The sequence below is a fragment of the Dyadobacter koreensis genome, from assembly GCF_900108855.1.
Lineage (GTDB): Bacteria > Bacteroidota > Bacteroidia > Cytophagales > Spirosomataceae > Dyadobacter > Dyadobacter koreensis.
The window spans coordinates 115,344-346,029 of the sequence record NZ_FNXY01000009.1; the positions used below are offsets into that span (position 1 = coordinate 115,344).

General features: G+C 41.0%; 196 protein-coding genes (2 of these 196 only partly in view). 100 read left to right on the plus strand and 96 right to left on the minus strand.

The window, feature by feature from the left end; all coding sequences use genetic code 11:
• From BMY70_RS25705 to BMY70_RS25715, 3 genes are all read left to right on the plus strand, one after another.
• Positions 1 to 387, plus strand: the 3' portion of a protein-coding gene (locus BMY70_RS25705) for a hypothetical protein (protein WP_090340157.1). The gene continues 1,590 nt to the left of window position 1, outside the view; 387 of the gene's 1,977 nt are visible here — the last part of the coding sequence; its start codon lies beyond the left edge, outside the window; it ends in the stop codon at positions 385 to 387.
• A 70-nt stretch (positions 388 to 457) separates the two neighbouring features.
• A complete protein-coding gene (gene fic / locus BMY70_RS25710) occupies positions 458 to 1,015 on the plus strand; it encodes a protein adenylyltransferase Fic (RefSeq protein WP_090340160.1) in 558 nt (185 codons plus the stop codon).
• Positions 1,016 to 1,806: 791 nt separating this feature from the next.
• A complete protein-coding gene (locus tag BMY70_RS25715; protein WP_090340163.1) occupies positions 1,807 to 4,356 on the plus strand; it encodes an adenosylcobalamin-dependent ribonucleoside-diphosphate reductase in 2,550 nt (849 codons plus the stop codon).
• Between the two features lie 84 nt (positions 4,357 to 4,440).
• Here the strand turns inward: BMY70_RS25715 and BMY70_RS25720 are convergent, their stop codons facing one another.
• A complete protein-coding gene (locus BMY70_RS25720; RefSeq protein WP_090340168.1) occupies positions 4,441 to 5,019 on the minus strand; it encodes a Uma2 family endonuclease in 579 nt (192 codons plus the stop codon).
• A gap of 164 nt (positions 5,020 to 5,183) precedes the next feature.
• Positions 5,184 to 6,539 carry an adenylosuccinate lyase gene (purB, locus tag BMY70_RS25725; protein WP_090340172.1) on the minus strand — a complete coding sequence of 452 codons (1,356 nt, stop codon included), beginning with the start codon at positions 6,537 to 6,539 and terminating at the stop codon, positions 5,184 to 5,186.
• A 159-nt stretch (positions 6,540 to 6,698) separates the two neighbouring features.
• Here purB and BMY70_RS25730 point away from each other — a divergent pair, with 159 nt between their 5' ends.
• Positions 6,699 to 7,439, plus strand: coding sequence for an MIP/aquaporin family protein (locus BMY70_RS25730; RefSeq protein WP_090340175.1), 741 nt, complete (start codon positions 6,699 to 6,701; stop codon positions 7,437 to 7,439).
• Between the two features lie 8 nt (positions 7,440 to 7,447).
• Here BMY70_RS25730 and BMY70_RS25735 read toward each other — a convergent pair whose 3' ends face one another.
• From BMY70_RS25735 to BMY70_RS25745, 3 genes are all read right to left on the minus strand, one after another.
• Complete coding sequence (locus tag BMY70_RS25735) at positions 7,448 to 9,631, minus strand: chitobiase/beta-hexosaminidase C-terminal domain-containing protein (protein WP_090340178.1); 2,184 nt, start codon at positions 9,629 to 9,631, stop codon at positions 7,448 to 7,450.
• Positions 9,632 to 11,089 (minus strand): DUF1501 domain-containing protein, encoded by a 1,458-nt coding sequence (locus tag BMY70_RS25740; RefSeq protein WP_090340182.1) that lies wholly within the window; start codon positions 11,087 to 11,089, stop codon positions 9,632 to 9,634.
• Positions 11,090 to 11,223: 134 nt separating this feature from the next.
• Complete coding sequence (locus tag BMY70_RS25745) at positions 11,224 to 13,548, minus strand: PSD1 and planctomycete cytochrome C domain-containing protein (protein WP_090340185.1); 2,325 nt, start codon at positions 13,546 to 13,548, stop codon at positions 11,224 to 11,226.
• Positions 13,549 to 13,825: 277 nt separating this feature from the next.
• On the opposite strand from BMY70_RS25745, the gene BMY70_RS25750 reads away from it, so the two are divergent.
• On the plus strand, positions 13,826 to 14,737 hold the full coding sequence (locus BMY70_RS25750; RefSeq protein WP_090340188.1) for a DUF1338 domain-containing protein: 912 nt from the start codon (positions 13,826 to 13,828) through the stop codon (positions 14,735 to 14,737).
• 92 nt (positions 14,738 to 14,829) lie between these two features.
• On the opposite strand, the gene BMY70_RS25755 is transcribed toward BMY70_RS25750, so the two are convergent.
• The 3 genes from BMY70_RS25755 to BMY70_RS25765 all read right to left on the minus strand — a co-directional run bounded on the left by BMY70_RS25755 (position 14,830) and on the right by BMY70_RS25765 (position 17,321).
• Complete coding sequence (locus BMY70_RS25755) at positions 14,830 to 15,033, minus strand: hypothetical protein (RefSeq protein ID WP_090340190.1); 204 nt, start codon at positions 15,031 to 15,033, stop codon at positions 14,830 to 14,832.
• Positions 15,034 to 15,143: 110 nt separating this feature from the next.
• Entirely contained in the window at positions 15,144 to 15,257 is a 114-nt protein-coding gene (locus BMY70_RS31400; protein ID WP_229209779.1) for a DUF4160 domain-containing protein, read from the minus strand.
• A gap of 114 nt (positions 15,258 to 15,371) precedes the next feature.
• Positions 15,372 to 17,321, minus strand: coding sequence for an SGNH/GDSL hydrolase family protein (locus tag BMY70_RS25765; protein ID WP_229209780.1), 1,950 nt, complete (start codon positions 17,319 to 17,321; stop codon positions 15,372 to 15,374).
• 115 nt (positions 17,322 to 17,436) lie between these two features.
• On the opposite strand from BMY70_RS25765, the gene BMY70_RS25770 reads away from it, so the two are divergent.
• Both BMY70_RS25770 and BMY70_RS25775 read left to right on the plus strand, forming a co-directional pair.
• A complete protein-coding gene (locus BMY70_RS25770) occupies positions 17,437 to 18,798 on the plus strand; it encodes a M24 family metallopeptidase (RefSeq protein WP_090340194.1) in 1,362 nt (453 codons plus the stop codon).
• Between the two features lie 69 nt (positions 18,799 to 18,867).
• Complete coding sequence (locus tag BMY70_RS25775) at positions 18,868 to 19,158, plus strand: hypothetical protein (RefSeq protein ID WP_090340197.1); 291 nt, start codon at positions 18,868 to 18,870, stop codon at positions 19,156 to 19,158.
• A 99-nt stretch (positions 19,159 to 19,257) separates the two neighbouring features.
• Here BMY70_RS25775 and BMY70_RS25780 read toward each other — a convergent pair whose 3' ends face one another.
• The 3 genes from BMY70_RS25780 to BMY70_RS25790 form a co-directional block, all read right to left on the minus strand.
• The gene (locus BMY70_RS25780; protein WP_374754728.1) at positions 19,258 to 20,895 is read right to left on the minus strand and encodes an acyl-CoA carboxylase subunit beta; all 1,638 of its coding nucleotides are present in this window, start codon (positions 20,893 to 20,895) and stop codon (positions 19,258 to 19,260) included.
• 109 nt (positions 20,896 to 21,004) lie between these two features.
• Complete coding sequence (locus BMY70_RS25785) at positions 21,005 to 21,973, minus strand: MlaD family protein (protein ID WP_090340204.1); 969 nt, start codon at positions 21,971 to 21,973, stop codon at positions 21,005 to 21,007.
• 120 nt (positions 21,974 to 22,093) lie between these two features.
• Positions 22,094 to 22,894 carry an N-acetylmuramoyl-L-alanine amidase family protein gene (locus BMY70_RS25790; RefSeq protein WP_090340206.1) on the minus strand — a complete coding sequence of 267 codons (801 nt, stop codon included), beginning with the start codon at positions 22,892 to 22,894 and terminating at the stop codon, positions 22,094 to 22,096.
• A gap of 75 nt (positions 22,895 to 22,969) precedes the next feature.
• Here BMY70_RS25790 and BMY70_RS25795 point away from each other — a divergent pair, with 75 nt between their 5' ends.
• Positions 22,970 to 25,864 carry a putative LPS assembly protein LptD gene (locus tag BMY70_RS25795; protein ID WP_090340209.1) on the plus strand — a complete coding sequence of 965 codons (2,895 nt, stop codon included), beginning with the start codon at positions 22,970 to 22,972 and terminating at the stop codon, positions 25,862 to 25,864.
• Between the two features lie 126 nt (positions 25,865 to 25,990).
• Here the strand turns inward: BMY70_RS25795 and BMY70_RS25800 are convergent, their stop codons facing one another.
• Positions 25,991 to 26,386 (minus strand): DUF1573 domain-containing protein, encoded by a 396-nt coding sequence (locus tag BMY70_RS25800; protein ID WP_090340212.1) that lies wholly within the window; start codon positions 26,384 to 26,386, stop codon positions 25,991 to 25,993.
• Between the two features lie 208 nt (positions 26,387 to 26,594).
• Here BMY70_RS25800 and BMY70_RS25805 point away from each other — a divergent pair, with 208 nt between their 5' ends.
• From BMY70_RS25805 to BMY70_RS25820, 4 genes are read left to right on the plus strand one after another with little or no spacing between them, the layout of a single operon-like run.
• Positions 26,595 to 29,003, plus strand: coding sequence for an alpha-ketoacid dehydrogenase subunit alpha/beta (locus BMY70_RS25805; protein ID WP_090340215.1), 2,409 nt, complete (start codon positions 26,595 to 26,597; stop codon positions 29,001 to 29,003).
• A 58-nt stretch (positions 29,004 to 29,061) separates the two neighbouring features.
• Positions 29,062 to 29,661: a sugar transferase gene (locus BMY70_RS25810; RefSeq protein WP_090340218.1), complete on the plus strand. Its 600-nt coding sequence runs from the start codon at positions 29,062 to 29,064 to the stop codon at positions 29,659 to 29,661.
• Between the two features lie 42 nt (positions 29,662 to 29,703).
• Positions 29,704 to 30,300, plus strand: coding sequence for an acetyltransferase (locus tag BMY70_RS25815; protein WP_090340221.1), 597 nt, complete (start codon positions 29,704 to 29,706; stop codon positions 30,298 to 30,300).
• Entirely contained in the window at positions 30,297 to 31,427 is a 1,131-nt protein-coding gene (locus BMY70_RS25820; protein ID WP_090340224.1) for a DegT/DnrJ/EryC1/StrS family aminotransferase, read from the plus strand. The genes BMY70_RS25815 and BMY70_RS25820 overlap by 4 nt, the downstream gene beginning before the upstream one ends.
• Before the next feature lie 31 nt (positions 31,428 to 31,458).
• Here BMY70_RS25820 and BMY70_RS25825 read toward each other — a convergent pair whose 3' ends face one another.
• From BMY70_RS25825 to BMY70_RS25840, 4 genes are all read right to left on the minus strand, one after another.
• Complete coding sequence (locus tag BMY70_RS25825; protein ID WP_090340227.1) at positions 31,459 to 32,334, minus strand: FKBP-type peptidyl-prolyl cis-trans isomerase; 876 nt, start codon at positions 32,332 to 32,334, stop codon at positions 31,459 to 31,461.
• Between the two features lie 100 nt (positions 32,335 to 32,434).
• The gene (gene nth / locus BMY70_RS25830; RefSeq protein ID WP_090340229.1) at positions 32,435 to 33,079 is read right to left on the minus strand and encodes an endonuclease III; all 645 of its coding nucleotides are present in this window, start codon (positions 33,077 to 33,079) and stop codon (positions 32,435 to 32,437) included.
• 134 nt (positions 33,080 to 33,213) lie between these two features.
• The gene (locus tag BMY70_RS25835; RefSeq protein ID WP_090340232.1) at positions 33,214 to 33,465 is read right to left on the minus strand and encodes a hypothetical protein; all 252 of its coding nucleotides are present in this window, start codon (positions 33,463 to 33,465) and stop codon (positions 33,214 to 33,216) included.
• On the minus strand, positions 33,440 to 34,039 hold the full coding sequence (locus tag BMY70_RS25840) for an RNA polymerase sigma factor (protein ID WP_090340234.1): 600 nt from the start codon (positions 34,037 to 34,039) through the stop codon (positions 33,440 to 33,442). The genes BMY70_RS25835 and BMY70_RS25840 overlap by 26 nt, the downstream gene beginning before the upstream one ends.
• A gap of 377 nt (positions 34,040 to 34,416) precedes the next feature.
• On the opposite strand from BMY70_RS25840, the gene BMY70_RS25845 reads away from it, so the two are divergent.
• On the plus strand, positions 34,417 to 35,112 hold the full coding sequence (locus BMY70_RS25845) for a YjjG family noncanonical pyrimidine nucleotidase (RefSeq protein ID WP_090340236.1): 696 nt from the start codon (positions 34,417 to 34,419) through the stop codon (positions 35,110 to 35,112).
• Positions 35,113 to 35,130: 18 nt separating this feature from the next.
• Here BMY70_RS25845 and BMY70_RS25850 read toward each other — a convergent pair whose 3' ends face one another.
• The 5 genes from BMY70_RS25850 to BMY70_RS25870 are packed head-to-tail and all read right to left on the minus strand — an operon-like array spanning position 35,131 to position 39,171.
• Entirely contained in the window at positions 35,131 to 35,955 is an 825-nt protein-coding gene (locus BMY70_RS25850; protein WP_090340239.1) for a phytanoyl-CoA dioxygenase family protein, read from the minus strand.
• Positions 35,956 to 36,005: 50 nt separating this feature from the next.
• Positions 36,006 to 36,896, minus strand: coding sequence for a trypsin-like peptidase domain-containing protein (locus tag BMY70_RS25855; protein WP_090340242.1), 891 nt, complete (start codon positions 36,894 to 36,896; stop codon positions 36,006 to 36,008).
• A 21-nt stretch (positions 36,897 to 36,917) separates the two neighbouring features.
• Positions 36,918 to 37,460, minus strand: a complete 543-nt coding sequence (locus tag BMY70_RS25860) for a DUF2911 domain-containing protein (protein ID WP_090340247.1) — start codon at positions 37,458 to 37,460, stop codon at positions 36,918 to 36,920.
• Positions 37,461 to 37,466: 6 nt separating this feature from the next.
• On the minus strand, positions 37,467 to 38,156 hold the full coding sequence (porG, locus tag BMY70_RS25865) for a type IX secretion system protein PorG (RefSeq protein WP_229209781.1): 690 nt from the start codon (positions 38,154 to 38,156) through the stop codon (positions 37,467 to 37,469).
• 25 nt (positions 38,157 to 38,181) lie between these two features.
• Positions 38,182 to 39,171 carry a DUF6089 family protein gene (locus BMY70_RS25870; RefSeq protein ID WP_090340821.1) on the minus strand — a complete coding sequence of 330 codons (990 nt, stop codon included), beginning with the start codon at positions 39,169 to 39,171 and terminating at the stop codon, positions 38,182 to 38,184.
• A 269-nt stretch (positions 39,172 to 39,440) separates the two neighbouring features.
• Here BMY70_RS25870 and BMY70_RS25875 point away from each other — a divergent pair, with 269 nt between their 5' ends.
• The 3 genes from BMY70_RS25875 to BMY70_RS25885 are packed head-to-tail and all read left to right on the plus strand — an operon-like array spanning position 39,441 to position 41,888.
• On the plus strand, positions 39,441 to 40,067 hold the full coding sequence (locus BMY70_RS25875) for an ABC transporter ATP-binding protein (protein ID WP_090340254.1): 627 nt from the start codon (positions 39,441 to 39,443) through the stop codon (positions 40,065 to 40,067).
• 57 nt (positions 40,068 to 40,124) lie between these two features.
• Positions 40,125 to 41,378 (plus strand): ABC transporter permease, encoded by a 1,254-nt coding sequence (locus BMY70_RS25880; protein WP_090340261.1) that lies wholly within the window; start codon positions 40,125 to 40,127, stop codon positions 41,376 to 41,378.
• Between the two features lie 60 nt (positions 41,379 to 41,438).
• Positions 41,439 to 41,888 carry a YEATS domain-containing protein gene (locus tag BMY70_RS25885; protein WP_090340268.1) on the plus strand — a complete coding sequence of 150 codons (450 nt, stop codon included), beginning with the start codon at positions 41,439 to 41,441 and terminating at the stop codon, positions 41,886 to 41,888.
• Position 41,889: 1 nt separating this feature from the next.
• Here BMY70_RS25885 and BMY70_RS25890 read toward each other — a convergent pair whose 3' ends face one another.
• Together BMY70_RS25890 and BMY70_RS25895 are read right to left on the minus strand one after the other, a co-directional pair.
• Positions 41,890 to 42,975 carry a complex I subunit 1/NuoH family protein gene (locus tag BMY70_RS25890; protein WP_090340270.1) on the minus strand — a complete coding sequence of 362 codons (1,086 nt, stop codon included), beginning with the start codon at positions 42,973 to 42,975 and terminating at the stop codon, positions 41,890 to 41,892.
• Positions 42,976 to 43,085: 110 nt separating this feature from the next.
• Positions 43,086 to 44,102 (minus strand): gliding motility protein GldB-related protein, encoded by a 1,017-nt coding sequence (locus BMY70_RS25895; protein WP_090340823.1) that lies wholly within the window; start codon positions 44,100 to 44,102, stop codon positions 43,086 to 43,088.
• A gap of 19 nt (positions 44,103 to 44,121) precedes the next feature.
• Between BMY70_RS25895 and BMY70_RS25900 the strand changes: the two genes are divergently transcribed.
• On the plus strand, positions 44,122 to 44,988 hold the full coding sequence (locus BMY70_RS25900) for a Rossmann-fold NAD(P)-binding domain-containing protein (RefSeq protein WP_090340275.1): 867 nt from the start codon (positions 44,122 to 44,124) through the stop codon (positions 44,986 to 44,988).
• Positions 44,989 to 45,052: 64 nt separating this feature from the next.
• On the opposite strand, the gene BMY70_RS25905 is transcribed toward BMY70_RS25900, so the two are convergent.
• The 3 genes from BMY70_RS25905 to BMY70_RS25915 form a co-directional block, all read right to left on the minus strand.
• Positions 45,053 to 46,204, minus strand: coding sequence for a TlpA disulfide reductase family protein (locus tag BMY70_RS25905; protein ID WP_229209782.1), 1,152 nt, complete (start codon positions 46,202 to 46,204; stop codon positions 45,053 to 45,055).
• Positions 46,205 to 46,242: 38 nt separating this feature from the next.
• Positions 46,243 to 47,736: an Asp-tRNA(Asn)/Glu-tRNA(Gln) amidotransferase subunit GatB gene (gene gatB / locus BMY70_RS25910; RefSeq protein WP_090340281.1), complete on the minus strand. Its 1,494-nt coding sequence runs from the start codon at positions 47,734 to 47,736 to the stop codon at positions 46,243 to 46,245.
• A 93-nt stretch (positions 47,737 to 47,829) separates the two neighbouring features.
• Positions 47,830 to 48,363: a c-type cytochrome gene (locus BMY70_RS25915; protein ID WP_090340826.1), complete on the minus strand. Its 534-nt coding sequence runs from the start codon at positions 48,361 to 48,363 to the stop codon at positions 47,830 to 47,832.
• 289 nt (positions 48,364 to 48,652) lie between these two features.
• Here BMY70_RS25915 and rpmG point away from each other — a divergent pair, with 289 nt between their 5' ends.
• From rpmG to BMY70_RS25945, 6 genes are all read left to right on the plus strand, one after another.
• On the plus strand, positions 48,653 to 48,835 hold the full coding sequence (gene rpmG, locus BMY70_RS25920) for a 50S ribosomal protein L33 (protein ID WP_090340284.1): 183 nt from the start codon (positions 48,653 to 48,655) through the stop codon (positions 48,833 to 48,835).
• Positions 48,836 to 48,928: 93 nt separating this feature from the next.
• The gene (locus tag BMY70_RS25925; RefSeq protein ID WP_090340287.1) at positions 48,929 to 49,081 is read left to right on the plus strand and encodes a DUF4295 domain-containing protein; all 153 of its coding nucleotides are present in this window, start codon (positions 48,929 to 48,931) and stop codon (positions 49,079 to 49,081) included.
• A gap of 163 nt (positions 49,082 to 49,244) precedes the next feature.
• On the plus strand, positions 49,245 to 50,204 hold the full coding sequence (ftsY, locus tag BMY70_RS25930; RefSeq protein WP_090340290.1) for a signal recognition particle-docking protein FtsY: 960 nt from the start codon (positions 49,245 to 49,247) through the stop codon (positions 50,202 to 50,204).
• A gap of 106 nt (positions 50,205 to 50,310) precedes the next feature.
• Entirely contained in the window at positions 50,311 to 50,934 is a 624-nt protein-coding gene (locus BMY70_RS25935; protein ID WP_090340293.1) for a hypothetical protein, read from the plus strand.
• A 152-nt stretch (positions 50,935 to 51,086) separates the two neighbouring features.
• Positions 51,087 to 52,397 carry a 30S ribosomal protein S12 methylthiotransferase RimO gene (rimO, locus tag BMY70_RS25940; RefSeq protein ID WP_090340296.1) on the plus strand — a complete coding sequence of 437 codons (1,311 nt, stop codon included), beginning with the start codon at positions 51,087 to 51,089 and terminating at the stop codon, positions 52,395 to 52,397.
• A gap of 85 nt (positions 52,398 to 52,482) precedes the next feature.
• Positions 52,483 to 52,959, plus strand: a complete 477-nt coding sequence (locus BMY70_RS25945; RefSeq protein WP_090340298.1) for a DUF4293 domain-containing protein — start codon at positions 52,483 to 52,485, stop codon at positions 52,957 to 52,959.
• Between the two features lie 88 nt (positions 52,960 to 53,047).
• Here the strand turns inward: BMY70_RS25945 and BMY70_RS25950 are convergent, their stop codons facing one another.
• Positions 53,048 to 54,022 carry a KpsF/GutQ family sugar-phosphate isomerase gene (locus BMY70_RS25950; protein WP_090340301.1) on the minus strand — a complete coding sequence of 325 codons (975 nt, stop codon included), beginning with the start codon at positions 54,020 to 54,022 and terminating at the stop codon, positions 53,048 to 53,050.
• A gap of 93 nt (positions 54,023 to 54,115) precedes the next feature.
• On the opposite strand from BMY70_RS25950, the gene recQ reads away from it, so the two are divergent.
• The 5 genes from recQ to lhgD all read left to right on the plus strand — a co-directional run bounded on the left by recQ (position 54,116) and on the right by lhgD (position 61,463).
• A complete protein-coding gene (recQ, locus tag BMY70_RS25955) occupies positions 54,116 to 56,326 on the plus strand; it encodes a DNA helicase RecQ (protein WP_090340303.1) in 2,211 nt (736 codons plus the stop codon).
• Positions 56,327 to 56,392: 66 nt separating this feature from the next.
• Positions 56,393 to 57,682 carry a phosphoribosylamine--glycine ligase gene (gene purD, locus BMY70_RS25960; protein ID WP_090340305.1) on the plus strand — a complete coding sequence of 430 codons (1,290 nt, stop codon included), beginning with the start codon at positions 56,393 to 56,395 and terminating at the stop codon, positions 57,680 to 57,682.
• Positions 57,683 to 57,697: 15 nt separating this feature from the next.
• Positions 57,698 to 58,894, plus strand: a complete 1,197-nt coding sequence (locus BMY70_RS25965) for a PSP1 domain-containing protein (protein WP_090340308.1) — start codon at positions 57,698 to 57,700, stop codon at positions 58,892 to 58,894.
• A gap of 74 nt (positions 58,895 to 58,968) precedes the next feature.
• Positions 58,969 to 60,165, plus strand: a complete 1,197-nt coding sequence (locus tag BMY70_RS25970) for an anhydro-N-acetylmuramic acid kinase (protein WP_090340828.1) — start codon at positions 58,969 to 58,971, stop codon at positions 60,163 to 60,165.
• 98 nt (positions 60,166 to 60,263) lie between these two features.
• Positions 60,264 to 61,463 carry an L-2-hydroxyglutarate dehydrogenase gene (lhgD, locus tag BMY70_RS25975; protein ID WP_090340311.1) on the plus strand — a complete coding sequence of 400 codons (1,200 nt, stop codon included), beginning with the start codon at positions 60,264 to 60,266 and terminating at the stop codon, positions 61,461 to 61,463.
• Between the two features lie 123 nt (positions 61,464 to 61,586).
• Here lhgD and BMY70_RS25980 read toward each other — a convergent pair whose 3' ends face one another.
• The 12 genes from BMY70_RS25980 to BMY70_RS26035 form a co-directional block, all read right to left on the minus strand.
• Entirely contained in the window at positions 61,587 to 63,038 is a 1,452-nt protein-coding gene (locus BMY70_RS25980) for an amino acid permease (protein WP_090340314.1), read from the minus strand.
• A gap of 129 nt (positions 63,039 to 63,167) precedes the next feature.
• On the minus strand, positions 63,168 to 66,143 hold the full coding sequence (gene secDF, locus BMY70_RS25985) for a protein translocase subunit SecDF (protein ID WP_090340317.1): 2,976 nt from the start codon (positions 66,141 to 66,143) through the stop codon (positions 63,168 to 63,170).
• Between the two features lie 164 nt (positions 66,144 to 66,307).
• Positions 66,308 to 66,715, minus strand: coding sequence for a hypothetical protein (locus BMY70_RS25990; RefSeq protein WP_229209783.1), 408 nt, complete (start codon positions 66,713 to 66,715; stop codon positions 66,308 to 66,310).
• A gap of 107 nt (positions 66,716 to 66,822) precedes the next feature.
• Positions 66,823 to 67,941, minus strand: coding sequence for a DmpA family aminopeptidase (locus tag BMY70_RS25995; RefSeq protein ID WP_090340320.1), 1,119 nt, complete (start codon positions 67,939 to 67,941; stop codon positions 66,823 to 66,825).
• A 164-nt stretch (positions 67,942 to 68,105) separates the two neighbouring features.
• Positions 68,106 to 69,035, minus strand: a complete 930-nt coding sequence (locus BMY70_RS26000) for a DUF4249 domain-containing protein (protein WP_090340323.1) — start codon at positions 69,033 to 69,035, stop codon at positions 68,106 to 68,108.
• Positions 69,036 to 69,041: 6 nt separating this feature from the next.
• A complete protein-coding gene (locus BMY70_RS26005) occupies positions 69,042 to 71,441 on the minus strand; it encodes a TonB-dependent receptor (protein ID WP_090340325.1) in 2,400 nt (799 codons plus the stop codon).
• A 264-nt stretch (positions 71,442 to 71,705) separates the two neighbouring features.
• Positions 71,706 to 72,206, minus strand: a complete 501-nt coding sequence (folK, locus tag BMY70_RS26010) for a 2-amino-4-hydroxy-6-hydroxymethyldihydropteridine diphosphokinase (protein ID WP_090340328.1) — start codon at positions 72,204 to 72,206, stop codon at positions 71,706 to 71,708.
• 142 nt (positions 72,207 to 72,348) lie between these two features.
• Positions 72,349 to 72,588: a 50S ribosomal protein L28 gene (gene rpmB / locus BMY70_RS26015; protein ID WP_031528537.1), complete on the minus strand. Its 240-nt coding sequence runs from the start codon at positions 72,586 to 72,588 to the stop codon at positions 72,349 to 72,351.
• An 89-nt stretch (positions 72,589 to 72,677) separates the two neighbouring features.
• Positions 72,678 to 73,364, minus strand: coding sequence for a response regulator transcription factor (locus tag BMY70_RS26020; protein ID WP_090340331.1), 687 nt, complete (start codon positions 73,362 to 73,364; stop codon positions 72,678 to 72,680).
• Positions 73,365 to 73,397: 33 nt separating this feature from the next.
• Entirely contained in the window at positions 73,398 to 74,642 is a 1,245-nt protein-coding gene (locus tag BMY70_RS26025; RefSeq protein WP_090340334.1) for a sensor histidine kinase, read from the minus strand.
• A 60-nt stretch (positions 74,643 to 74,702) separates the two neighbouring features.
• Positions 74,703 to 75,566: an N-acetylglucosamine kinase gene (locus tag BMY70_RS26030; RefSeq protein WP_090340337.1), complete on the minus strand. Its 864-nt coding sequence runs from the start codon at positions 75,564 to 75,566 to the stop codon at positions 74,703 to 74,705.
• Positions 75,567 to 75,576: 10 nt separating this feature from the next.
• Positions 75,577 to 75,813 carry a cytochrome b5 domain-containing protein gene (locus BMY70_RS26035; protein WP_090340340.1) on the minus strand — a complete coding sequence of 79 codons (237 nt, stop codon included), beginning with the start codon at positions 75,811 to 75,813 and terminating at the stop codon, positions 75,577 to 75,579.
• 139 nt (positions 75,814 to 75,952) lie between these two features.
• Here BMY70_RS26035 and BMY70_RS26040 point away from each other — a divergent pair, with 139 nt between their 5' ends.
• A complete protein-coding gene (locus BMY70_RS26040; RefSeq protein WP_229209784.1) occupies positions 75,953 to 76,402 on the plus strand; it encodes a hypothetical protein in 450 nt (149 codons plus the stop codon).
• A 112-nt stretch (positions 76,403 to 76,514) separates the two neighbouring features.
• A complete protein-coding gene (gene thiL, locus BMY70_RS26045; protein WP_090340342.1) occupies positions 76,515 to 77,537 on the plus strand; it encodes a thiamine-phosphate kinase in 1,023 nt (340 codons plus the stop codon).
• A gap of 202 nt (positions 77,538 to 77,739) precedes the next feature.
• On the opposite strand, the gene BMY70_RS26050 is transcribed toward thiL, so the two are convergent.
• The gene (locus BMY70_RS26050) at positions 77,740 to 78,570 is read right to left on the minus strand and encodes an aminotransferase class IV (RefSeq protein WP_090340344.1); all 831 of its coding nucleotides are present in this window, start codon (positions 78,568 to 78,570) and stop codon (positions 77,740 to 77,742) included.
• 346 nt (positions 78,571 to 78,916) lie between these two features.
• On the opposite strand from BMY70_RS26050, the gene BMY70_RS26055 reads away from it, so the two are divergent.
• Together BMY70_RS26055 and BMY70_RS26060 are read left to right on the plus strand one after the other, a co-directional pair.
• Complete coding sequence (locus tag BMY70_RS26055; RefSeq protein WP_090340347.1) at positions 78,917 to 79,891, plus strand: polyprenyl synthetase family protein; 975 nt, start codon at positions 78,917 to 78,919, stop codon at positions 79,889 to 79,891.
• Positions 79,892 to 79,945: 54 nt separating this feature from the next.
• Positions 79,946 to 80,566, plus strand: coding sequence for a rhomboid family intramembrane serine protease (locus BMY70_RS26060; protein WP_090340350.1), 621 nt, complete (start codon positions 79,946 to 79,948; stop codon positions 80,564 to 80,566).
• Here the strand turns inward: BMY70_RS26060 and BMY70_RS26065 are convergent.
• Positions 80,558 to 81,217, minus strand: a complete 660-nt coding sequence (locus tag BMY70_RS26065) for a phosphatidylserine decarboxylase family protein (protein ID WP_090340353.1) — start codon at positions 81,215 to 81,217, stop codon at positions 80,558 to 80,560. The genes BMY70_RS26060 and BMY70_RS26065 overlap by 9 nt on opposite strands.
• Positions 81,218 to 81,373: 156 nt before the next feature.
• Positions 81,374 to 84,718, minus strand: coding sequence for a preprotein translocase subunit SecA (secA, locus tag BMY70_RS26070; RefSeq protein ID WP_090340356.1), 3,345 nt, complete (start codon positions 84,716 to 84,718; stop codon positions 81,374 to 81,376).
• A gap of 484 nt (positions 84,719 to 85,202) precedes the next feature.
• Between secA and BMY70_RS26075 the strand changes: the two genes are divergently transcribed.
• The 6 genes from BMY70_RS26075 (at position 85,203) to bshC (ending at position 92,915) form a co-directional block, all read left to right on the plus strand.
• Positions 85,203 to 85,433: a PspC domain-containing protein gene (locus BMY70_RS26075; protein ID WP_090340359.1), complete on the plus strand. Its 231-nt coding sequence runs from the start codon at positions 85,203 to 85,205 to the stop codon at positions 85,431 to 85,433.
• 171 nt (positions 85,434 to 85,604) lie between these two features.
• On the plus strand, positions 85,605 to 86,783 hold the full coding sequence (locus BMY70_RS26080) for an acetyl-CoA C-acyltransferase (protein WP_090340361.1): 1,179 nt from the start codon (positions 85,605 to 85,607) through the stop codon (positions 86,781 to 86,783).
• 108 nt (positions 86,784 to 86,891) lie between these two features.
• On the plus strand, positions 86,892 to 87,896 hold the full coding sequence (locus tag BMY70_RS26085; RefSeq protein ID WP_090340364.1) for a glycosyltransferase family 2 protein: 1,005 nt from the start codon (positions 86,892 to 86,894) through the stop codon (positions 87,894 to 87,896).
• Complete coding sequence (locus BMY70_RS26090) at positions 87,893 to 89,011, plus strand: glycosyltransferase (protein WP_090340366.1); 1,119 nt, start codon at positions 87,893 to 87,895, stop codon at positions 89,009 to 89,011. The genes BMY70_RS26085 and BMY70_RS26090 overlap by 4 nt, the downstream gene beginning before the upstream one ends.
• 203 nt (positions 89,012 to 89,214) lie before the next feature.
• Complete coding sequence (locus BMY70_RS26095) at positions 89,215 to 91,032, plus strand: acyl-CoA dehydrogenase FadE (protein ID WP_090340369.1); 1,818 nt, start codon at positions 89,215 to 89,217, stop codon at positions 91,030 to 91,032.
• A 323-nt stretch (positions 91,033 to 91,355) separates the two neighbouring features.
• Positions 91,356 to 92,915, plus strand: a complete 1,560-nt coding sequence (gene bshC / locus BMY70_RS26100; protein WP_090340372.1) for a bacillithiol biosynthesis cysteine-adding enzyme BshC — start codon at positions 91,356 to 91,358, stop codon at positions 92,913 to 92,915.
• Positions 92,916 to 92,923: 8 nt separating this feature from the next.
• Here bshC and BMY70_RS26105 read toward each other — a convergent pair whose 3' ends face one another.
• The 3 genes from BMY70_RS26105 to BMY70_RS26115 form a co-directional block, all read right to left on the minus strand.
• Positions 92,924 to 93,973 carry a DUF4097 family beta strand repeat-containing protein gene (locus BMY70_RS26105; protein WP_090340376.1) on the minus strand — a complete coding sequence of 350 codons (1,050 nt, stop codon included), beginning with the start codon at positions 93,971 to 93,973 and terminating at the stop codon, positions 92,924 to 92,926.
• Entirely contained in the window at positions 93,945 to 94,535 is a 591-nt protein-coding gene (locus tag BMY70_RS26110) for a hypothetical protein (protein ID WP_090340379.1), read from the minus strand. Before BMY70_RS26110 ends, BMY70_RS26105 begins: the two co-directional genes overlap by 29 nt.
• A gap of 111 nt (positions 94,536 to 94,646) precedes the next feature.
• Entirely contained in the window at positions 94,647 to 95,213 is a 567-nt protein-coding gene (locus BMY70_RS26115; protein WP_090340383.1) for an RNA polymerase sigma factor, read from the minus strand.
• A gap of 284 nt (positions 95,214 to 95,497) precedes the next feature.
• On the opposite strand from BMY70_RS26115, the gene BMY70_RS26120 reads away from it, so the two are divergent.
• Both BMY70_RS26120 and BMY70_RS26125 read left to right on the plus strand, forming a co-directional pair.
• Complete coding sequence (locus BMY70_RS26120) at positions 95,498 to 96,721, plus strand: 4-hydroxy-3-methylbut-2-enyl diphosphate reductase (protein ID WP_090340386.1); 1,224 nt, start codon at positions 95,498 to 95,500, stop codon at positions 96,719 to 96,721.
• 195 nt (positions 96,722 to 96,916) lie between these two features.
• Positions 96,917 to 102,367 (plus strand): alpha-2-macroglobulin family protein, encoded by a 5,451-nt coding sequence (locus BMY70_RS26125; RefSeq protein WP_090340389.1) that lies wholly within the window; start codon positions 96,917 to 96,919, stop codon positions 102,365 to 102,367.
• 258 nt (positions 102,368 to 102,625) lie between these two features.
• On the opposite strand, the gene BMY70_RS26130 is transcribed toward BMY70_RS26125, so the two are convergent.
• The 5 genes from BMY70_RS26130 to BMY70_RS31610 are packed head-to-tail and all read right to left on the minus strand — an operon-like array spanning position 102,626 to position 106,831.
• The gene (locus BMY70_RS26130) at positions 102,626 to 103,669 is read right to left on the minus strand and encodes a hemin-degrading factor (RefSeq protein WP_090340391.1); all 1,044 of its coding nucleotides are present in this window, start codon (positions 103,667 to 103,669) and stop codon (positions 102,626 to 102,628) included.
• A 56-nt stretch (positions 103,670 to 103,725) separates the two neighbouring features.
• Positions 103,726 to 104,517: a heme ABC transporter ATP-binding protein gene (locus tag BMY70_RS26135; RefSeq protein ID WP_090340394.1), complete on the minus strand. Its 792-nt coding sequence runs from the start codon at positions 104,515 to 104,517 to the stop codon at positions 103,726 to 103,728.
• Positions 104,514 to 105,626: a FecCD family ABC transporter permease gene (locus BMY70_RS26140; RefSeq protein WP_090340399.1), complete on the minus strand. Its 1,113-nt coding sequence runs from the start codon at positions 105,624 to 105,626 to the stop codon at positions 104,514 to 104,516. Before BMY70_RS26140 ends, BMY70_RS26135 begins: the two co-directional genes overlap by 4 nt.
• Positions 105,626 to 106,468 (minus strand): heme/hemin ABC transporter substrate-binding protein, encoded by an 843-nt coding sequence (locus BMY70_RS26145; RefSeq protein WP_090340401.1) that lies wholly within the window; start codon positions 106,466 to 106,468, stop codon positions 105,626 to 105,628. Before BMY70_RS26145 ends, BMY70_RS26140 begins: the two co-directional genes overlap by 1 nt.
• An 18-nt stretch (positions 106,469 to 106,486) precedes the next feature.
• On the minus strand, positions 106,487 to 106,831 hold the full coding sequence (locus BMY70_RS31610) for a DUF6686 family protein (RefSeq protein ID WP_090340404.1): 345 nt from the start codon (positions 106,829 to 106,831) through the stop codon (positions 106,487 to 106,489).
• 250 nt (positions 106,832 to 107,081) lie between these two features.
• Between BMY70_RS31610 and BMY70_RS26155 the strand changes: the two genes are divergently transcribed.
• A complete protein-coding gene (locus BMY70_RS26155; protein WP_090340834.1) occupies positions 107,082 to 108,350 on the plus strand; it encodes a cation:dicarboxylate symporter family transporter in 1,269 nt (422 codons plus the stop codon).
• A gap of 4 nt (positions 108,351 to 108,354) precedes the next feature.
• Here BMY70_RS26155 and BMY70_RS26160 read toward each other — a convergent pair whose 3' ends face one another.
• Genes BMY70_RS26160 through BMY70_RS26175 form a run of 4 tightly spaced genes read right to left on the minus strand, consistent with a single transcriptional unit; the run spans position 108,355 to position 114,133 of the window.
• Positions 108,355 to 111,105 (minus strand): CHAT domain-containing protein, encoded by a 2,751-nt coding sequence (locus BMY70_RS26160; protein WP_177197136.1) that lies wholly within the window; start codon positions 111,103 to 111,105, stop codon positions 108,355 to 108,357.
• A gap of 34 nt (positions 111,106 to 111,139) precedes the next feature.
• Entirely contained in the window at positions 111,140 to 112,705 is a 1,566-nt protein-coding gene (locus BMY70_RS26165; RefSeq protein ID WP_090340410.1) for a S8 family serine peptidase, read from the minus strand.
• Between the two features lie 36 nt (positions 112,706 to 112,741).
• Positions 112,742 to 113,461, minus strand: a complete 720-nt coding sequence (locus BMY70_RS26170; RefSeq protein WP_090340412.1) for a tetratricopeptide repeat protein — start codon at positions 113,459 to 113,461, stop codon at positions 112,742 to 112,744.
• 18 nt (positions 113,462 to 113,479) lie between these two features.
• A complete protein-coding gene (locus tag BMY70_RS26175; RefSeq protein ID WP_229209786.1) occupies positions 113,480 to 114,133 on the minus strand; it encodes an RNA polymerase sigma factor in 654 nt (217 codons plus the stop codon).
• A 204-nt stretch (positions 114,134 to 114,337) separates the two neighbouring features.
• Here BMY70_RS26175 and BMY70_RS26180 point away from each other — a divergent pair, with 204 nt between their 5' ends.
• Genes BMY70_RS26180 through BMY70_RS26200 form a run of 5 tightly spaced genes read left to right on the plus strand, consistent with a single transcriptional unit; the run spans position 114,338 to position 118,107 of the window.
• Complete coding sequence (locus BMY70_RS26180; RefSeq protein WP_090340414.1) at positions 114,338 to 114,616, plus strand: hypothetical protein; 279 nt, start codon at positions 114,338 to 114,340, stop codon at positions 114,614 to 114,616.
• The gene (locus BMY70_RS26185) at positions 114,613 to 115,476 is read left to right on the plus strand and encodes an MbnB/TglH/ChrH family RiPP precursor modification enzyme (RefSeq protein WP_090340417.1); all 864 of its coding nucleotides are present in this window, start codon (positions 114,613 to 114,615) and stop codon (positions 115,474 to 115,476) included. Before BMY70_RS26180 ends, BMY70_RS26185 begins: the two co-directional genes overlap by 4 nt.
• The gene (locus BMY70_RS26190) at positions 115,451 to 116,020 is read left to right on the plus strand and encodes a hypothetical protein (protein ID WP_090340420.1); all 570 of its coding nucleotides are present in this window, start codon (positions 115,451 to 115,453) and stop codon (positions 116,018 to 116,020) included. Before BMY70_RS26185 ends, BMY70_RS26190 begins: the two co-directional genes overlap by 26 nt.
• Positions 116,021 to 116,048: 28 nt before the next feature.
• Complete coding sequence (locus BMY70_RS26195) at positions 116,049 to 117,779, plus strand: M3 family oligoendopeptidase (protein ID WP_090340423.1); 1,731 nt, start codon at positions 116,049 to 116,051, stop codon at positions 117,777 to 117,779.
• 28 nt (positions 117,780 to 117,807) lie between these two features.
• Positions 117,808 to 118,107, plus strand: coding sequence for a hypothetical protein (locus BMY70_RS26200; RefSeq protein WP_229209787.1), 300 nt, complete (start codon positions 117,808 to 117,810; stop codon positions 118,105 to 118,107).
• Positions 118,108 to 118,198: 91 nt separating this feature from the next.
• Here the strand turns inward: BMY70_RS26200 and BMY70_RS26205 are convergent, their stop codons facing one another.
• Positions 118,199 to 119,542, minus strand: coding sequence for a phospholipid carrier-dependent glycosyltransferase (locus BMY70_RS26205; protein ID WP_090340426.1), 1,344 nt, complete (start codon positions 119,540 to 119,542; stop codon positions 118,199 to 118,201).
• A gap of 473 nt (positions 119,543 to 120,015) precedes the next feature.
• On the opposite strand from BMY70_RS26205, the gene BMY70_RS26210 reads away from it, so the two are divergent.
• The 3 genes from BMY70_RS26210 (at position 120,016) to BMY70_RS26220 (ending at position 123,779) form a co-directional block, all read left to right on the plus strand.
• Positions 120,016 to 121,089, plus strand: coding sequence for an NAD-dependent epimerase/dehydratase family protein (locus BMY70_RS26210; protein WP_090340429.1), 1,074 nt, complete (start codon positions 120,016 to 120,018; stop codon positions 121,087 to 121,089).
• Positions 121,090 to 121,160: 71 nt separating this feature from the next.
• Entirely contained in the window at positions 121,161 to 122,108 is a 948-nt protein-coding gene (locus BMY70_RS26215; RefSeq protein WP_090340432.1) for a glycosyltransferase, read from the plus strand.
• A gap of 6 nt (positions 122,109 to 122,114) precedes the next feature.
• Complete coding sequence (locus tag BMY70_RS26220; protein ID WP_090340435.1) at positions 122,115 to 123,779, plus strand: hypothetical protein; 1,665 nt, start codon at positions 122,115 to 122,117, stop codon at positions 123,777 to 123,779.
• Here the strand turns inward: BMY70_RS26220 and BMY70_RS26225 are convergent.
• Entirely contained in the window at positions 123,730 to 124,170 is a 441-nt protein-coding gene (locus BMY70_RS26225; RefSeq protein WP_090340437.1) for an RrF2 family transcriptional regulator, read from the minus strand. The genes BMY70_RS26220 and BMY70_RS26225 overlap by 50 nt on opposite strands.
• Positions 124,171 to 124,462: 292 nt before the next feature.
• On the opposite strand from BMY70_RS26225, the gene BMY70_RS26230 reads away from it, so the two are divergent.
• Positions 124,463 to 125,143 carry a hypothetical protein gene (locus BMY70_RS26230; RefSeq protein WP_090340440.1) on the plus strand — a complete coding sequence of 227 codons (681 nt, stop codon included), beginning with the start codon at positions 124,463 to 124,465 and terminating at the stop codon, positions 125,141 to 125,143.
• A gap of 1 nt (position 125,144) precedes the next feature.
• Here BMY70_RS26230 and BMY70_RS26235 read toward each other — a convergent pair whose 3' ends face one another.
• The 3 genes from BMY70_RS26235 to BMY70_RS26245 all read right to left on the minus strand — a co-directional run bounded on the left by BMY70_RS26235 (position 125,145) and on the right by BMY70_RS26245 (position 129,464).
• Positions 125,145 to 127,550, minus strand: coding sequence for a 3-hydroxyacyl-CoA dehydrogenase/enoyl-CoA hydratase family protein (locus BMY70_RS26235; protein ID WP_090340443.1), 2,406 nt, complete (start codon positions 127,548 to 127,550; stop codon positions 125,145 to 125,147).
• Between the two features lie 66 nt (positions 127,551 to 127,616).
• Positions 127,617 to 128,081 (minus strand): MarR family winged helix-turn-helix transcriptional regulator, encoded by a 465-nt coding sequence (locus BMY70_RS26240; RefSeq protein ID WP_090340446.1) that lies wholly within the window; start codon positions 128,079 to 128,081, stop codon positions 127,617 to 127,619.
• Between the two features lie 135 nt (positions 128,082 to 128,216).
• A complete protein-coding gene (locus tag BMY70_RS26245) occupies positions 128,217 to 129,464 on the minus strand; it encodes a peroxiredoxin family protein (protein ID WP_090340449.1) in 1,248 nt (415 codons plus the stop codon).
• Positions 129,465 to 129,604: 140 nt separating this feature from the next.
• On the opposite strand from BMY70_RS26245, the gene rsmH reads away from it, so the two are divergent.
• The 5 genes from rsmH (at position 129,605) to mraY (ending at position 136,087) form a co-directional block, all read left to right on the plus strand.
• Positions 129,605 to 130,525, plus strand: coding sequence for a 16S rRNA (cytosine(1402)-N(4))-methyltransferase RsmH (gene rsmH / locus BMY70_RS26250; RefSeq protein WP_090340452.1), 921 nt, complete (start codon positions 129,605 to 129,607; stop codon positions 130,523 to 130,525).
• A gap of 200 nt (positions 130,526 to 130,725) precedes the next feature.
• Positions 130,726 to 131,136, plus strand: a complete 411-nt coding sequence (locus BMY70_RS26255) for an FtsL-like putative cell division protein (protein WP_090340454.1) — start codon at positions 130,726 to 130,728, stop codon at positions 131,134 to 131,136.
• A 30-nt stretch (positions 131,137 to 131,166) separates the two neighbouring features.
• Positions 131,167 to 133,314: a PASTA domain-containing penicillin-binding protein gene (locus BMY70_RS26260; RefSeq protein ID WP_090340458.1), complete on the plus strand. Its 2,148-nt coding sequence runs from the start codon at positions 131,167 to 131,169 to the stop codon at positions 133,312 to 133,314.
• 7 nt (positions 133,315 to 133,321) lie between these two features.
• Positions 133,322 to 134,806: a UDP-N-acetylmuramoyl-L-alanyl-D-glutamate--2,6-diaminopimelate ligase gene (locus BMY70_RS26265; RefSeq protein WP_090340461.1), complete on the plus strand. Its 1,485-nt coding sequence runs from the start codon at positions 133,322 to 133,324 to the stop codon at positions 134,804 to 134,806.
• Positions 134,807 to 134,872: 66 nt separating this feature from the next.
• Complete coding sequence (mraY, locus tag BMY70_RS26270) at positions 134,873 to 136,087, plus strand: phospho-N-acetylmuramoyl-pentapeptide-transferase (RefSeq protein ID WP_090340465.1); 1,215 nt, start codon at positions 134,873 to 134,875, stop codon at positions 136,085 to 136,087.
• 58 nt (positions 136,088 to 136,145) lie between these two features.
• Here mraY and BMY70_RS26275 read toward each other — a convergent pair whose 3' ends face one another.
• The 6 genes from BMY70_RS26275 to BMY70_RS26300 all read right to left on the minus strand — a co-directional run bounded on the left by BMY70_RS26275 (position 136,146) and on the right by BMY70_RS26300 (position 140,829).
• Complete coding sequence (locus BMY70_RS26275; protein ID WP_090340468.1) at positions 136,146 to 136,721, minus strand: DUF4136 domain-containing protein; 576 nt, start codon at positions 136,719 to 136,721, stop codon at positions 136,146 to 136,148.
• Positions 136,722 to 136,807: 86 nt separating this feature from the next.
• A complete protein-coding gene (gene aroB / locus BMY70_RS26280; protein ID WP_090340470.1) occupies positions 136,808 to 137,842 on the minus strand; it encodes a 3-dehydroquinate synthase in 1,035 nt (344 codons plus the stop codon).
• A gap of 201 nt (positions 137,843 to 138,043) precedes the next feature.
• Positions 138,044 to 139,252, minus strand: a complete 1,209-nt coding sequence (locus BMY70_RS26285) for a DUF3570 domain-containing protein (protein WP_090340473.1) — start codon at positions 139,250 to 139,252, stop codon at positions 138,044 to 138,046.
• Between the two features lie 6 nt (positions 139,253 to 139,258).
• Positions 139,259 to 139,483, minus strand: coding sequence for a DUF4266 domain-containing protein (locus BMY70_RS26290; RefSeq protein ID WP_090340476.1), 225 nt, complete (start codon positions 139,481 to 139,483; stop codon positions 139,259 to 139,261).
• A complete protein-coding gene (locus tag BMY70_RS26295) occupies positions 139,470 to 140,399 on the minus strand; it encodes an FAD:protein FMN transferase (RefSeq protein WP_090340478.1) in 930 nt (309 codons plus the stop codon). The genes BMY70_RS26290 and BMY70_RS26295 overlap by 14 nt, the downstream gene beginning before the upstream one ends.
• Positions 140,392 to 140,829 (minus strand): thioredoxin family protein, encoded by a 438-nt coding sequence (locus BMY70_RS26300; RefSeq protein WP_090340481.1) that lies wholly within the window; start codon positions 140,827 to 140,829, stop codon positions 140,392 to 140,394. Before BMY70_RS26300 ends, BMY70_RS26295 begins: the two co-directional genes overlap by 8 nt.
• A gap of 302 nt (positions 140,830 to 141,131) precedes the next feature.
• Here BMY70_RS26300 and BMY70_RS26305 point away from each other — a divergent pair, with 302 nt between their 5' ends.
• Positions 141,132 to 142,187: a VOC family protein gene (locus tag BMY70_RS26305; RefSeq protein ID WP_090340484.1), complete on the plus strand. Its 1,056-nt coding sequence runs from the start codon at positions 141,132 to 141,134 to the stop codon at positions 142,185 to 142,187.
• A gap of 59 nt (positions 142,188 to 142,246) precedes the next feature.
• Here the strand turns inward: BMY70_RS26305 and BMY70_RS26310 are convergent, their stop codons facing one another.
• Positions 142,247 to 143,227: a 1-acyl-sn-glycerol-3-phosphate acyltransferase gene (locus BMY70_RS26310; protein ID WP_090340487.1), complete on the minus strand. Its 981-nt coding sequence runs from the start codon at positions 143,225 to 143,227 to the stop codon at positions 142,247 to 142,249.
• A 233-nt stretch (positions 143,228 to 143,460) separates the two neighbouring features.
• Between BMY70_RS26310 and BMY70_RS26315 the strand changes: the two genes are divergently transcribed.
• Together BMY70_RS26315 and BMY70_RS26320 are read left to right on the plus strand one after the other, a co-directional pair.
• A complete protein-coding gene (locus BMY70_RS26315) occupies positions 143,461 to 144,549 on the plus strand; it encodes a hypothetical protein (RefSeq protein ID WP_090340490.1) in 1,089 nt (362 codons plus the stop codon).
• Between the two features lie 18 nt (positions 144,550 to 144,567).
• Positions 144,568 to 145,416 carry a TIGR01459 family HAD-type hydrolase gene (locus BMY70_RS26320; RefSeq protein ID WP_090340493.1) on the plus strand — a complete coding sequence of 283 codons (849 nt, stop codon included), beginning with the start codon at positions 144,568 to 144,570 and terminating at the stop codon, positions 145,414 to 145,416.
• Positions 145,417 to 145,419: 3 nt separating this feature from the next.
• Here BMY70_RS26320 and BMY70_RS26325 read toward each other — a convergent pair whose 3' ends face one another.
• Positions 145,420 to 146,415, minus strand: a complete 996-nt coding sequence (locus BMY70_RS26325; protein WP_090340496.1) for an N-acetylmuramoyl-L-alanine amidase family protein — start codon at positions 146,413 to 146,415, stop codon at positions 145,420 to 145,422.
• Between the two features lie 238 nt (positions 146,416 to 146,653).
• Between BMY70_RS26325 and BMY70_RS26330 the strand changes: the two genes are divergently transcribed.
• Positions 146,654 to 148,195 (plus strand): YifB family Mg chelatase-like AAA ATPase, encoded by a 1,542-nt coding sequence (locus BMY70_RS26330; protein ID WP_090340499.1) that lies wholly within the window; start codon positions 146,654 to 146,656, stop codon positions 148,193 to 148,195.
• A gap of 124 nt (positions 148,196 to 148,319) precedes the next feature.
• Here BMY70_RS26330 and BMY70_RS26335 read toward each other — a convergent pair whose 3' ends face one another.
• From BMY70_RS26335 to BMY70_RS26350, 4 genes are all read right to left on the minus strand, one after another.
• Positions 148,320 to 149,456 carry a DUF6438 domain-containing protein gene (locus BMY70_RS26335; protein ID WP_090340502.1) on the minus strand — a complete coding sequence of 379 codons (1,137 nt, stop codon included), beginning with the start codon at positions 149,454 to 149,456 and terminating at the stop codon, positions 148,320 to 148,322.
• A 17-nt stretch (positions 149,457 to 149,473) separates the two neighbouring features.
• Entirely contained in the window at positions 149,474 to 150,256 is a 783-nt protein-coding gene (locus BMY70_RS26340; RefSeq protein ID WP_090340840.1) for a hypothetical protein, read from the minus strand.
• A gap of 197 nt (positions 150,257 to 150,453) precedes the next feature.
• Positions 150,454 to 151,278, minus strand: coding sequence for an enoyl-ACP reductase FabI (locus tag BMY70_RS26345; RefSeq protein ID WP_090340505.1), 825 nt, complete (start codon positions 151,276 to 151,278; stop codon positions 150,454 to 150,456).
• Positions 151,279 to 151,398: 120 nt separating this feature from the next.
• Positions 151,399 to 152,409, minus strand: a complete 1,011-nt coding sequence (locus BMY70_RS26350) for an alpha/beta hydrolase (protein ID WP_090340509.1) — start codon at positions 152,407 to 152,409, stop codon at positions 151,399 to 151,401.
• Between the two features lie 155 nt (positions 152,410 to 152,564).
• On the opposite strand from BMY70_RS26350, the gene BMY70_RS26355 reads away from it, so the two are divergent.
• The 4 genes from BMY70_RS26355 to BMY70_RS26370 all read left to right on the plus strand — a co-directional run bounded on the left by BMY70_RS26355 (position 152,565) and on the right by BMY70_RS26370 (position 159,413).
• The gene (locus tag BMY70_RS26355) at positions 152,565 to 153,251 is read left to right on the plus strand and encodes a response regulator transcription factor (protein WP_090340512.1); all 687 of its coding nucleotides are present in this window, start codon (positions 152,565 to 152,567) and stop codon (positions 153,249 to 153,251) included.
• Positions 153,252 to 153,402: 151 nt separating this feature from the next.
• Positions 153,403 to 154,383 (plus strand): porphobilinogen synthase, encoded by a 981-nt coding sequence (hemB, locus tag BMY70_RS26360; RefSeq protein ID WP_177197137.1) that lies wholly within the window; start codon positions 153,403 to 153,405, stop codon positions 154,381 to 154,383.
• A gap of 90 nt (positions 154,384 to 154,473) precedes the next feature.
• The gene (locus BMY70_RS26365) at positions 154,474 to 157,755 is read left to right on the plus strand and encodes a S41 family peptidase (RefSeq protein WP_090340516.1); all 3,282 of its coding nucleotides are present in this window, start codon (positions 154,474 to 154,476) and stop codon (positions 157,753 to 157,755) included.
• A 128-nt stretch (positions 157,756 to 157,883) separates the two neighbouring features.
• Complete coding sequence (locus tag BMY70_RS26370; protein WP_090340519.1) at positions 157,884 to 159,413, plus strand: M20/M25/M40 family metallo-hydrolase; 1,530 nt, start codon at positions 157,884 to 157,886, stop codon at positions 159,411 to 159,413.
• Positions 159,414 to 159,474: 61 nt separating this feature from the next.
• Here BMY70_RS26370 and BMY70_RS26375 read toward each other — a convergent pair whose 3' ends face one another.
• The 5 genes from BMY70_RS26375 to BMY70_RS26395 form a co-directional block, all read right to left on the minus strand.
• Positions 159,475 to 161,658 carry a S9 family peptidase gene (locus tag BMY70_RS26375; RefSeq protein WP_090340522.1) on the minus strand — a complete coding sequence of 728 codons (2,184 nt, stop codon included), beginning with the start codon at positions 161,656 to 161,658 and terminating at the stop codon, positions 159,475 to 159,477.
• A gap of 147 nt (positions 161,659 to 161,805) precedes the next feature.
• Positions 161,806 to 161,994: a type II toxin-antitoxin system antitoxin gene (locus BMY70_RS26380; RefSeq protein WP_090340525.1), complete on the minus strand. Its 189-nt coding sequence runs from the start codon at positions 161,992 to 161,994 to the stop codon at positions 161,806 to 161,808.
• Between the two features lies 1 nt (position 161,995).
• Positions 161,996 to 162,859: an SPFH domain-containing protein gene (locus BMY70_RS26385; protein WP_090340528.1), complete on the minus strand. Its 864-nt coding sequence runs from the start codon at positions 162,857 to 162,859 to the stop codon at positions 161,996 to 161,998.
• A 127-nt stretch (positions 162,860 to 162,986) separates the two neighbouring features.
• Positions 162,987 to 164,423 (minus strand): energy transducer TonB, encoded by a 1,437-nt coding sequence (locus tag BMY70_RS26390; protein ID WP_090340531.1) that lies wholly within the window; start codon positions 164,421 to 164,423, stop codon positions 162,987 to 162,989.
• A 12-nt stretch (positions 164,424 to 164,435) separates the two neighbouring features.
• Positions 164,436 to 165,875: an energy transducer TonB gene (locus BMY70_RS26395; RefSeq protein WP_090340534.1), complete on the minus strand. Its 1,440-nt coding sequence runs from the start codon at positions 165,873 to 165,875 to the stop codon at positions 164,436 to 164,438.
• 177 nt (positions 165,876 to 166,052) lie between these two features.
• Between BMY70_RS26395 and BMY70_RS26400 the strand changes: the two genes are divergently transcribed.
• Together BMY70_RS26400 and BMY70_RS26405 are read left to right on the plus strand one after the other, a co-directional pair.
• Positions 166,053 to 166,925: a UDP-2,3-diacylglucosamine diphosphatase gene (locus tag BMY70_RS26400; protein WP_090340537.1), complete on the plus strand. Its 873-nt coding sequence runs from the start codon at positions 166,053 to 166,055 to the stop codon at positions 166,923 to 166,925.
• 6 nt (positions 166,926 to 166,931) lie between these two features.
• Positions 166,932 to 168,053 (plus strand): glycosyltransferase family protein, encoded by a 1,122-nt coding sequence (locus BMY70_RS26405; protein WP_090340540.1) that lies wholly within the window; start codon positions 166,932 to 166,934, stop codon positions 168,051 to 168,053.
• Here BMY70_RS26405 and BMY70_RS26410 read toward each other — a convergent pair.
• From BMY70_RS26410 to BMY70_RS26435, 6 genes are all read right to left on the minus strand, one after another.
• The gene (locus BMY70_RS26410) at positions 168,040 to 168,483 is read right to left on the minus strand and encodes a hypothetical protein (protein WP_090340544.1); all 444 of its coding nucleotides are present in this window, start codon (positions 168,481 to 168,483) and stop codon (positions 168,040 to 168,042) included. The two genes, BMY70_RS26405 and BMY70_RS26410, sit on opposite strands and share 14 nt — an antisense overlap.
• 10 nt (positions 168,484 to 168,493) lie before the next feature.
• Positions 168,494 to 169,072, minus strand: coding sequence for a hypothetical protein (locus tag BMY70_RS26415; RefSeq protein WP_090340547.1), 579 nt, complete (start codon positions 169,070 to 169,072; stop codon positions 168,494 to 168,496).
• A 51-nt stretch (positions 169,073 to 169,123) separates the two neighbouring features.
• Complete coding sequence (locus BMY70_RS26420) at positions 169,124 to 170,428, minus strand: LVIVD repeat-containing protein (RefSeq protein WP_090340550.1); 1,305 nt, start codon at positions 170,426 to 170,428, stop codon at positions 169,124 to 169,126.
• 421 nt (positions 170,429 to 170,849) lie between these two features.
• On the minus strand, positions 170,850 to 172,088 hold the full coding sequence (locus tag BMY70_RS26425; protein ID WP_229209789.1) for a serpin family protein: 1,239 nt from the start codon (positions 172,086 to 172,088) through the stop codon (positions 170,850 to 170,852).
• Between the two features lie 112 nt (positions 172,089 to 172,200).
• Positions 172,201 to 173,745 carry an outer membrane beta-barrel protein gene (locus tag BMY70_RS26430; RefSeq protein WP_229209790.1) on the minus strand — a complete coding sequence of 515 codons (1,545 nt, stop codon included), beginning with the start codon at positions 173,743 to 173,745 and terminating at the stop codon, positions 172,201 to 172,203.
• The gene (locus tag BMY70_RS26435) at positions 173,720 to 174,283 is read right to left on the minus strand and encodes an RNA polymerase sigma factor (RefSeq protein WP_090340557.1); all 564 of its coding nucleotides are present in this window, start codon (positions 174,281 to 174,283) and stop codon (positions 173,720 to 173,722) included. The genes BMY70_RS26430 and BMY70_RS26435 overlap by 26 nt, the downstream gene beginning before the upstream one ends.
• A gap of 347 nt (positions 174,284 to 174,630) precedes the next feature.
• Between BMY70_RS26435 and BMY70_RS26440 the strand changes: the two genes are divergently transcribed.
• The 3 genes from BMY70_RS26440 to BMY70_RS26450 all read left to right on the plus strand — a co-directional run bounded on the left by BMY70_RS26440 (position 174,631) and on the right by BMY70_RS26450 (position 175,944).
• Positions 174,631 to 174,927 carry a muconolactone Delta-isomerase family protein gene (locus tag BMY70_RS26440; protein ID WP_090340560.1) on the plus strand — a complete coding sequence of 99 codons (297 nt, stop codon included), beginning with the start codon at positions 174,631 to 174,633 and terminating at the stop codon, positions 174,925 to 174,927.
• Between the two features lie 89 nt (positions 174,928 to 175,016).
• On the plus strand, positions 175,017 to 175,490 hold the full coding sequence (locus tag BMY70_RS26445; RefSeq protein ID WP_090340563.1) for a guanyl-specific ribonuclease: 474 nt from the start codon (positions 175,017 to 175,019) through the stop codon (positions 175,488 to 175,490).
• 13 nt (positions 175,491 to 175,503) lie between these two features.
• Entirely contained in the window at positions 175,504 to 175,944 is a 441-nt protein-coding gene (locus BMY70_RS26450) for a barstar family protein (RefSeq protein WP_090340566.1), read from the plus strand.
• Positions 175,945 to 175,946: 2 nt separating this feature from the next.
• Here BMY70_RS26450 and pnuC read toward each other — a convergent pair whose 3' ends face one another.
• Positions 175,947 to 176,567 (minus strand): nicotinamide riboside transporter PnuC, encoded by a 621-nt coding sequence (gene pnuC, locus BMY70_RS26455; RefSeq protein WP_090340569.1) that lies wholly within the window; start codon positions 176,565 to 176,567, stop codon positions 175,947 to 175,949.
• Positions 176,568 to 176,759: 192 nt separating this feature from the next.
• On the opposite strand from pnuC, the gene mfd reads away from it, so the two are divergent.
• The gene (mfd, locus tag BMY70_RS26460; RefSeq protein WP_090340847.1) at positions 176,760 to 180,110 is read left to right on the plus strand and encodes a transcription-repair coupling factor; all 3,351 of its coding nucleotides are present in this window, start codon (positions 176,760 to 176,762) and stop codon (positions 180,108 to 180,110) included.
• Between the two features lie 99 nt (positions 180,111 to 180,209).
• A complete protein-coding gene (locus BMY70_RS26465; protein WP_090340572.1) occupies positions 180,210 to 181,469 on the plus strand; it encodes an SUMF1/EgtB/PvdO family nonheme iron enzyme in 1,260 nt (419 codons plus the stop codon).
• A 74-nt stretch (positions 181,470 to 181,543) separates the two neighbouring features.
• Here BMY70_RS26465 and BMY70_RS26470 read toward each other — a convergent pair whose 3' ends face one another.
• The gene (locus BMY70_RS26470; protein ID WP_090340575.1) at positions 181,544 to 182,236 is read right to left on the minus strand and encodes a ComF family protein; all 693 of its coding nucleotides are present in this window, start codon (positions 182,234 to 182,236) and stop codon (positions 181,544 to 181,546) included.
• A 126-nt stretch (positions 182,237 to 182,362) separates the two neighbouring features.
• Here BMY70_RS26470 and BMY70_RS26475 point away from each other — a divergent pair, with 126 nt between their 5' ends.
• Positions 182,363 to 183,724 (plus strand): dihydroorotase, encoded by a 1,362-nt coding sequence (locus BMY70_RS26475; RefSeq protein WP_090340578.1) that lies wholly within the window; start codon positions 182,363 to 182,365, stop codon positions 183,722 to 183,724.
• Here BMY70_RS26475 and BMY70_RS26480 read toward each other — a convergent pair.
• The 3 genes from BMY70_RS26480 to BMY70_RS26490 all read right to left on the minus strand — a co-directional run bounded on the left by BMY70_RS26480 (position 183,707) and on the right by BMY70_RS26490 (position 188,257).
• Complete coding sequence (locus BMY70_RS26480) at positions 183,707 to 184,132, minus strand: (deoxy)nucleoside triphosphate pyrophosphohydrolase (RefSeq protein WP_090340581.1); 426 nt, start codon at positions 184,130 to 184,132, stop codon at positions 183,707 to 183,709. The two genes, BMY70_RS26475 and BMY70_RS26480, sit on opposite strands and share 18 nt — an antisense overlap.
• 137 nt (positions 184,133 to 184,269) lie before the next feature.
• Complete coding sequence (ruvB, locus tag BMY70_RS26485; RefSeq protein WP_090340586.1) at positions 184,270 to 185,295, minus strand: Holliday junction branch migration DNA helicase RuvB; 1,026 nt, start codon at positions 185,293 to 185,295, stop codon at positions 184,270 to 184,272.
• 88 nt (positions 185,296 to 185,383) lie between these two features.
• Positions 185,384 to 188,257 (minus strand): PKD domain-containing protein, encoded by a 2,874-nt coding sequence (locus tag BMY70_RS26490; protein ID WP_090340589.1) that lies wholly within the window; start codon positions 188,255 to 188,257, stop codon positions 185,384 to 185,386.
• Positions 188,258 to 188,482: 225 nt separating this feature from the next.
• Here BMY70_RS26490 and BMY70_RS26495 point away from each other — a divergent pair, with 225 nt between their 5' ends.
• Entirely contained in the window at positions 188,483 to 189,511 is a 1,029-nt protein-coding gene (locus BMY70_RS26495; RefSeq protein WP_090340593.1) for a PorP/SprF family type IX secretion system membrane protein, read from the plus strand.
• Between the two features lie 178 nt (positions 189,512 to 189,689).
• Positions 189,690 to 190,436, plus strand: coding sequence for an NIPSNAP family protein (locus BMY70_RS26500; protein WP_229209791.1), 747 nt, complete (start codon positions 189,690 to 189,692; stop codon positions 190,434 to 190,436).
• 642 nt (positions 190,437 to 191,078) lie between these two features.
• Here BMY70_RS26500 and murQ read toward each other — a convergent pair.
• Complete coding sequence (gene murQ, locus BMY70_RS26510) at positions 191,079 to 191,882, minus strand: N-acetylmuramic acid 6-phosphate etherase (RefSeq protein ID WP_090340602.1); 804 nt, start codon at positions 191,880 to 191,882, stop codon at positions 191,079 to 191,081.
• A gap of 336 nt (positions 191,883 to 192,218) precedes the next feature.
• On the opposite strand from murQ, the gene ilvD reads away from it, so the two are divergent.
• The 16 genes from ilvD to BMY70_RS26590 all read left to right on the plus strand — a co-directional run bounded on the left by ilvD (position 192,219) and on the right by BMY70_RS26590 (position 208,393).
• A complete protein-coding gene (ilvD, locus tag BMY70_RS26515) occupies positions 192,219 to 193,904 on the plus strand; it encodes a dihydroxy-acid dehydratase (RefSeq protein ID WP_090340604.1) in 1,686 nt (561 codons plus the stop codon).
• Between the two features lie 4 nt (positions 193,905 to 193,908).
• Positions 193,909 to 194,121 carry a hypothetical protein gene (locus BMY70_RS26520; RefSeq protein WP_090340607.1) on the plus strand — a complete coding sequence of 71 codons (213 nt, stop codon included), beginning with the start codon at positions 193,909 to 193,911 and terminating at the stop codon, positions 194,119 to 194,121.
• A 44-nt stretch (positions 194,122 to 194,165) separates the two neighbouring features.
• Entirely contained in the window at positions 194,166 to 195,926 is a 1,761-nt protein-coding gene (gene ilvB, locus BMY70_RS26525; RefSeq protein WP_090340609.1) for a biosynthetic-type acetolactate synthase large subunit, read from the plus strand.
• Between the two features lie 54 nt (positions 195,927 to 195,980).
• Positions 195,981 to 196,514 (plus strand): acetolactate synthase small subunit, encoded by a 534-nt coding sequence (ilvN, locus tag BMY70_RS26530; protein ID WP_090340612.1) that lies wholly within the window; start codon positions 195,981 to 195,983, stop codon positions 196,512 to 196,514.
• Between the two features lie 62 nt (positions 196,515 to 196,576).
• Positions 196,577 to 197,623 (plus strand): ketol-acid reductoisomerase, encoded by a 1,047-nt coding sequence (gene ilvC / locus BMY70_RS26535; protein WP_090340616.1) that lies wholly within the window; start codon positions 196,577 to 196,579, stop codon positions 197,621 to 197,623.
• Between the two features lie 94 nt (positions 197,624 to 197,717).
• Positions 197,718 to 198,974 carry a threonine ammonia-lyase IlvA gene (gene ilvA / locus BMY70_RS26540; RefSeq protein ID WP_090340619.1) on the plus strand — a complete coding sequence of 419 codons (1,257 nt, stop codon included), beginning with the start codon at positions 197,718 to 197,720 and terminating at the stop codon, positions 198,972 to 198,974.
• A 68-nt stretch (positions 198,975 to 199,042) separates the two neighbouring features.
• Complete coding sequence (locus tag BMY70_RS26545; protein ID WP_090340623.1) at positions 199,043 to 199,351, plus strand: nucleotidyltransferase family protein; 309 nt, start codon at positions 199,043 to 199,045, stop codon at positions 199,349 to 199,351.
• The gene (locus tag BMY70_RS26550; protein WP_090340625.1) at positions 199,332 to 199,679 is read left to right on the plus strand and encodes a HepT-like ribonuclease domain-containing protein; all 348 of its coding nucleotides are present in this window, start codon (positions 199,332 to 199,334) and stop codon (positions 199,677 to 199,679) included. The genes BMY70_RS26545 and BMY70_RS26550 overlap by 20 nt, the downstream gene beginning before the upstream one ends.
• Positions 199,680 to 199,687: 8 nt before the next feature.
• A complete protein-coding gene (locus BMY70_RS26555) occupies positions 199,688 to 200,536 on the plus strand; it encodes a helix-turn-helix transcriptional regulator (RefSeq protein ID WP_090340628.1) in 849 nt (282 codons plus the stop codon).
• Positions 200,537 to 200,609: 73 nt separating this feature from the next.
• Positions 200,610 to 200,816, plus strand: coding sequence for a DUF2683 family protein (locus tag BMY70_RS26560; protein WP_090340632.1), 207 nt, complete (start codon positions 200,610 to 200,612; stop codon positions 200,814 to 200,816).
• 538 nt (positions 200,817 to 201,354) lie between these two features.
• A complete protein-coding gene (gene leuC, locus BMY70_RS26565) occupies positions 201,355 to 202,758 on the plus strand; it encodes a 3-isopropylmalate dehydratase large subunit (RefSeq protein ID WP_090340635.1) in 1,404 nt (467 codons plus the stop codon).
• 135 nt (positions 202,759 to 202,893) lie between these two features.
• Entirely contained in the window at positions 202,894 to 203,265 is a 372-nt protein-coding gene (locus tag BMY70_RS26570) for a GxxExxY protein (RefSeq protein ID WP_090340637.1), read from the plus strand.
• Positions 203,266 to 203,326: 61 nt separating this feature from the next.
• Entirely contained in the window at positions 203,327 to 203,923 is a 597-nt protein-coding gene (gene leuD, locus BMY70_RS26575; RefSeq protein WP_090340640.1) for a 3-isopropylmalate dehydratase small subunit, read from the plus strand.
• An 80-nt stretch (positions 203,924 to 204,003) separates the two neighbouring features.
• The gene (locus BMY70_RS26580) at positions 204,004 to 205,587 is read left to right on the plus strand and encodes a hydroxymethylglutaryl-CoA lyase-like TIM-barrel protein (RefSeq protein WP_090340642.1); all 1,584 of its coding nucleotides are present in this window, start codon (positions 204,004 to 204,006) and stop codon (positions 205,585 to 205,587) included.
• A gap of 279 nt (positions 205,588 to 205,866) precedes the next feature.
• A complete protein-coding gene (leuB, locus tag BMY70_RS26585) occupies positions 205,867 to 206,937 on the plus strand; it encodes a 3-isopropylmalate dehydrogenase (protein ID WP_090340645.1) in 1,071 nt (356 codons plus the stop codon).
• Positions 206,938 to 207,238: 301 nt separating this feature from the next.
• Positions 207,239 to 208,393 (plus strand): 2-isopropylmalate synthase, encoded by a 1,155-nt coding sequence (locus tag BMY70_RS26590; RefSeq protein ID WP_090340648.1) that lies wholly within the window; start codon positions 207,239 to 207,241, stop codon positions 208,391 to 208,393.
• A 140-nt stretch (positions 208,394 to 208,533) separates the two neighbouring features.
• Here BMY70_RS26590 and purU read toward each other — a convergent pair whose 3' ends face one another.
• Positions 208,534 to 209,367: a formyltetrahydrofolate deformylase gene (gene purU / locus BMY70_RS26595; RefSeq protein WP_090340650.1), complete on the minus strand. Its 834-nt coding sequence runs from the start codon at positions 209,365 to 209,367 to the stop codon at positions 208,534 to 208,536.
• A gap of 460 nt (positions 209,368 to 209,827) precedes the next feature.
• Here purU and msrC point away from each other — a divergent pair, with 460 nt between their 5' ends.
• Complete coding sequence (gene msrC / locus BMY70_RS26600) at positions 209,828 to 210,313, plus strand: free L-methionine (R)-S-oxide reductase MsrC (RefSeq protein WP_090340652.1); 486 nt, start codon at positions 209,828 to 209,830, stop codon at positions 210,311 to 210,313.
• Here the strand turns inward: msrC and BMY70_RS26605 are convergent, their stop codons facing one another.
• The 7 genes from BMY70_RS26605 to BMY70_RS26635 form a co-directional block, all read right to left on the minus strand.
• Positions 210,314 to 211,219, minus strand: a complete 906-nt coding sequence (locus BMY70_RS26605) for a sugar phosphate isomerase/epimerase family protein (protein ID WP_229209792.1) — start codon at positions 211,217 to 211,219, stop codon at positions 210,314 to 210,316.
• Positions 211,220 to 211,402: 183 nt separating this feature from the next.
• Positions 211,403 to 212,884 carry a c-type cytochrome domain-containing protein gene (locus tag BMY70_RS26610; RefSeq protein ID WP_090340659.1) on the minus strand — a complete coding sequence of 494 codons (1,482 nt, stop codon included), beginning with the start codon at positions 212,882 to 212,884 and terminating at the stop codon, positions 211,403 to 211,405.
• Positions 212,885 to 212,904: 20 nt separating this feature from the next.
• Complete coding sequence (locus BMY70_RS26615; protein ID WP_090340662.1) at positions 212,905 to 213,228, minus strand: L-rhamnose mutarotase; 324 nt, start codon at positions 213,226 to 213,228, stop codon at positions 212,905 to 212,907.
• A 54-nt stretch (positions 213,229 to 213,282) separates the two neighbouring features.
• Positions 213,283 to 214,758: a DUF1501 domain-containing protein gene (locus tag BMY70_RS26620; RefSeq protein ID WP_090340665.1), complete on the minus strand. Its 1,476-nt coding sequence runs from the start codon at positions 214,756 to 214,758 to the stop codon at positions 213,283 to 213,285.
• Positions 214,759 to 214,797: 39 nt separating this feature from the next.
• Complete coding sequence (locus BMY70_RS26625) at positions 214,798 to 217,551, minus strand: DUF1553 domain-containing protein (protein ID WP_090340668.1); 2,754 nt, start codon at positions 217,549 to 217,551, stop codon at positions 214,798 to 214,800.
• A 156-nt stretch (positions 217,552 to 217,707) separates the two neighbouring features.
• Positions 217,708 to 219,996, minus strand: coding sequence for a glycosyl hydrolase family 95 catalytic domain-containing protein (locus tag BMY70_RS26630; protein WP_090340671.1), 2,289 nt, complete (start codon positions 219,994 to 219,996; stop codon positions 217,708 to 217,710).
• Between the two features lie 69 nt (positions 219,997 to 220,065).
• Positions 220,066 to 220,422 (minus strand): YraN family protein, encoded by a 357-nt coding sequence (locus tag BMY70_RS26635; RefSeq protein WP_090340673.1) that lies wholly within the window; start codon positions 220,420 to 220,422, stop codon positions 220,066 to 220,068.
• A 191-nt stretch (positions 220,423 to 220,613) separates the two neighbouring features.
• Between BMY70_RS26635 and lipB the strand changes: the two genes are divergently transcribed.
• The 10 genes from lipB to BMY70_RS26685 form a co-directional block, all read left to right on the plus strand.
• Positions 220,614 to 221,366 (plus strand): lipoyl(octanoyl) transferase LipB, encoded by a 753-nt coding sequence (gene lipB / locus BMY70_RS26640; protein ID WP_090340676.1) that lies wholly within the window; start codon positions 220,614 to 220,616, stop codon positions 221,364 to 221,366.
• A 14-nt stretch (positions 221,367 to 221,380) separates the two neighbouring features.
• Positions 221,381 to 221,794 (plus strand): hypothetical protein, encoded by a 414-nt coding sequence (locus BMY70_RS26645; RefSeq protein WP_090340679.1) that lies wholly within the window; start codon positions 221,381 to 221,383, stop codon positions 221,792 to 221,794.
• A gap of 21 nt (positions 221,795 to 221,815) precedes the next feature.
• On the plus strand, positions 221,816 to 222,550 hold the full coding sequence (locus BMY70_RS26650; protein ID WP_090340682.1) for a 3'-5' exonuclease: 735 nt from the start codon (positions 221,816 to 221,818) through the stop codon (positions 222,548 to 222,550).
• A gap of 63 nt (positions 222,551 to 222,613) precedes the next feature.
• Positions 222,614 to 225,001, plus strand: coding sequence for a ribonuclease R (gene rnr, locus BMY70_RS26655; RefSeq protein ID WP_090340685.1), 2,388 nt, complete (start codon positions 222,614 to 222,616; stop codon positions 224,999 to 225,001).
• A 61-nt stretch (positions 225,002 to 225,062) separates the two neighbouring features.
• On the plus strand, positions 225,063 to 225,434 hold the full coding sequence (locus BMY70_RS26660; RefSeq protein ID WP_090340687.1) for a GxxExxY protein: 372 nt from the start codon (positions 225,063 to 225,065) through the stop codon (positions 225,432 to 225,434).
• A 449-nt stretch (positions 225,435 to 225,883) separates the two neighbouring features.
• The gene (locus BMY70_RS26665; protein WP_090340689.1) at positions 225,884 to 226,777 is read left to right on the plus strand and encodes a 3-keto-disaccharide hydrolase; all 894 of its coding nucleotides are present in this window, start codon (positions 225,884 to 225,886) and stop codon (positions 226,775 to 226,777) included.
• Between the two features lie 64 nt (positions 226,778 to 226,841).
• Complete coding sequence (gene gldG / locus BMY70_RS26670) at positions 226,842 to 228,494, plus strand: gliding motility-associated ABC transporter substrate-binding protein GldG (RefSeq protein ID WP_090340692.1); 1,653 nt, start codon at positions 226,842 to 226,844, stop codon at positions 228,492 to 228,494.
• 112 nt (positions 228,495 to 228,606) lie between these two features.
• The gene (gene dnaN / locus BMY70_RS26675) at positions 228,607 to 229,731 is read left to right on the plus strand and encodes a DNA polymerase III subunit beta (protein WP_090340695.1); all 1,125 of its coding nucleotides are present in this window, start codon (positions 228,607 to 228,609) and stop codon (positions 229,729 to 229,731) included.
• Positions 229,732 to 230,006: 275 nt separating this feature from the next.
• Complete coding sequence (locus tag BMY70_RS26680; RefSeq protein WP_090340698.1) at positions 230,007 to 230,381, plus strand: BlaI/MecI/CopY family transcriptional regulator; 375 nt, start codon at positions 230,007 to 230,009, stop codon at positions 230,379 to 230,381.
• Between the two features lie 2 nt (positions 230,382 to 230,383).
• Positions 230,384 to 230,686: the 5' portion of a M56 family metallopeptidase gene (locus tag BMY70_RS26685; protein WP_090340701.1), read on the plus strand. The gene runs 1,539 nt beyond the window's last position; the window shows 303 of its 1,842 coding nt (coding positions 1–303); its start codon is at positions 230,384 to 230,386; its stop codon lies beyond the right edge, outside the window.

Consider the following 230,686-nt stretch of genomic DNA (forward strand, 5'->3'; position numbering starts at 1 on the left):
TCAAACGATAACAAACCATATGAATCAATAGTTTTAATTGAGTTTAAACGACCAATGAGGGACGACTATTCCGATGATGAAAACCCAATCCAACAAATAAATCGATACGCAAGAGAAATCATTGAGGGGGAGACAAAAGATAAACACGAACGTGAATTTGATTTTAGAAAAAATACACCGATATACGCATACATAATTTGCGACCTGACAAAAAAAATAAAGGCATACGCAAAAGATAGCGGTTTCAGACCCTTACCAAGTGGAGACGGCTTCTTCTTCTTTAATGAAAATTACAATATGTATGTTGAAATCATGAGTTTTGACAAAATCCTCAACGACTCACGAGAAAGGAATAGGGTGCTATTTGAAAAATTAAACATCTCGTGATAAAAAGGTATATCGAGTTTTGTTATAAACGTGAATCCTAACAATCCGACCTTTTGGTTGTAATCTTCAAATGAAAAACATCGACAAAAAAAGCCTTGAAAATGCTTTCCATTTATTTGAATCCGGCGACATCGACAACATAAAAACCGGAACAACGGAAGGCTTACAACAGATCCACAACTATCTGTTCGAAGGACTTTATGATTTTTCGGGGAAAATACGTACTCAAAATATCTCAAAAGGTGGATTCAGATTTGTGTCAGCTTTGTATTTGAATGAAATTCTGGTCAAAATTGAGTCAATGCCTGAAAACACATTTGAAGAAATTATTTCTAAATATGTGGAAATGAATATCGCTCATCCATTTATGGAAGGAAACGGCAGAACAATGCGTATTTGGCTGGATTTGATACTAAAAAAAAATTTGAAAAAAGTAGTGAACTGGCAATTTGTGGATAAAACACTTTACCTGCAAGCCATGGAACGTAGCCCAATTAATGATCTGGAATTAAGAACTTTGCTTTTTGCCAATTTGACCGACGAAATTGATAACCGGGAAATTATTTTTAAAGGAATAGAACAATCCTATTATTACGAAGGGTATCGAAAGGAAGATGATGATATTTAATATCAATACCAGCAGACAGAATACTAACGCAAAATTTCCTGCATTGCAATTGCAGGAAACTCTCACCAGAGTGAGAGAGATAAGTTGAACAAATAATATGCTCATCTTTTCAAGGTGCAAGAAAATTGTAACAAAGAGAACTCGTCCGACAAATTCCTGCCAGCTTTTTCGAACAAACATCAATAAAACAATCAAAACTCTCGACAGTGTTGAGAGAAAGTAACCGGGTTCATTTCATATTGTTGCAAAAGCACGAAACGTCCCTACGGAACGAAGCCAGCTTGATATATTTATCACTATTCCTACCAACCAGTCGTCCCGATGGGACGTTTTGTCGGTAGAAGTCGATTTTAAATTCTGAAAAGAACGTTCCATAGGAACGATTTGTGAGGATATACGACAAGATGAAATAGATTCAAACAACTACGACTTTACAAATAAATCAAAAAGCGAATTTTATTTGCTGCATAGAATATAATCCCATGCCAGACAGTGTGGGATTTTTTATTATCAGTGAAACCCAAGTCGAATTTGCAACTTTTAATTCTCTAAAATTAGCTCTATCAGACAGATACCGCTAAAAAAGAATTCACCAACAAACTTTTTTCAAAAATAATTACGCTTAATAATTATTTGCAAACTTTTAAACGATATAAAAAACGTATCAAACTGATATATAGTTAATTATGATTATTTTTTGAAAACTTTTTAAATTTTAATGTTTAGGAAACTTAACAAATAATTAACTTTGATAAATCGGCTATACTTCAAAAAGACTAAAAATATAGAATATGGAAATAACGAAACCATCTGAAAATAAAACCACTTACACATCAGATGAAGCCTATCAGCAATCGCTGGAATATTTCAAAGGCGACGATCTTGCGGCACGGGTCTGGGTTAATAAATATGCATTAAAGGATTCTTACGGAGCGATTTTCGAGGCAACACCAAACGATATGCACCGTCGTATCGCCAGTGAAATTGCGAGAATCGAAGTTCGTTATCCAAATCCAATGACGGAAGATGAGATTTTTGATCTGATCAAAGATTTCAAATACATCATTCCACAGGGAAGCCCGATGACCGGAATTGGTAATCCTTATCAGATTGCCTCGCTGTCCAATTGTTTCGTGATTGGAAATAACGGCGATTCAGATTCTTACGGCGGGATCATGAAAATCGACCAGGAGCAGGTTCAGTTGATGAAAAGACGTGGGGGCGTTGGCCATGATTTGTCACACATCCGCCCAAAAGGTTCGCCTGTTAAAAATTCTGCCTTAACCTCAACTGGTATTGTTCCGTTTATGGAGCGTTTTTCAAATTCCACCCGTGAAGTGGCTCAGGATGGAAGAAGAGGCGCTTTGATGCTTTCGGTTGCGATAAAACATCCCGATTCCGGCGATTTCATCAACGCCAAATTGGAACAAGGCAAAGTAACCGGCGCGAATGTTTCTGTACGTATTGATGACGCTTTCATGCGTGCCGTTGAGGCGCAACAGCCGTATACACAACAATACCCGATCGATAGCAAAACTCCGGTTTATACCAAAGAAATCGACCCCACTGCGCTTTGGAAAAAAATCGTTCATAACGCATGGCAATCGGCTGAGCCTGGAATTTTGTTCTGGGATACGATTATCAGGGAATCTTTGCCGGATTGTTATGCCGATCTGGGATACAAAACGGTTTCGACCAACCCATGCGGCGAAATTCCGTTATGTCCGTATGATTCCTGCCGTTTGCTGGCAATCAATTTATTTTCTTACGTTGAAAATCCTTTCACTAAAAAGGCATCTTTCAACTGGGAGCTTTTCAAAAAACACATCAACGCCGCGCAGCGTATGATGGATGACATTATAGACCTGGAACTGGAAAAAATTGATGCCATTCTTGAAAAAATAAACGAAGATCCGGAGGACGATGAAATCAAACGCACGGAGAGAAATCTTTGGCTGAACATCCAGACTAAGGCAAGAGAAGGCAGAAGAACTGGCATTGGTATTACAGCCGAAGGTGATATGCTGGCTGCGCTTGGCTTGCGTTACGGAAGCGACGAAGGTTCTGAATTTTCTGTTGAAATCCATAAAACAATTGCGCTGGAAGCTTACCGTTCATCTGTGAATACCGCAAAAGAACGTGGTGCATTCACCATTTTTGACGCAGACAGAGAGAAAAATAATCCGTTCATGCTTCGTTTAAAAGAAGCGGATGGACAGCTTTATTACGAAATGCTGGAACACGGGCGTAGAAATATTGCGCTTTTGACGATCGCTCCTACGGGTACAACCAGTTTGATGTCTCAGACAAGTTCTGGTATCGAGCCGGTATTTATGCCAGTTTACAAAAGAAGAAGAAAAGTGAATCCGAATGATCAGGACGCACGTGTTGATTTTGTGGATGAGGTTGGTGATTCTTGGGAAGAATATGTCGTTTTCCACCACCGTTTCAAACAATGGATGGAGGTGAACGGCCATGATCTGACAAAAAATTATGGTCAGAAAGAATTGGACGATCTGGTAAAACAGTCGCCATATTACAAAGCAACATCCAATGATGTAGATTACCTGAAAAAGGTAAAAATGCAGGGTGCAATCCAGAAATGGGTGGATCATTCGATCAGTGTGACGATCAATATGCCGAATGATGTAACCGAGGAATTGGTTGGTGAATGTTATCTGGAAGCCTGGAAAGCGGGATGCAAAGGTGTTACGGTGTACCGCGACGGATCACGTTCAGGTGTTTTGATTTCAAATGAGGAGAAAAAAGAAGAAGATAAAATCAGCAACACGCCGTTCCCAACCATAAGACCACAGATTCTGGAAGCTGAGATTGTTCGTTTCCAAAACAAAAAAGATAAATGGATCGCTTTTATCGGTTTGATCGATGACAGACCATATGAAATTTTCACTGGTTTTGCTGATGATGAAGACGGAATTTTGATACCAAGATGGGTTAATGAAGGTTTGATCATTAAAAACCGTGAAGCTGACGGAAGTTCACGTTACGATTTCCAATACAAAAACACGCGTGGATATAAAACGACGATTGAAGGACTATCTCATAAATTCAATCCTGAATATTGGAACTACGCAAAATTGCTATCCAGTACATTACGCCATGGAATGCCGATTGAAAAAGTCGTTGATCTGATCAGCAGTTTGCAACTGGACGAATCAATTAATACCTGGAAAAATGGTGTGGCCCGTGCACTGAAACGTTATGTTCCGGATGGAACGGAAGTTAAAAAGCAAAAATGCCAGAATTGTAATTCGACGAATTTACTCTACCAGGAAGGCTGTCTGACTTGCAAGGATTGTGGTTCTTCGAAGTGTGGTTGAGAATTTAATAAATTATAATACACTGTAAATCAAAGAAGTCAATTCTAAAAGGTTGACTTCTTTTTTTATATCTTAAAATTCTGATCAGAAAATATCCGAAAGTTTCAATTCCAGTCCCGGAAGCACATCGTCGCCGGACAGTTTTTCATCAAATGAAACAACCTCGTAATCAATACCACTTCCTGCTCTGTAAACATAAGTTTGTCTTTTTCTCGGATCAATCAACCAGCCGAGTCGTATACCATTCTCAATCCATTTAACCATTTTATCCTTCAAATCTGACAATTCATCCGATTCCGACATAAGCTCGACAATAAAATCAGGACATACGTGTGCAAATCTTTTGAGGTCGGATAACGGTAATAATGCTAATTGCTCATTCGATATCCACGCAACATCCGGTGCGCGCATAGAAGAATCAGGCAATGTGTAACCACCATTCGAATCTGATACGCGACCTAAACGCGTTTTACGATTCCAAAGGTTAATCTCAGTCAACAAATCGCTATTTCGAAAACTTGTTTCAATTCCGGTAGGTGGCATAATGATAATTTGACCTTTTTCATTTCGCTCAATACGCAATTCAGGATTAGCTCTGCAAAATGAATAGAGCTCGTCATCAGAAAATACGTCGATTTGAGGAATATTGATTGCTAACCGCATAAGAATCTTTTTTTATAAAAATAAAGAAAAGATATTACAAATGCCTGTTTGATTAATTATCATTCATTCCTCGCTAACAATATTATCTGAAACAGAAGAAGTCAACACCGGGCATAACCAGTGTTGACTTCTTAACTTCTTACCAGGAATGAAAACTAAATCAATTACTTCGTCTCCTCAACAACTCCCAAATAATTAAACGGAGTAATTTGTCTCAACTCTTCGCGAATACTTTCAGCAACATCCAACGTTTCGATAAAATGCGAAATCGATTCGTGTGTGATTTTTGCATTTGTACGTGTCAACGATTTAAGCGCTTCGTATGGTTTTGGATACGCCTCGCGACGGAGAATGGTTTGAATAGCTTCCGACACAACTGCCCAGTTTTCTTCCAGTTCTGCTTTCAGCATATCTTCATTAAGCTCCAATTTACCTAGCCCTTTGATTAAAGAATTAAGTGCGATCGCCTGATGCGCCAACGGAACACCAATATTACGAAGTACCGTTGAATCTGTTAAATCTCTCTGCAGACGTGAAATTGGCAACTTCTGAGCAAAATGCTCGAACAAAGCTGAAGCCAATCCAAGGTTTCCTTCCGAGTTTTCGAAATCAATCGGATTTACTTTATGTGGCATAGCTGATGAACCAACTTCACCCGCTTTAATTTTTTGTTTGAAATAACCCATGGAAATGTAAGTCCACATATCCCGGTTAAGGTCTGTCAGGATTGTGTTAACTCTTTTCAGGTTATCAAAAATCGCTGCCAGGTTATCATAGTGCTCAATTTGTGTGGTATGGCGACTCCGTTTTAAACCCAATCCATCAACAAAATGATTTCCAAAAGCCATCCAGTCCTGTTTTGGATAGGCTACATGATGGGCGTTGAAATTTCCTGTTGCACCACCAAATTTCGCCGAATGCGGGATTTTATCTAACATTTCCAGCTGACGTTCCAGACGCTCAACAAATACCAGAAATTCTTTTCCAACACGCGTCGGAGAAGCTGGCTGTCCGTGGGTGAAAGCAAGCATTGGAATATTTTTCCACTCAATTGACATTCTTTTCAACACAAAAAGAACCTGGCGGAACAATGGTTTGATCGTTCTTTCCAAAGCATCTTTCAACGAAAGCGGAATGGCTGTGTTGTTTATATCCTGAGAAGTAAGACCAAAATGGATAAATTCCGAGTATGCCTCAATACCCAGTTTTTCAAATTCTTCTTTGATAAAATACTCAACCGCCTTTACATCATGGTTGGTTTCTTTCTCAATATCCTTGATGTGAAGTGCATCCTCTTCATTAAAATCCTCGTAAATCTTACGTAAAGAAGAATAAAGTTTCTTATCAAATTCTGAAAGCTGAGGAAGCGGGATTTCGCAAAGCGCGATGAAATATTCTACCTCAACATATACTCTGTAATAGATTAAGGCATATTCAGAAAAATAAGAAGAAAGCTCAGATACTTGCTTATAATAGCGACCGTCGACCGGCGAGATTGCCGTAAGTTGATTTAATGACATGATTTACAATGCAGAAAGATAAATTTTGATACAAAGTTAGTAGAAATCACGAGGAGAAACTTGTATAACAGGTATGAAATATTCTTTTTGGTATTTGTCTAGGTTATTTTGATACTATTTACATATTTGCTTAACAAATCTTTATCACAATACATCCTCATGCAGCAAACCCCATTTATCGGAGAACTGGTCGGCACTATGATCATTATTTTATTAGGAAACGGCGTCGTTGCCAACGTTGTTTTGAAGCAGACAAAAGGGGAAAATGGAGGATGGATTGTTATTACAGCTGGGTGGGCATTTGCGGTGATGTTTGGTGTTTTTATTGCCAACGCTTTCGGAAGTCCCGGAGCGCATTTAAATCCGGCAGTGACGATAGCATTTGCTGTTTTGAAAAATGATTATAGTAATGTTTTCAGTTTTATAACTGCTCAGTTAATTGGTGCATTTCTTGGTGCAGTACTCGTTTATTTTCAATATCTGCCTCATTGGAAAGCCACTGAAGATCCGGGCAGCAAACTTGCTTGTTTTTCTACAAATCCTGCGATCAAATCACCAGTAGCCAATTTTTTAAGTGAATTTATCGCTACAATTATTCTAATTATTGGAATTGCAGCCATTGGTTTTTCCGGAACTTCCGATGTGCAGCGGGGACCGATTCCTTCGGGCGTCGCGCCATATCTTGTCGGTATGCTGGTCTGGAGTATTGGATTATCCTTAGGTGGAACGACCGGTTATGCCATTAATCCTGTACGGGATTTAGGGCCAAGAATTGCTCATGCCATTTTACCAATCCACAAAAAAGGATCTTCTGAGTGGGGTTATGCCTGGGTTCCCATTGCCGGGCCTATCTTAGGCGCCATTGTCGGAGCTTTTATCTTAAGAATGTTTTCTTTTTGAGTTCTATGTTAATTGACAAAAACCTCATCCATAAAAACCCAGGCTTTTTCACCTTTTCCCGGATGCCATGCAGGAAGTTTTGCCAAAGGTTTTGCAATGACTTTTAAACAACTGATTTCTTGTGAAGGGAAATCAAAATCAAATACCATATTTTCTGAATTTGGAGTGGTTTTATCTGGCATTTTTGGGGTCAGTACCTTAAGCAATTTCATCCTTTTTTCATCATTGCCTCCCCAAACTTCGATCCTGGTTGGCGGGAAAATATAACCACCAACATTCCGGAGCATACTGATCGTTACACTTTGCGCTTTAACCGGTTTTTTGAAATATAAATAAGCCTGCAAATCCTGATCGCGATACCCCAGCCATTTTCCGCTTGAAGTAGAATTATCACTTTTAATACCATCATTCAATGTTTTATTTCCTTGTGCCGGATATTTTAAATCTGCTTTTGTAATCAACCTCACGCTATCAGGATGAAAAGTAGATTTAAAGAAAAATTTCTCGACCGGCTTACTTCCATACCAACCTTTTTTGAAAGCTTTCGCAATGAGTTTTGTATTTTTATCAACTGGAAAAGGTTTGTTATAAACCGTCGAAGTTGTGCTATCCGGCTCTTTTCCATCCAATGAATATCGAATAACAGTTCCCGGAATCTGATGTTTCATACTAATTAATGTATTTTCGCTAAGCACTGGATCTTCATTTTCTATGATTGGAGGATTCAGATTCAGCACAACAGTATCACCTGCAAAGCCAGTTTCATAACTGATTTTAGAAGACTTTTTCAAAGCAAGCATTTCCTGCTTTGTCAGATCTGTATTCCACACATAGACATTTTTCAAAGCAGGAATTTCTGAAAGTGCCTGGATTTGCGGCAGTTTTACTTTCGTACCACTTATTGACAAACTTTTAAGTTTTGTCAATTTTTTTAACTCAGGTAAGGCAGAACCGGTAATATCTGTAAAATTCAGGATAAGTTTTCGCAACTCGGTAAACTGCGAAATTGTTTTCAGATCTTCATCTTTCACAGGCATTTTGCTTAGATCCATTGCAATGATCTGTTCCTTCAAAGGTGCCAATGCAGCGATATCTTCACTTTTGAAATTAGCACGATTGTAAAAATTCACAGCCAAAGCCGGTGATTCAGCTGCAACGGACTTTATCAGACGATAGGTTGAATTCAACTCTTTAATTTTATCCGGACTTGCAGCACTGAAATCATATTTCTCTTCTGCCTCAGAACCTGCCAGAACATTCTGCGCATAACTATATATCGGGTTTTGAGGACTGACGGATTTCACCATCTCATCAAACCGTGAACCGCCTTTTATCCAGGCTTCCAGTAAAGCAATTTCATCATCGGTAAGCGGTGCTTTTCCTCTCGGCGGCATGTGTTTTTTGTCGTCAAGAGGCAAATGAACGCGGGTTAATAAAACTCCCAGGTCAGCTTTTGTGGTATCCCAGGGCGTTCCTTCTTTCCCTCCTTTTGCAAACAATTCCTTGGTCTGCATTTGCAAATTGCCCTTGGATTTTTGCGCATTATGGCAAGAAATACATTTTTGCTCTAAAATAGGTTCTACCAGATCAGTGTAAACGTTTGCTTCTTCAAAGGTTACTTTGTCATTTTCAACTACGGCAAGCTGCATAGGCGCCGTCAGGAAATCTTCTCCATGTGTAATATTTCCGCCCAAATGTCCGCCGACTAAAAGCATGACCAGCAGCGATACAGAAATAACTTTTGCAGGAATTTTCCAGGGAGGCAAATATTTTTGAAAACTATACCAAAAAATACTGGCAACTGAGATTATTATACCGAGCCATTTGTGCCAGAAAATTGCATCTTTTTCATAACCACTTTCTTGTGATAGTACAAAACCGGAAAATGCAGCAATTGCAGCAGTTACTATACCGATCAATAAAAGTGTATCGGCCAAAGTCTCATTCCATTTGCTGGATTCTTTCTTTTCAATAATAAGAATCCAGAACGAATAAAGCATTAAGACAACCAAAGGGAAATGCAAAACCAACGGGTGCATACGTCCCAGAGATTGCATCCAAACAGGCACTACAAACCTGTTTTCAAAAAGTAAAAGAAAAATTAAAAGGCCGTTCAGGAAGAAGGCAAAATTATAAATCCATCCCTTCCAACTTGAAAAAGAACGGCCATTCGGTTGTGATGCTGACTCCATTTAAGCAATAATTCCTTTTACTAACTTGCCAGCAACATCAGTAAGCCTGTAACGGCGTCCCTGATGTTTGTAAACTAATTTTTCGTGATCCAGGCCCAATTGATTTAATATCGTTGCATGGAAATCATGCACATGCACGGGATCTTTTACAATGTTATATCCAAATTCATCCGTTTCACCATATACAATACCTGGTTTTACACCACCGCCAGCCATCCAGACCGTAAATGCTCTTGGATGATGATCACGGCCATAATTATCTTTTGTTAAAGTACCCTGGCAATAATTCGTCCTACCAAATTCTCCTCCCCAGATCACGAGTGTTTCATCCAGTAATCCGCGTTGTTTCAAATCTGTTATCAATGCGGCGGACGATTGATCAACATCCATACATTGACCTTTAATTTCATTTGGCAATCCGCCGTGACTATCCCAGCCCTGATGATAAAGCTGAATAAAACGAACGCCTTGTTCAGATAACTTCCTTGCTAAAAGACAATTGGCAGCATAAGTTCCTGGCACCAGACATTCCGGTCCGTACATTTTGACGATAGACTCCGGCTCTTTGCTCATATCGGTGATTTCAGGCACAGCGGTCTGCATACGATAAGCCATTTCATATTGCTGAATTTTCGCCGTCACTTCGGGATCTGCAAATTCATCAAAAGTATTTTGGTTTAACTGGGAAAGTTTGTCAAGCATTTTGCGCCTTTCTTCCCGGTTCATTCCATCGGGATCGTTCAGATAAAGTACCGGATTTTCGCCGCTGCTGAATTGCACGCCCTGATGAACAGAATCCAGAAATCCGTTGGTCCACAATTTAGAATAAACCCCTTGTCCATTTCCCTTACCACGCGACAAAAGCACACAAAATCCTGGCAAATTCTGGTTTTCACTCCCTAAACCATAACTCAACCAGGAACCCATACTCGGACGATTTCCAACCTGAGCGCCGGTTTGGAAAAAGGTCAAAGCCGGATCATGGTTAATAGCTTCCGTATTAAGTGATTTTATAATACAAAGATCGTCGACAATTTTGGACATGTGCGGCAGTAACTCGCTCATCCATGCCCCCGATTTTCCATATTGGGCAAAGTTAAATACTGAACCTGCAAGTGGAAATTTTGCCTGGTTGGCTGTCATACCTGTTAACCTTTGACCTGCCCGAATGGATTCTGGCAAATCCTGTCCATGCATTTTATTCAGCATCGGTTTGTAATCAAACAAATCCAGCTGGGAGGGCGCACCGTTTTGAAAAAGGTATATCACCCGTTTTGCTTTGGGAGCAAAATGTGGCAATCCAGCCATAAGCTCATTTACATCGCTCTCGCCTCCACCTTTGAACATATCAGGTATCAGCAGGGAACCTAAGGCAGCACTTCCTAAACCCAAACTTAATTTGGATAAGAAATGCCGGCGGTTCGTATTCAAACCAAAATCAAAAATCGGTTTTTCCATTTTTCAGTTTTTTTTCTAACCGCACCGGCGGCCCGGCGCAATAGACGCTATGGGTTTCGCAATAGACACAAGACTGGACTTCAATCGCGTCCATTGCGTAAACCATTGCGTCTATTGCGGTTAAGTTTTAGGTCTTAGGATTTAGTGATCGTCTCTTCCATATTATACAAGGTATTAATCACTCTCATCAACGCTGCTGCTTCATTTTCTTTCACTTTCAATTCATGTGGATACTCGCCCACATTCAAAATCTTATGCGCCTGATTCTTATTTTTCCCAATCGATGACAACTCGTCGTTGTAATATTCCGTCAGTAATTTAACTTCTTTGTCCGATGGTTTTCTGCAAACAATTCTTTGAAATGATTCCGTAATTTTCTGTTCTGGTGATAAAGATTTTAAGGACATTTTCTCCGCCAAAACTCTGGATGCTTCCAAAACCGCCGGATCATTAAGCATCACCAAAGCTTGCAAAGGCGTATTGGTTTTTGAACGTTTCACTTCACAATGATCCCGGTTACTGGCATCGAAAATGATCATAGAAGGCGGCGGAACGGTAAGTTTGATAAACGTGTACATTCCCCGGCGGTAAAGCGCGTCATTATGATCCTGATTATATTTTGCTAGCTGTCCCCGCCCGGAAGTCGCTGCTTCCCATAGTCCTTTAGGCTGATATGGTTTCACACTTGGCCCGCCGATTTTTGAATTTAACAATCCGCTGCTTGACAAAACGATATCACGCACAGATTCCGCCGGCAAACGGTAACGAGGTCCACGCGAAAGATAAATATTATCAGGATCGAGTTTCTCCTTGTCTTTGGTAAGTTTGGCTGATTGTTTATACGTGCTGGAAGTCACGATCTGCCTGACCAACCGTTTGATATCCCAGCCATGATTCATAAAATCTACCGCCATCCAGTCGAGCAGGGCAGGATGCGTCGGCAACTCGCCCTGCATACCAAAATCACCTGTACTTTTTACGATTCCCCGTCCGAATAAATCCTGCCAAATCTGATTGACAAAAACTCTGGCCGTCAAAGGATTTTGCTTGCTGGTAGTCCAACTTGCCAAACCAAGCCTATTCTGAGGAATTTTAGTAGTATCAAATTTCATGACCGATGGCAGTCCGGAAGCGGTAACAACTTTTCCGGGCGCGTCGTAAACTCCCCTGTTCAAAATGTGCGTTGCCCGTAAAGTATCGCGTTCGCCCATCACCGAAACCATTAATCTGCTCGTATCCGGACGATTAATAAAGGTCAAAACCCTGTTCGCCTCATCATCCGTAATACTCATAATCGGATTTTTTGCAGGCTTCGATTGTGACACATCTCCTTCATAACCCACTTCTTTGGTATTATTAAAAAAGGCAAAAAGTCTGTAATAATCTTCCTGGGAAATCGGGTCATATTTGTGATCATGACATTGGGCGCATTCAACGGAAAGGCCCAAAATCCCCATTCCGTAAGTTTTCGTTTTGTCGATATTATATTCAATCCGGTACTCCTCCGGAATCACGCCGCCTTCCTCGGTATACTTGTGATTTCTGAAAAAAGCGGTTGCCAGAATTTGCTCCTTGCTGGCATTTGGCAGCATATCGCCTGCAATCTGCCAGGTCAGAAATTTGTCGTATGAAAGATTTTTATTAAATGCATTGATCACCCAATCGCGCCATGGCCATTGAGTCCGGATTTCGTCATCCTGATAACCGTAAGAATCGGCATAACGGGCAACATCCAGCCAATGCAGGGCCATTTTCTCACCATATGTTTTTTGGCTGAGCAACTCGTCGACTATTTTTTCGTAAGCGTTGGCACTATTATCTGCGGCAAATTTATTTTGAAGTTCGATCGAAGGAGGCAACCCAGTTAAGTCAAGCGCAACTCTTTTTAACAGATGACTTTTATCGGCCTCTTCATTGGGATTAATTCCCAAATTTTCCATCTTGGCAAGCGTAAAATAATCGATCTCGTTTTTTGGCCAGTCCTTTTTATCCACTTCCGGAATTTTTGGTAATGAAGGAGCGGTGAAAGCCCAGTGCTTTTCATATTTCGCGCCCTGTTCAATCCATTTTTTCACCAGACCAATCTCGGATTCATTCAATAACCCCAAATGAGATTCAGGTGTAGGCATCTGGATTTCGGGATCCAGAGAAGTTATTCTTTTGTACAATTCTGATTGTTCAGGTTTGCCAGGAAAAATGGCAACAGCTCCTTTTCCATCTTTCAATTTTGCATATGCACTTTCGGCCATATCCAGACGAAGCCCGGCCTCTCTTTTATTCGCATCGGGTCCATGACAGGCGAAACATTTATCAGATAAAATCGGACGAATGTGAAAATTATAGCTAACAACTTCCTCGGAAGATCTCTTCGCAGCACTGCCATTCTTCTGAAAACAAGAGACGATCCCCAGAATTGCAGTGAAAATTATTCCAGCTAAAAAGAAGAGTCGCTTCTTCATCTATTTATTACGTTGTTAGTATTGAATTCAGTTATGATGTATCAAGAGAAAATAATTTGTGTTATAATTATACTCAAAATATTTTAAACTATTTCAATAAAACGAGATAAAATGCTGATCATGTATGAACATAGGTACAAAATTATTTTTTCTTTATTTAAATATAGAAAATTTCAATAGTTTATACCTTCACAGTATAATCAACTGATAACAGGTAATAGTTTAAAATATTACGAATCTCTTTTAAATCATTACCAGTAAAATTTAAAAAACCTATATGTCAGCTCCAAATCAAAATACAGAAGTGCTGGATATTGTATTAGGCGGATTGATGCACCGCTACCAAGAACGGGTTCCTGACGTCAGGATAATTCTGAACGCCATGGTTTCAGAAGGGATTATTGATCAGGAAACAAATATAGAAAACGATCATATCGCTTTCAGGACCATGGGCGTTCCGCAGCTTGGTGTCCAGTCTTTTGAAAAAATTTTCCTCCATTACGGTTACGAAAAAAAGGATCATTATTTCTTCGAAGGAAAAAAACTCGATGCATGGTGGTACAGCCCTCCACGGGAAACAGATCCGAGGATTTTTGTCAGCGAACTTCGGGTGGCTGACCTCTCAGAAGAAAGTCAGCGTATTATTAAAAGTTATACGGATGAAGTTGTCAGCGATCCGGTGGATAATCTCGACTTAAATAATGGCGAAGCTGTTGATGCCTTTTTGCATACACCTCTCTGGCGAACACCAACGTTGAGTGATTATCTGACTTTGTTAAAGGAAAGCGAATATGCCGCCTGGGTGATTTACAACCGGTATTATCTGAATCATTTCACGATCAGCGTGCACAATTTACCCGAAGGATATAATACGGTGGCTGATTTCAATATTTTTCTTGAAAAACATGGAATTATACTCAACACATCAGGAGGAAAAATTAAAACCAGTCCTGATGGCGGTTTGATACAAAGTGCTACTGTTGCACAAATGATCGAAGCGGAATTTGCAAATGGTGAGACTTATAAAATTTCAGGTTCTTATGTTGAGTTTGCAGAAAGAAGAATTCTGCCAGAATTTACAAATCTGCCTATTGATCAAATTTCAAGAAAAAATCGCCGGGATGGCTTTGAAGCAGCGAACGCAGATAAGATTTTTGAGAGTACTTATACGACGCAGACGGGGAAGTAATTAATCAGCTAAAACCGATTCATCGAATAAAACATCAGGACAAAAATCCAATGGTGTGAAAATCAGTTTCCCATCTGTATCTAGCATTTCAGCTACATTTTCCCAATATATCGTGCGTCCGTTTTGGCTTTTTGGAAAGTGGAATCGTTCAGAATTTTAAAATAAGCACTATCCTTCTTCTCAAAATATTCTGATAGAAATTGTGAGAAATCGTTTACCCTGATTTGATCATCACTCCATAAAGCTTTTATGGAGAAATTATCAATCGATATAATTTTTTTGACTCGTGGATTCATTACTGTAATGGCTTTATTTTTCTTAACTGCCCGCTATCCTTCTGGGACTCTAAATAATTTTTAAACAAATCTTCTCTATATAATTCAACCCACGCCTGAATAAGCCTGGTTTATTTTCTAGGAAGATCTCCCACAATTATATTTCCTGTTTCAATGAAAAATTGGGCTTCCTGACCATTATACTCTGCATGAAAATGCGGCGGCAAATGGTCTTTAAAATACATATAAATAATAACTCCAAAAAAACGGGATATTTAAGGCATCCTTTCCAAATTAATTTCAAACATAAAGTTACAGTTTTCTGCATCAATTTTAATGAGCTGACTGTAGACTCAAAATCACTCATTCACCAAAAAATAAACCACCCTGCAAGCATTCCCAACACTCTTCTCATTTTTCTCCTGAGCAATATTCACCATCAAAGTATGCTTACCCGAAGAAAGCTCATCCGCCAACATCAAATACCAGGGCAAGTGTAACTGGGTACTCCACTGCGTGAATAAATCCATTGTTTGGGCTTTTTTCCCATCAATTGAATAGGAAATTTTTCCTGTGTCAGGACCGGAAATAATGGCGATTCCAACAGCCCGTCCTTTAAAATCAAATTCGAAAGATGCCTTTGCAGTTTCTCCAACCAGCATCGGAACATTTACAAAACCGGGCCTTGTGGAAACATTATCAGCAGGTTTCCAATCCGGATCAATCTTAAAACCCTCTAATTTTTTGGCTTCCGCCACGGGATGATATTTTGCTTTTTCGTAGGAAAATTTGTCAATAGGAACCGGCAATTTCACAATACCGGCAGTTGTGCTGTCAGGATTTAATTTCAGTAATTCTTTTATGGTTTGAAAATAAATTTCCTGCCCATACGGTGATGGATGCAGGTCCTTGAAATCATATTTCCATGAAAATTCTCCGGCATTAATTCGGTCATAAACTTCCCGGGCCAGATTGATGTAAGATGCACCATAGTATTTTGCAATTCTCTGATGTACATTCACTTCAATCGGTTCTTTTCCTGCATCATAATCAGCATTTTTAGCCGGTTCAGCAAAAGCCATGAGTACCACATTCGCTTTGGGATTTTTGGCATACATCTGTCTTAATATTCCTTCCAAACCCTTTATCTGAGCTTTTTCACTGAAACCATTTCCACGGTCATTTACCGCTGCTTCGACAAAAAGCAGATCAGGCGTTCCTTTTTCCAGAACATCGCGCTGGAAACGAAAAGCATGGGGTGTGCTTCCCAAAGAAGGGATTCCAGCCGCGATAAACGTAAATTCTGTTTCAGGAAAATGTTCTTGCAAATACTTGGAAGTTTTATTTCGCCACCCCGGATTATGGGTAATAGATCCTCCCAAAAATGCTACCGTTCCTTTTTTCGTCGTTCTGAATTTTTCGTAGGCGTTAGCCAATCCACGGTTTACTTCGATATAAGGAGCGTGTGAAAGTGGTTTTAAAACCGGGACGCTATTGTCAAAAATAAAATTTGCCAGCATTTCAGGATGTTCAATTGTAAAATGATGTCCTTCCAAAGCCTGTTCTCCACGTGTCATAGGAACAACCGTAGCGGGACCGCCCAGTTTTATATAATTGGCAATTAAAATATCGGAGTTTTCTGATGGCGGGACGATCTTGTCGTTCAGTCCGATCACATGTAAAATGGGTACTTTGAAAGATGCCAGACCTGCCAGATCGTTAAGTGGAATATCATCAAATGTTTTCGCAGTTTCTTCGGTAAGCTTATTCAGTTCCAGCCAGCTTGCCCAATCCTTTGGCGAACCTTGTCCCTTGCCTTTTCCTCCCGGCCAGCTTTTCGGATCGCAAACCGGTGCTTCGGCATAAATACAGCTTACTTTATCAGGGTTTCTTTTAGCCCAGCCATAAACATATAAACCACCTCGACTTACGCCTTCCAAAGCCACTTTTGGTGCAAATTGTTTTTCCTTAACCAGATAATCATAAAAAGCATCCCAAACCTGCATCGCCTTCGGGTGCGCAAAAAGGTCGTTGGTATTGACGTAAGCCACATGAAAGCCGCGCGAAAGTAAAATGCTGTCCATATCTGTGTGCCAGGTTGGAAAATGGGCACGCCAGACCCAAGGATTCCCCGGAAGCGCCTGTTTTGGCATTACGTACCAGGCTTTTGTATTTTGAAAAGAAAATTCAACCTTATTAAACCCTTTCCAAACCGAAGCTTGCTCATGGCTTTGCGCCAGCAGCATCTGGCAAAAACTGGTAGCAAAAAAGAGAAAAATCGTGCAGGACAAATAAGTTATCTGTTTCATAATGGTACAAAGACAGGAATGGCTTATCTCTAACATATAAGCATAAACCTTATTTATTTTTTCCAGACAACAATCATTATATTGATTTGTTATTAACCTAACTTGTTTTCCACCAATGTCAAGAATTTTTCCTATTCTCCCGATTTTTCTTTTCCTCCTTGTTTCAACTATCACTTTTTCCCAATCCTTGCCCATTGTACTCACTGAAAGAGAACGTGCTCTGGCTGTTGACGATATCCTGGAAGACCGGATTGAAAATCTGCTTCCAACGTTAATGCGTCGTGAAGGAATTGATATGTGGGTGATTATTTCAAGAGAATATAACGAAGATCCTGTCATGAAAACCATGCTTCCGAGTACATGGCTGTCAGCGCGGAGAAGGACTATAATGGTGTTTTTTGATCCCGGAGCGGGGAAACCGCTTGACAAACTGGCGATTGCAAGATATGATGTCGGAACATTATTGAAAGGGGAATGGGATATAAGTTCGAATCCGGATCAATGGGACGCGCTGGTAAAAGTGATCAAAGAAAAAAATCCGAAGAAAATCGGTTTAAATTTTTCCAAAAATTACGGCCATGCTGATGGTCTGACCTATAACGAACATGAAGAATTTCTTCAAAAACTTCCAAAAGAATTTCAGTCAAAAATAGTTTCTGCTGAAAAACTGGCGGTTGGCTGGCTGGAAACCAGAACGGAAAAGGAAATGATCATTTACCCAATGATATGCCGGATTTCCCATGAAATTATTGAAGAAGCTTTTTCTGAAAAAGTAATCCAGCCGGGAATTACAACCATTGATGACGTAGTTTGGTTTCTCAGACAACGTGTAACTGATTTAGGATTGGAAACCTGGTTTCACCCGACTATTGATATTCAGCGTGCAGATGACCAGAAATTTGATCATTTAAGAACATTTTCAAAGCGTCCGGGCAATCAGGTGATTTTGCCGGGAGATTTACTTCATTGTGATTTTGGTATCACCTATCTTCGACTTAACACGGATCAGCAGCAACATGCTTATATCTTAAAGCCCGGAGAAACAGAAGTTCCTCAATACCTGAAAAAGGCATTTGCGAATGGAAACCGTCTTCAGGATATTCTGGTATCTCAGTTCAAATCAGGCAAAACCGGAAATCAAATTCTTCTGGATGCACTTGCCCAGGCTGAAAAAGAAGGAATCAATGGTTCTATCTACACACATCCTATTGGTTCACACGGACATGCGGCCGGCCCTACAATTGGGCTTTGGGATCAGCAAAAAGGAGTAAAGGGTTCGGGAGATTATCCTTTGTTTGAAAATACCGCCTATTCGATCGAATTAAATGCTGCGACAAAAATTGACGAGTGGAACAAGACGATCCGTATTATGCTCGAAGAAGACGGATATTTCGATAAAACAGGCTTTCGCTTCATCAACGGAAGGCAGAAAGAAATTTTTGTTATTCCCAGACCCTCAACAAACCTTGGGAAATAAGATTCACAAGAGTTGGGGATTGGTACGGTATTTTTAACGATCCTACTATCAAACAACAACTTGAGACTTATGGATAAGATTGAAAAGTTTAAAGCAATGGAAAAAATTCTTCGTGAAATCGAAGATTTGAAAAATAGTGAAACGGCCGTAATTAAGAAAATCGGCCAGGTTGAAACGGAAAATATGAACGTAAATGTCGCCGGTTTGGACACATCATTGAACCAGATTTATGATGGCGCATATAAAAATCTTGAAAACATCGAGGCTCTGCATCTTTCTTTTACAGAACAAGTTTCGGAGTTCAAAGAAAAAAATAACATTACCGACGACATGTTGCTTGAAATTAGAGAGCAATCCTAAGAAGTAAGGTAACAAAAATGTGCTTAATTGCATCATTCAGAGGAGTCAAGTTTCAAAACTTGACTCCTCTTTTTTGTACCAAAAAGTTTGTTTTTCAACTTATACCTGAATAATACCGACATTAAAAGTCTCTTTGATAGGCACATGATTGGCAGCTTCAATACCGATGGAAATTATTTTCCGGGTTTCTACCGGATCAATTATTCCATCAACCCAGAGCCTTGCTGCTGCATAATAAGGCGACAATTCCTCATTATACCGGTCCGTAATTTCTTTCAATAACTCCTGTTCAGCCTCTTGAGTAATTTCTTTCCCTTGTGCTTTCAAGGTTGCCGTTTGAATTTGGACCAATGTTTTTGCAGCCGTTGCTCCACTCATTACAGCCATTTGCGCGGTTGGCCAGGCATAAATTAATCTTGGGTCATACGCTTTTCCACACATTGCGTAATTTCCTGCTCCGTAAGAATTCCCTATGATGAAAGTAAATTTTGGAACAACTGAGTTCGCTACTGCATTGACCATTTTTGCCCCATCCTTGATAATTCCACCTTGCTCGGCGCGGCTCCCTACCATAAAACCTGTAACGTCGTGAAAGAACAACAGCGGTATTTTTTTCTGGTTGCAATTCATAATAAAACGGGCTGCCTTATCAGCAGATTCGCCGTAGATCACACCGCCCATCTGCATTTCCCCCTTACCCGACTTTACCATTTTACGCTGATTTGCCACAATTCCTACGGCCCAGCCTTCCACACGTGCATAGGCACAAATGATTGTTTTCCCATAGTCGGGCTTATATTCATCAAGTTCCGAAGCATCCACGATACACTCCAGAATGTTTTTCATATCATACGGTTTCAACCGATCGACGGGTAGAAGATCATAAATTTCCTGCGGCGAACGATTCGGAGATATTGCTGTTTTCCTGTTAAAACCTGCCGAAGATGATTGTCCTAGCTTATCGATATGCCGCTTTATGGCATCCAGGCAGGATTTATCGTCAGGATATTTGTTGTCTGTAACACCGGATATCTCACAATGCATCGTGGCTCCGCCTAAAGTTTCTGCATCGACTTCTTCCCCAACAGAGGATTTTACAAGATAAGGCCCGGCCAGAAATACAGATCCCGTACCCTCCACAATCATAGCCTCATCTGACATAATGGGCAGATAAGCTCCTCCTGCCACGCAGCTGCCCATTATCGCTGAAATTTGCACAATGCCCATCGCAGACATTTTCGCATTATTCCGAAAGATTCGGCCAAAATGCTCTTTATCTGCAAAAACTTCCGCCTGCATAGGTAAATACACACCTGCGCTATCCACTAAATAAATGATCGGAAGCAGGTTCTCCATCGAGATTTCCTGTGCCCGTAAATTTTTCTTGGCAGTAATCGGAAACCAGGCTCCTGCTTTTACGGTAGCGTCATTCGCGACAATCACGCATTGGTTTCCGGAAATGTAACCAATCCCTGCAACAACGCCGGCCGATGGACAACCACCTTCCTCTGCATACATGCCATCCCCGGCGAAGGCACCAATTTCCAAAAAATAAGAATCCGTATCAATCAGATAATCAATACGCTCTCGGGCTGTTAGTTTTCCTTTTTTATGATGCGCTTCAATCTTTTTTAAACCGCCGCCCAGTTTTACCTTTTTATATCTTTCATTAAGATTTTCAATGAGCTGTTGTGTGTCTTGCTGGTTAGTCATAGTCTGATGATGTAACTGAAACAATATTTTATTTCAATTTCAAGGTAGAAATTTATCAGAAGCTTTACTATCAATAACAAAAAAGTCGTTCGCACGAAGGCAAACGACTCTCTATTTATTTGAACCTTATTCCTTACTTTATCCTTGTGGTGGTATCCATCCTCGACTCAGATGGTCCTTTATCTTTTTTTCCAAAAACAGAAAGGTGAACGTAACGTTTTGGGTGCTCTCGGAAATTTGTCATTAGTTTGTTCAAACTAACCATCGTGCTGTTAAGATTATTGTAAAGGGTTTCATCTTTGATAAGCTTGCCGGCAGTTCCTTTTCCCGATTCAACGCTGGCTAACAGTCCACGTAAATCCGATATCGTCCTGTTCGCATTTTGCACAGTTTCTCCCAAACGCAGCGCGTTAAGTGAATCAGCAAGTGATCCTGTTTTATCAAGAAGAGGCTTTAACCCTTTTTCGGTTTCAACCAACGATTCCGATAATTTATTCAGATTAGAAGTCATCACCAGAAGATTCTTGCGGTTTTCAGTCACAAGCCCCTGAACAGTATTTCCAGTCTGATCATAATTCCTGATCATCTGATTAAGAATTTTTCCCGTTTCTTTGAATCCTTCGGCGACTGCGGCAAGATTTAATACCAGTGAATCGGCATGGGTCACAAGTGGAAGAGCTTTTTCCTGTAGAACCGCAGAAATCCCAGCCTCACGTTTTCCAATAAGCGTGTCATTGTCTTCCAAATTCACAGAAGAACTGCCCATTGATAAATGAATTACTTTACCACCTAATAATCCGCCGTCAGCAAGTAGCGCAGTTGTACCTTTTGGTAGAATAATTCCTTTTTGAACGTCAAGCGTTACCAGTAAATGATTTTTTTGGTCTTGCAATAATTTGATTTCCTGAACCCGGCCTACATTTAAACCATTCAATAAGACAGGGTTAGATGCTGTAAGCCCATCAATATTATCATAAATCACATAGTATTTGTATGTTCTGGAAAATACGTCGGAGCCTTTGAGGATGTGAAAACCAAAATATAACAACACCATTGCAAAAACAGCCATTAACCCGACTTTTGCTTCTTTAGATAGCTTCATGAAAGGAGTATTAAACAGCTCGCAGCTTACGCCCTAAGCTCAAAATAATATAAATGTTTACAAAAATTAATTTTCGAAAAGGGTATAAAACCGATACCAAAATGTGTTTAACAAATGATCCTAATTGTCCATTTGTTTTTTATACACTTTAAACGCTTCCAGAATCGACTGAGCCACCTCGTCTTGTCCATCTTCTGAATTTAAATATTCTTCCTCTTCCGGTGTAGATAAAAAACCTGTTTCAATCAGTACACTTGGCATCGTTGTTCTCCATAAAACCAGAAATCCCGCCTGTTTAACTCCACGGCTGGCACGATCAGAAACGGACTGGAATTTTCTTTCCACACTATCTGCAAAGCGCAAACTGCTTGAAATAAACGCACTCTGATAATTAGCCAGCATGATATGTGCCAACGGAGAATCCGGATCAAAACCCTTATATTTTTGTTTATAGTTCGTCTCTTTTAAAATTACCGAGTTCTCCCGCTTCGCAACTTCAAGGTTACCATTCGTCTTGTGTAACCCCATCACGTACGTCTCAGTTCCTCTAACGCTTTTAGAATTAGGCGTTGAGTTACAATGGATGGAGATAAAAAGGTCTGCATTATTTCGGTTTGCAAAAGCTGAACGCTCTGCTAATTCAATAAATTCGTCGGTATCGCGGGTATAAAGCACCTTTACTTCCGGCGTATCCTGCTTGATTTTTCTTCCGAGAGCCAAGGCAATCTTTAAAGCTACATTGGCTTCCCGGGCCTTGCGGCCGCGTGTTCCTATGTCATGGCCGCCGTGGCCGGCATCTATAACAACTACATTAACTTTGCTGTCTACTTTTTTGACAGGGACAGGTATTTCCCGGAAGGCAAAAGCGAGACTAAGGCTCAAACAACTCGCTGCAATTAAGATTTTAAGAACTTTTAACATTATTTTTTAGTTACGGCGTTATTCTTTAGGAGTTTCTCTGCTAATTTTGACATTCGTTATGCAAAAATACTCTATTTGTTAGAACTGAAAAAAAAGGCGATTATTATATCGTTAGGACTTGTTGCGTTTTTCATCTTTGGCACAATGGCATGTGTTCAGCAACGCACAAAACGATCCGGTAAAGATCCTCTTAAGTCGAAAGCCAAGACTAGAACTTCTGCGCCTTCGGCGGCAGATAAACCTGCTTTGGTATTAAAAGAAGCTGGCAACGTAGTTGCTGTTGCTGACACAATAATCAGTGATTCAACGGCCCTGGATTCTCTGGGACTAAAAAACGGTATTGCCCTGGCTGATTCGGCTGCTGCCGACACTACCTCTAATCCGGACGATCTTCAAAATGTTGTCAAATATACCGCAGAAGATTCTACTATTATGGATGTTGTGCTTAAACAAGTGCATCTGTATGGAAACGCTGAGGTAAATTATGGCACGATTAACCTAAAAGCAAATTATATCCGCCTGAACTGGGTAAGCAATGAGGTGATGGCACATGGAGATTATGATTCGACGAGTAAAAAGATGATCGGCGAGCCTATCTTCCAGGATGGGCCGGAGATGTATAATACCAAAGAAATTCGTTATAATTTCAAATCTAAAAAGGCGATTATCCGGGGAATTGTAACGCAGCAGGGAGATGGAAACGTGCGGGGCGACCGTGTCAAAAAAGATACAGAAGGAAATTTTTACATTCAGAAATCGATATACACGACCTGTAATTTAACACATCCGCACTTTTATATCAACGCACCAAAAATTAAAATGGTGGACAAGAAATCGGTAGTTTCCGGACCATTTAACCTGGTTATTGCAGATGTCCCACTCCCGGTTGTTATACCTTTTGGTTTCTTTCCTTTTCCAAAAAAGAAAGAAGCAGGAACTTCCGGTATCATCTTCCCGACTTATGGACAAGAACCAAATGGCCGAGGATTTTATCTGCGTGACGGAGGTTATTATTTTGCAATCAGTGAATACGTAAACGCGGCTGTGACGGGTCAAATTTATTCCACAGGAAGCTGGGGACTCGGATTAGCGTCATCATATTCCAAACGTTACCAGTATACAGGTAATTTTTCATTCCGTTTTAACAAAAACAGATCAAGTGATGAAATACAGAATCTGGTTGGTTTAGGCGGAACGGAAGATTTTAGTTTGGTATGGTCCCATGCTCCAAAGCCACGCGGCAACTCGACTTTCTCGGCAAACGTAAATGTCAGCAGCAATAGTTATAATCAGCTTCAGGAGCAGAATACTTCCCGATATATTTCAAACGTGGCTAGTTCCTCAGTTCAGTACAACAGGACGATGGGCCAATATATGCGCGCCGCAGCGAGTTTACGTGTGAATCAAAATTTTGGACAAATAAACCCAACAACACAACGTCGGGAAGGTGGGACAACAAACATATCTTCGGATTTCAGTTTTGGCGTAAACCAGATCGCACCTTTCGCGTTGAATGGCGGTAGGGCCAGATGGTATGACAGTTTCCGTCTCGGTCTTGATTTTAGTGGAAACTACACGTTGACAAACTCCCTGACATCCATCGATACAACTTATTCCAGATTAGGTTTCAGAGTAGATAACAAGCTCCGGGCAACGGTAGATACAGCCGGAAAGGCTTTGCCAACTGTACTTCCGTTTAACCTCGACAATTTGTCGCAATTTGCGAAAGATGCGCAGTTTACAGGACGGTATAGTTTACCTATTTCTCTTCCAAACTTTAAAATCCTTAACTTCATAAACCTAACCCCAAGTTTGTCTCTGACAGGTCAGATTTATACCAAACAATATCAATATTCGTATCGTGGAGGTAACACAGTCCGTATTGACACCATAAATAAAGTAGGGAATGAATACGCCTATTCCTTTGGTGCGGGTATGAATACGCGTTTCTATGGTACTTTCTTCGTACGTGGGAAACGTCTTGAAGCGATCCGCCATACTGTTATCCCTACACTTTCATATAGTTATACGCCCGACTTTACGGGAGATACTTATGGTTTTTATCAAACCGTTCAAATCAACGAACTGGGTGAAACTCAAAGATTATCGCGCTACAGAGGCGTAGGAACAGGAGTAAGCAACGGACGCGCTTCCAGTGTAATTTCTTTCAGTTTGAATAACTCCTTTGAGATGAAGCTGAAATCTAAAAGTGACACGGCGGCGGCTCAGTTCGAAAAGGTTTCGCTGCTGGATAACCTTAGTTTCGGTGGTAGTTATAATTTACTTGCTGACTCGCTGAAACTTTCCAATATTACGGTTAATGCAAACGCCAGAATTGGTAAAAACCTTAACCTGAACTTCAACGCCAATCTGGACCCTTATGCGTACGTGCTGGATCCGACGGTAAGGTCTGCAAACCAGACGGGTATTAAAGTAAACCAGTTTGCCATAACAAAAGGTCAGGGATTGGCTAACCTGCAAAATCTTGGTTTTACATTGGGGACGAGTTTTTCACCCAAAGGAAAGGATAAGCAGCGAGTTACTCCCGGACCGAACACGACCGCGACAGAGGATCAAAAGGAATTTATTCAGCGAAATGCCGATCTATACGTTGATTTCAGCATCCCTTGGAACGTCTCGCTTAACTATAACTTTGGCCTGACCAAACCAGGTTTATCAAACGCACAATTAATTCAGACGATCAATGCGACGGGAGATCTGAGTTTGTCAACTAATTTCAAAATCAGCGTTACGACAGGCTTTGACTTTACAGCATTCAAACCTTCTATCACAACTTTGACCCTTTACCGTGATCTGCACTGCTGGGATATGAGTTTCAGCTGGACGCCTTTCGCCGGAAGTGCATCACGTGTGAGTAACTATAACTTCCTGCTAAAAGTAAAATCAAGTATCCTTCAGGATTTGAAACTTACCAGAAGACGTTCATTCCAGGATCGCGCTGCTTACTAATTTGAGCTGTTATTTTTAGCGTTTGGATGAAATTCGCCTACAGGCGCGAATCCAGTTATTTTTCCTTCGATAAAAATGAAAAGCCGACCTTGCGGGCCGGCTTCATCATAATTTTTTAAAGAAATGTTACTTCGTTGAAGCTTTTGCATCTTTTGCAACCACTTCTCCATTCAAGTACAAAGTAATAGATCCGCCTTCCGTGTTACTGAAAACAGTTACAGGCTTATTGAAAGAACCAGCAGCAGCAGCGTTAAAAGTTGCTTTGATGATACCTGTTTTTCCCGGCAATACAGGAGCTTTTGACCAAACCGGAGTTGTACATCCACAAGATACCGTTACGTTAGAGATCACAACAGGATCAGTACCTGTATTTGTAAATACGAATTCGTTCGTTACAGGAACACCCTGAGGTACCTTACCGAATTTGTGTGTTTCTTCTTTGAATTTCAAAACACCTTTCTGAGCAAAACTAACTGTGGTTAAACCAACAAGTAAAACCAGCGCTGAAAAGAATACTTTCATAGTTGTAGTGGTATTGTTAATTGTGTGAAATTGATTTAAATAACAAGATTAAATTATAAAAACGAAATTTAGTAAACATTAACTTATGTTAACAATGCTTTTAAACTTATTATGATTCATTGTTATGATTATTATTTTCCTGCATAATTTTGGCGTGCATTATAAAAAAATGTAACTTAACTACGGTTTCAACCCGTAACGTTTGCTTATGCTTCTAAATGATAGTTTGACCGGTTCCAGTGTTTTGAATAAAGAAAATATAACAGACGACTACCGCCTGGCTTGTGAAAGTCGGCAGGTAAGCTTATTGGGAAGAAAGGATACAATGGGAGGCCGGTCCAAGTTCGGGATCTTCGGAGATGGCAAGGAAGTGGCGCAGATTGCCATGGCAAGGGCTTTTAAATTAGGAGATTTTCGTTCAGGATATTACAGGGACCAGACCGTTGAAGCTTATCTGGGAAATTTAACCTGGCAGCAATTCTTTGCACAAATGTATGCCCATGCAGATCTGGAGCATGAACCTCATACAGGCGGACGCTCGATGAACGGACACTTCGCAACCCGTTGGCTGGATGACAAAGGCCATTGGCTTGATCAGACAAAACTTTACAATTCAGTATGTGATATATCGCCAACGGCAGGACAAATTCCTCGCTCTGTTGGTTTGGCTTACGCTTCGAAACTTTACCGCGCCAATAAAGACATTCAAAATCTTACGACTTTTTCTGATAAGGGAAATGAGATCGTTTTTGCAACCATTGGCGATGCGTCCACTTCTCAGGGTATGTTCTGGGAGGCGATGAACGCAGCCGGAGTTTTGCAGATTCCATTATTGATGTCCGTTTGGGATGATGGATATGGTATCTCCGTGCCTGTTGAATACCAGACTACAAAATCAAGTATTTCCAAAGCACTGGCAGGTTTACAGCGAAATGAAGAAGAAACAGGCGTCGAAATAATTGCTGTTAACGGCTGGGATTATCCCGCACTGATTGAGACTTATCAGAAAGCGGCGGATTTGTGCAGAACTGAACAAGTTCCGGTCCTAATCCACGTAACTGAACTGACACAGCCACAAGGACATTCTTCCTCGGGCTCGCATGAACGATATAAATCCAAGCAACGACTCCAATGGGAAAATGAGCGTGACTGCAACATACATTTTCGTAAATGGATTCTGAATAATGGATATGCCACAGACGAAGAACTTGAGCGCATCGAAACGGATGCAAAAGAAACAGCCAGAGAGTCACGCAATCGTGCCTGGAAAGCATACCGGAAAGATCTCGACGCTGAACATCAGCAAACAATTGAGCTCCTCAAAACAACAGCGAAGGAAAGTATATTTTCAGAGGAATTGTCTGGAATCGCTTCAGAATTAAGTAAAACGTATTATCCGGTCCGGCGCGATAATGTGGTAAGTGTCAGAAAAGCACTTCGTACAATCCGTAATGAAAACACGCCTTCCAGAGTAATTTTACAAGAATGGCTTCAAAACGCGCTCAAAGAAAACGCGCAACGATATAATTCGCAGCTTTACAGCGAATCTGATTTATCCCCCCTGAATGTTCCGCCGGTCAATCCTGTTTTTTCAGACGAAAGTCTGACCGTTGACGGTCGTGAAGTGATCCGTTCCTATTTCAACGCCTTGTTTGCCCGAGATCCGCGTGTTGTTGCGATCGGAGAAGATGTGGGAATGATTGGGGATGTAAATCAGGGACTTGCAGGATTGCAGGAAAAATTCGGTGAATTACGGATCACTGATACCGGAATTCGTGAAACAACAATTATTGGTCAGGGAATTGGTATGGCGATGCGCGGTTTGCGCCCAATCGTTGAAATTCAGTATTTCGACTATATCTATTATGCTTTGGCAACGCTTACAGATGACCTTGCCAGTCTTCGTTACCGTACTGCCGGTGGACAAAAAGCACCACTGATTATCCGTACACGCGGCCATCGTCTGGAAGGAATCTGGCATTCCGGTTCGCCGATGGGTACGATGCTCAGCAGCGTTCGCGGTATGCATGTTATTGTTCCAAGAAACTTTACCCAGGCAGCCGGACTTTATAATACATTGATCAAAGGAGACGATCCGGCTTTGGTTGTTGAACCGCTTAATGCCTACCGTCAGAAAGAATTGCTGCCGGATAATATCAGCGAAATCTGTGTTCCGCTGGGAGAACCTGAGGTGTTAAAAGAAGGAAAAGATATCACCGTTGTTACTTATGGCTCCATGTGCCGTATAGTTATGGAGGCAGCAACGCAATTACATAATCTGGGAATTGAAATTGAAGTGATTGATGTGCAGACATTATTACCTTTCGATATCAACAACCGGATTCTTGAATCAATTAAGAAAACAAGCCGTGTGATTTTTGCAGATGAAGACGTTCCCGGAAGTGCTTCGGCCTTTATGATGCAGCAAGTTCTGGAAAAGCAAAATGCTTACCGCTGGCTTGACTCTGCTCCGGTTACAATTTCAGCAAAACCACACCGTCCTCCATACGGTTCTGATGGTGATTATTTCACAAAACCAAATATGGATGATATTGTTGAAGTGGCTTATGGTATGATGCACGAAACGGATCCAACCCATTTTCCGACTTTGTATTAATTGATTCATTGAAAATTGCTTGTCTGAAATTTATTAATTCGTCTTAATAAATTCTGACATGTATAAAAAATTTGGTAAAAGGTTCATAGATGTGATCATAGCGGCGGCAGGACTAATCATCCTGTCTCCGCTTTTTCTTTTTCTGATCCTGCTGATTTACTTTCTTACTAATAGAAATCCATTTTTCCATCAACCTAGGCCTGGGTTAAATGGCAAAATCTTCACTATCCTCAAATTCAAAACTATGATGGATTTGTATGACAAAAATGGTATTCTGCTTTCTGATTCACAACGGTTAACCTCACTAGGAAAATTTCTTCGTCAAACTTCTCTGGACGAACTGCCGCAACTTTGGAATGTCCTGATTGGAGACATGAGTCTTGTCGGGCCTCGACCTTTGCTTCAAGAGTATTTATCAATCTATACCAAGGAGCAATCAGAAAGGCATAACGTAAAACCCGGAATCACAGGATGGGCACAGGTTAACGGAAAAAACTCCATCAGCTGGGAAGATAAATTTGCCTATGATTTATGGTATGTTAAAAACATATCGCTACGAACCGACCTGATTATTTTGTCTTTAACGCTTCGAACAATTTTTTCACCCAGGCAGATTATTTCAAACGAAAAACAGGTGTCTGGAAAATTCACCGGTTAAGCTGACAACCATAATCTTCTCATCTTTTTCAACAACTAAATTATGCTTGTATACGGCGCAGGTGGGCATGCAAAGGTTATCATTTCAATTTTAAAAGCCGGTGGCCACAAAATAGAAACAATTTTTGATGATGATATTTTGAAAGATTATCTTCTCGAAATACCTGTAACAAACGTATACGACCCGAATCTTTTCCGGGATGAAAAGCTTATAATTGCCATAGGTGATAATCTTATCCGAAGGCAATTGTCTGCACAAATCCTGCATGAATTTGGGAAAATAATTCATACTTCTGCTGTTTTAGACAATACTGCCCAAATGGGAGCAGGCAGCTGCATGATGCAAAATTCAGTCGTACAGGCAGATTCCGTAATTGGTAAACACGTTATTATTAACACATCTTCTTCCGTCGATCATGATTGTCATATCGGAGATTTTGTTCATATCGCTCCGGGTGTTGTTATTGGCGGAAATGTTACCATTGGCGAAAATACATTGATTGGGATTGGAAGTATTGTAATTCCAGGTTTATCAATTGGCAAAAATTGCCTTATATCTGCCGGAAGTGTAGTTACCAAAAATATCGCGGACGGAATGATTGTCCGCGGCAATCCGGCCAGAATTATTTCATATAAATGATGAAGAAAATCTGGGTATCACCGCCGCATCAAAGCGGGAATGAGTTGAAATACATCCAGGAAGCACTGGACAGTAACTATCTCGCTCCCGCAGGGCCGCATATTGAGGCCTTTGAGCAATCTTTAAGCGAATACGTTTGCGTTGGGCATGCGGCAGCACTGTCGTCCGGCACAGCTGCCTTACATCTTGCTTTGAAAATTCTGGATGTCGGGCCAGGAGATATTGTCATTTGCCCGACTTTTACCTTCACTGCCAGTGCAAACCCGATCGTTTATTTGGGAGCAACGCCGGTGTTTGTTGACAGTGAAATGTCAAGCTGGAATATGTGTGCGGATGTATTGGAAAGCGCGGTCAAACATTATATCCATCGCGGCAAAAAGCCAAAAGCCATTATCGGCGTACACATCTATGGTATGCCGGTCCGGCTGGATGAGATTTTATCGATCTCCCATAAATACGAAATCCCGTTTGTTGAGGATGCAGCGGAAGCACTAGGTTCAATGTACAAAGGCAGAAAAGTGGGCTCATTTGGAACAATGAGCATTCTTTCCTTCAATGGAAACAAGATCATTACCACTTCCGGAGGCGGAGCAATTTTATCGGATAATGAATCCTTTATTTCAAAGGCGAAATTTCTTTCCACCCAGGCAAAGGATGAAGCTCCTCATTACCAACACTCAGAAATTGGATATAATTATCGGCTGAGCAATGTTTCTGCCGGAATAGGCAGGGCACAGCTCGAAGTGATTGAGGAAAGAGTGAAACAACGCCGTTCGAATTTTCAATTTTACCAGCGGGAACTTAAAAACTTACCCGGAATATCTTTCCAAAATGAAGCAAAGCACAGTTGCTCAAATCGATGGCTGAGCTGTATCCTGATTGATCCACTAGTATCAAATGGATTGACCCGCGAAAGTATTCGTTTGGCTTTGTTAAAAGAAAATATTGAATCAAGGCCCTTATGGAAGCCTCTTCACTTACAGCGTGTATTCAAAGGAGTATCTTATTTTGGAGGGAATATTTCTGAAAGGCTTTTTGAGTTGGGACTTTGTTTGCCTTCAGGGTCAGACCTGAGCGACGAGGATTTGTCAAGAATAACTCTTCTGATTAAACTAAAATGCCCTTAAAAACTAATTGTCTTGAAGGGCATTTTGTTAGTTACAGAACTTCCAGCTCATATTGTAAAGGAGTATATGGCTGAATAAGAAATCCGCCTACTGAATTTGGCTGTCCTTTTTTACCATATCCAAGACTAGAGGGAAAAATCGCAATAATTTTCTCGCCTTTTCTCATTTTACGAACGGCGCGGTCAAAACCTGCGATAGCCATACCTATACCGGTAGTAATTGGATAAGTACTTTCCTGAACCTTTGTATCGTCCAAAAATTTAAGTGTGTACTTAACATTTACCGACTTTCCGGCTCCGAGCGTGTCGCCAGAGACGGTATTTGTTCTTACTATTACCAAATCATCACTGGTTCTTTCTGAAACTACGAATTGTTTCTTAACAAGAAAATCATCGATTTGTTGTTTTTCAGAACGTGAAGCCAATATCTGAATATTCATTTTGATGACAGAATAAGCAGGAATATTTCCTTGATTATAACTTCCGTATGCCAGATAAAAAGGCATAAAGATCGTGTTTACTTCTCCTACCCGCATTCTGTTAACGGCAATTTCCATCCCCGGTAACAGAAAGTTTAGGCCTGAGCCAAATGGATACGTAAATGGTATATTTTTATCATTGGTAGAGCTTAATACCTTCGTACCATTCAGCAAATAACCGTCAAATTTTAAATTAACTTCGTCGCCCGCCCGCGCTTTATTTCCCGTCGGATTAGCCTTTTTCACCACATAATATAATCCGGAAGAATCTCTTGTCGCAACCAAAGCACTATCGGCCAAATACTTTTCAATCTGCTGCTGGTTTTCGACGATTTTTGCCTCGTCGTCATTACCTACTGAATTATTACAGGCCACCATACCCACAACCACAGCTGCCAAAAGGCCTAATTTTAGAAATGTACTCTTCATTTTGTTACCTCAGTTTTTAACGGTTATTCATCAATATTTTCCAATCTATATGTAAAGACCTAAGGAAAGACGAAAAGGTTGGAAGACTTCTTAAAAAAACTTAAATTTTCATTTTCTCGAAATACAGACAAAAAGAAGTTAACGGACATACGTTACACTTTGGCGTGCGTGCAAGACAAATATATCGCCCATGCAAAATTAGCCAGTGGTGAGCCTTCGGTACCAGTTCTGTTGGAATATGGCGCATTAACCCTTTTTCAACCGCCAATGGCGTTGTTGCCGTAGATGGAACCAATCCCAGCCTGCGCGACACACGGTAAACATGCGTATCTACTGCCATCGTAGGTTGATTAAAAATTACAGAAGCTATCACATTTGCAGTCTTCCGGCCAACTCCGGGAAGTTCCTGAAGCTCAGAAATTGAAGCAGGAATTTCAGAATTAAATTTTTCGGTCAGCATTCTCGCCATACCGACAAGGTGTTTACTTTTATTATTTGGATAAGAAATAGAGCGGATATAAGTGAAAACTTCCTCGGCATAGGATGCAGCCAGTGATTCCGGATCAGGAAAACGCTCGAACAATGCAGGCGTAACCATATTGATCCTTTTATCTGTGCATTGTGCAGACAGGATTACCGCCACTAATAATTCGTAGGGATTAGTGTAGTGCAGCTCTGTTTCAGGTTCAGGAAAATTGGTTGTAAAATATTCTAAAAATAACCTGAAACGTTCTTTTCGATTCATAAAATTTGTGAAAGCTTAGGGATTGGACAATAAAGTATTTTGCGTCCTCAAGAATTCGAAGACACAAAATACCTGTTTCAGAAAATATCCTGAAAGGGACGACCAAAAACAGAGAAACAATCTACATTACGTTCCTAACAGGAGAGCGCAGTTGCAGATTGTTTCTGAGAATATTGTCGTGAAAAATGAAGTATTTTCTGGACTGAACGATCGGACGGAGTTCGTACGATTTTGTTCATCTGTTCCTTAATTTCAAGGGAATCCAGATAAAAGTTCATTAAATCGTCATCGAGTGTCAGAGCCTCGGCGATAGAATCATTTTCATTTTGAGTTGTTTCGGCATATAAATACCTAACTACATCATCGTAAGTAAAAGTTTTTGTCATACTGCGGGGTACGTTGGCTGAATTGCTTGCGCAAATTTATCAACGCGTAACGCATACGACCCAATGCCGTATTAATACTCACACCTGTCGCATCAGCAATTTCCTGAAAACTCATGTCCTCATAGTGGCGCATGATCAGAACCTGCTTCTGTACATCCGGTAGCCGTTGGATCATTTCCCTCAGCTGCTCGTGCGTCTCTTGCCGAATCTGGATTGACTCAACGGAATCTTCCGAGAAATCCAGTGTATTGAATACACTGCTTCCATCTTCGAACACTACATTGGGGTAGCGTTTATCGCGTCTGAAATAATCAATGGCTAGGTTGTGTGCGATCCGTATAATCCAAGGCAAAAATTTACCTTCGTCGTTATATCTACCTGACTTTATAGTGTCAACTGCTTTAATAAATGTATCCTGCAACAAATCCTCGGCTACATATTGGTCCTTGACAATCAGATAAATAGTCGTGTAAATTCTTGACTTATGGCGCTGAACAAGCTTTTCAAAAGCTTTCTCATTACCACGAATATACAATGTTACCAACTCACTGTCGCTAACTTGGACTTTCTCCATTTTACTATTCGATTTAGTTAACGTAGAGCAGTTCGTCTATATTGTTTCTCCTTTCTTGGTAAGTGTGAAATAATGTGTTTTAACAGTATTTTGAATTATATTAATCAAAGAAATAGATTTGGTAATTGATTTGCAAATGTTTGCACTCCTTTTTTTTCTAATTTATTTCCAATTAACAACTGTTAACAAGTAATTAACAGAAATCAGGATTTTCGGATATGGCTATTAAAGCCTATACTTATTGATGCAAATAATTGAACTTATCAAATAATATACGATGCAGTACAGCCTTTTGGATCATTTAGTATAAAAATGAAATAAAAATTTTCAGGATATTTTTTCCGACTTTTACAGGAAGTACAGGCGCATCATTATTTATGAAATACAAACATCTTTTTTTTGACCTTGACCACACACTTTGGGATTTTGAGCGGAACAGTTCCGAATCTTTAAAAGATATTTTCCATAACTCCAATCTGACAAGTCACGGCGTTAACTCTCTCGAACTTTTCGTGCAGTCTTTTTTAAGGATAAATACGGAGCTTTGGGAAAAATTCGATCGCGGTTTACTTCACCACACCTATATACGTGAAAACCGTTTCAAAATGGTTTTTGAAGAGTTAGGCGTTTTATGCCCTGAAAACCATGAAGAAATTGGTGAGATATATCTGCAAACTCTACCAGGTAAAAAACATTTACTGGAAGGTGCTTTGGAATTGCTTGATTACGTTTCTGAAAAGGGTTATAATCTCCACATTGTCACAAATGGCTTCAACGATATTCAGGCGAAGAAAATTTCCAGTTCTGGAATCAGTCACTTTTTTCAGAACTTGATCACTTTTGAAAATGCCAATGCCAAGAAACCCGATCCCAAGATTTTTGCATATGCCTTGGATGTCTCTGGCGCTTTACCCGAAGAAAGTATCATGATCGGCGATAACTGGATTGCAGATGTACTTGGTGCCAAACAATTTGGCTTGGATACAGTTTATGTCAATCCGGCCGGACTTAAATTTGAAGAATCCCCAACCTATGATATCCGTAGATTAGAAGAATTGAAAGCGATTTTTTAACCGCTTTCAATTCGGATATTAGTAGGTAAAAAGTAAAGGATTTTTGGGGCCGTCTGCAAGGCTTCCAATTGGTTTAGACGAAAGCCAAACCTCCCAGTCTGCCTGTTGGTAAGTATTTCCAGGCTCAACGACGCGCTGATCTTTATCCATATAAATCATGGTCATCACCTTTCGTGCCTTTCCTGACACATTCGCTCCCGCGCGATGAAATAACCAGCCAGCGTGAAAGCTAACCTCTCCCAGGTCAAAGGGAGTTTCATTTACCGCAAACTGTTTCAATTGTTCATTCATAAATGCCTCGCTTTCGTCGCTGATCTCAAGGTCACGGCCAATCTCCACGTTATGGCTTTTCTCTGCAAATGCCAACGGGCCCATTTCCATTAAGGTTGTTTGTAAAGGAATCCAGACCGTTACCGTTTTTGGAGATGACAAAGGCCAATAAAACTGATCGGCATGCCAGGGCGTAATGCCTCCGGAGGATTCTTTATATAATGCCTGATCATGATAAAGTCTGACACCTTGAACCTGCATCAGATCTGTGGCTATTTTCGCCAGGCGTTTTGAAAAAACAAATTCTTTAACTTCTTCATTTTCCAGCCACAAGTTCATGATCTGCAAAAACGCGCGCTCGTAAGTCGTCCGTTCTTCCATAGGTTTGGTAAGCTGGTTTAATTTAAAAACAAGGTCGGTAATCAGCTCTCCATAGTATTCGAGTACTTTAGCGCTCAAAACGTTTTTGAGTTTTACATATCCAAACTCGTTATAAAATGCGATCGCTTCTGCCGGCAATTCATATGTTTCTGTCAGTTCTTCTTTGAAGTACTCCTTATTTAAAACAGCCATAACCGATTGATGTTTTTTTTAAAAAGTATTCATATAAGAAAAACTACCGGTCAATCGATCTCATAGAAATCAATTTTCTTTTCACGGAGAAAACTTTTAATAACATCGACGTGAACGCATTGTCCGACGTTCAGGAAAGGGTAGTTGGAAACTCTTTTGCGGTGACCATCGGTTATCACTTCCCGGTTCACCTGATCGAAGCCCAAATGAAGATGCCTTGTCGCACTTTGCAAGCCATAAATGATACCATTACTGTCAAAAAGAGGGCCTCCGCTTTGTCCACGCAAACCAGGTGTACTCATTTCAATTCCGGTCACTCCATTATTTTCGCCGCCGATATGCCTTGTGATAATTCCATCGATCGGAAAGCTTGGCGTATTAATTCGCCCTTCCTTTGTCCACTCAATGTCATTAGTATTTTTGTTAAGATGATAGTTAGTAAATTCCGGAAAAGGATATCCCAAACGGCACAAATATCTGCCTTGTTTAACTGCCCGCGTATCTCTTAAAAAATGTGCATACCCCTGATATAACTTTACGTCATAGTCCCTGAACTGAATAATTGCGAGATCCTGAGTCGGATGAAGATGGATCGTCAGGCTTTTGTAGGCATCTACGCAATTGATAAAATTAAACAGGATACGGATCGGCGCATCACCGTTAATTTTATATTTTCCTTCAAGAAATTGACGCTGGGTTTCGTAACCAGGATCGCGCTCAAAGCGCCTTAATTCTCCTTTAAATTTCAGGTAATTTTCATAAATAAGATTAGCATGCAAAATCTGCTGAGCGACATGCCTGCACGTAATTGCATAACCATTTTCATTTACGAAAAACAGTGTTCCGGTTCCGGGAATAATATCGCTGCCGCCATAATAACGGGCAATAAAATGAATAGGGCGGGTAAATTGATCTACCGCTTCAATTGCTTCAACAAACATAAAAGGAAATTTAAACTAAGATTACGGAAGTTGGATTGGTATAATCGCTTCGGTTTGGTCCCAGCTCAAAATCAAATTTACGCCATTGGGTTGTTCTTGAAAGTATATTTTGAAAAGCTCCTCAACCTTTCGGTTCACCCGGATTTTAACATCAGATTTCAGGAAGTCCTGACCGTCATTATACTCCGTTCCCCATTGGCCGCTTTCGTTGTTTAAAATCACCTTCCATACCGATTGCCCTGGTATAGTCCATAGAGAATAAGTGCCGGCCTTAACCTCCTGACCTGCGAACTTTACATCTTTATCAAATTTTATAATCGTTGCTTCATTTGCCCCCGTACGCCAAACTTTTCCGTAAGGAACCAATGCCTTGTCTTGCTCACGCCCAAAAATATATCTTCCTTTTTTGGCAGGTTGACTGTAAGTTATTTCGACATCAATTCCCTTGTCGTGATAGGCTGCAATTGAAGCGGGACTAAACGATTTGGTATACTTTCTGAGAATAAAAAAACCTGCCAGACCGGCTGCAATAATTATTAAAAAGATCAGGAGAGTTTTCTTCATAGGAGTTTAAGGGCAAACGATTCGGTAAAATGTATAACTTATTGACAGGCGAATGTAGTAATAAGTATCTTTTTTGGATGGGTCGCCTTGTTCCAGTTGAACAGTAGATTTAGGATCTCCGCCCAAATTGTCATAGTAGTCACTAAAAGTTTTACGTGTTCCGTATTCCAGACCAATATTCCAGGGCCTTTTGATCTGGTACTTTATTCCGACGCCGTATGGAAGCACCAGGCTGCTGGTTTTATAATTATCGGTGACGACATCCGGCTTAAACTTCGAAATGCCAAGACCTCCGAACACATAAGGCGTCCAGTTAATTGCAAATCTTTTTTCCTGATAGTCAAGAAAATTATATTCAGCGACTGCGCTGGCTTCGGTAATTCTGGTACGAAAAGATAAGTTACGCTGAACTTGAACAGGATCCTTACTAAACCGATCCTCCGCTCCAATCAGTCCTGCTGCAACTTCTGCGCGAAGCGAAAGTGCCTGACTAGGATTATACCTAAAAAACAGACTTCCACCTGGCTTAAAAAACCGAAATTTAAACGAAGGAGAAATGTCGCCTTTGTAGTTAAAAGCTCCCAAACCTGCACCAACTTCAATTTTTTGAGCAAAGAGCTTATTTGTTTGCCCGCTTACACAAATGATAATTGAAATATATAACCCGTAAAAAAAATTCGCTTGTATCTTTTTCAAAATATTCTCCTCAACAAAATTCAATTTATTTTAGCGGCGGGCATTTTACCTGAGACGGAATGATGTAATGAACACTTATGGTACCGGTCATGTAGTTGTCATTTCCCTTTACATTGAAACCGCGCTCATTACCTGCCCTTCCGTAGTTTTGGCCTTCCAATACGGAATATGGATCTGTTGTATCAATATTATATGCAGCTTTTACATATTCTATTAGGCCAGCAGTTCTATCCTTTCCTTTCCTTGTAGAAAATTGTTCTCGTGACCTGTTAGAAAATTTTTCACCTGTGGAGCCAGGTTGAAATACTGAGGGATCTGCGTAAACACCCGAAACATCATCAAGATAATCAGTAAAAGTGAATCTGAAGCCCAATTCTGCCCCTATGTCAAAACGGTCATTGATTTTATAACGAACTCCAATTCCGATTGGGATAGCCATCTGAATTAACGAGTACGGCTTAGCATAGCCCGGTTGACCTTGGCCTTCGGTTCCCAGAGATTGTAATTTAACCCAATCACCAGTTACCTCGTCTTTTGCCTTAGGATTGTGCGCAACCGCTGCAATCCCTCCAAACAAATAAGCTCCAAATTGTGGACGACGGTCGTAACTTCTGTTATCTGGTGTTAGTTTATAAATCCCTACGACTGCGAATTCTTTCAAATCGTTTCTAAAACTTAAATTCCTTGGGAAACGGATGTTGGTTGGGTCTTTCTTATTCATTTCATAATCATCACCAACAATTCTTGCATAGGTAAAAGAAGCTCTCGCTGCCAGTCTTGGCGTGAAATGCCTTGTATAATTACCCGTGATACTCCATCGCATCATGCCAAAAGTCGACCTTAGCGGAGTAGTGTAAGAAGCCATATCGCCATAATAACTGGAAGTCCCGATCCCGAATCCAGCAGAAGAATAAGGAATAAATGTGCCACGTCTTACCTGCGCCTCAGTCTCGTAATTTATTACCAATAACCCCAGTATTAATAAAAATACGAGCTTTTTGCTTATCGGTCTCATTTGAAAATCTTTAATCATTTTTGGATCAATTTTTTGCAAAAATAGAACAGTTGTTGGTTTTCTTCAGGATATATCTCCTTTTCAACGTATTTCTTATTGTTTTATTTGTACAGCTTAATAATTTAAATCATCATATTTTCCCTTCATTACATAATTATACTGGAAGCTGACCTAAAAGTAACTTGTGGAAACTTTATATTCTTACCGCAGCCCTGATAAGCGCGCAAAATTTAGTATTATTGTATAATAGAAAATCAGATCTTTCCATAATGATTACCAGCAGAAACCTTCAATTTTCCTATTCTCCGCAGAAACAATTCGCATTTCCTGATATAAGTTGTGCAGACAAAGAAGCGCTTTTGATTCTTGGCCAGTCTGGCCGGGGCAAAACTACTTTTCTTCATTTACTGGCATTATTACTTAAACCAGATTCTGGAAATATTCATATTGATAACAGAGAATTGTCTGGCTTGTCACACACTGAACGCACCAACATAAGAGCAAAAAGCTTGGGGATTATTTATCAGCGGGCCCATTTCGTTGGCGCACTTTCAGTTTTGGATAATATATTATTGTCAAGTTATCTTGCCGGGAACAAACAGGATAAGGAGAAAGCCGCTTATTTGGCTGAACAGCTGGGTTTTGCTGATCACTTGCATAAAAAAACTACGCAATTAAGCCAAGGGGAGCAACAGCGCGTAAGTATCGCGCGGGCACTGATGAATAACCCAAACGTTATTCTAGCTGACGAACCTACTTCCAATCTTGATGACAACAACTGCCAGAAAGTTGTTGAGCTGTTGAAAAACCAGGCGTTCTCTATTGGTGCCAGTCTGGTTGTTGTAACCCACGATCAGCGCCTGAAAGATGAATTTCCAAACCAGGTATTTTTGTAAGATTATTTTAAGGTTTAGCCTCAGCGAGGTTAGCTTCACATATACATTTTAATTTCAATGAATCTTCTCAAAATCAGTTTAGCAAACCTTAAAGAGAAAAAATTAAACAGTTTTCTGAGCACGATGTTACTTACGCTTGGGATCGGGATGATCTCTTTATTACTGCTTTTAAATAAACAACTTGACGAACAGTTCCGCCGAAATATTCGAGGGATCGATATGGTTGTCGGTGCCAAGGGTAGCCCGCTCCAACTCATTCTTTCCAGCATTTACCAGATCGATGCGCCAACGGGAAATGTTCCTTTGGCAGAAGTTAATTCTTTAAAACGAAATCCGTTTGTAAAAACGGTTATTCCGCTTTCTATGGGCGACAATTATCACGGGTTCAGGATTGTTGGAACAACACCGAAATATGTTGAACATTTTCAGGCAAAAATTGCTCAGGGAGCATTATTCAGCCAGCCTATGGATGTGACACTGGGAAGTAAAGTTGCCAAAAACTCAGGCTTGAAAATAGGAGACACTTTCGCCAGTTCTCACGGACTTGATTCGGATGGTGAAGCCCACAATGATAAAAAATATAAAGTAGTAGGTTTTTTTGAGCCGACTGGCTCCGTTGTTGATCAGCTTGTTTTGACTGGCCTCGAAAGTGTGTGGGAAATCCATGAGCATGCCGAAGAAAACGAAGCAAATGCACCAGCGGACGATGTTAAAGAAAGTGATCCTGCACATGAAGAAAATATGGCAGACATACACCACAATGAAGAAAAACAGGTTACGAGTGCTTTAATTCAGTTCAGAAACCCTATGGGGCTGATTACCATTCCGCGCCAGATTAATGAAAATACATCTATGCAGGCGGCCTTGCCTAGTATCGAGATCAACAGGCTATTTTCACTTTTGGGTGTTGGAATCGATACATTGCGTGCACTGGCGCTTGTCATTATTGTTATTGCAGGAGTCAGTGTCTTTATTTCACTTTATAATTCTCTTAAAGAAAGAAAATATGAAATGGCGCTGATGCTTTCCATGGGTGCGACCCGCACTAAATTATTTCTGATGCTTTTGCTTGAAGGTTTGATTTTAGCCGTTACAGGATACCTTTCTGGTGTGATACTCGGCCGTGTTGGATTGCTACTTTTCAGCCGTGCCGCAGAACAGGATTTTCATTATTCCATTCGGGAATTCAACTTATTGCCCGAAGAAATTTATCTTTTAATCGGCGCATTGATTTTAGGTCTGCTGGCGGCGGCCTTACCATCTTTGGGTATTTACAGACTGAATATCTCCCGAACGCTGGCAGAGGAATGATATTAGTCGTATTTTTGTTTGACTACCTGAATCCTATTTAGTATAAAACATCAAAATAATATGAAATCAGTACGTTTCATAGCCATCGCGCTTCTTCTCGCCTCCTTATTTGCATTCGCACCGAGCTCTGCACCTGTAAAATTAACATGGGAAACTTTGCGTGATGTGACTTTTAAGAAGAAATGGTATGCAGAAGAATCGATCTATATGCTGCATCCGACTTTTGGACCAAGTGTGCAAAAATTGAAAAATCAGCCGGTAACAATTACTGGATATATTCTTCCTGTGGATCTGGACGCAAATTTATATGTATTGTCCGCATTTCCATTCAGCGCATGTTTTTTCTGCGGCGGGGCAGGGCCGGAAACGGTGATGACATTAAATTTCAAGAAAAACGGACGTAAGTTTAAAACAGACGAACGTCTTACTTTTCAAGGAACTTTAAAATTAAATGCGGATGATATTTACCAGATGAATTATATTCTGGACGGCGCAGAAATTGTCGATTAATTCAGATACCTAATAATCTCCAGACTCCGGAAACAAAAAATAAAACCAGTCCAACCGGAGTCAAAACTTTCCATCCCAGATACATCAACTGATCCACACGCAGACGAGGGAGTGTCCATCGCGCCCACATTTGTATCAGTATACCTAAAATTGCTTTTCCAAACAACCAGAAGGCACCGGATAGGTAGCCAAACCAAGTTCCCGGTTCTCCGCTTGTCCAGTCAGCCAGGCGAAGCGGACCGATGTTAGGAAAGGGTGTATTCCAGCTTCCCAAGAATAAAATTGCTCCGAGAAGAGAAACTAATAACATCATTCCATATTCTGAAAGCATAAAAAGCGCCCATCTCATACCGGAATATTCTGTGTGAAAACCGGCGACAAGCTCTGATTCTCCTTCGGGTAAATCGAATGGAGCACGGTTACATTCAGCAAGCGATGCGATAAAAAATACGACGTAGGCGATGATCAGAAATGGATTTCTTATAATATTCCAGGAAAGAAATCCGCCGACAGCCGTTACATCGATTCCAAATCTTCTCATACCAAAAAGATAAACGGTCTCTCCGGAATAAATTCCCTGCTGAAAACTGATGACCTGTAAATCCAGCGTTTGAGAAAGCATGACAACACACAGAATCGATAATCCCAATGGAACCTCGTAGGAAATAATTTGGGCCACAGCACGCATAGCTCCGTATAAAGCGAATTTATTATTTGATCCCCAACCGGCCATTAACAAGCCGATTACATCAACAGAAACAATAGTTAACAGGAAAAAGACACCGACGGCAGCACCCGAACCTCCAAGGTCAGGCGCTAAGGGTACAACGGCAAATCCTGTGAAAACAGAAGCAAAAATGACAATGGGAGCAATAAGGAAAAGTTTCCGGTCAGCAGCTTTGGGAACAATATCTTCTTTTTGAAGCAACTTTAACAAATCCGCAAATAATTGTAATAATCCCCATTTCCCAACCTCCATCGGTCCCAGACGATCCTGAATAAAAGCCGAAACTTTACGTTCAAGATAAACACCGATCACAACAAAGCCGGGTACTAAGAGAAGGAAAATTATTAAGGTTACAGGCATTATGGTAAATTAAAGCGACCGCCGCGGGTTGAATATTTCAAAGTAACCACTCAAAAAGACATGTGGTCTACAACAGTTTCACGCGATGCTGACAAAAGTAAGCAAAAAACTTACTCATCATCATCCTTTTCACCTTTATAACCGGAAGCTTGCAGAAGATTTGCGGCGTTATCATTTTTCATCAATTCCGGCAGGGTCACATTTGGATTTTCAGCCATATACTTACTAACAATTCTCCAGCCTAACCAGCGGCCGATACCACCAGGAACTTCGTTCCCAATTTCGACTGTGAAAGGGCGCTCGCCGATAAATTTCTGCTTCTTCAAATCCGTCGTTTCGTATAGCAATTTATTACTTACAAAAAACGCCCAGATATCGCCCTGACTATTGTAGGTCCTCCTTAGACTCTCCTCAGAATACCCCAAAATCAGACTGTCAGCCGTGTTTGGCATCACTTGTTTTACAAATTCATATCCTTTCCCATAACCAATCATATCAGCCAGTAATGTTCTGTCAGATGCATTTACATGATTGTATTTGTTGGACATGAAAAAAATAATTGAAGGTGCAATGTATTCCTTTTGGTAACGCTGTAATTGATAATCATACACATCCGGTCTGTATTTTGCCTTTGGTCCGCCAAAATAATCCAGACCAATAATGATTAAGGTATCGGATATGTAAAGGTCATTTCCCGTAAAACCCGTCACCATAAATTTAACCTGCGGTGCCCGGAAATCCGGATAAGCTTTCGCAATGCGTTGAAAAGATTCTTTTAAAGGATTTATTATTGCAGTATTCCTATCACCAATAATTGAATCAAGCTGTGTTTTAAAAGACTGAAAATCCTTATTTTGTAGGATTTGGAAAAGGTGGGCCGACAACTGAGATTTTTCAACAGGCGCCTCGCTGAAATACCATTGTGTTAAGTAGGAATGTTTATCCAAAAAACTTTGTACTTCCTCAACAGACTTGCAGGCAAAAAGTTGCTTATCAAGATCTTCAACAGAAATATTCACCTGAATTGAACCTGAGTCAGATTCAGCGTCCTGTTTGGAATCGGTGTTACAGGACAAAAAACCAAAAACAAGACAACTAAGAACAATGAAAGTACGTATATAAACCATTCGGCGGAAACGAATTATCATGAATAATAAAGATACAAAAATAGAAAAAAAAAGGATAAGCATTCTGGGCTGCGGATGGCTCGGTTTCACCTTAGCCCAACGTTTGCTGGCAGATGATATTTCATCCATAATCAAAGGAAGCACAACTTCGGCTGATAAAATAGAACAATTCAGAAATGCAGGTATCAAGCCTTTTCTGTTTAATCTCAATCCTGAATTAGCTGGGGAAACTTCACAGATAACTTCATTTTTTGATACAGATATTCTTGTTATTTCGATCCCTCCAAGATTATCAAAAAACGAAGAAGACTTTCATCCAAGACAAATTAAATCGGTCATTGCGCATATCAACCAGTCTCCGATCAGAGAAATTGTATTTGTAAGTTCGACAAGTATTTATCCTGATCTTAACCGTGTTGTCGTCGAAAATGATGTTATAAATCCAGAAGAATCCTCTTCTCCGGCACTTGTTAAAGCGGAAAATCTGCTGTTAAGCATTCGCGGCGAGAGAAAAGTTTCGATATTAAGGCATGCCGGTTTGTTAGGCTATAACCGAATTCCTGGAAAATATGTGCGTGGACAAAAAGATATGACTACGGCCTCTATTCCTGTTAATTACATCCATCGCGACGATGCAGCAGGAATTATTTCTACCATACTAAAAAAAGGCGTGGTAGACGAAACTTTCAATGTTGTGGCTCCTTTGCATCCAACCCGGCGGGAAGTTTACGAGAAGTCCTGCGCTGAATTTAATTGGGAAGCTCCGACATTTTCGGAACCTGAAATCAGGCCCGACTTTAAAATTATTTCGGCAGAAAAATTAAATAAATTTTATCCCTACACTTTTCAATATCCGGATCCACTACTCTTTTATTACGAAGCGTAAAGTCTGTAAAAGACGAAAGCCGCGAATTTGATCTCGCGGCTTTCATATTTTACACTATTTTATTTTATGGTAGAAGCTCTGTCAGTTTGGCTTCCAAGGCTGGCCCACGAAGGTTTTTAGCAATCACCTTTCCCTCCTTATCCAATAAATAAGTCTGTGGTATTGCACTTACTCCATAGGTTTGAGCAACAACAGAATTCCAGAATTTAAGATCTGATCCGTGTATCCAAGTCAGATTATCTTTTTTAATCGCTGCTTTCCAGGCATTAGCTTCTTTATCCAAAGACACGCCATAGATATCAAAACCTTTGCCCTTAAACTTGTCATACATACGAACTACATTCGGATTTTCCTGACGGCAAGGTCCACACCATGAAGCCCAGAAATCAATAAGAACAAATTTCCCTCTCAATGAGGAAAGTGCAATCGGTTTTCCTTCCGGATCGTTCAAAGTAAAATCAGGAGCAATATCGCCGATTGCGATACCTTTAATCCGTTTAACCTGACCTACAAATGCTTCGGCAAGCTTAGGTGTTGGTTTTACGTTTTCAAACTTTTGCGCTACGTCTTGCAAAAGTGCAAGGTCCGTATCCGGATTTAAAAAGTTATTTGCCGTAAAAATGGCAACCAGAGAAGTTCCCATTTCCGGGATAAGCGCTTTTATTTTATCAAGATGCTCCAGCTCTGCTTTTTTATAGGCAACCTGGATTTCCCCTATTTTTTTAGAATCTTTTTTCGCCTCCGCAGCCGCATAAGCCTCATTCCAAACGGCAACTTTGGCTGCCATAGCCTGATTTAATTCCAGAAGTTTGGCATAATACTCCATATTTTTGGAACCGGTAATCTGTGCTTTTCCGGCGTTTCCTTTACTGTCCTTTTCAAAGCCGTCTGCAACAATATTAAATGTTTCACCTCCTTCCGAAAGCAATACAATTTTTTGCCGGTCGGCAAGGTTCAGCATATAAAAACTACCTCCGTCCTTTTCCGTTGCTTTGATCGTAAAAGATCCATCAGCAGCCAGTTTAGCGGAATCCAGTTTCAATGAATTTCCAGTCATCAGCGATTGGGAAAGTATTACTTTTTCACCCGCTGACCCATTTTTAACTTTTCCGTTAATTGTAAACAGCTTAGGAGAAATTTGCTCCTGAGCCATTACCGACATTCCGGTTAGGGCTAGTCCAATAATCAAAAAGCCAGTTTTAATGCGTTTTTTCATAATTAACTTCGCAATATCTCCTAAGTAAATTTTTATAATTACAATTTTTCAGCCAGCAGCTGGTTTACCATTTTCGGATCTGCGGCGCCGTTCGATTTCTTCATAATTTCACCTACGAACAATCCCAGCAAGCCCTTTTTCCCTTTACGATATGCCGCAACTTTGTCAGGCATTGATGCAATAACCTGATCTACCAACGTTTCCAATTCGTTTGTATTGCTATTCTGAATCCAGTTATTTGTCGTTGCAATCTCTTTTGGCGAACGGTTTGGCTCAGTCAGCAAAATTGGAAATATTTTCTGTGTAGCAACCGAGTTACTGATCACATTTGTTTCGGTAAGTTCAATCAGCTCAGCAAGTGTCTGCGCTGAAACCGGGAAAGATTCAATATTTCCGTCATGCTCATTCACGTAAGATTTAACCGAACCCATCAGCCAGTTTGAAGCTGATTTATAAGCCGAAGTTTTTGAGCAAACATTTTCAAAATATTGCGCCATTTCCTTCGTGTCTGTTAAAACAAGCGCATCGTAAACAGGAATTCCATATACTTTCGTGAATTTTTCACGCAAAGCCTGAGGAAGCGCCGGCATTGATGCAGTAATTTCTCCAAGCCAGTCTTCTGAAATTACTACCGGACTTAAATCAGGATCCGGGAAATAGCGGTAATCATTCATCGTTTCTTTCACGCGCATACCATAAGTTTGCCCGCTTTCCACGTCAAACATTCTCGTTTCCTGCTGAATCGTTTCACCTGACTCCAGCATCGCAATTTGTCTGCGTGTTTCGAAGGTGATTGCCCGCATCATATTACGGATCGAATTCATATTTTTCACTTCAACCTTCGTGCCCAGTTTCGTATCACCCTTTTTTCGAAGCGAAACGTTCACGTCACAACGAAGCGAACCCTCTTCCATATTTCCATCACTGATATCCAGATAGCGGACCAAACGTCGAATTTCAGTAACGAAGGCTCCCGTTTCTTCTGCCGATCGCAAATCAGGCTCAGACACCATTTCGACCAAAGGCGTACCGGCACGGTTATAATCCAGGAGTGTGTCTGTATCACTGCCGTCATGGACCGATTTCCCTGCGTCTTCTTCTAAGTGGATATGATGAAAACGAATAAATTTTTCATATAATTTCCCGTCACTCCCTTTTACAGAAATCGTCAAACCCCCGTTTTCACAGATCGGTTTTTTATCCTGCGAAATCTGATATCCTTTTGGTAGATCCGGATAGAAATAATTCTTTCTGTCAAAGATTGTGCGTCTGCTTACAGAACAGCCCAGAGCCAATCCCATCCGCACTGCATATTCAACAGCTTTCTTATTTAGTTTCGGCAAAGTCCCTGGCAAAGCCAGTGTCAATGGACCTATATTCGTATTGGGCTCTGCCCCAAAACGATTCAGGTCCTGGGCGAACAATTTAGACTCAGTTAATAATTGGCAATGGACTTCCAGGCCAATTACCGTTTCGTAAGAGGCAAGAAGTTCTTCAGTCACTTCTGAGGGATTGATTATGCTTTCAGTCATATTGGTTACAAATTCTTCAGCAAAGATACAAAAACGGGTCGTCCACCATATGGACGACCCGTTTTTTCTATGATAAACTCCTTAATCTCAAACTTACAGCGTGTTGATCCATGTTGCAATAATCGCTATATCCGCTTTCGGAACATGCGTCATAGGCGCCATAGGAGGGAAACCAGGCCAGTGTTCAGGTTTTGGAGCATGAACCAGTTCTACGATCTGATCCACTGAATAATTCTTTTTCGCAACTTCCGCATAAGCAGGTCCGATCACTTTATCATATGGATTGTGACAAGCCAGACATGCATGTTTATTAAGCAATGCTGAAACTTCGGCAGGAACTGCTTTGCGCCCTGCTGGTTTGGCAGGAGCTGCCGCTGTTGTGTCAGCTGCTGGGGCAGCTTTAGAACTGTCGGCACCAGAAGCAGGTTTTGCGACCTCGGCTGCGGGTTTTTCGATAGCAGTTCTTCGTTCTGCCTGAAGAGCCGTTAATGCCGATTCCTCACGCGCTTTGCTTCCTGAACCATAGAAAGTATCATACTTGGCTTTATCTTCCTTTGAAGAACAGCCGATCCAAATTGATGCAGCTATGGCAATAACTGCCAGAGAAGTACATTTTTTAAGTGCCATTTTTTTAAACATATTTAAAGTAATTCCGCCCGATTATCGATTTTCACGCCTAATCTCTACACGAAGAAAGCAAGTTTGCGTCAGATTTTCCTAGTGTGCATTATAATTACTGCAATGAAACAAATTTAATATAGAATTCAACATTTTGTAAATCAATTAGTTGAATAATTTTAACGAGGTGTAAATTCTTCAAATTTATTATTTATCTAAATTTTATTTGAAATATGTTTTTTAAATAATATGAAATCTTCTTACTTTTGCAGTCCTATTTGTAAAACGATGTAAAGTAATGGCTAAGAAAGGTAATAGAGTACAGGTTATATTGGAATGCACCGAACAAAAGACAACAGGTGTACCAGGAATGTCACGTTACGTAACGACAAAAAATCGGAAAAATACGCCAGGTCGTATGGAATTGAAAAAATTCAATTCTTTCCTAAGACGTTATACTCTTCATAAAGAGATTAAGTAATTACTTTCTACGTTTGTTGACCGGAAGGTTGGCAATATGTCGTAATTACAATAGCATTTAATATATACAATAACATATTAACTATATACAGACATGGCAAAGAAAGTAGTTGCTACCCTGAAAAAAGAAGGCGGTAAATCATTTGCCAAAGTGATTAAAGCCGTTAAGTCTCCAAAAACAGGAGCTTGGACCTTCAAAGAAGAAATGGTACCCGTAGAAGGTGTACAAGGTGCCCTTAAAAACTAAGGTTTTCAATCCTTATGTTTTCAAAGGTTTTAATATAGATTGCCCGAAAAGTCCCACGAGGGACTTTTTTGTTTTATTTTTGGGTTGTAAAAACATTCATGCGGAAGTAATATGATACTTTTGGCATACTAACAGTATTAGATTTTAACCTATACATCTGACTATGGCTTTATTTGGGTTTTTTTCAAAAGAAAAAAAGGAGACGCTGGACAAGGGTCTCGAAAAAACCAAAGACAGTTTCTTCGGCAAATTATCCCGGGCAATCGTAGGAAAAACGACTATCGACGAGGATGTGCTTGATGAGCTGGAAGATATTCTTGTAAGCTCTGATGTAGGTGTTGAAACAACCGTAAAGATTATCAAACGTATTGAAGAGCGTGTTGCGAGAGATAAATATGCAACAACGGCCGAACTTGATATTATTTTACGGGAAGAAATTGCTTCACTGCTGACAGAAAATAAATCTGTCGACGTAACCGATAGTTTCGAAACGGAACATTTACCGAAGCCTTATGTCATTATGGTGGTAGGGGTAAATGGGGTTGGGAAAACGACTACCATCGGAAAACTGGCACACCAGTTTCATTCCCGCGGACATAAAGTTGTGTTGGGAGCCGCGGATACCTTCCGTGCTGCCGCAGTTGAACAATTGAAGCTTTGGGGAAAACGCGTTGACGTTCCTGTGATTGATCATGGAATGAACACGGATCCTTCGGCTGTTGCATACGACGCTTTGAAACGTGGTATGGAAATTAACGCTGATGTCATTATTATCGATACAGCCGGAAGATTGCATACAAAAGTTAACTTGATGAACGAGCTTTCGAAAATCAAGCGAGTTATGCAGAAAATCATTCCCGATGCTCCGCATGAAGTTCTTCTTGTTTTGGATGGAAGTACTGGACAAAACGCTGTGATTCAGGCACGTGAATTTACCAAAGTTGCAGAAATCTCTGCTTTGGCTATTACAAAACTTGATGGTACAGCGAAAGGTGGCGTAGTCATAGGAATCTCTGACGAGTTTAAAATTCCTATTAAATACATCGGAGTTGGTGAGAAAATGGAAGATCTGCAGGTTTTTGACAGAAGTGAATTTGTTGATTCGCTATTTAAGAAAATCTGATTTCGACCGCTTATCCTTTCAATTGCCGTTCCGCTAATTTTCAGCTTTTTCCGTAGCCGATAAACTTATACTTTGAGCTGTTGTTCATCAAGTATCGCTTTGGGCTATGGATAAGAACGATTCCCTTTTAGTTTTTGCTTTAATTTTCGGAATTTTCGGATTGGCAATCTGGGGGTTATTGAGATTTACAGATAATACTGTCGGCAAAAATTCTCCATTAAAGGTTCCAAGATCTTACGAAGTAACGAAGTTTCAATATTTCACTAAAATTGATAATTTGACGATCTACTACTTTGCAATATTAGGTCTGTATTGTTTTGCCAAAATCCCTGATACCCTTTCTCCATCCGTTTATCTGTATGATTGGCGAAATCCTGCTGCACTTATCGTTGTCTGTGTGATAACAATCGGACTATCAATTTTTTACTTCTACCTGGATTTGAACTATTGGAAATACACGAAAAATATCCGAATTACCTATCTGCCAGATGAAAGAATTATAGAAATAAAGTTCCCGGAAAAAATTTATGTGCTAAAAGACGGAGACATCAAGAATATTGATGTGATCAGTAGTGGCGGTAAAATACGGTTTGGATATTCTATGTATTCACTTTCAAATGGAGATTCGTTTATTCTGACAGACCGAATACCCGGAACCTGGGCGATACAGGAATTCTTCAAGAAAATCCCTGTCCGGTTTACCGAAAAAGGATTTCCGGTAATAAAGTAGCATTATCACGTAAATTTTAACGAACTTTGCACCCCGTTTGACCGTTCATTATCAACTACTTCAAGAGATTTATTTCTGATTCCCAGTTGATTTTTGAACAAACATCTAATAAAAATTAATAGCTAAAAGCTAACGGCCGATAGCTACATCCTATGAAAACCAAAGGAATACGTACTAATAAAGTTAATATCGTCACGCTGGGTTGTTCAAAAAACCTGGTTGACTCGGAAGTTTTATATACCCAGTTAAAGGGTAATGGATTCGATGTTGCTCACGAATCAAAAAAGGATAATTCCCAGATTGTTGTCATTAACACATGTGGTTTTATTGATAACGCCAAGGAAGAATCCATCAATACAATCCTTCGTTATGCCGACGCAAAAGCGGCAGGGATTGTCGACAAAGTATATGTTACAGGTTGTTTGTCTCACCGTTACAAAGATGAACTTTCTGTCGAAATTCCAACCGTAGACGCATGGTTTGGAACCAATGAGCTTCCACGTCTTCTCAAAACCTTAAAAGCTGATTATAAACATGAGCTGGTGGGTGAACGCTTACTGACAACACCTTCTCACTATGCATATTTAAAAATCGCAGAAGGTTGCGACCGTCCTTGCAGTTTTTGTGCTATTCCGATTATGCGCGGCGGACACGTTTCACGTCCGATCGATGAACTGGTGAAAGAAGCAAAATCTTTGGCAAAACGTGGAACGAAAGAATTAATCCTGATCGCTCAGGATCTTACTTACTACGGGTTGGATATTTACAAAAAAAGAAATTTATCTGATCTGATGGCCCAGCTTTCTGATGTGGAAGGTATCGAGTGGATTAGATTACAATATGCTTATCCTGCCGGTTTCCCGATGGATGTTCTGGATGTAATGAATGAACGCAGCAACATCTGCAAATATCTTGATATGCCATTGCAGGCAGGTTCAACGGAGATTTTAAAATCCATGCGCAGAGGCATTACACGTGAAAAAACAGAAGATCTGATTAACACAATTCGGGACAAAGTACCCGGAATCGCTCTACGCACAACATTGATCGTTGGCCATCCGGGAGAAACCGAAGCACTTTTTGATGAGACTTACGAGTTCGTTGAAAAAATGCGTTTTGATCGTCTGGGGGCGTTCCAGTATTCACACGAGGATAACACGCATTCATACACAATGCCTGATGATATTCCGGCTGAAATAAAGCAGGAGCGTGCAGACGTGATCATGGAACTTCAACAGGGAATTTCTCATGAATTGAACCAACAAAAAATCGGGAATACCTACAAAGTTCTTTTTGACCGTAAAGAAGGAGGTCACTTCATCGGCCGTACAGAATTTGATTCTCCGGAAGTTGATAATGAAGTCTTGATTCCTGCAAGTCAATATGTTCGTCTGGGTGATTTTGCCAACGTGAAAATTAACGCGGCGGAAGAATTCGATTTATATGGAGATGTGGTTGAATAACAATTATTTTCTCAAAATTTTTCATAACCTGTGTCTTTACTAATTTTGCATCCTATATCCGCAAAACAATAATATATTTCAAATCATGTTGCAACGCATTCAATCTATTTTTTTGGCCATTACTGTAATCGGAATGGGCGTTTTTGTTTCATTCCCTGTCTGGACTAAAATAGCTGTCGGTGGAGAACAACAAGCTTCTCTGACCGCACTAAAACTGACGCATCAGCTCAATCCGGTTCAATCTAATGTTGACTCGGTTCTTTACTTACTGATCCTTGCGATTGTTATCGCAGGAGTAGCCGCTTTCGCACTGATCAAATTCCGCAACCGGGTGTTGCAATCTGCCTTATGTGCTGTCAATTCGATTTTGATGAGTACTTTGCTTGGGCTTGTGGTTTATCTCACATTCTATAAAGCAGCAAAATTATTTGATCCTCAAATTCCGGGAGATTATACCATTGGCTTTTATGGATTGGTTGCGGCAATGCTCGCGAACGTAATGGCTAACCGTTATATCCGTAAAGATGAAAAGACGGTTCAGCAATCGAACAGGTTGAGATAAGCTGAACTGAACAGTAAATATAAAAGGGTTCGAAAACGAAAGTTCAACTTTCAATTTCAAACCCTTTTTCTATGAAATTCATTTGCGCTTAAACCAATCCTTCTCTCAGTAAATCGTGCAAATGAACAAACCCTTTTACAATATTTTCTTCAACAACGACAACATGTGTGATACTTTTTGACTGCATAATTTCCAGGGCAGTTACCGCGAAATCTTCCGGATCAACACATATCGGCGAGGCCGTCATGATATCACAGGCCCGCAAATGCAGCAGTTCTTCTCCCGAATGCTGATTCAACATTCGACGCAGATCACCGTCTGTAATTATTCCGGCCATTTTTCCTTCAGAATTATTTACAGCCGTAACACCAAGTCTTTTGGAAGTAATTTCCATAATCACCTGTTTCAATGATGCATTTTCATCAACAATTGGCAGCGTATTGTTTGGATATATATCACACACCTTCAAATAAAGTCGTTTTCCCAACGCACCTCCCGGATGATAACGTGCAAAATCCTGCCGGGTAAAACCTCTTGCTTCAAGCAGGCAGATAGCCAGCGCATCACCCAACGCCATCGAAACCGTGGTACTCGTCGTCGGTGCCAGATTATGTGAATCGGCCTCAACCGGTGCATACGAATGCAAAATAAATTGCGAATGCTGGGCAAGGTAGGAGTCTCTGTTACTGACCATCGCAATGATCGGCACACCGGTTCTTTTGAGCAAAGGAACGAGCACTTTTATCTCGGGTGTATCTCCGCTTTTTGACAAAACCATCACAACATCGGTATCCTGGATCATGCCCAGATCACCGTGAATTGCATCAGCGGCGTGCATAAATAATGCCGGTGTACCAGTCGAATTTAAAGTCGCAACGATTTTCTGACCCACAATCGCACTCTTCCCGATTCCCGAAACCACAACCCTGCCTCCGGAATTTAAAATAGCATATACGCACTTTTCAAATTCGTCATCAATCCTTTCAACAAGATTCTGTAAAGCAATAGCTTCCTGCAGTATCACATTCTTTGCGATGGACTGAATATTTTTTATTAATTTCAAATCTGAATTACAGTTTTATTGAGAACTAATTCCAATTATAAAGATCAAAGGCAAAGATAGAGAACTTTGGGATATCCATTTTGTTGACAAAGTATGGTAAAGCAGGTTGATAATGTCGTTTTAGACACGTTAAAAGAAAGACTCAAAGAAATATTTGGTTACAGTCAGTTTCGGGGAGAGCAAGAGGTAATAATTCAAAACATTCTGCTAGGCAAAAATACTTTCGTTATTATGCCAACGGGAGCAGGAAAATCACTTTGTTACCAGTTGCCAGCACTGGTAACGGAAGGTATGACAATCGTTATATCTCCGCTTATTGCCCTCATGAAAAATCAGGTCGACCAATTGACTGCATTTGGGATTAATGCACAGTTCCTTAATTCAACGCTTACAAAAGCGGAAATGACTCGCGTGAAGAACGATGCGCTGGACGGCAGCCTGAAACTGCTTTACATTGCACCGGAATCACTGACAAAAGATGAGAATCTTGAATTTCTGAAAAGAGTTAAAATCTCTTTTGTTGCTATCGACGAAGCCCATTGTATTTCTGAATGGGGACATGATTTCCGCCCTGAATACCGCCGCATTTATGGTATTATCGAAAATATCGGCAATCTCCCGATTATTGCTTTAACGGCTACTGCTACCCCCAAAGTTCAGCAGGACATCCGTAAAAACCTGCAAATGGAAGAGGCTGAAACTTTCAAATCCTCGTTCAACCGAAAAAATCTATACTACGAAATCCGCGCTAAAAAAGATACCAAAAAGCAGCTTATCCGTTACGTCCGAAATAATAAGGGTAAGTCTGGTATCATATATTGTCTGAGCCGTAAAACGGTTGAGGAGATCGCTGAACTGCTTTCTGTCAACGATGTGAGAGCACTTCCTTATCACGCCGGATTGGACAGCAATACGCGCATGGCCAACCAGGATGCTTTTTTAAATGAAGAAGTAGACGTTATTGTTGCAACAATTGCCTTTGGAATGGGTATTGACAAGCCAGACGTTCGTTTTGTCATTCACTATGATGTGCCAAAATCGCTGGAAGGATACTATCAGGAAACGGGTCGTGCCGGCCGTGACGGATTGGAAGGTAACTGTCTGATGTTTTACAGCTACGACGATATTCAGAAGCTGGAAAAATTCAATAAGGACAAAACTGTTACGGAACGGGATAATGCGCGCCATTTGCTGAATGAAATGGTGGCCTATTCAACGTTGGGTGTCTGCCGGAGAAGACAGCTTTTAAGCTATTTTGGCGAGTATCTCGACAAAGACTGCGGCTTCTGCGACAACTGTTTAAAACCAACCGAAAAAACCAAAGTTCAGGATGAGGTTGTGCTAGTCCTCCGTGCCGTTCAACTGACAGAGCAGCGTTTTGACGGAGATCATATTACTGACCTGATCACCGCAACAGACAACCAATATGTCCGCAGCTACGAACACGATAAACTGGACGTTTTCGGCAAGGGACTGGAAATGAATGAGTCACGTGATTACTGGCTATCCACTATCCGTCAATTGGTTATTTTAAATTATCTTGAAAAAGATATTGAAAACTATGGTATCATCAAGATCGGAGAAAAGGGGCTGAATTATATCAATGACCCTTATCCCGTAACCCTTCACAAAGATCATAACTTCGAAGAGGAGGAGGTTAAAGTGGAGGACGATAGCGCAGATTCAGCATCCGGCGGCAGCGCGCATGCCTACGATGAGACGCTTTTAGGTATGCTGAAAGCACTTCGTAAAAAAGTTGCCAAAGAAAAGGATTTGCCTCCTTATGTTATTTTCCAGGATCCATCCATGGAAGAAATGGCAACGACGTACCCGACCACACAACAGGAAATGGCCCAGATTAATGGGGTCGGGATGGGGAAGGTGCAGAAATTCGGACGTCAATTCATTGACCTCATCACGCGTTATGTAGAAGAGAACGATATTGAAACGGCGAAAGATGTTGTAATTAAGTCAACTGTCAACAAATCCAAGATTAAGATTTTTATCATTTCTCAGGTTGATAGAAAAGTAAGTCTGGACGAGATCGCTGATGTAAAGGACATGGCCCTTAGCGATGTTATCGAAGAAGTCGAACATATCTGTTATTCTGGAACAAAATTAAATCTTGACTACTATATCAATCAGGTGATTGACAAAGAGAGACAGCAGGATATTTATGATTATTTCATGAATGCTGAAACAGATAATATCGCAGCCGCATTAGACGAATTTTCCAACGACGACGTAAGTGAAGAGGAATTAAGATTGATGCGTATCAAGTTTTTATCGGAATTGGCAAACTAATTCAGAGTCAGGCAAGGATTTTGCCTGTTAACCTAACAGTTTGTCAAAATTATTTTTATCCAAGTTATGAATATACTTATATTGGGTTCAGGAGGCCGAGAACACGCTTTTGCCTGGAAAATAGCCCAAAGCCCTCTTTGTGACAATTTGTTTGTAGCGCCGGGAAATGCCGGCACTGCAGAAATAGCAACAAACCTTCCTATTTCTTACAATGATTTTGACGCAGTTGCAACAGCTGTTATTGAAAATAGTATTGAATTGGTAATTGTAGGGCCGGAAGAACCCCTGGTAAATGGCGTTGTTGATTATTTCGAAAGCCGCCCTGATCTTAGTAAAATAAAAATAATCGGGCCAAATAAAGCCGGTGCAGAACTGGAAGGCAGCAAAGATTTCTCGAAGCAGTTCATGCAAAAATATGGCATCCCAACAGCTTCTTCACGCACTTTTACGGCTGAAACTCTTGAAAGCGGATTGGAATATCTGGAAACGCATCCATTGCCGATTGTGTTAAAAGCTGATGGACTTGCGGCTGGAAAAGGTGTGATCATTGCTGAGAAACATAAGGAAGCGCAGGAAGCATTTACAGAGATGCTTGTTGACGGTAAATTTGGATCGGCAGGAAATAAAGTTGTTATTGAGCAATTCTTAAAAGGAATAGAATTGTCAGTATTTGTACTTTGTGATGGTGAGAACTATAAAATCTTGCCGGAAGCTAAGGATTATAAAAGAATTGGAGAAAACGATACCGGACTTAATACCGGAGGAATGGGTGCCGTTTCACCTGTTGCTTTCGCTGATGCCAATTTTTTAAGAAAAGTTGAAGAAAAAGTAGTTAAACCGACACTCCACGGGTTAAAAAGTGAGGGAATCAAATATGTTGGATTCATATTTATCGGTTTGATGAATATCAAAGGAGAGCCTTATGTCATTGAGTACAATGTACGTATGGGCGATCCGGAAACAGAGGTGGTCTTGCCGCGTATTCAATCTGATTTTCTGATACTTCTGGCTGCAACCGCCAAAGGTACTTTACAGGACATCGAAATGAAAATCTCCCCGCAGGTTGCAGTGACGACTGTTTTGGTATCTGGTGGATACCCGGGAGATTATGAAAAAGGCAAAGTAATTTCCGGCAAGGAAAAGGTTGAAGATGTATTTCTGTTTCATGCAGGAACTACATTTAATGCGAATACCGAAGTCGTGACGAATGGTGGCAGGGTTATGGTTTTAACCGGCGTTGCCAATTCGCTTGAAAATGCTGTTCATAAGTCGCAGCGTGCTGCGCAAGCTATACAGTTTGAGGGAAAATATTTCAGACACGACATCGGTATGGATTTAATTCGTTATAACTCTTGATGAAGACGATTAACTATGGGATGTGGATCATGTGCATCCGGCGGATGCGGTACTAAAGAAGGATCGGCCGTCTCAGGATGTGGAAGTAATGGAACCTGTGGTACAGGTGGATGTAATAAAATGAATGTTTTCGACTGGCTCAGCCACATGGATGTGCCTGCAAGCCAGAAGTTTGACGTTGTTGAAGTTAAATTTAAAGGCGGACGAAAAGAATATTTCCGTAATATAAATCAGGTTGACTTTGTCACCGGCGACTACGTTGTTTGCGAAATGGCTTCGGGCCAGCATATTGGAACAGTATCCTTGCAAGGCGAACTTGTACGCCTGCAGATGAAACGTAAGAGCGTTGCGATCAGCGATGATATTCATGTCATTTACAGGGTAGCGACGGAAAAAGATTTGGACAAACATACGCAGGCGATGGCACGTGAAATGCCAACGCTTTATCGCACACGGGAAATTATCCGTGAGATGAAACTGAATATGAAGTTATCAGACGTTGAATTTCAGTCAGATAACACCAAAACTACTTTTTATTACTCTTCCGAAGAGCGTGTTGACTTTCGGGAGCTGATCAAATCTCTTGCTTCTGAATTTAAAGTCAGGATCGAGATGAGGCAGATCAGTCTTCGTCAGGAAGCGAGCCGTTTAGGTGGCCTGGGTTCTTGCGGACGCGAACTTTGCTGTTCAACGTGGCTTACAGATTTCAAGAATATTTCTACTTCGGCTGCGCGTTATCAGAATCTTTCGCTGAACCCTGCAAAACTTTCAGGACAATGCGGACGACTAAAATGCTGTCTGAATTATGAGCTCGAAACTTACATTGATGCTCTGAGAGATATTCCTACTATCGATGCGCCTTTGAAAACAAAAAAAGGAGTTGCAACGCTTCAGAAGACGGATATTTTCAGAAAGATTATGTGGTTTGGTTTTGAAAAAGACACAAACTGGTATCCGGTTGCTATTGATAAAGTTCTTGAAATCATTGATTTGAACAAGAAGGATATTATTCCGGAATCTCTGGAAATTCTGACTCCGGAACCGGAAAAGAAAATCGAAAAAGGCGCTCAGTCATTGAATAGTGACCTTGCAAACCTTGACCGTAAATACAGCGAGGAACAAAAAAAGAAGAAAAAGAAGAAAAACAGGAATGGTAATAAAAACCGCGGTGCCAAACCACCACAAGCTACCACTCCTTCTTCACCGCAATAAAAAAAAGAAAATAAGCTGCAAAAATGATATTTTGCAGCTTATTTTCTTTTATCACCAGCTCAATATCCAAGCTCTTGAAAACTCATGTAATTCGTTTAGCACAAATTGCTAATAAACCTTCCAGACGTATCATTGGACTGATGTCCGGCACCTCACTTGACGGGCTTGATGTTGCGCTATGTAATGTTGAAGGAAACGGAACCGATACAGTTTTGAAAGTAGAACATTTTGCAACCGTACCTTTTACCGAAGAATTCAGGGATAGCATAAGAGAGATATTTGCAAAGCGTGAGATCGACTTTCAACATTTATGTGTTCTGAATCCCTCTATCGGCATTACACATGGCAATATGATTCTGGAATGTTTGAAAAAATGGAACATTCAGCCAGAAGAAATTGACCTGATCGCAAGTCATGGACAAACGGTCTTTCATGCTCCAAAGAAACAGCATAATCTTTCCGAATTTCCAAATTCTACGTTACAGATCGGAGACGGTGATCATATTGCTGTTACTACACAAATTATAACACTAAGTGATTTTCGCCAAAAACATATTGCTGCTGGAGGAGAGGGTGCGCCTCTGGCTGTTTACGGTGATTATTTTCTATTTTCCAAAAAAGGAGAAAATAGAATTTTACTGAACATGGGTGGTATTGCAAATTTTACATATCTGCCAGGATCATTGAATCCATCCGAGATCTTCACTACGGATACAGGACCGGGTAACACACTTATCGATGCTTTTTCCAGAGAATATTTTGGAAAACCTTATGACGAAAACGGCGCTATTGCAGCCAGTGGAAAAGTAAATACTATCCTGCTAGAGGCTTTAAAGTCACTTTCGTTCTTTGAAGCTCCGTTTCCAAAAACGACAGGACCAGAGGTTTTCAATATGGATTTTGTCGCGAACGTCACTGCAAAATATAATTTACAAGATATTTCCAGGGAGGACGTTCTCGCAACACTAACCCGATTCAGTGCCGACACGATTTCCAGTGCAATTAAAAGAGTAATGAAACCCGAAGAAATTTACAAAATTTACGCGAGTGGCGGTGGTGCACATAACCCGGTGCTGATGGCGTCCATTCGTGAGCAGCTACCAAATTGTCAGCTTGGGTTAATCAATGAACTGGGAGTATCAGGAGACGCCAAAGAAGCTGTTTTATTTGCGGTATTGGCCAATGAAACGGTTGCCGGTACGAATATGAATTTCGGAGAGAGGGAAGGTGTTCCAAGCGTATCGATGGGAAAGATTTCATTTCCCGGATGATGTTTGTACAGGATCTCAAATAAAATACCGGGATTACCCTGTAAATACAGAATAATTGAGCTCCAAGCTGTTTCTTTGCAAAAAAGAATTCTTGTCGCATGTATGATATCATCGTTGTAGGCGGTGGGATTGTTGGTTTGGCCACAGCCCTTCGTATAAAAGAACAAAAACCTTCGTTAAAACTTCTCCTTCTTGAAAAGGAAAATGGTGTTGCCAAACATCAAACCGGACATAATAGTGGGGTAATTCACTCAGGACTTTATTACAAGCCAGGAAGTTTAAAAGCTACAAATTGTATTCGTGGGTATGAAATGCTTCTGGATTTTTGCAACCGGGAAGGCGTTCCATATGATCTTTGCGGAAAAATTGTCGTTGCAACAAAGGCTGAACAAATCCCATTGTTAAAGAATCTATATGATCGTGGACAACAGAACGGTCTAACTCAAAACCGAATGATCACGAAACAAGAAATTCGTGAGAGGGAGCCGCACGTAAATGGCCTCGAAGGAATTTGGGTACCGTACACCGGAATTATCGATTATACAGCCGTAAGTGAAAAATATGCTGAGAAACTTTTGAAACTTGACGGAGAAATACGGTTCGGAGAGAAAGTTATTAACATCAAAAACCAGAATGCTTCAAGCGAAGTAATCACGGCTTCCGGCAATGCCTATACTACGCGTCTTGTTGTAAATTGTGCCGGTTTATATTCTGACAAAGTTGCACAATTGACACAACCGGAAGAGATTAAAGTCAGGATTATACCTTTCAGGGGAGAGTATTATAAGATCCGTCCGGAAAAGCATTATTTGGTCAAAAACCTTATATACCCAGTTCCGGATCCTAACTTTCCATTTTTAGGCGTTCATTTTACGCGGATGATCGAAGGTGGAGTAGAGGCAGGACCAAATGCTGTTTTTGCATTCAAGAGAGAAGGATATAAAAAAACGGATATAAATATTCCTGAACTGCTGGAAGCTTTGGCCTGGCCTGGTTTCAGAAAAGTAGCCATGAAATATTGGCAAACCGGAATGGGAGAATATTACCGCTCATTTTCCAAAGCCGCGTTTACAAAAGCTTTGCAGGAATTAATACCGGAAGTGCAAAGTGAAGATTTAATTCCGGGCGGAGCGGGCGTTCGTGCGCAAGCCTGTGATTACGACGGCGGTTTGCTGGATGACTTCTCAATCATTGAAAATAAAGGTGCCATTAATGTCTGTAATGCTCCCTCCCCGGCAGCAACTTCGTCACTTTCTATCGGACAAACCGTTTCTGAAAGAGTTTTAGCAAGAATTTAAGCGGCTTTCGGCTTTCGGCTTTCGGAAAATAAAAAAAGTCCTTACAAATCCGTTTCCGGATGTAAGGACTTTTTTTATTATTTCGAGGTAATAGATCTGATTGCTGATAGCCGAAAGCCGACGTTATTCATTCGACAGCTTACTATTTTTCTTTCCATATCCAAAATATACAGCCAGACCCAGTGCAAGCCAGATCGCGAGACGGTACCAGCTTTCAATTGGCAGCGAGTACATCAGGTATAGACAAACCACGATACCCATAATTGGTACGAAAGGAACCAACGGCGTACGGAATGAACGTTTAAGATCAGGACGTTTTACGCGTAGCATCCAGACGCCCACGCAAACAAGGCAGAATGCAAAAAGGGTACCTATACTTACCATATGCCCAAGATCACTAACAGGCACAAGTCCTGAAAAAAGACTCACGAAAATCATGAAGAAAAGATTGGTTTTCCAAGGTGTACTGAATTTTGGATGAACCGCACTGAAAAATTTTGGAAGCAGACCGTCTCTGCTCATCGAATAAAACACCCGGCTTTGTCCTAAAAGCATTACGAGCATAACGGAAGTATATCCGGCCAAAATTGCGATAATCAAACCTGTTTGAAGTGTATCATAACCTGTTTTTGCAAATGCAGTCGCTGCAGGTTTTGCGTCATTGGCAAACTCAGTATATTTTACCAATCCTGTCATTACGTGTGCAAAAAGTACATATAGCAAGGTACAAATAACAAGTGAACCCAGGATACCGATTGGCATACCTTTCTGAGGATTTTTAGCTTCCTGAGCAGCCGTAGAAACCGCGTCGAAACCGATGAAAGCAAAGAATACAACCGCAGCACCCGTAGCGATACCAGACCAGCCAAAATTTTCATAATTCCCGGTATTTTCAGGAATATATGGTACATAATTCTGTGGATCGATATGGCTCCATCCTAACGCGATGAATATCAGAACCACTGCCACTTTAACACAAACAAGAATATTGTTAAGAAATGCAGATCCCTGTGTACCCCTGATTAAAAGTAAAGAAAGAACCCAGATGATCAGGATTGCAGGCAAGTTTACAATACCGTTGTCGATAATCGTTCCGTCACTTAACTTCACAACCTCGTAAGGAGAACATACCAATTGAGCAGGCAAGTGAATTCCGAACGAACTCAAAAATTCAAGTAAATAACGAGACCAGCTTACAGATACCGTTGCAGCGCCTAATGCATATTCAAGAACAAGGTCCCATCCGATAATCCATGCTACGAATTCGCCCATTGTTGCATAGGAATAGGTGTAAGCACTTCCCGCAATTGGGATCATTGATGCAAACTCAGCATAACACAAACCCGCAAATCCACACCCTACGGCAGCGAGAATAAATGAAATTGTTACAGCAGGTCCTGCATGTTCTGCGGCTGCAATTCCTGTAAGGGAAAAAAGACCAGCACCAATGATGGCGCCAATACCCAGCGCGATCAAACTTGTCGAACTTAGAGATCGCTTAAGCTGATTTCCCTCCCCGCTCGACTCGAGCATTAATTTTTCAATTGGCTTCTTTACCCAAAGTTGATTTGCCATATAGTAATTCTGATTGGAGTTATTATTTCAATATCTTATAAAACTAAAATAAAATTCGCTAAGTCTGTCTTAGCTAAAGAATAAAAGGGGGAAAGTAAAATACTTTCCCCCTTTTATTATCTAAAATGCTTATGCTTTAACTCCTTTCGTCTTTGCGGCGGCCGTTGTGGCATCGACACTTACCAAAGAAGCATTCTTGATTTTTTCACGCTGAAGAATGTCAACTACAACCGGGGCAGCTACAAACAGGGAAGAATAAGTTCCAACGATTACACCCAGTAACATACAGAATGTAAATCCACGGATTACCTCACCTCCAAATACCAATAACACGATCAAAACCAACATAACCGAGATACCAGTAACGGCTGTACGGCTTAACGTACTGTTAAGGGCATTGTTGATAATAGTTGGCAATGTCTCAGTTGTTGCTTTGTCATCCTTCAAATAATCACGGATCCTGTCATAAATAACAACCGTATCATTCATTGAGTAACCGATCACCGTCAGGATTGCTCCGATAAACGCCTGGTCAATGTCAAGGGAGAATGGCAGCCATCCGTTAAATAAAGAATAAACGGCAAGCAAAATAACAACGTCATGCGCAAGAGACATGACCGCCCCATAACTAAATGCAAGTCGTTTGAAACGTAGATAGATATAAACAAAGTTGGCAGCCAAAGCAAGCAAAACTGCATACAAAGCATTAATCATGGTGTCATATGCAATCGTCGGACCTACTTTGTTTGAGCTGACAATAGTTCCCTTATTGTCTTTTACTTTCGAGACTCCTTCCATGATCTTCGCCTCTGCTTTTTGATCAGCATCGGGAGCTGTGTCTTCGATCAGATAATCTGTAGTAATTTTAACCTGATCAAACCCTCCAAATGTTTTCACTTCAGGCGAGCTTCCAAGCGCTGCACTCATCACTTCACGAACTTCGTCTGTTTCAACACTTTTCTCAAAACGAACAACATACGAACGTCCACCTTTGAAGTCAATTCCAAGTCCAAACCCTTTGAAGATGAAAGATCCCACTCCAATCGCCATGATAACAGTTGAAATAATGTAGAAGCGACGACGCTGCGATACAAAGTCAAAATCGTTATCCTTAAACCAGTTTTTAGTCAGACCAGAATAAAACTTGTAAACTTTTCCGTTACGTATCTGATATTCAAGGAATAATCTAGTAATGAATATCGCAGTGAAAAGTGACGTAAGCAAACCAAGTACCAGCGTGGTAGCGAAACCTAAAACAAGACCTGAACCAAATGTGTAAAGGATAATACCTGTAAGAAGTGTCGTTACATTCGAGTCAATAATGGCTGTCATTGAATGCTTGAAACCATCTGCAACGGCCAGTTTAAATGGCTTTCCGGCTTCGATTTCAATTTTTATCCCTTCGTAGATAAGTACGTTCGCATCGACAGCCATACCAATCGAAAGAACGATACCTGCGATACCTGAAAGTGTAAGCACAGCTCCGAGAGAAGCCATCACACCTAAAAGGAGGAACAAGTTTAGAAGAAGCGTAATATCAGCAACAAAACCAGCGCCGCTGTAATATGCAACCATGAACACAAGGATAACCACCAGACCAATCAAAGATGACAAAACACCGGCAGTAATCGCTTCTGAACCTAGTGTAGACCCAACAATTGCTTCTTCAACAATGTGCGTAGGAGCCGGCAATTTACCTGCTTTAAGCACGTTGGACATATCTTTTGTCTCTTCAACTGTGAAGTTACCTGTGATACTTGAGTTACCATTTGGAATTTCACCTTGAACCGTAGGAGCAGTATAAACAAGATTATCAATAATAATCGCAACCGGACGACCGATGCTGTTGGCAGTCAGGGTACGCCATTTACGAGCACCTTCACCATTCATACGCATCGTTACTTCCGGACGGCCACGATCATCATAATCATGCGTCGCATCTACGATCACATCACCTTCCATAGCAGCCTGGCCATTTTGTTTCTTAATGAAATACAATGGCAGAATCAACTGATTGTTTGTTCCTGGAGTTCCTTTACGATCCCACATGAAAACGAGATCAGCAGGGAACATTGAACGAACTTCCGGACTCTGAAGAATTGCGTTCGCACGAGCAGTATCTTTCAAATAAACACCCAAACCTTGTGGCATTGGTACAAAAAGGCTTGTCAAAGCAGCACTTTGTGCAGCAAGAGCGGATGAATCTGTTTTTGAAGAATCTCCTTTTTGTTCAAGCTGAGCAGCAAGACCGCTCAAACCTGATTTTTTAGTGGTATCCGTTGCTGCAGCGGCAGAGGCTGGCTTTCCAGCTGCTTTTTCTTTCGCGTCTTCACGAGCTAAGTAGCTTCCAAGCTGATCGATTGCAGGAGCTAATTCGTTAGTAAGATATACCTGAGCGAATTCCAGTTTCGCAGCACCCGACAAAAGGCGACGAACACGTTCCGGGTTATCAACCCCTGGAAGTTCAACCAATACGCGATTTGTTCCTGGGAGACGCTGAATATTCGGGTTTGTTACACCAAATTTGTCAATACGAGCCTGCGTAATCTGGAAAGCTCTGTCAATTGCTCCGTCGATTTCCGTGTTAAGCATTTTAACAACATCACCATCTGACGAATTGCTGTTGATTTTGGTACGGTTTGCACTTGTAGCAAATACACTCGCAAGACTTGTGTTCGGAGCAGCATCCTTAAATGCTGAAACAAAAATCTTTACAAAAGCCTTGTTATCTGCTTTTTTATCTGCCTGCGCTGCCTGTAGAGCTTTTTGAAACGATGCGCTGCGAGCATTTCCACCAGCCATTCCTTTCAAAATTTCAGCAGGAGAAACTTCCAAAACAACGTGCATACCACCTTGAAGGTCAAGACCAAGGCTAAGCTCACGTTCCATTACTTCCTGCAAAGTTTGCCCCAGGTATACATCTTCGCGCCAAAGCGAATCAATATAGTGTTGTTTTTTCTTGTCATCTACTTTCCCCGATGCATCAGTGGCATAGGTTTCAGCCTTTCCTTTTATGTTGCGTGAAACGAACGTAAAAGAAAGGTAATAGGCACTAATAAGAGCTAACACAATCGTTAGCGCAATTACTCCATTCTTGTTAGTCATTGTTTTGTAAAAAATGTGAAATTTTCAAATAGATAAGATTGGGGACGTGCAGTTTATGACTCGCAGTCCGGGATAACAATATTTAAGTCATGAGGATATAAGAGCAGGCGCCGTAAAGACAGGCGGCTTATAGACTTTCAATCTGCATGATCAACGACGCATTGTCACGGAGCATTGGTGACAATATATCTGGCAAAGACTCGACTGAAACAGGAGAACGAGAAATGCGACTCCCGGAAAGCGACTTCAACAATATGTTGGCTTTCAATAAATTGCCAGACTGGCTGTGGAGCAAAATAAAAATAATGAGAGAAATCAAACGAAATGGCCGGCGTAATAACCGCGTCGAGAGCAAGCGCACTTACCGTCGCCTGATGATCGTCAGGCGTGTTGGCGGCGGCATCACTGGAAATTCCTTTTGTGATCGCCTTGGCACTTTTAGAAAATTGCTGAGCCGTATCGCTGTTACTTGGCCATGACTTCACTCCGGCTACCATCAAAAGCATGGCGGCTAGCAGTAAGCTGATTGTCTGGTTGATAACTTTTTTTGTCTTCACGATTCGGGTCTTCATTTAAACCGCAAATTTTAAACCAAAATATTACAATCGCAAGTAGTTTGCCGGAATTATCTGAATTAACATTTTGATAAACTGTAAATAACGAGAAGGAAAAGTAAGTCTTACTTCAATCGGCCATATTTTCGCATGATTTCAAGGACTTTTTCTTTAGGTAATTCTTCAACAGCATGACTTTGCGTACCATCGGAAGTTTTGGCCATAAATAGAGAATTAATAATGGCTTCATTCGTCGCTTCTATTGTTGCCATGAAAAGCGGCGACACGTAATCGTTATGTAAGAGAGTGACACTGGAAGTTCCCTGCTTCGTTTCATGCGGAATTTGGTATGCTGTTGAGAACGCGATCACATAATCTCCACTTCCGTTGGAAGCAATTCCGCCGGTTTCAGCCATGCCCATGATAGCACGTTTTGCCAGTCGTTTCAAATTTCTGGCATCCAACGGCGCATCTGTGGCAATGATCATCATACAGGATCCATCTGAAGATTTGTCAAGTGTTTCTTTGAAAGCATATTTTCCTAATTCTTCTCCGACAGGAACACCGTTTACTTTTAAAACACCGCCAAAATTTGTCTGCGTTAAGACACCGACAGTATATCCTCCCAGTTTTTCAGGCAATTTTCTGGAAGAGGTTCCGATTCCGCCTTTGAAATTAAAACAAACAGTTCCCGTTCCCGCACCGACATTTCCTTCATCCACTTTTCCGGTTTGTGCTTTCATTAATGCCTGCAAAACATGCTCTTTTTTCACATGTCTTCCACGGATATCATTTAAAAACCCGTCATTCGTTTCTCCAACTACGGGATTTACCGATCGCACATTTTCATTACCTTTCTGATTAATAGTCCAGTCAATCAGAGCATCCGCAGCTGTCGGGACACTTAACGTATTCGTTAAAATTATCGGTGTTTCCATTGTTCCCAGTTCTTCAACCTGAGAATAACCTGCAAGTTTTCCAAAGCCGTTTCCTATATAAATTGCAGCCGGGACTTTTTGTTGAAAAAGATTTCCCTCTCTTGGCAAAATGGCTGTGACGCCGGTGCGAATATCTTTACCGTCAGTCAAAGTAACCTGACCAACCTTGACACCGGCAACATCCGTGATCGCATTAAAAGTGCCAGTCGGTAAAACACCAATTTTTATTCCAAGTTCGCGCGGCCTCTTTTGGGCATTAACGTGGATTGTCGTTAGCAGAAGAAGAGTAAGGAGTGCGTTTTTCATCGGGAAGATTTTATGAAATTCCAATATACGAAAAGAACTTATAATCCTGCACTTGAATCGCTGATGGGCATTTATAAAAACAAAAACCGCCAGAAATCGTGTCTGACGGTTTTAAAAAGAAGGTTTACAAATGTCGTTTTATAGTGAAGTAAGAGACCTTGAGATCAATCTTCCGGGCGTGCTTTTTTCGGATCAATAACGGTTTCCATTCTGCTTACCGCCGAAGCTCCGAAATACCCAAGTGCTTTTCTTCCGTTCGGATCTGCATTAATCACATTTGACTTAATGTTGGCGATCGGCGTAGCGAACAAACCTCCGTTAGAACTTTGCTCGACAATTTGCTGCAAAAAGTAAAACGCTTCATTGGTGATACTATGCAACTCAACGCCCACGTGACTGCCGGCCTGATATAAAGAATCATAAGTAATAGATCTTCTCAACGGTTGAATAAAAATTAAACCATCCGAAGGTGCTCCTGCACCAAAAGCTGCATCCCAGGCAATAGAAATCTTTTCTGCTTTATCCACATTCGTTTTTCCATTCAATACTTCTTTAATCCAATAAGTATCTCCGGTTCCGGCAAAATCACGGGCATAAAACTCGGCGATATAGCCTGTCTTTTGTCCATCGTCCGGTGTGAACGGCAGCGTTTCGTTTGTATATACAAGAGAATCAATTTTCGGAACACGTTTGATCTCATTTTTAGATGTATAGACTTCCTGCTCGTGCTCGATTCTCAAAGAGTATTTGCCACCAACATGCCCCAAAGTATCAGTATTCAATTTTCCCCAGGTGTAGTTTCCAGTTCCATCCTTATCCGTGAACTCGTAGACTTTCCCCAGGTTATCCGTCACGGTGACTTTTGCACCTAATACCGGTTTGATCGGATTTTTGTCAAAATATGCAGATGACCAGGTTAAAGTGATTGTTTGCGTTCCAGGCTGATTTGTTATCCAACCATCCACAACCAATTGCGTCGGCCCGGTCTCTGTGTTCAGATCAATGACATCCTCGCAGCTTGATAACCCGGCGATTGCCAGAACCAGCGCCAAAGTTTGAAAGATGCGTACTGTTGAGAATTTATATTTTTTCATGGCTGATTAAAACTTAAAATTATAGGTAACCGAAGGGATCAGACTTCCAATCACGGAATAGCGAACAGCTTCTGTTCTCAGCATATTCTGAGTCCTGTCGCTGACCGTTGGCTTATCATCATTCTGGCGTGTATATACCGAGAAGGCATTCCGACGGTTGTAGACATTATAGATTGAAAAAACCCATTCACCTTCTCCAATACCGAATAATTTCTTACGGGCTTTGAGCGTCGCCGCCAGATCCAGTCTATGGTAAGCTGGAATACGGTTATTGTTTCTGACATTATTATAGTTGTTTCCCAAAGATATTCCTCCCCATGAATATCCGTTCGTAGGAAAAGTTGCCGGCGTCCCGGAAGTTATTGTAAAGTTTGACGATAATGTCAGTCGCTTGTTCAACTCATAAATTGCAACCGAAGTGAAGTTGTGAGGCTTATCAAAACGGGCCGGAAACCAGTTGTCATTATTGATACTCATGACCTGTCTTTCTGTTTTCGACAAAGTGTAGCTAATCCATCCTGTTAAACGGCCTTTGTTTTTCTTCAAATAAAATTCAGCTCCGTAAGCACGGCCTTTTCCGGTTAATAAATCACCTTCAACAAATTGATTCAGCAACAAATCTGAGCCAGTCACATAGTCAATCTGGTTATGAAGTTTTTTATAATAAACCTCCACAGAAGCCTCGAACATATTATCCTTAAAATTCTGGAACCATCCCGCAGCTACCTGGTCAGCAAGCTCAGGTTTTATATTTGAAGAGCTCAGCGTCCAAACATCCAAAGGAGAACTTGCGGCTGTGTTAGACAACAGGTGAAGATATTGAGACATCCGGTTGTAGCTCAATTTCAAAGAAGCGGTGGACGTAATGCCTACATTGACTGCAAAACGAGGCTCCCAATTTCCGTATGTTTTGATCACATCACCCTTGCCATATTCTGTTCCTGGAAAAATCGGCTGTTTTCTTATACCCGCTGTGGTATCTCCATATAAATATTCAGTTCCAGGCCCCAGGCTGCGATAGTAAGAATAACGGATACCATACTGTAAGGAAATCCTGTCTGTTAATTTTTGCTCATTAGCAATGTACAAAGCTGATTCATCCGCATGGCGTGATGGCAGATCCAGGTTAAGTCCTTCGCCTTCTGAAACGGCTGTGGCTTTTCCGGGGCGTGAGTCATAATTGATATACTGACCACCAAAAGTCAGCTGGTTATTTGGTGTGATGTAATAAGTAAAATCTGGTTTTACACTTTTGCTGATAATTTTGGATTTCCAGACAAAACGATCTTTCGCCTGTTCATCATTTTCATTCTGACCAAGATTATAATCGTAGTTACTGTAATAACCAGTCAGGTTCATGAACAATTTATTTGAAAAAATGTGGTTCCAGCGAGCTGTTGCAGTGGCATTTCCCCAGCCAAAACCAAAATCTCCGCCACCAAAAACATCTTTACCAAAATAACCGGAAGCAAAGAATGTATCCTTATTCCCTAAACGATAATTTACCTTGGCCGTCAGATCATAAAAATTAAACTTCGAATCTTTCAAATCTTTGTTCAAAAAAGGTTTGGCAAGAATGTCGATATAAGAACGACGACCGGCTACGATAAAGGACCCCTTTCCGGCAGCGAAAGGTTGTTCATACGTAAGCCGGGAAAATATAGAACCAATTCCGCCATTAATTTCGCGCTTTTTTGCATTTCCTTCTTTCATCCTCACATCAAGAATCGAAGAAATACGTCCGCCATACTGAGCAGGAATACCGCCTTTGATCAGCTTGACATCTTTTACAACATCAGGATTAAACACAGAGAAAAACCCGAAAAGGTGAGAGGAGTTATAAACCGGAGCCTCATCAAGCAAGACCAGGTTTTGCGAAATGTCACCACCACGAACGTTAAATCCGGAAGCTCCCTCGCCAACAGTGGTAACGCCGGGCAATAGCTGAATACTTCTGATCAAATCGACTTCTCCCAGAAGTGCCGGCATTTTTTTGATGGTTTTCATTTCCACCTTATTCACTGACATCTCAATACTTCTTACATTATCGTCTTCTTTCTTAGTTGAAATTGTTACTTCTTTCAAGTTTTCACTTTCATCCGACATCTCAATGTCGACCCGCTGATCTGTATTTAAATCAACCGTTTTCGAAATTTTCTGATAACCAATGTAGGAGAAAACGACATTATAAGTGCCGTTAGGAAGGGTAAGCGAGTAAAATCCATACGGATTTGTCACTACGCCGGTTTCAACTTCCTTCACATACACGGAAACGCCGATCAGCCCTTCTCCGTTTGCAAGATCCTTTACATACCCACTGACAGTATGTTTATTCTGCGCAGCTGCTGGCAAACTCATCACAAACAGCAGGAGCACAATCCATTTCTTGTGTACTTTATTTTTCATGCTAAAATTTTGGTAGATAATAGAAGGCAGGCTTAGCATCTTTACGACCGGTTACGCAAAATTGAACTTTTCCTATCCTGATGACAATCGATCCGGCATTAACCCCCATTTATTTTTAAAAATAAATTTGAGACGCGTTTCAATTGTTATGCAAAACAAGTGATAATCAGTTGAGAATAATACTAAAAAATGATAAACTGCGTAAAATGGAGAGTGAATGGAATATTATCCTATTTGCAACGTGAAATATGAAGTAGTACTTTTTTATGAAATTTTTATAACCGCTCCCGGATCGGTACAATTGTCCAGCAATTCCCGGGAAGTTTTTTGCAAAAGAGGATGAAGAAAATCAGGTGCGATTTCAGTAAGAGGAACGAGCGTAAACCTTCGCTCATGAAGTCGTGGATGAGGTAATGTAAGACGTGCGCTATCGAGTACCAGATCGTTGAAATAGAGCATATCAATATCGATCACCCGGGCGCCCCAGCGTTCATAGCGGATGCGTCCAAGCTCATGCTCAATTTCCAGAATAATTCTGAGCACTTCCTCAGGCATTAGTTCTGTCTGAACTTCCAGTATCTGATTAAGAAAAACAGGCTGATCCAGCACACCCCAGGGCGCGGTTTCATAGATAGACGAGGCAGTTCGGATAGCACCAACGCGCTCTTCAATCAATCCGGCCGCAGACTGCAAAATTTGCAGCCGCTCTCCAAGATTGGAGCCCAGAAGTAGAAAAACATTTTGATTTGCGGAAAGGTTATGCATAGTCTATCCGGCAAAACAGTTCAATGATTTGTAATTCTTTACCTGATAAAACGAAACAGACAATTCCTGAAATCCGGAGAATCGACGAAAAAAAGGACTCCCCGAATAAGAGAAGTCCCTTTCCAATAAATTCGCAAATTTCTTAGAACGTAAGTGTTCCTTTATCGTATGCTTTTTGGATCGTAGCTTCGATACCGTTCTTGTTGATTGTACGAAGAGCAGAAGTAGCTACTTTCAACGTAACCCATTCTCCTGATGAAGGAAGGAAGAAACGTTTCTTTTGTAAATTCGGGAAGAATTTACGTTTTGTTTTATTGTTAGCGTGAGAAACATTATTTCCAACGCGTGTTCTTTTACCAGTAATTTGACAAACCTTAGCCATGACGATCAATTTTTCCAAATGAGGGTGCAAATATAGGAACTTATTATTTTAGTGCAAATAAAAATGAAAGATATTTGAAAAAGAATGTGTTAGTATGTCATTCTGAATCCCACGCCGTGCACGTTATCAATGCGGATTACAGGGTCTGAGGACAGATATTTACGCAATCTTGAAATAAATACATCCAGACTTCTTCCCATAAAATAATCGTCATCTCCCCAGATCGCTTTCAGCAATTCGTCTCGTCGGATAACCTGATCCGGACGCTCAGAAAGATATTTCAGCACCTCGGCTTCCCGGAAAGTCAGCGTTTGCAAGCTACCGTTTATGGACAAAGTAAGTTTTTGGAAATCAAAACTGTAATTACCGATCGTATTGATTTTTGGCTGAGCGGAGACAGGTTTTCCTGAATTATTCCGTCTCAAAATAACGCCAATCCGCAGCATCAGTTCCTGTATACTGAAAGGTTTTGTCACATAATCCTCCGCTCCGAGTTCAAGTCCTTTAATTTTATCTTCCTGCAAAGATCGTGCAGTTAAAAACAGGATCGGAACCTGCTTATCCGATTTACGGATATTTTCAGCCAGCGTAAAACCATCCATTTTAGGGAGCATCACGTCGAGCACACAAATATCAAAATGTTCTTTATTGATAACATCCAGGGCTTCCGCGCCATCTTCGGCATGAACAACTTCATAATCGTAAGCTTCGAGATTATCCTTGGTCGCGAAGGCAAGATTCGGGTCGTCCTCGACGTACAAAATTTTCTTTTTCAATTTATTCGGTTTTAGGTTTAAAGCTTTTTATTATTATTTCTGAGGGATCGAAATTGTAAATATGCTTCCTTTTCCCAACGCACTGTCCAATTCCAGATGCCAGTGATGCGAACGTACAATTTGTTTTACATAACTGAGACCTATGCCAGAGCCTTTTACATTATGCACATCACCCGAGGAAATCCGGAAAAATTTGTTAAAAATCTTCTTCTGAAACTCCGGTGCGATTCCGACACCCTTATCTTCAACACAAATAAAGAGACAGCTTCTTTTATTAAAAGTCCTAACCACAACTTCCGGCCTATCAACAGAATATTTGATCGCATTATCAATCAGGTTGGTGATCATGTTCCTCAAATGAAATGGATCAGCCTCGACACAAGGCTGCATCGCTTCAAATCTCAGCTTTACCTTTCCTTCAAACGGCAGTAAAATAGACTCTATAACGTGATGGACATCTACAATTTCTTTTTTCAGAACCAGGGCATGTCTTTCTGCCTTGGCCATGGAAAGCACCATTTCCACTTGATTCTGCAATCTTGCAATCTCCTCCTGAACGATATGGACGTATCGCTTATGCCGTTCCGGCTGCGTTGTAATAATATCCGAATTAAGCACATCTGCTGCAATACGGATGGTAGAAATCGGCGTCTGAAGTTCGTGCGTCATATTATTGACAAAATTCCGCTGAACTTCCGACAAATGTTTTTGTCTTAAAATGACAAACAGTGCATAGGCAAAAAAACAAACGGCCAGAAGCACCAGCATAGATGACCAAATCCAGCCGTTCAAATTTCCGACTATATATGCCGACTGCTGTGGAAACCGCACGCCGAAGTAATAGGGATATTTGTCGGTTTTGACCCAATTATTAATTTTTACGCTTGTCTTATCATTTGTTTTTGTGCTTAAAGACATCCCGTAACGCATTCTGTCGGTCGTACAATCGTAAATTCCGATTTCAAAATCCGTGATCAGATTATGTTTTTGAAAACTGTCTTTGATAAAATGTTCCAGCAGATCGGGTTGCGTGGTCGCATTCGTATTCACCAGAAAATATTCCGGTGATAATTGCTCTACGGGATTTGAAGTCTGCATTACGCCATTAACGGTGGCGAGCTCCTGCGCAACGTCCTGTAAAGCAACATGCGCATTCTGATTAAATTGCCGGTGACGCAGGTCGAGTGCCTGTTTTACCCAATAAATCTGGGTAATCACCACGCCAATAATCAGAAGCGCAGAAAATAAAGTAAGCCATCGAATAGAACGTCTCGGCATTGATAAAGTGATTACTGGATAAAGTTAATGACTATCGTAGCTTATGCCAGTCAAGATTTCTTACATCTCTGTCTTTACATGATAATCAAAAAGCATTTCCATCGGCGACTTTAAAATCTTTCCGGGCATCAGCCCTTTTTCTTCTAAAACTGATTTCAGAATATCCTGATAATAAAACGCGATTGAACCGGTAAAATGAATCGGATACATCTCGGCATCCTTATGTTTCAGAATATATTTCTCTGTAAAAAGAATAAACGCATCGCTGACCATTTTATGGATAAACGGATGTTTAATATTTTTTGAGATAAAATGTGAAAAAGTTGCAAAATAGCGATTTGGGAAAGGCTGCCTGTAAACTTTTTCCAAAACAGTTAGCCGGTTTGTGCCAGGATAACTTTCTTCAAATTGTTTATCCAAATCTTCCGGCAATTCTTTTTGAAGAAAATGAACCAATAATGTTTTCCCAAGATAGGATCCGCTGCCTTCGTCGCCAAGCCAAAAGCCCAGTGATCCGATGGAATGGACCATCTTCTTGCCATCATAGAAAGTATTATTGGCACCGGTTCCCAAAATACATGCAATCCCAGCTTCATTCTGGCACAATCCTCTTGCTGCTGCCAGCATATCAGAGGCCACTTCTATAATTTCGGCAGACGGAATAATTTCAGCCAATGCATCATAGATAGGCCGGCTTGTCGTTTTATCTGCACATCCCGCACCATAAAAAAATACCTGATCAATTGTATTATAAAGATAAGGAATGACTTCTTTTTCTATTATTTCCAACACTTCATCCTTCGTCTGATAAAATGGATTTAAGCCGCTGGAATGAAAACGAACAGGTGTTTTTCCGGGAACTGCCACCAGCCAGTCCGTTTTTGTGGAACCGCTGTCGGCGATTAAATAGGTACTTTGTTTCAAACTCTGATAATTAAAAAGGTTCTGTTAATTTACCGATAACTTTAAACCGCTCAAAAACACGTTCTGTGTGAGGTGCGTCGCCCAGTTCCTTTGTTAGATCCTGGCCAGCCCAATGTTCATAATGGTGACCGTTTCGCCAAAGTCGGGAACTGGTTACATCATATATAAGGCCCTGATAAGCACACCATATTTCTTCGCGATCCTGCCCGTTTCTTAATGCGAGCTGGGATTTTGTATACTCTTTCATTCACTTTGGTTTACCGCTGCGCTAGATACGTTCAATAATTATGCCCGGAATTTAAGGCGACATTTCAGATTATTTTGATAATAAGACTAAAAAATCTGAACTTGGCGTTTAATTAAGAAAATCATCCGTGAAAAATAAAATGGAAAGAAAATATACTTTGTTTTGGAGTATTATGCTGGTGCTCACATTGATAACAGCAGGTTGTAAGAAAGATTCAAAAAAACCCGTTTCCGAACGTATCGCCAAAACATGGACAGCCGAAACGGTAAAACACGGAACAGTGGTGGTTTACACACGTGGGGGTGCTTCTAATAACGAGGCAAGATATTCGGATTTTCGTTTAGCATTATCGTCAACAGGAACCGTCGCTTATACGGAATTTGATAAAAACACTTTTAACGGAACATGGGCTCTGGAAGGTGAAACCACGCTTGTTCTTTCAGGCTTAAATCCACAGCCAAGCGGAAGCAACGGGACTATTAAATTTACAATCAACTCACTGGAAGATAATAAAGTAGTATTAACGCGCCTAGATGGCAGTTTAAAAACCGGAAATACAATCAATCAATATACATTATCAAATCCATAAGTTGAGGCACGGTTTGAAAGCCGTAGTGAACTTTTAGGACTGAAATTTTATTCAAATAGACGAAGCCATTTCCGCGGGAGATGGCTTCGTCTATTTTAGCTAACTTTGTAACATGGCAGAATCAAGAACAGAAATCAGCAATTTAGGCGAATTCGGTCTTATTAAAAGACTTAACGAAGGACTTAAAAATAATTTACCTGAAAGTATCAAAGGTATCGGCGACGACTCGGCCGTTATAGATCTTGGAACAGAATTCGGATTATTATCAACCGATATCCTTTTGGAAGGCGTTCACTTTGACCTTTCATTTTTTCCTTTAAAACATTTAGGGTACAAGGCAATTGCCATAAATGTGTCAGACGTGGCGGCAATGAACGGAGTTCCGCGCCAGGTTACAGTAGGTATCGCTTTGAGTAACCGTTTCTCCGTAGAAGCGGTTGAAGAATTGTACGAAGGCATGAAAGCTGCCTGCAAAGATTTCAATGTAGATCTTGTCGGCGGCGATACTTCTTCTTCGTTATCGGGATTATTTATTTCCGTAAGCGTCTTCGGACGTGTAGCGAAAGACAGAATTACTTACCGGAATACCGCCAAAGCAAACGATCTTTTATGCGTTTCCGGCGATTTGGGTGGTGCATATATCGGATTGCAATTATTGGTGAGAGAGAAGCAGGTTTTCCTTGCCGATCCTAATATGCAGCCTCAGCTTGACGGAAAAGAATATGTGATTCAAAGACAACTCCGCCCGGAAGCGCGGATGGATGTCGTTTATGAACTTGCTGGTGCTGGTTGTATCCCGACTTCCATGATTGACGTTTCTGACGGTCTTGCTTCTGATCTTTTACATCTTTGTTCACAATCCGGCGTTGGTGCGCTCGTTTTTGAAGACAAGCTTCCAATAGACGAGCAGACTTACATGGGTGCTGTCGAGCTCAATATCGGGCCGATAACAGCAGCTTTAAATGGTGGAGAAGATTACGAATTGCTTTTCACAATCCCGCAAAGTGATTATGACAAAATCAAAAACAATCCAAAAATCAGCGTAATCGGATATATGACGGATAAAAAGGACGAAGTTTTACTTCATACCAAAGGAGACAACAGAGTTCCGATTACAGCACAAGGCTGGAATTAATTCAATAGTATATCAAGCATTTCAAATGATACCAGAGGCTTTTTGCAAGCCACCGGTCCGACGGCTTTTTTTGCCGTCGGACCGGTAAGAAAACATCTAAACCAGCGGCTGGCTTAACAAAATTTTTTCAACATTTACAGTCACAAAAATATCAATTGTTTTTCTCCGTCCAACGGTAAAGAAACCATCGGACGGAGAGCAATTATCTTCCCCATTCCAAAACAACTTTCTTAAATAAGTCTTGCAGCGAAAGCGTCCGTTGTCCTGCTTTTCCATCGCCGACGAGATTATCTCCGATTTGTACGATAGGCATCACCCACTTCGTTGAACTTGTTGTAAATGCTTCGTCAGCCGTTGCCAGTTCGGAATATAACAGTGGGCGAACCTCTATTTTAAAATGTTCCTTTGCTAATTCCAAAACTACTTTTCTGGTAATTCCTCTTAAAATATTGGTATCAGAAGTAATCAGCGTATCACCTTTAAAAATAAAAAAATTGCTTCTCGTTAATTCACTTATTTCTCCATCCTTATAAAAAAGCAGATCAGATGCGCCTTGCTCTTTCATTTCGTCTGCCATCAAAACCATATGTACATAATTGGTTGTTTTAATTTCCGGCAGATCACGCACATATTGGTACGGCAAAACTTTAATTCCTTTCAATAAACCTGCCGGATTGTCCTGCGGCAACGCTTCTGTCCGGATCAAAAAATTAGGCTTCACCACATGTACGCTATCAGGCGCATAACCGCCCGTTAACACAAAACGAAAAGCAACCTCCGGTTCTCCAGATAAGGCATGCAGATCTGCAAGAATTTCCGCAGCTTCTTCCTGATTTAATGGAAGGGGGAGTTTTAATAATTTAGCAGAATTTTCGAAACGCTGCCAGTAATCATCCCAGCGAAAAGGAACGCCGTTGTAAGTCCTGAAATAATCAAACATGCCATAACCGCGCAAAATGGCCAGGTCGTTTGATTTAAAAATAGTTGAATCTAAGGGAGAAATTTCTCCGTTGAAATAAAGATGAAATGGCATTTTGTATTTTATTTTAGCCACGAATACACAAATGTTCACGAATTTACTCAAAGAATATTAGTGCAAATTCGTGTATTCGTGGCGCAGAACAGATTAACGATATTCAAATATGGCAATTATATCATTTGATTTAATCAGCTGAACTAAATAAATCCTGACCCACTTCGTATTGCTTCATTTTCTGGTAGTTCAATACATTTAATTCAAATACCAAACCATTCATCCAACTAACCTTTGAGTTTATCAACAGGATTTAGCTACTTTGCGTAGTTCTCTTAAAACGAAAAAATTTCGGATCAAAATAATTCGTTTTCAATACAATTGAATACGTAGTAACAAACCGCGAATGACAACAACAGAAAATCTGCTGCAAACCCTGCAAACTGAAATAGAACAAACCTCTTACGGAGAATCTCCTGCAGAACTTTATGAACCGATACGTTATATCATGGCTTTGGGCGGTAAGCGTTTCCGTCCGCTTCTGACATTACTATCAGCGTCAATTTATACTGATGACCTTAAAAATATCCTGAAACCGGCGATTGCTGTCGAGGTGTTTCATAACTTCACCCTGATGCACGATGACATCATGGACAAAGCTCCATTGCGGCGGGGAAAGCTAACTGTGCATGAAAAATGGAATGCCAATACGGCTATTCTGTCCGGCGACGTTATGCTGATCAGGGCTTATGATCTTTTGATTGATATCAAAAAGGAAGATTTGCGAAATGTTCTGATTCGTTTTAACAAAACAGCGTCAGAAGTTTGTGAAGGTCAGCAGCTGGATATGAATTTTGAGACCCGCTGGAATGTTACCGAGGAAGAATACATAGACATGATACGCCTTAAAACTTCCGTCCTTTTGGGTTTTGCCCTGGAACTTGGCGGGATCCTTGGCGGAGCGGATATGGAAGCAGCACAACTGCTTTATGAGGCTGGCGAAAGTATGGGAATCGGTTTCCAACTAAAAGATGATTTGCTGGATGTTTACGGAGATCCGGCAAAATTTGGAAAACAGGTTGGCGGTGATATTATTGCCAATAAAAAAACTTTCTTACTGATTGAGGCATTATCAAAAGCCGAAGGCACTATAGCGGCAGAATTGAATGAATGGATTTCCGCCGAAACGTTTGATAAGGAAGAAAAAGTAAACGCAGTTCGAGGTATTTATGATACCTTGGGTATCCGGGCATTGACGGAAGAAAAAATCAACAGCTATTTTTCCAAGGGAATTGATTGTCTGGAAAGATTATCTGTTCCTTATGAACGCAAGAAAAATCTTCTTGAATTTGTTCATCAACTGGTTGAACGGGAACAATAAAGTTGACCAAGTAATTAATGCAGCTTTCACATTTAAATTACCAATAAGAATCCTATGTCGATCACCCTCATATTAATCATAATAACCTCCGGTATAAGTTATTATGCATTCAGCAATACTCTTTTAATGGACAAGCTGATCATGAACCCATACCGGGTTACGAAAAGAAACGAATATTACCGGTTTATTACATCCGGATTTATTCATGCCGATTTCGGTCACCTGATCTTTAATATGCTCAGTTTGTGGTTTGTCGGAGAAGGAATCGAGAGACTTTTTGCCATGCTTTTTGGACCAAGCGGAGCGGCTTATTATCTGTTCTTATATATCGTTGGTATTATTGTCTCAGATATTCCGACATTTCTGAAACATAAAAATGATTCAAACTATAATTCCCTGGGAGCTTCGGGAGGTGTATCCTCTGTATTATTCGCGGCGTTTTTATACGCTCCGCTCATGCAGGTTTGCCTTTATTTCTTTATTTGTATGCCAGGTTTTATTTTCGGGATATTGTTCCTGGGTTATTCGATCTATGAAGGACGCCGTGGCAGAAGTTATGTCAACCACAGCGCCCATATTTATGGTGCCGTTTTTGGATTAGTGTTTATGGCTGTCGTTTATCCGGCCGCAGTGCCAGGCTTTTTTCAGCAAATCGCAACCTGGCGATTATTTTAATTCTGCCAGAACGGTAACACTACCAACTGTTTTGTCTTGAAGATTTACTTTAATTTCTGCATCAAGCGGGACGTAAATATCAACGCGGGAGCCAAATTTGATAAAGCCCATTTCAGTGCTTTGCTCAACTTTGTCTCCCTCTTTTACGTACCAGCGGATACGGCGCGCAGCAGCTCCTGCAATCTGGCGGAATAAAATATCAACTCCCGAAGCAGTACGCGTCACTACTGTTGTACGCTCATTTTCTGTACTTGATTTCGGGTGCCATGCGACAAGGTAGAGGCCTGGGTGATACTTGAAATATTGAATTACGCCACTGACAGGATTCCAGTTGACATGGACATTAATGGGAGACATGAAAATGCTGATCTGACGTCTCGGACCTTTAAAATATTCGGATTCTACAACTTCTTCAATTACCACCACTTTTCCATCGCACGGGGCGATGATCTGCGTTTCACCTTTATTTACAACCCGTGATGGCACACGGAAGAATTGTACAATAAGGAAGAAGATAAATATACTGGCAATTAAGGTTATTCTAGGAATCCAGTATCCATCAGGCAACAACATGTGTATGCCTAAATTTATCACAATCAGTATTATGGCGGCGACCGCCATGATGGTGTAACCTTCTTTATGAAGTTTCATGAAAGGGGAATTTCGTTCGCTTTTAGTCTTTGAAAATACAAATATCGTATAAATCTTGATTTTACACGTATCAAAAAGCCTTGCCGATCTAATTTAGAAAGGCAAGGCTTCTGATTTTCAACTTGAAATTTTATCATTCGGAACCGAATGAATTTATTATTCTATAACAACGCAGTCGCCGTTTTTAACTTCTTGTTCAACTTTTTTGTATTTAACATCACGCAAAACGCGTCCGTCACGATACTGCACAGATACCTTCTGATTACGGTCTGCAATTTTATCTACTTTGATCGGCTGAGCCTTTGTCGTAGATTCCATTTGATTTGCGTACTCACCAGGTCCATCAAAATTGGCATCAAAATCCTCATCACGGTTTGTGTGAAGTTCCGGTGCAGGAGCAGGGCGTCTAACAGTCTGCTGGACAACCGGAGCCGGGGCAGCCTCCTCCTGCGGGATATCTGCCTTCATCAGGAACGAAATCATGTCAAAATTAACTTTGCTCAGGAAGCGTTTGAAAAGCTCCACCGATTCGAATTTGTAGATCAACAGAGGATCTTTTTGTTCGAAAACTGCATTCTGAACTGATTGTTTCAAATCATCCATTTCACGAAGATGCTCTTTCCACTCCTGGTCGATCAGCGAAAGTACAATCGCCTTTTCCATCTCGTGCGTAATCTCATGACCGTTGTTTGCCAACGCCTTTTTAAGATTTACAACAATACCAGTCTGACGGATTCCGTCGCTGAAAGGAATCATGATCTCAGTAATTGTAGCACCGCGTTCTGCAAAAATCGATTGCAGAATTGGTAATGCCTTCTGAGAAATTTCGTGATTTTTATCCTGATAATGTTTCTCGGCTGCTTCGTAAAGACGTTGTGTTTTTTCCTGAGGTTTCAGGGAAACGTTATCATTTTCACTGAATGGAAGTTCAATTCCAAGCGTTGTGATCGTTGCAAGATCAAGCTCGGAATATGTTCCGGCGTTAGAAACAATTTCTTCACAAACATCATAAAGCGTATTTGCAATATCAACAGCAAGACGATCTCCGAACAATGCGTTACGACGACGTGTATAGATGGCATCACGCTGATAGTTCATTACGTCATCATATTCAAGAAGACGTTTACGCATACCAAAGTTATTTTCTTCTACTTTTTTCTGAGCACGTTCGATTGATTTCGTAATCATGCTGCTCTGGATCACTTCACCTTCTTCCAAGCCCATTTTATCCATAACCTTCGCCATACGGTCTGAGCCGAAAAGACGCATCAGGTTATCTTCCAATGAAACAAAGAATTGAGAAGAACCCGTATCACCCTGACGACCCGCACGACCACGAAGCTGTCTGTCAACGCGACGACTTTCATGGCGTTCCGTACCGACAATCGCCAAACCACCTGCCGCTTTTGCTTCCGGGGTAAGTTTGATATCCGTACCTCGACCAGCCATGTTTGTCGCGATCGTTACAGTACCTGGCTTACCAGCTTCTGCCACAACTTCTGCTTCTTTCTGGTGCTGTTTCGCGTTCAATACCTGATGTGGTATTTTGCGCAGCGTTAGCATCCGGCTGATGATTTCGGAATTTTCTACCGAAGTTGTACCTACCAAAACAGGACGGCCAGCTTCAACCAGTTCTACTATTTCATCCGTAACAGCATTATATTTTTCACGAACCGAACGGTATACCTTATCCTCCTGATCCTTTCGAACCGCAGGAACATTAGTAGGTATTGATACCACGTCCAGTTTATAGATTTCCCAGAACTCACCCGCTTCAGTTTCGGCAGTACCCGTCATACCTGCAAGCTTATGGTACATACGGAAATAATTCTGAAGTGTTACTGTAGCATAAGTCTGTGTCGCATCTTCAACACGAACATTTTCCTTCGCTTCAATCGCCTGGTGAAGACCGTCTGAATAACGACGGCCGTCCATGATACGACCTGTCTGCTCATCCACGATCTTAACTTTTCCATCCATAAGAACGTATTCCACATCTTTTTCAAAAAGTGTATACGCTTTTAATAACTGGTTAACAGTGTGGATACGTGCCGTTTTGACGGAATAATCACGGATCAATGCTTCCTTCTGCATCACACGTTCCTGCTCGCTCAAAGACTGATCTTTTTCGATCATATCAAGATCAACTGCAATATCAGGAAGAATGAAGAAGTTTGTTTGCTCAGACTCACCGGTAAGGAAATCGATACCTTTTTCGGTAAGCTCAATACTATTATGTCTTTCGTCAATTGTAAAATAAAGCGGAGCATCAGCCTGTGGCATCAGCTTCTGGTTTTCTGCAAGATAAATCGATTCAGATTCCTGCATCAACTGCTTAATTCCGGATTCACTTAAATACTTAATCAAAGGTTTATACTTCGGCATACCGCGGTGTGCGCGGAAAAGTGCCAGGGAACCTTCTTTCTTGTCACCTGCCGCAATCTTTTTCTTTGCTTCATTCAGCAAATCCATCGCCAGTTTCTTCTGCGCCTCAACAATTTTCGAAACACGAGGCTTTAACTCCAGGTATTCCTGCTCGTCGCCGCGTGGCACAGGGCCGCTGATAATCAATGGCGTACGAGCATCGTCGATCAAAACGGAATCGACCTCATCCACCATTGCAAAGTGGTGTTTACGCTGAACCAGTTCTTCAGTCGTACGTGACATATTGTCACGCAGGTAGTCAAAACCAAATTCGTTATTTGTGCCGTACGTAAGATTTGCCTTATAAGCATCACGGCGTGCCTGCGTGTTAGGCTGGTGACGGTCAATACAGTCAACGCTCATGCCATGGAATTCAAAAAGAGGCGCATTCCACTCCGCATCACGTTTTGCCAGGTAGTCATTCACCGTAACGATGTGAACACCTAAACCTGCAAGGGCATTAAGGAACGCAGGCAAAGTTGCCACAAGCGTCTTTCCTTCCCCTGTTGCCATCTCGGAAATTTTTCCCTGGTGAAGTACCAAACCACCGATAAGCTGCACATCATAGTGCTGCATATTCCACTTGATCGGTTGGCCAATTACATCCCAGGTACTGTTCCAAACGGCTTTATCGCCATTGATAGTAACATTTTTCTTCTTTGTCGCTATTTCACGGTCAAAATAAGAAGCAGTAACTTCAAGACTTTCATTTTCTTTGAAACGACGCGCCGTATCCTTAACAATTGCGAAAGCTTTTGGAAGGATATCCAATAATATTACTTCAAGTTCTTTATTCCGATCTAGCTCCAGGGCATCAATTTTCTTAAAAATCACCTCCTTGCTATCGACATTTGGCTCATCATTTGCCTGCGTGCGAAGTACTTCGATTTGGTCATCGATAGATTTCAAACCTGCGGCTATATGTGCTTTCAGACCTTCTGACTGCGCTCTCAGTTCATCATTGGACAAAGAAACGAGTTTCGCGTACTCCGCGTTGACCAAAGCGACGTAAGGAGTCAATTCCTTCAAATCGCGCTCGGATTTCGTGCCGAATAGCTTCGAAAATATTTTAAACATGATGGTATATGTATTGTGAATCGTTCATTTTACTTAAAAAATATCACGCCTGAATGCATCAAAATGCCAGATTGTCAGCTATTCAGATTATTTTTCAATTACAAATGTAATTTATTGCGCATAGTATTTAACAACAATTTCAATAATCCTAAGGGGATTTTAATCTGGGCTTATGAGATAGCTGTTGCCATTCCGACTATTTAACCCTCCCGTAGATATGACTTTCGCCTTCATTTGTCTGGCTGGAAATAAATCAATTTAAGGTATAACTAATATAAAACGGCAAAATCATCTTTCCTTGTTGTAACAAAGGCTGTTTTGCAAAAAATAAATCGGTATTCAGTTTTATCCGTAATTCCTGCATTCTTCCTCATCAAAAACAACCACTATTCACTTTCTGAAACCACTCATAAAGATTTTTGACAACTACTATGTATCACCTAGTACCTTTGAATCAACAATAACAAAGAAAACGAACATAGCCATGAACAACAATAGATTATTCCGTGACGTAAATAATAAAGTAATAGGTGGTGTAGCTGCCGGTATCGCCAATTATTTACAAATTGACGTAGTTATTATCAGGGTACTTTTAGTGATGGGATTCTTCATCCCGGTTCACTTCCCAGTTTTCATATTCTACATAGTTATGTGGATTGCGATGCCAAAAGGGGTGAAAACAACTAATCACATTGAAAGCTCTGCCATGCACTAACGCCTTCATCAATGAACTGTATTTCAGGACCGCCGGGATAAAACTATTCCGGCGGTTTTTTGTTTTACATATAATTATTAATTTTACGATAGTATGCCTGCATACTATTTTTAATCCAGGGCATATCTTGCTCTTAATATTTAGTCATTGACTTAAAAACCATATAATTCTATGAATGCATACATTGTTGCCGGTTATCGTACTGCGGTAGGAAAGGCATCTCGTGGTGGTTTTCGCTTCACGCGTCCGGATAATTTAGGTGCTGACGTGATCAGATATATTCTTGAAAAAATTCCTCAGTTAGATCCGACACGTGTGGATGACGTCATTGTCGGAAATGCAGTTCCGGAAGCGGAGCAAGGTATGCAGATGGGAAGATACGTTGCCTTATTAGCACTTCCAAAAAATGTTTCAGGCATCACAATCAACCGGTATTGCGGCTCTGGCGTAGAAGCTATTGCAATGGCGTCAGCCAAAATCCATGCCGGAATGGCGGATTGTATCATAGCAGGCGGAACCGAATCTATGTCATTGGTACCAACCATGGGCTGGAAAACCGCTTTGAATTATGAAATAGCACAGAATCATCCCGACTATTATCTTAGTATGGGTTTGACAGCTGAACAAGTTTCAAAAGATTTTAATATCAGCCGCGAAAAACAGGACGAATTTTCGTTTTTCTCGCACCAGAAAGCATTGCGTGCACAGAAAGAAGGATGGTTTGACAGCGGAATTGTTCCGATAAAAGTGCAGGAAACATATTTCGACCCGGTTTCAGGTAAGAAAAAAATAAAGGAAACAATTGTAGACAAAGACGAAGGTCCACGGGCAGATACTACGCTTGAAGCTTTAAATAAATTAAAACCAGTATTTGCAGCAGGCGGATCTGTCACGGCAGGAAATTCTTCACAGACTTCTGATGGAGCTGCATTTGTTCTTGTGATGTCTGAAAAACTGGTGAATGAACTTGGTTTAAAACCAATTGCAAAGATGGTTTCTTACGCAACTGCTGGTGTTGATCCACGAATTATGGGAATCGGGCCTGTTGCTGCCGTACCGAAAGCATTAAAACAAGCTGGATTAAAATTAACTGATATTCAGCAAATCGAGTTAAATGAAGCTTTTGCTGCACAATCACTTGCGGTGATCCAGGAACTTGGCATTGATCCTGAAATTGTCAATCCAAACGGAGGCGCGATCGCTCTGGGTCATGCGCTGGGTTCAACCGGAGCCAGACTTTCTGTTCAGCTTTTTAATGAAATGGAGCGCAGAAATCAGAAATACGGTATGGTTACAGCCTGTGTCGGTGGCGGACAAGGTGTTGCAGGAATTTTTGAACGCCTGAATTAAAAACCTTACACAAAGTATAAGCTTAATTTTCAATGGTCTCCCCGGAAGATGTGCTTGTCTTCCGGGGAGATTCTTTATTTTTGCCCATCAACTATATGCCGCTATTTCATGGATGTGTCCATTATTATAATAAATTACCGAACACCTCAGCTAATTATCAATTGTTTACAATCTATTTATGAACATACATCCGGTGTTAAATTCGAGGTAATTGTTGTTGATAATGATCCTGAAAATGGTGGAGGAAATCTGGTACGTCAGGCATATCCGGAAATCAAATGGATTGATATGACCTATAATTCAGGATTCGGCAGAGCCAATAATGAAGGCATGAAAGCAGCCAAAGGGCGTTATTTTCTGATATTAAATGCAGATACTCTCGTAACTGATAATGTGATTGGGCGATGTCTGAGACGAATGGATGAACAAACTGATATCGCAGCGTCCGGAGCATTGCAGCATTATGCAGATGGTACACCGATGCCATTTTATAAGAGCTTCAATGAATTTCGTAAAACTTTTTTCATACTTCCTCCAAGCGGACTTGTCGACCGTATCCTAAATAAACTTTATCCAGAACCAAAATATAACAACCCGGATCAGTATGACTGGCTGGTCGGCGCTTTCGTTTTTGTGAGAAAAGAAGCCGTTGAACGTGCGGGCGGGTTCGACGAGGATTTTTTCATGTACGGAGAAGATGTCGAATGGTCAGCGCGCCTTGGCAAGCAGGGGAAACTGTGTTATTTCCAGGATTGTACTTTCATACATCTTGAAAACGATAATCCATTCCGCCGCTCAAATATCTCATGGATTAACCGTTTTAGCGCTCAAATGCAGGTTTCGAATATGTTATGGGTCCGTAAGCAATACGGTGTCGCATCATATCTTTTTATGATCCTGCATTATTTAATTATGATTCCTGTAATTTTCATCTGGAAAATGCTTTTCAATATCAAAAAAGATGGCAATCCATTTTCTCAATTGAAAACGCAGTTTATTTTTACAAAGAAGACAGGCGTTTTATTAAACTATTTCTGGCCGACACTTTTTGGCTCGAAAAAGCTTTTTAAAATAAAACCGTCTGAGAATATTGATTTAATTAGCCAATCATGAACGTTAGTAGTACCCGTCGTAAAATCTTGTTTTTCACGCCTTATGCCACACGCACAGGCTCTGAAATGCTTATTTATTACATGCTCAAATACCTGGACAGAAGTAAATTTGAGGCGGGTCTTGTTGCTTTTGCTCATGGTGAGTTACTAAATGATCTACCTCCCGATATTCCTGTTTTTTTTGCACCGGGTAAATTTTCGATTAAAGATAAAATCGCCTTTCACCTCGGATTTCATCCAACACATCGTGCGATAAAAAAAATTTCACAGACATTTAAAGCTGATTTGTGGTATGTCAATACAGTCATGCTGACTGATGTAGTTAAAATGGCGAAAGAATTGCAGATTCCTGTCATTTCCCATATTCACGAATTATCAGCGATGTTTTCCCAGGTTAGCAGTACTGATTTCGAAACGGTAATTAAAGATTCGAGCATGCTAATCGGCTGTTCAGACACTGTTTGTAAATGCCTGGCTGAATCTGGTAGTAAAAAAGTGAAGAGACTTTATCCGTTTGTTGACCTGAATGAAATCAAGCCTGATCCGGAAAAGGTAAAGCAAATCCGGAAAGAATGGGGCGTGGGGCCGGATGATTTTGTCTGGATCATGTCGGGTACAACGTCTGACCGAAAAGGCTTTGATCTGCTACCGGATATCGCGCTTCAAATTCCTCCAAATGCAAAAATTCATCTTGTTTGGGTCGGAAACCTTGGAAATGACGGTCTGGTATACTGGACCAGAAAAAGATGTGAGCAGATCACTAATGTAAAAATTCACCTCATCGGTGCGAAAAAAGAAGATTACGCTTCCTACCTTGATGCCGCTGACGGATTTATGTTAACTTCAAGACAAGAACCTTTCGGAATGGTTTTGGTTGAAGCTGCCTGGCTTGGCAAACCAATTGTTTCGTTCGCTAGCGGTGGCCCGGCAGAATTTATTACACCGGAACTGGGTACTATCGTTCCAAATCTGGATATAAATCTATTTGTCAGGAGCATGCTCGATTGGAATAAAAAACTTTCCACCTTCGATAAAGAGAAATCACGAAAAAAAGCCCTGGAATTTAATGTTGAAAACGGCATAGCTGAATGGCAGAGAATTATTGACGAGTTCTGATCTCACAATTTCCCCTTCCTTCCCAACTGAAAAAACATCCGCTATAATCGGCTCATTTCAGCGAATTGAATGACTGATTAATTTCTTATTAGTATGCTTGCATAATAATAGGAAAGGAAATATATTTGTTTCCAGTTAAGTAGTATGCAAGCATACCAATTAATTCCCTAAACTGTTAACCAACACAAATAATCATCTATCGTATGGCTGTGGCAGAAGATAAAAAAACGTCGATCAAAGGAGGAGAATTTCTGATTAAGGAAACTCTGGCATCACAGATTTTTATTCCTGAGGAATTTAACGAAGAACAGCAAATGATTGCTGACACCTGCCGCGACTTTCTGCGTACAGAAATCTGGCCGCGTCTGGATGAGATCGATCAGGCGAAAAGTCCTGAGTTAATGTCATCTTTGATGGATAAGGCTGGCGAACTTGGACTAATGGGAACCGTAGTTCCGGAAGAATACGGCGGGTTTGGGATGAATTTCAATACCTCTATGCTTGTTGCCGAAGCGACAGGCGCGGGCAACTCGTTTTCCGTTGCACTGTCAGCTCATACCGGGATCGGAACGTTACCCATTGTTTATTACGGAAATGAATCTCAGAAAAAACAATATTTACCACAACTGGCATCGGGCGAGTGGAAAGCAGCCTATTGTCTCACGGAGCCTGATTCAGGATCGGATGCAAATTCAGGAAAAACCAAGGCGAAACTAAGTGATGATGGTAAACATTATATCATCAACGGTCAGAAAATGTGGATAACAAATGGTGGATTTGCGGATCTGCTGATTGTTTTTGCCAAAGTTGTTGAGCCTAACGGCGAAACAGATAAAAATCTGACTGCTTTCATCATCGAAAAAACGTTCGGTGGTATAACAATGAATGAGCCGGAACATAAAATGGGGATTAAAGGATCTGATACCCGTCAGATTTTCTTTAATGATTGCGCAGTTCCTGTCGAAAATATGCTTTCGGAGCGCGGAAACGGATTTAAAATTGCAGTAAATATTCTGAATATTGGTAGAATTAAACTGGCTGCAGCAGCCCTCGGAGGCTCAAAACAAGTGGCAAAACAGGTCATCAATTATGCAAACGAACGCAAACAATTTGGCATATCCATCGCCAATTTCGGAGCGATAAAACATAAGCTGGCAGAAATGGCCGTTCGTATGTTCACGACCGAATCCGCAGCTTACCGTGTCGGACAAAATATTGACGATCTGATTGTTACCCTGAAAGAAAAAGGGCTCAGCGACGCCGATGCAAAATTGAAAGCACTGGAAGAATTAGCGATCGAATGCGCAATCATGAAAGTTCATGGCTCAGAGGTTCTTGATTATGTGGTTGATGAAGGCGTTCAGGTGTACGGCGGTATGGGTTATTCCGCTGATGCACCGATGGACCGGGCTTATCGTGACAGTCGAATCAACCGGATTTTTGAAGGTACTAACGAAATCAATCGCTTGCTTGTCGTTGACATGCTCCTGAAGCGTGCGATGAAAGGTCAGCTTGATTTAATGGGATCAGCTATGGCGGTTGGAAAAGAAATTATGTCCATTCCTGATTTCGGATTTGATGAAGACGAAACTCCCTTTGCTGCTGAAAAGAAAGTTATCAAAAATCTAAAAAAGGCAGTTCTTATGGTTGCGGGTGCGGCAGTTCAGAAATTCATGACCAAACTTTCGGAAGAACAGGAGATTATTATGAATCTGGCAGACATGGTTATCGAAACTTATGCAGCAGAATCTGTATTACTTCGTGTTGAGAAAAGAATCGATTTACTCGGAAAAGACGTAAATACATTACAAGAAGATATTGCAATGATTTACCTGCACGAAGCTGTCGAACGCGTAAATAATGCAGGAAAATCAGCGATTACCAGTTTTGCTGAAAGCGATGAATTACGTGTGATGCTGATGGGATTAAAACGATTTACGAAAATTGAACCGCTTAATCTTAAAGAAGCCCGACGCCGCATTGCAGACGCCCTTATTGCCAAGAATGATTATATTTTTTAAGAAAATAATAGAGAAACAAGCCTATTAAGCTGAATATTATTAACCTAGCTAATGACTTATTTTGAACTTGACAGACCAACAGTCTGAACATCTAAGAACCAATACGAATAATTTGAAAGGCCGGCACTGCATCAGTTCCGGCCTTTTTGTTGGAATTTACAGCCGAAGCTTAGGTCTGTTATTTAACAAGTGTTAATGAAGTAGTTTAACTCAGTTTTTTTCATGAACTTTCAGCACCTTTGCCGGGTTTATTTTCATAATGCATGTAACCCTAAATACTGAATCCTTTGCATTCCTTAATTGAGACTGAAAAACCACCTTTCATGACAGTTCATTCCGTTGATTTACGTACTACGGGTCAGTTCCCTACATTACTTCTTGATTATCTGGACCAAAAACCTTCGTTGAAAGAGTTTTATGGAACATTCCCGACAGTAGAAAATGCAAAGGAAATAATCAGTCAGCGAGCGAATTTCGGCCAGGAAAAACGGCAGACTTTGGTTAGAGTTTTGGAGGAGCAATATAAAGGACAGCCATATTTTCCGAACTTTTCCATTCTTCTGGATGAAAAGACATTCACAGTTACCACAGGTCACCAGCTGAATATTTTTACAGGCCCGCTTTATGTGATTTATAAAATTGTAACAATCATAAAACTTGCGCGGAAATTAAAGGAAACATACCCGGAATATAATTTTGTCCCAGTTTACTGGATGGCTTCCGAGGATCATGATTTTGCGGAAATAGCATCATTTAATCTTTTTGGACAAACACACAGATGGGAAGGAGAGCATAAAGGAGCAGTTGGCAAGCTCAATCCGAAGGAGCTGCATAGTATTTTAAAACTTCTTCCGGACAGACCACTACTTTTTGCAAAAGCGTATCTTGAAAATGAAACGTTAGCCGACGCCGTTCGATGTTATATGCACGAATTGTTTGGGAAGGAAGGATTGATTTGTATAGATGCAGATAACGCAGATCTGAAACGCCACTTTCTCCCTGTCATCAAAGAAGAACTTACAACGTCCGTATCTGCGGAAATCGTTACTGCTACTACTTCAAAACTATCTTCGCTGGGTTATCATACTCCACTCCATGCCCGCGAAATCAATTTATTTTATCTGGCAGATAACCTGCGTGAACGTATTATCAAGGAAGATAATCTCTACAAAGTTATCAATACTGATCTGATTTTTACAGAGGAAGAAATTATTACACTGGCTGAAGAACATCCTGAATATTTCAGTCCGAATGTTGTGCTTCGACCATTGTATGAAGAAATTATTTTACCGAATCTTGCTTACATCGGAGGGCCGTCGGAAGTGCCTTACTGGATGCAATTAAAGGGAGTTTTTGATCATTATAAGGTAACTTTCCCAATGTTGATCCCGAGAAATTTCGCTATGTATATCACCGATCAGCAGCGCCAGCGGGCTGAGAAATTGAAGGTGAGCTTTGAAGATCTGTTTCTGGATGAAGTTAGCCTGCGCAAGAAATTTGTTGACACGCATTCCACAAATGTGCTTGATCTAAATGCGGAAAAGAAATCTTTTTATGCTGTTTTTGAAACCATTCTCAACAAGGCAACGGCTATTGACAGATCGATGGAAGGGGCGGTGAAGGCAGAGGAAACCAGGATCCGACACTCATTTGAAAACCTGGAAAAACGTTTGAGAAAAGCAGAGGAAAGAAATCACGAAAGTGAAATTGAACAACTTCTTGCTTTAAAATATAAATTGTTCCCAGGTAAATCTTCCCAGGAGCGCTATGACAATTTCCTGAATTTCTATCTGAACGATCCTGCATTTATTTCCAGATTAATGGATGCATTTGATCCGCTTGATTTCCGTTACAACGTATTGGTTGAGGAGCAAAATATTTAATTGAAGGATTAATTTTTTAGTTTCACATCCCCGAAATTAGAGAAAACGGTAATTTTTGCGCCAGATCCCGAACCAATTTTGCCCTGATACTGTCTCGATTGATTAGGAGATCTTTCTTCCCCAGACGGCTGTTTTGAGAAATTCACGTTTGTTGGAAAGCTAAAATCCCCATTCGTTACAGTGACATTAAAACTGTTAGATTCTGCCGGAAGTGTTACCGACGAAAACTCGGCATGAATATTCAGGTTTTCTTCCGAAGAGGGAAGCTCTTCCATTCTGAAATTGTTTGTATAATTCAATCGAATTTTTCCAGTACCCCGCAATTTCCCAATAATCGCCTTTGAATAATTAATGTTGGTTGTCAGATCATTGACATCACCAATTGAAAGTTCACCGCTTTTAATATTCAGCATCAACGTTCTTACTTTGTCTACTTTCAGATCGGAATTTTCACATTCCAGATTGCCGCCCTCCATTTTTCCAATCGTAACCTGACCAAATTGTGAATTGATAACATTTTGCGCATTACCCAGCACATTCGCATTGAAATTCCCATGTCTGGAATTAATAGTAAGCGGAGCCTCGAAAGACGGAATATTGGTATTGCCAAACTGATTTTTAACCACGAGTTCATTTTCCTTCGGCATAAAGATTGTGTAGTCAATCTGAATGAAATTTTTCTCGCCGGCTCTCCACTTCATATTACTCCATCCGCTCCGGGCAAAACTGCTTTTATCAATTGTTGTCCGAAGACTGATCAGGTTTTTTAAGCGGCTTTCACCAATTCGTATCGAACTCAGATACTCAGAAACCTGAGATTCACTGGGCGCTATTGCCGTGATAATTACTTCAACTTTTATTTCATTTTTCCCCCACAAATTGACCTTAACTTCTCCATATTGATTGTCTACCATTAATTGATCCCGTTCGGTAACTTCATAAACCTTTACTACGTGCCTCCGTTTTTCGATGAGCATGAAGGGCTCCGGGTCTGTTGAAAAACCGAGTGATGGCCATAACAGTGTGAAACTAAACAGTAGGTGAATTATCTTTTTCATGGCTTTGGGTTGCCTTATTGATACGTTGTAAAATATTTAACTGTCGATTGAGCAAATCCACCTGATATTGTAGATTTTCAATCATAGCACGAATCAATGCCTCCTGATTAGGAGCATTGCCCAAATCTGATTTAAGATTTTGATAACTCACCTCAAGACTTTTGAGATCAGCGGAAAAATCCTTGTAGAGTTCCGGATTATTACTGGCAAGCTTTAAAATTTCACTCCGCTTTTCATCAATCAGCGTGTTGTATTGATTGAATTCCCGTGCATAAGCTGGTACTTTAAGCGCTACTCCGGGGTCGCGGGTGACACCATATTCATTATTGAGGTAGAAGAGGTAACCAACGCCCAGGGCAAGTAAAACGCCGGCTGCAATCCGCCAGTCGAAATAATGGTTCGTTAAGCGCTTTACTTTTCTTTGCGGTTCTGCGGGTGCCGAGGGAATACTGTTTTCAATTCGGTCCCACAAAGAATCCTGAGGTAAGAAAGCGTCAAATCCATCCCTATTATCCCGCACAAACCTCTCTAGACGATCTTTTTTATCAGAAGACTTTTTCATTGATCATTAACATATAAAGTGTAAAGTTTTGATTCAAATGATACAATTGTTTAGTTTGATATACTGTCTCTGTTTACTCCTCATTTATAATTAGCGTTGCGCGCCGTCCCGTTAAACTTTACCCAGCAACTCTGTCAATTTACGTTTTCCCCGCATATACTGCGTTCTGGATGTCGTTTCACTGATCCCCAAAACTTCTCCAATTTCCTCGTGATCATATCCTTCAAATAAATACAAACTAACAACGACCCGATAACCGTCCGGCAACCTCAAAACCGCATTCCGGATCCGCTCAACTTCCAGAGTTGTATCATTTTCATACCAGCCGAAACTTGTTTCAATTTCTTCGCTTCCCTCTAACGTTTCGTTAAATTCATCTATTTCAACCCATTTAACCTTTCTGCTTCTCAGATGATTGATTGATTTATTTACGACTATCTGCTTAAACCACGCTCCAAAAGTCGATTGCTGCCGAAATTGATGAAGATTGGTAAAAGCATCGACAAAAGCCTCCTGCAAGACATCTTCCGCTTCCCCCATATGATTTATGATCCGCATGCAAATGTTGAACATAGCTTTAGAGTAACATTTGTATAACTCATATTGCGCTTTGCGCTCTCCGAGTTTACAACGCTCTACCAGTTCGACATGCTGGTCGGTGTACAATTTCGTTTTCAAGCAGAAGGTTTAGATTTGAACGTTCTGAATTAAAGAGGCAAAAGAGAACGCAGATGTTGCATCAAATTACAAAATAATTTGGTGGCAGTCGGCTTTCGGCTGTCAGCAGTCGGGTAAAAGCAACCAAAAATTAAGAGTAATCAACAAGTTGAAAGCTTACGGCCGAAAGCCGAAAGCCTTTTGAACAAAGCCAATCCCGCATTTGTTATCAAAAGAAGCACACTTGTTTTGACTATTGCGCAAAAATGGCCTATTTTGTTACTTATAATCTACTGAAACCGTAAATGAAAACGTTTAATATACCCGATTTTTACCGGAGCCAAATTATCACACCGATCAAGGAATTCCGTCGAAAAAACGATAAACTGAAACGTGATTTTACACCAACAGTGTTAGATTTCGGGCCGGTCCAGTTTCTGATCGCACGCCATTTCGGCTTTTGCTACGGGGTTGAAAATGCAATTGATATCGCCTACAAGGCGATTTCAGAGAATCCTGACAAAAGAATTTTTCTGCTGAGTGAGATGATTCACAATCCGGATGTGAACCGTGACCTGACCGATCGTGGTGTCAAATTCATCATGGATACCAAAGGGAAACAGCTGATTCCCTGGGAAGAGCTTACGCCGGCTGACATTGTAATCGTTCCTGCTTTTGGGACAACTGTTGAGAATCAGCAAAAATTGAATGAGCTCGGGATTAATTCTTATGTGTACGATACCACTTGCCCATTCGTAGAAAAAGTCTGGAACCGGGCAGCACAGATTGGTGAAAAAGATTATTCGATTGTCGTGCATGGAAAGCCTTTCCACGAGGAAACCCGCGCCACTTTTTCACATAGCAAAGAAAATGCACCGACGATTGTCGTTGAAGATATGGCGCAAACCATTCGTCTTGCTTCCTACATTACCGGCGAGTTGCCCACACAACAATTTTTTGAAGATTTTAAAGGCCAGTTTTCGGAAGGGTTTAATCCGGAAAAAGATCTGCAGCGAATTGGGGTTGTGAACCAAACGACAATGCTTGCATCTGACACACAAGGCATTGCAGATTATTTAAAAAATGTAATGACAAAACATTACAAGCTGCGGCCGGAAGAAGTAGAAACCCGTTTTGCGAATACCCGCGACACGCTTTGTTATGCAACCAACGATAATCAGGATGCGACCTATGCTTTGCTGACACATCCGGCTGATCTGGTAATTGTTGCAGGAGGATATAACAGTTCAAATACCTCTCACTTAGTAGAACTTTGTGAGGCCAAACTTCCAACTTATTTTATAGAATCGGTTAACAAAATTCTGGATAGACAACTGATCAGACACTTCAATCTTCATACAAAAGAGGAAGTAGTTTCTGAAAATTATCTTCCTGAAAAGTCTCCGGTAAAAATTATGCTAACCTGCGGCGCTTCTTGCCCTGACGCTGTTGTAGAAGGCATTTTGATGCGCCTTTTATCATTTTTCGAAGGTGCAAAACCAATAGAAGAAGTAATGCAGGCTTTCTGAAACTTTTGAAAAATAACGATACCGTTAACACATTCCCGGACGGATCGAAAGCATATTTCATACGAATAAAGCTAAATTAGACGGATGGTTTTTTGTCCTAAAAAATCATCCGTTTTTTATATCCTGATTTGGGATAAAAAAACGTTATTGCCGGTAACAAAGTCCTGTTAGTCTGAAAATTTCGTTCGTATGCTCATGAGAAATATCTCTTTTACCACACTAGCTTCTATTTTTTTTCTTGCGTATTTTTTCAATAGCTGCTCCTCCCTCAATGAAGTCAGAATTGCCGGTACGAACTTCCAGGAAGAAATCGGCCAGTCACAGAATTTAGTTTTCACCTTCAACAAAGATCTCGTTCAGGAAAGCCAGCTTAATGATTGGGATTCCACACAATATATTCTTTTCGAGCCTGCGGTAAGAGGAAAATTCAAATGGTCGGCGCCAAATGAACTGGTATTTTCGCCGGTGGCAGGTTTTGGCTCAGCTACGAATTATAAAGCCAAACTCACGAGTGCGTTACTAAAACAATCCAAAACCGACAAAAAATACGAAATCTCGCGAGAAGCAATCAGTTTTCACACGCCTTATCTCCAGCTAATTGAAACGGAAAGCTGGTGGACACTTTCAAAAGAGACAGGTCGTCAGGAAGCACGAATAAAATTAATTTTCAACTACCCTGTCAATACGGAGAATGTTACTGAAAAATTGAAATTATTAATTGAGGATAAGTCTGTTTCGTATAAAATTTTACCGTCAGCGGAAAGTAAAAATGTTGTGCTGGCTTTGTCGAGCAATGGTGCTGCGGATAACAATGCCATTCCTCTTACCGTTAAATTGGATAAAGGTTTGAAAGCGCAGAATACAACCTATGTTACGCAGGAAATTCTAGAAAGAACGACAAGTTTGCCATCTCCGCTTCATCTGGAAGTATCAGATATCAAAACTGGTTTTGAAAATAACGCTGCTTTTGTCAGAATTATCACAACGCAGGAAATTGTAAAAGAAAGTATCGAAACCGGATTTTCGATTAACCCCGCAGCAACAATAACTAGTGAGGTCACCGAAAATGGATTTATTCTACATGGTGATTTTAATGAAACTGATACGTATGCACTTTTAATCAATAAAAATTTAAAAGGCGTTCTGGGCAAAAGTTTAGATCATGAAGCATCACGTGATCTTTTCTTTGGAAAAATGCCGGCGGGAATCTCGTTTGCCAATAAAAAAGCACTTTACATGACGCCGAAAGGTTCCCGGAATATGGGCGTCCAGATCGTCAACGTGCCGAAAGTGCAGGTTAAAATTTCAAAACTTTACGCCAATAATATTCTAAATTATGTTCGTTCGAACCGCTGGGAAGAATATGGCTATGTGGGCGAAGAATGGAAAGCCACGGGAACGTTCAATTATAATGGTGATGAAGAAGGAAATTTCAGTGATGTAATTGTAAACAAAGTAGTTGAAACCGAAAATCTCCCAAAAACAAAGGGGATATCTGCTTTAAATATCGCACTTCCGGACGATAACGGCCGTCGAGGAATTTATCTTGTTTCGGTAAATTCTAAAGAAGAAGCATACCTCGGCGCAACGAAACTGGTTTCCATATCGGATATCGGGCTGATCGCAAAGCAGGGAACAGATGAACTTTGGGTTTTTGCCAATTCAATTAAAACCAATGAGCCATTACCAAACCTTGAAATTACTTTAATAAGCAGCAATAACCAGTCGGTTTATACTGCAACAACAGATAGAGACGGCATTGCTCATGTCGATAAATTGAGCGAAAAAGCACCTGGATTTAAACTGGCAATGCTAACCGCCGGTAATAAAAATGACTTCAATTATCTGCTTTTAAACGATACACGCGTTGAAACTTCCCGTTTCGAAGTCGAGGGTTTGCGGGATAATACTTCTGGTTTACAGGCATTTATTTATGGACAGCGGGATATGTACCGGCCTGGAGAAACGCTTTTTTTTAACACTGTACTCCGAAACCAAAACTGGCAGACTGCGGCAGAAATTCCATTAAAATTACGTTTGGTAACACCTAACGGAAGAGAATACCGGACCTGGCGGAAAAATACCAACAAACAAGGTGCAGTAGAAACAGAAGTTGCGATGGAAACCTCGGCGCTGACGGGAACTTATGTGTTAGAAGTTTATAATGCCAACGACGTATTACTGGCCTCTCAGTCTGTCAATGTTGAAGAATTTATGCCAGACAGGATCAAAGTTGATTTGAGTGGTACGCTGAAAGAATATGTTTCCGGAGCTACAATTTCTTTGCGTGCTACTGCTCTGAATTTATTTGGTCCACCTGCCAGCAACAGGACTTATGAAATGGAATTGCAGCTGAAACGGAAATCTTTTGCTGCTGCAAAATTTCCCGAATTCACTTTTGATATTCCTGCCGAAACTACTTTTGAAAAAGAAAGAAGACAAGGTGTAACGAATGAACTGGGACAAGCGACTGAAAAATTCCCTCTGGCAGCTGGCCTCAAAGATATTGGAGTTTTAGAAGGAAAGATTTATGTGACAGTTTTTGATGAAAACGGCCGGCCTGTAAATCGCCTTCATAAATTTGAGGTTTTTACACAAAACATATTTTATGGCATTCATCTGCCGGATTCTTATGTAGGTGTAAATGCGCCGCTTCCGATTGAAGTTGTAGGCGTTAATAGCAAAGGGACGTTGCAGAATGATATAAAGGCCAAAATTGAAGTCGTTCGCCTTGAATATCAAACGGTGGTTGAAAAGAAAAATGAGCAATTGACCTATACTTCAAGAAAAAGTGAAAAACTTGTCTATTCCAACGTGCTGAATCTGGCAAACGGAAAGAATACGTTTCGATATGTCCCGACCGTTTCAGGAGAATATGAAGTCAGAATTCGCAGGCCGGATGCTGAGCACTATAGTGTAGCCAATTTTTTCGCATACGGCTCCGGTTTCACACAATATTCTTCGTTCGAGGTAAGTAGTGAAGGGCGGGTTTTGATGGAAACGGATAAACCAAAATATAAGGTTGGGGAAACTTCGAAGATATTATTCAAAACTCCGTTTGACGGAAGATTGCTTGTTACAGTGGAGCGAAATCACGTTCTGGAGCATCACATTCTGCAAACAGAAAAGAAGGCAGCCGAACTAAAGTTAAGCTTGAAAGAAGATCATTTGCCTAACGTTTTTGTCACTGCCACGTTAATTCGCCCGCTTGACAATTCTGATCTTCCACTGACTGTTGCCAATGGATTTATCCCGGTTTTAGTAGAAGATGTAAAGCGAAATCTGCCTCTGGCGATCATGTCCGTGGATAAATCAAGATCAAAAACTAAGCAGCGAATTCATATCAAAACGCAACCGAATACGCAGGTAACAATTGCGGTGGTAGATGAAGGGATTTTGCAGATCAAGAATTTCAGGACGCCGGACATTCATGGATATTTCTATCAAAAACGCGCTTTGGAAGTTACCAGCCATAATTTGTATGCGTTATTATTTCCGGAATTAAATAGCGCCGGCGCGTCCAGTTTTGGCGGCGACGGTTATGATCTGGAAAAACGTATCAATCCATTAAGCAACGGAAGAACTGAACTGGTATCTTTCTGGAGTGGGCAAATGATGACGAATGGAAGCGGAGAAGCAACTTTTGATATAAATGTTCCCCAATTCAGCGGAGATTTGAGAGTTATGGCTGTTGCATACAAGGACAATGCCTTTGGTTCAGCGACAAAAAATATGAAAGTAGCAGATCCGGTTGTAATAAGTAATGGTCTGCCTCGTTTTTTAAGTCCGGGCGATGAGCTCGTTCTGCCGGTTAATATTAGTAATACAGAACAAAAATCTGCAGATGCAACCGTGACGCTGCAAGTGAACGGTCCGCTTAATACCGGATCAATGCCTACAGTTCAAAAAATCATCATTCCACCAGGAAAAGAAACCAGAGCTGTATTTTCTGTGAAAGCTTTAATGGCAATCGGATTAGGAAAAGTAACTGTAAAAGTAAATGCGTTTGGCGAAACGTTCATGCAGCAAACTGATATCACGGTTCGACCAGCTTCACCACTATTAAAAACGACCAATTCCGGATTAATCGCCGGCGGGCAACAGGGAATTATTAATCTTGCCAATAGTTTTATTCCAGCAACCAGCAAAGGCCAGGTTGTCCTGAGCCGTTCACCTTTGGTTGGCGGAGGAGGAAAAGCGTTATCAACTTTGCTGGGATATCCATATGGTTGTCTGGAACAAACGATCTCGAAAGCATTTCCACAACTTTACTTTGCCGACTTGACGAAAGCAATGGCGACGCCGGTGTATCTGGTAAAAACGGGAGATAGCGATTTCAATCCGGTTACCAATGTTCAGCAGGCACTACGTAAAATTGAGTCGCAGCAATTATTTAATGGTGGCGCGGTCATGTGGCCAGGCGCGGCAATGGAAGATTGGTGGACAACAGCCTATGCGGTCCATTTCATGGAAGAGGCGCGCCGGGCAGGATTTGAAGTAAATCCAAGAACGTTAGGCAAAGCAACCGATTATCTTACTTCCAAAACGGGGACGACAGCTACCAGAGAGATTGCAATTGCCAGTTCTTCTAACAATTTGCCAAAAGAATCGGTGACGCAAGTCCGAAAAACCGTTGCTCGCCGTGAAGCAATTTATTCGTTGTATGTTCTCGCATTGAGCGGTTCGCCCAATCGTTCTGCCATGAATTATTACAAACAAAATCCGCAATTACTGACGTTGGACGCAAGATATTTACTTGCAGGAGCATTTCAATTAATTGGTGATACAAGGAGTTCCGGAGCAATTTTACCGAAAAATTATGTGTATCAAAAGGACAGTATGGTTTTCGATGACAGCTATTCCTCTCCATTAAGAAATCTTGGACTGGTTTTGAATACTTTGTTGGAAACAGATGGTAATAATATGCAAATAATATCACTTGGACGGCAACTTTCTTCGGCGATACAATCGGCTTCCTATATAAACACGCAGGAGGCAAGTTTTGCCGTATTAGCATTGGGGAAAATTGCGAAGAAAACCTCAGCCTCGACGGTCACGGGATCAGTCGCTAATGACGGCAGGAAAATTGCAGTGTTTGATGGTAAAGAATTGAAACTTACGCGAGATATTGCCAACAAAAAATTGACCGTCACAACGCAAGGTAAGGGCAATTTGTACTGGTTCTCACAGTCAGAAGGAATGTCTCCCACGGGTGCATTCTCCCAGGAAGATCAGGGGTTAAGTATCCGCAGATATTATTTGAACCGGGATGGAAAACAGATTACTACATTACATCAAAATGATTTGATCATTGTGAAATTATCGCTTTCAAGTACCAATGGTTTGCCTGTTGAGAATGTGGTTATAACAGATTTGTTACCAGCTGGTTTTGAAATAGAGAATCCACGGATCACCGAACCTCGTGATATGCCCTGGATTATAAATGCAGCAATACCAACTCATTTCGATATCCGGGACGATCGGATTCATTTTTTCACAACTGCTGATAAAAGGGAAAAGTCATTTTATTACCAGATTAGGGTGGTTTCAAAAGGAACATTTATGGCTGGTCCGGTGGCCGCCGATGCGATGTATCAAGGGGAATTCAGAAGTTATTCGGGAGGTGGGAAGTTGAAGGTTGAGTAAAGGGATTCCTTTCAGATTCATGTCTAATTTCAAGTACCTGGATATTTTTGGCTTTTCAGAAAGTTTTTTACCCGTCCGACGGTAGAAAAAACCGTCGGACGGGCCTCCGGTCGGACGGCTATTTCCGCCGTCTGACCAATAAAAACCATCCCAGAAACAATATGAAAAACGTCATAAAAAAGGACTGCCCCGAAACGAGACAGCCCATTTGAATCACTATGGCGAAATTATATATTGTCATTAATGTTTTCAATAATCTTATTTCCTGATGACAGCTTTTTCAACTAATTCTTGCCACTCAATAAGTTCCGGCGACCCTGGTTTACGTTTTCCAAAGAACTGATTAAACATAACACCCTCTCTATCAATCAGTTCAATACCTGTAACAATGCCATCCTCAGTAGGTTTTCTGACAACCCATGCTTCGTCAATAGCATCTTCACGTAAATGCAGATTGAAAGCCGGATCCATGATATTCAACCAGGGCCCCATAACAAATATTTTTTTGACTGGTCCTGTGTGGATCTGGATACAGTTTGGATTGGACACGAAAACCATTATCGGCAATTCCTTCTCAGAAGCCGCGTCAAAAACTGCCTTCATGCTCTCAGGCTTAATTTGATAAGCATATCCCTCCGGTGCATGCCGGAGCGCTTCTTTTCTTGACAATTTATATTTGCGTAACAGCCCGAAAAATTCATGTGTGTCTTTCAAAGTCAGCCATTCCGCCTGGAATGCAGCTGTGTCGATATCATCTGCTGGTTCTTCCGCTTTTTTCTCAGGTTTCGCGGCCGTTAAAGCCATATTATTCTGATCAGCCGCGCGGTATTTTTCAACCAAAGCATCGTATGCCTCTTTGTTGCTTTGTTCTGTCAAGTAAATTTTGTGCGTTGCGTCGCCGAAACTGTTGAAGAACTGTAAACTGAAACGATCGCCTTCATGAACAGCAAAACCGAATTTCCAGTCACCCAAAAATAATCGAAGATCGATATCAGGGCCTAAAACCAGTCCGACATGATTGTTGAAAGAAACATTTTCGTAAATTCCCTTCCGCTCATGTACGACATGATCGTTACGCGTAAGTGCCATCACATAACCTAAAGACTGCACTTCTTTCAACAATTCGCGAAAATCTCCTTCAAGTAAAGTTATATTTTCACCAAGGCCAGTTGCCAGCAAATCCGCCTCTGTTGTATCCAGCTCCCTGGCTGCATCGCGAATACGCGTCTTTGGATTTTGGGTTTTAAATTCAGCCCAGCTTTCTTTCAGCGCAGCACGGTTAGATTCTAATACTGTTTTCATAGCGAATGATAATTTTGATACGGAGATGTTTATTTTAATATTTTAAAAATTTGTTTTCAGATCACAGCAACCGAACTTGCTTCAGGAATGATTACCGGAAACGGCGTATCGTCAGGATGAATGATTCGGACAGAAACACCAAAAGCTTCCTTGATATTCTTACCTGTCAAAACTTCGTTTGGTGTTCCTGATGCGAAAATTTTTCCTTTTTTCAACATCAGGATCCGGTCTGCATATTGCAGCGCGAAGTTGAGATCATGGACTACTGCAATGACGCCGTAACCTTTCTGCATCATTTCTCTTGCAAGCTGAAAAGTCTCATACTGATGAAGCAAATCCATTCCGGAAGTAGGCTCATCCAGCAAAATAAATCCTTCCCGAACTTCCCAGATCTGAGCCAAAGTTCTGGCTAATTGAACTCTTTGCTGCTCACCCCCTGAAAGTGTCGGATACATTCTGTCTTTAAAATGTATTATACCAACCTTATGCAAACAATGATCAACGATCGATAAATCACGCTGGGATGGCTTGGATTCATAAAAAGGATAACGGCCCATCAGAACGATTTCATGAACGGTAAAAGAAAGCGTAATGACATTTTGCTGCGCAAGTACGGCTCTTTTCTGAGCTAATTCTTTTAAATTATACTTTTTCAAATCCTTTTCATGAAAAGAAATTTTTCCGGAAGTTGGTACCAACTCCTTCGATAAAAGTTTCATCAAAGTAGACTTTCCAGCACCATTTGCACCAACAATCGCCCATAATTCCCCTGTTTTTGCTTTCAAATTTATTTCCTGCAAAAGGGGTTTATTCTTTACTACAAAATGCACATTTTCAACCTCCATCATACACGGTTACGTTTTTGATTCCAAAGAAGATAAAGGAAAAAAGGAGTTCCTAAAAGCGCAGTCAGAATACCAATTGGCAATTCTGCCGGAGCAACAATTGTTCTCGAAATGGTATCCGCAATTGTCAAAACGATCGCGCCGCCAAAGGCTGATCCGACAAGAAGATATCTGTTGTCCGGCCCGAAAATGCTGCGAATAATGTGCGGTACAACAAGCCCGACAAAACCAATCGTTCCCGCCACGGCGACAGAAGAACCAACCGCCAGGGTTGCTAAAACAATGATTGACCTTTTCAAAATTTTCATATTCACACCTAAGTGCGCCGCCTGACTTTCACCTAACACCAACAAGTTCAACGACTTGGCCAGATAGGGCATAAATAAAATACTTACACCAACAAAGGGTGCGATTGAGATGACGGTTGTCCAGTTTGCACCGCCCAGACTTCCTAATGTCCAGAACGTTATTGTTCTCAACTGTTCATCTGTCGCCAAATACGTCATCATACCTGTAAGCGCGCCAACGAAAGCATTAATAGCAATCCCGCACAAAAGCATTGTCGTAACACCACCGTCTCCGGTCATTTTGGACAACTGATAAACGATCATTGTGGTTAAGGCGGCACCGGCAAATGCTGAAAAAGAAAGCGTATAAGCTCCGGCATATTCATTAATAATTCCAAAGAACTTTATATTTACCATGATCACGATGACAGCAAAAAGAGAAGCCCCTGAAGTAACACCAATCAAGGTCGCGTCAGCAATTGGGTTCCGGAACAAGCCTTGCAAAGCAGCCCCTGCAATACCTAAACCAGCGCCCACCAATATTCCCAGACAAACTCTTGGCAAACGGATAACCCAAAAAACAATCTCTTTTTGTTCTTCCAGGATCGGTGTATCAGAAAGTCCAATTTTATGCGAAACAATTCCTGCAATTTCTGAGAAAGAAATATGCAACGCACCTGTACCGACTGAAAATACAACGCATGCAAGTAAAACAACACCCAGTATTAGAATAACCCAGGCCGGCGAAAGTGGTTGCTTAAAATTCTGATGCGCTATTTTTTGCGCCTTTTGCTCCGCTTTTGTTATCGTCTCTTCTTCAATCATTATCTTACTTTTTGAGCTAATTCCGCCGCTGCTTTACCGAGTCGTGGACCAAATCCGGTGAGATACTGCCCATCCATGGATACAATTTTTCTATTTTTCCCTGCATTGGTATACTTAACGCTAGGCACTTTTAATAACCCGTCGATACCATCAACGCTTTCCAAGCCACTTGAAAACAGAACCAGGACATCAGGATTGGCGGCCAGAAGCGATTCCGACGTCAACGGTTTGAAGTCTGTGAAATCAGTTACAGCATTTTTATGTCCGATTAATGTGAACATTTTGTCCAGTGAGGTATTTTTTCCGGAAACCATCAGTGTTCCGGTTCCTCTTGCATAGATAAAAAGCAGTTTTTTCGGCGCAGCTGTCTTTGGCAATTTTGCCAAGTCAGCCTGTAACGATTTTACCATCTTTTCTGCCTGCGGCTTCGCGTCGAAGTAAATACCAACCTCACGGATAAGATTTATAGTCCCTTCCGCAGAAAACTCCTGTTTAAAAGTGATAACCTTTTTTCCCGTACTATTAAGCTGTTTAAGCACATTAGCCGACATCATGCTTTGATCACTCGTCACGATTACATCCGGGTTTAATGCTAAAATACCTTCTGCTGAAATATTCCGGTTATGTCCCACTTTCGGTAATTTTTCCAGGGAAGCAGGATAAGTACTTGTTACATCGACACCAACGATCTGCGATTCCAGTCCCAATCCTACCAGAATCTCACTCAATGTTCCGCTTACCGAAACGATGCGTTGAGACTTTTCAGCAAAGGTTAACTCGGGATTTAATGTCACAAAAAATCCAAAAATCAGGGTATAAAAAACTCGGGGTAAACTTGTCATACTCATTATTGAGGGTTATTATTTTCGTGAAAATATCTGGTCGATTTCTATTGCCAGCAACGTTTCCTGGAAAAGTCCTTTTATCTCTTCAACTTCATCATCATTGAAGGAGAGCATGAAATTTGGGATCGGCGAAGGCAAAAGATGATTCCGACCATGCGGTAATGGAATGTCCATGGTATGGAACTGATGTTCATCGTATAGGACCGAATGAAATCCATTCAGGCCGTCTTCCGAAAAAATAAATAGTACATTCCCGAATACGAAATTGTAATGATCACAACAGCTACACTGTCCTATGTAACCGTTTTTGGATTGACTTAAAATCCGCAATGACGAATATGAGTGGGAGGAATCATGCATAAGTACCTTGATTAAATGCCCTGAGATAAGTTTAATATTCCGGAAAACTATTTCGTCGCTGATGTATGCTCACAAATATAACATTTTATTTAGACCAAGTATAAACAATAACAAAAAAATACTTTTCTGCACGCCGGGCTAAGTAAAAAGTGCTTTTATATCGTAACTTGACTACCATCCGAAAACCTTGAAAATTGCCGCAACGATTTTTTTCTGTCTGGTAACCCTTTATTCCTTAACTACTCACAAATTGAAGAAGCTATTTACCAATCTTACCTTCTGGGTTCTTACTGCCATTACTGCCGGCGCTTTGCTCGGACATTACGATTCCGACACAGCGATTAAAATGGATGTTTTGGGCAAAGGATTTATTTCAATTGTCAAATTATTTATTAATCCAATCATTTTCCTGACCATCACGCTGGGAATTATTGGAATGGGCGATTTGAAAAAAGTTGGAAAGGTTGGTGCGAAAGCACTTTTGTATTTCGAGGTAGTGACAACCATGGCACTTATTGTCGGTGTAATCGTGGCTAACATTCTTCGGCCAGGCGACGGAGTAGTCGCCACAAATCTTCAAAAGGGCGATATTTCCGTCTATGCCTCCAAGGTCCATGATTTCAGCTGGCTTCAATTTTTCCTTGATAATATTACTTTGCAGGTTCTTGTCGTTTCGCTGGTATTGGGAACCGTTTTAAGCAAATATTCCGGCAAAGAAATTATTGTAAAGTGGCTGAGTTTTGCATCCAAATATGTTTTTAAGGCGCTACATATCGTCATGATCTTTGCTCCAATCGGTGCATTTGGGGGAATGGCTTTTACAATTGGAAAATACGGGATTCATACTTTATTACCATTAGCGAAACTGATGGGAACGGTCTATCTCACAATGGCTATTTTCATATTCGGTGTGTTAGGATTAATCCTCAGAACTTACAAAATCAGTATGTGGGGTTATCTAAAATATATTCGAGAAGAATTACTTATTGTTTTAGGCACATCCTCCTCAGAAGCCGCTCTTCCATCTGTGATGGAAAAACTGGAACGAATGGGTTGTTCAAAACCGGTCGTTGGATTAGTTATTCCGGCAGGTTATTCGTTCAATCTGGACGGGACAACCATATATCTTTCTATGGCTACTATCTTTCTGGCGCAGGTTTTTAATGTTCATCTGACAGCAGGACAAATACTTTCTGTCATAGGAATTCTTATGGTTACTTCAAAAGGTGCAGCCGGTGTTACAGGAAGTGGCTTTGTAGTACTTGCCTCTACCTTGACAGCAATAAAAGTTATTCCTCTGGAAGGTCTCGCCTTGTTGCTCGGCGTCGATCGGTTCATGTCAGAAGCGCGCGCAATCACCAACATTATTGGAAATGGTGTGGCAACAATCTGGCTGGCTAATAATGAAAAGGAATTTGATCGGGACAAAATGAATTACGCGTTTGCGAATGTCCGGGAAACGGAGAATATCGTCACGGATAATTTGACTGACGCAACGCAGGAAGCCAGAAAATTATAAGTCTTCAATTAAGAATTTCAACTTTTATTTTTTCTTTATTATAAATCACTCGGCGACGAAGAAAAAATATTAAAACCACGGTACCTACTGCAATGGTACAAAGGATAATATAGATTCCAACTCCTGCGAATCCCGTTTGAACAGGCTCAGTATTACCAACCAGCACCATTCCAGCCCAGGAATATGGTAATTGATCGCCCTTTGAAGCCGTATTCAGCCATTCAATTTGCGCTTGTTGTAATGCTATGTCCAACGGAATTCCTTTATCCAGCTGCTTATAAAACAATTCTGTAAGCTCATAAATCGCTTTATTTTCAACACTCCAAAGTGTTGTCAAAGTTGATGGGATACCAATACCGGCGAAACCTCGGGCGAGACTAAAAACGCCTTCTCCTTTTTGGTTTTTTCCAACACCGGTACGGCAGGCTGACAACACCATTAATTGTGTTTTTGACAAACCAGACGCTGGTAGTTCGGAAAGCTTTAGAGTCGAGTCCGCGAAGTATAAGGTGGGTTCTTTTTCTGAACTGTCAGCACTTGCATGCGTTAAAAGCTGAATAATTTTATAATCCGGTAATTCAGTTAAAAACGCTCTTCGGGAAGCATTTTCCTTTGTAAGCCTTTTTGGGAAATAAAAATGTTGACTGATTGTCTCCAAAGAAATTTCTGATCCGGGCAACGATGCCTGATTAAGTTTTGGAGAAAACCTGACCGGAGCCATACCTAGAAACGAATTTGTTGTTGGTAATATGTTTTTCTGCCGTGACGTTTTAGCCAGAAATCCCGCCGAATATGTATAACTGAACGCATACTTCCGAATCAGAAATTCAGGTTTTGAAGCAGAAAAACTTAGACTTTCAAATGGCAAAAAATTACCGTCCGGCGATATGATCACCCGGTCCGACTGAATAGCAAAAGGTTTCAACAATAACTCATACAACTTATTCGAAACAGCCAGATATTTGCCAAATTGCCTGTTTTGCTCTTGTCTGCTTCCCAGAAGCACCTGAAACTCCTGCGTGTATCTGAAATATTCTTTAAAACTTATTTTCTTCAAATCACAGGTTTTTGAAGTTATACTTAATCCATAAACCGCGCTGTCTCCCACAAAATAGGAAATGAAAGTCTGATTTTCAGGAATTACATTTGCTCTGACTTCCTCTAATGTCGGAACGCGATTATCATATTTATAGGCAAAATACTGCGGATTTTCTTTTTCCAATTTCTGAATAAATGCAGCCTGTTCATCCTGCGCCTCAAATAATTCGTTTCGGATTGCTGCATATTCCTTAGAGTCGGGCTTGGTTTCACCGAGCTTATTTTGAAGATTAATAAGCTTTTGTTTGATCACTTTCTCCTTTTCAGCGTCTGTTTCAGCCAACTGCTGATTTGCGCCAAGCTCATTCAACTGATCGTTCAGCAAGACAGTCCGGCTTTTTTCAAAAAAGTGAAAAGCACTGACAGGATCATTTAGCAGGTAACATGTTTGAATTGCATTTTCATACATTTCCTTTGTAATGTCTCTCCAAAAGAGCTTCGACACCTTTCCGGTATGCTCCCAGCGCATATAATCAATCATGGTATCAGCAAGCATGAACGTTTTCAGAGCATATTTTAATTCCTCTCCAGGATCGTTTTTATCTTTTGCATAATTCAGCAGCGTATTCCCCTTATCCATCACCATAGATAGTAAATACTGCTTTCTCGCAGCTATTTTCATTAAAGAAGCCGGAGGATTTGTGGACAATGAACCCGAAGACGTAAGATTTAATAATCGAAATGCACGGTCAAAATAATTCAAAGCTTTCGTCCATTCCTTCTTTTTCGAGATTGCCATCGCCATGTCATAATTCACCAATGCCTTGTGATAAGGATCGACCTGCAACGGCAACGACTTGTTATAATATTCAAGTGCCTTGTCGTATTGTCTGGCAGAAAAAAACATAACTCCCATGTTTGTATATAAATAGACCGGGACTTTCTGTTTTTGCTCTTCACAAATCTGAATTACTTTGTTATAAAAATAGAGCGCTGAATCTGTCTTACTGACTGAACTATAATTGGTTGCCAAATATTCGTAAGTGCTGATCAGTTCGTTCGACCGGTTCAGATTTTTTGCCAAACTAATCGCAGCATACGCGATCGTGTTTGATTCTCTGTATCGTCGTAATTTTTGAAAGGAGTAGATCTTCTCGATTGACAATTCAAGTGCCGCGAAAGAATCGTGCAACTCATTCGCCAGTAAAATACCTTTCTCCAATGCCGACAGTGCTTTTTCATAATCACCGGAAGAATTGCTGATATACGCAAGTTTCAGGTAACTTTTAACCTGAAAGTTACGATGAACCTTATCTGTTTTAGTTCTTACAATATCTTCAAAAATAGATTCTGCCTTTATGTAGTCGTTGCCATACAAATAACATTCACCAATCAAAAATTTGATCTTGGGCTTGGAGCTTATCCGCGTGTCACCATGAGGTTTTGAAAAGACGGCATTTGCCATTTCATAAAAATGCAAAGCCTCTTTTTTACGATTTGTCCAGGAATTGACAACTCCGCGGCGCTGTAACAGAAGGCCAAAAATTGAGTCTTGTTTTGCTCCGCAGGATTTCCATTGATTATGCCAGGCTGCTAAAAGTTTATCCTGCGCGGCCAATCCAATATCATCAATATTAGGATCCAGCGGCTGACTGACGTTAAGCCATATTTGTTTAAAATCAGGGCACTGGGCAGCTGCTTGCTTTGGCGAAAGCAACAGAATATTAAGTAAGCAGGAGCATATTATTTGATTAAAAATCTTCTTTTTCCACATCTACATCCGAAGCAATGAAAAGCCCATTTTTTACATAAGGTTTCAACTCATCATCCCATAATATAAATGGGTTGTCAGTATTGAGAAACTCGGCTTTATTTGCTGTTAACCCTGAGCGGACGAGCTTTCCAATAACGTAGGCTGTTGCGTAAGACGTTCCTCTGATTACGTGATTTGTCCGGTTTAAAGGTTCCGGAAAAGATCCATCCCGCCCGGCGGCTACTGCGATATCAACAAAATCTTTTGAATAATTTTCTGATTGTTTAATCTCACAATACGGCGCGCACTTGCACGAATCATAACTATATATATTTGAAGCCGTTGTGACAGTTAAGACTTTATTTAAATTTTTGCTGTAACAGGCGGGATAACGCTCGGTGTCGCTGTTTACAGACAATTGATGAACTCGATAATTATCATCAAAATCGCTATTATTTCCAGCTGCGTTGACAAACCAAATCCCGTTTTCTTCGAATCTGTCCATATACTGATTAAACTCACAAATCATTTTCCCATAAAATCCCCAACTCGCATTGATGATCGTAACATCTTTCCGGGCAAGGATATAGTCAAATGCACAAAAAATGTCAAACAACAATCCAACACCGCGGTAATCATGCGTTTTCAGAATCATTAGACGAACATTTTTGTCTAACGCCGAATCCAATAAATGTGCGCGTTTATTTTGTCTGCATTGGTGAGCTAAAATAGCGGCTATTCTTGTTCCATGTTTATGATTTTCATCGTCATCAAATGGATTATTGTGTTGCGTAGAACCCAGCATACTATCTGTTCCAACAAAATTCCATCCTATGAGATCTTTTTGAAATGGCCCGGTATTTAGTTCATTTTTTGTTGTGTCCTTATCGTTGAACCATAGGGGACAGGCAGGCTCCGGAAAAGCGCACATTGTCCAGTCGAACTGAAAGTCTATTCCTGTATCAAGAATAGCGACAATTGGTGCATCGTGGTGTTTTGCATTGTGCGCTGCTGCTTTGCCAAGCCAATATTCGGTTAATGGAACACAAGAATCTGTCGTGATATCAACATCGTCGTTCCCCAATAATCCGCCTTTCTTTCTTGATGAGCCATCACTGGTTCTTGTAGGATCATGAGCCTGTGTTCCATCGGGCGAGGTTGTCGTTACAATATTAGTTGATACGCCGTTGAACCTGATTTTTCTGGACGCCGCCTCCCAATCGTGACCTTTCTCTGCGGTATGAATATTTCTTCCCTGAACCAATACGAGCCCCGGCCGCCATATACTTACGCCGATAATTGTAAATTCTTCACCATCACGCTCTCTCTCTTCCTCAGTCCTTTTACAAGAACTATCCTCAGGGACCACTTTTATTTTGTCTCCAACCTTCAATGGCCTTTTTTCCAGAAACTCGCCGGAAGCGCTAAATATTTTTTGATTAGCAACGATAATCCGTCGATCATCTTCAGGATCGGCAACATAAGTATTTCGATCAGTCTCAAAACTATTGAGATACGACAAAAGATTTTTAGGAACAGCTGCTCTCAATGGTTTCGCACTCATGATCTGGATCTGTGGTTAGGTTTAAGTATGAATTCGTTATTTCACCCACTTTTCAGCCTCCTCCTTTCCCTCCAAGTTACCATCAATTACCTCCTGCAACAAGCTGTCTGCCAATTTCTTATCTAACGGCAAACCACGGTGCATGTGAGCAATTGCTTCATAAAACTTTCCCGGATTTGAAAACAGATTTTCTTGTTCTCCCAGCAGATGAAAGTAGGTAATCGCTTTGTCGTAATTTTTAAGTTTGAGGGCAACAATCCCGGCAATTTTTTGCACTTCGGCATTTTTAGCATCCCTGACAAGCATAGCATCAATCTGTTGCTCAGCGCTGTTATAGTCTCCATTATTGTAAGCATTTATGGCCTGCTGCAAGCTATCCGCGCCGCCGTCCATCTGAACACTCAGCGTTGAGAAGTTTTTTTCAGCATATGCTATCGCCATCATTTCTCTGTCAGGAGTTCCGGATTTCAGGAAATACAAGCCAAGTCCCAATGCAATCAAAATAACGGCTGCAGAAACATAGTAAACCAATTGTCTGGTAATTGTTTTTGTTTTACCGGAACTCAACTCCTGCCATTCTGCATGTCTTTCACGAAGTTCCTTTTCCCGCCGATTTTGTTTAGCTGCGTTATGTGACACCAAGTAAAATGCAACCGATTCTGCCAGCTCAGAATTCGATTTTAAATCTTCCTCAAACTGCTTTTTCTCCTGCTCTCCAAGCTGCCTTTTAAAATAATCGTCTATTCGCTCTTCCATGATCTTATTTTTTCGCCACTAATCTTTTTTACCTCCTTTGTACAAATCCCGTAATTTTTCAAGACATCTTAAACGGCTTGTTTTGACCACGGCAGCTGATTGATATCCCATCTCGACGGCAATTTCCTGATCCATATATCCTTCCCCCCAGGCCTTGATCATTTGCTGGCATTTTTCCCCTAGTTCACGCATCCGTCTGTACAAAAGCTCAACATCATACTGATTGATAAGCGTTTGCACAATTCCCCGGGACTCGTCGGGAAGAATGTGGATGTAATCGTCCAATGTTTCGCCGTGATGTACCTGCTGACGATTAGTCGCATTTTTACGAAGCAGGTCAACACATTTGTTAGAAAATATCTGGTTTAAATAGGTTTTAAGTGAAGAATGTCCTTTGAAGCTTCCATTTTGGATATTTTCGATAATTGTCAGAATTGTATCGGAATAGACCATCGAGCATTCATCATAAGAAAGCTTGTGTTTCCACTCTCCTCCACGAATCAGGTACGCATATTTTTCGTAAAGACGATTTTCACAAAAACGGCGCTGACCGTTATCGGATAAAATCCCTTCAATCAGATCATTATCAGAAATTTTTTTTTGAAAGAATGGCATAGTGCTTGGCGGATACGTCTCGGAAATATACGTAAAAACACGTGTTTTTGACAACAATACATGGGTTGTTTAAGAATTATGATAATGTTTCGATTTAACGGAAAAAAATATTTTCTGATCCATGTTACCAAAATCACACTACCCGACGACTAAGCTTCTACATTATTCATTTCCAGCCTAAACGGCAGAACACAATAATGAAGGGAAAGGCAATACCCTTGCAAGCATTGCCAGGTTTTCATCTATTAAACTCATACGATTATGGCAGACCAAGCAATTACCAGCAAACAAGTTTTCAGCAAAGCAATGCTTGCTGTTAAAGTACGCCCAACAGTGACCAAAGCTCAGATTAACGAAATTTTGGAAAGAATCTATAAGGAAAACGGATGTACCGGCTGTGGACTGGGAGGCCGGGATTTACTGATAAACATTGACGACATTCTCGTAGATCATGAGCGTTTTAGCAAAGCATTGAAACTTGACTCAGTTGTCGATTTCAAAATTCTGAATTCACTGGACACTAGTCTGCCCCAGAGATGAAGCCAGTTCTGATAGGAACTACTTACGAAGGCGGCCGGCCAGATTTTCTGGAAAAGCTCCTTCCTATTGTAGACTACCTTGAATTCAGCCCGGATTCACTGGCCACTTCCCGTAACGGAGTGGCCAGTATCAATCCTGAAAAACTTGCAGAACTAAAAGAAGTCAATAATAAAGTTGACTTCCTGGTTCACGGTGTCGGTTTATCAATTGGCTCTTACGACGGTGTTTCTAAAAATTATCTAAAACTTCTGGATGAGCTTTTTGAAAATCTAGATCTAAAATGGCATAGCGAACATTTGGCCTATATGTTCGTGGAGGGAATAAATTTGGGTACCATGGTGACTTTACCACGGACTAACGAAACGCTGAGTATGGTATGTGACCGCGTAAATATTATTCAGGAACGTTACAAAATACCCTTCTTGCTGGAAAATGTTGTCAGCCTCCTTCCGGAATATCACAGCCATTATTCCCATGCAGATTTTCTGAATCGAATCTGTGACAACACAGGATGTGGCCTCATACTTGATATTTACAATCTGCAATGTGATGCCTATAATCACGGGTTGAATATAGAATCATTCCTTAAAGAACTCAACTGCAATCATATAAAAGAATTTCATCTCGCAAGTGGGTATATGGACAGCGGCTTCATGACCGATATACATGCGGGGTTGACGAGCGACACAACATTAAATTTAACCCAACAAATTTTAGACTCTTACCGACCGGCAAACCTGGAAGCAATTACATATGAGTTGCTTGATGAGTTTGTTGAACGCGTCGGCCAGGAAGCTATTGTAAATGAACTTGAAAAACTAAAAGTTCTGTTTTATGAAAAATCACTTGCCACTTGCTGATCTTCAACAGAAAATACTTGGACTTGTAAAAGACAGTTATTTACCCGAATACACAGATGAAAATTATTTTCACTCTGTCTCAAAATCTCTGAATCTGCAACTCGTCCGCGCTATTGCATTATGGTGGCGGCAAAATCACCTGGAAAGGTATTGCTTTTTTACAGCCCGTTTTCTCAAAGCAACGGGCCAAATGGAAACCACCACAGCCCGCTATTTTCAAGCCAGTAATCACTCGTCGTTTATTGAAGAAACAGGACCTGATTTTTTACACTGGCTTTCCAAAAATACTATTGGACTGACCTCCATTATTGCCCGCTTCGAGCTTGGAATGATTGCTATTAATAAAAATGAGGTTTATGAAGACGAAATTTTCTGGCCGTGCGATCCTTTTCCAATTATCTATGGATTAGTTCAAAATGATTTATCTAATGAATCAATCCAGTCCGGAGAGTTTTGTATGACACTTTCTGATAAAATTATAGGATCGTTTGAAGTAGAAGAGATAAGTCCGTTTCAATTTCAGCCGATTCCACCTTACCTTTGAAAATCTAATTATCGCAATCAAAGGAAAGATGATAAATCAGGAAACTAGCATATTGGCCCGCTCAAAAAGGGTATTTATAGGAGAAGAATTTGATCTGAAAAACTGGGATGATCTTCAGCCGTTCTATGATAATTTAAAAGCCAGAGAAATTAATTCTGTTTCGGATCTCCGTCAATGGTTTTTAGACAGGAGTGAACTTGAATCATATTTATCAGAAAATTTTGCATGGAGGTATATCCGTCAGACTTGTGATACCGCTAACACAGGGTTAATCAATGCTTTACAATTTTTCATTACCGAAATTCAGCCAAAACTTGCCGAGTATGGAAATGAACTGGATAAAAAAGCGGTAGAAAGTAAGTATCTGAATGAATTGACAGATCAGGGATTTTCGATTACCATCCGTGGGATGAAAAAATCGATCGAATTGTTCCGCGAAGAAAATATTCCGCTTCAGACAGAAATGCAAACCGAAGAACGGCGTTACGGCGCCATAGCAGGTGCTATGACTGTTACGCTCGACGGTGAGGAAATGACTTTGCAAAAAGCATCTGATCGCCTGCAGTCTACCGACAGAGCCATTCGGGAAGAAGCCTGGCGTGCAGTAGCGGAAAGACGTTATCAGGATCATGACGCACTGGATGAACTGTTAAATAAGTTGGTAACCTTGCGCGACCAGGTTGGAAAAAATGCAGGTTTTGCTAATTACCGTGACTATATGTTCGCGGCAATGGGCCGTTTTGATTACACACCGGAAGATTGTTTCAACTTCCATTCCTCTGTAAAACAAGCAGTCGTTCCTTTATTGAATGCTATGGCAAATGCCAGAAAAAGTGCATTGAATGTTGATCCGCTTCGGCCATGGGATACAAAAGTTGACCCAAAAGGACTTGCTCCATTAAAACCATTTAGCAGTGGCGAAGAGCTTCTTGACAAAACAATTCGTTGTTTCAGCCGTCTTGATCCATTCCTTGGCAATTGTCTGCAGATCATGAAAAACATGAAACATCTCGATCTGGAATCAAGAAAAGGAAAAGCACCGGGAGGTTATAATTATCCGCTCGAAGAAATCGGAGTTCCATTTATTTTCATGAACGCAACCTCCAATCTTCGCGATATGATCACATTGTTACACGAGGGCGGACATGCTGTTCATTCGTTGGTAACGCGTGATCTTGCCCTTAATTCATTCAAACATACCCCGTCGGAAGTCGCTGAACTTGCTTCAATGTCGATGGAACTGATAACAATGGATTATTGGGACGAATTTTTTGACAATGATGAAGATCTTCGCCGTGCTAAAATTCAGCATCTTGAATCAATCATAGAAACGCTTCCCTGGGTTGCAACGGTTGATAAATTCCAGCATTGGATGTACGAAAACCCGACGCATACAGCTGAAGAACGCACCGATGCGTGGGTAAGAATTTACAAAGAATTTACAGATGAAGTTTTAGACTGGTCAGGTCTTGAATCATTCAGGAAATATCTTTGGCAGCGCCAGCTTCATATCTACGAGGTTCCTTTTTACTATATAGAATACGGAATTGCGCAATTAGGGGCAATAGGAGTCTGGAAAAACTATCGTGAAAATCCTGAACTCGGCTTAAAAGGATATCTGGAAGCATTAAAAATGGGCTACACAGCACCAATTACGGATATATATGCGGCAGCAAATATTCCGTTTGATTTTTCTAAGAAATACATCACCGAGCTGATGCAATTTGTACATAATGAGTTAGAACGATTAAAAATTTAATAATTCATTTCCTAACCATTTGGTGATTATGGAAAAGGCGGTTATTTTTGTGCGTATTACTATGAACAGCAGAGAGATGAAATTCAGTAAAATAGCCGCTTTTGTGGCATGTGTAGCATTGTTATCTTCTTGTGATTATCAAAAATATAACCACAAAGAGCAAAAAGACCCAAATGCAAACAATCAGTATGTTTACGGAGTAAGCCCTGATTCTTTGCCACGTCAGATGGCTAACAAATACGAAGCAAATCCTGAACTTGAACCACGTGTTGAAGCAATTCGCGCTAAATTATACGGTGGATCTGGCAGTGCAGTAGTAAAACAATAGTACTGTCTCTTAACAGGTTAAGATTTATAAACAGGATATCCTCATTATTTGAGGATATCTTTTTTTGTGCCTCGCCGTTTTAATCCTGAACTTATGCAAGCAGGATATGAATTCCTTCTGTGAAGTAGTAGACAATATAAAGAAGTGATATTGTCAGCATTGAAAGCGCACTTACATTAAATGCAAACTTTGATTTTTCTCTGACAAATTTTAATCCGGCATATAGAATCCAGATGATAGGGAAAAATGCCTGAAGAAATAATCTCGACTGAAAACATACCCAGACGTTGTATTTGCAACCGGCGATAATGACCAGTAATATACTCATTAATAGTATACTCAGCCACGCAGCCTCTTCCAGCCCCTTTTTAAAATTCTCACCGCTGCTTGATTTAAATTTCCCAAAAAACCTAAAGACAGAAAGCGATTTCAGGAATGCACCCAGCAGAATTAATATCGATGGTAGAAGTCCGATGATATAAATTACGCTTCCTATATATTTAAAGGACGTTCTTGATCCTAATTCAAAACCATTCAGAGGTTCGCAGAATTTGTACCAGAACGTGGCATAGAAAATAATTGGATACACATGTTCCAACATCGGATCTCCCTGAAAATAAGTTGGGAATTTAACCAGCTGCTTCAGGTTAAAGTATAGAAGACTTTTAATACCAATAAAAGTATTGGCAGGCATGTAATAGAAGAAGTCGATATTATGTGCAATTAGGCGATGTTCAGCATAATAATTTTCCAGATACTTATAGGAACCGAGAACCAGTGTTATAATTATAAAAAGAGCAAGGCGCCTAATGATTGATATGAGTGGTACATTTTTCTTCCAAAGCGATAGAATTACTACGAGGCCCAAAGATGGCCCAAAGGCTAAAAATGTTCCTTTTGTAAGTAATCCAAGACCAAGCAAAACAGCGATCAGTATCTCGTTTTTTAATGTCGGGTTTTGGATATATCGGTGAAGTGCATAGAAAATATATGTTCCGAGGAAATAGGCCAGCGTGTCATTTGAAACATATAAGGAAAACGTAACAAATGAATGTAAAAAAACAGCCAGCAGAAAAGCCACATTTCTGACAACGATGTCCTCTAAAAGGTTTCTGCATAAAAGATAGAGCAGATACAGATTCCCGCATGCCAGCAACAACGAAAATATCTGAGTTATTTTCTGACTGTGAATGTTATCAAAATAAAAAAAGGGAAGTGAGAGCAAATAATAAAGAGGCGGGTGCATTGCACAAAAAACCTCTCTTGTTAACGGTAATCTTCCTTTTTCCAGAATAAAATTAATTACTTCACCGTGCGCATCGACTCCAAAACCGGGTAGTGTGATGTAAAGAAAAAGCCTAAGTATGATACCAGCAAGTAATAGACGACTTAAAAAGTTATCTTTACCAAAAGCGGTAGATATTTGTCGAAACATATAGTATACAAAATCACTATTAAAAATTCGAAGGGCATGACGCCTCTTACAAGTAGTTGCCGAACACCAAAAAAACACGGTTATCAAACCAGAATCGTCCACCAGATCCGGGCCGGCATTTTAAGTGTGTTATAATATTTCTTATTTTGGAAGCCTTTCTAACTTAATTGACGTTGGTAAAATAAATGGCTTTCGATGAGTAGGTGGAATATTTTGTAAAACTATACAAGTACGAAGTAGAATAGAAATTTTTCTGGCAAATAGGTTAATTATTTTGCCAATGGTCAAATTTTTACGCCGAATAACAAACCGAAGGTCACCTTTTTGATGAAATGAACAGTAATTTCGCAACCACTTAAGAAACGAGTTGGGATAATTGTCTGTTTTTATTTTACTTTACATCCTATAATATACACATCTGAAATATAGTATTATTTTAATACCAAATTTTAAAACCGTATTTAATACTTAATATGAATATAGCATTGGTTACCGGCTCAGCCGGATTGATTGGAAGTGAGTCTGTTGCCTTCTTAGCTGATAAGTTTGACCTGGTTATTGGAGTTGATAATAATTTACGTGAATATTTCTTCGGAGCAGACGGAAATACTGCATGGAACAAAAGCCGTATTGAATCTGCATACGCTAATTACAAACACTATTCTGCTGACATTCGTGAGGTAAGCCAGCTTGAACCGATTTTCAAAGAATACGGAAACGATATCAAGCTTATCATCCACGCAGCTGCACAACCTAGCCATGACTGGGCAGCACGCGAACCGTTTACTGACTTTGGTGTAAACGCCGTTGGAACATTGAATATGTTGGAAATGACTCGCCTTCACACACCGGAAGCCGTGTTTATTTTCACGTCGACAAATAAGGTTTACGGGGACAATCCTAACTATCTGCCGCTTGTTGAGTTGGAAACACGTTGGGAAATCGACGAAAGTCATCCATATTTCAAAAATGGTATTGACGAAAAACATAGTATTGACCATACGAAACACTCGATCTTTGGCGCTTCGAAAGTAGCCGCAGATATTATGGTGCAGGAATACGGCCGTTATTTCGGAATGAAAACAGCTGTTTTCCGTGGAGGATGTCTTACAGGTCCTAACCATTCAGGTGCTCAGCTGCACGGATTCCTTGCTTATTTGATGAAATGTGCGATTACTGGAAATCACTACACGATTTTTGGATATAAAGGAAAACAGGTTCGTGATAATATTCACAGCCATGACCTTGTAAATATGTTCTGGCATTTCTATCAAAACCCGCGTCCGGGCGAAGTTTATAACGCAGGCGGTGGCCGTTTTGCAAACTGCTCAATGATCGAAGCAATCGCATTGTGCGAAAAAATTACAGGAAATAAACTTTCACATTCATACTCTGAAACAAACCGTATCGGTGACCATATCTGGTATGTAAGTGATCTTTCTAAATTTAAAGAACACTATCCAGGCTGGAATTGGGAATATGGTCTTGTGGAAACGCTTACTCAAATCCATGACGGAATTTCGTCTCGTTTGGCAAGTGTAAAATAATATGTTAATCCTTATAACCTCCGAACCAGTTAAATCCTTTTACTTGTTCGGAGGTTATTTTCTTCACCACTATGCCGGAAAACTTTGTAATTATTATACCTCAGTACAATGACTGGGAGGCGCTTAATCTGCTGATCACGAAAATAAACACAGATTTAAACCCTTCCGTGCTGAAAAATGCGTCCATACTCGTGGTAGATGATTGTTCTGCAAAGGACCGGACAGAACCTTTCGTACCTTTCGGTGGAAAAGCAATTCAGGTATTACGTCTTTACCGCAATCTCGGCCATCAGAAAGCAATAGCCATCGGACTTTCCTATGTGGCTGAAAATATTAATTGTGACAAAGTAGTCGTGATGGATGCAGACGGGGAAGATGCTCCTTCTGACATCAATAAGCTGGTTGCCAGATCTCTTGAAGTTCCAGGAAAAATCATTTTCGCCCAACGAAATAAACGTACGGAGAACTTCCTGTTCAGATTTTTCTATGTAATCTATAAGTCTGTATTTAAACTACTTACAGGAAAAGTAATAACATTTGGCAATTTCAGTATCATTCCCCAAAACAGACTTCAAAACCTGGTTCGGGTTTCTGAAATCTGGAACAATTATCCAGGCGGTATTATCAAATCCAGAATTCCTTATGATTCGGTATTAACGGATCGTGCCACTCGTCTGGCTGGCGAAAGCAAAATGAATTTTGTTTCACTAGTATTACATGGATTAAGCGCAATATCGGTTTTGGTTGATACAACAGCCGTTCGGATTCTGATCTTTTCGATGTTCATGTCAGGCCTCGCTTTTGCATTTATCGGAATTATTCTATTCCTGAAACTAATCGGAAATGCAACGCCCGGGTGGGCATCGACATTGGGTAGCACCTTAATTATCCTGATGCTCCAATCGTTTCTGATCTCCTTATTTCTGGTATTTATGGTACTGCAATATCGTTCGCAGCAACATTTCATTCCAGCCATTCATTACCGTGATTTTGTAGAAAAAGTAGATACAATCAACTAGGATCGTATGCTTACTTTCGACAATTCCCCGACAGTTTATTGGTTTCTAGGATATCTGCTTGGCGGAATTGTGATTCTGGCAAGTGCATATCAAAAAGTGCCCGGAAAGGTATTTCTGGTTCTTTGTATCGTGTTACTTGCGTTTATGAGAATGCCGGCAATTGTATTTAACCGGGAACTCAACGCAGACGAAAGCCAGATGCTAAGTCACGCCATTACACTACATCAGGATCCTGTTTACTGGCGCTCCGTCGATGGTACAACGATTGGCCCTCTCGATAATTACCTTCTGGTCATTCCAAAAGTATTTGGCTTTCAAATTAACTACACATCCGGTAGGGTGATGGGTTTGCTATGCTGTATTGGAGCTTTGCTTTTTGTTTTTTCAGCAATGAAAAAATGGTTTGGAGAATCGACTGCGCGCGTGGCATTTGTTGCGCCGGTTATATTCCTTGCTTTTACACAGGAAAATGATTTTGTCCACTATTCTTCGGAACAGCTTCCGGTTTTTCTTCTCGCATCCATAATCTGGATGCTTTCAAAAATTACAGACAGTAAACAAATTTCGTCATCCACAACCTTTTTCTTAGGTCTGGCGGCAGGAATGATGCCTTTTGCAAAACTTCAATCGGTACCTCAGGCAATGGTTGTGGTTTTAGCTGCATGCTTGCTTTGTTATCAATTTTATAGCAGAACAAGGAAACTTAAACCGTTGATATTTTTGATTATTGGAGGATTAACATTTCCAATTTTACTATTGCTGTGGATTCTTGGCAATAACATTTTTCAGGACTTCATTGACTTCTATATTCTTGGAAATGCGATTTATGCAGGTGGAAGCACTTTCGCGGAAATCCCCTCCCAGTTTATCAAGCTGGTTTCACTAAGTTATGATTTCAGCATTTACACGCTGGTTTTGCTTATCCCAATCACTTTCGGCTTGATTCAGGCATTTCGTCCATACCCGGTGAGCAAAAAAGCAGCTGATTTTCTGATCCCGGCTACGATATTATTGCTTGTTCTGACTTCAATATATTCGTCGACCAAATCCGGTAACAGCTTTATACATTATCTCAATTTTTGCATTTATCCGTGGATACTGCTGGCCGCATATGGTATCAAACCACGCAGTCAATGGTTCATTGTCGCGCCCTTTGTTCTGCTTTTCTGGTTTGCCGGAAATGACGCACTGTCTTACAGACGCGAACATCGTCTGAATGCTTTTGAATCAGTAAATGGCTTGAATAAACTTGATAAAAGTCCTGTTGTTGTCGCATTAAGCAAGTATACCAAGCCAGGAGATTATATGGTTGTCTGGGGCTGGCAGTGCAAATATTATGTTGAAGCCCAGCTTGCGCAGGGAACAGCGGAAAACCACTCGGAACGCTCCATTTTTAAACATCCGATGCAGGAAAAATATCTTGGACGCTACCTAAGCGATTTGCAAAGGACAAAACCAGCAGTTATTTTGGATGCTGTCGGGATTTACAGCTTGTGGGTGCAGGATAAAAAAACGCAGGGAATTGACAATTTCCCTGCGGTGGCTGACTATGTTCATCAACATTATACTTTAGTGTCAACAATTGATGATGTAACGCTTTATGTGCGGAAAGACCGGCTTGTTACTCAGCAAGCAATTGTTCTCCCGACCCTTGCAGCAATAAATCGCTGAGGGTAGTCTGGTCTAAAACTGCAAGGTTTGCATCTCTCCATTTTTCCAAAACTGAACGCAGGCTGCATGTTTCCTCATCTTTACAGTCATCACATTTTCCGTAGAAAAACATGGAAACGCAAAGTGCAGGCGCAATAGGTCCGTCAATAATTCTGAGTACTTTTGAGAAACTGACTTCGTTTGGTGGAATCCTCAACAAATAACCTCCACCTTTTCCTTTCTGACTTTGAAGTACTCCGTTGTTCCGTAAATCCAGCAAAATTGCTTCCAGGAATTTTTTGGGAATTCTTTCTTTTTCTGCGATATACGAAATCAAAACCGGGCCTTTCCCGAATTGTTCCGCCAACACTTTAAGCGCTTTTAGAGCGTACTTTGCTTTCTTTGATATCATTGTTGATAAGTATACTGAAATTTCGCCAATAACGAATCCACATAGATTTTATAATACTATATCTTCCATGTAATTCATCTACTAAACTGAGCTGCTTATTGTAAGAACAAAAAATATTCAGTTTTTATTCACTATTGAATTGTGTATCAGAACGTCCAATTTCAATTAAGTAGTCAAGTAAGTATAATTTTATAAAATAATCTACTTACTCTACTAATTTATAGACTTTTCAAACTAATTTGTAATAAATACAAATATCGAAATCAAACTCCCCACTGTTTCCACACACACCATGGCTGCTATCGCTACTTTAGAACTTGAAAAACATCAGATTGAAATTGTTTCCAAACTGTATCTATACGGATTTGAAGCAACCGAAGATATTGGCTCTGCCATAATTGATGAAATCAATCGCATGTATAATGAACCGGAGGCATTTATTGATGTCGACGGAAAACAGATAAAAGTCATTTTCAACGTCACATATAAGATTATTTCAACCGGCGAGGCAATGCTTAGGGCAGCGGTGAATTTAAATTTTAGAAACAATTTTATCCGGATTGAAAAAGAAAATCATATTACCCGGTCTTTTATGGGATATGGTTTGGGTGACAATGTCGGGCACTGGCTCACAACCGACAATCTGGGTACTTCCACAACCGCTGCACACGAATTTGGGCATTGTCTTGGACTGGATCATCCTGCTATTCTGGATTTCAGGGGAAGCGCTACGCCACCACCCATCATGGCGCCAAGAGGAAGCCTTGTAGATCCCCATTTTCAATGGAATCCACAGGCAATTCCCGGAGAGTTTGGTGGGACGATGAATCCGAAATATCGAAAAGTCACCAAAGAAGAAGTTCTGTTGGTCCTGAAAGATCTTTCAGTCGAAAACGACACAAAACTTTATCTTGGCCAGATTTCGAATACGCTATTTGACAAAACCGGAAGTCCAACCCGCTGGATATCGTGAATTAATTTCTTGGCGGTTTTCCTCCGTTCAGCAACCCCTGCATTCTTTCAAGTGTTTTCTTTTCTCCACAAAGAGATAAGAAAGCTTCCCTTTCAAGATCAAGAAGGTATTGTTCCGTTACGTTTTGTGGATAACTCAAATCACCACCGTTGATAACATATGCGAGCTTGTTTGCAATTTTTGCATCGTGCTCGCTGATATAGTTTGCGATTTTCATCTGGGCAATTCCTGTCATAAACAATGCCATTCCAGCTTTCCCCTGTACTTTAATGTCATTACGCTGTTTTGGCTGCGTGTATCCATTATCAGCCAGGTCGATTGCTGCTTGTTTCGCCTCCGCGATCAGTCGGCTGCGGTTAAGCACAATCTGATCTTTTTCCTGCAAATAATTCATCGCTCTGGCATCATACGCGGAAGTCGAAACTTTTGCCTGCGCGATATTCATAAATGCTGTTTGAAGGATATTCAATTCCGTATCTCCTGCCTGGTACATATCCGAGCAGCGAAGGGCCATCTCTTTTGTACCGCCGCCGGCAGGTATAATTCCAACTCCGAATTCAACAAGTCCGATGTAGGTTTCAGCATGGGCAACAATTTTATCCGCATGAAGATTAAGCTCACATCCTCCACCCAAAGCCAGCGAATGCGGCGCCGTCACAACCGGAATTGAAGAATACCGCGCCCGCATCATCGTCTGCTGAAACTGCGCAATCACCATATTAATTTCATCGAATTCCTGTTCGATGGCAAACATAAACAGCATAGCAAGATTTGCACCAGCAGAGAAAGCTTCGCTCGATTCGTTACCAATCACAAGTCCTCGATAATCTTTTTCAGCAAGACTGATACCTTTCTGAATTCCTTCGATTACCTCGGAACCCATAGTATTCATTTTTGATTTGAATTCGAGATTCAGGATTCCATCTCCGATATCGTACAAGTTTGCGCCTGCATTTTTCCAGACAATATTGTTAGTAAGATTGCTCAGAATAATAAAACTATCCTGGCCAGGAATTACTTTATACGATTTTGAGGTGGTATCATAGTATAGCTTTTTCCCGTTTTCAACTTTGTAAAAAGAGCTGTTTCCCGCTTCCAGCATTTCATATACCCAGGGAGCTGGTTTTGCATTCAGCTCCTCCATGATGACAAGCATTTCTTTCACACCAACGGCGTCCCAGGTTTCAAACAAACCCAGCTGCCATCCAAATCCCGCACAGATCGCCTGATCAATTCTGAAAATTTCATCCGAGATTTCAGGTATACGGAAAGTCGCGTATCTGAAGCATTCAGAAAAAGTTTTTCTATAAAATTCCCCTGCCTTATCTTTTCCTGCCAGAAGCACACTGAAACGTTTTGCAACATCACCTATCGCTTTTGTTCCTTCGAGAGTTGCAAATTTTACTTTTTCCGATGGCTTGTATTCCAGCGTTTCAAAATCAAGCGCAAGAATTACGGATTTGCCTTTTTCATCTTTTATTTTCTTATAAAATCCCTGTCCCGTTTTATCACCCAGCCATTTATTATCATATAATTTCTGCATTATAACCGGCAACTTGAAAGCGTCGCGCGACTCGTCCGTGGCTTCTCCGGAGGCATATAAGTTATTTGCAACGTGAACTGTAGTATCCAACCCAACGACATCGGACAAACGATAGGTACCCGATTTGGGTCGTCCTACAACCGGGCCGGTCAACTTATCTGCCTCGTCCACTGTCAGGCCCATTTCTTCGACGGTACGAATAGTCTGGATCAAAGCAAAAATCCCCAGTCTGTTTGCTATAAAACCGGGAGTATCTTTACAAAGCACGGTAGTTTTACCTAAAAATAAATCACCGTAATGCATCAGAAAATCAACGATGGATTTGTCTGTTTCTGGTGTAGGGATGATTTCCAGCAACCGCAAATAACGCGGAGGATTGAAAAAGTGTGTTCCGCAAAAATGCTTTTTAAAATCTTCACTGCGCCCTTCCGCCATCAGGTGAATCGGAATCCCGGACGTATTGGAAGTGATCAGCGTTCCGGGTTTCCGAAGCGCATCCACTTTTTCATATAAACTCTTTTTTATATCAAGCCGCTCAACAACCACTTCAATAACCCAGTCATAATCTTTAATATCTTTCAGGTTATCTTCAAAGTTCCCAAGCTTGATGCGCGACGCAAAAGCCGGGCTGTATAATGCTGCAGGAGTTGCTTTTAAAGTTTGCTGGAAAGATTCGTTCACAATCCGGTTACGAACTGCGGGATGGTCAATCGTTAATCCTTTTCCTTTTTCTGCATCGCTGGCTTCTTTTGGAACTATGTCTAGAAGCAACACTTCTACGCCAATATTGGCAAAATGGCACGCAATGCGCGATCCCATGATACCAGAGCCTAAAACGGCTACTTTACGAATAGAACGATTCATTATTTATTAAGGTTTAGCTGTTGACTATTAGCTTTTTGCACATTGACCAAACGAATAGTCAGGGATTTAAAATTCTTCTGTTATTTCTCCGGCTTTAAGTTTCTGGTTTTCTTCCTCAACCAGCCGGTTTATATCTTTAATTACATCAAAAAACACTACCAGTTTCTCCAGGGGAATTTTGTCGCGGATCATCGTATTGAACGACAAAACACCTTCCCTTGAAAGTTCTCTTTTTTCCTTGCCAAGATCAGTCAGCACGATTCTCACAAACCGTTTGTCACTGTCGTCAACTTCACGCCGGATCAGTCCTTTTTCTTCGAGATTTTTAAGCATACGGACCAGACTTCTGGGTTCCATACCCAGCAAAGGCGCTATTTTTGTCGCCGGTGTGCCGTGCTCCATATCGATATTCAGCAGCACATAACCGACCGCCATTGTGGTATCAAAACGGGCAGCATAAGCATTATACATTCTCGAAATAGAATGCCACGCCCACTTAATCTGAAAATCTATCGTCTTTTCCTTGCGCATCTTTTTCTCTTGGTAGGGTGTCAGTGATGTCTGTTTACAAATGTAACAAATCAAATTAATATTATGCAAGCATACTAATTTTGTTACATAAAAAAACGCACCGTGCAGTTTTTATGCCAGATGCGTTTTTTCTGTTTACTTTTCGCTGATCAGTTTATCCATAAGCTGGTTGAAATCAGCAACGAATTCGTCATAATATTTACCCGTTCCCGGACCAGAAAACCCGGTATGGATTTCCCTGACTTTCCCTTTTTTATCAATAAAAATGGTTGTCGGATAAGACATTACCTTGTTTAACATGGGCAACGCTTTGGCCGTGGCTTCATTTGTATTCGTTCCGGCAAGCAAAACCGGGTACTCAATTCCAAACCGGCTTACCATTCTTTTCAGCTTGGGAGCCGATACGGCCAAATCATCTGAATGCTCAAATGCAAGTCCAACGATTTCAACCCCTCTTTCTTTATTTTTCTTATACCAGGGAGCCAAAAAATTGGTTTCGTCCATACAGTTCGGGCACCATGAGCCCATGATTTGAATTATAACGGGCTTATCCTTAAAACGGGGATCTTTCAATGAAAGTGGCTTTCCATCAGCATCAGGAAATGTAAAATCAACCGTTTCCGAACCCGGCTTCATGTAAGTCAATTTTGTTGCGTCAGGAAGTTTTGCGTTTTCATTTAATATTGAAGTAAATGTTTTATAACCTTTAATTCCTGACCACATCGCTCCTTTTAAAACACCATCTTTCAAAATCGCCGCTTTAATCAGATAAGCATTTGAACCATCGAAAGTTGATAAATATAAGCTGTCGCCCTTCACGTTCCCGGACAAATAACGATAGTCGCCCGTTGGTGTTAAAAACGAACCTTCAACAGTGCTACCTTTTTGAGTAAAACTTCCGACCGCTTCAGTAGAATCCTTGGTTACTTCATTTTTAAATATCGTGGCGTATTTTCCCGTTACATTTTTCACACCTTCAACAGCTTCTTCTTTGAAGAAACGATAATTTGCCCCAAAAGTAGCATTAAACGGAAGTGAGCCCGTTATCTTTTCGCCATCCAGCCTTTTATATACACCTGTCAATTTATCCCCATCCACAGCCGCTGTTATTTCAGAATCGAAAAGCTGCATTGGAATGTGTAATGAATCTTTATTAAAGTAAGCCGTATCCATTTTCAGACGCTCACCTGCATTTACAGAATAAACTGTATAAGTCTTACCATCAGGATTTTTGGCAATATCCAGAATCACCGGAAGAGTCTGTCCGTCTCTGGTCAGCGTAGCGCGCCAGGTTCCGGGTTTCAGGCTCTTATCGGATGAAGATTGGCAGCTCAAAAAGCCAACTGTGGTAAATAATGCAATTATTAATTTTATTGCTCTCATATTCAATTTATTGATATAAAATTACAGGTGTCTCAAAAAAATTAAATCCCTACCGAAGCGCAATTCGTACCATTGAAAATTGCTAAGTTTGTAACGGCCTGATGGCAAGAAATAGTTCCTATCTACGTTGCTTTTAATAAATGGATCTTCCAAGTACATATCATGAACCTGTAATGCTGTCCGAATGTCTGGACGGCCTGAATATCCGCCCTGATGGCATCTATGTAGATGTTACGTTTGGCGGAGGAGGACATTCACGGGCGATTTTAGAAAAATTAACAACCGGGCGGCTTTTGGTCTTTGACCAGGATCCAGATGCCGTCGCCAATGCGGACCAGTGGAAAGACGATCCCAGATTTACTTTTATAGCAGCTAATTTCAGACATATAAAAAGATATCTAAAACTGCATAAGGCAGAAAAAGTGGATGGAATCCTGGCAGATCTTGGTGTTTCGTCACATCAGATCAATACGCCTGAACGTGGTTTTTCAACTCGTTTCCAGGCTGATCTTGATATGCGCATGAATCCGAATAATGAAAAAACAGCCCGTGAAGTACTTAATGTACGTTCCGCGACTGAACTTCAATCTATTTTAGGTCGATATGGCGAGGTGACGAACGCGCGCACAGCGGCAGAGGCGATTTTTTCTGCAAGACATAATTCGCCGATTGAAACGGTTAATGATCTGAAAGGAATTTTGATGCGATACGCGCCGAAACATCGCGAGAATAAATATTTTGCACAGGTTTTTCAGGCTTTGCGTATTGAGGTCAATGATGAAATGAAGGTACTTGAAGAATTTCTGATGCAAGTCCCGGAAGTTTTAAATCCGGGTGGAAGACTGGTCGTTATGTCTTATCATTCATTGGAAGACAGGCCGGTGAAGAATTTTATTCAAAAAGGAAAATTTGACGGAGAAGTTGAGAAGGATTTTTACGGTAATGAAATCAAGCCTTTAAAAAGCATTACCAGGAAACCTATTGAAGCAACTGAGGAAGAAGTCAAAAGAAATCCGAGAGCAAGAAGTGCAAAATTGAGAATTGCAGAAAAACCGGAATAAGTACGGATAAACGATAAATTGGTTATTATCACTATTCATATAATACCGTCGTGTCGTCAGGAACAGTTAATCGCCAAACTCCGGATCCCGGGGAGGGGACATGGCAAAAAATGGTACACCCAATACTTAACAACATAAATATTGGTTAAAAACGAAATTGTAATAAGTGATTTTTAATAACATTTTCTGTTGTAAAAAACATGGCTGAAAACAAAAGAAGACCCAAAGTAGCACCAGAAAAACCTCCGAAGCCGCCGCGTGAATACAGCTTGTTTAACTGGCTGAACCGTTTTTTACCTCTCGATAAAATTTTCGGAGACAAAGTACCGGGACAGGAAGAAAGGGTTCCGGTGAAGTACTTTTACTATTTCGGCTGGATCATCATCCTCTTGGTCGTTTACGAAAGAATCGGTTTTCAGTCGGAGGAGTATGTCAGAAACAGTATTAAATTAAAAAAAGAGGTAGACGATTTACGGGCAGAATATACTTCGATTCAAGCGGAGTATATGAAAAGCGGGAAGCAATCCGTCGTAATCGAAAAGGTAAAACCGGACGGACTGGAAGAAAATCTTAATCCGCCAAAAAAGATTGTACTTAAAAAAGACGAGTAAAATTCTATCTCTGTTTATTGACCAGCACCCATGAAAAGCGATATAGATAGCGGCCAAAATAATAAGAAAGCATTGATTACCAGGGCACGTATTGTTGCTGTGGTTTTATTTGTTTTTGCAGTAATGGTTTTTTTCAAACTTTTGCACGTCCAGTATTATGCCTCCCATAAAGGCAAAACCTGGTCGGAATATGCTGTAAAAAATGACTTAAAACTTGATACCATCCGGGCAATGCGAGGCAGTATTTTTTCAAATGACGGAAGTTTGCTCGCTACTTCGCTGCCTTATTATTACGTAGGCTTTGATACCAAAGTGGCAGATTCCGCATATTTCTATAATAATGTTGATCAGTTGGCCAGCCTGCTGGTAAAAAACTTCGGCGAAAACACTTTTGACGGGTATAAGAATAAATTGATCCGTTATCGTATCAGTAAAAACAAGCGGTATCTGCGGTTAAAAAATAAGGAAATTGGATATCTTGAAAGGGAAAAAGTAAAAGAATGGCCCTTTTTCAATAAAGAAAAAAAAGGTGGAGGTGGAAAGTTTGAGATGATTTACAAACGTTACAAACCATTCAGCCCCATGGCCGACAGAACGATCGGCGGCACAGATCCCAAAAGTGGACGAGGATATATCGGTGTTGAAGCCAGTTTTGACAAAGATCTTGAAGGCAAAGAAGGCGTCAATCTCGTAGAGCAAGTCGAAGGAGGGATCAAGATTCCGGTAGGTGACGCACTTAATATTCAGCCGGAAACCGGTAAAGATATTTACACAACCCTGGATATGAACTTCCAGGATATGGCCGAAATTGCGTTGCGCAGAAAACTTACAGAAGCAAACGCGGAATTTGGCTGTGTTGTTATTATGGAAGTAGCGACCGGAGAAATCAGGGCAATGGCGAATCTTACCAAACGGGCGGATAATAAATACGAAGAAGTTTTTAACTACGCTCTGGCAGGAAGCACCGACCCCGGCTCAACTTTCAAGCTTCCAACGATGATGGCACTTTTGGAAGAGACGAAAATGAATCCAAATCAGGTGACTGTGAACACAGGGACGGGTTCTGTTCGTTTTCGCGGACTATCGATTAACGACTCCAAACGAGGTGGACACGGCGTATTAACTGCTGCGCAGGTTTTCGAAAAATCGTCTAATATTGGTGTTCATCTCCTTATGCAGCGTTATTTTTTCTCGAAGCCTGACACTTATCTTAATTATCTGAAACAGTTTCATGTTACAGAGTCGACCGGGATCCATATGAAGGGTGAAAATCCTCCTTATATTAAAGACCGGTCTTCAAAGCAATGGAATAATTATTCACTGACATTCATGTCGTATGGTTATGAAATGCGGATGACGCCTCTCCAAACACTTGCGCTGTATAATGCGGTCGCAAATGACGGCTATTGGGTTCGTCCGATGGTGGTTAAGGAAGTTCGGAGTGCTGAAAAAGTCGAAGATAGAATTCCTCCTTACGTCTCCGAAAAGCCGATTTGCTCACCTGAAACTTTACGAAAAATAAAGGCCATGCTGGAAGGCGTTGTAGAACATGGCTCAGCGAGAAATATCAGAACAGATCTGTATAAAATTGCCGGTAAAACGGGAACTGCTCAAAAATTGATCAATGGAATCCATACCGCAGGCAAATATTATACTTCATTTGCAGGTTATTTCCCCGCCAATAAGCCGAAATACAGTTGTATTGTAATCATTGACACACCTCGCGGAGCGAAAGAGAATTATCAGCTTTATGCGGGCAGTGTGGCAGCTCCTGTTTTCAAGGAAGTTGCGGACCGGATTTATGCATATGATGTCAGTATTCAAAAAATGGCAAAAGACACGACCCACGGAGAAGAAAAACAAGTAAAGTGGGCTGGCAGAACCTCTGATTTAAAGGTGATCAGCAAATATTTAAATTTAACACCGGTAACGGAAGAAGAGACCGAATATTTGTCAGGATCTATTGTCGCAAAGGGAAAAACAAACTGGAAACCCCGCAGTATCCAGACAAAGGATGTTCCTGATCTGCAGGGAATGCCGATGCGCGATGCTTTGTTTATTCTTGAAAATAAAGGTTTCAAAGTTACATTTAAAGGTTCGGGCAAAGTTGTAGATCAATCACTTCCTCCCGGAACAAATAAGAGCGGACTCAAAACGATCCTGTTAACATTACAGTAATCCATTCATGGAAAGTATTCAAAAACCAATTCATAGCTTAATCAGTGGGATCGCTGGCGTAACGGTACACGGATCAGAAAATGTTGTCGTCAATAAAATAATCATTGATTCAAGGCGCGTTCTGCCGGGAAGTTTATTTGTGGCACTTCGAGGCACCCAAACGGATGGACATCAATATGTAGAAACAGCCTCGGATCTCGGCGCTGCTGCCATTCTTTGCGAAAAGTTACCTGCACAATTGCGGGCTGGAATTACCTACATTCAGGCTCAGGATTCTGCATCTGCGATGGGATTTATCGCTGCTTCATTTTATGATCAGCCGTCGAAAAAAGTGACATTGGTCGGAGTAACCGGAACAAATGGGAAAACATCTGTCGCAACCTTTTTATTCCAGCTTTTCAGAGCTTTGGGTTATCGTTGCGGCTTGTTATCAACCGTTCAAAATCAGATTGAAGACGAAGTTATTCCTTCGACACATACAACGCCGGACGCAGTTGCACTTAACGAACTTCTCGCATTAATGCATGAAAAAGGCTGCTCGCACGTCTTCATGGAAGTAAGTTCGCATGCCGTTTCGCAGCACCGTATCACAGGTTTACATTTTGCAGGAGGCATTTTTACAAATATTACGCACGATCACCTCGATTTCCATAAAACATTTGACAATTACATCACAGCGAAAAAAGGCTTCTTCGATCAATTGCCTAAGACTGCTTTTGCTCTTGTCAATATCGACGATCGCCGTGGTTCGGTAATGGTCCAGAATACAAAAGCCAGAATCGAGACTTATTCGCTGCAAACGCTTGCAACGTACAATGGAAAAATTCTTTCCGATACGCTTACGGGAATGCATATGGAGATCAACAATCAGGAGGTATGGTTCCGCGTGATTGGCCGGTTTAACGGATATAATTTACTCTCTGTTTATGGGGCTGCTATTGCTCTCGGCGAATCTCCGGAAGAAGTACTGACGGCACTTTCCAACCTGAACAGCCCTCCGGGACGATTCGAGCAGATTCATTCTGTGGATAACATTGTTGGAATTGTGGATTACGCCCATACGCCGGATGCGCTGGAAAATGTTTTGCAAACTATTGCACACCTTCGTCATGGCAATGAACAAGTCATAACGATTGTTGGATGCGGAGGAAACCGCGATGCTGCTAAAAGACCGAAAATGGCTGAGATTGCCTGCAATTTGAGCACCCGGGTTATTCTTACGTCAGATAACCCAAGATATGAGGAGCCACAGGATATTCTGGATCAGATGATGAAAGGTGTTCCGCCTTTGAAATTTAAAAATACAATTGTCGTTCCCGATCGCCATGAAGCAATTTTTAAAGCTGTTGCCGAGGCAAATCCGGAAGATATTATTTTAATTGCAGGAAAAGGGCACGAAACCTATCAGGAAATCCGGGGTGTTAAACATAACTTTGATGACAGGCAGGTGTTGCGAGAGGCATTTTCCAGTTTTCATTCCCACAAAGAATAAAAATTCAGGACCCGTTGCGTAGTCTGCAAGAAAAAGGCAACTTTGCAAGCGCTAATCACGATTTACATGCTTTATTATCTATTCGACTACCTAGACAAGCAATTTAACATACCCGGAGCCGGCGTATTTCAGTACATTTCCTTTCGTGCGTTAGGAGCGACGGTATTGTCTTTATTCATTGCTGCCACCTATGGAAAATGGATTATCAACTTTTTACGCAGACAGCAGGTGGGCGAATCGATCCGCGATCTGGGACTGGAAGGTCAGATGGAAAAAACAGGAACACCAACGATGGGAGGGTTTATTATCCTTGCTTCGCTGTTGATTCCAGTGTTACTGTTTGCAAAACTTTCTAACGTCTACATCGTTCTTTTGATCATTACGGCGGTCTGGACCGGTTTGATCGGTTTTGTCGATGATTATCTGAAAAAATTCAAAAATAATAAAGAAGGACTTCATGGCCGGTTCAAGATTGTCGGCCAGGTTGGACTTGGATTGATTGTAGGATTAACGCTATCCTTCAACGACCACGTTAAAATCCGGATTTACGAACAACCCTTATTGAGTTCGTCGCTGGGAGAAGTACAGCGCTACAAAGATGTCATACATCCGACTGTAACCACGCTGCCATTTTTCAAAAACAATGAATTTGATTACCGCACCCTCCTTTTTGGGTGGCTGCCCGAAGAATATACCTGGGTAATTTACACAGTTCTTGCAATTTTTATTATTACAGCAGTATCTAACGGAGCCAACATTACGGATGGAATTGATGGTCTGGCTGCTGGTATTTCCGGTATCATCGCGTTGACACTTGGTGTGCTGGCCTATCTTTCAGGTAATACTAAATTTTCTCAGTACCTGAATATCATGTATATTCCGAACTCAGGAGAACTCGTAATTTTTTGCGCCGCCTTTGTCGGGGCCTGTGTTGGGTTTCTCTGGTATAACGCGTATCCTGCTCAGGTTTTTATGGGCGATACCGGAAGTTTAATGCTTGGAGGCGTTATCGCCGTAGTGGCCCTTGCCATCCGAAAAGAACTAATGATCCCGATTTTATGCGGAGTATTCTTGTCGGAGCTCGTTTCCGTCATTATGCAAGTCAGCTATTTTAAATATACCAAGAAGAAGTTTGGTGAAGGCAGGCGGATTTTGTTGATGTCTCCGCTTCACCATCATTATCAGAAAAAAGGCATTCATGAAGCAAAAATCGTTACGCGCTTCTGGGTTGTAGGCATCATCCTCGCCATTTTTACTCTGGCTACCTTGAAATTGAGATAATAAAAAACGAGCCTGCCGCTAATTCGACGGGCTCGTTTTTTATTACATCCATGTGAAATTATCTTCCGACAGCTTCACTATATCGTCTTGGATCATATCCTTTCGCAAAGAGCGGATATTGATCAAAAATTCTGCGAACGACACTTCGATAGTGATTATTCGAGTTTTCCACACCTTTAAAAATTCCAGAAGCATATCCTCTCCATACCACCTGATCGCTTTCTGCATCAATCAGAGAGACAATTAAAGTACCTTTATCGAGGGCATATTTAATTGGTTCATAACGGAAACCATCATTTTCTGTATCAACCCAGTTTTTTATGACTGGCTGCATATAACCCTGATAACGAAGGTTATCATAGAAAATACCATAATTGACCAGTAAAGTTGGTTTTTCAGCGGTAAGCTTGTAACCTCTCACCTGCATCTGGCGACGGATTGCCTCGTAAATTTCTGTACAAAGATTATTTGTATCACGTTCACATTCCAGAAACGTATAGGAAGAATAATCTTTGAAATTTGTTTCATAACTGTAGTCATGTTCCACAAATACTTTACGACCACTGGAGCAACCCGCTAATATCAATATCACTAATAAAGCGGCATAAGGTTTAATAGACTTCAGCATAAGCATTACATTTGTCAGGTTATAAATAGATATGTTCACTCTAATATTGAAAACCCACTAATCAATAGCTTATGCTGATCTTCTCCTCGAAACTACCCCATATAATAAGCTATTGCTTTACGCATTTCTGAAACCGGAACGGCTATGTCAAAACCACATTTACCTGCTCCTTCCAGAAGAGAAAAACGAACCTCGCTTCCTCTGTTCTTTTTATCCTGCCGTGTCAACGCAATAATGGCGTCTACATCTTCCGGATTAATTAATACTTTGCCATATGTAGCAAAAAGAAATTCTTCTATATCACTTAGTGTTTTCTTATCTATCAAATTTCGCTTGTAAGAAAGATAACTTTCCATAATCATTCCCACAGCAATTGCTTCCCCGTGAAATAGTCTTTCGCCCTCTGACTTACCTAAAAAATAGGTCTCAACAGCGTGACCCAAGGTATGGCCGAAATTAAGGATTTTTCGCAAACCTTTTTCCGTAGGGTCCTGATCTACAATATGTTGCTTAATTTTCACAGAATGGGCGATCAAATCTTGCCAATTTTGTTCTTCAAAATCATTCTGCCGGATCGTCTTCCATTTTTCAGCATCAGCAATCAGACAATGTTTAATAATTTCAGCAAAACCAGATCTGATTTCTCTTTCCGGTAGTGTTTTCAGAAAAAACGGATCTATTAAAACACTGTTTGGTATATTAAAAACACCTAAATGATTTTTAAAACCCTGAAAATCAATTCCAAGTTTCCCGCCAACACTTGCATCTACCTGAGATAAAAGTGTAGTCGGTATTTGAATAAAATCAATTCCACGCTTGTAAACAGCCGCACAAAAACCACCCATATCTCCGATCACTCCGCCACCGATATTAATCACCAAAGCATGCCTGTCAAGTTCTCCTGCCGTCATCGATTCCCAGATGGTTTCGCAAGTCGCCAATATCTTATGTTTTTCTCCACTTGGAACCGTCACTAACTTGTGTTTCGGTAAAAGAGGTTTTATCAAGGAATAACAATACTTGCGGGTATTGGTATCAGCAATTACAAAAACTTTCGAATACTGTGCAGAATTAATAAACGCTGGTAAACTTTCGGTAATGGGTGCTAAAACTACGGACTGAGTCATTCTAAATTATTTCAATAAAAAATACAATGCTCATCAAATATACGATGATGAAGGCATATTGGATGCGTGAATAATTAATTAATTTAATATATTATTTCGAAATTTATTATTTGACGCATCAATTATTGGGTTTAATATACAAAAAAGAATACTAAGCATAACAATCAATATTTCAACAATAATCAATTTTAGATGCAAAAATTATCGGTTCTCTCTCACAAATTTAATTGCCAAAGTGATCATATGCGCATTCAGGCCATTTGATCGGTGGTAATAGCCATAGCGGAGGTTCAGTTCATCAAATGAAATTCTTTTAGTTAAATAGGCCGATGGCAGGTATCTCAGATTTATACCAGCCTTATAACTTTGAAACGACGCCAGATCATAATCCGAGGTATAAAATTTTGCTGAAATATCATGCTGTTTGTATGGCTTGAAATATTCAGAGCCAGATTGATTATAAAACCTAAAAAACGGAGAAACCGTCCATTGAGATGACGTTTTTATAGCTGCTTCCAACTCAAGACTATTTCCAAAAATATCAAAACTGTCGTAATAAAAACCATAGTTTAGTTTAAGGATCGTTCGGCTTCCCATGAAATAATTCAGCCGGATACTAAGAGGAAATTTATAACGATCGCCTGGCAGATTTTCTACTTTCAGCGAATCATTTTTAAAATAAACACGGTGGAACGGGGTCGCCAGCAGTCCCTTCTGATAGGCGAATTCCGGGAAAATTCCGAGTACTAACCTAGGGTTGATGATCTGGGTAAAACCAAATTTGAAATTATAGGAATCCCGGCGGTAGGTATTAAACCATTGCTTGTTTCGAAGTTCAACCGGATAGATAAGCTTGACAGGCCGGTAATAGTCAGGATCCAGTCGCCCCCAGCGCATATCGTCAAAATAGGCCTGAAAATCAAAAGAATATGTCCTTGTTTTCGATGGATTTGCATACTCAACAGAGGCAAAAACAGGTATAGACATATAATCCGACTCGATCGAAAAGCCTGAACCTATACCTAATTTCAAATCCTTTTTTTTCAACTGGCGCTGGTAATTTAGATTTCCGTATGACCGGGCATCACGGCTTGAAGCAGAAGACATGACAAAATCAATATTATCAACGGAAGCCGAACTGATGATATCGACCCCGCCAACAAAACGGAGCGTGTTATACTCCCTGAAAGTATGACCAATCCGAACAGAAGGTGAATAAACAGTCAATTTTTCTGTTCCGATTCCGCCGGTAACAGCCGAATTATGGCCCTCCTGAATGTAATGATTATAAACCAGCTCGACCTCGGTTTTTGACAACGTACTTTTTTGATAGGAGCTATCAGAATTCTGGGCTTTTGCTTTTAATAAAAACGCACTAAGTAATCCTGCAAGTAAAACTCTTTTTTTCATACAATGCTAGTTACATCCGCATCCGCCACTTGATTTTGTCCCGGCGGCCGGAGTCGCACCTTCTCGGATCGTTTCCACATAATCTTCAAATTTTTTTCCGGAATTACTGCCCATTTGCATTTCGGGGTCGTTGAGATATATGCGCTGATAAGGTTTTACAGACTGACAACTAAATCCGCAAAACGTCAACATCAGTCCGCTTATCCAAAAGTAGATTTTATTTCTCCGCATATTTAAAGTTAAGGTTTCGTGAGTGAAACACTTCATTTTTGTCATTAATAATTAAACAATGGGTTTGCGGCAGCTGATTAATAAAATGAAGCCCCACATTAACGCCCATGACAAATACCGCCGTTGCCAAAGCATCGCAAAGCTCAGCTCCCGGGCCAACGACTGTCACGCTTTTAATTCCGGTTACCGGCTTGCCCGTTCGCGGGTCAAGAGTATGCGCATAACGCGTTCCACTCCACATAAAAAATTGCTCATAATCGCCTGAAGTGGCAATTGAAGCATTCTCGATTGGCAGAAAACATAAAACATCCTGCGCATCATCCGGATTTGCAATTCCAATCTGCCAGGGTCTATCGTCTATTTTTTTTCCTATAACAGTCAAATCGCCGCTGGCATTTATCACACCATGAGAAACACTTTTTTCAATCCATAACTTTTTCACTTTATCGGCAGCATACCCCTTCCCGATTGCCGCAAAACTGATATACATGCCCTTCTTTTTCAGGAAAATATGATTATCAGGAAGAAGTAAAATATTTTTAAAACCTACGGATGAAAGTGTCTTTCTGATCGCATTTTTTTCTGGAAAGACGAATTGCTCGTTCTTGAAATTATATAACTTTTTTAGAGGTCCGACCGAAATATCGAATGCTCCCTGAGTCAAATTAGAAAGACCGATACAACGTGCAATCAATTGATAAACTTCTTCATCAACCTGAACGGATTTCACTCCGGCATTTTCGTTAATCAAGGAAGTAAAAGACGATTTATCAAATTCGGTCAGCAAGTTTTCAAGTCGCTTGATTTCATCCCGTCCTTCTTTTAAAAGTGCCTCTGCTCCCGCTTTTTCAGTATCCCGGATAATCAGCTCAAAGGCGGAACCCATCAACTTTTCGACCAGCCGAAACTCATCCATTCAAATGCTGCAAACGGTTTTTCAATTCATTTACAAATTCCTGTGGTGTCTGGTTCTTATAGGTTATAATCTCAAAATGGGCACCATCATCAGAGATCAGAACAAGGTTTGGGAAAACACCTTTTGGGTTATATTTCTCTGCCAGCGCTTCATTTTGCTCTATAATCTCTTTCGCAAGCTTTGCCCGCTGTGGGAAATCTGCAACAACAACTTCAAGATTTTCTTTGGCAAAAGTTTCGAAAGAAGGATCGTTCAGCACTTTTTTTCTAAATTGGATACAGCCCTTACACCAGTCAGATCCGGAAAAAACAATGAATTTATTTTTGGCGCTCAGTTTAATATCCGCTGACACCGGAGCAGTTTTCTTTACTTTTACAGATTGTACTGGCAGGAGAATATTTATCAGAAATACGAAGACGAGTGAAATCATATCTGTCAGGAGTTAAGGTCATTTATTCAGAAAACAGCGAACCGCTGAGTTAGTTCCACTTTTGAAAAACGGATTTTACAGAAGTCGGCGTATACCGGCCAATAGTAAAAACGCTGTGAATAATATCTAAACTACGAAGTTGCGCACTTAAACAGTTGCTTCTAAGTCATTTTTTATTGCTTTCGCCCATCCTTGTTGCTGTTTTATTTCGTAAAATTGCGGTTCCATTGGCGAATGACAGCGTAATTACTGCCCTCGGATACAATCTTTTTGTCTTATACCTATAAAAATATATCTCCTTCATGAGTGCTGCTCTTATTTCCGGAATACAACAGGTTGGTCTCGGTGTTCAAAATGTTCCCGAAGCATGGCAATGGTATCGCCGGATTCTTGGTTTTGATGTTCCGGTTTTCGACGACAAGGCCGAAGCTCCTTTGATGACACCTTACACCGGAGGAAAAGTTCATCAAAGACACGCAGCGCTGGCCCTGAATCTGGCCGGTGGAGGGGGATTGGAAATATGGTCGTTTACCAGCCGTGTTTCTCAGCCAGCAAATTTTAAACTGGAACTTGGCGACTTGGGTATCAACGCCATCCGTTTCAAGGCACCTGATATTAAAAAAGCACATGAATGGGTGAAGTCGCAGTCAAAAGAAGCAGTCGGCCCGTTGGTGACGCTTCCGGAAGGCGAGGGCTTTTGGGGGAATGATCCGTATGGAAATATTTTCCAGATCACAAGTGATACTTCATGGTTTCAAAACACAGGAAAGCCAATTGGCGGTGTTGCAGGTGTTGTTGTTGGTGTCACGGACGTACATAAGGCGATTTTATTTTACCAGACACTAATTCAAAATCTGGAAGTTATTTATGACAAAACAGATGTTTTCGACGATTTGCCGACTTCAATCTCAGGCCAACGTTTCCGTCGTGTTCTGCTTAGAAAAAACTTTACGCCCGAAGGAGCATTCAGTAAACTTCTTGGTAATATTCAGATAGAATTAATTCAAGCACTTGACCGTGCGCCTAAAAAAGTTTTTGAAAACCGGTACTGGGGAGATTGTGGTTACATTCACTTATGTTTCGACGCGTTGGATCTGGCTACTTTGAAGACGAAAATGCAGGCGCAAGGTTATAAATTCACGGTCGACAGCGAATCTTCTTTTGGAATGGAGTCTGCTGCCGGACGTTTTGCATACGTAGAAGATCCGGACGGAACTTTGATTGAGATGGTAGAAACCCACAAATTGCCAATTTTGAAAAAAATCGGATGGTTTTTAGATATTCAGAAAAGAAAACATCAGAAACCGCTACCAGACTGGATGCTTAAAATGATGGGTTTGAACAGAGTAAAAAACTAAAATCCTACGAAATTTTTTCTAATTAAGGCAGTACTTTTTCGGTGCTGCCTTAATTATTTTTACCGATACCGATTACCAAACCAAGCTAAAAGCGGTAAAGCTGCAAACACCGCAAGCCCGGCTTTGAAACCTGCAAAAATTCCTACGATCAGCGATATTAGCAATACAATTAACGGATAAAGATAAAGCAGTAAACCAAAAAGTGCTGAGTCATAAAAAACAGTTCTGGCTGTTATTTTTGATACCTTTTTAACAAACGCATGATAAATCGGACGATGAATCAGACGGCCCAACCAGCCAATTCCTCGAAAGACAAAATTTCCTCTTGAGGGAATTGAGTTCGTCCCGAAGAAATTATTGAACGCTAGCTTGCGCTCTTCTTTTGTTGCCGTTTCGGGAATTGTCAATATTTCCCGGTTCATTCGTTCAAAAAGCAGATCATTGAACTCTCTGAGCCACTTTTCATAATCTTCCGGATTCGTTTTCAGATCGGAATGATGAATCGGATCGCCATAACGCAGCGCGACTCGTTTGCCGGTACCACGATAATGTTCATAATTTACACCTGTCGGAATCACCCGCATTTCACCTAAATCTTTGTCAGTAAACCAAGCCTGATAAGCCATACGCGCAGTTCCTTTTCCAAGGGGCCGAAGTTTCCACTCATTCACGCAGATACCTTCCGAAAAAATGACAACGGCGTTTCCACCTCTCATGGCAGCGAGACTTTCACTTGTTGTCACATCAAGATTTTTAACGTGCTGTCTTCCTTCCGAACCTCTGAAAACAGGAATAAGATTTATTTGCCGAAGCCAGAACTTAACCGCAGGTTTCCTGAATACATCGCCGCGTGTCAGCGTGTAGATAACCTGTTCTAAATCAGCACCTATCACCAGGGCATCAAAAAATGACCCCGAGTGATTTGAGGCAATTAGTAATGGGACATTCTGAGGGATTTTAACGCGGTTAACGATTAAAAGACGACGCAGAAAGATAGGAAGCGCCAGTCGGATCAAAAATCGGGAAAAAAAATAAAACACTATATAAAATGGTAAGTTTCAACACAAAACTAACGCTAAATTCTATTTTAAAGAAGTAACGCAAAATTTCAATTTCCTTTTCTTCTGATATCCAATATTTTATTAAATGAGCGAAGTGTCGGTAAGAAAACAGCAGCGTGTATTCTTTCAGTGAAGTTGTTAACTTTGTAACACTTTATCACTAAAAAGTACCCGAATTTATCAACAACTAACTACTTATTTTGAGTAATTTCATGCGCATAAAGAACTATCCAGCCATCATTGAAAAGGCCTGGGCGGGATTCGACGATTCGATATCTATTAAACTGGTTGAAGATATAAGTGCCAAAGTATCAACCAATCACGTATTCAGGGTAACCTTAGACAACGACGATATCGTTATTGCCAAACTTTCCTATTTTGGAAAATATGAGCACTTCAAAGAAGATCACAGAATTATCCACGCAGTTTCCAACAATTTATTATACCCGTTTGAGAACGTACTAGCCAAGTCTCTTCTAAAAAATAATCAGGTTTACACCTATCGTTATCAGGAGGATTTTCTGGATACCTGGGTTGTTTTTTACAATCCGATCCGTGCGATGAATCGGATGCCGAAAAGACTTGACGAAGATAATATCAGAAAGCTCGGCCGCGAAATGGCCAAATTTCACCAGGCATGTTATCGCGTAGGGAAATCTATCCCAAAGTCATCGAAAAAATTGAGGACTGATATTCAACAACTGCTTGATATCCTTGATACAGAAGCCGGGCAGTATGAACACAGAATGCATGTCGAATTCCTGAGAGAACAATGTGACATTTTCCTCAAAAATGTTCAGAAATTAAATGTTATATCATTCGATATGATGCCGGTTTTTGTTGACTGGAATATCGGAAATTTTTCAGTGACAGAAGATCAGCACTTATTCTCGCGCTGGGATTATGACTGGTTCCGGGTGTCATCGAGAATCCTTGATTTTTACTTTTTCAGCAGGGTCGTTTCAAACGTCGGAGACCGTACGGTTTTCAGCTATTTAATCACGCCTCTGATGGAAGACCGCTTTATGATTTTTCTTGAAGAATACCACAAAGTATATCCACTCTCGGAAAATGAGGTACGGTTCATGAAGGAGGCATATCGCTTTTTTATTCTTAACTATGTAATAAAATATGGAAAATACTTTTTTCATAGAACTTACTCTACCAAATTGCAGAGAGAAGCTTACGAGCTCTACTTTCCGTCAATTGATACATTTGATGCGGATAAAATTCTAAAATTTCTGAATATTACACCAGAAATTAAAGAGAGTAAGAAAAAACCTAGTTTAGATAAATCGTAAATTTAAGACGCCAATTACATGATTTTAGACAATTTTAAGTCCGTACTCTCCAAGTACGAAGTGATCTTCTTTGATGCATTTGGCGTTCTTAAAACATATAATGGGCTGATTCCGGGGATTGAAAATACATTTGCATACCTAAACGAAACCGGGAAAGATTTTTATGTCGTGACCAACGACGCTTCACGCAGTCCTGAACAACTTGCAGAATCCTATGTGCGGTTGGGGATTGATGATGTCACCCCGGATCGTATCATTTCGTCAGGTATGCTGGCACGTGAGTATCTGGATCTGAAAGTAAGAAGCGGGATAGTGGCTTACCTGGGAACTGAAAATTCAGCTCATTACATTGGTACAGATGATATCAAAACTTTGTCCATTCGCGAACTGGATTTAAGTGACATTAATGATGTAAACGCTTTGGTATTTCTGGACGACGAAGGTTTCGACTGGAACACTGATTTAACTAAAACGCTGAATTTACTTCGCAAGCGCAATATTCCTGTAATCGTCGCCAATACGGATAAGACGTATCCGGCGTCCAAAACACGACTTTCGATCGCGGTGGGCGCTTTGGCAAAAATGATTGAAGATACGATTGGAAGGCAGTTTATCCGTTTCGGAAAACCAGATCCTCAAATGTTCATTTTCGCTTATCAACATATCAAAAATTATCCAAATGTCAGTAAAAGAGATATTTTGATGGTGGGCGATACACTGCATACAGATATCCTGGGCGGGAACAAATTCGGACTGGATACTGCATTGGTTTTAACTGGAAATACGCAAGCCATTGATGCGGAAGTCCGGATACGAAGTACCGGAATTATCCCGACTTATATCTGCGTTTCAGCTGTGGTGGAGTAATTATTATTTCACCGCAAATTTTACATAAAACTCTTTTACGCGAAGCTCTTCCTGCTTCGCGTCATCTGTTTTTCCCATCATTCTTAACAAAACAGCTCTGTTTGCGTGGCATTCGGCAGCCACATAAGAGTCAGGAAAAGAGCGTGCTGACTGCGTGAACTTCGCATATGCCTGGTGAATCGACGTGGTATCATGGTTTTTCATAAGCGCTTGTCCTTCCTCAAAATCCTGTTGCCAGCGACGCGCGGTTTCATTCATTCTTTCTGCTTCCTGAAATGCGAGAAACGGAGTCACCGAAACCTTGGAATTCTTGGGTGTTATTTCAGGAATCGGTTTAATAAAAAATGCTTCAAGTGCTTCCATATATGCCAGAGCTTCCTTTTCATTATATTCTTCCTGCTTCAACTTTTGTTCTTCGTCCGGATTAGAAAAAAATGCTGCCTCGGCCAAAACTGCCGGAATTCCATACGTTCCGCGCAAAACCTGAGCGCCGGCCTTCGGGAAAATTGTGAAATCTGAAACAACAGACACCGGACTGTTTCCATTGAATAAATATTTTGTAATTGTTACTGCCAACTCCTTTCCAAGTGCTACACCGGCGAGATTTTCAGTGGCATTTCCATGAAAATAGATGATTGGAAAATCAACCTTTGGATCAGCGGTCGCATTATGATGAATAGAAACAAACAGGTCTGCATTATTGTCAATAGCTATTTTTGCCCTTCTGGCCAGGGAAATCGTGTCGTCAGTGGTTCTGGTCATCAGCACCTTTGCACCTATTATTTCCAGTTTATTTTGAAGAATTTTCGCAACACGCAAGTTTATCCATTCCTCCCGTTCACCACCCGGACCTACGCGATAACTATCCGTCAGCGCTGTTCCGCCATGTCCAGCATCAACACAAATAATTTTCCCATTTAACGAACCCGATTTGGTTTGCGCAAATCCGATTGTATGGATTATAAAAAGAAAAAATCCAAGGTTCAGAATCTTTTTCATAGCTGTTTATTTTGACAGAAAATACTTAACACATCAAAAATAGATTTTTAAATTAACTGTTTATTTTTCCGTTCAGACATTTTCCATGTCGTTTACGCAGGTTTTTATTCCAATTAGGAGAATTCCCTTTTATTCTTGCCATATCTCGATTTCAATTGTAAATGGTTATCCAAAATCCTGTTAATTTTGATTTACTTAAAAACCAAAATACACACACGGTTCATCAATATCCATTATTATGCTTGCAAAAACGTTCGGAAGTGCCGTATATGGCGTCAACGCCAAAATGATTACAATTGAAGTACAAGTGGGGCAAGGGATGCACTTTCACATTGTCGGGCTCGCAGATAGTGCCGTTAAGGAAAGTGAACATCGCGTTGAAGCTTCTTTGAAATACTTCAATTATAAAATGCCCAGGCAAAAGGTGATTGTCAACATGGCACCTGCGGACATCCGCAAAGAAGGATCGGCTTATGATCTCCCGATCGCACTTTGTATTCTGGAATCTTCTGAACAAATTTCCTCCGTCCACAATCTTGAAGATTATGTGATTATGGGCGAACTATCCCTGGATGGAAAATTACGTCCGATTAAAGGAGTTTTACCGATCGCTATTGAGGTTCGTAAACAAGGCTTTAAAGGTTTTGTATTACCGGCAGAAAACGCCAGAGAGGCTGCGATTGTCAATAATATCGATGTTATTCCCGTGGAGACACTGGAAGATGCTATCGCTTTTTTTGAAGGAAAAAACTCCATAGAACCGCTTATAGTCGATACCAGAGATCTGTTTTTCACGACACAGAACGAATACGACGCTGATTTTGAACATGTTCAAGGTCAGGAAAACATAAAACGTGCTTTGGAAATCGCGGCCGCAGGTGGGCATAACGCCATTATGATCGGGCCTCCGGGTGCAGGAAAAACAATGTTAGCAAAACGAATTCCTGGCATTTTGCCCCCGTTAAGCTTACCCGAAGCCTTGGAAACGACTAAAATCCATTCGGTAGCTGGCAAATTAGGAACTAATGCAGCATTGGTCTCGAGAAGACCTTATCGCGCGCCGCATCATAGTATCAGCGACGCAGCTTTGGTAGGAGGTGGAAGTTTTCCTCAACCAGGCGAAATTTCACTGGCTCATAACGGAATTCTGTTTCTGGATGAGCTTCCTGAATTTAAAAGAACAGTTTTGGAAGTAATGCGGCAGCCATTGGAAGAAAGAAAAGTAAGTATTTCGAGAGCGAAAATGACAGTAGAATTTCCGGCAAATTTTATGCTGATCGCCAGTATGAACCCATGTCCATGTGGTTATTATAATCACCCTGATAAAGAGTGCGTTTGTGGACCGGGCGTTGTTCAAAAATATTTGAACAAGATCAGCGGACCGCTACTAGACAGGATTGATCTTCACGTCGAAGTTACACCGGTTACTTTTGACCAAATTGCTTCAACACGTAAATCCGAGAGCAGCGCTCAAATACGGGAGCGGGTAATAAAGGCGAGAGAAAGACAAACAGAACGTTTTAAAGATAACAAAGAGATTTATTCCAACGCGATGATGCCGCCTGAAATGGTTAAAAAAATCTGTACGATCGAAACGGCGGGGACTGCACTGCTAAGAACAGCTATGGAAAGGCTGGGATTGTCTGCGCGTGCCTACGACCGGATTCTAAAAGTTTCGCGTACGATCGCTGATTTAGCTGGCAGTGATGATATTAGAGTGGAACATTTGGCGGAAGCGATTCAGTATAGGAGTTTGGATCGGGAGAACTGGGCAGGGTAATGATAAATTAATCCATTATGGGAAACTGGCGATTTTTAATACCTTGAATAAAGACATTTCGTTCATTATAGACTTTTGATGAGACTGGAAATCTGAAAACAATTGTTGGCGTTTCAGGCGAGCTTCATTGCCTGTTGTCCACCTTAGCTGAGCGTCTAACTTGTAAATTATTCTGCTGCAAAAAGTTGTATCCAAGATCCAGAATCACATACTTGTGGTCCTCTAACCTGATTTTATAATATCGTCCATCTGTCGTAGCCTTTATTAACCCTTGCTCTCCATAAGCATGTAAGTTATATTTTTCAACAAACTTTTTCTCAACTGAATTTGCAGTACGTAACAGATTTACCAGATAAAAACTTTCTGACTTAACAAGCCGGATGTACTTATTATCCTTCTCAAAAGAAAAAATTTTCTGAATGTACAATTTGTCCCGTTTAGGTAAATCTTTGAGGGGCAGTCTCTGATCAATAAAAGTTAGCGGAAAATAGGCCCAATAAAGTTCAGTTGGAGCCTGATATCCATAATCGGTTATGGTTCTATAAATTTTCCCGTTTTTTATAAGTGAAATCGTTATTTCATTATCATCAGTCCAATTTGCTTCATATCTGTCGTTCAACTTTTTTAGGCTAGCTTTCCTGAATTTCAATTCTAGGTTCTGAAATTGTTTTGAAGATATAGCAGACGAATATAATCCATTGTTTTTTGTGTAATGCTCGTTATGAATGATCACTTCGCCACTTTTTGACACAATTACATTATTTACCGGACAGTTTCCCAAGCAACCGGAGGAAGAAACAATGATTTGATCAAATGAAACTTGTGGAGACAATTTGTAATTACTCCTTTCATAAATTACGTTAGCTGAATCATTTAATGTAAGTTCTAAAACTTTACTATCAAGCTTCACAACTTCGTATCTATCCCATATATTATTTGCCAGATCAAAAATTAACAATTGGTTACCTTGTATCCGATATTTCGTCTCAGTACCCAAAAATTGGGTATTTCCCTGGTTATCATTGTTGAAATACCCAAGTTTATTCTCGCAAAAACCAGATTCACTAAATGTATAACCGGGTTTAGATCCTACTTCCGAAAAAGGCATTTCTATTGAATCTGCTGGTGATTCATATTTTAGTTCTATATTGACCAATATCCAGTCACCAATAATAAGACGGTCATATTCTTGGATAACTTGTGGTGAAGAAGGAAAAGTCAATAAGCAAATTGTCCTAATCACAAAATTCAGAAGTTCCATACGAGAAGTTTATTTTGCTACAACTCGTCAACACTCACTCCGCCCAATTCCTGAAAAAGTGTTTGCCAGTAATGCGTCACATGTGGATTATTTTCTTTTGAAGAAGCTGTTGCCTCGAAAGGCGAGACAATCGTAACCTGCGGAGAGCCAATCGCATATTTTTCTAACTGCTTAACGTCCGATTTTGCTTCCTCCTCAGCTTGTGTATCCGAAACGGGGGGCTGCTTATGGAAGTCGCGGCGACCGGCACCTTTTACACTTTCGATCATATCACTGAAATAGTATACGCTCACTTGTGCACCACTTTCTCCGGCTTTTGCGATGACAGGCAAACTTGCCCAGATATCCGTGGATTGATTCGAAGAACCCTCATTTTGCTGGTTCAGTTTCAACAGCAATTGTCTCAGGAAAATACTTTTTTCGCGCTGCAAAGAAAGCTGAAAAGCTGTTTCAATGGCCTCACGGTCAGTCGCATTTGCTCCGTCATTTATCTCTTTTTCACTTCTGATCATTAACGACAAAGCACGGGCTTTTGACGTGTTTTCATGTATAAAATAAACATCCAGTTTGTCACCTTTGTTTTTCATGTTATTTTCCATGATATCTGTCAGCGTTTTACGGTATTTTTCGTTGACATATGCCCGGTTGACATTTACGCTTTGAGTCTTATCCAAAAATATCAATGTGTAAATCGGCGCATCTGGAATTGCCTCGGCTTTTTCCTTTTCACCACCGCAGGCAGCCAATAAGAAAACAAGCCCTGAAAGCACGGCATATTTGATTTTGAACGAACGATGCATAGGAGACTTCTGATTAATAATAGAATTCATGGCATTGGATTTACAAAACGAAACTACTCAGTTCGTCATAACCATACAACGCCAAACGGGATGGACGGTTTAATTATTTTATTAATACACAAAAATCCCTCCAGAACGGTGCGTTTTGGAGGGATTTTTCAATTTTTTTTTTGAAAAAAGCTGCCTTAAATTACGTTTCAGGCTTTATTTTGATTCTGAATCATTTGAACAAGCTCTTCTGAAATACCTGTCGAAGAATATCCTCCGTCGTGGAACAGATTCTGCATCGTTACCATACGCGTCAAGTCTGAGAATAACGAGATTGTATAGTTTGCACAATCGTCAGCCGTAGCGTTTCCTAGCGGGCTCATCTTCTCTGCAAACTCATAAAACGCATCAAATCCGCCAATTCCTGAACCCGCCGTTGTTTTTGTAGGAGATTGTGAAATCGTGTTTACACGAACATTTTTCGCTTTTCCGTAACGGTATCCGAAGCTGCGTGCAATACTTTCAAGCATTGCTTTGGCTTCTGCCATATCTGTGTAGAATGGATATGTACGTTGTGCTGCAATGTAAGACAAGGCAACAACCGAACCCCACTCATTAATAGCGTCCATTTTCTCCGCAACCTGTAAAAATTTGTGAAGAGAAAGTGATGAGACATCAAGGCTTTTCAGATACCAGTCGTAGTTCAAATCCCCGTATTCTTTTCCTTTACGGATATTTGCGCTCATACCGATTGAGTGCAAAACGAAATCTACTTTTCCGCCCAATACATCCATTGATTGGGTATATAATTTTTCTATATCTTCAACAGAAGTGGCATCCGCAGGAATAATTTGCGCATCACAAACCTTCGCCAATTCATTGATTGCGCCCATACGCATAGCGATTGGTGCATTCGTTAACGTGAATGTAGCTCCTTCTTCTTTTGCTTTTAGCGCAACTTTCCAGGCAATTGAATTTTCGTCCAATGCCCCGGATATTATTCCCCTTTTTCCTTTTAATAAACCGTATGCCATGATTTCTTTATTGTTAATTACGAGTTAACGCCCTTTTTGGCCGACAAAGTAACAAAATTTTGACTGCTTAAACCACAATCTTTTTAATACAAAGCATTGGGTTTTTAGCAGTCAAGGTTGTTATTTAATAGATTCTACTGGTTTCAGCGACAGCTTTTCTTCAAGAAACTGTTCCGTTGCTTTATAAACTCCCTCAACATCCTTCGAGCGCAGGTAAGAGCCGATCACGTGATCGCTGCTATTTGGAAATGCTTTTTCAACTTTAAGGTCCGCTGGTGTTCCCAGTTTTGAAAACATATCAAGCATTGCTTTTACGGAAACAACCTTATCCTGCTCTTCTTCATTTTTATAATAGTAGGCCAGAAAAACGGGCATTTTAATCTTTTCATAAACTTCCGGTTTCGCCACCGCATCGATTGTTTGCTGTAAAGCCATTAAGCCGTTTGTGTGATAACTTTGCAGCCAGAAATTAGCGCGTTCCGGTATTGTGTCGGCAGATTCTCTCCTTTCGCCCATTATTCCATGTAAAATCTGTTTTCCCCACGGGCCCGTTATCAACTTCAAAGCTGGCGAAGCAACGGCCATACAAGGAGAATAAAGCACGATTCCTTTAATCTCAGGATTTGTTGACGCAAGATAAACGGTTAACAATCCGCCGGCTGAAGTTCCGATTACGATCACACTGTCGCCCAAAGCCTTACCAATCGATAATGCGCGTTTAGCGCCAGCTATAAAATTTTCGGAGGTAAGGTCATCGAACGCATTAGGATCGCTGATGCCGGCATCATGCATACGCGCCAGATATAAATTAGCACCATATCGTTTGGCAAGATTTCGATGGATCGGTTCTCCTTCCGCCCAGCTGGCTCCAAAACCGTGTATATAAACAATGCTGTATCGTGTTTTCTCTTTTTTTGAAGTATCTGCCCAAATAATTCGGGCCTGATTGTCCCTTTTCATATCCTTAACAGCAGCTTCGGAAGCGTTGATTTCCTGTTCAAGCTGTGGCAGATTTTGAGTTATCGGGGGAAGTGCAGAATCTGGTACTGTGGCAGTTACTTTCGGACCAACGAAATAAACAATGGCAAGCACAGCCAGTACGGCAACGATCCACACTATAATTTTTAACATATATTATGATTTTTGAAGGTTTCTTTGCTCCGAAAGTTCGTTAGTTTTATACTGCATTCCAATTAAGACAGTAAAGTGATTTTCTGATCAAATTCATAAAATCGATTTCTCGAAAATGTAATGCAATAAATCATTAATAATTTAGCCAGGAAAAAATGCCCAACCTCTTACTTGTTGAAGACGACGCAAATTTAGGATTATTACTTCAGGAATATCTGATCGATAAAGGATTCCCGACCGACCTTGCCACTGACGGTCAGAAAGGCTGGCAATGTTTTGTGGATAACCAATATGATCTTTGCATTTTTGATGTGATGATGCCCAAAAAAGACGGATTTTCATTGGCAAAAGAAGTGAGAATGAGCGGCCGAGATGTGCCGATTATTTTTCTTACTGCCAAATCAATGAAAGAAGATACCATGCAGGGATTTCGCGTCGGAGCGGATGATTATGTTACAAAACCGTTTGACCGTGAGGAGCTTATCCTGCGTATCGAAGCGATTTTAAGAAGATATCGCAAACAATCTGATCTGCCGGAAGAAAGCGCTGTGTTCCAGGTTGGGAATTATACATTTGATTATAGTCACCATCAATTATCTGCCGACGAAAAAAGTACAAAACTTACCAGTAAAGAGTCAGAGTTGCTTAAACTTTTTTGCCAGAACCTTAACCAGCCGATCAGTCGCAGTTATGCATTGAAAACAATCTGGGGAGATGATTCTTATTTTAATGCGAGAAGTATGGACGTGTATATCACCAAACTTCGGAAACATTTTAAGGAAGATCCAAAGATCCAGATTATGAATTTGCATGGAGAAGGATTTAAATTGATGGTAGGATAATAAGCAGAGAATTAGGAGTGAAGGGCAAAGAATAAACATAAAATCACATACGGTGAAACTCTAACTATTCCTCTGTCGTTCTCTTATTAACATAAATTTTTCTATTCATTAAGCTAAAAGCCGACAGCTGATTGCTGACCGCCTATATATAATGATCTACTTAACCCGTCGCCCGAGACGCAACCGAAAATCTTCTGCTATCAGAGATTTGGTCCAGGAAACCACACTTCAGGTTTCAGATTTTATTTTCCCAATGTTTATTCAGGAAGGTACCAACCAGAAAGTTGAGATAAAATCAATGCCTGGAATGTACCGTTTTTCTTTGGATACTATTCTTGAAGAATTAAAAGAAGTGACTGATCTGGGAATTCGAGCAATCGATCTTTTCCCAAATTATGCAGAAGCAAAAAAAGATAAATATGCATCTGAAAGTTATAAAGAAGACACTTTTTATTTAAAAGCGATCACGGCAATCAAGGAAAAATTCCCTGAACTGGTCATTATGACTGATATTGCGATGGATCCATACAGTTCTGACGGCCACGATGGACTAGTTGAGAACGGAGAAATCGTGAATGATGCTACGATTGAAATTTTAGGAAAAATGGCCTTGGCGCAGGCCAAAGCAGGTGCTGACATTCTTGGACCCAGTGATATGATGGATGGCCGTATCGGTTATCTGCGTGATGTTCTGGATCGGGAGGGGCATACCAACATTAGTATCATGTCCTATTCTGCAAAATATGCCAGCGCATTTTACGGTCCGTTTCGCGATGCACTAGAATCTGCTCCAAAATTTGGCGATAAAAAAACTTATCAAATGAACCCGGCAAATAGCCGTGAAGCGTTATTGGAAGCACAACTGGATTTCACAGAAGGTGCTGATATGCTGATGGTTAAGCCTGCACTATCATATCTTGATATTATTCGCCAACTTGATGAAAATTTCGATATCCCGATCGCAGCATACAATGTTTCCGGTGAATATGCCATGATCAAAGCGGCTGCATTAAATGGCTGGCTTGACGGAGATCGCGCGATGATGGAAGTTTTGATGAGCATCCGTCGCGCCGGTGCAAAGTGTATTTTAACCTATTTCGCAAAAGAAGCTGCTGTAATTTTAGATAAGTAATTTCATCGGCATAATTAATTGTATTACAATCACTCTTCGTGTCCGATGGATGCGAAGAGTGATTCTTTTTGTTAAAAATAAATTCAGACCATGAGAAAAATGTACGTTATGCTTTCTTTGCTGGCTTGTTTTCAGACCAGCCTGAAAGCGCAAGAAACACGTCTGTTAAGATTTCCTGCGGTGCACGGAAATCAGGTGGTGTTTTCCTACGCCGGCGATCTTTATACCGTGCAAAAAGGCGGAGGGGTAAGCCGAAAAATCACAAGTCATCCAGGTTACGAAACTTTTCCAAAATTTAGTCATGATGGAAAACAAATCGCATTTACTGGCCAATACGACGGAAATACCGAGGTTTTCGTAATTCCTTCAACCGGCGGTATCCCTAAAAGAATTACCTACACGGCTACATTAGGAAGAGATGATGTAGCCGACAGAATGGGCCCAAACAACGTAGTAATGGGCTGGGCACCGGACGATAAAAGTGTCATTTACAGAAGTCGCGGAACGTCTTTCAATGCATTTAAAGGCAAACTTTACAAGGCGCCGTTAAGCGGAGATCTGAGCGAAGAACTTCCCTTTTCGGTAGGAGCCTGGAGCAGTTACAATGAAGATGGTTCAAAACTGGCCATGAACCGTGTTTTTCGTGAATTCCGTACCTGGAAATACTACAAAGGTGGAATGGCCGATGAAGTATGGATTTTCGATGTAAAATCCGGGAAAACGGAAAATATCACGAACAATCCTGCACAGGATATTTTCCCGATGTATTACAAAAACAAGGTTTACTTTTTGAGCGACAGAGATCGGGTTATGAACCTTTTTGAGTATGATACTCAAAGGAGGCAGACGAAAAAAGTAACCGATTTCAAAGAATATGATTGCAAATTTCCCTCGCTTGGAGATAATGCAATTGCTTTCGAAAACGGGGGATATATTTATTTGTACGACCTGGCGTCAGGAAAAACAGATAAGCTGTCCATAACTGTTTCAGAAGATTTTTCCTCGGGTCGTAACAAGCAGGCCGATGCGGCAAAAACAGTAGATTCGTACGCCATTTCTCCGGATGGAAAACGGGCGGTTTTAGGCGCACGAGGTGATGTTTTTACAGTACCTGCGAAAAATGGAGTTACCAGAAATCTCACGCAAAGCAGCAATGCCCACGACAGAAATGTAGAGTGGAGCCCTGATGGAAAATGGATCAGTTATGTTTCAGACAGAAGTGGAGAAGACGAGTTATATATTCAAAACCAAGACGGTTCAGAACAGGCGAAACAACTGACAAAAGGCGGAGGAAGTTATAAATTCAATCCAGTTTGGAGTCCCGATAGCAAGTATATCTTACTGGCCGACAGAAATCAGGATCTTTATTATGTTGAAACCGCATCCGGCACTAAAACACTTATTACGCACAGTGATTCCCGTGAAATTGATGAATACATTTTTGGACCAGATAGCAAATGGATTGCCTTCACACAGCCGGGAAAAGCGCGTGAATTTGAGACAATCAAACTTTATCAAATAGGTACGAAAAAAATCGTACAAGTGACAGACAATTGGTATAACAGCAATCAGCCATCTTTTAGCCCTGATGGAAAACTGCTTTATTTCGTTTCTGCACGCGATTTTAACCCAACATATAGCAACACGGAATGGAACCATGCTTACAACAATATGGAGAAACCTTATTTTGTGAGGCTGGCGTCAGATGTGAAGTCGTCATTCCAAATTGAGAATGATGAAGTATCTGAAAAAGATGAAAAATCAGATACCAAAACGGATGATAAAGACAAAAAAGAAGCTGATAAAAAGGATACTCCGAAACCTGACAAAAATGTTACTATAAAAATTGACGAAGAAAATCTGGCTGATCGCATCGAAAGTCTCCCGGTGTCTGCTGGAAATTATAACCGTCTTTTTGCAACGGCCGAAGGGTTATATTACACTTCTAATTCTGCTGGAAAAGATCGCTCTTTGAAATTCTTCAGTTTAAAAGATAAAAAGGAAACGGAAATCGGCGATATCGGCGGGTATACAACAAGTCCCGATGGAAAGAAAATTTTATTCCGAAAGTTGGCTGACTGGTATATCGAGGATTTGGGCACGACCAAACTGGACGCAAAAAATAAATTGAATCTGGATGGTTTAAAAATTAATACTGACCTGCATGCAGAATGGAAGCAAATTTATGATGAAAGCTGGCGCCAGATGCGGGATTATTTCTATGACCCAAATATGCATGGCGTTAACTGGAAAGCAATGCATGATAAATATGCCGTGTTGCTTCCTTACGTGAATCATCGCAACGATCTTACTTACCTGATCGGAGAATTGATCGGAGAGCTGAACATTGGACACGCGTATACAAATCCGGGCGACAGACCGGAAATTGAACGTGTCAAAATGGGATTGCTTGGGGCTACTTTCAGCCGTGATAAAAGTGGATATTACAAGATCGAAAAAATCCTTTCAGGGGAAAGCTGGAATAAATCGCTGGTATCGCCATTACGCACACCTGGTGTGAAAGTAAAAGCGGGCGATTATATTATCAGCATCAATGGAAAAGATGTCAAAGACTTCACTAATCTTTATGAAGGCTTAATTGGTAAAGCCGGACAAACGATTGAGATGGAAGTAAATAGCAGCGCGTCTGCGAAAGGAAGCCATAAAATCATTGTGAAACCGATTGCTGACGAGGCTGATCTGTATTATCACCAGTGGGTTCAGGATAATATTACGCGGGTAAATAAAGCTTCCGGCGGAAAAGTGGGTTATGTGCATATTCCTGATATGGGACCCGAAGGTTTGAATCAGTTTGCCCGTTATTTCTATCCTCAACTGGACAAAGAAGCACTTATTATTGACGATCGTGGAAATGGGGGAGGAAACGTTTCTCCAATGATCATCGAACGATTGCGCCGGCAGCCTGGCCTGGGAGCTATGATGCGTAACAGCAAAGTTGCAACGGTGAAGCCAGATGCCCAGATTGGTCCGAAAATCTGTCTTATTGATCAATATTCGGCATCTGACGGGGATCTTTTCCCTTACCAGTTCAGATATTACAACATTGGACAACTGCTTGGCCAGCGTACCTGGGGTGGAGTTGTGGGAATTCGCGGCTCGCTTCCATTTATCGATGGCAGCGACTTACGCAAACCTGAATTCGCTCATTTTGCTTCGGACGGCTCTAAGTTTATTATAGAGGGCGAAGGCGTTAGTCCTGATATTGAAGTCGTTAATGATCCACATCAGGAATATCTGGGCAATGATGTTCAACTTGACCGTGCCATTGAAGAAATGAAAAAGAAAATCGCAGAACCTGGACAGAAGGGAGTTCCGGCGATACCTAAGTTTCCAAACAAGTCTGCTAACTAAGATTTCTTTAATTACTATTTTAAATATTAATCAGGCAGAGTTTAACAGCTCTGCCTGATTTTTTTGTTGTTTTGGGTATATTGTTAAAAATCCTTATCCGTCAGATCATTTTAAATTGAAACATGACCATGAAAATAAAATTTTTACTTTTTGGCTCCTTTAGCTGTCTTTTGTTAACCTCGGCGGCATTCGCCCAAAAGAAAACGAACCTTCCCCCAGAATTCAGTATTAAAAAATCTGAAACGGAATCGCATATTCGTTTTCTGGCTGCGGACGAACTTTGGGGAAGACGGACAGGTGAACAGGGAAATTTTGTTGCTGCAAGGTATATCGCTGAGCAGTTCAGAAAATTAGGCGTTATTCCGGTTCCCGGAAATACAACCGCAGGCACTTCAGCTTATTATCAAAACGTACCATTTGAAAAAATAGGATCGAATGGTACCGGAGAAATTATTGCCGATACTGAGAAACTGAAAAGCGGAGAGGACTGGATTTTAATGAACGGAGAATCAACAGATTTAACCGCTCCGCTGATCTATGCAAGTTATGGTCTTGAAAATTCCGCAAAAGGGTGGGATGATTATAAAGATTTGGATGTAAAAGGGAAGATCGTTTTGTTGCAGAGCGGAACGCCGGATGTTCAAACCCCTTCTGAAATTATCGCTTCCTCGATAGAAAAAAGAAAACTGGCGGCAGAAAAAGGTGCGATCGCCGTTATTGAACTTTTCAATGCACCAATGCCCTGGAACATGGTTAACCGTTACTTTGCAGGCGAGCGCATTGCCCTGGCAGAATCTGACAACAACCCAAAATCGATTCCTCATGCCTGGGTAAACGGTAAAGAAGCAAAAATTACCCGTGCGTTACGTGGCGCGCAAAATGTAACTTTTAAAAGCTCCGGCCGTAAAGCGCAGCTTATAAACAGCTACAATATTGCCGGTTATATCAAAGGTTCAGATCCTGTTTTAAAAGACGAATACGTACTTCTTACTGCCCATTATGACCACGTGGGTGTTGGAAAACAAGGCGGACAACCATTTACAGCCGAAGATAGTATTTTCAACGGAGCGCGTGATAATGCTTTTGGAACTGTTGCCTTGTTAACCGCAGCGGAAGCGCTTGCTAAAAATCCGCCGAAGCGTTCTATTTTGATCGTTGCCTTAACTGCCGAAGAAGTAGGTCTTTTAGGAAGCCGGTATTATGCAGCGCATCCTTTGCTGCCACTTAATAAATGTATCCTCAACCTGAATTCTGATGGGGCAGGATATAACGATACCACAATTGTTTCAGTAATGGGATTAAATCGTACCGGTGTAAAAACTGAAATTGAAACGGCAAGCAAAGCTTTCGGGCTGGGAGTGTTTGCTGATCCTTCGCCGGAACAGGGTCTTTTTGATCGTTCTGACAATGTAAATTTTGCTAAAGAAGGAATTCCTGCCCCTACATTTACGCCTGGTTTCAAAGAATTTAACGGTGATATCATGAAAAATTACCACCAGGTTTCAGACAATCCGGAAACAGTCGATTTTGGATACCTACTGAAATTCTGCCAGGCCTATACCTATACAGTCAGACTTGTCGCGGATCGTAAAACGGCTCCGCAATGGATCGCAGGAGATAAATATGAGGCAGCGGCAAAGAAGCTTTATGGGAAATAAAAAACCTTCATTTAACAAAAATGCCCGGCGATTACGTCGGGCATTTTTGTTAAAATAGATCTTACTTCGCGCCCGGAGGGCAATTCTTTTTAAGATACTCAGTAAACAAAGTTTTCAAGTGTAATGACGTTCCTTCGCCCTCATAAATTCCGTGAGAGCGGTTTGGATAAGCCATAAACTGAAATTGTTTATTGTATTTTATCAGTTCATTCACCAGCATTTCTGCATTCTGGTAGTGAACATTATCGTCGCCGGTTCCGTGGATGTATAACAAATTTCCTTCAAGATTTTTTGCGTTTGTGATTGGTGATCCTTTCACAAAATCTTCACGATTTTCCTGCGGAAGACCCATGTAACGCTCCTGATAAATATTATCATAAGTCAGCTGATTTCCAACCGCGGCAACTGCAATACCTGTTTTGAAAATTTTCGGGTATTTAAACATTAGGTTTAAAGTCGAAGAACCTCCGCCGCTCCATCCGTGAACTGCTACGCGGCTGGTATCAATGAACGAATACTGCTTAAACATAGCCGTCGCAGCACCAGCCAAATCATTGATATTGATAATGCCTATATTTCTATAAATCGCTTTACGCCATGCGCGACCTTTAGGGGCCGGGGTTCCCCGGTTATCCACTGATGCATAAATGTATCCATCCTCCTGCATATTTCCTGCATAAAGTCTGTTTCTGCCTGTCCCATAACTGTCATGAACGGTGCTTGAAGCTGGCTCGCCGTATACCGAAAATACAATCGGGTATTTTTTAGCAGGGTCAAAATCATTTGGTTTCACCATCCAGCCATCAACTTCAACGCCTTCAGCAGTTTTAATTTTGAAAAACTCGATATTAATACTTGCCGGTCTGATACGCATCATCGTCTGACTGATCGAATTATTTGGATCGATCGATTTATGATCCGGGAGAGTGATCCACTCCATCATTGGCGGCAAAAGAGCATTGGAAAAACTATGCGTTGCAAATTTAGCCAACGGAGAAATCTCATAACGGTGTGTACCTGACTGATCAGCTGGGGATAATCGCTGTGCTTCACCCTTTCCGTCCAGCGGAGCGCGATACAAATATTCCTGGGTCGCATTTTCCGGAGACGCTGTGAAATAATAAGAATTACTTTTTTCATCAATCAGAACCGGGCTGATCAAATCGTATTTTCCCGTTGTAATCAGAGTTTCCTTTTTGCCATCACGACTTACGCGATATGCATGTCGCCAGCCATCTTTTTCACTTACCCAAACAAATTCTTTTCCATCATTAAGCCAGTCCCAGCCCGCCGGGCTACTCTCCCAACGGCTTTTGATATCAATCCAGGCTTCGTCTGTTTCCGAGTAAAAAGATTTTGAAGCACCTGTTTTGGCGTCGATATATAGCAAAGTGCTGACATTTTGCTTCCTGTTCAATTGCTGAATAACCAGTTCATTTGCAGTGCCTGCCCACTCCATACGCGGCACATAAGTATTCTGCGGGTCACCTGGAATGTTCATCCATCTGGTTTTTGCTGAAACAACATCTACAATACCGATTTTATATGGAGAAGGCGTTTGTCCAACCTTTGGATACTCAACCGGAATCGTATAAGAATAAATAGAATCCGTCGTGTTAATCATCAAAAAATTTCGGATTTTCCTGGCATCCAGCTGCCAGTAAGCAATTGTTTTGCTGTCCGGGCTCCACCGGAAACCATCGCGACAATCGAATTCTTCTTCATATACCCAATCAAATGTACCATTGATCACACGGTCCGTTCCGTCTAATGTAACTTGCTTGATCTGACCTGATTGAAGGTCTTCCGAAAAAATATTATGCTGACTTACGTAAGCCACTTTTTTTCCATCGGGAGAAAATTTTGCAAACATCAGAGAAGATTCCGGGCGGCCTTTTCCCAGTTGTTTTAAGGTATTTGAAGTCAAATCTAAAAGCCAGTAATCGCCCTTTGTGTCATATCTCCAAACTCTTTTCGAGTTGGTGTAGATCAACACTTTATTACCGGCCTGATTAAATGAATAACTGCGAACCCCCAGCGGCTGACTCGCACCTTTCGGTGTAAGCTGCTGTTTCGAAACGATGGTTTTCGGCTGTTCCCCTGGTAATTTTATTTCAACAATTTCTCCTTCTGCCACATCTCTGTAACCACTGCCATCTGCCAACCACTGGAAATTATCAGGTATTTGAGAGAATAGAGGAGAAGAAATAATAACAAAGACTAGTGCTTTGATCAAATGCTTCATCTGAAAATGGATATGAATTAATATTTATACAAACAATTGCTAATGCAATTTTAACACTTTGAATTACAAATCCCATGCACAGGTCATAATAGCTTAATAACAGGCGATTTTTGGTAAAGAAGATCTACCAAAAATCGCCTGTCGTCGCTAATCTTCTTTTTCCTCAGGGTCTGATTTTATACCCTTTATTTTCGAGCGCCGCTGCTTTTTCAACGATTCACTCAGTAAAAATTCAATTTGTCCGTTCAAACTCCTGAAATCCTGCTGTGCCCAGGCTTCCAATTCTTTGAGCATATCAGGATTGATCCGTAAAACGAACGCTTTTTTTTCTGCCATATCAAGGATACAAAGTTCCGGCGTTTAACACTGGTGTAACTGATTTTTCCCCACACAAAACGACTAACAAATTACAAACCATCGCCGCTTTTCGTTCTTCATCCAATTCTACAATTCCCTTGTCCGAAAGCATTGCCAAAGCCATATCCACCATTCCAACAGCTCCATTCACAATCTGACGACGCGCCGCTACAACGGCAGAGGCCTGCTGGCGCTGCAGCATCGCTCCGGCAATTTCCGGCGCATAGGCAAGGTGACTGATCCGTGCTTCGAGAACATCCACTCCAGCCCTACTCAACCGCTCAGTCAGCTCAGCTTCAAGCATTTCATTGATTTTTCCGCTTCCGTCTCGCAGTGTAAATTCGGGCACTTCCACTTCCTCAGCCTCCATCGTATCATATGCATAAACACCCGCCAAATGTCGCACAGCTGCTTCCGACTGGATTTCCACATATTTCGTATAATCATCGACTTCGAAAGAAGCCTTGGCGGTATCTCCAACGCGCCACACAACCACCGCGGCAATTTCGATCGGATTACCGAGTTTGTCGTTAACCTTTAATTTCTGGCCATTCAGATTTCTCGCACGCAGACTGATCTTTTTTCTGCGAAACAACGGATTCACCCAACGCAAACCGCTTTGTTTCATCGTGCCCATGTAATCGCCAAAAAATGTTGTCACCACTGCTTCATTCGGATTAATAACGGTAAGCCCGATCAGAATAATAAATCCGATTATCGAAACCAGAATTCCAACATTAGGGCGGCCTTCATAGATGGAAAAACCAAATCCTCCAAACAACATGATCAAACCAATCGCGAACAGCAAAAAGCCTGACATCGAACGTAATTCTTTTTCATTCATAGCTTTAATATGATAGTAAAATGATATCACAATTTTATCAAAAATGAGTAGAATATTTTCAAAAATAGGTATAAAAAAATCCCAAAGCTTTTGACTGGCTTTGGGATTCGATGAATGGAAGAATTCCTCAGTTTGTATCGAAATTTATTGGAAGTTTATAGCGAACCCGGATTTTCTCACCCTTTTGAGTTGCAGGCTCCCATAGTCCGCTCATTTTTTTTATTACACGCAGTGCTTCGTTATCAAGGCTTTTCATAACACTCTGTTCAATCAGATAGTCGTTCAGCGTTCCATCTTCCTGAACCACAAACGAGACGACTACTCTGCCGGTGATTTTTGATGCCGAAGCATCGCGTGGATAACTGATATTTTCTCCCAAAAATTGGTACATCTTATTTAATCCACCTTTAAATTGTGGCTGACTGATATCACCAGTATCATATGTTACGTGCTGTTTACCAAAATTTGACTGCCCTTTTTCGAGTTTGCCGGCATTATAAAATTCTTCGTAGACGACGGTGCTATCTGCAAATTTTCCAAGCCATTTTCCAGACCTATTGCCCTCAACAACCTGTCCTTCCTCAAAAACTATTTTTCCTCTGTATGAGTTGCCCTTTATTTTTGCCCAGCCGTTACCATCTTTCACTATCTGTGTACCGTCTCGCTCCCAGACATTTTTAACAATAGTTCCTTTACCACCCCCCAATTCTAAAACACTTCTGATCTGCCCGTTATCATACCAATCAGTTGTTTTTACAAGTCCATCATTCGTTTGCTGACTTTCCTGAAGCACGCCAGTTATAAAGTAAAATTTGCCGGAAGAAGGTGGCCGGCCGGAACCAGGATAAGTCCTGTGCGACAGCAGTTTTCCATCAGCTTGCAAAATCACCTCTTCGTAGGCATTGTCCCAGTTATCTGTTTTTGCAAATATTTTAAAGGCTTTTATAGAATCCTGGCCGGGTGGACCAACATAAGGTGCCCAAAACTCAGTTTTCTGGTAGGGAATATTTTTTAGTGTTTTCCATTTGCCAGAAACCAGTTCCTGATAAGAGATATCGGCTCTTACAAATCCACGTTCATCAACCGGTATCATGTTTCGAAATCTATATTTATTCGGATCCGAAACCGATGTGTGATTTTTATCAAAATATTCAATCAAAGCATTTTCTGTACTATCAAATTCAGGAATTGGCGCTGTTCGAAATATCACAGGAAAAACAGAAACCTGCCTGACCGGTTTTTCCTTAATTAAAGCAGGTTTCCACGCTTTGTACAACCCTAAGACACGCAAAGCTTCTTGATCGATTAGACTGTCTACTGACCTGATCACTTCGAGTCTGGACATACTTCCATCTATTTCAATAACACCTTTCACAAAAACGCGCGCATTCATACCCTTTGCAGCAGATTTAATTGGAATTTGAAGATTTGCGTTAATGAATTGATTCAGAAAGGTGATACCACCGGCAGGCTCGGCAGCTTTTTCCACTTCGTGAACCTGAAAAACCTCCTGTGCAAAAACCTGACCGCTACAGATGATAAGAATTACTAAAAGAAATTTCATGGCTCACTAATTTTACTGCAATTGAAAATTAACCGGCAGATTATACTTGACCCGTACTTTCTGTCCACGCATTTCTCCCGGTTCCCATTTCCCGCTCATTTTTTTGACAACTCTGAGCGCTTCTTCATCAATATCTTTTGTTACGCTTTTTTCCACATTATAATCACAAAGGCTTCCATCTTCGCAAACCGTGAAAGAAAGCAGCACTTTACCGGATACTCCTTTTCGGGCCGCATCCGATGGATATCTGATATTTTGTCCAAGAAATTGATAAAATGCGCTCGTCCCGCCGTGAAATTTGGGCTGGATTATCTTGTTCTTATAACTGATTTTTTCGCCGTTGACAAAACGCGTTCCCTCTTTCAGTTTTCCCTTCTCGTATTCTTCGATATAATAAACGGTACTATCTTTAAACTTACCAACCCATTTCCCGTCTTGTGATCCGGAATTTACAGCACCCGACTCTATCACCAACTTGTCATCTGCGTAACTGCTGTACGTCCACCAGCCGTTTCCATCTTTGACCGTCTGTTTTCCATTGGCTTCCCATGCGCCAATTACCTTATTTGCTTCATAACGCTCTTTGTTTATATGCATCTTGAGGACATTGCTAATCTGCCCGTTGCCATACCAGGTGACGCGCGTGCTGCTGCTGTCCTCAAAAGTTTCTACGTTTTTCAGCATTCCACTGAGGTAGTATTCTTTGGTAATCTGCGGCTTGCCAGAAATGCCGTTTTGCCTGTAAGCCAGTAATTTCCCATCTTTTTGAAATGTTACAAAAGGTGCATAATTACTCTCATGATTATCCTCTGCCGATAATTGATATGCCTGAACCGAATCCACGCCGGGCTCCTCGCTTACTTTATACCACAACTCTTTCCGCTTGAAAGGAATCGCATTGATTTGTTTCCACTTTCCCCATTCCAGGCCTTCGTAAGAAATATCACCTTTCAAATAACCCTGCTCATCCACAGGCGTGACACTCCTGTATTTGTAATCTTTCAGGACTTTTGTTGGCTGATATTTGGCATCGTAGTAGTTTACATAACTCCATAAAGTCGTATCAAAGTTTTCCTTGTGATTCGACACAAAAGCGACATGATATACAACTGCCTGTCTGACTTTCTGATCTTTTACGACAGCTGGCTGCCACGCTTTATACAAGCCGAGCACACGAATCGCTTCCTGATTACATAGGGAATCAATTCCCCTGACAATGCCAAGGCCTGTCATCGAACCATCCGTCTCGACTATCCCTTTTACAAAAACTTTTGCATTAATTCCCTTGATCGAAGACTTCAATGGAACCTGAATATTGGATTGGAGAAATTCATTTAATATCGTAACACCACCCTTTGGAATTGCCTGCGTTTCCACCTCATGCGGCCGATAAACATTCTGACTTATAGACTGATAACCAGTAAGTAACAGGATTAATAGTATTTTTTTCATGCGTCGGGTGAGTTTGCTGTTGCCAAATATAAAGAATCTCTTATTTACCTTAATTATACTTATTATTTAAAAATAAATAAATTAAAATCTTTCGTCGTACTAGTTTTACAAGAAATCTTAACTTACTGATAACCTGTTAGTAATATCCAGGTAACATGAAATGAGAATATTTGTAACATGGGAGAAACAACTCATTTTCGAACAATTATCATTTCTGACTTACACCTCGGAGCAGGTGGTTCGAAGGCAGAAGAAGTTACCAATTTTCTAAAAAGCTATTCTTGTAAAAAGCTTATTTTAAATGGTGATATTATTGATGCCTGGCAGTTGAAAAAATATGGTGTCTGGAAACGGAAACATACCATGTTCTTTAAACGCGTCCTTAAAATGATTGAGGAGAACAAGACAAAGGTGATTTATATACGCGGAAATCACGATGATTTTCTGGATCAGATCATTCCTTTGCGTTTAGGCAAACATTTCCAGATCAGAAAAGATTATATTCTTAACTCCGGAAGCAAACGCTTCTATGTCACACATGGCGATGTCTTTGATTCGATCACAACAAATCTGAAATGGCTTGCCTATCTCGGCGATATTGGTTACACATTTTTGCTTTGGATAAATAAATTTTATAATAAATACCGTGAATGGAGAGGACTGCCTTACTTCTCTTTGTCTCAAAAAATAAAACAATCGGTTAAGCTGGCGGTAAATTATATGTCGGATTTTGAAGAAAAACTGACAGAACTCGCCCGTTCCCGTGATTGCGACGGCGTCATTTGCGGCCATATTCATCACCCTTCGATTCGCGAAATCGATGGAATCAGCTATATGAACTCCGGCGACTGGGTTGAAACTTTAAGTGCGCTTGTCGAAGATTTCGACGGAAACTGGAATCTGGTTTATTATAATCAGCAGGATTTTGAAGAAAAACCAAACGGGCAGAAGGCAGTTAAAAAAACAGTTGTTGAAAATTTTCCAACAGTAGATAAACAAGTCGCTTTCACAGGGATGATCCTGGGTCAGGATAAAAGACGGATTATTTAAAGACGTATGAGAATATTGTTTTTGGTACAGGGAGAAGGTCGCGGGCACCTTACACAGGCAATTTCAATGGGGCAGATTTTACGAAATGCCGGCCATGAAATTTCCGGCGTGATGGTCGGCAGTGCCGTCGGACGTGAGATTCCATCCTTTTTCACAGAACAAATCAAAGCTCCTGTTCACTATTTTAGCGCGCCCAGTATTGCTTACAATGGCGGAGGGATGAATACTAAAAAGACAATTCTGAGTCTGGTAACAAATCTTCCGACCTATATCAAAAGCCTGCACTATATACACAAAACGATCCGGGAAATTCAGCCGGATCTCATCATCAGTTTTTACGAAACATATAGCGGGCTTTACAACATTATTTTTGGTAATAAAATACCAATGATCTGTGTCGCTCATCAATACCTTATTCTCCATCCGGATTTCACTTCTCCCAAAAACAGCCGGCTCAACCGTGCACTCATCAATCTTAATTCCAAAGCTGCTTCCTGGAAAGCAAGTCAACGGCTCGCCTTGTCGTTCCGGGAAATGGAATCCAAGCCTGATGAAAAACTGATTGTAGTCCCACCGCTTTTAAGACAGGAAATTCAGGATCTTCATCCTGTCACCGATGATTTCTTCCTGGTGTACATGACTCATCACAGCCTCAGCGAGCAGATTATTTCGTGGCACCTTACTCATCCGGAGATCCGCCTGCATTGTTTTTGGGACAAAGCCGACGCTCCGGATGAATTAATTTATGATAAGTCACTAAGCTTTCACCGCATCAATAGTCAAAAATATCTGGCAAAGCTGGCAAGCTGCCGGGCGCTTGTTACCACAGCTGGTTTTGAATCTGTTTGTGAGGCAATGTATCTTGGAAAACCTGTAATGATGGTTCCAGTTCCCAACCATTATGAACAGGAATGTAATGCCTTGGACGGCGTAATTTCCGGCGCCGGCGTCACCTCCAAAACATTTAATCTCTCTGTCTTGCTGGATTATCTTCCACATCATGTTGACCAGTCACAGAAATTCAGGCACTGGTACCATCGCGGAAATGCGATGTTTGTAAAAAATGTTGAGGTTTTTGATAAGCATCCATCAAAAAAACCTTATACCGAAACATTTACTTTTTCCTGAAAACCATCTTTTCTGAATCCGTTTCCTGAAAAACAGACAAGGAATTGTCTTGTATTTCGTAAAGATATTCGCCATACCGAAACCATGCTTTTCCACTCCACTCCGGTTCCCCAACTTTTGATCCGCCGAAATTAGTAACCTTCAATTTTGAACTTCCCAAAATTTCATAGGAACCTCCAACAGTATTTGAATAAGTCTTACCCGATATCGTACCTTTCTGACCATCGTCCAGAAACTTATAAACGACATTTCTTCCATCATTAGCAGGAATTTCTTTCAAAATATTAGTTTTACGATTCAGATATCCTTCTAGTTGCCAGGTTCCTTTTAAAACTGGATGTTTCGCTTTACAGCAACTTTCTTTCTCACAGCCAGCCGCTGAAAGCCCTAAAAAAATGACGATCAATACGAGTGAAGTAAATTTTCTCATCACAATTTCATTAAAAACTGATTCCAATTCTCGCTGCAATCCGGTTGTATACACGTTCTTCACGACGCTCAGTCTGGTTCCAAAGCAGTGGTTTTTCAGCAAAAACTTCCTGTCTTTTGTAGGTAAGTGAAAGTGTGAAAGAAGATGTATTTACATTCCCAATTCTGAGCCCGATACCAGGATTTATCATCCAGCCGCCCTTTGTTTTATAACCGTCTGAATCCTGATGAAGCCAAGTAAAACCATAACCAGCGTCAGCAATAACAAAGAAACGAGCGTTGGATCTGCCTGAAAGATCATACCGGATTCCGGCAGCAACGGGGTTGATCAGCGCACTTTTATACCAATCAGCGCCAAGTATTATTCCGGCACCAAGTTTTCTGCTCACTTGTATTCCGTTAAAAGTCTGTAGTGTCAGGCTGGTTCTGCTGTCGACTGTATTTTGCTGCGAGCCGTTTGAATATTTGACCCGGCCAAACAATCCGCCAAATTCTGTGTGGTTAATAAATTTGTTTTTAACCTCGACATCCTGAGCGTTAACAGAACTTAAAATAAGTATTGATATGAATAAAGAAAAAAGAATTTTCATTGTGTTTATGTGAGTTGGAGGTGAGTAAATAGTTTAACAGGTCACAGCAATTCATGGAATGGCCTTATTCACCGGAATTTTACTCAGCTCACGAATATTCCTCGGATCAGTAACATCGAACTGGTAAAAACCATCCTTACCAATCAGCATCAACGTCTTGCCAAGCGAAATAACATCGTATGCATCAATATCTTTAAAATGCGAAATCATATGTTTATCGATTTCCATTTTATCAGTCACGTCAAAAACTTTCAAACCTTTGTCACCTTCACATAAATACAATGTCGGGAAATCGATACTTAAACCATGCGGGTTTTCCATCTGGTAGGTTTTGATCATTTTGGGGTTGGCGGGATTACTGACATCCACCAGATCCAATTGATTTTGAGTGCCCTGACAGGCTGTTCCCGTTCGCAGCGTTACGTAAGCGATGTCGTTATGTACAACTACAGGATCGCAAGCCCGCCCATGCTGGAATACTGAAATCTGCGTTGGCGAAGCAGGGTCCGAATTATCAAAAATGATCATACCGGTTGTCGTACCAAGAAAGAGTTTATTCTGATAGGGAAAAATCGTTTCGATAATGAAATTTGTGTTGACCGTTGTGAAATCAGTTGGCTGCGACGGATTTGATATATTGAATAAGTGCAGCCTGTTTTGCTGGACGGTATATAAAAATTTGTCATACAAGGCAAAACGCGCCATCGATCCTGCCTGGCCATTAGGCTGAGCAGAAGAAGCGGATCCGGCAGAACTGAATGAAGCAGACGACAAGAACCCAGAGTCAAGCCACGATAATAGCATAGGCGAAACATTTTCCTCACAGCTTGTCGTCACAGTTTCCGTTACAAAATCAACTGTAAAATCCTGAATTGAGATCATTCCGGCAGCACTATTCTGACCCATTAAAGACCAGCTTACACCATCAAATTGCCCAAACTGAAAAACATTTTGCACCCGTCCCACCTCCTTGGCATTGGCAGGATCTGTAATGTCCAGGGAAACCAAATCAGAATAACTGTCTGCATACAGAATATTGTTACGAACAGCGATATCGCCATTGCCAGGAATATTAATAAAGGAAATAAATTTAGGATTGGTTGGATCGCTATTATCAACCACATGAATACCTTCTTTTATTTCATTGATAAACAGATAATTACCTTTGGTATAAATTTTACCTGGCCGGACTAACTCCCGTTTTGATTCTGCTTTCACACTGCTTCTGATCTCAGCAAGTGATCGGGTGAAGGGAGTAAGCCTGCGCGTTACGCGTGTCTCCTTGCATTGGTCGTTACAGGAAAATAATCCAAAAGAAAAGACGACGATAATCAGCGGAAGTAGTTGTGTTTTCATGATCAGAGAGTTTTTCGTTAGGCAAGCTGAGATTATATTATTTCTCGGTATAATCCTAAGACACAACATATCATAAAAGGTTGTAACCTTTTTGAACAAATTTGTCTGAAAATGAATGGGATAGCTCTTAAAGCTCAGATTTCATTACCGGGATTCGGCTTAACAATATTTTAAATCTTTCGGGTCGCTGATCTCAAATTAATAGAGTCCGTTCTTAATCTGAGCAAAAGCATGAACCCCCTATAACAAAATCGTCCGGAAGCAAAGCCAACGGACGATAACGCACCCCGAAAACGTCGATTGACACCAACGTTTGTTTTCTTTAATATCACTTCGGCCGTCGGCGATCGGCTTTCACATAACCAAGTCGCAATTTCTTACCATTTGAAACCTGACAGCCGATTGCCGAAAGCCAAATTGCCTATTTACTATCCGGATTCATGATCCTTCCCATAAATAGAATTGTATTTGATGTTTTTTCACTGATGATTATTCCAAATGGGCGGTCGAAAATGACATTTTGCGGCTCTTTTGGATTTGCTGATAATTCAACCATTGCTATGGTTGTAACGGCGGCGGCCTCAGTCCCTTTTTCATCAATTCCCAGATAAGTATCCTGCTTTACAAAATCAACCTTGATAGGCATCGTTTTAATCATCTTGCCAAATTCCGCTAAATCGGAAAACGCTTTTGGCATTCCCATTGATTTCAAGGCATCATTTAGTCGTTTAGAGTATTCCAGCGTAAATCTTGGTAGCCCCAGGTTAATCCCAATTTTCGCTGTATCCGACTTAATTTTACTCCATTGTGCCGACGTGAAGGAATTTAAAATTTCAGTGATCGAATTTTGGTCTCTTGGCAGCAGAACTGTCATCTCAAACTGTCCGTTGCCATAAGGCAATTTTACAGCTGTGTATTTCTCCGAACCTGATAGTGCAAAATCAGATTTTGCATACATCATTTTTACTTTTTTGTGAGTTCCGGTCTGAAGATGAAATGTCTGATCAAGAGTGTTTTTTGCATCGAATTTTGTTGTCCAATCACCTTTGAAATGCAACGCGTTCAACAAAAACATAACCTCGTCTTCTTTTATCTCGTCAAGCACTTTCTTGATCTTTCCATTAGTCTTATCACTTGCCCACTGGTTGATCTTGTCTAATGCAGCCTTATTAAATTCCAGCCCGGTAATTTCTGCGTTAAATGATTGATTCAAAACATTTTTGAAATCAGTTTCTACCTGAACGGTATTCCGGTACCAAACCGAATTTGCCAGGCCCAGCGTGACTTTTGAATCCGCTGCCGGCATATCATTTAATAATGTTTTGTAAGCGTTATTCAAGTCTGCCTGCGAAACGCCTTCCATTTTCAGCGTCTTCAAAATTTCAGAAGCGGTTTCATTTTCTGCTCCGTTCAGCAGCATTCCCAAAGCGATATGAAGGCTCAGCGGCGAGACAAATAAATTTTTGTCAGAATTCTCAACCTGCTGTAAGTTTTTGAAAAAATCGAAGGCGAAATCATTGGTTCCTGCCGAAATTCTTTCAGGAATAACAACAGGACGAACCGGATCTGGTCGGGAGTCAACGCTGTCATCATTGCATCCGAACGCCATCAGGCCTACGGATACAATGAACAACTTGCTGATTTTAAGAATTTTATTCATGGCTAATAAATAAAATGTGCGTATAACATGCACCTGATTAGACTGCTAGTATGTGCTTCTGTTACTATGAGTCTTCCAGGGTTGAAATGGTTGGAACCAGTTTCATGTTTTTTTAAAAAGAATATCTGACACCCCAGGAAACGCCGTACAGATAAGGGCGCGATTCCAATGTTTCATTACTCTTAAATCCTGATGTGATCGATTTTTGATAAGATCCTGTCAGCGTGGCTTTCCATTGCGAAGACAGCCGATAATTAAAACGAAGCCCTGTAGTTGCTGCCCAGTTGAGACTGCGATAAACATCGTCGCTCGCTTTGGTCGTGATCACCGTTCCGGAAGCTGACTCAATTTCATTATTCATGAAAAAGTTTGCCATCATTCCGCCCAGGACAGAATAACTAAGTTTTTTATCCGGGTTTAAAGTATATCCTGCTTGTACCGGTACCTGAAGATAGCGGTAATCATTACGGACTTCTTTTGCCACATCAATATAGAAAGCGTTGGCAGGAGGACTCGATGTCGGCGTGTTAACACCGTAATTCTGCCCTGATTTATCCATCAATGCGCTTTGCAGAACATTTTGCGATCTGCTTGTTGCTACATCCAGCAAATATCCGCCCTCGTAGGTTGAATTTCCCTGCAGATAACTGATACCTGTTTCGACAGACCAATGTTTCGAAAGTCGCTTTCCGCCCTGTGTTTGAACGGCGTAGGATGTCCCTGCCTGGCTATTGCCACTCAGGGATTGTCTGGACGCATTGGCATTGGCAAAAGCAGCCGGTGGGGAAGTAACCTTAACATCCGGATTAAAAGTCGCAGGCATCAAACCAACAGCAGCATAATACTCACGGTTCTTAGATACCTTTTCAACTGGTTTTTCCGTAATCGTACCAGGTTTGAAAAATACATACCTTTTCTGAACATAAACATCCAGATCTTTATATCCAATCGGCGTAAGTGCCTCGGCTACAATGCGACTTGCAGCATCAAGATTAGCAGGATTTAAAGGCTCAACTGATACGTTATTGCTTTGCGCAGCGGCAAACTTATCAGTATTTGTAAGATCATTATTGCCAGCAACAGCTTTCGCTGAAACAGGATTATTTTCCTGCTTACGTACTGCCACTTTATTGTTAAAAGAGGAAACCGCAGCCCTATCTTCTTCTGCTTGTTTTTCCGTATCAGCCGAAGCCAGAGACTCATCCTGCTTGATGATAGCAGGATTTTCTGCACTATTTTTTCTCCGTCTCTCAGATTCCACCTGCGCAATACTAGTTTCCGGCAGGATCGAAGGAACTTCAACCGCCTCTTTCTGTTGCGCTGTTTTACCTTCTACGGAACTTTCCGAGCTCGTGTTAATATCTGCATCCGGGCTGACCAATTCCGTTTTGCCGGCCGCCAGGTGTGCATCTTTTTTCTCTTCTGAGCTGAACGAGCCATTCCACAAACCTATACCTACCATTAATAAAGCGGCCACGGATGCAGCTGCATACCAAAGCCGTGGTGTCTGCCACCAGAGCGGCACCACTTTTCTCTCCTCCTTGTCGAGGCGAGCCTCTATGCCCTCCCAGGCAGATAGAGGAGGTGTTTCAGAAGCTTCCTGAAATACCTTTTTCCATTGCTCTTCAAAGCTATTTGTTTCGGACGGATCCATCATCGAATCTTGTTTCTTTGTTCAATTTCTCCTGAAGAAGCGTTCGAGCCCGCGAATACTGCGACTTCGATGTCCCCTCAGATATACCTAATTTCTGGGCTATTTCATTATGCTGGTAACCTTCAATGGCGTATAGATTAAAAATAGTCTGGCAACCAATGGGCAGTTCTTTTATAAACTCCATCAGCTGCTGCCACTGAAAATCCGCCAGAACTAATTCCTTCCCCGCCAGCACGTTTTCATGTCCGTCAATATCGTCCAGCTGCTTCAGATGTTTCTGCTGTCTCAAATGATTTAATGCTGTATTAACTACAATTGACCGGAGCCAATACTCAACCGGGCTGTCGTTTCGGAACGTAACTATATTCTCATAAATTTTTATAAAAGCATCTTGTAAAACATCTTCCGCATCTGTGCGGTTTTTGGTATAACGCAGGCATATAGCAAACAGCTTCCCCCCGAAAACATCATATAGCTGTTTCTGGGCGACGCGGTTACGCTGTTGACAGCCAATCACCAATTCCTGTTCGTTAAAAGTCATCCGAAGCCTAAGGGGTGCTACTTCCGGTTTATTTATTTTGTTTTTTCGCTCTTCGTATACAATAAGAGACTGCTTTTTTCATTAAACATCCGCCATCTGTTATCGCTCAATCAACCTAAAAGTTCGCTCAATAACTTATAGACACTATTATTTATAAAAGGGTTGGAACGGACGTTTGATTATTAAAAACTTTTTTTAACTTACCTAAGTTCAAGAGTTTCAATCCATATGTTAAAATAATCTAAATCGGCTGTCTGAAATACGCCACAGGAACTATTACGACCTGCATATCCTTTTATAAGTGTTGAATTAAATTGGACTTTTTACGTACCTAACCTCTTTCGCTCATGAGTCAATATATGGTTGAAATCCAACTTCCGGCTGTTATGACGGAAGAATACACAGAGAAAATACCGGCGCAGAGAAAGAAAATCAACGAAATGATGGAGCAGGGACGGCTGATGTCGTATGCCTTATCTGAAGATCGTATGAAACTTTGGTGCGTGGTAAGAGCGGAAAGTGAGTTTGAAGTGATGTCGCTTGTGTCAGAATTCCCGCTGATCGATTACATGGATCCAACAATCTGCAAGCTTATGTTTAATAATGTCGTTGCTCTCAGATTGCCTATGTTCTCGCTTAATTAACAAAAAAATAACTTTTCAGGAACCTCATTGTCAGCACAATGAGGTTCTTTTATGTTTAATTTTCCGACTTTCATATTTTTAGCGCTCCAATGTTTACGAAAAATACATCGGGTACCTTTTTAAAGCTTGTAAAACAAACCGTTTTTGTTTTTGCAACTTTTTTGGCTGTTGCTTGTTCAGGAAATAATAACCGGGATATTTCCCAGGCGAAACAAAAAACAGAGCAGGAGCAAGGGACTGAAAAGAAGTCCGGGAAAGCAGCCTATGAAGGAGTTGGAAAAAGTCAGCGAAACGATATTCCTCAAAAGGTTTACAAGGTGCTTGCTTATGTGAAAGAAAATGGGCGGGCACCGGAAGGTTATCAGGGAGGCAGAAAATTTGGAAATTACGAGAAACATTTGCCTTTAAGAGATGAAACCGGGAAACCGATGAAATACCAGGAATGGGATGTAAATCCTAGAAGGAAAGGAAAAAATCGAGGTGCTGAACGTTTGGTAACAAGTGATAACAAACACGCCTGGTATACCCGAGATCATTATAATTCATTTACCGAAATAGAGTAAAAATTTATATCTTATGAAAAACACACATTTTCTTCTTGCTAAAAAGGGCACAGATCTTCGCAAATCATTTTTGGGGGCTTTTATTGGTACAATCGACGGTAACAAATCAACTTCAATTAAGGATTTCCACGAACAAATCGGGCAGGCTCTGAATTTCCCTGATTATTCCGGTAAAAATCTGGACGCACTGGATGAAATGCTGAACGATCTGGAATGGATCACCGAAGAAAAGGTAATTATCTATATCACAAATTCTAGCGACTGGCTTTCAAAGGAAAAAAACGACGATAAAATTCTCGCACTTATCGATATTTTTGACGCAACTGCGGAAGACTGGAAATGGATGGATGAGGAGGAAGACGTCGCCAGAAAAGAGCTTCGGATTATTTTTGAAGATTCCCCAAGAATCCGGACTATTCTGGAAGAACAGGAAATTCCTTTTGGTGATTGTTAATTTTATATTCCTGGGCTTTCCGATTTTTGTAAATCTCTTTTCCACTGCACATAACCCATAGCCGCCAAAACCAGGAAAACAGCATATAAAATGCCTGTGAGGTATAAGTCCTTATAAAAATACATGACAGTATAACAAGCGTCAGCAACGATCCAGATGATCCAGTTTTGAAGATATTTCCGAACCATCATCCATTGTCCGATCAAACTTGCTATGGTCAAAGCAGAATCTATGTAAGTCAGGCTTGCGTTGGTGAAACGCCCCAGAAGAAAACCCCAGCATAATGTTCCGGCCACAAAAATGATAGCAAAAATTCCATAGAGTTTCGTCGGCGTATTGCTGACCGAAATCCCATCATGACTTTTTCCGCCATATAACCACATCCACCAGCCATAAATGCTGGTGAAAAAATAGTAACCCTGCAAGCTCATATCGGCATACAGCTTAACCTGCCAGAAAACGATCACATAAAGTACGGCATTGATAATTCCGAAAAACCAGCCCAAAACATTCTGCCGGGTATTAAGATAGACGCAGATTGCGCCTGTCAGAAAACCAAGTATTTCAAGAACCGTTGTAGCTATGCCTGCAAAAGTTATGGATTGATTAAGCCAGTCGATCATTTTATCAAATTAACGTATTCATTACAAATGCTACCTATTTACCTGTTATTTTTGAAAAATAATTACTGGTACCAACAAAAGTAGAAAAACTGTTGTTACCTATTAAGCCGACGGGAGAATTTCCTGGAACGGCTTTTTGTGTTTGATAAAGATTATAAAACCGGGGAAATTTCCTCTATTAATAAGATACTTTTGGAAGTAAAAGATTTATTGACGCTATACGGAGGTGACAGTTATCTGGATCTGTTCATTTCACAAATTGCCTCGAAAAAACAGGATGCCGCGCATGTTCAGATCAAAGGACTTGTAGGCAGTGTAGATGCGGTAATTGCGGCGGCTATTCAGCAAAAAAAGAAAAGTCCGGCTTTGTATATTTTAAGCGATCGGGAAGAGGCTGCCTATTTTCAAAATGACTTGCAGAATTTGCTGGGCAAAACGGAGGTTTTATATTATCCTACGTCCTACAAACGCCCGTACCATTACGAAGAAGTTGATAATGCCAACGTTCTGATGCGCGGAGAAATCCTGAACAAACTGAACGTGGCCAAACCCGGACCGTTTCAGATCGTTACATATCCCGAGGCACTTTTTGAAAAAGTTATCAACAAAAGATCGTTGATTGCCAATACTTTTTCCGTGAAGGTGGGCGAGAAGCTGGATCCATCGTTTTTGACAGAGTTTCTTAATAGTTATGGATTTGAAATTACCGACTTTGTTTTCGAAGCCGGACAGTTTTCCGTTCGTGGAGGTATTCTGGATGTATTCTCATTTGCGAGCGAACATCCGTTTCGTATCGAACTTTTTGGAGACGAAGTAGAAAGTATCCGTTCGTTTGACCCGGATACGCAGCTTTCGATCGAATCTGCCAGACAAATCAATATTGTACCGGATATTCAGCAAAAACTTGTTCACGAAACGAGAGAGTCGTTTATGGATTTTCTCGATGAAGACACAGTCTTGTGGTTCAAAGATGCTGAGCTGACACTTGAAGTAATTGAAAATTGTTTTGAAAAAGCAGAAAAAGCGTTGCAGGAAGTAACCAGCGGCGGCGTTCAGATCGTTTCAAACCCTGCTGACTTGTTTGAAACAAGACGTGGTTTTTTAAATCAGGTCAAAAAATTCAAAACGGTAGAATTCGGACGTCGGTTTTATTTTAAAACTGAAAACAAACTCCCCTATTCTGCCAAGCCACAACCGTCTTTTAATAAGGACTTTAAGCGTTTGTTGGACGATCTTTCTGAAAATCAATCGAAAGGTTTTGTCAATATCATCGTGGCCGAACAGCCAAAGCAGCTGGACCGTCTGGAAAGGATTTTCGAAGATCTTGACCCGTTTGTGAAGTTTCAGCCCATGCCGAATATTTCGCTGCGGGAAGGTTTTATTGATGAAAATCTGAAAGTGGCCTGTTACACGGATCACCAGATCTTTGCCCGTTTTCATAAATACAGGCTGAAAGAAAAATTCAGCAAGTCGAAAGCGATAACGTTGAAAGAATTGAAATCGCTGCACGTCGGTGATTTTGTTACGCACGTAGATTATGGCATAGGCCGGTTCGCCGGAATGGAGCGCAAAGATGTGAACGGAAAAGAACAGGAGGCAATCCGGCTGATTTACCGTGATAACGATTTGCTTTATGTAAGTGTGCATAACCTGCACAAAATTGCCAAATATACCGGCAAAGAAGGAACGCCGCCTGCCATGAGCAAATTAGGCTCGGGAGAATGGGAAGCGAAAAAATCAAGAGTTAAAAAGCAACTTAAAGATATCGCCCACGAGCTGATTGCGCTTTATGCAAAACGTCGTCAGGCTCCGGGTTTCCAGTTCTCTCCGGACAATTACATGCAGGCTGAACTAGAATCTTCTTTCCTTTATGAAGATACGCCGGACCAGGCAACCGCTATTGCCAGCGTAAAAGATGATATGGAAAAAGGCCATCCAATGGATCGTCTGGTTTGTGGTGATGTTGGTTTCGGGAAAACAGAAGTTGCGATTCGCGCTGCTTTTAAAGCGGTTTGTGATAGTAAACAAGTAGCTGTGCTGGTGCCAACCACAATTTTGGCGATGCAGCACTTTAAGACATTCAGCGAACGTTTGTCTGATTTTCCGGCAAAAGTGGGTTATATCAACCGCTTTAAATCACCAAAGCAAATCAAAGAAACATTAAAAGAAGCCGCAGAAGGCAAAATTGATATTTTGATTGGCACACACCGTATTTTAAATAAAGACGTGCATTTCAAAGATCTTGGCCTTTTGATCGTGGATGAAGAACAAAAATTTGGTGTAAAGGCGAAAGACAGATTGAAGGAGATGCGTGTGAATGTGGATGTTTTGACATTAACAGCAACACCAATTCCGCGAACCCTACATTTCTCATTAATGGGTGCGCGGGATCTTTCCGTGATTGCAACACCGCCACCGAACCGCCAGCCGGTTACAACCGAAGTTCATTCATTCAGTGAAGAATTTATCCGTGATGCAATCAGTTTTGAAGTGCAGCGCGGCGGGCAGGTTTTCTTTGTGCATAACCGTGTGAACGACATCGAATCGATCGCCAATATTATCATGCGTCTGGTTCCGGAGGTAAGGATCGGCGTGGCGCATGGACAAATGGACGGCGACAAGCTTGAAAAAGTGATGGTTGATTTTATTGAAGGCGAATATGACATTCTCGTTTCAACGAATATTATCGAGTCAGGAATTGATATTGCCAATGCAAATACGATCATTATTAATTCAGCGCATATGTTCGGACTTTCGGATCTGCACCAGATGCGTGGCCGGGTAGGGCGTTCAAATAGGAAAGCCTTTTGTTACTTATTGACACCGTCCGCGTCTACCTTAGCCAGTGATTCCAGAAAACGCCTTCAGACGCTGGAGGAGTTCTCGGAGCTTGGCGATGGTTTTAAAGTTGCCATGCGCGATCTTGATATCCGTGGTGCCGGAAATTTACTGGGTGCCGAGCAAAGTGGATTTGTGAATGATCTTGGTTACGAGCTATATCACAAAATGCTGGACGAAGCGGTTTCTGAATTGAAAAATAATGAGTTTAAAGATTTGTTCTCTACTGCACTCGGGTTGCCTGCTAAATTATTGCCAGATTGCCAGATTGAGACGGATTTCGCCACTTTAATTCCGGAAACGTATGTCAAAAATATTTCAGAAAGACTTTCGTTATATACGCGTCTTGACGACATGAAGAGCAATTCGGAACTGATCGGATTTGAGAAAGAAGTAGCCGACCGTTTCGGACCCTTGCCAAAAGAAGTGGAGGATTTACTGAAAACAGTCCGTTTACGTTGGGAGGCGGAAAGTTTGTATTTTGAAAAATTGACTCTGAAAAGCAATACATTGAAAGGATACTTCGTTACTTCGCAGAACGACGAGTTTTTTCAGTCGCCAAAATTCGGAAAGATCATCGATTATATCAAAATGCATCCAAGACAAATTGCATTGAAGGATCAAAAAGGAAAGTTAATTCTGATCTGCCAGGATGTTCACAGTATCGACCAGGCGAATAAGATTTTGACAGAAATGTGCCAATAAAAGATTTGTAGCAAATAAGTTGGATTGATTTCATACATTTGCAGTTTCGCATACTATTAAATACCAAACACTCTAAGTCACTTTAAAGCAATGATTTGCATGCATAAGATGGGTATCCGGTCGATCGCGTTGATACTGATTGTGTTATTAGCGGCCACTTCCTGTAGTAAGAAAAAAAGACCAACGAGTTTAAAGCCTGGGAAAACCAGTTCGAAAACAGGCTTGGCGTATAATGGCAAGGATGGATATCAGGTAAAACAATATAAGGCGTTACCTGCCGGTCCTGACTTGGTTTATATTGAAGGTGGGCGTTTTACGATGGGATCTTTGGAAGAAGATGTCATGAACAGACGTGACAACCCGAAACGTACGGTAAGTATCCAGTCGTTCTATATGGATCAGACGGAAGTAGCCAACGTTCACTATCTCGAATATTTAAATGCTATTCAAAAAGATTCATCTGAAGAATTTTACAGTAAAGCTTTACCTGATACCGCCGTATGGTACAATGAATTGTCTTTCAATGATTCATATGTAACGATGTACCTGCGTCACCCTGGTTTCCGTTTATATCCTGTTGTAGGTGTATCCTGGGTTCAGGCCAACGATTATTGTGCGTGGAGAACAGCTGCGGTGAGTATTGCCAATAATGCTGCAGGTACAAAAGCAGGTCAGCCGAAAAAAGGTTTTTCTATTGGCAAAAAGAAGAAAGCTGCCGCTGCTGCCGAAGCAGAATCAGTTGCCTCTGCCGAACCAGCAAAACTTACGATCGAAAGCGGTTACGTGATGCCTCCATACCGTCTTCCGACAGAAGCAGAATTTGAATATGCTGCAATCGCGATGATCGGTACACAATATGCAGATGAAAACCAGTCTAACCAGCGTATTTATCCATGGGATGGTTCTACAATGCGCCAGCCACGTGGACGTAAGCAAGGAACAATGCTTGCAAACTTCAAACGCGGACCTGGGGATTATGCAGGTATTGCAGGGAAATCAAATGACGGCGCTATTATTACGCAGGAAATTCGTTCATATCCGCCGAATGATAACGGTCTTTACGACATGGCAGGAAATGTTAGCGAATGGGTGTATGACGTTTACCGTCCGCTTTCCAACAATGATGTGAATGACTTGAATGCATTCCGTCGTGATGGATATCAGGATGAGGCGAAAAACTACGATGCTAAAAATGGCAACTCTCTTGTTAATGATAACCTTCGTGTTTACAAAGGCGGATCATGGTCTGACGTAGCATACTGGTTGTCTCCTGGGACGCGTCGTTACATGGATCAGGACTCTGCAACTGCATCCGTTGGTTTCCGTTGTGCAATGATTGCTACGGGTAGCCATAAATAATTAGAATCTGTTTTAGTTATAGATATAGCAAAAGAGCCGTTGCCTGTTGGCAGCGGCTCTTTTGTGTTTGACATCTAATGTTGCGCTGATGCGATTGTCAGAATAAAAAACTTTGTGCAGCCGGCCTCTATTAAAACTTCAATACAAGATTCTATCGTGGCTCCGGTTGTCAGCACATCATCCATGATGATTACCCTTTTGTCTTTCACATCACCTTTCACAACAAACACTCCTCTGACATTTTCCCACCGTTCATTTCTTGTTTTTCCTGTCTGTGTTTCAGTATATTTTGCCCGTTCCAGAACATTTCCTGACCACGGAATATTCGTTGCCTCGGAAAATCCTTCCGCCAGTTTATCGCTTTGATTGTAGCCTCTGCTTTTCAACTTCTTTTTATGCAATGGGACACTGATGATTAAATCTGCATTCGGCAGTAATCCATTTTCCAACATTTCCTGCCCAAACATAAAACCTATCTCCACACCAACTTCCGACTGACCCTTGTACTTTAAAGCGTGCAGAAGCTTTTGAACTTTCCCTTTTTTTGTAAATAAAAGGTATGCGTGTGTTTCGATCACTTCCTGGATGCTCAAAAATTTTTGGCTTATCATTTCAGCAGCAGCACTGTCCTGACCAACTCTGGGAAGGGCGATCCGGCAGGAAGTACAAATAACATTTTCATTCCCAATTAAACTTTTATCACAAGCAGCGCAGCATCTTGGAAAGATCAGGTCTACGAAATCAAACCACACAGATATCAGTTTCATGAGAAATTTTGGATGATTGATTGATAGAATAGTAGAATTATTTAGCCGGTCCGCGCAGACTTATTAACTTTACCGATCAAGATTATTGTTGCCTTTGAATTTTTAATTACCTATTCCAATTACGCGATGAATACCCTTATTCTGAATGCCCGCGTCGTGAATGAAAACACGATTCAGGAATCTGACGTATATATTAGCAATGGTCACATTGAACGCATTGGCAAAAATCTCCAGCATATTACTGCTGATAGGGTTATCGATGCAAAAGGAGCTTATCTGCTTCCAGGCGTTATAGATGATCAGGTTCATTTCCGGGAACCGGGATTGACCTATAAGGCAGATATTCATTCGGAAGCGCGTGCTGGAGTTGCCGGTGGCGTCACTTCATTTATGGAAATGCCTAATACAGTTCCTAATGCGCTCACGCAGCAATTGTTGCAGGATAAATATGACATCGCAGAAAAAACCTCTCTGGCAAATTATTCCTTCTTCATGGGCGGTTCTAACAGTAACTATGACGAGGTGATGCGCACAGACCCTACGCAGGTTTGTGGTATTAAAATTTTTATGGGCTCCTCCACAGGCAATATGCTTGTCGACGCACCGGAAGTTCTCGAAAAATTGTTTGCCAATGCGCCGATGTTGATTGCAACACATTGCGAAGATGAAGCAACTGTTCGTCATCGGATGGAGTTTTACAAAGAGAAGTACGGCGATAATGTCCCATATGATATTCACGCGCTCATCCGAAATGAAGAAGCTTGCCTGATCTCTTCTTCATTTGCCAGTACACTGGCGCATAAAAATGGTACAAGATTGCATATCCTGCACATTTCAACCGGCGATGAAGTTTCTCTTTTTGAAGTAGGAGAGCGGAAAAACGGACAAATATTGCTGGCAAACGGGGCGCCAAAACTGGTTACTTCAGAAGCCTGTGTCCATCACCTGTGGTTTGACGCAGAAGATTATCATACGCTTGGAAATAAAATAAAATGCAATCCGGCAATCAAAGCGCCGCATCACAAAGAAGCCATTTTCCAGGCTCTTCTTGACAACCGTATCGATGTGATTGCTACCGATCATGCTCCTCATACCATTGAAGAAAAAGCACAGCCTTACTGGCAGGCTCCTTCCGGCTTGCCGCTAATTCAGCATACCTTAAATGTTATGCTTGAATTTAGTAAAAAAGGAAAAATTCCTTTGGAAAGAGTTGTTGAAAAAATGAGTCACGCTGTAGCAGACTGTTTTCAAATTAAAGAACGAGGATATATCCGAGAAGGTTACTGGGCGGATCTGGTATTAGTTGATCTTGATGGAACGACGTCGGTAACATCTTCAAACCTGTATTCAAAATGTGGCTGGTCACCATTTGAAGGAACAAATTTCCATTCCGTTGTCACACATACTTTCGTGTCAGGCCACCTGGCTTATGAAAATGGAAATTTTGATGAAAGTTTAAAAGGAAAAAGGCTATCGTTTTCCCGCTAGGTAGTCGAAATAACTTTTGATAACACCCAAATCGGCTTCTGTCCAATCGAGCGAAGGCAGGTCTTGTGGTTCGAGCCATAAGATCTGCTCGTGCTCGGTAAGTGTAATATTGTAGCTCCGAAGATTACAGACAAAAGGCACAAGAATAATTTCTCTCCATCCCTGATCCTTTGTGGTAACCGGAAGTTTTTGAACTATATCAATTTCAACGTCAAGTTCTTCCCGTATTTCACGAACCAGCGTTTCTTCATCCGTTTCGTTTTCTTCCTGCTTGCCGCCCGGGAATTCCCATTGCAGAGGAAATGAAAGTGCAGCACTGCGCTGACCGGCTAATACCTTCCCATTATGCTCAATAATGGCGCAAGGAACGCGGACAACTATTTTGACGGCAACAATACTTTCGACCATACCAGCGGTGACACAAAATTTACCGCAAAAGTACAGACTATAACTGAGAAAAACCAGCAAGTATTGAATTGATTTTCAACACTTCACTGGTTTTACCGTTAAATAAAAATATGAAAATTTTGTGATCCGGTTTTTTGCTAAAACAGTTCGCCTGACCTGTGCCTCGGCAGGATACCCAAATGGCGATAGGCTTTTTCAGTCACTTCTCTTCCCCGTGATGTTCTTTTCATATAACCTTCCTGAATGAGGAAAGGCTCATAAACTTCTTCAATAGTTTCCGCCTCTTCTCCACAGGCTGTGGCGATGGTCGAAAGTCCAACCGGGCCGCCTTTAAATTTCTCAATGATTGTAGTCAGGATACGATTATCCATCTCATCCAATCCGTTTTGATCAACATCGAGCGCCAGCAAAGCCATCTCGGCAATTGGAATTGTAATTTTACCTGTACCCTTTACCTGAGCAAAATCCCGCGTCCGGCGTAGAAGATTGTTGGCAATACGAGGAGTTCCTCGGCTACGCCGGGCAATTTCGAATGCAGCATCATCTTCCAGCGGTGTTCCTAAAATAATAGCAGATCGTTTGAGGATCGAAGCCAGCAATTGTGCGTCGTAATATTCCAGACGTGCATTAATACCAAAACGTGCACGCAACGGCGAAGTCAGCATACCAGCCCTTGTTGTCGCGCCGATCAATGTAAACGGATTCAGACCGATCTGGATACTGCGTGCATTGGGCCCACTGTCCAGCATGATATCGATTTTATAATCCTCCATCGCGGAATAAAGATATTCTTCTACGATAGGATTCAAACGGTGGATTTCATCGATAAATAGTACATCGTGTTCCTGCAAATTGGTAAGCAAACCTGCCAGATCGCTGGGTTTGTCCAGAACGGGCCCGGAAGTAATTTTAATACCTGAAGCCAGTTCGTTTGCGATAATATGCGAGAGAGTCGTTTTCCCAAGTCCCGGAGGTCCGTGGAGCAACACATGATCCAGCGCATCGCCGCGTTGTTTTGCGGCCTGAACAAATATTTTAAGGTTTTCAAGGATTTTATCCTGTCCTGTAAAATCATCAAATGACAACGGACGCAAGGCCCGGTCAATATCCTTATCAGTATTGGAAAGAGTTTCTTTATCTCCGGACAGATAATCCTGGCGCATATGCTTTTGCTACAATTTATTACGTTTTGACTAAAAACGTACTGATTTTTTACTCAAAAATAGCCGTTTTTATTGGCAAAACCGAACGTTACCGGATCACCATGACGGAGCCTCGCAGCACAACCGGATTTCGTTCAGGGAAATATTGAGCTTCATAGGAAACCACATAAGGGTAGACCCCCGGCTGGACTTTAACCCCTTTATAAGTTCCATCCCACTTATCTTCAATCGAGGTTGTTGCGTAAATAACTTCACCCCAGCGGTTGTAAATCCTGATCGAATAGTTGATGTAATAAGCCCCAAAAACATCCAAATTTTCATTTTTTCCGTCTCCATCAGGCGTAAAGGCATCCGGTATGAAAAAGCGCGGTTCGCATTGATCCAATACACTGGTCGATTGCCGTGCAACACACCCTTCCTCATTTGTAGCCAATACGGTATAAACACCTTCCTTGTTAACCGTAACGGCCTGAGTCGTTTCATTAGAATGCGGCCATTCATATTTTATAACCCCAATTCCATTAGCGTCCAGGATAGTCGACCCACCATCAGGTACACAGATATAATATTCTGGTGCTAATCTTAAAATTGGCGAAGGTAATTCTGCAACCTGAAGCGTGTCATAGTTGTAACAATCATTACCATTTTTAACCTGAACAAAATAGGTACCAGGTTGGCGCACTGTAATGCTCCGGGTATCTTCACCGGTATTCCACAAAAATTCACGCCACGTCAGTCCGGGTGCCGTTATCAGAATAGAACTGTCACGACACATTGTGGTATCCGGACCAATACTAAATGGTGGTGGTTTTCGAAGAGTTACTTCAATTGTATCTATTGAAAAACAATCTGCATCCGGGCCATTATAGGCAACAGCAAGATAACGCCCGGTTGCTGTAATGCGAATCGTTTTAGAGCGACCGATAATTCTTCCCCGATTATACCATTCATAAATTTCAGCATTCACACCCATATCCAATGGCACATAAGCGCCGCAAGTGTCCTTGTCTGGACCCAGATTTATTTGTGGTGGAGTTTCATAAATGACGATCGTGTCTTTAGTGACGATACTAGTACAGGCGTTTGATTGAGAAAGAGATACAATATAACTTCCTGGTTGAGTATATGTATGCGAAATTTTGGCTTCCTGTGAAGATCCACCATTACCGTCTCCAAAATCCCAGATATACATATTATCCTTTAAAGGGTCACAAATTGGCCCAGCTTCAAAATTTGTAGGCTCATTCGTACAAAAACCATCCGCAGAAAATCCTGGCCCGGAAGCCTCCTGTGTGAAATCCTGAACCATACTTGGCAAACCGAGCTGACTTTTCTTACCGCCAAGATTTACACCTTCTTTTTCATATTCAATGGCAGAGACAGAATTCCGTTCCGGTTCTCCAATAGAAGCCAGATAATCACTCCCTTCAATAGCCATGTATATTTTCCCATCAGGGGCAATCTGTAAAGCACCGTATTTCTCTGTTGCCGAACTATCGATGACAATCGCAGATTCGACAATTAGGCTGTCGCTGAAAGTCAGATCAAATTGTTTCAGATAAGACTTGGAACTCCCTTCCCCTTGAAACGAAACATACATTTTTTCGCCACTGGGCGAAAATTCAATTCCATAGGCAGTCGGCGGGGCAGGACCGAGGTCAATTGTTTTATTATAGGTAAGAACACCCGTAGAATCATTGAAATTAAAAAGCTCAACGTAATTAGTAGGCGGACCTGGGATAATCACAGCCAACTGCCTTGCTCCGGTACTGTCAGCGGCAGAAAACTTCATATAACCTTCACCTTCGTTTGGCGAATCGTGCGCCATACCTAATTCAGGAGAACTGGTTTCTGTTAAACCGCCCGTTGTAGCGTGGAAAATACGGAATTTATTAGTGCCATAATCGTGGGAAATCACCCAATAAGTACTGTCTCTTTTATTTTGGACAGCCGCAATACGCTCAGTTGTTGGCTGTTGTAAAGTTGTATTTTGCTCAATAATCTCGCCTTTTCCGAAATTAAGTCGCATGTCCACGACACTCTTTGTTAAAAATTTACTTCCCTCAATTTCTGTGGTAGTGAAAACATTAAACAAATATTCACAGCCCTTACACGTGGGCTGCGGTACTATCAATACAGATTGTGTAGAACTGGGACTTCCTTTAAGAGGCTCACAAGTACCACTGAAAGCACACTGCATTTCTTCATTATCGCGATTATAAATCCTGATTCCGTCCGAATAAAACTGTAAAACGCCTTTGGAGTTTGCAATGGACGATGACCCTTCTGGCGTATTAACTTTCCCATCTGTAATCGGAGCCGGCGGAGAGCTTGAAAAATCAAGTCCGGCATTTCCTCCAAAGAACCATTTTGCACCTTCCTGATTGGCAGGCTCCATACAGATTTTCACGTTCACCCGATCTTGAAGTTTACAGCCGTTCGGCATGATAACCTCTACAGAATAACATCCTGAGCTGTCCACTTCCAGAGTCTGCGTTGTATCACCTTTCGGATACCAGATATACTTAGCCCCCTCAGGCGCTCCATTTGGATAAGGATCCAAAACCAAGCTTGTATTAGGACAGATAGTTGTATCTGATTTCCACTGTTGAAATGGCGGCGGAACTTCTCCGATATTTATCTGCTGTGACTCAGTCGTTTGGCTTCCATTTGCGAAAGTCCGAATCAATGTTACGGTATAAGGTCCGGCAGTTTTATACGAATGCAGAGGATTACGAACGTCGCCGGTTCCCCCATCTCCAAAGTTCCACGCCCAGGAAGTTGCCGTGCTATTTTCATCTTCCTTAAAACTAGTGCCGTCTTCCGCACATGCAGGGCTGGGTACACATGCATCCTCATACGTGAATGTAAAAGTCTGCGCGTTCGCCAAACCCGTCCCCAGGAACAGCAAAAAGAAGAATGAATAAAATATTTTTCGATGTGTATTATAAAATAGCCTCATGTTTCGTTACTAAATCAATCATCCCTACCCCGCCAATTTAATATTCTTGTTACCCGATCATTCTAACGAAAATAATATGTTAAAATTTTGTGTGGTAATGTCTTAAAAACCATAGTAATTTGAATATTAATACGCAATGTGGCGACAATTTGTGAATTATATTTTAGTAATTTTTATGTCCGTATCGTCAATTCGCTGTAATTAGCGGACAAAGTCTGATAATATATGATAAAGCGTATACTTCCTCTTATGATTATGACACTGATCTGCCTTAAAGGTTGGAGTCAGGATCCGCAATTTTCGCAGTTTTATGCTAATCCGCTGTACCTTAATCCGGCATTAGCCGGGGGAGCTCTGGCTCCGCGTCTGACTGCAAATTATCGTAACCAATGGCCGGCCCTCTCTGCGAATTTTGTGACGGCATCTTTCGGAGCGGATGTATTTCTTCCTAACTATAATAGCGGGATTGGAGTTCAGGTGACGACGGATAGCCAGGGATTAGGAAACCTTAAAGCAACAGACGTTGCGCTGCAATATTCGTATCAAATCAATTTGAACGATGTCACTTCGCTCAGGCTGGGTATCCAGGGTGGTTTTGCTTCTCGGTCACTTGATTATTATGGATTAACCTTCGGCGACCAGTTTAATAACGGAGGATTTACCGGAAATCCTTCAACCGATCCTTTTGCACAGGGCGGCCCCAATGTTTCCTATGCAGATTTTTCAACCGGTATGATGGTTTATTCGGACTGGTACTGGCTCGGACTTGCTGCACATCATATCAACCGACCCAATCAGGCATTCAGCGGAACAGAAGCGAGACTTCCGGTAAAAGCAAGCTTGCAGGCAGGTCTTCGCATACCGTTCGCCGGATATACGTTTTTAGGAAATGAGATTGATAAAGAAAAAAGTATCTCGCCAGCTATTTTATACAAAAAACAAGGAAAATACGACCAGCTGGACATGGGGCTTTATGTGACAATCGAGCCCTTGGTTTTAGGGATGTGGTACCGTGGAATCCCTTTTAAGAAATATGAGCCGTCGATTAATAACCATGAATCACTGGTTTTTCTTGCCGGTTTTCGTCAGGATAAATTTTCGATTGGATATAGTTACGACTTAACAATTTCCACGCTGGGAGCCGGAAGTGGCGGAGCACATGAAATTTCGCTTTCCTATATTTTTGAACCACTTACTCCGAAACCAAGACGTTCAAGAAGCAGCAAACATCAGTTATCCTGCCCGAAATTCTAACGTAGAATTAGTTACTTTCATTTACTAAACGCAGACAATTTATGTCTGCGTTTTTTTTTGTTACAGTATAATAACACAAGCCTCTACTTTTTGATTTAAGCTTAAACAGTTATATATAAAGGGCAATCCATTTTTTATGAACAATTCACAAATACGCAGTATTTTTTTCAGCCTTCTTATGTCAGCACTATCTATTAGCGTGATGGCAGCTCCTCCCAAAAGAGAATTTTATGAAATAAAAATGTATCATTTGAAAGACAAAACGCAGGAAGCTGCCGTTGAAGCCTTTCTTAAGGATGCGTACGTCCCCGCCTTGCATCGTGCCGGAATTAAAAATGTTGGTGTTTTCAAGCCTGTCCCGAGTGACACTATGAGTGGAAAATTAATATATGTTTTTACACCATTAAGCTCTCTGGACCAACTTTTGACTCTTCCAAAACTGTTGGATAAGGATTCCAAGTATCTGGAAGCCGGGAAAGACTATCTTGATGCGCCTTTTAAAAACCCACCTTATGTACGTATCGAAACGACGATTCTTCAAGCTTTTACTTCGATGCCGGTTCATTCAAAGCCAAAATTAAGTGCGCCGAAAAGCGAGCGTGTATATGAAATGCGCAGTTATGAAGGACATACCGAAAGAAGATATCAGAACAAAGTAAAAATGTTCAACGATGGTGGAGAAATTCCGCTTTTTGTAAGACTTGGTTTCAACGCAGTTTTTTACGGAGAAGTAATTGCCGGAAGCCATCAGCCAAACTTGATGTACATGACAACTTTTGAAAATAAAGCGGATCGTGATGCACATTGGAAATCTTTCAGTGAAGATGCGGAATGGAACAAACTGAAAGTTAATCCTGAATATCAGAACAACGTTTCAAAAAATACAAGTTTCTATATGTATCCGACTGAGTATTCGGATATTTAATTGTTAACAATATTTTGAAAAAGGTCAGGATTGCAGAGATTTTCTCTGGCTATCCTGACCTTTTTCTTTTCCTTCTCCAAAATCTCCTGGCAGGCTTGTCCTTTGTAATGGAATTAGAAGTAACTGCGATATTATTCTCAAAAAATAATTGTCTGATTTCAGTTACAGAACAATCAAACTGAACAGCCAAAGTCTCAATTTCCAGACATTTATTTAGATATCTGTTTATTATTTCCTTTTTCCTAAAATCTGTAAGTACCTTTTTTCCAAAGTAATTCTTCTTAATTTCCGACTGATAGCTTACTAAAATTTGAATAATCTCATCCAAGTCAGACGGCCTTATCCTGATATTTGAGTCTATTGTATCCAATTGATAAACAAATACGCTTTGACCAATTGAGACATAAAACAAACCGTTTGCCGTTTTTATCAGTTCAAGATTATATCTGCTTTTCTCCGTGTTGATAATTTCGGATTTTATTATTTCCTGCATAAGTGTATGTCGTAAAAGTGAAATCCCTTGATAATATCGAACGGATAATTTATCAAGGGATTAATATACAATTTACTATACAGAAAATATCTCAGCCTTATACTCTAATCAAACAATTCATATCTTATTAAAAATTTGCCTAGAACGTTCTACTTCCTAACCGCCTCAATCGCGCCACGGACACTGCCATACTGATCCAGCAGCGATTCGGCCTCATCCGGTGAAACACCTAGTTCATCTATAATCATGTGGATCGCACGGTTTACCAGCTTTTCGTTGGTCATCTGCATATCCACCATTTTATTTCCTTTTACTTTTCCAAGACGAATCATCACAGAAGTGGAGATCATATTCAGTACCAGTTTTTGGGCGGTACCCGATTTCATTCTTGTACTTCCTGTCAAAAATTCTGGTCCAACTACTACCTCAACAGGAAAATCACACGCTGCTGCGATAGGGGAACCGCTGTTACAAACCACACAACCTGTCAGCAAACCGGCTTTTTTAGCCTCATTTAATCCGCCAATCACATAGGGTGTGCGGCCGGAAGCGGCCAGTCCGATCAGCGTATCGTTTTCATTTAAATTATAGGGAGCAAGATCAATCCACGCCTGCGTCCAGTTATCCTCTGCATTTTCCACCGCTTTTCTGATCGCAACATCACCGCCGGCAATAATGCCTACAACCAAATCAAAGGGAACGCCAAAAGTTGGCGGGCATTCCGAAGCATCCACAACCCCCAAACGACCACTCGTTCCGGCACCGATATAAAATAAACGTCCGCCTTTTTTCATACGCGGAACAATCTCCTCGATCAAAGCTTCAATTTGAGGAATTACCTTTTGAACGGCATTAGGCACAGTCTGATCTTCCCGATTGATAGAGCTCAAAATTTCATTGACACTCATCTGATCAAGATTATTGTAGAGAGATGATGATTCGGTTGTTAGCATGGAATGTTGCATTGATTGAAATCCAAAATTAATTATTTTCTGTGAACGAACCTTTACCAAATAAATAATATGGGATTTATCTAAGTATATCCGCAAATATTTGGCGTAAAATTTGGAAAATAAAAAGATAGGCTTCTAATTTGTAACACCAAGTTAGACTTAGCGAAATTTCGCTAAAAATTATATTTTCGTTTTTTGATTGATTTATGTTAATCGTACGTTCCATCTTCCTACTGATCGTAGTCACGTCCATGACGTGAGTGAGATGTTAACGGCATATACCCGCACCTCACTCACCCGCTGAGTGAGGTGTTTTTTATCTTACAATAATTCACCATGGCGACAGAACTAAACAGATTTTCGAAAACCTTAACCCAGGAAGTTACAAACCCGGCAGCTCAGGCAATGCTTTACGGCATTGGATTAAAAGAAGAAGACATGGTAAAGCCACAAATTGGTATTGCCAGTACAGGTTATGAAGGAAACCCTTGTAACATGCACTTAAATGGTCTTTCTGTTTATGTAAAACAAGGAATCACGGCTAATAACATGGTCGGCCTGATCTTTAACACCATTGGAGTTTCCGATGGTATGACAAACGGAAATGACGGGATGCGTTATTCACTTCCAAGTCGCGATATCATTGCAGATTCTATCGAAACGGTTGTTGCCGCACAGTGGTATGATGGTGTGATCGCTGTGGTTGGTTGTGATAAAAATATGCCTGGTGCTGTGATGGCGATGGCGCGTTTAGACCGTCCTGCTATTATGGTATATGGTGGAACGATCCGTTCAGGTCATTATAAAGGACAAAAACTGGATATCGTTTCTGCTTTTGAAGCACTTGGTAAAAAGTTTGCCAACAATATTTCTGACGAAGATTATAAAGGAGTTATACAAAATTCAATTCCTGGTCAGGGTGCTTGTGGTGGGATGTACACTGCAAATACAATGGCTGCTTCGATTGAAGCGATGGGATTAAGTTTGCCTTTCAGCAGTTCTTACCCGGCAACGCACGAAGGAAAACAGGAAGAATGCAGGAAAATCGGTGCGGCAATGAAAAACTTGCTTGAGCTGAATATTACACCAAGAGATATAATCACAAAAAAATCACTTGAAAATGCTTTGACTTTGGTTATGGCATTGGGTGGTTCTACAAATGCTGCATTACACTTTCTCGCGATTGCACGTGCGGCAGATCTTCCTTTGACGTTGGACGATATTCAGGCAATTTCCAACAAAGTGCCTTTCATCGCTGATCTTAAACCAAGCGGTAAATACTTCATGGAAGATATTCTTGCCATTGGCGGTGTTCCTGCGGTAATGAAATATTTGTATTCAAAAGGAATGATCCATGGCGATTGTTTGACTGTAACAGGAAAAACTTTGGCAGAAGACTTAGCCGAAGCACCGGATCTTGATTTTGAAACACAAAAAATTATTTTCCCTCTGGAAAACCCGATTAAGTCTTCTGGGCATATCCAGATTTTATACGGCAACCTTGCCCCAACGGGTTCTGTTGCAAAAATTACAGGAAAAGAAGGTTTGACTTTCGACGGCGAAGCAAAAATCTGTGAGCATGAAACGGAAATTATTACCATGCTTTCCAAAGGAGAAATTAAAGAAGGTCATGTGGTAGTAATCCGTAACGCCGGACCAAAAGGTGGACCAGGTATGTCAGAAATGTTGAAACCAACATCTGCGGTTATGGGAGCCGGACTGGGTGATAAAATTGCACTGATCACTGATGGTCGTTTCTCAGGAGGAACACACGGATTTGTGGTGGGGCATATCACACCTGAGGCATTTGACGGCGGACCGATCGCGCTTGTGAAAGATGGCGACAGAATCACAATTGATGCAAACACACGTCAACTGATTGTGCATATTTCTGATGAAGAAATGGCAGCACGTAAAGCGGCATGGGTACAGCCAGCACCGAAATTCACGAAAGGTATGTTGGGAAGATATATCCGCACGGTAAAATCTGCCAGTGAAGGATGTGTTACTGACGAAGCGTAAAAATATGGAGAACGGTCAATTCAAATTGGATAGAACAGCTTTTCATGCCGGAACGCATGAAGAAACTGAAAAATATTATGCGAAAAATCAGCCAAAAACATCCGCTGAAAGGTTGATGGCGGCTAATTATCTTAATAGTGTGGCTTTCCAATTTGATTTGAACAATCCTCCTAAAATGGATAGAACTGTTTTCTCAATGCGAAAACACGAATTATAAAATTGAGATTGAAAAAAATTCATCCGACTAAATAAGTAGAGGTCATGGAATTTAATGAAAACCAAACACAAACAACCGGAATCGCTGAACAGCCTGTTTCGGTAGCAGCACCAGAACTGATCAACGGTTCTCACGCACTGATCCAGTCGTTGATCATAGAAGGCGTCAAAACGATCTTTGGATATCCTGGCGGCGCGATCATGCCGGTCTACGATGCTATTTATGACTATCAGGAACAAATTGATCATATTCTCGTACGTCATGAGCAAGGTGCCGCACACGCTGCTGAGGGATTTGCCCGCATTACTGGTGGGGTTGGAATATGTTTGGCAACATCAGGTCCTGGCGCTACAAATCTGGTAACCGGAATCGCAGATGCAATTATTGATTCAACACCAATGGTTTGTATCGTTGGTCAGGTTGGATCTCATTTGCTGGGAACGGATGCTTTCCAGGAAACGGATATTATGGGTGTGACCATTCCAATTACAAAATGGAACTACCAGATCACCAATCCGGATGAAATCCCTGAAATCATTGCAAAAGCATTTTATATAGCAAAATCCGGCCGTCCTGGTCCGGTACTTATTGATATCACAAAAGATGCGCAGCTGAAATTGATGTCAAAATCATTTGTCTATAAAAAATGTGAAAAATTGCTGAGCTATCGTCCACGCTTGTCGCCAAAGGAAGAGCAGGTGGAAGCGGCAGCAAAGCTTATCAACGAATCAAAACGTCCATTTTTATTTTTCGGACATGGCGTACAAATTGCTCATGCTGAAAAGGAATTATTGCAATTTATTGAAAAAACAGATGTTCCTGCGGCTTCAACCTTATTAGGACTTTCCTCTGTTTCTGTCGATCACCCGAATTATGTGGGTTGGTTGGGGATGCATGGAAACTATGGAACAAACGTGCTTACCAATTCTTGTGATTTGATTATCGCGATCGGTATGCGTTTTGATGACCGCGTGACAGGTGATTTGAGCCGTTATGCAAAACAGGCGAAAGTTGTCCACATCGAAATTGATCCTGCGGAAATTGATAAAATCAAAAAAGCAGATGCACCGGTTGTAGGCGACGCCAAACGCGCATTGGAAATGCTTTTACCGCTTGTGAATGAAAACAATCATGCAGAGTGGAGAGCAGAATTCAAGAAATTTGATGCGATTGAAGACGAAAAAATCACGCAGCCGGAACTTGCTCCGACTACGGAAAAAATAAAAATGGCGGAAGTTATCCGTACGCTTTCCAATAAAACAAAAGGAGAGGCAGTTGTGGTAGCCGACGTTGGTCAGCACCAGATGATGACGGCGCGTTATTATCAGTTTAAAAAAGCGAATTCGTTTATCACATCCGGTGGTTTGGGAACCATGGGTTATGCGCTTCCCGCAGCTTTTGGAGCAAAAGTAGGAGCACCTGACCGCGAGGTGGTTGCGATTATCGGCGACGGTTGTTTCCAGATGACCATTCAGGAACTTGGAACCATTGCGCAAAGTGGCTTGCCTGTTAAAATCATCATTTTGAATAATAATTTTCTGGGCATGGTTCGCCAGTGGCAACAGCTTTTCCACGAAAAACGCTATTCATTTGTTGAGCTGCAAAATCCTGATTTTATCACGATAGCAAAAGGTTTTGGTATCAACGGACATACCTGCGGCGCAAGAGAAGACTTGAACGATTCGCTTGACAAAATGCTTGCTTCCGACAAACCGTATTTATTGGAAGTATTGGTTGAAAAAGAAGAAAACGTATTCCCAATGGTTCCAACGGGAGCTTGTGTAGCGGATATCAGACTGGAATAATGTAAATGAATTTTCAGAATCACTTGCATTTTTTCACTAGACATTAAAAGAATCATGACAACTTACACCATTTGCGTATTTACGGAAAATACGATTGGGATATTAAATAAGATCACAACCATTTTCACCCGTCGGCGTATTAACATCGACAGTCTGACGGTTTCGGAAACGGAACGCAAGGGAATATCCCGCTTCACAATCGTCATTCGTCATGAATCACGCGAGGCTGTTGAAAAACTTGTTCGCCAGATCCGTAAGATCATCGAAGTGCTTGCCGTTTTCGGTTATCTGAACGACGATATCGCTTACAATGAAATCGCGATGTTCAAGATTTCAACACCGATCGGAGCAAAACCACTTGATATTGAAACGATTAACAAGGTTTACAAGGCGTGGGTTGTATACTGGCACCTGACTTATGTGATCATTCAGAAAACCGGTACGGAAGAAGAAATTTTCGAATTCTTCAACTATATCAAACCACACGAAATCCTTGAATTTGTACGCTCAGGACGCGTTGCTGTTAGCAAATCTCCTCAGACACTGGTGGATTACCTGCCGGAAGCGGAGTGGGAATATTATATGTAGTAACATAATTTTCATAGTATTGTCTTTTATTTTGTAGTAATCAATAATTCAATTAATAATCAATGGCAAAATTAAATTTCGGCGGGGTCGAAGAAGAAGTAGTTACCCGCGAAGAGTTCCCACTAGAAAAAGCTCGCGAAGTACTATCTACTGAAACCATTGCCGTGATCGGATACGGTGTTCAAGGTCCTGGTCAAAGCTTAAACATGCGTGACAACGGATTTAACGTAATCGTTGGACAACGTAAAGGTGGTAAATCATGGGATAAAGCGATTGCTGACGGATGGGTTCCTGGCGAAACACTTTTCGAACTTGAAGAAGCATTGGCTAAGGGAACAATCATTTGCTACCTTCTTTCTGACGCCGCTCAAATCGAATTATGGCCAACTGTTAAGGCTAATTTGACTGCCGGTAAATCATTGTATTTCTCACATGGTTTCGGTGTAACTTATAAAGACCAGACTGGAATCGTTCCTCCTGCTGACGTAGATGTATATCTTGTAGCGCCAAAAGGATCAGGAACTTCTCTTCGTCGTTTGTTCGTAGAAGGAAAAGGTTTGAACTCATCTTTCGCTGTATTCCAGGATGCAACTGGTAAAGCACGTGAAAAATGTATCGCAATGGGTATCGGTGTTGGTTCAGGATATTTGTTCGAAACTGATTTCTACCGTGAAGTTACGTCTGACCTTACTGGCGAGCGTGGTACTTTGATGGGTGCTATTCAGGGAATTTTTGCTGCTCAGTATGAAGTGCTTCGCTCAAACGGACACACACCATCAGAAGCTTTCAATGAAACTGTTGAAGAATTGACTCAATCATTGATGCCTCTTGTTGCTGAAAACGGTATGGACTGGATGTACGCAAACTGCTCTACAACAGCGCAACGTGGTGCTTTGGACTGGTGGAAACCATTCCGTGATGCTACTAAACCTGTTTTCGAACAACTTTACAACTCAGTAAAATCTGGCGAACAAGCTACTATCTCTATCACGCGTAACTCACAACCTGACTACCGTGTGAAATTGGAAGAAGAATTGGCTGAACTTCGTGAATCAGAAATCTGGCAGGCAGGCGCTACGGTACGTAGCCTTCGTCCGGAGCGCGGATAATAATATTCTTGACCTTACAGGCCTTAAAACCTGTAAGGTTTTAATAAATTTAAGGCTTTACGAAAATAATCGTAGGGCTTTTTTCATTCCAGACATGTCTTCATCTTCATCCACTCCAACACTAGACAACATTTTCCTCGCTGCCGAAAGACTTCGCGGAATCATAAATCATACTCCATTGCTTTACAATGCCCATTTATCGGAGCAGTATGAAGCTAATATTTATTTAAAAAGAGAAGATCTTCAAACCGTTCGTTCCTATAAAATCAGAGGCGCTTATAATAAAATGGCAAGTCTGAGCGCTGAGGCGTTAGCCGGAGGTGTGGTTTGTGCAAGCGCGGGGAATCATGCGCAAGGCGTTGCTTATGCATGCCGGAAAATGGAAGTGAAAGGTGCTATTTTTATGCCAACAACGACACCGGCACAAAAGGTAAAACAGGTTCGTTTATTTGGTAAAGAGTGGGTTGATGTGCATTTGGTAGGAGATACTTACGATGATGCATACCATGCTTCGGTTGAATATCAAAAAGAAAACAATGCCACTTTTGTCCATCCATTTGATGATTTACAGGTTATTGAAGGACAAGGAACGGTTGGACTGGAAATATTTAAGGATGCCAATTTCCGAATTGATTATTTGTTAATGGCAATTGGCGGCGGTGGATTAGCTTCTGGTATCTCAACTGTTTTCAAGCAACTTTCTCCAAAAACACAATTGATCGGTGTGGAGCCACTTGGTTCTCCGACGATGCAAAAGTCGATTGAAGAAGGCCACGTAGTTACTTTGGATCACATCGACAAATTTGTTGACGGAGCTGCTGTTCGTCGTGCAGGAGATATCACTTTTGATATTTGCAGCAAAAGTTTGGACAAGGTTTTACTGATTCCGGAAGGAAAAGTTTGCTCAACTATTCTTCAGCTTTATAACGAAGAAGCCATCGTAGCCGAGCCGGCTGGCGCATTGACAGTTGCGGCTCTGGATATGGTTAAAGATGAGATCAAAGGAAAAAATGTCGTCGCTTTAATCAGTGGCGGAAATAATGACATTACACGCACAGAAGAAATTAAAGAGCGTTCACTGCTCTACGAAGGATTAAAACATTATTTCATCATCCGCTTTCCACAACGTTCCGGAGCATTTCGTGAATTTTTAAATGTACTTGGACCCAATGACGATATCGCACGATTTGAATATGTCAAGAAAACGAACCGCGAACAAGGTCCTGCATTAGTAGGAATTGAATTGAAAAACCGTGAAGATTTTGAACCGTTAATTGAGCGGATGAATGAGAATAGGGTTGTGTATGAATATTTGAATGACCAGCCGGATTTGTTTCAGTTTATGGTTTAAATTGCATTTAATCCTAAGGCTCGATTATTTGTTATCTTTGTAAATCAGTTAATTAATCATTCCAATTTATGCTGCCTGATAAACAACAGATTATTGAGTTAATACAAAGTCGTAAACCAGCAATTCAAAAATTAGGTGCTGAACGGCTTGGCATATTTGGCTCGTTCGCAAGAGGAGAACAAAACGAAATGAGCGATATTGACTTAGTGGTTGAATTTAGATCAGGCATGAAAAAGTATAAAAATCTTCTTGATTTGGTCGATTTATTGGAAGAAACACTTCAAAGAAAAGTTGATTTATTAACCTGGGAAGGAATGGCTTCCTTTGTCCAAAGAGAAGCAAAAAAAGATATTCAGTATGTCTCTTTCGTTGATTGAGTTTTTAGAACATATTCAGAAAGAATTAACTTTCCTAGTAACCCATTCTGCTACTGTTACATTTCAACAATTTATTGAAGACGATTTGATTAATCGTGCTTATTTGAGAAGTCTCGAAATTGTTGGAGAAGCTTCCAAAAAAGTCCCGGATGAAATCCGTTACAAATATAGAGAAGTCAACTGGCGTGGTATGATGGGTCTCAGAGACGTATTAATCCATGAATATTTCCAGGTAGATTATGAAGTGGTTTGGGAGGTACTTCAAAACGATGTTCCTCTTGCCAAGGAATGGATTGATCTTATCATTATAGAGGAAAAGAATAACTAATCATCACCTTGCTACGCGTCCCTTCCCACATAAGCTCTCAGGAGTTTGAATCCTTAAAAATTCAGGATATGACTTTTGTTGCCTATCGCAATGAAGTATATCCATCCCGTTACGAGGTTTTTTTTGAGGAACATGCAGTGATTGTTGTCCTTGAAGGCGAAAAAAAATTCAGCAGCCCGACGCAGGAAGTTTATGTTGAAAAAGGTGATATTCTTTTTATTCAGCGTGGTTTTTACCTGATGTCTGAATCCATAAATGAATCTTATAAAAGTCTGGTTTTCTTTTTTGATGAAAAGTTGTTGAGAGAATTTGTAAATCTGCACCCTGAACTTTTTAATCCTGACGAAGCGACCAATACCCTCGAAAATCCCATTCTCCCGCTGAAATCAGATGAGAATTTTGAAAAATTCATTCAATCTGTTTTTCCATATTTTAAATCCAGAACAGAATTGAAAAACCATTTTCTCCGGCTGAAATTCCAGGAATTGTTGCTGCACCTGCTGGAATTGGATAAATCAAAACAACTGAGAGCAAATCTTTACAGTTTGTATATCGGTGAAAAAGTAGATCTGTCGTTTTTGATGAACAGTTATTACCTCAAACCACTTACCTTAAACGAACTCGCCAGACTATCCGGCAGAAGTTTATCCGCCTTCAAACGAGACTTTCAGGAAGAATTCAAAACCTCACCTGCGCTTTGGCTGAAAAACAAACGACTTGACTACGCTGACTTTTTATTAAGAAATAATACCAAAAACGTGACAGAAATCAGTACTGAAATTGGGTATGAAAGTGTTTCACATTTTATAAAAATGTATAAGGAAAAGTTTGGGGTAACGCCGAAAAAGCATGGGTAATTCAGTATAATTTTATTCTGAATCAATTTGTTATCTTTGCATATACATTCTTTTGTACATAACTACACACAACTTGGAATCACTAATCATTCACCCAACAAAAGAACAGGAAAAAGCAATTATTGCTTTTCTTGAAGCTATGCATGTTCCTTTTGAAAAAAGAAACGACTTGCTTCCAAATCATGTAATCGCAGGAATAGAAAAAGGCCTAAAAGATGTGACTGAGGGAAAAACAATGTCGCTTAACGAATTTAAGCAAAGACGCTCCTCTCTAAGATGAGGTACGAAATTGTCCTGACACAAACTGCAATTGAAACGTACGAATCAATTTTTGAACAAATCCAGACGGGGTGGGGCAATAAAGTTGCGGATAAGTTCGAAGTAAAGATGTTTGAAACGCTGAATCAAATATCTAAAACGCCTTTAATTTTTAAGTCAATTTAGGAGAATCCAAGTGTACGAAAAGGGCTAATAAATAAAAATTGCTCGTTCTTCTATGAGGTTAATTCTTTTGAAATTCAGATTCTTTTCTTCTGGGATAACAGACAAGATCCCCCTTTAATTTAGCACGCAACCAACTGTATAATTCCAATCTATTTTTAAAAAATTCCCAGAAATCAATAAAGATTTCCGCCCAACCTGCCTTCTCAAACCAAAAACACTATTTTTTGAACGTTTCCCGTTATACTTATTTCAAGTATTCTGATGAAATTTGTTTTCCTGATTATTTTACCGGTCAATTGCCGGTATAAGTAGCTTCTTTTCAGCTACATATCTGTAGAAGTTAATATTAGTTACATATTCACCATAAATTGAGAATGAGTAATCAAGCGAGTACCCTTTTTGACAAAGTGTGGGATGCACACGTTGTTCGTAAAATTGAAGATGGCCCGGACGTGTTTTTTATCGACCGTCATTTTATCCATGAAGTAACCAGCCCGGTCGCTTTCCTGGGACTTGAAACCAGAAATATTGGTGTTATTTATCCTGAGCGTACTTTCGCAACGGCCGATCACAATACGCCTACAATCAACCAACACCTTCCTGTACAGGATCCACTTTCGGCGAATCAGCTAAAAGCTTTGGAAACAAACTCTGCTAAATATGGTATTTCTCACTGGGGTTTGGGTAACGCAAGAAATGGTATCGTACACGTAGTTGGACCAGAAAATGGTATCACGCTACCGGGGATGACGATTGTTTGCGGTGATTCTCATACATCTACACACGGTGCATTTGGCGCCATTGCTTTTGGTATTGGTACTTCTGAAGTTGAAATGGTACTTTCTTCTCAGTGTATCATGCAGCCAAAACCTAAAAAAATGCGTGTAAACGTTAATGGAAAATTAGGTAAGGCAGTAACGCCGAAAGACGTTACGCTATATATTATTTCAAAATTGACAACGGCTGGTGCTACGGGTTATTTCGTGGAATACGCCGGTGATGTTTTTGAAAATATGTCCATGGAAGGCCGTATGACGGTTTGTAACATGAGTATCGAAATGGGTGCCCGTGGTGGTATGATCGCTCCTGACCAGACTACTTTCAATTATATCGAAGGCCGCGACCAGGCTCCAAAAGGTGAGAAATGGGACAAAGCACTGGCGTATTGGAAAACTTTGAAAACAGACACAGATGCTGTTTTTGACAAGGAATATACTTTCAATGCAGAAGATATCGAACCAATGATCACTTACGGAACAAATCCGGGAATGGGTCAGGGAATCTCATTGAATATTCCGACAGCAGAATCAGTTGAAGGCGGAAAAGCAACATATGACAAGTCGCTGAATTACATGGGATTCCATGAAAATGAGTCGATGTTGGGCAAAAAAATTGACTACGTATTTATCGGTAGCTGTACAAACGGCCGTATCGAAGATTTCCGTGCATTTGCTTCCATCGTAAAAGGACGTAAAAAAGCGGATAACGTGACTGCATGGGTTGTTCCGGGCTCACACATCGTTGAAGCCCAAATTAAAGAAGAAGGAATTCTTGACATCTTAACCGAAGCAGGTTTCGAACTTCGTCAGCCAGGCTGTTCTGCATGTCTTGCGATGAATGATGATAAAATACCAGCAGGTAAATATGCGGTAAGTACCTCAAACCGTAACTTCGAAGGCCGTCAGGGCCCGGGAGCACGTACGCTTTTGGCTAGTCCATTGGTTGCTGCGGCGGCGGCGGTAACGGGAGTTGTAACGGATCCCCGGGATCTGTTGTAACTGGTGAAGGTTACACAGAGGTTCTCAGAGAAAAAAGAGAACCACAGAGGTTTTTTGAACAAATATTACTAACCTTTTTCGTGTGACCAAGATATCAGTTTGTGGTCTATGATGTTGAATCATAATCACAAAGTAATGGAAATTAATGAAATTACCGGAGAGATTATCGGATGTTGTATTGAAATTCATAAGGAATTAGGTCCTGGATTGCTTGAATCTGCTTACGAGGAATGTCTGGCATATGAATTAAATAATGCCGGCCTCTTTTTTGAAAGACAAAAACCAATTCCCGTTCGCTATAAAGAAATTTATATTGAATATGGTTACCGAATGGATTTTGTTGTTGAAAATGAAGTGATTGTTGAATTAAAAAGTGTGGAATTAATGTCAAATGTCCATACTGCTCAAATTCTAACATACATGAAATTCGCACAAATAAACGCAGGCCTGTTAATCAATTTCAATGTTGCAATATTAAAGAATGGCATAAAAAGATTCATAAATTAAATCTCTGTGTCCCTCTTTTAAACTCTGTGGTTCTCTGTGTCCAAAACATATTATAGAAAAAATGGCTTACGATAAATTCACCATATTAAAAAGTACGGCAGTTCCTTTGCCGATTGAAAACGTTGATACGGATCAGATCATACCAGCACGTTTTCTTAAAGCTACAAAACGTGAAGGTTTTGGAGATAATCTTTTCAGAGACTGGCGCTACAATGGCGACGATACTCCGAAGCAGGATTTCGTATTGAACAACCCGATCTATTCTGGTAAAATCCTTGTAGGCGGACGCAACTTCGGAAGCGGATCAAGCCGCGAGCACGCTGCCTGGGCAATCTATGACTACGGTTTCCGTTGTGTGGTTTCAAGTTTCTTTGCCGATATTTTCAAAGGCAACTCCCTGAATATCGGAATTTTACCAGTTCAGGTAAGTGAAGAATTCCTTGACAAAATATTCCAGGCAATAGAGGCAGATCCGAATGCAGAACTTGAAGTAAATCTTCCTGAACAAACGATCACCATTGTTGCTTCGGGCGAGAGCGAAAAATTTGATATCAATGGCTACAAAAAACACAATATGATCAACGGTTTTGATGATATTGATTATTTGCAGGCGATGAAAAGCGATATCAAAGAATTTGAAGCACAAAGACTATATTAAACGGCTATCGGCGGTCGGGTATCGGCAATCGGCTTTTTTGGGCTGATAGCCGAACCCGATAGCCGACTGCCGACCGCCCCATGAATAAACGCTATATAGAAATAATGGACACGACACTCCGGGATGGAGAACAAACATCCGGTGTGTCGTTTTCCGCATCTGAAAAGCTGACGATAGCTCAGCTCTTGTTGCAAGAAGTAAAGGTTGACCGCATAGAAATTGCCTCGGCAAGAGTTTCCGAAGGAGAATTTGAAGCGGTTAAAAAAATTACAGACTGGGCAAATCAAAACGGTTTTATTGATAAAATCGAAGTTTTGACTTTTGTAGATGGTGACGCGTCCATCAACTGGATGATTAATTCCGGTGCAAAAGTGATGAACCTGCTTACAAAAGGTTCATTGAACCACCTCACCTTTCAATTAAAAAAGACTCCTCAGCAGCATTTTGAAGATATAGAACAGGTAATTGAACTTGCGCAGTCGAAAGGGATTAGCTGTAATGTTTATCTTGAAGATTGGAGTAACGGCATGCGTACTTCCCGTGAATACGTTTTTGCCGCACTTGACTTTTTGACAAAACAACCTGTAAAACGGATTCTATTACCAGATACATTGGGCATTCTTACGCCCTCGGAATCCTATGAATTTGTAAAATCAATCGTCGATCGCTATCCGGATAATCATTTTGAATTTCATGCGCATAATGATTATGATCTGAGCATCGCCAATGTAATGGAAGCCATTCGCGCAGGTGCACATGGACTTCATTTAACCGTTAATGGTATGGGCGAAAGAGCTGGAAATGCTTCTTTGGCCAGTACGATTGCCGTTATAAAAGATTTCATGCCGGAGGTTGAAACTTCGGTTGTTGAGCGATCTTTATACAAAATCAGTAAGATTGTTGAAACATTTTCAGGTATCAGAATTCCTTCCAACCGACCGATTGTCGGCGAAAGTGTTTTTACGCAAACTGCTGGTATCCATGCAGATGGAGATAAGAAAAATAATCTCTATTTCAGTAACCTGATGCCGGAACGTTTCGGAAGATTGCGTTCTTATGCATTGGGAAAAACCTCCGGAAAAGCGAATATTGAGAATAACCTGAAAGATATCGGGATCACATTATCTGATGCTGACCTCAAAAAGGTTACCCAGCGAATCATTGAGCTTGGCGACAGGAAAGAGGTTGTAACGCCGGAAGATCTTCCCTATATCATTTCTGACGTACTGGACAGCAGTGCGATTGAAGAAAAGGTTGTTATCCTCAATTATGTCTTGACGCATTCAAAAAATCTTAAACCGTCTGCAACTTTACAGATTACTTTCGGTGAAGAGATTTATGAAGAAAATGCGCAGGGCGATGGTCAGTATGATGCATTCATGAACGCATTGAAAAAAATCTATGCGAAGAAGGGAATTTCATTGCCGATGTTAACAGATTATACCGTGCGAATTCCGCCGGGAGGAAAAACGGATGCACTTTGTGAGACGATCATTACCTGGGAAATAAATGGTAAAGATGTAAAAACCAGAGGTTTGGATTCTGACCAGACGGTTTCGGCGATTCAGGCAACTCAGAAAATGTTGAATTTGCTGGGTGTTCCAAGTGCGCTTGATTTGAATGCTAAGTTGGAAGAGGTTAATTCGGAATTTCAAAAAATATAAAATATCAAAGTAGATTAGGTTATGTCACCCTTTCAGGGTTAAGATCTCAGCTCGATCTATCCATTTCTATAATAATGTCATCCCGTTGGGATTATTGACAAGCAATTAATCCCGAAGGGATGATATTATTATAGAATGTGATTGGCTCCCAATAATTTTAAGCCCCGTTGGGGCAGCCTATTACCTCGATAACGAATTCTTTAAAATCTAAATCAAAAACCATAATAAACCCGTAAAGCCAGTTAAACTGATAACGGATTATAAATTTTAACCATAATAATGAAGAAGAACATCTTAATAGTACCTGGTGACGGAATTGGACAGGAAGTTACAGAAGTTGGAAAAAAAGTGCTGATTAAAATTGCTGAGAAATTCGGGCATGAATTCACTTACGACGAAGCATTAATGGGCCACGTTGCAATTGAAGCAACTGGAAATCCACTTCCGGACGAAACTTTGGAAAAAATGCGTGCTTCTGACGCGATCTTGTTTGGAGCTGTTGGTCACCCGAAATATGATAACGACCCGACTGCAAAAGTTCGTCCGGAACAAGGTTTGCTTAAAATGCGTAAAGAACTTGGTTTATATGCCAATTTACGCCCGATCAAACTTTTTGATGAGCTATTGGGTGCTTCTTCGATCAAACCTGAAATTCTTAAAGGCTCTGACATCCTTTTCTTCCGCGAATTGACTGGCGATATCTATTTTGGAGAAAAAGGCCGTAAAAATGACGGAGATACAGCTTATGACATTGCCGAATATAGCCGTTATGAAGTAGAACGCATTGCTCGCAAAGCTTTCGAAGCGGCTCGTACACGTGGCAAAAAATTATGTTCTGTTGATAAAGCAAACGTTTTGGAAACAAGTAGACTGTGGCGTGAGGTGGTTCAGGCGCTTGCACCAGAATATCCGGATATCACGGTTGAACATCAGTTTGTTGATTCCGCTGCGATGATGCTTATCAAAGATCCACGACGTTTTGATGTGGTTGTAACAGCGAATTTATTCGGTGATATTCTGACAGATGAAGCAAGTCAGATTGCTGGCTCAATGGGTATGTTGGCATCTGCTTCGGTAGGAGACAGCACTGGCGTTTATGAGCCGATCCATGGTTCAGGACATGATATTACGGGTATGGGCGTTGCCAATCCAATGGCTTCGGTACTTTCTGCGGCTTTGCTGCTTGATATTTCTTTCGGTTTGAAAGCTGAGTCTGACGCCATTATCTCGGCGATTGACCAGGTTTTGAAAGCCGGTTTCCGTACACGTGATATCGCTGATTCAACAACTGCACCAGAATTTATTCTAGGAACGGATGCAATTGGTGAAGAGATTTTGAAACGTATTTAATATAAAAAATAAGATTCATTATAAAATACATCTTTTTTTGAATTTTCATTAAGAATGATTTGTGCAACCAAAATCTTCTTAGTACTTTGCAGAAGAAAATCGCAGTCAGCGAATTTTCGCAAATAAAATAAAGATGAAACTTATTGACAATTGCATTTTTCTGCTCATTCAGAGTAACCTGTAAAAAGGAGAAAGGCATTGTCTTGAATAGATCAAAAACCCTTTCTCTAACACGGAAAGGGTTTTATATTGTCCTAAAATTAGTAAATTCGTAATTCAATCTTTAATCACAGTACCCACAATGAGTCAACGAGTTCAAATCTTCGACACAACATTACGCGACGGCGAACAAGTCCCGGGAAGCCAATTGACAACAGAAGAAAAGATAATTGTAGCTACACAACTCGAAAAACTGGGGGTAGATGTTATTGAAGCAGGATTTCCTATATCCAGTCCGGGTGATTTCAGATCCGTGGTTGAAATTTCAAAAGCAGTTCGTGAACCGATTATATGTGCACTTTCCCGTGCAGTAACAGGCGATATCGATGCTGCAGGAGATGCGCTTGCCTTTGCTAAAAGAGGACGTATCCACACAGGAATTGGTTCTTCTGATATTCATATTCAGCATAAGTTCAATACGACAAGAGAGAAGATTATTGAAAGAGCTATTGCTGCTACGAAATATGCCAAAGGAAAGGTAGAAGACGTAGAATTTTATTGCGAAGATGCGGGAAGAGCTGACCTTGTTTTTCTGGCACAACTGGTTGAAGCTGTGATTGCTGCGGGTGCAACTGTGGTAAATATTCCTGACACGACTGGCTATTGCTTGCCGGAGGAATATGGTGCCAAAATCAAATATATTTTTGAAAACGTAAAAGGAATTCATAACGCAACAATTTCTATTCACTGTCATAACGATCTTGGTTTGGCGACAGCTAATTCCTTGGCTGGTATCCGCGAAGGTGCTCGTCAGGTGGAGGTCACCATGAATGGAATTGGTGAGCGCGCCGGGAACACTTCTTTGGAAGAAGTGGTAATGGCTTTGAATGTTCATAAAGAACTAGGTTACGAAACAGGCGTAAATTCGCAGTTGATTTACCCGACCAGCCAGTTGGTATCGAAAATGATGCGTATGCCGGTTCAGGCAAACAAAGCAATTGTGGGACGTAATGCGTTTGCACATTCGTCAGGAATTCATCAGGATGGGCACTTAAAAAATACGCTTAATTACGAAATCATGAATCCACAGGATGTGGGTGTTGATAAATCGGATATCGTATTGACAGCACGTAGCGGCCGTCATGCATTGAAACACCGTTTAGAGCTTCTTGGCTTTACTTTTGAGAAGGTAATCCTGGATGATCTTTACAAAAAATTCCTTGATGTTGCCGATTTGAAGAAAGAAGTTAACGATAAAGATTTAGTGGATTTGGCACGTACGGTTGTCATCGCTTAATATTTTTCATACATCATTTTGGATAATTACCTGAATATGAATTTGATGTTACAATGCTTTTTTGTATCATTACATAATCAATAACATCCATCAGATTACAAAAAGCCCTCGGTGAGTCTGACTAAGGGCTTTTTTCTTGTTTATAAAATGATGGTCCGGTTATTATGAATGAAAACGCGGTCGTTGAAAACAAGCTTTAAAGCAGACGTTAACACCCGTTTTTCTGTATCTCTTCCCAAAGTTGACATATCGCTTGCCGTTTGTCTGTGATCAACAGATTTCACGTCCTGAGCGATAATTGGCCCTTCATCCAGATCATTATTTACAAAATGAGCTGTCGCACCTATGATTTTCACACCACGTTCGTAAGCCTGCCGATAGGGATTTGCTCCGATAAATGCGGGTAAAAATGAGTGATGAATATTGACGATCCGGTCCGGAAAATGGTTGACAAATTCCGGCGTGATAATCCGCATGTATTTGGCCAATACGAGGTATTCCGGGCGATATACATCCAGCGTTCTCAAAATTGCTTCTTCGTGTTCTTCACGGCTTCTGTTTTCGTGTGAAATAAAATGAAAGGGAATCCCAAATTTGCTGACCAGCGGCTGCAAAGTGTTATAATTACTGATCACAGCCAGGATATTCGCATCCAGCTCATCAAAAGCATATCGAAGTAATAATTCACCCAGACAATGGTGTTCTTTGGTTACCAGAACAACAATATCTTTTTTCTTTTTGGGATTTAAACGCAGATTAATTCCGGCCGGCAGTTCCTTTTGAAGGATTTGTAACAATTCAGTTGCATCCGTTTCTCCTTCAAATTCCGTCCGCATGAAAAAATACGCTGACGGACTTACATATTCATCGTTTCGAATGATGTTTTGATTGTGCTCAAAAAGTATGCGTGTTACCTGATAAATGAGCCCTTTATGGTCCGGGCCGTCCATCAGCAATATATGGCGGTGATTCATCTGTTCAATTAATACTGGATATTTCTGCTAAATAACGAATTTTTGATGTCTAACGCAGAATTGAATTATGAAATGGGAATTTGTAAATATATTTTGAGTGGTGTAGCGTGCATCGTAATATTATGCAAAATTGTACAAAGCGTTCCAGAAAGGAACGCAGGCAGATCCCAATATTAACATTTCTACCAACAAGATCTGCCTAAGGCAGATATAAAATAATCAAGCGGATCTATCGCAAACTCATAAGCGGTATATTCCTAATTTTGTGCCTGCGGCACACCTTGTTGGTAGATTACGAAAGCCAATTTTTGGTAGCGTTCCATCGGAACGCCTTGTAATTTGCCCCTGGACGTTCCAAAAATCCGGTACATTATCATACTAATCAAAAATTTTTTATTCCCATCATTCCAACTTTTTGCCAAAAAGTGCTGTTAAACCTACAAATTACTTATCCTAAAAAATGGCTGAAGAATTAATAATACCTGTCGGAACAGACCGTAAAGAAATTTACGACGCCTTAATACCACAAATCAATGCTTTGATCGAAACCGAAAGCGATCTGACTGCAAACCTTGCCAATATTGCTGCCGCACTAAAAGAAGCCTTTGGATTTTTTTGGGTCGGTTTTTATATAGCAAAAGAAGGACAACTTGTTCTGGGACCATTCCAGGGACCAATTGCCTGTACACGAATTCCTTTCCACAAAGGCGTTTGCGGCGCAAGTTATTCCCAGCAAAAAACAATCATCGTACCGGATGTGGATCAGTTTCCCGGCCATATAGCCTGTGCTTCAGCTTCCAAATCAGAAATCGTACTGCCGGTTTTTCATAGAAACGGTACTGTAGCGATGGTTTTGGACGTTGACAGTGACCAGTTGAATGATTTCTCAGAAACAGATGCGGAAGGCTTGCAAAACATTCTAACGCTTTTGGAAAGAAAATTATAGCTATTTGATATAACGTTTCCTAAGCAAGTGCATCATGAAAACATTGATTTCCCATTGATTCGCTAACGGCTGATTCGTGAATGGAACGGTTGGCATATAATGCGGAGGACCAAATTCTGTCAAAAATGTAATTTGTTCTCCGCTTTTTATTTTTCTTTCCACAACAACGTCCCACCAGGCCAAATGCGCTTTAAGCGCAGATTCCCATTCAGGAGCACGTGGATCATTCACTTGTGGGCCTTCCGGATGTCCGATTCGTGCATGGATATGGCCAGCGCGGGAAAGTGCCAGTTTCACCGTTTCTTCCTGATCTTCCAATAAAGTTTCCGCCACATTACACCAGTGCGAAATATCAAGCGTTAATTTCAATTTTGGGTTTTTCTCAATAAAATTTCTTGCAATATGTGCAGCGAAAAGCATTCTTGCGCGATGCGTTTCATGATAAATCGGAATACCGCTTTTCTCCGAAGCTTCGCTGGTATGATCTATAAATGCTTTATTCTGATCATAACTGAAATGATCTCTTCCGCTATGACAATTGATATAAAGCGGTTTGATTTCTGATTTTGTTGTGGCTGCGTCAATTGATTTCTTGAAAAAATCAAGATGGGCTGCGTAGTCTTTTAATCCAGAACCGCATAAAAATCCTACCTGCAAATCGTGTTTTTTTAATGCTGCAAATAGCTCGTCGTGATCCTTCTGATTCTGTGGCCACCAAAATTCTGCACCATCGTAACCCTCCTTTTTGGCAGCTGCGCAGAAGGCATCAACAGTACCATCGTAGCCCCAGTTAGTAGCCAGAATTTTTACGGAACTGGCGTTTACTTTTTCAAATGACGGAGCATTTTCTTTTGCGATCGTTTCTATGGCTGATAAGGTACCTAATCCGGCTATTGCAGTGTTCATAAATTTCCTACGATTCATTTCGTAATTGGTTGTAAAACTTATTAATTGCGTTAATCCGCTGAAAAGAAGCGAATTATAATAATTTTGATGCGCTGCTGCTTGTCATGACTTAGGGAAATTTCCAATAAAAATATTTTGCAGCATTACTGATGTTCTCTTAAAAACGATCTGCCAGCGAAAATTTTATTTGGTTTTTGGCTGTTCCGTTTGCTTCAACGTGTCACCTGCTTTAAGAAACTCAGCAACTTTTGCCTCATTAAACCCATTGATAATATGTAAATCCGGATGCAATTTTTGTACCTCGGCAACGCCGTTCTCCGTAACGGCAGATTTCCAGATATAGATATTTTTCAGACTTTTGGACGAAGCAAGATTTTTCAAACCGGCGTCGGTAACTTTTGTCCCGACCAAATTGATGTATTCCAGGTATTGCAAATCTTTCAGCGCGGTTAATCCAGCGTCAGTTACGGCAGTGTACTCCAAATGCAGTTTGTTCAGATTTTTAAGTTTGACGATTTCCTTTGTTGCTGCATCGGTCACCTTTGTTCCACTCAATTTTAGCCAGATAATTTGGTCTGATAAAGGGGATAGTAAATTGATCTGCCCATCTCCAAAACCTGGCGCATTCACAGCACTTACTTCCAAAAGATTTTTATCATGAGATATCGGCATTACAAGAAGTCCAGCCTTTTTAATAGCTTCCACTGCCTTTTCATTAGGCACCGGAACCTGTAAACTTAAAACCGGAGATTCAGCACTTTTTGCATTTTCACCTCCTGAACCAGATGTTAATGAGGCAAGAGCTGGCTTGACCTGTTCCGTAATTTTTAAATCCGACACTTTTTTATCCGCTGAGGCACCCTGTTCAATCCACCAGCTCAGCAAAGCAATTTGTGATTCTGAGAGCTGTGGTTTTCCTTTTGGCGGCATATGGTCATCGTCCGTTTCAGGAAGCAGACAGCGCTTGATCATGGCACTTTCCAATGCTTTTCCAGAAACGAATAGCGGGCCGTCTTCACCACCTTTCAGCAGCATAGTTATATTGTCCATACGTAATCCGCCTTTTTGCTTATTCTCATTATGGCATTGTACACAGCGCATTTCCAGAATTGGCTGAACAATATCTTGGTAAACAACTGCCTGATTGATATCCGTAATTGGTTTTATTTCTGTCTTTTCTTCTGTTCGGGGCGGAATTCCCGCCAGAGTCCGGAATGGTTCAGGCGTATATTGTGTCAAATAACCATCTCCATGCGTGAGTGAGCCGCCATCATGCCCGGCTGTAAATGTCAAAATCGTGGAAAGCCCCAGTGCCGGAAGATAAATAGCCGAACCGATTGAAATTTTCCCTGACTTAAATAACCAGGCAATCCACGCAAAAACCGCCACGCCAATTCCCTGCCACTGATGATCGCTCAATAATTCTTCGTCATATCCTCCGCCAAGCGACAAAAGATATCCCGCCATACAAGCCATTGTCGCGCCAATAGCAGACCAAAAAAGTATAAATGTGATTGAAGAATCGCTTACTGAGATCTTTCCGATTCGTTTGCCAATTTCCAAAAGCGCCGCGATCAGTAAAAATCCAATGGGCAAATGCACCAGAACAGGATGAAATCGCCCGATAAAATAAGTCCAGTCTGAGGCTTGCAAGAGGGTTGACATAGAAAAATTAAAACATTGAATTATTGTAAGCGGAAAACTTCCGGGCAAGCGACAACTTTTGGCGAATTATCGGCATTCACTTCCATCAGATCGGCCATATGGTCCCACCATTTTTTCATGATCGGTAAAGATGATAATCCGGAAGTATCTGCATCTGGCGAGAGTTTTTGAAAAGCAAAAAGTGCCAGCGTAACTTCATCCAGAAAAATATAATACTCTTGAATCCCGGCATTTTTCAACAATTCTGACAATTCCGGCCAGATTTCATCATGTCTTTTTTTGTATTCTGCTTCGTTTCCTTTGTTCAATTGCATACGGAAAGCAAGCACGGTATCGTTTTGCATTGGATTAAAGTTTGATTTCAGGCTTAAGACGACGGCTGACCAATTATATCCTATCTAAGCGATAATATTTTTCACCACCTTTCCTTCCGTATCAGTCAGTCTGAAATTTCTTCCCTGAAATGGGTAGGTGAATTTTTCGTGATCAAAACCCATCAGATGGAGAATTGTCGCTTGCAAATCATGCACATGGACACGACCTTTTACACCATAATATCCTAATTCATCCGTTTCCCCATGCGTATATCCTTTTTTAACTCCGCCGCCGGCCATCCACATCGTAAATGCATCCAAATGGTGATCGCGGCCCATGTAAGGCATTACAACCCCATTTCTGTTTTCCTGCATAGGTGTTCTGCCAAATTCAGCACCCCAGATAATCAAGGTTTCATCCAGCAAACCACGCATTTTTAAATCCTGAATTAATGCGGCAACCGGTTTGTCAGAAAGTCTACATTTATTTCTCAATCCTCCTTCAACATTATCGCCCGCCGTGGTGCCATGGCCATCCCAGCCCCAGTCAAAAAGTTGTACAAAACGCACATCATTTTCAACCAGTTTTCTTGCCAAAAGACAATTCATAGCAAATGTCCCTTCGCCTGGTTTCACCCCATACATATCCAGAATAAACTGCGGTTCTTTGGACACATCCATGACCTCAGGCACAGACATTTGCATACGGAAAGCCATTTCATACTGACTGATCCGTGTCAATATTTCCGGATCTTTTACATCGTCGTAGGTTTGTTTATTAATCTCGTTAATCGCTTCAATCGTCTGTTTCCGCATATTCCGGTTCATCCCGTTTGGATCGGTCACATATAAAACCGGATCTCCGCCTGTTCGACATTGCACGCCCTGATAAACGGACGGCAAAAATCCACTTCCGTAAACACTTTTCCCGGCATCAGGTTGTCTGCCACCGGACGCCAAAACGATGAATCCAGGTAAATTCTGATTTTCTGAACCTAACCCATAAACAGACCAGGCACCCAAACTCGGGCGACCCAACCGTGCGCTTCCTGTATGCAACAACAACTGTGCAGGGGCGTGGTTAAACTGGTCCGTATGCATGGCTTTGATGAATGTGATTTCATCTGCAACCGTTTGTAAATAAGGTATATAGTCAGACATCCAGGCACCGGATTGTCCGTATTGATTGAATTTTCCCTGCGGCCCTAACATTTTTGGAACACCCTGGATAAAGGCAAATTTCTTCCCTTCAAGAAATTCAGCCGGACAATCTTTCCCGTGATATTTTTCCAGTTCAGGTTTATAATCAAACAGTTCCAGCTGCGAAGGCGCACCGGCCATATGGATGTATATGACACGCTTTGCTTTTGGTGCAAATTGTGGAATCTTCGCTCCCATCGCTTCGGCTGTCGCACTGGTTTCTGCATTAGAATTACCGCAGGATCCCAAAAGCGAACCTAATCCCAAAGCACCCAGTCCAAAACCAGCCGACTGCAAAAAGTGCCGGCGCGTCTGACTGTGTAGATCAGCATGTTGTAATTCCTTTAATAACTTTTCCATGTCTGTAATCAGTATTAGAATCAGAGAAAATTTCTCCGGTTATTCCTTGGTCACCACATTATCCAGGTTCAGCATCACGTTGGCGGAAATGGTCAATGCGGCCAGTTCAGGTGATTTTCTTTCTTTTCCATATACCAGAATACTATCCACATCAGACGGTTTGTCCCGGTAAGATTTCAATGCATCGCCATATATTTTAACCAAAACCTGCAAACTTTTATCGTTGATTGGCTGGAAAGTCAGAAGTCTGTAACCTTCCCGGAGTTGCTGTTCAGGTGTTTTTCCACGTTTTTGCATGGTGGTCGCAAGTTTTTCGGCTGCTTCCAGATATACAGGATCATTTAAAGTTACCAAAGCCTGCAAAGGCGTATTTGTCAAAATCCTTCTCGACTGACAAAACTCGCGGCTTGGCGCATCAAAAGTAGTCATGGAAGGATACGGTGCCGTACGTTTCCAATAGGTGTAAACCGCCCTGCGATATTTATCTTCTCCTTCGCTCACTTTCCAGCTTTCCCCGCTATATGGCGACAACCAGATTCCTTCCGGCTGTGGCGGCATCACACTTGGACCATACATTTTTCTGGAAAGCAAACCGCAGGCAGCCATCGCCTGGTCACGAACCTGTTCAGCACTCAATCTTACCCGCGGACCTCTTGAAATAAACCGGTTGTAAGGATCCTGTTCTTGTCTGGCTTTATCTGATTTTGAACTTTGCTGATAAGTCGCTGACATAACCATTGTTTTCAGAAGCTTTTTAACGCTCCAATGATCTTGTTCCATAAAGTTTACAGCAAGCCAGTCCAGCAATTCCGGATGTGAAGGCTCGGCTCCTTGTGAGCCAAAATCTTCTACCGTTTCCACAATGCCTCTTCCGAATAACTGCTCCCAAAAACGGTTTACAATCACTCTTGAAGTTAATGCATTATCACGGCTTACCATCCATCTTGCCAGTCCAAGCCGGTTTTTTGGATAATCCTTTGGCATCGGTGCCAATAATTTCGGAACATCCGGTTTTACTTCTGCTCCTTTCACCGACCAGTTTCCTCTGACAAAAACATTGGTTTTTCTTGCAAAATCTCCCGTTCCTTCCCAAACAACCGGCATACTTTCCGTTGACTTGGTTAAAATCGTTGAGTAATCTTTCAGGATTTCGGGATATTCCGGTTCACCAGCTCCTGGCAAAGCTTCCTGAAATGCAAGCCAGGTAATCCGCACCCATTCTGTTGGATTTTTGGTGCTTTTTAAGGTTAGAAAAATATCGTGTTTGCCGGAAATTTTTGGTATTGGCGTGACCAATACCGTATCCCGGGTCGGAACATTCACTTTGGAAATAACCTGTCCGTCAATTTTATCCAGATGGAAAGTCATCACCGCATTTTCTGCTTTGGTAGAAATATTCATTACCAGATTTCCCGCACCAGTCAGATTAACGTTCGGGATCTTGGCATTTCCCTTATCCTTTACACCATAGTAAGAAATAAGCAGCACTGTTGATTCGTCTCCTTTAACGATACTATGTGCATTGATTTTCGGCTCCATCACGCGCATAAACTGCGTGAATTTTTGTGTCTCTTTTGGATTATGTTTATTGATCCAGGATTTCACTTTTTCAACCCTTGCCGAATCATCGCCTTTGTAAAAACGAAGTTTAGGCCATTCGTCCCATACATCTTCATCCCGGGAATTGTTGAAAAACGCCATGTATTTGTAATAATCCTCATGCGGAATCGGATCATACGGATGACTATGACATTGGATGCAGGCGAAAGTGGTTCCCTGCCAAACCTCCCAAGTAGTATTAACACGATCAATCTGGGCTGCAACCCGGAATTCTTCATCGTCCGTTCCGCCTTCATTATTGATCATCGTATTACGGTGAAAAGCCGTGGCGATCATGTTTTCATCGGATGGCATTCCCGTTTTCTTTTCCGGCATCAAATCGCCTGCCAATTGCTCGATCGTAAATTGATCAAAAGGTTTATCCGCATTGAAAGATTTCACTACATAATCCCGGTAACGCCAGATATTTCTGCCGCCGTCACTTTCGTAACCTTTGGTATCAGCATAACGTGCCAGATCCATCCACATGGAAGTCCAGCGTTCACCGTAGGAAGGCGATTTTAACAGCCTGTCGACTACTTTTTCATAAGCATCCGCCGAATTATCTTTTTCAAAATCAGCAACTTCTTTTTCAGTAGGAGGCAGGCCGGTCAGATCCAGGCTTACGCGACGGATTAATGTCGCTTTATCCGCTTCGGGGGAAGGTGAAAGTTTTTCCTGTTTTAATTTTTGAAGAACAAATTCGTCAATTTCGTTTTTAGGCCAGTTGGCATTTCCCGTATTGATAAGTCCAAAAAGGTTCCAGAGATTTTTATTAGAAGGAACTTCCGGTTTTTCAATTCTTTTATAGGCCCAATGTGTTTCCCATTTTGCACCCTGGTTAATCCATTTTTTCAAGGTTTGAATATCCTCATCTTTCAAAGGAGTGCCACCTTTCGGCATCATTTCATCCGGATCTTTTGACAAAATACGGCGTATCATTTCACTGGCATCTGCATCACCACGAACCACAGGAATTTTACCGGATTTTCCGGGTTCCAGCATTTCATGTTCAAACAGAAAACTGACCTCGCCGGCCTGCTTCACACCGCCATGACAACCCATGCAGTTTTTGTTCAATATCGGCTTAACCTCCTCATTATAATCCACCTCATGATCGAAAAATCCCGACCATGAGAAAGATGATATCAAAATCACCACCACACCCAAACCAATAAAATGCCACTTTTTCATTGTCAGGAACTGAATATTAATTTGACCTACTGATCCTTTTAAAAGAACCGGTAACTATAAAAATACTTCCTTTCCTTTAAATTCTGTCAAATTTTATCCGAATAGCTGATTTAAGATTTAGAAGGCGATTTGCGCAAAATAAAATTTTGCAATTTTCTAATTTGTTGCTTTCAATATAACGCTCCCACCGGCTTTACATTTTAATTCTACATAACCATCTTCTGAAACATTAACCGTTACTAACCTGGCTGACAAAGTCTGATATTTTTTAAAAGGCAATTTCAAAGTAGCAATCCCATCTTTTTCCGATTCTATTTTGACTTCTGAGATCTGACCATTTTCTTTTTTAGCACTGATCAAAAACGCACCTTCTGCCCGAAGTTTTTCAAAAGCAATATTCTTCCAGGTTTCGGGAACGGCTGGCATGATCTCTATAAATCCGGCATAACTTTGAAGCAGCATTTCCTGCAAACCAGCCGCGAAAGCGAAGTTGCCCTCCAATGTAAAGGGTCTATATGTAAATTTTGATAACCCGGATTTTGTCTGATCGCCATTGACATGAAAGCTGTTGGGCAGTACAAAAGCTTTGGCAAAAATGGAAAGATCTTTGGCTGCACCTTCACCGTCTTTGGCACGCGCTTTCATATTGGCGAGCCAGGCATAGGAGTATCCGCACCAATAATCCGGGCCGACTTTATCCAGTAACGCAATCGTATTTTTGATGATTGCCTGCGACTTTTCGCCGTCTTCCCATTTGATCAAGCCCAAAGGATGAATCGCCATCATATGTGAAAAATGGCGGTGAGATTCCTGGTAAGGTAAATTGGGCGCAAACATTAATTCTTCATTTTCCGTGATCGCATAATCACCAAACTGAGAAAGTATTTCTTTCCAATGATCTGATTCGGCTACTAAACCCAGTTCCAAAGCAAGTTCAGCTCCGGCTCCGAATGAAAATTTCATCAATGCCAGCTCATAGTTTGTATTTTGCGGAAACCAGGCTTCCAGACTGTTATCTTTAATTTCCGGACTTGAACTGATAGGAAGTTTCCGCTGACCATTTTCGTCTTTGACCGTTATTTTTTCAAGAAAACTGCAAACCTCTTTCACCCATGGATAAGCACGGTTTTTCAGAAAATTTGTGTCCATGCTATACCGCCATTGCAGATAATAGTGATGCGCCAGCCAGGACGAAACCGTCGGCGAAAGTGAATACTGAATCCAGCCACCCATTTCCGTTCCATCCAAAGTGGTTACTCCGGGAACTGCCAGTCCATCAACGCCGAAATACATTTTGGTATAACGCTTGTAATTAGCCAGATTTTCATCCAGATGATCAAAATAACCTAATCCTTCTTCCAGATGATTACCGCTGTAACTCGGCCAGTAACTTAGCTGAGTATTCAAATCGTGATGAAAATCGCCTTTCCACGGCGGGATTCTGCCATTGTCTGCCGTCCAGACGGCCTGCAATGAAATGGGAGGAGCGCCGCGACGGGCTGCGGAGCCGAATTTATATTGTTCAAGATACCATTGTTTTTCAATAACAGGGTCGGGCACATGGATGGCTGATTGATTCCAGAATTTTTTCCACCAATTCGCATGACTAACAAAGTCTTTTTCAAATCCATGCGATATAGTTGTCTTGACAAGTGAAGAGGAGACAGGATTCAGCTTTTTATCAGGGTATTGTGAAGAAATACTCCATACGCCTTCAATTGTGCCTGTTCCAATTTTTTTCCATTGAACAGTTATCTCATATTTAAATCCTCCCCAGCCTTCCTGTTTGTAAATAATGCTGTTTCCTTGTCGATTTACCGTTCCCTGTTTGTAGCCCAATCTGGCCAGATCATCTCCTACCAGCGAATTCACTTCGCCGCCCGATAATTTACCTTCATATTTTGGAGCAATTAATTGAGGATTGATATCAGTTTTAACATTTTCAAACTTAAACCATCCGACGGGTTCCGTCGCGTGAACAAAAGTTTTTAGCGTCAATCCGTCTTCCCACTGAACTTCACATAAAGCTTTGTCTAATGAAAGATGAACGGACTTTACCTTGTTTTTTCCTGCAAAATCAAATTCTAGGGCACCCGCCGGGATTTTTGATGGAGCGGGTTCTTTGTCGTAAGGCGCGTCAAAATATTGCTGAACAGGTTTGTAATCTTTCTTTTCAACCTGTTCCTGGACCCATTTGTAGCTGAATTCTCTCCGGTGCAAACCGGCCATCGGACGCATATCCCAAATGTCGGCGCGATCAAGTGAGAACCGTAATTTTTCTCCGTTTTTCCATATTAATGCGCCAACGGTAGCATTTCCCAGCGGAATTGCTTCGTCCCAAACGATAGCGAGTGAATCAAATTGTAGGTCGTGTTTTTTTGTTGGCTGCGCGGAGGCGTTTATCGCAACAAGAACTAAGAATAATGAGATGGGAATTTTATACATTGATTTAGCAGAATGACAATTAGCGAAATCCTTAATCTTATTACTCCAAAGCACGAAAACCATACTATCTCACGAAAATGCATCCTCAATATGTTTAATATTAATTCCGCCGCTGGAAAGAATTAAAATGGAAATAATATCAAACCGGATATCAAAATGCCAGTCTTTGGTATAAATGTAATTTTCCGCCGCTTTCATGATCAATTTCGCCTTGGTATAATTTACAAATTCCTCCGGCATACCGAAACCCGTGCCGCTTCTGGTTTTGACTTCAACAAAAATCAACGTTTTGTTTTTCTTGACGATCAGGTCAATTTCCGCGTGTTTATGGCGGTAATTTTTTTCAATTATTTCATAACCTTTTCCTTCCAAAAAGGTCAATGCCTGAGTTTCACCCCAGCTTCCGGTTGTGTTGTGTATAGCCATTCGAACATTTTTAGTACAAAATAGTGTTATTGCATAGTAAGTAAAAGAAAACCCAAATCGATTATACGTTTTAATCGATCTTTGATTAGAGCAGTATTTTAAGTAATTGATTTTCCACAGCCGAAAAGGCGTAATTTGTTTCAAACCATTTGATTTGATATTTTCCGTGATCAAATCGATTTCCTTCAGACATGAATACCCTCATTAATAAACTAGTAGAATTCCAGAATTTAGGTCTGATCGATTATCAGGAAGCGTGGGATTACCAGGAAAAATTGTTTGCAGAAACGCTTTCGATAAAAACCAAAAACCGCACACTTCCGGCTGATGAACAATTACTTACACCAAACCGTGTAATTTTCTGTCAGCATCCCCACGTTTATACTTTGGGAAAAAGCGGCAAACAGGATCATTTGTTGTTAAATGAAGAAGATCTGAGCCAGAAGCAGGCGAAATTTTATAGGATCAACCGTGGCGGAGACATTACCTATCACGGTCCGGGGCAACTGGTTGGTTACCCGATTCTTGATCTTGATAATTTTTTCACAGATATTCATAAATATATGCGGACGCTGGAAGAAGCGATTATTCTTACACTGGCCGATTATAATATTACCGCGGGGAGAATCAGTGGATTAACAGGCGTATGGCTTGATTTTGTTGAACAAAAAAATCCAAGAAAAATCTGTGCAATGGGCGTAAAAGCCAGCCGTTGGGTAACGATGCACGGTTTCGCTTTGAATGTGAACACGGATCTGGCTTACTTCGGAAACATTGTCCCTTGCGGGATTGAAGATAAGGCTGTTACCTCGATTTCTCAGGAACTTGGCCATGACGTTGATTTTGATGAAGTTTCGGCACGGTTAAAAAATCACTTAGGAAGTCTTTTTGAAATGAGCTGGACAAATCCATATTATTCAAAAACAGATATTTTAGAAAATTAAGTATAAAGGAAAGAATGAAGAAGGATATAATATTTCATCCGGTAGAAGGCGTGAAGGTTGCAATTGTTCGTAAAATCAACGAACTGAATGAAGCCGAGTGGAATGTCATTGTACTCAATAAAAATAACCAGCCGATCACCGGCGTTTTTGTTACTTCAAAAGGGTATGGAAATACGGAATCGGGTGAAAATGCTGGTATAAAAACATCAACCCTGCGTCACTTTTTCCCGGAAATTAAAGCACAGGATCATGTGGTTGTAGAACCGATCATGCCGGAAGTTTTTCACCTGAATAACGAGTTCTGGATCAGCTATTTCCTTGGAAATCAGATTTACGATAAAAAGTTTATATTCGTGCCGGACAGCATCGTGGAGGACAATATCATCGAAATCGAGCCGCTGGGACTGGAAGGTGTCCTGCATGATTAAAGCATAAATTAACCACACACTATGACAGATGAATTTCGCCGCAAAGCAAAAAATTTTCTCCTTCTCGACATTGAAACCGTAGCCGGTTATGCGTCCTATGACCAGCTTCCGGAGCGGATGCAAAAGCTTTGGGATAAGAAAGCGACGGTGTTGAGAAAAGGCGATGAGAGCGTTTCCAATGAAGAGTATTTTTACGATCGGAGCGCCATTTACGCAGAATTTGGTAAGATTGTGTGCATCGCTTTCGGTGCTTTTTATTGGGATGAAAATAATGAGATAGCCTTCAAAGTCCGCAGCTTCTCCGGCGACGACGAGGTTAAGCTTTTACTTGAATTTAAAGCACTTATAGAAAAATATCCGGCAGAGCAGCTCATTCTGTGCGCCCATAATGGCAGAGAATTTGACTTCCCGTTTCTTTGTCGCCGCATGCTGATCCTGGGCATTGAAATTCCAAAAGCATTACAGATCACGGGTAAAAAGCCCTGGGAAATCCTGCATCAGGATACGATGGACCTCTGGAAATTCGGCGATTATAAGAGTTATACTTCGTTGGATTTGCTGGCTGCGGTTTTTGATATACCCGGCAGCAAAAATGAAATGAGCGGCGATCAGGTTACACGCGTTTATTACGAGGAGAACGATCTCGCTAAAATTTGCCGATATTGCAGAGAAGACGTGGTCGTACTGGCGCAATTATATTTGAAAATGCACAGTTTTCAGCCCGTACGAGCCGATAATATTACAAGAGTGGAATAATTTGACTAGTTTAACAACATGATTATTCCACCTTCCTTAATCAACAATTACTCATAAAACTTCATGAGAGAGAAAAAACCAAATAAAGAATTTAAAGAAAATAAGACCGTCAAAGCGCCGCATGGCATTGTTTCCTATATCGATAGTTTGAAAGCAGATATTGCCGCTTTTTTCGATTTAAATAGCGAACATTCCTTTCGTCCTTTTGACGTACACGCGCATTTTGGCGTAGAGGATCGCAAGGTTCGTGCGCTTTTTAACGAGATTTTACATGAACTTCAGGAATCCGGCCAGATACGCTCAAATGTCGACGGAACATTTACGGCCGCTCCTAATAAACCACAGGCAGATCCTGGCCTTATCGGTCGTGTCGACCGTGTTAACAAAGGCTTTGCTTTTGTGATCGTTGAAGGTCGCGAAGATGATATATATGTGGAAACTGAATTGCTGAACGGTGCCTGGGATGGCGATATCGTGAAGGTTCAGATACTTTCCAAATCAGGAAGAAGACAACAAACGAGCCGCGGAGATTCCGGAAAAACCAGAGTGGAAGGCCGTGTTATTGAAATCGTTGAAAGATCGCAAAAAGAAATCGTCGGGATTATTGAAGTGTGGCCGAAATACGCTGTGGTTCAACCTGATCATAAAAAATTATTTGATCCGATTTTCGTCGAGCCGGAACACCTTCACGGTGCTTCGAATGGCGATAAGGTGATCATAAAAATGACTACCTGGCCAACCAGAACGCGTCAGCCCGAAGGAGAAGTTTTGCATGTTTTGGGACAAGCAGGAGAGAATGATGTAGAAATGCACGCGATCCTGGCTGAATTTGGCTTGCCTTACGAATTCCCCGAATCAGTTGAAAAAGAGGCACAGAAAATTCCGGATGCTATTCCGAAAGAAGAAATTTTAAAACGCCGCGACATGCGTGCGACTTTAACTTTCACGATTGACCCGGCTGATGCGAAAGATTTTGACGATGCGCTTTCGGTGCGTTATCTGGATGAAGGAAATGTAGAAGTTGGCGTGCATATTGCCGACGTATCGCATTACGTTCGCCCTGGTACGGAGCTTGAAAAAGAAGCAAACCGCCGTGCGACTTCGGTATATCTTGTCGACAGGACGGTGCCGATGCTTCCTGAAAAATTATCCAATAATCTTTGTTCACTTCGTCCAAATGAGGATCGGTTAGCTTTCTCTGCCATTTTTGAATTGAGCCCGAAAGGTAAAATTTTGAAAGAATGGTTTGGAAGAACGGTGATCCATTCAGAACGCCGCTATTCGTACGAAGAAGCGCAGCAGGTTTTGGATACAAAAGAAGGAGATTATCCCAACGAATTGACGCTGCTGAACAGCATAGCGAAAATACTTCGGAAAGAACGTTTCAAAAACGGAGCGATCAATTTCGAAACAGCCGAAGTGCGTTTCCGTCTGGATGAAAACGGAAAACCATTAGGCGTTTATCAAAAAGAACGCCACGATTCACATAAGCTGATTGAAGAATTTATGCTCTTGGCGAATAAACGGGTGGCTGAATTTGTGTATTCACTTTCCAAAGGACCGGATAAAAATACGATGGTTTACCGCGTTCACGAAGCGCCGGATCCGGATCGTTTAAAAACATTTGCTTCATTTGTCGCCAAACTAGGACATAAACTGGAAGTCGACGACGAGAAACAAATTGCGAAATCCATGAACAGTATGCTTCATGAAGTGGAAGGAAAACCAGAGCAAAACCTGATTGAATCTTTGGCTGTGAGAACGATGGCAAAAGCGCGGTATAGCGTTGAAGATCTGGGTCACTTTGGTTTGGCTTTCAAACGCTACACGCATTTTACCTCACCCATTCGCCGGTATCCGGACGTAATGGCGCATCGATTGTTGCAGCATTATCTGAACGGCGGAGAATCGGTGAACAGCGAAACCTACGAAGGTGCCTGCAAACATTCATCCGAACGCGAAAGATTGGCCTCTGACGCAGAACGTGCTTCGATTAAGTACAAACAAGTCGAATTCATGAGCACTATGGACAAAGATCGTGTTTTTGATGGTATTATTACAGGCGTAACAGAGTTCGGAATTTTTGTTGAAATAACAGAAACCGCTTCGGAAGGTTTGGTAAGAATGAATGACTTAGGTGATGATTATTATGAACACGATAAAGATAATTACCGTCTGATCGGCCAGCGTACAAAAAAGATCTACACGTTTGGAGACGCCGTGAAAGTGCAAGTAAAAGATACAAATCTGGTCCGCAGAAGCATGGATTTGTACTTGGCTGGCAACACAACTTCTTCCATTCGCTCACGAAATGGCGGTGGTTTTGATGAAAAAAGTGGAAGAAGCTCTCGTGGTTCGTCGTCACGGGATTCCGGAAGAGAAAGAAAACCTTCGGATCGTAAAAAGAAAGCTGCTTCATCAGAACCAAAACCTAAACGCCGGAGGAGGTAAAACCTAAAATCTTTTTACCTGGCCAGGAGTTAAAATTCCTGGCTGCTATAACACACACTAAATGACAATTATTTATAAAGAAGAATCCTATGAAATCATAGGTAGATGCATGGAAGTTCATAATGAGCTTGGACATGGATTTTCAGAGATCGTATATAAGGACGCTCTGGAAATTTTATTTAAGCGATACAGAATTCCATATCTGCGTGAAAAAGAATATCCCGTATATTTTCAAGGAATCATGTTAGCTCATAAATTTTGGGCGGATATGGTCGTATTTGAAAAAATAATTTTGGAAATTAAATGTGTGTCTGTTCTGACAGATGAACATATCTCGCAAACCATCAATTATTTAAAAGTATCAGGTAACAAGCTTGGTCTTCTGGTCAACTTTGGCCGGGGAAAACTTGAATATAAAAGATTGGTTTTTTGAATCGCCTTTAATTTTCTCTTGCCACGAATGCACGAATTTTCACTAATGTTGAGGATGGAATATCTCGGAATGATCCGATTATCCTAATTATGTTAATTCCAGTCAAAATCAAAGTAGATAAGAAGTGTCAAAAATAATATTCGTGCCCAATTAGTGAAAATTCGTGTATTCGTGGCTAGAAAGATCATCGTTGGAAAATGCGCCTTTTTCCTTATATATGAAAAATTGGTTTTGAAATCCACAGCTTTTCGCTTGCCACGAATGCACGAATTTTCACTAATCTTGGGGATGAAGTATCTCGGAATTATGCTAATTCTAGTCAAAATCAAAGTAGATAAGAACTGTCAAAAATAATACTCGTACCCAATTAGTGAAAATTCGTGTATTCGTGGCAGGAAAATAAGTATTAAAGTTATTACCATCCCTTTTCTCTAAAAATCAATTTAGACATGACTTTTCGCGGTAAATTCATTGCAATACTTTTATTACTTTCCTACACCACCTTCGCACAAAATAATCCTGACAAAGAAGAGTGGCAGTCCTTATTTAATGGAAAAGATCTGAAAGGCTGGGATGTTAAAATTGCCGGACATAAGGTCAACGACAATTATAAAAATACCTTCATCGTCGAAGACGGCATGATCCGGGTCAATTATAAGGAATATAAAACTTTCAGCACAGAATATGGGCATATCTATTACAACAAACCATACTCGCACTACCGTTTACGTCTAAAATATCGCTTTACTGGAAACCAGGTGCCGGGCGGGGCTTCCTGGAATGTTCGCAACAGCGGAATTATGCTTCATTCTCAGTCTGCTGCAAGTTTAGGGCTTGATCAGGATTTCCCGGTTTCTTTGGAAATGCAATACCTGGGCGGGCTGAATGCCGGAGAACGCACAACAGGAAACCTTTGCACGCCAGGCACCATCGTTGAGGTCAACGGAAAAATTGACCAGGCACATTGCATCAATTCAACTTCAAAAACGTATGATGGCGATCAATGGGTTTCTGCCGAGGCAATCGTTCTGGGCGATTCTATTGTTCATCATATTATCAATGGTGATGTTGTTTTCACATTTACCAAACCTAAAATCGGCGGAGGTTATGTAGGCAAAGACCATGATTTTAAAGCCGGACATTTCAGTAATGCCGAGGAATGGATCAAAAAAGATGGCACGCCGTTAACGAGTGGTTATATTGCTTTACAGGCTGAAAGTCACCCGATTGACTTCAAAGATATTGAAATTCTGAATCTTCAAGGCTGCATGGATCCAAAAGCTTCCAACTACAAATCGTACTATCAATCTGCTGATAATAAAAGCTGTAAATACAAGAAATAACCGCCTGCCGCAATAACTCCGTATAGTTTTTATATTTTTGCTGAAAAACGGGCGTTACTGCTTCATGAAAAAAACAATTTTCAGGTTCTTATTTGTATTGATCATCCTGGCCGGACTGAACTGGCTGGCTTCTCTATTCTTTTTCCGCTGGGATTTGACGGAAGATAAAAGATATACTATTTCGGACGCAACCAAGCAGCTTTTAAGCAATTTAGATAAAGACGTCACGGTCAACGTTTACCTTTCGGGTGAATTTCCACCTGGATTTGAACGTCTGGAAAGTGCTACCCGCGAAACGCTTGAAGAATTTAAAACATACTCCAACGGACATTTATCCTTCCAGTTTTCTGATCCTTCTGATGCGGCAAGTGAAGATGAACGGAAAAAACAATATCAAAATCTTGTTGATCGCGGCTTAACGCCGACAAATCTTTTTGCCAATGAAGACGGAAAACGCACTGAAAAACTGATTTTTCCTGGAGCGATCGTTCAGGCTGATACGCTTGCAATTCCGGTTCAGCTTTTAAAAGGAAATAAAAGCAGCACTCCCGAGGAACAGTTAAATCAATCTTACGAAAACGTAGAATTCCAATTGGCTTCCGCGATTCGCGTACTTGAAAGTCCTGTCAAGAAGAAAGTTGGCTTACTTGTAAATCATACACAAAAACTCCCACCAGCCCGGCTTAGCGACCTAATCGCCACGATGCAGCAAAGTTATGACGTATTCATGGTCGTAAACGATCCTGAAACTTATGAGGGACTTGATGCTTTGATGATCCTGAAACCTGATGTTCCGTTTTCTGAGGAAGAAAAATACAAACTGGATCAATATGTCATCGGAGGGGGAAAGGCGCTTTTTTTTGTTGACGGAGCCAAAGTGGATAGTGTAAGTCTGGAAGGGAATTATGTACAACCGCTTGATTTAAATCTGAACGATCTTTTTTTCCGTTGGGGAGCCAGGATTAATAACAATCTTGTCAAAGATCTGAATTGTGCGACGATTCCAATGAATGTTGGAAATATGGGCGATAAGCCTGAAATAAAGGCTGTTCCCTGGCGATTTTTTCCTTTACTGAATAATTTTGGGCCAAGTCCGATCACCAGAAATACGGATGCCGTTTATTCCCGGTTTCTGAGTTCTCTGGATACAGTTGGTGGCGCGCCAGGAATTCAGAAAACTCCGCTTTTAATGACTTCGCCCTATACAAATCTGGTCAATACACCAGCCTTAGTTGGTTATAACGAAGCCCGCCAGCAGCCGGATCCTTCTGAATATAAAGGGGGAGTAAAACTCGCAGCAGTACTTTTGGAAGGTTCTTTCAACTCGCTTTTTGAAAACAGGATCTTGCCCAACGATCCGCGTTCGAAAACTTTTAAATCAACAGGGCAGGGGAAAATTATTATTTGCGCTGATGGCGATGTCGTCGTGAATGACTTTGATTACCGCCGAAATACCCCGCTTCCACTAGGTTACGATCGTGCTTCCACCAATATTTTTGGCAATAAAGATTTCGTCATGCATGCGCTGGATTATATGACTGATGAAAATGGAATCATCAATTCACGAAGCAAACAAATCAGTATCCGTGCGCTGGATAAGATTGCGGTGCACAAGGACAAAAAATTCTGGCAAACGCTGAATCTTCTTTTGCCTCTGGTGATTCTCGGTATTTTCGGAGCGATTCGTTACTATATCCGGCGGCGCAAATTTGCCTGATAAATAAGGCGGCAGAGTACATTTTTTTTCTTACTTTTGTTCCCTACCAGACAGATTTTCAGATCTGCCTGGATTTTTTATAATTTTTATTTAACCACTTCCGTCACGAATTATGAAGTTTGTCGTTTCGTCATCGGTACTGCTCAAGCAACTATCTGCAATTAATGGTGTCGTTTCAACGAACCCAATCGTACCTATATTAGAAAACTTTTTACTTTCCCTTGAAGGTAATCGCCTGACTGTTACTGCATCTGATTTGCAGACAGTGATGATTACTGAAATTGAAGTAGAATCCACAGAGAAAGGCGCTATTGCTGTCCCTGCAAAACTTTTGCTGGATACATTACGCGGTCTTCCTGAGCAGCCTATCACGCTTCAGGTTAACAGTGAAACTTTTGGAACAGAGATTATTTCAGACAATGGTCGTTATAAATTATCTGGTGAAAACCCGATCGATTTCCCAAAAACGCCGTCTGTAAACCGCGGACAATCGGTTGATCTGTCTTCTTCTGCTTTGGGCGCTGCAATTGCCAATACGTTGTTTGCAACCAGCACAGATGATTTGAGACCTGCTATGACCGGGGTTTTTGTTCAGATGGGGGTTGAAAATGCAACATTCGTGGCTACCGATGGTCACCGTTTGGTGCGCTACCGTCGTTCTGATATCAAATCGGATGTTGATACTTCCATGATCATTCAGCGTAAGGCTTTGAACTTGCTGAAATCTTGTCTGCCTTCTGATGATGTTCCTGTAAAAGCTGAATTTACTGCGTCCAACGCATTTTTCAGTTTTGGAAATATCCGTATGATCTGTCGTTTGATCGATGAGCGTTTCCCGGATTACGAAAATGCAATTCCGACAAACAATCCCAATACGCTGACGATTGGCCGGATGGAAATTCTGAGCTCATTGCGTCGTATTTCCATTTATTCAAACCGTACCACACACCAGGTTCGTCTGAAAATGTCTTTGAATGATCTTGTAATTTCTGCGGAAGATCTTGATTACTCAAATGAAGCGAACGAACGTTTAATGTGCGAGTACAACGGCGATGCCATGGAAATTGGTTTCAACGCCAAATTCCTTATTGAGGTACTTGGAAACTTGTCAAGCAAAACCATTACATTCGAACTTTCTGCACCTAACCGTGCCGGTTTAATTATCCCGGTTGATCAGGAAGAAAATGAAGATATTCTTATGCTGGTCATGCCGGTAATGTTGAATACTTACGTTTAGAAGATATAGCTATCGAAATTGAGATATTAGTCTATCTTAATTTTTGTTAAAATAATAAAAAATGCCAGTAGGAAATTCCTGCTGGCATTTTTTATATGTCTGGAAATCAGCATATTAAACTTGATAAACTGATATTTTCAACTATAAGTACGAAAATAATCGTAATAGACCCTTGCAAATACGAATCTTTTCGTAGACATTTGTTACGAACTAAATCGTACATAGTCAATTTATCCTTTTGAATTGAAAATCAAATTACTAAAATTTTATTAGCCATGATCATAAAACCAACAGAATCTGAACTGGAAATTTTGAACTACTTATGGAAAGAAGGCCCTTCGACTGTGAGGCAAGTTCATGATTTCCTTTCTGCATCCAAAGACACAGGTTACACTACGACCCTTAAACTGATGCAGATTATGCATGACAAAGGCGTTTTGTATAGAACCGAAAGCGGCCGCTCTCACATTTACGTAGCCTTACTAGACGAAGAAGAAACGCAGCAGGATTTGCTTGGACGTTTTGTTGAATCAACATTCCGTGGTTCTGCTGCCCGTTTGGTCATGCAGGCTTTGGGAAATCACTCAACTTCTAAAGAAGAATTAGATGAAATTCGTGAATTGTTAAACAACCTTGAAAACAAAAAATAGCCATGAAATCGTTTTTCAACTTATTCTCTGACGCGCTTGTTTCCTCCTTTGGATGGATGCTGGTTCATTCACTTTGGCAAGGTGCTTTGCTCGTATTAGTTGCCAGCATTGCGTTATATCTGTTGCGAAAAAGCCCGGCAACAGTTCGTTACACGGTGGGAATTCTGACACTTTCTACTCAGGTCATTTCATCGCTAGTTACTTTTTTCTATTATTATTTCAATGCTGCTCCAAAGGTTTTAAGTACTGCATTGAAAAACACAGCGCATAACGTATCCGACTGGAAAACATTAACTTACGAACTT

Bases quoted from the DNA above. Each gene is read 5' to 3' on its own strand.
- fic (WP_090340160.1), top strand. From the start codon at position 458: ATGAAAAACATCGACAAAAAAAGCCTTGAAAATGCTTTCCATTTATTT.
- BMY70_RS25715 (WP_090340163.1), top strand. From the start codon at position 1,807: ATGGAAATAACGAAACCATCTGAAAATAAAACCACTTACACATCAGAT.
- BMY70_RS25720 (WP_090340168.1), bottom strand. From the start codon at position 5,019: ATGCGGTTAGCAATCAATATTCCTCAAATCGACGTATTTTCTGATGAC.
- purB (WP_090340172.1), bottom strand. From the start codon at position 6,539: ATGTCATTAAATCAACTTACGGCAATCTCGCCGGTCGACGGTCGCTAT.
- BMY70_RS25730 (WP_090340175.1), top strand. From the start codon at position 6,699: ATGCAGCAAACCCCATTTATCGGAGAACTGGTCGGCACTATGATCATT.
- BMY70_RS25735 (WP_090340178.1), bottom strand. From the start codon at position 9,631: ATGGAGTCAGCATCACAACCGAATGGCCGTTCTTTTTCAAGTTGGAAG.
- BMY70_RS25740 (WP_090340182.1), bottom strand. From the start codon at position 11,089: ATGGAAAAACCGATTTTTGATTTTGGTTTGAATACGAACCGCCGGCAT.
- BMY70_RS25745 (WP_090340185.1), bottom strand. From the start codon at position 13,548: ATGAAGAAGCGACTCTTCTTTTTAGCTGGAATAATTTTCACTGCAATT.
- BMY70_RS25750 (WP_090340188.1), top strand. From the start codon at position 13,826: ATGTCAGCTCCAAATCAAAATACAGAAGTGCTGGATATTGTATTAGGC.
- BMY70_RS25755 (WP_090340190.1), bottom strand. From the start codon at position 15,033: ATGAATCCACGAGTCAAAAAAATTATATCGATTGATAATTTCTCCATA.
- BMY70_RS31400 (WP_229209779.1), bottom strand. From the start codon at position 15,257: ATGTATTTTAAAGACCATTTGCCGCCGCATTTTCATGCAGAGTATAAT.
- BMY70_RS25765 (WP_229209780.1), bottom strand. From the start codon at position 17,321: ATGAAACAGATAACTTATTTGTCCTGCACGATTTTTCTCTTTTTTGCT.
- BMY70_RS25770 (WP_090340194.1), top strand. From the start codon at position 17,437: ATGTCAAGAATTTTTCCTATTCTCCCGATTTTTCTTTTCCTCCTTGTT.
- BMY70_RS25775 (WP_090340197.1), top strand. From the start codon at position 18,868: ATGGATAAGATTGAAAAGTTTAAAGCAATGGAAAAAATTCTTCGTGAA.
- BMY70_RS25785 (WP_090340204.1), bottom strand. From the start codon at position 21,973: ATGAAGCTATCTAAAGAAGCAAAAGTCGGGTTAATGGCTGTTTTTGCA.
- BMY70_RS25790 (WP_090340206.1), bottom strand. From the start codon at position 22,894: ATGTTAAAAGTTCTTAAAATCTTAATTGCAGCGAGTTGTTTGAGCCTT.
- BMY70_RS25800 (WP_090340212.1), bottom strand. From the start codon at position 26,386: ATGAAAGTATTCTTTTCAGCGCTGGTTTTACTTGTTGGTTTAACCACA.
- BMY70_RS25805 (WP_090340215.1), top strand. From the start codon at position 26,595: ATGCTTCTAAATGATAGTTTGACCGGTTCCAGTGTTTTGAATAAAGAA.
- BMY70_RS25810 (WP_090340218.1), top strand. From the start codon at position 29,062: ATGTATAAAAAATTTGGTAAAAGGTTCATAGATGTGATCATAGCGGCG.
- BMY70_RS25815 (WP_090340221.1), top strand. From the start codon at position 29,704: ATGCTTGTATACGGCGCAGGTGGGCATGCAAAGGTTATCATTTCAATT.
- BMY70_RS25820 (WP_090340224.1), top strand. From the start codon at position 30,297: ATGATGAAGAAAATCTGGGTATCACCGCCGCATCAAAGCGGGAATGAG.
- BMY70_RS25825 (WP_090340227.1), bottom strand. From the start codon at position 32,334: ATGAAGAGTACATTTCTAAAATTAGGCCTTTTGGCAGCTGTGGTTGTG.
- nth (WP_090340229.1), bottom strand. From the start codon at position 33,079: ATGAATCGAAAAGAACGTTTCAGGTTATTTTTAGAATATTTTACAACC.
- BMY70_RS25835 (WP_090340232.1), bottom strand. From the start codon at position 33,465: ATGACAAAAACTTTTACTTACGATGATGTAGTTAGGTATTTATATGCC.
- BMY70_RS25840 (WP_090340234.1), bottom strand. From the start codon at position 34,039: ATGGAGAAAGTCCAAGTTAGCGACAGTGAGTTGGTAACATTGTATATT.
- BMY70_RS25845 (WP_090340236.1), top strand. From the start codon at position 34,417: ATGAAATACAAACATCTTTTTTTTGACCTTGACCACACACTTTGGGAT.
- BMY70_RS25850 (WP_090340239.1), bottom strand. From the start codon at position 35,955: ATGGCTGTTTTAAATAAGGAGTACTTCAAAGAAGAACTGACAGAAACA.
- BMY70_RS25855 (WP_090340242.1), bottom strand. From the start codon at position 36,896: ATGTTTGTTGAAGCAATTGAAGCGGTAGATCAATTTACCCGCCCTATT.
- BMY70_RS25860 (WP_090340247.1), bottom strand. From the start codon at position 37,460: ATGAAGAAAACTCTCCTGATCTTTTTAATAATTATTGCAGCCGGTCTG.
- BMY70_RS25870 (WP_090340821.1), bottom strand. From the start codon at position 39,171: ATGAGACCGATAAGCAAAAAGCTCGTATTTTTATTAATACTGGGGTTA.
- BMY70_RS25875 (WP_090340254.1), top strand. From the start codon at position 39,441: ATGATTACCAGCAGAAACCTTCAATTTTCCTATTCTCCGCAGAAACAA.
- BMY70_RS25880 (WP_090340261.1), top strand. From the start codon at position 40,125: ATGAATCTTCTCAAAATCAGTTTAGCAAACCTTAAAGAGAAAAAATTA.
- BMY70_RS25885 (WP_090340268.1), top strand. From the start codon at position 41,439: ATGAAATCAGTACGTTTCATAGCCATCGCGCTTCTTCTCGCCTCCTTA.
- BMY70_RS25890 (WP_090340270.1), bottom strand. From the start codon at position 42,975: ATGCCTGTAACCTTAATAATTTTCCTTCTCTTAGTACCCGGCTTTGTT.
- BMY70_RS25895 (WP_090340823.1), bottom strand. From the start codon at position 44,102: ATGGTTTATATACGTACTTTCATTGTTCTTAGTTGTCTTGTTTTTGGT.
- BMY70_RS25900 (WP_090340275.1), top strand. From the start codon at position 44,122: ATGAATAATAAAGATACAAAAATAGAAAAAAAAAGGATAAGCATTCTG.
- BMY70_RS25905 (WP_229209782.1), bottom strand. From the start codon at position 46,204: ATGAAAAAACGCATTAAAACTGGCTTTTTGATTATTGGACTAGCCCTA.
- gatB (WP_090340281.1), bottom strand. From the start codon at position 47,736: ATGACTGAAAGCATAATCAATCCCTCAGAAGTGACTGAAGAACTTCTT.
- BMY70_RS25915 (WP_090340826.1), bottom strand. From the start codon at position 48,363: ATGGCACTTAAAAAATGTACTTCTCTGGCAGTTATTGCCATAGCTGCA.
- rpmG (WP_090340284.1), top strand. From the start codon at position 48,653: ATGGCTAAGAAAGGTAATAGAGTACAGGTTATATTGGAATGCACCGAA.
- BMY70_RS25925 (WP_090340287.1), top strand. From the start codon at position 48,929: ATGGCAAAGAAAGTAGTTGCTACCCTGAAAAAAGAAGGCGGTAAATCA.
- ftsY (WP_090340290.1), top strand. From the start codon at position 49,245: ATGGCTTTATTTGGGTTTTTTTCAAAAGAAAAAAAGGAGACGCTGGAC.
- BMY70_RS25935 (WP_090340293.1), top strand. From the start codon at position 50,311: ATGGATAAGAACGATTCCCTTTTAGTTTTTGCTTTAATTTTCGGAATT.
- rimO (WP_090340296.1), top strand. From the start codon at position 51,087: ATGAAAACCAAAGGAATACGTACTAATAAAGTTAATATCGTCACGCTG.
- BMY70_RS25945 (WP_090340298.1), top strand. From the start codon at position 52,483: ATGTTGCAACGCATTCAATCTATTTTTTTGGCCATTACTGTAATCGGA.
- recQ (WP_090340303.1), top strand. From the start codon at position 54,116: ATGGTAAAGCAGGTTGATAATGTCGTTTTAGACACGTTAAAAGAAAGA.
- purD (WP_090340305.1), top strand. From the start codon at position 56,393: ATGAATATACTTATATTGGGTTCAGGAGGCCGAGAACACGCTTTTGCC.
- BMY70_RS25965 (WP_090340308.1), top strand. From the start codon at position 57,698: ATGGGATGTGGATCATGTGCATCCGGCGGATGCGGTACTAAAGAAGGA.
- lhgD (WP_090340311.1), top strand. From the start codon at position 60,264: ATGTATGATATCATCGTTGTAGGCGGTGGGATTGTTGGTTTGGCCACA.
- BMY70_RS25980 (WP_090340314.1), bottom strand. From the start codon at position 63,038: ATGGCAAATCAACTTTGGGTAAAGAAGCCAATTGAAAAATTAATGCTC.
- secDF (WP_090340317.1), bottom strand. From the start codon at position 66,143: ATGACTAACAAGAATGGAGTAATTGCGCTAACGATTGTGTTAGCTCTT.
- BMY70_RS25990 (WP_229209783.1), bottom strand. From the start codon at position 66,715: ATGAAGACCCGAATCGTGAAGACAAAAAAAGTTATCAACCAGACAATC.
- BMY70_RS25995 (WP_090340320.1), bottom strand. From the start codon at position 67,941: ATGAAAAACGCACTCCTTACTCTTCTTCTGCTAACGACAATCCACGTT.
- BMY70_RS26000 (WP_090340323.1), bottom strand. From the start codon at position 69,035: ATGAAAAAATATAAATTCTCAACAGTACGCATCTTTCAAACTTTGGCG.
- BMY70_RS26005 (WP_090340325.1), bottom strand. From the start codon at position 71,441: ATGAAAAATAAAGTACACAAGAAATGGATTGTGCTCCTGCTGTTTGTG.
- folK (WP_090340328.1), bottom strand. From the start codon at position 72,206: ATGCATAACCTTTCCGCAAATCAAAATGTTTTTCTACTTCTGGGCTCC.
- rpmB (WP_031528537.1), bottom strand. From the start codon at position 72,588: ATGGCTAAGGTTTGTCAAATTACTGGTAAAAGAACACGCGTTGGAAAT.
- BMY70_RS26025 (WP_090340334.1), bottom strand. From the start codon at position 74,642: ATGCCGAGACGTTCTATTCGATGGCTTACTTTATTTTCTGCGCTTCTG.
- BMY70_RS26035 (WP_090340340.1), bottom strand. From the start codon at position 75,813: ATGAAAGAGTATACAAAATCCCAGCTCGCATTAAGAAACGGGCAGGAT.
- BMY70_RS26040 (WP_229209784.1), top strand. From the start codon at position 75,953: ATGGAAAGAAAATATACTTTGTTTTGGAGTATTATGCTGGTGCTCACA.
- thiL (WP_090340342.1), top strand. From the start codon at position 76,515: ATGGCAGAATCAAGAACAGAAATCAGCAATTTAGGCGAATTCGGTCTT.
- BMY70_RS26050 (WP_090340344.1), bottom strand. From the start codon at position 78,570: ATGCCATTTCATCTTTATTTCAACGGAGAAATTTCTCCCTTAGATTCA.
- BMY70_RS26055 (WP_090340347.1), top strand. From the start codon at position 78,917: ATGACAACAACAGAAAATCTGCTGCAAACCCTGCAAACTGAAATAGAA.
- BMY70_RS26060 (WP_090340350.1), top strand. From the start codon at position 79,946: ATGTCGATCACCCTCATATTAATCATAATAACCTCCGGTATAAGTTAT.
- BMY70_RS26065 (WP_090340353.1), bottom strand. From the start codon at position 81,217: ATGAAACTTCATAAAGAAGGTTACACCATCATGGCGGTCGCCGCCATA.
- secA (WP_090340356.1), bottom strand. From the start codon at position 84,718: ATGTTTAAAATATTTTCGAAGCTATTCGGCACGAAATCCGAGCGCGAT.
- BMY70_RS26075 (WP_090340359.1), top strand. From the start codon at position 85,203: ATGAACAACAATAGATTATTCCGTGACGTAAATAATAAAGTAATAGGT.
- BMY70_RS26080 (WP_090340361.1), top strand. From the start codon at position 85,605: ATGAATGCATACATTGTTGCCGGTTATCGTACTGCGGTAGGAAAGGCA.
- BMY70_RS26085 (WP_090340364.1), top strand. From the start codon at position 86,892: ATGGATGTGTCCATTATTATAATAAATTACCGAACACCTCAGCTAATT.
- BMY70_RS26090 (WP_090340366.1), top strand. From the start codon at position 87,893: ATGAACGTTAGTAGTACCCGTCGTAAAATCTTGTTTTTCACGCCTTAT.
- BMY70_RS26095 (WP_090340369.1), top strand. From the start codon at position 89,215: ATGGCTGTGGCAGAAGATAAAAAAACGTCGATCAAAGGAGGAGAATTT.
- bshC (WP_090340372.1), top strand. From the start codon at position 91,356: ATGACAGTTCATTCCGTTGATTTACGTACTACGGGTCAGTTCCCTACA.
- BMY70_RS26105 (WP_090340376.1), bottom strand. From the start codon at position 93,973: ATGAAAAAGATAATTCACCTACTGTTTAGTTTCACACTGTTATGGCCA.
- BMY70_RS26110 (WP_090340379.1), bottom strand. From the start codon at position 94,535: ATGAAAAAGTCTTCTGATAAAAAAGATCGTCTAGAGAGGTTTGTGCGG.
- BMY70_RS26120 (WP_090340386.1), top strand. From the start codon at position 95,498: ATGAAAACGTTTAATATACCCGATTTTTACCGGAGCCAAATTATCACA.
- BMY70_RS26125 (WP_090340389.1), top strand. From the start codon at position 96,917: ATGAGAAATATCTCTTTTACCACACTAGCTTCTATTTTTTTTCTTGCG.
- BMY70_RS26130 (WP_090340391.1), bottom strand. From the start codon at position 103,669: ATGAAAACAGTATTAGAATCTAACCGTGCTGCGCTGAAAGAAAGCTGG.
- BMY70_RS26135 (WP_090340394.1), bottom strand. From the start codon at position 104,517: ATGATGGAGGTTGAAAATGTGCATTTTGTAGTAAAGAATAAACCCCTT.
- BMY70_RS26140 (WP_090340399.1), bottom strand. From the start codon at position 105,626: ATGATTGAAGAAGAGACGATAACAAAAGCGGAGCAAAAGGCGCAAAAA.
- BMY70_RS26145 (WP_090340401.1), bottom strand. From the start codon at position 106,468: ATGACAAGTTTACCCCGAGTTTTTTATACCCTGATTTTTGGATTTTTT.
- BMY70_RS31610 (WP_090340404.1), bottom strand. From the start codon at position 106,831: ATGCATGATTCCTCCCACTCATATTCGTCATTGCGGATTTTAAGTCAA.
- BMY70_RS26165 (WP_090340410.1), bottom strand. From the start codon at position 112,705: ATGAGTGCGAAACCATTGAGAGCAGCTGTTCCTAAAAATCTTTTGTCG.
- BMY70_RS26170 (WP_090340412.1), bottom strand. From the start codon at position 113,461: ATGGAAGAGCGAATAGACGATTATTTTAAAAGGCAGCTTGGAGAGCAG.
- BMY70_RS26180 (WP_090340414.1), top strand. From the start codon at position 114,338: ATGGCAGACCAAGCAATTACCAGCAAACAAGTTTTCAGCAAAGCAATG.
- BMY70_RS26185 (WP_090340417.1), top strand. From the start codon at position 114,613: ATGAAGCCAGTTCTGATAGGAACTACTTACGAAGGCGGCCGGCCAGAT.
- BMY70_RS26190 (WP_090340420.1), top strand. From the start codon at position 115,451: ATGAAAAATCACTTGCCACTTGCTGATCTTCAACAGAAAATACTTGGA.
- BMY70_RS26195 (WP_090340423.1), top strand. From the start codon at position 116,049: ATGATAAATCAGGAAACTAGCATATTGGCCCGCTCAAAAAGGGTATTT.
- BMY70_RS26200 (WP_229209787.1), top strand. From the start codon at position 117,808: ATGGAAAAGGCGGTTATTTTTGTGCGTATTACTATGAACAGCAGAGAG.
- BMY70_RS26205 (WP_090340426.1), bottom strand. From the start codon at position 119,542: ATGTTTCGACAAATATCTACCGCTTTTGGTAAAGATAACTTTTTAAGT.
- BMY70_RS26210 (WP_090340429.1), top strand. From the start codon at position 120,016: ATGAATATAGCATTGGTTACCGGCTCAGCCGGATTGATTGGAAGTGAG.
- BMY70_RS26215 (WP_090340432.1), top strand. From the start codon at position 121,161: ATGCCGGAAAACTTTGTAATTATTATACCTCAGTACAATGACTGGGAG.
- BMY70_RS26220 (WP_090340435.1), top strand. From the start codon at position 122,115: ATGCTTACTTTCGACAATTCCCCGACAGTTTATTGGTTTCTAGGATAT.
- BMY70_RS26225 (WP_090340437.1), bottom strand. From the start codon at position 124,170: ATGATATCAAAGAAAGCAAAGTACGCTCTAAAAGCGCTTAAAGTGTTG.
- BMY70_RS26230 (WP_090340440.1), top strand. From the start codon at position 124,463: ATGGCTGCTATCGCTACTTTAGAACTTGAAAAACATCAGATTGAAATT.
- BMY70_RS26235 (WP_090340443.1), bottom strand. From the start codon at position 127,550: ATGAATCGTTCTATTCGTAAAGTAGCCGTTTTAGGCTCTGGTATCATG.
- BMY70_RS26240 (WP_090340446.1), bottom strand. From the start codon at position 128,081: ATGCGCAAGGAAAAGACGATAGATTTTCAGATTAAGTGGGCGTGGCAT.
- BMY70_RS26245 (WP_090340449.1), bottom strand. From the start codon at position 129,464: ATGAGAGCAATAAAATTAATAATTGCATTATTTACCACAGTTGGCTTT.
- rsmH (WP_090340452.1), top strand. From the start codon at position 129,605: ATGGATCTTCCAAGTACATATCATGAACCTGTAATGCTGTCCGAATGT.
- BMY70_RS26255 (WP_090340454.1), top strand. From the start codon at position 130,726: ATGGCTGAAAACAAAAGAAGACCCAAAGTAGCACCAGAAAAACCTCCG.
- BMY70_RS26260 (WP_090340458.1), top strand. From the start codon at position 131,167: ATGAAAAGCGATATAGATAGCGGCCAAAATAATAAGAAAGCATTGATT.
- BMY70_RS26265 (WP_090340461.1), top strand. From the start codon at position 133,322: ATGGAAAGTATTCAAAAACCAATTCATAGCTTAATCAGTGGGATCGCT.
- mraY (WP_090340465.1), top strand. From the start codon at position 134,873: ATGCTTTATTATCTATTCGACTACCTAGACAAGCAATTTAACATACCC.
- BMY70_RS26275 (WP_090340468.1), bottom strand. From the start codon at position 136,721: ATGCTTATGCTGAAGTCTATTAAACCTTATGCCGCTTTATTAGTGATA.
- aroB (WP_090340470.1), bottom strand. From the start codon at position 137,842: ATGACTCAGTCCGTAGTTTTAGCACCCATTACCGAAAGTTTACCAGCG.
- BMY70_RS26285 (WP_090340473.1), bottom strand. From the start codon at position 139,252: ATGAAAAAAAGAGTTTTACTTGCAGGATTACTTAGTGCGTTTTTATTA.
- BMY70_RS26290 (WP_090340476.1), bottom strand. From the start codon at position 139,483: ATGCGGAGAAATAAAATCTACTTTTGGATAAGCGGACTGATGTTGACG.
- BMY70_RS26295 (WP_090340478.1), bottom strand. From the start codon at position 140,399: ATGGATGAGTTTCGGCTGGTCGAAAAGTTGATGGGTTCCGCCTTTGAG.
- BMY70_RS26300 (WP_090340481.1), bottom strand. From the start codon at position 140,829: ATGATTTCACTCGTCTTCGTATTTCTGATAAATATTCTCCTGCCAGTA.
- BMY70_RS26305 (WP_090340484.1), top strand. From the start codon at position 141,132: ATGAGTGCTGCTCTTATTTCCGGAATACAACAGGTTGGTCTCGGTGTT.
- BMY70_RS26315 (WP_090340490.1), top strand. From the start codon at position 143,461: ATGCGCATAAAGAACTATCCAGCCATCATTGAAAAGGCCTGGGCGGGA.
- BMY70_RS26320 (WP_090340493.1), top strand. From the start codon at position 144,568: ATGATTTTAGACAATTTTAAGTCCGTACTCTCCAAGTACGAAGTGATC.
- BMY70_RS26325 (WP_090340496.1), bottom strand. From the start codon at position 146,415: ATGAAAAAGATTCTGAACCTTGGATTTTTTCTTTTTATAATCCATACA.
- BMY70_RS26330 (WP_090340499.1), top strand. From the start codon at position 146,654: ATGCTTGCAAAAACGTTCGGAAGTGCCGTATATGGCGTCAACGCCAAA.
- BMY70_RS26335 (WP_090340502.1), bottom strand. From the start codon at position 149,456: ATGGAACTTCTGAATTTTGTGATTAGGACAATTTGCTTATTGACTTTT.
- BMY70_RS26340 (WP_090340840.1), bottom strand. From the start codon at position 150,256: ATGCATCGTTCGTTCAAAATCAAATATGCCGTGCTTTCAGGGCTTGTT.
- BMY70_RS26345 (WP_090340505.1), bottom strand. From the start codon at position 151,278: ATGGCATACGGTTTATTAAAAGGAAAAAGGGGAATAATATCCGGGGCA.
- BMY70_RS26350 (WP_090340509.1), bottom strand. From the start codon at position 152,409: ATGTTAAAAATTATAGTGTGGATCGTTGCCGTACTGGCTGTGCTTGCC.
- BMY70_RS26355 (WP_090340512.1), top strand. From the start codon at position 152,565: ATGCCCAACCTCTTACTTGTTGAAGACGACGCAAATTTAGGATTATTA.
- hemB (WP_177197137.1), top strand. From the start codon at position 153,403: ATGATCTACTTAACCCGTCGCCCGAGACGCAACCGAAAATCTTCTGCT.
- BMY70_RS26365 (WP_090340516.1), top strand. From the start codon at position 154,474: ATGAGAAAAATGTACGTTATGCTTTCTTTGCTGGCTTGTTTTCAGACC.
- BMY70_RS26370 (WP_090340519.1), top strand. From the start codon at position 157,884: ATGAAAATAAAATTTTTACTTTTTGGCTCCTTTAGCTGTCTTTTGTTA.
- BMY70_RS26375 (WP_090340522.1), bottom strand. From the start codon at position 161,658: ATGAAGCATTTGATCAAAGCACTAGTCTTTGTTATTATTTCTTCTCCT.
- BMY70_RS26380 (WP_090340525.1), bottom strand. From the start codon at position 161,994: ATGGCAGAAAAAAAAGCGTTCGTTTTACGGATCAATCCTGATATGCTC.
- BMY70_RS26385 (WP_090340528.1), bottom strand. From the start codon at position 162,859: ATGAATGAAAAAGAATTACGTTCGATGTCAGGCTTTTTGCTGTTCGCG.
- BMY70_RS26390 (WP_090340531.1), bottom strand. From the start codon at position 164,423: ATGAAATTTCTTTTAGTAATTCTTATCATCTGTAGCGGTCAGGTTTTT.
- BMY70_RS26395 (WP_090340534.1), bottom strand. From the start codon at position 165,875: ATGAAAAAAATACTATTAATCCTGTTACTTACTGGTTATCAGTCTATA.
- BMY70_RS26400 (WP_090340537.1), top strand. From the start codon at position 166,053: ATGGGAGAAACAACTCATTTTCGAACAATTATCATTTCTGACTTACAC.
- BMY70_RS26405 (WP_090340540.1), top strand. From the start codon at position 166,932: ATGAGAATATTGTTTTTGGTACAGGGAGAAGGTCGCGGGCACCTTACA.
- BMY70_RS26410 (WP_090340544.1), bottom strand. From the start codon at position 168,483: ATGAGAAAATTTACTTCACTCGTATTGATCGTCATTTTTTTAGGGCTT.
- BMY70_RS26415 (WP_090340547.1), bottom strand. From the start codon at position 169,072: ATGAAAATTCTTTTTTCTTTATTCATATCAATACTTATTTTAAGTTCT.
- BMY70_RS26420 (WP_090340550.1), bottom strand. From the start codon at position 170,428: ATGAAAACACAACTACTTCCGCTGATTATCGTCGTCTTTTCTTTTGGA.
- BMY70_RS26425 (WP_229209789.1), bottom strand. From the start codon at position 172,088: ATGAATAAAATTCTTAAAATCAGCAAGTTGTTCATTGTATCCGTAGGC.
- BMY70_RS26430 (WP_229209790.1), bottom strand. From the start codon at position 173,745: ATGATGGATCCGTCCGAAACAAATAGCTTTGAAGAGCAATGGAAAAAG.
- BMY70_RS26435 (WP_090340557.1), bottom strand. From the start codon at position 174,283: ATGACTTTTAACGAACAGGAATTGGTGATTGGCTGTCAACAGCGTAAC.
- BMY70_RS26440 (WP_090340560.1), top strand. From the start codon at position 174,631: ATGAGTCAATATATGGTTGAAATCCAACTTCCGGCTGTTATGACGGAA.
- BMY70_RS26445 (WP_090340563.1), top strand. From the start codon at position 175,017: ATGTTTACGAAAAATACATCGGGTACCTTTTTAAAGCTTGTAAAACAA.
- BMY70_RS26450 (WP_090340566.1), top strand. From the start codon at position 175,504: ATGAAAAACACACATTTTCTTCTTGCTAAAAAGGGCACAGATCTTCGC.
- pnuC (WP_090340569.1), bottom strand. From the start codon at position 176,567: ATGATCGACTGGCTTAATCAATCCATAACTTTTGCAGGCATAGCTACA.
- BMY70_RS26465 (WP_090340572.1), top strand. From the start codon at position 180,210: ATGCATAAGATGGGTATCCGGTCGATCGCGTTGATACTGATTGTGTTA.
- BMY70_RS26470 (WP_090340575.1), bottom strand. From the start codon at position 182,236: ATGAAACTGATATCTGTGTGGTTTGATTTCGTAGACCTGATCTTTCCA.
- BMY70_RS26475 (WP_090340578.1), top strand. From the start codon at position 182,363: ATGAATACCCTTATTCTGAATGCCCGCGTCGTGAATGAAAACACGATT.
- BMY70_RS26480 (WP_090340581.1), bottom strand. From the start codon at position 184,132: ATGGTCGAAAGTATTGTTGCCGTCAAAATAGTTGTCCGCGTTCCTTGC.
- ruvB (WP_090340586.1), bottom strand. From the start codon at position 185,295: ATGCGCCAGGATTATCTGTCCGGAGATAAAGAAACTCTTTCCAATACT.
- BMY70_RS26490 (WP_090340589.1), bottom strand. From the start codon at position 188,257: ATGAGGCTATTTTATAATACACATCGAAAAATATTTTATTCATTCTTC.
- BMY70_RS26495 (WP_090340593.1), top strand. From the start codon at position 188,483: ATGATAAAGCGTATACTTCCTCTTATGATTATGACACTGATCTGCCTT.
- BMY70_RS26500 (WP_229209791.1), top strand. From the start codon at position 189,690: ATGTCAGCACTATCTATTAGCGTGATGGCAGCTCCTCCCAAAAGAGAA.
- murQ (WP_090340602.1), bottom strand. From the start codon at position 191,882: ATGCTAACAACCGAATCATCATCTCTCTACAATAATCTTGATCAGATG.
- ilvD (WP_090340604.1), top strand. From the start codon at position 192,219: ATGGCGACAGAACTAAACAGATTTTCGAAAACCTTAACCCAGGAAGTT.
- BMY70_RS26520 (WP_090340607.1), top strand. From the start codon at position 193,909: ATGGAGAACGGTCAATTCAAATTGGATAGAACAGCTTTTCATGCCGGA.
- ilvB (WP_090340609.1), top strand. From the start codon at position 194,166: ATGGAATTTAATGAAAACCAAACACAAACAACCGGAATCGCTGAACAG.
- ilvN (WP_090340612.1), top strand. From the start codon at position 195,981: ATGACAACTTACACCATTTGCGTATTTACGGAAAATACGATTGGGATA.
- ilvC (WP_090340616.1), top strand. From the start codon at position 196,577: ATGGCAAAATTAAATTTCGGCGGGGTCGAAGAAGAAGTAGTTACCCGC.
- ilvA (WP_090340619.1), top strand. From the start codon at position 197,718: ATGTCTTCATCTTCATCCACTCCAACACTAGACAACATTTTCCTCGCT.
- BMY70_RS26545 (WP_090340623.1), top strand. From the start codon at position 199,043: ATGCTGCCTGATAAACAACAGATTATTGAGTTAATACAAAGTCGTAAA.
- BMY70_RS26550 (WP_090340625.1), top strand. From the start codon at position 199,332: ATGTCTCTTTCGTTGATTGAGTTTTTAGAACATATTCAGAAAGAATTA.
- leuC (WP_090340635.1), top strand. From the start codon at position 201,355: ATGAGTAATCAAGCGAGTACCCTTTTTGACAAAGTGTGGGATGCACAC.
- BMY70_RS26570 (WP_090340637.1), top strand. From the start codon at position 202,894: ATGGAAATTAATGAAATTACCGGAGAGATTATCGGATGTTGTATTGAA.
- leuD (WP_090340640.1), top strand. From the start codon at position 203,327: ATGGCTTACGATAAATTCACCATATTAAAAAGTACGGCAGTTCCTTTG.
- BMY70_RS26580 (WP_090340642.1), top strand. From the start codon at position 204,004: ATGAATAAACGCTATATAGAAATAATGGACACGACACTCCGGGATGGA.
- leuB (WP_090340645.1), top strand. From the start codon at position 205,867: ATGAAGAAGAACATCTTAATAGTACCTGGTGACGGAATTGGACAGGAA.
- BMY70_RS26590 (WP_090340648.1), top strand. From the start codon at position 207,239: ATGAGTCAACGAGTTCAAATCTTCGACACAACATTACGCGACGGCGAA.
- purU (WP_090340650.1), bottom strand. From the start codon at position 209,367: ATGAATCACCGCCATATATTGCTGATGGACGGCCCGGACCATAAAGGG.
- msrC (WP_090340652.1), top strand. From the start codon at position 209,828: ATGGCTGAAGAATTAATAATACCTGTCGGAACAGACCGTAAAGAAATT.
- BMY70_RS26605 (WP_229209792.1), bottom strand. From the start codon at position 211,219: ATGAACACTGCAATAGCCGGATTAGGTACCTTATCAGCCATAGAAACG.
- BMY70_RS26610 (WP_090340659.1), bottom strand. From the start codon at position 212,884: ATGTCAACCCTCTTGCAAGCCTCAGACTGGACTTATTTTATCGGGCGA.
- BMY70_RS26615 (WP_090340662.1), bottom strand. From the start codon at position 213,228: ATGCAAAACGATACCGTGCTTGCTTTCCGTATGCAATTGAACAAAGGA.
- BMY70_RS26620 (WP_090340665.1), bottom strand. From the start codon at position 214,758: ATGGAAAAGTTATTAAAGGAATTACAACATGCTGATCTACACAGTCAG.
- BMY70_RS26625 (WP_090340668.1), bottom strand. From the start codon at position 217,551: ATGAAAAAGTGGCATTTTATTGGTTTGGGTGTGGTGGTGATTTTGATA.
- BMY70_RS26630 (WP_090340671.1), bottom strand. From the start codon at position 219,996: ATGTATAAAATTCCCATCTCATTATTCTTAGTTCTTGTTGCGATAAAC.
- BMY70_RS26635 (WP_090340673.1), bottom strand. From the start codon at position 220,422: ATGGCTATACACAACACAACCGGAAGCTGGGGTGAAACTCAGGCATTG.
- lipB (WP_090340676.1), top strand. From the start codon at position 220,614: ATGAATACCCTCATTAATAAACTAGTAGAATTCCAGAATTTAGGTCTG.
- BMY70_RS26645 (WP_090340679.1), top strand. From the start codon at position 221,381: ATGAAGAAGGATATAATATTTCATCCGGTAGAAGGCGTGAAGGTTGCA.
- BMY70_RS26650 (WP_090340682.1), top strand. From the start codon at position 221,816: ATGACAGATGAATTTCGCCGCAAAGCAAAAAATTTTCTCCTTCTCGAC.
- rnr (WP_090340685.1), top strand. From the start codon at position 222,614: ATGAGAGAGAAAAAACCAAATAAAGAATTTAAAGAAAATAAGACCGTC.
- BMY70_RS26660 (WP_090340687.1), top strand. From the start codon at position 225,063: ATGACAATTATTTATAAAGAAGAATCCTATGAAATCATAGGTAGATGC.
- BMY70_RS26665 (WP_090340689.1), top strand. From the start codon at position 225,884: ATGACTTTTCGCGGTAAATTCATTGCAATACTTTTATTACTTTCCTAC.
- gldG (WP_090340692.1), top strand. From the start codon at position 226,842: ATGAAAAAAACAATTTTCAGGTTCTTATTTGTATTGATCATCCTGGCC.
- dnaN (WP_090340695.1), top strand. From the start codon at position 228,607: ATGAAGTTTGTCGTTTCGTCATCGGTACTGCTCAAGCAACTATCTGCA.
- BMY70_RS26680 (WP_090340698.1), top strand. From the start codon at position 230,007: ATGATCATAAAACCAACAGAATCTGAACTGGAAATTTTGAACTACTTA.